We start from the raw sequence: 223,337 nt of genomic DNA, 5'->3' as shown, positions 1-223,337 counted from the left end.
TGACCGAGGAAGCGATCGCGCGAATAGAACGCGACGACAAAGCGATCAATGCGATCTGCGTGCCCGACTTCGATCGGGCGCGCGACGCCGCGCGCGAGGCGGATCAAGCGCGCGCCCGTGGCGAGGACCGGCCGCTGCTGGGTGTCCCGATCACGGTCAAGGAGTCCTACAACGTCGCCGGCCTGCCCACCACGTGGGGCATGCCGGCGTTCGCGGACTACCTGCCGGCCGAGGACGCGCTGCAGATCGCGCGCGTCAAGGAAGCCGGCGCCGTGGTGCTCGGCAAGACCAATGTGCCGTTGATGCTGGCGGATCTGCAGAGCTTCAACGACATCTACGGCACCACCAACAATCCGTGGGATCACGGTCGTTCGCCGGGCGGCTCCTCCGGCGGCTCGGCGGCGGCCCTGGCCGCCGGCTTCGGTGCGCTGTCCCTCGGCTCCGATATCGGCGGTTCACTGCGCAATCCCGCGCACTTCTGCGGCGTGTACTCGCACAAGCCGACGCACGGGCTGGTGGCGCCGCGCGGTCATGTCCCGCCGCCCGCGCCCGCCTTGCCCTCCGATCGCGACTTGGCCGTCGTCGGCCCGATGGCGCGTACCGCCCGCGATCTCGCACTGCTGCTGGACGTGATGGCGGGACCCGACCCGCTGTCGCTCGGCGTCGCCTTCGACCTGAATCCGAAACCCGCGCGGCACGATCGGCTCTCGGACTTCACAGTGCTCGTGCTGGAAGACCATCCGCTGTTGCCGACCGGATCTGCGGTGCGGGCCGGCGTGAACCGGGTGGCCGACGCGCTCGCCGCCGCCGGTGCCCGCGTCGAGCGGGACAGTGCGCTGTTCCCGGATCTCACCGAGGCCGCGACGCTCTACATCCAGTTGCTGCTGGCCAATCTCGCCTCGGGCTACCCCATCGAACGGTACGAGCTGATGCGGACATTCGCCGGTGCGCTGAATCCGGACGATCGCAGTTTCGGCGCGGCGCTGCTGCGCGGCTCGGTCTTCACCCACCGCGAGTGGATCGAGGCGAACGCCCGCCGCGATGTCCACCGCCGCGATCTGCGGCAGTTCTTCACCGAATTCGACGCCGTGATCTGCCCCATCACCCCGACCCCCGCCTTCCCGCACGACCACAATTCCCTCGAAGAGCGGACCATCGAGATCGACGGCGCCGCATATCCGTTCGGCATCCAGCTCGTCTGGCCCGGTATCGCCACCATGCCCGGCCTGCCCGCCACCGTCATCCCCGCGGGCCGTTCCCCCGAGGGCCTGCCGGTCGGTGTGCAGCTCATCGGCCCGATGTTCGAGGACCGCACCCCGCTGCGCCTGGCCGAACTGCTCGAACAGGAGATCGGCGGTTTCGTGGCCCCGAACTAGGGCCGTGCATCAGGCGCCCGGCCCGAAGATCATGTGCGCGGTCCTATTCGGCGGTGCCTCGAGATCTGAACCAGCGCCCACTGTCCCCAATCCTGGATCGCGCGGCACTGATAGATGCCGGATTCGATGGCGAGGCGGCCGAATCGGAGGCCGCCACGCGGATGGTCGTCGCCGTCACCCCGTCGCAGTCCTGGCTGCCTGCGCTCACGGAACGGTGACCGTGATTCCCGGCAGGACCAGCCGGACGTCGACCTCGGGTGCCAGCCGTGCGACCGCGTCGGCATAGTGGCGTGGGTCCTGATCGCCACTGGTGATCGTCCGGTCGCCGAGCTGACCGCTGTGGAAGGCATAGTGATGCGGCACAGCCATGGTCGGTGCGAGCACGGCCGTCAGCCCGGCGGCCTGTTCGGCATCCATGACCACCTGACGCATGTGCAGCGGCCGCACGCACAGGCCGTTGGTCGGCAGGATGGCCAGATCGATGTGGCCGAATCGCTCCGGAATGGTGTCGAGTTCGGGGACGCGCAGGGAGTCGCCGCCGAAAAAGACGGTGCGCCCGCCGTGCTGGATGAGGAAGGTGACCTCGTGCACGCCGTGTTGTCCGGGCGTCGCCGTCACGGTGAGGTCGCCGACGCCGGCGGACTCCCACGCCTCGATGGCGCGGACGTCCCGGAATCCCTTGTCCAGCGCGATCTTCGCGACGGTGCCGGGTCCGATCAGCGGCACCTCGAGGTCGAAGCCGCCGTCGACGAGGGCATCGAGGTCGCAGTGGTCGTAGTGCTCGTGGCTGACCACGACCGCGTCGATGTGGCCGAGGCTCTGCACGGTCGAGGAGATCGGCTCACCGTGGTAGTAGTGCGCGGTCTGGGTGAACCAAGGATCGGTGAGAACGCGGATATCCCCGATCTCGATCAGCTGGCAGGCGTGCCCGATCCGGGTGACGCGCAGTGGTGTGCTCATGGTGGATCTCCTTGCATATCAACGGATATCAGAACGTGCCCAGATCCAGTAGCGCGCCGAGCAGCTCCTCGGGTGTCTCCAGCTGGGGGAGATGGCCGCTGCGGGGGAGCAGGGTGAACGCGGCGCCGGGGATGGCGGCGGCATACGCCTTGCCGTAGTCCGCGTCGACGATGCCGTCGCTCTCGCCCCACACCACGTGGACCGGCAGATCGAGGTCGCCGAGCCGATCGGCCAGCGTCGGATCGAAGGGCACGGGGCCGGTGTATCCGAGCATCGCCTGCACATCCGGACTCGGCCCGGGGGCGCCGGAAGTCGGCGGCGTCGGGGCCTTGCTCGGATCATGGAACGAGAACGCCCGGATCTCGGGCAGCGAAAGCCCGCTGATATTCGTCATCGGATGTCCCGGCACCTCGATCCCGGTCCCATCGACGATCACTACACCGCTCACCCGCGGGCTCCCGGCCAGCGCGATCTCCGCGGCCACCCACCCGCCGAACGAGTTCCCGATCACCGTCACATCGCTGAGATCGAGTTGCTCCAGCAGCCCGACATACATCCGCGCCAGCCCGGCCACGTCGTGCACGCCGGGCGCCTTCGGCGTCCCGCCGAATCCCGGATGAGTCGGCAGCAGCACCCGCGAATGTGTGCGCTCCGCCAGCAGATCCGCGAATCCGGCCATGGTCGGAACGCCACCGCCGCCGTGCAGCAGCAGATACGGCCGGGTGCGATCCCGATCCTGCACGGTCACCTCGACCGGATCGGCGGAATCGATAGGGAGAGTGTGGATTTCGGTACGAGTCGGCCGGAGTGACCCGGCCGGGATCGGAGTGCTCATGTGTTCTTCTCCTTGTGTGCTACCCGGTGGAAGCTATATAAGGAACCTTATATCAGGTTGCTGATATAGACAAGAGTCGTCCGGTAGTGCCCTCCGAATCGAGGGCATGAGACCGCGGTTTCCCCTGACTACCTTGGTAATCGAGATCCACCTAGACCTTCGGATGGCGCCGATGTCGTCTCGAACCACAATCGCCGCGCGGCCCGGCGATCACCTCGGCCGGCTGCGCGCCCGGCGCCGGGCGCTGGTCGCCGCCGAGCTGATCCTGATTTCGCCGGAGCTGGTGCTCTCCGCGCTGCTCATCGTCCATTTCTGCGCACCGCACGGAGCCCTGCTCGGCATCGCGCTGGGAATGTGGGCGCTGCTCGCGGTGCCGGCCGGGTTCCTCGCCTACCAGGCTGGGATGCTCGTCCCGCCCGAGGAGGCACGGTTTCCGGACACCGTGCCCGAGAGCGAGAAGGTGTTGCTCGCCGCGACCTGGCACGACGTCGCCGAGTCGGCCGGACTGCCGGACAGCACCTTCACGCTGGCCATACAGGAGTCGGAGAAAATAAACGGAAGCGCGTACGGCAGGAACACGATCCGGGTCACGCGGGCCGCGCTCCAACAGCTGCCACCGCTCGAACTGCACGCCATGGTCGCCCATGAGCTGGGACATCACCTGGTCGTCGGACTGCGCGGGCCCGCGGACATGCTCCTGCTACTCGGCCTCCCGGTCGCACCGCTCGAACTTCCGCAGCTCGCGACCCACCGGATCGCCGAGCGCCTGCTCCGTCACGAAAAGAATTCGCGCGTAAAGAAGCTGACAAGACTGGGTGCGGTCTGCACGGGGCTGCCTGCGCTGTTCGGGATCCTGGCGTGGCTTTTCGGTCCGGTGCCCGCGGTCGCGCTGATGGCGGTGACGCAGGGCGCGCCGCTGTCTCGCGCAATCCTGCAGCGGCACCGTGAGTTCGCGGCCGATGGATGCGCGGTCGACCTCGGATACGGGACCGGAATGCGAGACCTGCTGCGGATGCACATCGGCGACCTCCGCTCGGAACTGGATCCGTACACCGCACTGTTCCTGCCGCACCCGTCGAATCGCCGCCGCATCCGCCGCATCGAAGCGCGGCTACGCGTCCTCGAAAGCCGTTGGCGCCCATGATATTTATTCAGACTCGAAGTTGCGAACGACGCGCAACGCGCCAGCTATCGAAGGTACCTGCGCCGGCGCAGTCTGCCCTGGACGGCCGCGATACCTCGCCCGAAGCAATGGACGCGATCGACGATCCGCGCGTGCCACGCCGGCCCATGTCGCGGAGCCGTGGTCGACCAGGCAATTGCAGGCCCGCGCGGTGAGGGCGCAGGCCTGGCGGCATCACGGCCCTAAATCAATACCGGGTGGTCGGGGACGACGCGGCCACCCACGCGGGCCCAGCCGTCGGAATCCCATTCGGTGAAGATCTGGGAGCCCTGGCCCTGGGTGATGTGCAGGCCGCGGGTGAGCAGGGCGGTGAGGGCGATGGCGGCGGCGCCGGTGGCCGGGTCTTCGGGGATTCCGAAGGCGGGGGCGAACATTCGGGCGCGGACGGCGCTGTGGGCCTCGTTGCTCCAGGCCCAGCAGTAGTGTTTGCCCTCGGGGAAGTCGGCAGGGTCGAGGGTGGCGAGTTCGTCGAGGCTGTCGAACTGATGGAACTCGAATTTGGGGGCCCATTCGGAGCGGGCGCGGACCCAGGTGAGGCCATCGGTGGTGGCGACGTCGACCGGGCCGGCGGGGACGTCGAGGATATCGACCGGGGTGCCCAGCATGGTCAGCCACCAGGCGGTGCCGACGGTGGGGTGACCGGCGAAGGGGAGTTCGGTGACGGGGGTGTAGATGCGCATGCGGGCGCGGTCGCCGGTGGGATCCTCGACCACGACGGTCTCGCTGTAGCCGAGGCGGGCGGCGAGCGCCTGATGATCGACATCGATCACGTCACCGGCGCGCGCGATGCCGAGCGGATTGCCGTAGCGGCCCGTCGCATCGGTGAACACGCGCACCACTTCGATCTGAGTGCCATCACTTTCGGGTGTACCCATGAATTCGGAGCTTACCTACGGTTATCTTCCGGGAACAGGTGTGCAGGCCGCGAGCATGTCGGACAAAGCGGCCTTCTCGGTGGGCTGGACGGTCAGCGACCAGCGGGTTTTCACGCCGATCCAGCGGCGTGCGTAGTCACACCGGTACGCCTGCCGGGGTTTCCACTGGTCCGGGGTTTTCGAGCCCTTGTCCTGGTTCGCCTGCTTCTGCACCGCCAGCAGATTGCCGACGTCATTGGCGAATTGCCGGCGCTGATCGGCGCTCCATTCGGACGCTCCCGAACGCCACGCGTCGCCGAGCGCCACCACATGATCGATCTCGATATCCGAGGCCTTGAACCGGTTGTAGGGCAGCTGCGCGCCGGTGTACGGATCGTGGAGTATCCCGGACAAGGCCAGGCACGAATTGCTTTCCGCCAGGCGCACTTCCGACAGATCGCGCTTCATCACAACCTCGCGCGCGGTGCAGCCGTCGCTCAGCCGGGGCTCGCCGCCGCGGCCGGACCAGCCGGGCCCGAAAGCATTGCGTTCGTACGACTCCCAGTTGCGGTTCCGGGCGACCGTGAGCCGGTCCAGATCCGCGCGCGCCTGCTGGGCGTCGGGGAGCACGGTGCCGGTCGTGTCCGCCGCGGCGGGAGTCGCTGTGCGCGTGGACTCGTGGCGATCCAGGTACAGCGCGACCCCGGTGGCGGCGACCGCCGCGAGCACGACCGTAGTGGCCAGGAACTTACGCCCGCGGCGCTTGGCGGGCGTCCGGGCGCGCGGGGTCATGCGGGGCAGTGTAGGGGCGGGTCCCGGGCCCGCCGGTCAACATCGCCGTCCGGTCACCCGATTGCAGCGAATCAATGGCAAACGACCGTTCGTGGCGGTACAAGTGTTCCGCCGCAAACGAAACACGCCCGCCGCACCGGAGTGCGACGGGCGTGAAATCGAGCCGGAAGACCTCAGACGGTCGCGACAGCCAGCGTCTCCGTCGACTGCACGGCCTGCCCGACGCCCGCCACGATGGCGGCCGCGCGCAGCGCCTCGAAGATCACCTCACGCGAGACGCCCGCCTCACGCAGGGTGTGCTCGTGCGCCTCCAGGCAGTGCTGGCAGCCGTTGATCGAGGAGACCGCGAACGACCACAACTCGAAATCGGCCTTGTCCACACCCGGATTGCCGATGATCTGCATGCGCAGTCCCGCGCGCAGATCGTCGTAGCGGCCGTCGAGGAACGCCTTGCCCCGGTAGAAGACATTGTTCATGCCCATGATCGAGGCGGCGCCCAGTGCGGCGTCGTACGCCTCCGCCGACAGTGTGTCGGCGGCTTCCTCGGCGATCTCGCGCAGCGTGGTGGCCGAACGGGTGGCGGCCGCCGACGCGAGCAGGGTGCCCCACAGCTGCTGCTCGTTCAGCACGGTGGTGCGCGAAATCGAGGACAGGTTGAGCTTCAGATCCTTGGCGTACTCGGGTAGCGAGTTCTTCAGGTTCTCGATGGTCACGATGAAAGCCCTTCTCAGACCGACGCGGTGAGGAGCTCGCCGGCGTTGATGGTCGGGTCGCCCTTCTTCCAGTTGCAGGCGCACAACTCGTCGGACTGCAGGGCGTCGAGCACGCGCAGCACCTCGTCGACATTGCGGCCCACGGAACCCGCGGTGACCGAGACGAACTGGACCTCGTTGTTCGGGTCGACGATGAAGGTGGCGCGATCGGCGACGCCGTCGGCATTGAGAACGCCGGTGGCGGCGGCCAGTTCGCGCTTGAGGTCCGAAAGCATCGGGAAGGGCAGGGTCTTCAGGTCCTCGTGCTGGGCACGCCACTGGAAGTGCACGAACTCGTTGTCGACGGAGGCGCCGAGCACCTGCGCGTCACGGTCGGCGAATTCCTCGTTCAGCTTGCCGAACGCGGCGATCTCGGTGGGGCAGACGAAGGTGAAGTCCTTCGGCCAGAAGAAGATGATGCGCCACTTGCCCGTGTAGTCATCGCTCGAGATCTGCGTGAAGTAGTCGTCGGGCTGCTGAGCATTGACCTTCGACAGATCACCGCCGATGACAGCCTTCAGGTTGTAGGCCGGGAACTGGTCGCCGATGGTCAGCAGTGCCATGCTTGCTCCTCTTCGTAGTCGTTTCGATCGTGTCGTGACTGCTGCGAATGATCTTTCCCGAACCTCGGTAAGAGGTAAAGGTGATCGGTCGCACTATACTGATAGGCGTGACTGATCAAACTTATCAGCCGACCCTGTCACAGCTGCGTGCGTTCGTAGCCATCGCCGAATATCGCCACTTCGGCACCGCCGCAGCCCGGCTGAGTGTGAGCCAGCCAACGTTATCGCAGGCCCTGGCATCATTGGAAAACGGACTCGGGCTCCAATTGATCGAACGCAGTACCCGCCGAGTGCTGGTGACACCCGCCGGAAAACGGTTGCTGCCGCAAGCTATTGCGACACTCGAAGCAGCCGACCGATTTGTCGCATCCGCCGCGGGTTCCGGACCGGGCGGCACGCTGCGCATGGGGATCATCCCGACAGTAGCCCCGTATGTACTGCCCACGCTGTTACCTGAATTACGCACCCAGCTACCCGGTTTGGTTCCGCACGTGATCGAAGACCAGACCGCCCGGCTGCTCGACGGATTGCGGTCCGGCGTCCTGGACGTGGCGCTGCTCGCCTTGCCGACCGAGGCCTCCGGGGTGGTCGAGATACCTCTCTATACCGAGGCGTTCGTGCTGGTCGTGCCGCGCGGCCACGCCTACGCCGGACGACCCGACCTGAAACCCTCCGACCTGGACTCGGTTCCACTGCTGCTGCTCGACGAGGGGCACTGCCTGCGCGATCAGACCCTCGACCTGTGCCGCACCAACGACGCCCACCCGGGCACGGTCGGGGACACCCGGGCCGCCTCCCTGGCCACGGTCGTGCAATGCGTGGCAGGTGATCTCGGCGTCACCCTGATTCCGGAGATGGCGGTCGCCGCCGAAACCTCGCGCGGCACGCTCGAAATCGCGCGTTTCGCCGCTCCGGCGCCGGGGCGCACCCTCGGCCTCGCCTACCGCGCGTCCACGGCCCGCACCGAGGATTACATCCGGCTCGCGGAAATCATTCGCGCGCATCGGCCGGAATGAGAGTTCCCACTCCGGGGCCGCTCGGGCCGCTTCCCTGAAACCTCTCCACCACGCCCGGGCGATCTGCGAGGTTGCGCCGGTTCGGGGTGTCTGGGAATGTCGGGCCCATGCGGATTCACCATCTGAATTGCGGCACCATGGGAATGGGCATGGTCGACCACTGCCTGCTGATCGAGACCCGCGACTCCCTCGCACTCGTCGATACCGGCTTCGGGGTCGAATGCGTGCGCAATCCCCGCAAGATGGTGGGACTCAGCCGATTCATGCTGCGCCCGAAACTGTCCGAGACCGAGACCGCGCTATGGCAGATCCGGGCCCTCGGGTACGACCCGCGCGATGTCCGGCACATCATCCTCACCCACCTTGATCTCGACCACTCCGGCGGACTCTCCGACTTCCCGGAAGCCACCATCCACGTCCACGGTCCGGAATTCCGGGCCGCCACCGCCACCCCCACCTTCTCCGAACGACTGCGCTACCACGCGGCACAGTGGGCGCACGGACCCAAATGGATGGTCAACGAAATCGAGGGCGGCGAAGACTGGTTCGGCTTCACCGCCGTCCGGGATCTGCCCGGCCTGCCGCCGGAGATCCTGGTGGTCCCGCTGCCCGGGCACACCCGCGGACACGCCGGAGTGGCCATCGACTCGGGGCGCGGCTGGCTGTTGCACGCCGGTGACGCCGCATATCTGGGCAGCTCCATCGCGGCCGAGAATCCGAATACTCCACTGATGTGGCAGATGTATCAGGCCGGGGCCGTCGTGCCCGCGGCATACCGGGAGAACCAGCGGCGGCTGCGCGAATTGAACCGGCTGCACGGACATCAGATCTCCGTCATCACCTCACACGACCCGGAACTGTTCCGGCGCTTCGCCGGAACGCGGGCGCGTGCATGAACCGCAGCTGGGCCAGGCGGCTGCCCGAGCCGGAGCAGCCACTGTTCGTGTACGGGACGCTGCGGTTTCCCGGAGTGGTCGCCGAATTGATCGGGCGGGCACCGGCGTCCGAGCCCGCGCTGCTGCCCGGACGGCGGGTGGCCGCGCTGCCCGGCCGGGTGTATCCGGGACTGGTGACGGCCGCCGGCGCTGTCGCACACGGGTTTCTGCTGACCGGACTGTCCGCTGCCGACTGGCGGATACTCGACGCGTTCGAAGACGACGAATACGACCTGAAACCCGTCTCCGTACACGCGGGGGAGCGGGAGACCTACGCGTGGACCTACACCTGGACCGCCGAAGTGACGCAGGAGAATTGGTCGGCCGAAGCCTTCGCCGCCGAGCAACTCCCGCAGTACCTGCGGAAATGTGCGGCCTGGCGCAAGGATCTGATCCTGCTCAAAGAGACTGTATGACACAGGCCACAGTTCTGCGGTAGAACGTGGTCGCATGGAGATTGTCACGGGCGCGCGCCGCCAAGGCCTCGGGGATCTGTTGCGGCGCAGCGCCGCCCGGCAGCCGGGCAAGACCGCCCTGGTGTGGCGGGAACGGCGCGAGAGTTTCGCCGAACTCGACGCGGCCGTGAATCGGGTGGCGCACAGTCTCGCCGATGGCGGGGTGGCGCGCGGCGATCGGGTGGCGATCTACTCGCACAATTGCCGCGAGTTCGTGCTGCTGTACTTCGCGCTCGCACGGCTGGGGGCGATTTCGGTGCCCATCAACTTCATGTTGAAGGCCGACGAGGTGGCTTACATTCTCGAACACTCCGGAGCTACCGCTCTAGTCGCCGAGGATGTGCTGGCCGGTACGGCCGAGGCCGCCGTGAAACAGCTGGGGGACAATGAGATCCGGCTGTTCGGATGGATCGGCCTGACCGAACTGCCGATTGCTTCCGGCTGGGAATCGGTGTCCGACTGGGAGAACCACTCCGACAGCTCCGAACCCGAGGCCGCGGTGGGGGATGACGACCCCATCCAGCTCATGTACACCTCCGGCACCGAATCCCGCCCCAAGGGCGCGACCCTGTCCAGCCGCGCCCTCATCGCCCAATACGTGAGCGTGGTGATCGAGGGCCGAATGACCGCCGACGACATCGAAGTTCACGCCCTCCCGCTCTACCACTGCGCCCAGCTGCACTGCTTCCTCACACCCGATATCTACCTGGGCGCCACCAGCATCCTGCTGCCCGGCCCGGATCCCGCGACCGTCCTGCGCACCATCGAAACCGAGCGCGCCACCAAACTGTTCTGCCCGCCCACCGTCTGGGTCTCCCTGCTCCGCCACCCCGACTTCGACTCGTACGACCTGTCCTCCCTGCGCAAGGGCTACTACGGCGCGAGCATCATGCCGGTCGAGGTCGTCCACGAACTCGCCGAACGGCTACCCGGCGTCGCACTCACCAACTTCTACGGGCAAACCGAACTCGCCCCGCTCGCAACGGTGCTCGCCCCCGAAGACCAGCTCACCAAGCCGGGTTCCGCCGGCCGCCCGGCCCTGAACGTCGAAACCCGCGTAGTCGACGACGACGATCTCCCCGTCCCGCCCGGCATCGTCGGCGAGATCGTGCACCGCTCCCCGCAAGCCATGCTCGGCTACTGGAACGACCCGGCCAAAACCGCGGAAGCCTTCCGCAACGGCTGGTTCCACAGCGGCGACCTCGGGGTATTCGATACCGACGGCTATCTCAGCGTCGTCGACCGCAAGAAGGACATGATCAAAACCGGCGGCGAGAACGTCGCCGGCCGCGAGGTCGAAGAAGTCCTCTACCAGCACCCCGAGATCTCCGAAGCAGCCGTGGTCGGCATCCCGCACCCCCACTGGATCGAGGCGGTCACCGCGATCATCGTGGCACGCAACGGCTTCCAGCCCACCGCCGCCGACGTCATCACCCACTGCAAATCCCGCTGGCCGGCTACAAGGTCCCCAAATTCATCGCCTTCGCCCCCGAGCTACCCAAGAACCCCAGCGGCAAAATCCTCAAACGCGAACTCCGCACCACATACACCTACCTGGCCGATCACCCACTCACATGATCGATATTCGCCTTGTCGCCAGGGTCCGCACTGGCCACCCCCGCGAACCAGGCATCCAGGATCTCCGTCAACTGCGCCCGAGACGTCAACCGCAAACTCAACGCCAGCACATTCGCGTCATTCCACTTCCGAGCCCCCTCCGCGGTATACGCATCCACACACAACGCAGCCCGCACCCCCGCCACCTTGTTCGCCGCAATCGAGGCCCCCGTCCCCGTCCAGCAACAAACCACCGCCTGCTCGGCCCGCCCTTCCACAACATCCCGAGCCGCAGCCTCACTCGCCCAAGCCCAATCATCCCGCTCATCGGGCTCCAACGCCCCATGCGGAATCACCTCATGCCCCCGCCGCCGCAACTCCTCGACGACGTCCACAGCCACCCCGACATTCTCATCAGCTGCCACCGAAATCCTCATATGGGCAGTATCTCTCTCAGTCGAACCGACCCGCGATCAATCCCGCGGTGAAGTCGTCCCATGCTTCGGGTGTGAACTCGAGGGGAGGGGCAGAGGGGTCCTTGCTGTCGCGGACTCCGACCGCATCGGGCACGAACGCTACTTCCACGCACTCTTGCCCACCAGCGCTGCGGCTCGACTTGAACCACTCGGCGTTGCTCAGATCAATGTTCACTCTCGATCTCCCTTGCTATCTCACGCAAAAGGTCCCGGCTCGGTTGCGGATTCATCGCCGCCTCCCGAACTACGGCGTACGCGTTCTGATACCGGTCTACGTCCGCTGGGCGTTCCAAGTACATACTGCCAGTGAAACTCTCGGCGAACACGACTGTCGGTTCGACAGGTCCTCCCTTGGCATCTGCGCCGAATTCCAGCAGCACGAACGGTGGTAGCGCCAAGCCCACTGGGAAACCTGCGCGATAAGGCAGAACCCTGAGTTCAATGTTCCGCCTCGTACTCACGTTTGCGAGGTGTCGAAGTTGCGCCGACATGATGTGGCGGTCACCGAGGAGTGTTCGGATCGCTGCTTCATGGAGTACGACCGATGCGGCCGCTGGTTTCCGACCGCGGAAGATGATCGCCTGCCGTTGCCTCTTCAGTTCGATCCGGCGTTCCAGCTCGGTGTCGGTGTCGGTGTCGAAGTAGGTTCGGTCGAGAACGCGTGTGTAGTCGGCTGTTTGAAGCAACCCGGGGATGATCATCGGCTGGTAGATCGTCAAGCACCTTGCGGCAGCTTCCAGACCTACGTACAGATTGAAATTCGCTGGGATCAGATCTCCGTAGGAATGCCACCACGATTTCGCTGGAACTTGCTGCGCCAGCCCTTTCAGCGCTGCCGTCTTCTCCTCATCGATGCTGTACAGCTCGCAGAGCTCCTGGACCACTCGCGAGCGCACCCGCTCGGTCTGCCCCTTCTCCAAGCGCTGAAGTGTGCTCTTACCCCACTCCATCAGGGTTGCCGCTTCTTCAAGGGTCAGGTTGGCGGCCTCGCGCGCATCTCGAAGGTATCGACCGAGCTGCCGCCGAGGCAGTGTGCTGCTCTCGCTTTCGGACATCAGGCCCATCCCGGGGTGAGTTCGCCGACCGATCTGGGAAGAGTGTGCGCCCAAAACGGGAATGGTGCAGGCATTTTGAAGCAATCAAATTGGGAACCCGAATCGACAAGCCTGAGATGCCTGGCTCGATGTGAACTGGTCGGGCGCTGGGGATTTCCCGCCAGGCGCACTCGGCTCCGCTATCTGCAACTGAGGGAGGAAATCCTGATGCCATGGGATATGTGGGCGCTGCTGTCGATCATCACGCTGTGCAGCGCCGTAATCGCCTGGTCCTGCTGGGGCTTCTACCGCGAGGCCCATCCCCACAACCCCGACCACCTCAGACTCCCCCTGACAGGCGGTGGCCACCTCGACGTCCCCCTGACCCGAACCCGCCGCCCCGGCCGCCATCGCCTTCACCCTCCCGGAACCAACTGGCCCCCAAGTCAATTCAGCAATCCAGCGAGGGCCGGCACATGACCCCGGCCGAGGTAACCACCCGCGGCCGCCTCGCCCTGACAACCAAGGGCAACCGCTTCGCCTGACGACTGCTCATCCGGGGCCCGCCGAACACGCCATATCGCACCCGAGGTCAGACGGGCGGCAGCAGGTCGCTCGCGAAACCGGACCCGTCCCAGCTATCGATTGGCATTGCTTATCAAAAGACTACTGATTGCCCATTGATAGGCCGGGGCCGAGGCCTCAGGCTTGCGGTGCGTCTCGAAAACGGTTGGCGTGCAGAGTTTCCGCGCCGAATCGCCGAGCGTGAGGTGGTCCGGTCCACCGCGAATACTGTTCATCGAAAGAAGGATCATTCATGACCGAGGCACTGCCGACGACCGCCGTTGTCCGCGTCGGACTCGCCAGTTTCGACCCGAGCAAGTTCGCCGAGTTCGACGCCCTCGCCAGGAAGCAGTCGGAGTACCTGACCCCGGCCATCGGACAACTGCCGGGTATCCGCCACTGGTACAGCGCCGTCTCCCCCGAGGGCTCCTACGCCAACGTCAGCATCTGGGACTCCGAGGAGCACGCAAACCAGATGAACGACCTGAAGGAAATGGCCGTCGTCGCCCGCGGCGAAATGGCGGACCTCGGCGGCATCACCTTCCACCCCATCGTCAACCACCCGATCACCTGGACCATCTGAATCGAACGATGGCTCGGTGCAACGGATTCCCTTAGATTGACCGAGTGAAAGATCCCCTGCACGAATTCGATCAGATGCTGCCGCCACGGGTCGACAGCCAGCCTGATCGAACCAAGCCGGGCATCGGGCGCTGGATCGCCGCCGGAACGGTGGCGGCGCTCGCCACCGGATTCGGCGGCGGCATGCTCGAAGGCTGGCAGGCTTGGCGCGCCGTCCACCGCATCGGAGCCGACATGTTCGCCGGCGCGAAAGCAGCGAACTGGGACTTCACGACAGTGATTCCGGTAGTTACCGGGCTCGCGGCAGCCCTGATCGTAGGTGCTCCGGCACCGACACGGCTCGCTGCCCGGCAGTCCTCCGCACTCCGGATCTGGGCAATCGGCGGAACACTCGTAACCGTTGCGGCAGTGGTGTTGTGGCCAATGGCGGCGGGCTGGACTTCGACGGTGTCGATCAAGACGATCCAATGGCTCGCGGGACTCGACTGGCACTCCGATGACAGCAGTGGCGACACCGTCGCCCATTACTTCTATCAATTCATTCCAGCGCGAGGCGCGCTCTGGGGCCTCCTCGAGTCAATCGTCTTCGCCCTCACACTATTCGGATCGCACGCAGCCATCCGCCGCCGCACCGCCCCACACCACCATCGGCAACGCGCACTCCGCGTCCTATTCGCCACCGTGGCCTTGACCCTTGTCTTCGGCGGCGTCTTCGCAGAAATCGCCCAACAGACCAACGGGGAGCTGGGAGTTCAGGCGCTCTGATCGACGCCGATCTCCCACCTTGTTCCGATGCTTCTCGAGGCAACGTGCTGCGGTCAAGCGTGTAGATATACCCCGGGTTGTGCGAGGTGGCTGATTGTTTCGGTGAGGTCGCCGTCGGCGCGGCCGAACGCCAGGTCGAAGTAGGCGCGCAGGTAGGTGCGTTGTAGATCGATGGATCAGGTGGGGTCGGCCTTGCCGATTATCGACTCGGTGGTGGTTGCGGGGAGTAGTCCGGCGGTGGTGAGTTGGGGGAGGTCCAGCCCGTTACTGACGACCGACCCGAGCAGCGGTCCGTCCAGATGGAATCTCTAGCCGGGTACCAGATCCTGACCATCAGCTCGCGTCGCCGGCCGGTGTGTTCCACGGGCCCGGTCGATCGGTGTCTGCCGTGTCAGGGGGGACGTCAGGTTCGCGTCAGGTCTGTGTCAGGTCGAGCGGCGATTGTAGTCGCATGAACAGCTCAGCGATTGCGGTCGCCGAGGGGTTCAGTGGCCGGGTTTACTGACCCGCCAATCGAATTCACATACCTGAGGAGATAGTCATGACCACCTTCCAGACTCCGGAACCGATCGTCGTCGCCATCGATGTGGCCGGTGGTGCGGTCACAGTTATCGCATCCGACCGCGCGGACACCACCGTCGAGGTTGTGCCCACCAATCCCTCGAAGGGGCGTGATGTGAAGGCGGCCGAGAAGACCTCGGTCGAATTCGCCGATGGTGTGGTGCGGATTCACACTGCCGAGCCCAGGAACCAGTACTTCGGCGCCTCCGGGTCGCTGGCGGTCACCGTTCAGGTGCCTGCGGGCTCCCGGATCGAGGGACATACCGGTGGGTGTGAGCTGCGCGGCGTCGGCCGGCTGGGCGATGTCGTCTTCGACGGCGCGTACCGGCAGATCGGGATCGACGAGGCCGCGAGCATCCGCCTCACCGCGGTCGACGGCGACGTCGAGATCGGCCGGCTGAGCGGTCCCGCGCAGATCACCACCGCCAGGGGCGCCATCCGAATCGGCCAGGCCGTGCGGGGCGCGGTTGTCCTCCACACCCAGCAAGGTGACATCTCCGTCGGCGCCGCCCCCGGCGTCTCCGCCTCGCTGGACGCCGGCACCAACCATGGTCGAGTCAGCAACGCCCTCAAGAACAACGGCGCGACCGAACTGGACATCCGCGCCACCACTGGCCAGGGCGATATCACCGCCCGCAGCCTCTGAAGGCGGGTGGGCGGCGCCGATCACATGACCGCATCGGTCTGGAGTGGGCCGGCGGCGATGCGAATCATTTTGATACGCATGGGCACTCGCTCATCGAGGTAGTAGATGTGCATGAACGGGGCGTGGACGACATCGTCCGGTTCGGACTTCTTCGCCATGGTCGCCTCGCCGCGCAAAAGGTAGACGCCGCCCGGAGCTGTCCAGCATTCGAGGACATCGTGGGTGATGTGCAGAGGTGCGTCGATCTTGACGAAGAACGCCTTGATGGCTTCGACCCCGACCAGATGGGCTGTGCCGAAGTACATCTCGGTATCGTCGGTCATGTGCGCGAACCCCGCACCGAAGGTGAGGGTGTCGATCTCGTGCATGATCCGACGGACCCATTCCGGTGTTGTGGCCGGTGTCGCGGTGGTCGTCATCGCGTCACATCCCTTCAGGCCGAACGGGGTAGATCGGACAGGAAGGCATCGATTTCGGCGTTGACCGCGTCCGGGTTCTCCCGGGCCGCGAGGTGGCCGGTGTGCAGCAGTACTCGGAAAGTACTGCGTTCGATCGCATCGGCCATCTTGCGTACCACGTGCACGGGAAACTGACTGTCCTCCTCGCCGGCGATGATCAGCACCGGAATATCGCCGGGAATGGTTGCCAGCCTGCGATGTTCGTCCTTGCGGCCGATGAGGATACTGCGCAATGCCCACGCCACCGATTTCGGATCATCGTTCAGCACGAAGTCGGTGAACGCCAGGAACTCCGGATTGCTCTCCTCGGCGGTCGGCCCGGCGAAGGCGGCGCGGGCGGCTTTCGCCGCGAGCGCGGGCATCCTCGCGTGCAGCGAAAGATAGGTGGCAAGCGCTGTCGCCCAGACGCTTTCGAATGTGGTCGGTAGCGAGGCCGTGGCATTGATGCCCACGGTGGCCAGCGTGCGCTCCGGGTAGTACGCGGGGAAGACGCCCGCGAGCATGCCACCCCAGCTGTTGCCGACCAGCACGCACTTGCCGACGCCGAGCGCGTCGAGGATCTCCACCAGAAGGTCGGCGCAGTCCTTCAGGTCGATGATCTTGCGGAGGGCTTCGGACCTGCCGTGACCGGGGCTGTCGATGAGCACCATCCGATAGTCCGGGGCGAAGTGCTCGTACTGGTATCGCCACATGGTGCCGTCCATCATCAGGCTCGGCCAGCACACCATGACCGGACCATCGGCTCGGCCGCCTACTCGCACGTTGATCAGGCCCAGCGCGGTCGGGATCAGCTGCTCGGTAATGCCCTCCGGCCAATTCGCTGCCGTCATGACAGCCCCTAACTACTAGTATCGAATCAGTACTAGTAGCAAAGTAGCACTAGCTGGTACGTGGCGCCAGAGGTTCGAGGGTGGCGGCGTCGATGGGCCGATGACAGCTGCTGCAGGCGAGATACGGCTCGGTTTCCTGACCGCAGGCGGTGTGCAGCAGTGGGCGGGTATCGAGCGGCCGGCCCTCCGCGGAACTCTCCGCCCAGCGGGTCACCGCCACCAGGGCGGGCACCACGAGCTCGCGCGCGGCATCGGTGAGCAGGTACTCGAACCACTGCTTGTCGTCCCGGTACACCCGCTTCTCCAGCAGCCCCATATCCGTCAGATCGTTCAGCCGCGTCGTGAGCATGGTCGCCGAAATGCCCAGCGCGCGTTTGAGCTCCCCGAACCGCCGCACGCCGAAGAAGACCTCTCGCAGGATCTGATAGTTCCAGCGCTCCGAGATCGCGGCCAGGAAGGCCTGGCCGTGCTCGAAAGTGACATGTTCGGTCCGGTCGGCCATGCCGGTCTCCTCGGTAGTGATTCAGTACTAGTTTCACACCAGTATTGCTCGGCGACTCGAACCACGCGGAGCTTGATCATGGAAGGCTCCTCGGTCGCACCGCATTCACTTGCCTGGGCAATGGGGATCTGTTTCCTGGGCAAGTAAGATGACCTGCATGGACGAACCATCTCCGTGGCTCGACGCGGAGCAGCAGCAACTGTGGCAGGACCTGCTCACCGTCGTGATCGCACTGCCCGCGGCCCTGGACCGCCAGCTGCAGCGCGACGCCGGCATGTCGAACTTCGAATACAGCGTGCTCGCCCGGCTGTCGATGTCCGACCAGGACACCATGCGGCTCAGCGAGCTGGCCCGCGACTGCGACAGCACCCTCCCGCGACTCTCGAAACTGATGGACCGCTTCGAGGCCCGCGAGTGGATCGTCCGCCGCATCGACTCCACCGACGGCCGCTACACGCTGGCCACACTTACCGACCAGGGTCGGCAAGAGCTCGTCGACAGCGCGCCCGGGCACGTCGCCCAGGTCCGCCGGCTCGTCTTCGACCCACTCACCACCGCCCAACGCCGCCACCTCGGCACCGCACTCTCCCGCATCGCCGACACCGTCCGGCGGGAAACCGGAAGCGGCCCTACCGGATAAGTCTGCTTGACGTCGCGGATCCGCTATGTTGTGGATCGGACAGTGTCGGTGCAGGTAGAGGCGCTCTTCTTATATCCGATTCGATCGGAAGGTCTGCCATGGTCATCGCAGGGCTTGCACTTGCCGGGGTAGCGGCGGTCGTGCACGTGTTCATCTTTTATCTGGAGTCGATCGGCTGGACCGGTGGGCTGGCTCGCAAGACCTTCGGGATGACTCGGGAAGAGGCGGAGGCACAGCGGGAACTGGCCTTCAATCAGGGGTTCTACAACCTGTTTCTGGCTGTTGCGGTGTTCGCCGGGATCATCGTCTACGCAGCGGGGCAGCATGCGGTGGGCGCGACGCTGGTATTCACCGGGGCGGGGTCGATGGTTGCGGCGAGTTCGGTGCTGGTGCTGTCGAATCCGAGTCGGGCCGCCGCGGCGGCGAAGCAGGGTGTGATTCCGGCGTTGGGTGTGGTTGCGCTGGCAGTCGGCTTGATCAGCTGACTGCCAGGCGATCGAGCAGTGCGCCGCTGGGCGCTACCGTCCCGCGGTGCGGGCCAGATCCTCGGGGTAGCGGGCGCCGGCGATGGCGTCGGCCGGGGCTGCCGCCTCGATGCGGGCGAGATCCTCGGGGGTGAGGGCGATCTCGGTGGCGGCCGCGTTCTGTTCGAGGTAGGTGCGGCGTTTGGTGCCGGGGATGGGGACCACATGGTCGCCGCGGGACTGGACCCAGGCGAGGGCGAGTTGGCCTGGGGTGACGCCCTTTTCGTCGGCCAGCGTGCGGAGGGCCTCGACGATGGCGAGATTGCGGTCGAAATTGGCGTCGGAGAAGCGGGGGAGGCGGCGGCGCAAATCGTCGGCGGGGAGATCGGCAGGGGAGGTGAGGGCGCCGGTGAGGAAGCCGCGGCCCAAGGGGGAGAAGGGCACGATGCCGATGCCGAGTTCGGCACAGGCGGGGGCGATTTCATCCTCGATACCGCGCGTCCACAGCGACCATTCACTCTGCAGCGCGGTCACCGGGTGGACGGCGTGCGCCCGGCGGATGGTGGCGGCGGAGGCTTCGGAGATGCCGAGATAGCGAACCTTGCCCGCCTGCACCAACTCCGACAATGCGCCCCAGGTCTCCTCCACGGGGACGGCCGGGTCCACGCGATGCTGGTAGTACAGGTCGATGTGGTCGACGCCCAGGCGCGCAAGGGATTCGTCGCAGCACTGCTTGACGTAGGCGGCATCGCCGCGCGCGCCCGCCGGACCCTGCTCGCCCCAGATGATGCCGAATTTGGTTGCCAGCACGACCTTGTCGCGCCGGTCGGCGATGGCGCGGCCCACCAGGCGCTCATTGGTCTCCGGGCCGTAGACGTTCGCGGTGTCGAGCAGCGTGACGCCGAGGTCCAGCGCCCGGTGGATGGTGGCGATCGATTCGTCCTCGTTCTCGCGCACCCCGTACGCCGAACTCATGCCCATGCAGCCGAGTCCCTGCGCGCCGACGGTCAGTTCGCCCAGCTTCCTGGTCCCGATCAAGTCGCTCATGCCTTCAACGCTACGACCTGGAGCACACTCCAAGTCAATCCCCGCCGATCGGCCGGCTACACGTAAGCAGTGGCGAGGCACAACGAAATCCGTTGCGCCTCGCCACGAAATACGAAGGCAGACTCAGGCCTGATCGTAGGCGTCCTGCAACTGCTTCATATCGATCTTGGACATGGTCCGCAGCGCCGTCGCCGCGGCCGCCGACTTCGCCGGATTCGCCCCGGACAGCAGGTCCGGCAGCTCCGACGGAACCACCTGCCACGACAGACCGTACCGGTCGGTCAGCCAGCCACACGGCCCGGGCGCGCCACCCTCGGTGAGCGCATCCCACAACCGATCGACCTCGGCCTGACCATCCACCACAACCTGGATGGACGCCGCATCGGAGAAGTCGTGCCCCGGCCCGCCATTGAGCAGACTCAACGCATGCCCGGCCAGCTCCAGCGTCACGATGAACGCCGAACCATCCGGATTACGGGTAACGCCGGTGATCTGCGATTCCTTGATCGCCGACGTATAGAAGGCCGCCGCCTGCTCGGCCTGATCTTCGAACCAGAGGAAGGTGGAAACGGAGGTCATGATGGGCTCCCTGTCGAGGTGGTGAACTGTTGTCACCCAGTGGTCGGAGTCGCGCTCTGCCGTTCGACACATCTTCGTCGGATTTCCCGAGAAACTTCTTCCGAGCCTACTTCCCGATCGGGAAAGCCCCCGAAACGGCGAATGCCCGCACGGATCGCCATGATCCGTGCGGGCATTCGCCGCTTGCGGTTTCGGGTTAGACCGAGACGCCTACGCGCAGGGCGTGGGGCTCGATGGCGCCGCGGACCAGGGCCCGCTCGTCGATGGTCGCTGCCTGGTAGGGCAGGGTCGACAGGGTGGCGGTCATCTTGGCGACCGGGTCTTCGATGGCCTTCGGGGTGCCGAAGATGAAGGTCCACTCGTGCTCGTCGCTGACGTACGGAACGACGGTCTCGAAGAGGTTGTGGAAACGGGTCCACGAACGCTTCAGGGTCTCGTTGCGCCACATGGTCTGACAGCCGGCCTGCGCCGCCAGCACGCCGCCCTCGGCGAGCAGCGCCTTACAGCGGTTGAGGAAGTCGTCCTCGTACAGGCGGTTGTGCTGGGCATCCTCGACACGCTCGTCGGGGAGGTCGATGCAGATCATGTCGTAGCGCACGCCCGCGGCCTCCGCCTTGGCCAGGAAGTCCCAGCCGTCGGCGTAATGCATCTTGATCGGGCCCTGCTGCGCGACCGCCGCGGCCAGATCGGCCTGGGTGTAGCCGTAGGGGAGGTGCTCGGCGCACAGCTCCACCTCCAGCTGGTCGATATCCACGTGGTCGACGAGCGCGGCGCCCGCGGCCATCGACATCTGCGACGCGACGCCCTCACCGGAACCGATGATCAGCACCTTCTCCAGCTTCTCGGCCAGCGCATAACCCGGGACCAGCATGGCCTCGTGGTAGGTGAGCTGCGAGAACTCGGTGGACTGGCGATCGTCGTCGGAGAACAGGGAGATGCCCTGCTCGGTCTTGGCGATCACCATGTGCTGGAACGGGGTGTTGGTGTCGACGATGACCTCGGTCATGTTCCAGACGCGGGTCAGGCCCTCACCCACGGGCTCATGGATCCGGCGCGAGGCATGGCCGCGCTGGATGACCTCCATGTTGACCGTCTTCGGCGACAGCTCTTCCTTCAGCAGTTCGACGGCCTTGGTGGCGCCGGAACCGATACTGCCGCAAGTGAATACGTCGACGAAGATGTCACCCGACTCGGGGTAGGTGTGAATCGAGGCGTGGGACTCGGACAGCAGCGCCAGCACGGTGACCCCGTGCGGCTCGAACTGTTTACGCACGACATCGCAGATGGTCACCCCCGAGGCGACCAACGATTTTCGAAGTGCGGTTTCGAGTCGTTCGAGGTCGTCGCAGAGATTGGCGTCGACACCACCGAACTCGGCCAGCACATGCCAGCCGGTGAATTCTGCCGTCATGGCTAAACTCACTCTCGCTCAGCGCCAATGACATGCACAGTCAGAGGCGGAAAACCGTTGAAGGACACCGACGAATAGCTCGCCGTATAGGCGCCGGTATCGAGGATCCGAACAGGATCACCGGCTTGCAACGTGGTCGGAAGAAGGACCCGCGTGCGTTGATAGAGTACATCGTCCCCGTCACACGTAGGACCGGCCACCACGGCCTCGTCCTTCGGATCCGAGTCCCGATCGGTACGGAATCGGTAGGCGATGTACTCGTTCTCGGTTTCGGCCATGCCGTTGTAGCGGCCGATATCGAGGTATATCCAGCGCCGCCCGTCCGGCGCTACACGAACATTCACCACTTCGGCATGGATCTCACCGGTATTGCCCACCAGGGCGCGACCGGGTTCCACGACGAGTGCGGTGTGTTCCGGGAGGAAGCGGGCCGCGGCGTCGGCAATGGCCGCGCCCAGCTCCGCGAGTTGAGGCGCCGGATCGGCGTACGAAATCGGAAGTCCCCCACCGATATTCACCGCCGTAACCGGAATGTCCTTGATTTCCAACGCTTCCGCGATGGCGCCCGCCTGCTCGATCCCGATGCCCCAGGCCTTCGGGTCCAGCTGCTGCGAGCCGACATGGAAGTACGGGCCGACCACCTGCAGCCCCAGATCACGCGCCCGCACCAGCAGCCGTTTCGCCTCACCGGGCGCGCACCCGAACTTGGTGCCGAACGGCGTCTGCGATTGCGGCGCCGACGACAGGAACCGGCACTCCACCTCGGAACCCGGCGCATGCTCGGCGATGCGCAGCAGGTCGTCCTCGGTATCGAAGGCGTAGCGCCGCACGCCCGCCGCATACGCGGTGGCGATCTGAGCGGCCTTCTTGATGGGATTGCCGTAGCACATGACGGCCGGGTCGACACCCTGCGCGAGGCAGAGTTCGATCTCACCGACGCTGGCGACGTCGAACTCCGCGCCCTCGTCGTTCAGCAGCCGGATGATCTCCGGCACGGGACTCGCCTTGACGGCGAAGCGAATTCGCGCCGCGGGGAGTGCGGCATGCAGTGCGCGGTAGTTCGCGCGGACCTTGTCCAGGTCGATGACCAGACAGGGCGACTCGGGCAGGTTTCGATCCGTCAATCTAAGGGAACTCTTTTCGGTCGGCCGCAACCGGCGGGACTCAGGCAACCTGCGCGACAATACACGCGATCGGCCGCGGAAAACGAACCGAAGACCGATCGAATACGTCACTCTTACGGCCGAAATGGATAAGACGGCCGAATCGCCTGCCGCGGGCGGGCTCCGCGCTGAACCTGCAGCGATCGCAATGCTCGGCCCGCAGCGATCGCAAAGCTCAGCCCGCGGTGATCGCGACCTCGTCGAAGACCACTTCACCGGCCGCATCCGACTCGGCCAGATCGACCGTCGCGTGGATGGCCCAGCCATGGTCGCCGTTCGGATCGTCGAGGACCTGCCGCACATCCCAGAAACCGGGGCGCTGCTCCACCTGGAAGAGCTTCGGGCCGCGCGCATTCGGGCCGGTGCCGAGGGTTTCGTACTCGGCGAAGTACGGCTCCAGCTCCGATTCCCAATCCAGCTCGTCGCCCAGTTCTTCGAGGGCCTCCCAGCGCCGCAGCGCGGCCAGATCCACCCGGCGGAACATGGCGTTGCGCACCAGCACCCGGAACGAGCGCTCGTTCGCCGAGATCGGCCGCACGGTCTCCGCGCCGAACGCCACCTGCTGCTCATCGGATTCCGCACCCGGATTGGTGAGCTGCTCCCACTCGTCGAGCAGGCTGGAGTCCACCTGCCGGATGAGCTCGCCCAGCCATTCGGTGATGTCGTCGAGTTCCTCGGTGCGCGCCTGCTCCGGCACGGTCCGCCGCAGCGCCCGGTAGGCGTCGGCGAGATAGCGCAGCACCACACCCTCCGAGCGGGCCAGCTCATAGCCGGACACCAGCTCGGCGAAGGTCATGGACCGTTCCACCATCTCGCGCACCACGGACTTGGGGGAGGGCTCGAACTCCGACACCCAGGGATGACCGGCTTTATAGGTCTCATAGGCCGGTTCGATGAGCTCCGGTCCGAGCGGTTTGGGCCAGGTCACCTCCTCGAGCAGCTCCATGCGCTCCTCGTATTCGATGCCGTCGGCCTTCATCTCCGCGACCGCCACCCCGCGCGCCTTGTGCTGCTGCGCCATGAGCAACTGCCGCGGATCCTCGAGCGTCGATTCGATGAGCGAGATGACATCGAGGGTGTAGGTGAGCGACTCCTTGTCGAGCAATTCCAGCGCCGCCAGCGCGAAGGGGGACAAGGGCTGGTCGAGGGCGAAATCGCGCTGCAGATCGACCATCAGGCGGGCGTGACGGCCATATTTGTCCGGCTCGTCCAGTTGCTGCACCACGCCCGCGTCCCGCAGCGCCCGATACAGCCGGATCGCCTTGAGGATGTGCTTGCGCTGCGCCGCCCGCGGCTCGTGGTTCTCCTCCAGCAGATGCCGCATGGCGTAGAAGCAATTGCCCTTGCGCGCAATGACATTCAGCAGCATCGCATTGGTCACATTGAACCGCGAGACCATCGCCTCCGGCGAGGCCGACACCAGCCGGTCGAAGGTCTCCTCCGACCACGACACGAAACCCTCGGGCGGCTTACGCTTCTGGACCTTCTTCAGCTTCTTGGGATCATCGCCGGCCCGGGCGATCAGGCGCGCGTTCTCCACCTCGTGCTCGGGGGCCTGCACCACCACCGTGCCCAGGGTGTCGTAACCGGCGCGCCCGGCGCGGCCCGAGATCTGATGGAACTCACGCGCATTCAGCCGGCGCGTGCGCACCCCGTCGTACTTGGTGAGACCCGTCAGCAGCACGGTGCGAATCGGCACATTGATGCCGACGCCGAGCGTATCGGTGCCGCACACCACCTTCAGCAGGCCGTCCTGCGCGAGCTTCTCCACCAGTCGCCGGTACTTGGGCAGCATCCCGGCGTGATGCACGCCGATGCCGTGCCGGATGAACCGCGACAGCGTCTTACCGAAGCCGGTGGCGAAACGGAACTCGCCCAGCGCGTCCGCGATGGCTTCCTTCTCCGCCTTCGACGACATGTTCACGCTCATCAGCGCCTGCGCCCGCTCCATGGCCGCGGCCTGGGTGAAGTGCACGACGTAGACCGGCGCGAGACTGGTGGTCACCAGATCCTCGAGCGTTTCGGTAATGGGGGTGCGAACATACGAAAAGCTCAACGGCACAGGACGTTCCGCGCCCTGCACGATGGCTGTCTCGCGACCGGTACGGCGGGTCAGATCCTTCGCGAAGAAATCGACCTCACCGAGAGTGGCCGACATGAGCAGGAATTGCGCCTTCGGCAACTCGATCAGCGGCACCTGCCACGCCCACCCGCGATCCGGATCGGCGTAGTAGTGGAACTCGTCCATCACCACCTGGCCGACATTGGCGTCCGCGCCCTCGCGCAACGCGAGATTCGCCAGGATCTCCGCGGTCGCGCAGATGATGGGGGCTTCCGGATTGACCGCCGCATCGCCGGTCACCATGCCGACCTTGTCCGCGCCGAACACCTCGCACAGGGCGAAGAACTTCTCGCTCACCAGCGCCTTGATGGGTGCGGTGTAGTAGCTGCGCTCGCCCTTGTTCATGGCCGCGAAGTGCGCGCCCAGCGCCACCAGCGACTTACCGGACCCGGTCGGGGTGTTCAGGATGACGTTCGCGCCGGTGACCAGCTCGAGCAACGCCTCTTCCTGCGCGGGATACAGGCTCAGACCCTGCGAGTCGGACCACTCGGCGAATTGTTCGTACAGCCAATCCGGGTCCACATCGGGTACGGCACGGTCGGGAACCAATTCGGACAGCTGCACGCCGCCCAACGTTACCGGTCGGCAAGCCGAATCCCCGCAGCGGAAGGACCCAACTCTCTGGAGCTCTCCGGGGCAAACCCCTGAAACCCCTGCTCGGCCCGCACGACCAGCACCTGAGCACGCAGCCGGAAGGGTCGGAAACAAGGTAGCCACGGCGCAACCGGCCTCGAAGGCGGCCGCCGCGACACCGGAGGTGCCGCCCTGCCGGGACCTGAAGGGTCTCGGGCCGTGGCGAGTGCGTCAGCGCAGGGGCGGGTTGTCCGTGCCGTCGGCGTCGCCGAAACCGGTCTGCTCGGCCAGGAAACGCTCGAACTCCGCACCGAGCTCATCGCCGGTCGGGAGGTCGTTCTCGCTGGCCAGCAGGCTGGACTGGCGTTCCTGGGCGGTGACGAAGCTGTCGTACTGGCGTTCCAGGGCCTGGACGACGGTCTCCACCTCGGAGTTGCCGGCGATGTGCTCGTTGACCTGTTCACGGACCCGCGCGGCGGCGTCGGTGAGGGCGGCCAGGGGGAGTTCCAGGCCCGCGTTGTCGGCGACGTTCTCCAGCAGGGTCTGCGCGGCCTCGGGGTAGGCGGTCTGGGTCAGATAGTGCGGGACATGCACCGAGAAACCGACCGACTCGTGGCCGTGCTGGGCCATGCGGTACTCCAGCAGCGAGGACGCACTGCCCGGCACCTGCAGCTCACCCGGCCAGCGCTGATGATCACCGATGAGGTCGTTGTCGCTGGCATGCGCGGTCACACCCAGCGGGCGGGTGTGCGGAATCGCCATGGGAATGGCCGAGAGCCCGATCGTGCGGCGCACACCCAGCTGTTCGGACAGCAGGCGCACCGCGGTGACGAACTTCTCCCAGCGCAGATCCGGTTCCAGCCCGGACAGCAACAGGAACGGCGTGCCCGCCGTGTCCTTGAGCGCCCACAGATTCAGCTCGGGCTCGGTGTAATCCGAGAAGTGATCGGTCTTGAAGGTCATGAGCGGACGCCGCTCGCGGTAGTTGAGCAGCTCGTCCATATCGAACGAGGCCACGAGTTCGGACTCGAGGCTCTCGCGCAGATGCGTGGTGGCCAGGCGAACCGCATGCCCGGCATCGGTGAAACCTTCCAGACCGTGCACCAGGACCGGACCCGAGCCATCGTCGGACGACAGCTGCGGAGCCGGGAATTCCAGCTCGTACATTCGCGACTCGTAGTCCATCGCGTGCTCCTTCCTGCGTGGCCCACTTCCGCGACCCATCCACATTGTCCCTCATGGCCATGCACGCCGCGCACGGCCCGCACCAGCGGTGCAACACGGCGGCATGGGACACGCATTCCCCGGGTCCCCGCCACGCGGCGTGGCATTCGGTGTGAACAGCAGATATTCGGCATAGTTGGACGTGTGATGGTGCCGGATTCTCGCAGCTTGTGCCGCTTGACCGTACGCGCTGCGGGAGTCGTCGCGGCCGGGTCGCTGCTCGCCGCGTGCGGCACCACCGTCTCGGGTCATCCGGTCGCCTCGCGGAGTCCGATCACCGCGGTGCAGACCGACGGTGGGCTGGCCAGACTGCTGCCCGACCCGTCCCAATTCCCCTCGAGCTACACGGCTATTGCACTGCCGCCCGACAGCGCGGGGGAGGCGGCCGCCGATCTCGAGGGCATGTTGCCCGGGGCGACCGTCGATCCTGCGGCTTGCGCGCCCGCCACTCCGACCGCGGGCCCGGTCGTTTCCGTGGGCACCGACGACAACACGCGATCCACGCTCACCGTCGAGCTGATTCGAACCGATAAGAAGCTGTCCTCGGTGCGAGATCAGTTGCAGCAGTGCGGGACCGTGCGAATCGGGCACGCGGGCACCACCGCCACCGTCACGACCAAGATGGATCCGGCGCCACCGTCCAATGCCGACGACACCCTCGCGTTGAACCGCACCGTCGAATCCGCGCGTGGCGGACCGGGACTCACCCGTTCGATGCAGACGCTGCTCGGTCAGATCGGGGATGTGCGGGTCAGCGTGACCTACATGACTTTCGGTGACGGCAAGCCCGATACCGGTGCGCTGGACGCGCTCTTCACCACCGCGCTGCGCAAGGTGCGCAAGGGGTAGTCACTGCGCGGGGCGATAGCGTTCGGCCAGTTCGGCGCCCAGGCGGGCCAGTTCGGCTCGCACCGATTCCGGCTCGACTACCTCGAGGGCCGTGCCCCATCCGGCCAGCTGCTGGGCGATCATGAGCGGCGTCGGCGCCGTGATGGATACCCGCACCCGGCCGTCGGGAATTGCGGTGTCCACCACGCAGTGCCGGCCCTGCTGGTGGCGCAGGACGGGCAATAGCGAGGCCGGGACCAGGACCGTCGCCGACAGGGTCGAGCGATGCCGCTCGACCTCCTCGACGACCTCCGACCAGGCCTCGGACAGGTCGAAATCCTCTGGGCGGGAGAAGGTTTCGTCGGTGAGCTGCGCGCCGGTGATGCGGTCCACGCGGAAGGTGCGGCGGCCACGGTCGGTGCCCGCCACCAGATACCAGATGCCGTCCTTGTCGACCAGGCCCCACGGATCGACCAGGCGCTCACTGGGTTTGCCCGCGCGCTCGTAGCCGAGCCGGATCTTGCGGCGGCGCACCACCGCGGCCTGTAATTCCGTGACCTGCTGCGGCGGTTGTTCATCGCGTTCGCCCCAGCGGGCGGGATCGACGACCACCGCGCCGGCGGCGGCCTCGGCTTCGGTGCGGAAGGTCTGTGGCAGGGCGCGCAACAGCTTCCGCAGGGCCGATTTGGTGGCGGGTGTGGTGGTGGCGACCGGGCCCAGCAATAGGAACAGGGCCTGCGCTTCGCCGGCGGTGAGACCGCTGAGATCGGTGCGGGCGCCGCCGACCAGCGCCCAGCCGCCGCCCCGGCCCTGCTGCGGATACACCGGAATTCCGGCCGCGGACAAGGCCTCCAGGTCGCGGCGGGCGGTGGCCACCGACACCTCGAGCTCGGCCGCGACCTCGGCGGCGGTGACCCGGCCGCGGGTCTGCATGAATAGCAGGGTGGCTACCAAACGGTCCGCGCGCATACCGGAGATTCTGCCCGGAAAAGTGCTCATTCGGTGAGCACTTTTCCTCCGATGATGGATACATCGAACAGCTCGACCCGACCGAGGAGACACAAATGTTGCGAGGCATGGCGACCGTCAACTACTACGCCGACGACCTGGAGGCCGCCAAGGACTGGTACGCCGAATTGCTCGGCGTGGCACCGTATTTCAGCGTTCCGGGCGGCTACTACGAGTTCCGGATCGGCGACTACCAGGCCGAACTCGGCATTATCAACCGCAAGTTCGCACCCACCAGCCCGGACCGGCCGGGCGGGCAAATGGTGAACTGGCACGTGGACGATGTCGCGGCCACCCTCGAGAAGCTGCTCACCATGGGCGCGCAGGTCTACGAGCCGATCACCGAGCGCGGCAACGGAACCGGCTTCGTCACCGCCTCGGTCGTCGACCCCTTCGGCAATGTGCTCGCCATCATGAGCAACCCGCACTACCTGGAGATTCTCGCCGGCCGGCCCGAATAGCATCGGGCACCGACAGATTCACGTCGCCGCCGCAGCTGCCGCGCCGAGTAATCCACGACACGCGAACCGCGCCAATGCATCCACAGGCACCCGGAAACCGCGGTTCCGTGTCGTAACTCCGTCGGTGCCCCGGCGGACGGTCGGCGCCATGACAACACCGACCGAACCCACCCCATCGAACGAACCCGACGAAACCACCGAGCCGGAACCGCGGCTGCGTAAGCCGGGTGATCTCATCGCGGCGGTGCCCGCGCTGCTGGGGTTCATCCCCGTGCGGTCGCTGGTGGTGACCGTATTGCGGCCCGAGCCCGGGGTACCGCTGCGCGCCGCGGTGGATTTCATGACGCGCATGGACCTCGACGGCAACGGCCGGGCCGCGACCGCGGAGCTCATCGACCGGATCGCGCAGATCTGTGTGGCGCACAATGCGCTCGCGGTCCTCGCGCTCATCATCGACGACCGCGCCACGGCCCCGAAATCCGGGCATCGGGGAGTACGCGGCCGCAAGCATCGCGATCTGCTCGCGGCGATCGAGCACCGGCTCGACGCCGAGGCCATCCCGTTGGCGGGGGCGTGGGCGGTCGCGGAAATCGGGCCCGACCTGCCCTGGTGGAGTCTGACCGGACCGCCGCGCGACGGCAGGCAACCGGATCCGGCGACCTCCGAGGTCGCCTTGCGCCAGGTGCTCGAGGGACGGCTGCTGCGAGCCTCACGGGAGGAGCTCGCCGCGCTCGTCGCGCCTGATCCCAGCCTGCAGAGCGAGATGCGGCCGCTGTTGAAAGCCGTCGGCAGCACGGCGTCCGGCCGATTCGCCGAGGCATTGCGACGTGACGACGCCGACTCCTACACGCGGACGACCCTGCGCCAGGTACTGCGACATGTGGCGAAGCTCGAATCCGGTATCGAGCCGGACCCGCCGGCCCTCGCGGAATTGGCTGTCGCGCTGCGCGATTCATCGGTCCGCGACGTCATGTTCGCACTCACTCCGGGCCCGCACGCCGCGGCCGCCGAGGCGCTCTGGTCCCGGCTGACCCGCGCCCTCCCGGACCCGGACCGCGCGGAGGCCGCCGCCCTCCTCGCCTACTGCGCGTACGTCCGCGGCGACGGACCCTTCACCGGCGTAGCGCTCGAGGCCGCATTATCCGCAGACCCCGAGCACCGCATGGCAATCCTGCTCGACGCCGGCCTGCAGACAGGCATGCGCCCCGAAAGGCTGAGCCGCCTCGCAGATTCCGGCCGAGAGGCAGCCCTGGACCTCGGCATCGACCTCGACCAGGAGCTCTCGTGAACGGGTATTCCGGCGGTCAGCGGGCGCTGTGCGCGCGGTCGCCCAGGGAGCGGAGGAAATCCCAGGCGTCGGAGACGATCTCGTCGAGGTCGGTGTGCTCGGGCTGCCAGCCGAGTTCGGCGACGGCGCGATCGCTGGAGGCGATCAGGACGGCCGGGTCACCGGCGCGGCGCGGGGCGTCCACCGAGGTGATGGGGAGGCCGGTGACGCGGCGGCAGGCCGAGATGACCTCGCGGACCGAGAAACCGGTGCCGCTGCCGAGGTTGAAGATGCGGTGCACGCCGGGCTGCGACTGGCCGAGAGCCAGCAGGTGGGCCTGCGCCAGATCGCGAATGTGGATGTAATCGCGGACCGCGCTGCCGTCCGGAGTCGGGTAGTCGGTGCCGAACACCGCGATCGACTCACGATGGCCCAGCGCCGTCTGCAGGACCAGGGGGATGAGATGGGTTTCCACGACACGGTTCTCGCCGAGACCGGCGTACGCGCCGGCCACATTGAAGTACCGCAGGCTGGTCGCCGCCAGCCCGTGCGCCGCCGCGTACGAGGTGATGGCGTAGTCGATCGACAGCTTCGAGGCGCCGTACGGATTGGTCGGTTGCTTCGGGGCGTGCTCGACGATCGGCACCTGCTCCGGCTCGCCGTACACCGCCGCGGTGGAGGAGAACACCAGCCGCGGAGTACCGGCATGGCGCATGGCTTCCAGCAGCGCCAGGGTCTTCACCACATTGCCGTGCCAGTACTTCTCCGGCTGCTGTACCGATTCACCGACCAGCGATTGCGCCGCGAAATGCAGTACGCCGTCGAAGGATTCGGCGGTGATCAGCTCGACGCCGGCGGTGGCGATATCGCCCTCGACGAACTTCGCACCGGTGGGCACGCCCTCGGCGTTGCCGGTGGAAAGATCATCGACGACGACCACCTCGTGGCCCTCTTCGAGCAGAACCTGCGCGCAGACGCTACCGACGTAGCCCGCGCCTCCGGTAACCAGAAGCTTCACGTATCAGACCAATTTCACCTGGACGGCATGCGCCATCTCGTCGGACAGTTCGAATCCCTCATGACCCGGCACGGAGATGGTCACCGCGCCCGGCTTGGTCTCCACGGTCACGCGCGCGTCCGGCACGACGCCCGCCTCGCGGAGCTGATTGATGACCTCGGGGTCGGTCTGGATGTGCTCGGACAGCCGGCGCACGACGACCGCCTGCGACTGCCCGGACGGCAGATCGCTGAGGCGGATCAGCTTCTCGTCGGCGCTCGAGCCCGGCTTCACGCCCAGCTCGTCCAGACCCGGAATCGGGTTGCCGTAGGGGGAGGTGGTGGGGTGGTTGAGCACCTCCACCAGGCGGCGTTCCACATCCTCGCTCATGACGTGTTCCCAGCGGCACGCCTCGGCGTGCACGTTCTCCCACTCCAGACCGATGATGTCGACCAGCAACCGCTCGGCCAGCCGATGCTTGCGCATGACCGCGACCGCCATGGAGCGGCCCTTGTCGGTCAGCTCGAGGTGGCGATCACCGGCTACGGTCAGCAGACCGTCGCGCTCCATGCGCGCGACCGTCTGGCTCACCGTGGGTCCACTCTGCTCGAGGCGTTCGGCGATCCGCGCGCGCAGCGGCGTCACGCCCTCCTCCTCGAGGTCGTAGATGGTACGGAGGTACATCTCCGTGGTGTCGACCAGATCCTTCACCTGTTAAACCCCTTCGTCGGCACGAATTCTACCCATGCACGGCGGCTGCACCGGGCGACAGCATATTTCGCGAACACAGCGACAACACCCAGGACGGCCTGCGTGTTCCCCGCTCTTTTCACGGGAGATACCTTGCCACCTCGGTATGACAGCGTTGCGGTGTCGACAGCTTACGAACTCCGGCGACGCATTAGCGTGGCAGGTATGCCAGGCGGAACAGGTACCGACGGAACCGTGGTGTGGAGCGATCGGTTCCTCGACTACACCTGGACACCGGAACACCCCATGCGACCGGTGCGCCTCGAGTTCACGATGGCGCTCGCGCGGGGTCTCGGGCTACTCGACGGCGTCGAGACGATCACGCCCGCCGCGGCGGGGGATGCCGAACTACTGCGGGTGCACACCCACGACTATGTCGAGGCGGTCAAGCACGCGCGGCAACCCGCGGGCCCGGTGCCCGCCGCGCCGCCCTACGGTCTCGGCTCCGCCGACAACCCGGTGTTCCCGCACATGCACGAGGCGGCCTCGGTGATCGTGGGCGGCACGCTGGCCGCGGCGCAGGCCATTGCCGCGGGTCACACCCGGCGCGCGGTGAGCATCGGCGGTGGCATGCATCACGCCATGCCGGCCTCGGCGGCCGGGTTCTGTGTGTACAACGATGTGGCGGTGACCATTTCGTGGCTGCTGGACAACGGCTTCGACCGCATCGCGTATGTGGACGTCGACGTGCACCACGGGGACGGCGTGCAGCGCATGTTCTACGGCGACCCGCGGGTCCTCACTGTGTCGATCCATCAGCATCCGGCGACCCTGTGGCCCAACACCGGCTGGCCGGAGGAGACCGGCGCCGGTAAGGCCGAGGGCACCGCCGTCAACCTGCCTATCATGCCCGGGACCCGGGATTCGTTGTGGCTGCGCGGATTTCACGCGGTGGTGCCGGGCGCGCTGGCCGCGTTCCGGCCGCAGATCGTGATCAGCCAGTGCGGCGTCGACACCCATCGCGAAGATCCGCTGGCCGATCTGGAACTCAGCGTGGACGGTCAGCGCGCGGCCTTCCTCGCCATGCGCGACCTCGCCGACCGCTATGCCGAGGGCCGCTGGCTGGCGGTGGGCGGCGGCGGATACGGGCTGATCCGCGTGGTCCCGCGCGCCTGGACCCACCTGCTGGCCGCCGCCCTGGGCCGGGAGATCGATCCCGCCACCGCCATCCCGCAGCGGTGGAAGGACCTGGTGGGCCGATACGCCCCCATGGTCGCCGCGCCCGGCACCATGGGCGACGGTGCGGACATCTCCTTCGCCCGCTGGGACGGACCGGGCGGCGGCCGCGATACCGGGGACGAGCACGTCGACCGGGCCCGCCGCGCCCTCGACATATCCGTATCGGCAACTCGCCGAGCGACTTTCGGCCTGCTCGGGCTGGATCCGGAGGATCCCCGTGACTGAATCCACCGATCCCGTTCCGCCGCTGCCGCCGGATACGCCCGGGACGCCGTTGCATCCGCCACCGCCGCCGGAGCACTGGTTCGCCGACGTGCTGGCCTCCGATGGCGGTGTGGTGCGGTTGCGGCCCATCACGCCCGATGACGCGGAGCTGCTCGAGCGGTTCCATTCCGGGTTGTCCGATCGGACGCGGTATCTGCGCTACTTCGGGCCGTATCCGCGTATGACGCCGAAGGATCTGTACCGCACCACCCATGTCGACTATCACGATCGTGTCGGCCTGGTCATCGAGCTCGGAGACGAGATCATCGCGGTCGGGCGCTACGAGTATCTGGCCGAACGCAGTGGGCCGCGGTCGGCCGAGGTGGCGTTCGTGGTGGCCGATGAGCATCAGGGGCGGGGACTCGGGTCGATCCTGCTCGAGCATCTCGCCGGCGCGGCCGCCGAGCAGGATATCGACACCTTCGTGGCGGAGGTGCTGGCCGAGAACAATGCCATGGTGCAGGTGTTCCGGGATGCCGGATATCAGGTGCAGCGCAGTCGCGACGGTTCGGTGCTGCATCTGGAATTCGCCATCGACCCCTCCGAAGCCCTGCTCTCGGTGCGGGATTCCCGCGAACGCGCCTCCGAGGCGCGCAGTGTGGGCAATCTGCTCGCGCCGAAGTCGGTGGCGGTCATCGGCGCGACGCCCTCGACCAGCCGGGTCGGCGGCGCGGTCATGGCCAACCTGCTGTCCGGGGCGTACCAGGGCCCGGTGTTCCCGGTGAACCGCAATCGCACCGCGGTGCGCGGCGTGCGCGCCTATCCGACCGTGCGCGATATCCCGGACGAGGTCGATCTCGCGGTGATCGCGGTGCCCGCCGCCGAGATCGGCTCGGTGCTCGACGACTGCATGGCCAAGGGTGTGAAGGGCCTGGTCGTACTGACGGCCGGCTTCTCCGAGACCGGCCCGCGCGGGTACGAGAAGGAACGCGAACTCGTCGATTCCGCTCGTGCGCACGGTATGCGCGTGGTCGGGCCCAGCGCGCTCGGCATCGCGAACACCGATCCGGCGGTCGCCCTGAACGCGACCCTCGCCCCGATCCTGCCCGGGCGCGGTCGCATCGGATTCTTCTGCCAGTCCGGTCCGCTCGGCGCCGCCATCCTCGGTGAGGCCGCCGCGCGGCAGCTCGGACTGTCCACCTTCGTCTCCGCCGGTAATCGCGCGGATGTGTCGGGCAATGATCTGCTGCAGTACTGGGACAACGACCCGGACACCGATGTGGTGCTGCTGTATCTGGAGACCTTCGGCAATCCGCGCAAGTTCTCCCGTATCGCGCGCCGGGTGGCGCACTCCAAACCCATTGTCGCGGTGAACAGTGGCCGCAATGTGGCGCGCATCGACGCCGAACAGGATCTGGACCGTTCGCTGGTGCGCAACCTGTTCGCGCAGGCGGGCATCATCCAGGTCGATTCCATCACCGAGCTTTTCGACTGCGCCATGCTGCTGGCGTATCAGCCGCTGCCGACCGGGCCGCGGCTGGCGGTGATCGGCAACAGCGCCGCCCTGAGCTGGCTGGCCGTGGACGCGGCCCGGGGCGAGGGCCTCGAAGTCGATGCACCCGTGGACCTCGGGCCGCAGGCCGGTCCGGCCGACTACCTCACCGCGGTGGCCGCGGCCGTCACCTCGGCGACGGTCGACGCGGTCATCGTGATCTACTCGCCGCCGGTGCCGGCCGCTGTCGCCTCCTTCGCCGAGGCGATCCGGTCCGGCGCGCGATCGAATCCGACCACGCCGGTGCTCACCACCTTCGTCGCCGATCAGGGCATGCCCAATCTGCTCGCCGCCCGCGGCCCCGGCGGCATTCTGGAGCGCGGATCGATTCCGTCCTATGGAGATCCGGAGCGGGCGGCGCGGGCGCTGGCCCGCGTATGGCGTTACGCCGACTGGCGCAACCGGCCGATCTCACCGGTGGCGCGGCCCGGCGGGCTGGACACCGCGCGGGCGCGGGAACTGGTGGCGCAGTGGATGTCCGATGACACCGCGCACTGGCTGACCGACCTGCAAGCGGCGGAACTGCTGGGCTGCTACGGGATTCGGGTGGTCGAGTTCCGCGAGGTGCGCGATGCCGATGCCGCCGTGGACGCGGCGGAGGAGTTGGGTTTCCCGGTTGCCGCCAAGGCGACGGGGGAGATGTGGCGTAACCGCCCGGATCTCACCGGGGTGCGGCTGGACCTATGGCGTCCGGATGCGGTGCGGCGCGCGTTCAACGATCTCGCCGAGATCTCCGGGAATCCGGTGCACATCCAGCGGATGGCCGCCAAGGGCATCGGCTGTATGTTCCGGGTGCAGGACGATCCGTCGTTCGGTTCGGTCATCAGTTTCGGCTTGTCCGGCACCATTATCGATCTGCTCGGCGACCGGGTGTATCGGGCGCTGCCGCTGACCGAGGCCGAATCCGCCGCGCTGATCGACGCGCCGCGGGCGGCGCCGCTGCTGTCCGGCACGGTGGCCGGGCGCGAGTTCGGCAAGCCGGTGGACAAGCCGGCGCTGGCCGAGCTGGCGCAACGGATCTCCGCGCTCTGCGACGATCTACCGGAAGTGCGAGAGTTGCTGTGTGAGCCGGTGCTGTCCTCCCCGGAGGGCGCCGCCGTGCTCTACGGGCGGGTGCGGATCGGGCCGGAACCCAGCCGGTTCGATATCGGGCCACGGCGTATGGGTTGAGTGAGCTGACAGTGCGGTGAGCTGACGGGTAACCGGTGTGCAGATACCGGAATGTGTTGGGACGTACGAGAAATCGTCGGTTAGGAGAGGTGAGCCAGTGCGAGAAGACCGGATAGAGAACGCGACCGCGCCACTGCGGGACGACATTCGCTTCCTGGGCGGGATACTCGGCGACACCATTCGCGATCACGAGGGCCCGGACGTCTTCGACCTCATCGAACGGGTCCGGGTCGAGGCCTTCAAGATCCGCCGCTCCGAGGTGGAACGCAGCGCTGTCGCCGATATGCTGCGCGATGTCGACATCCAGACCGCGATCCCGGTGATCCGCGCCTTCAGTCACTTCCTGCTGCTGGCCAACCTGGCCGAGGACCTGCAGCGCGACCGCCGGCGCGCGGTGCACGTGGCCGCCGGTGAGCCACCGCAGGATTCGAGCCTCGCCGCCACCTACCGCAAGCTCGACGAGGCGGGCCCGGACGGGGATGTGGTGGCCGACCTGCTCACCGACGCCCTTGTCTCGCCGGTCATCACCGCGCATCCGACCGAGACGCGCCGCCGCACCATCTTCGATGTGCAGGGCCACATCACCGAGCTGATGCGGACCCGGCAGCGCTACTCGGTGCACGAGCCGGAGTTCGCCGCGATCGAGACCGATATCCGCCGCCAGGTGCTGCAACTGTGGCGGGCCGCGCTGATCCGCTTGGCGCGCTTGCGGATTCAGGATGAGATCGAGGTCGGTCTGCGCTACTACGACCTCACACTCTTCGATGTCATCCCGCGTATCAATGATCAGGTGCGGGCCGCGCTGCGCGCCCGCTGGCCGCAGCATCGGCTGCTGGAGCGTCCGATCCTGCGGCCCGGTTCCTGGATCGGCGGTGACCGGGACGGCAATCCGAACGTCACCGCCGAGGTGGTGCACCGGGCCACGCACCGCGCCGGCACTGTCGCCTTCGAGCGGTATCTGAAATCGCTACTGGAGCTGGAGAAGACGCTCTCGCAGTCGGCGCGGCTGGTGCCCGTCACGCCCGCGCTCGCGGCGCTGGCGGACGCCGGTTTCGACGATTCGCCGCAGCGCGCGGACGAACCGTATCGGCGTGCCCTGCGCGGCATCCGGGCCCGGCTGAGCGCCTCCGCGCGGCAAGCGCTGGGCGAGATCCCCGCCGACGGTATCGATGCCGGGGCGGAACCGTATGCCGGACCGGATGCGCTGCTGGCCGATCTCGCGGCCGTCGACGCCGCCATGCGGGCCTCCGGTGACGGCCTGCTCGCCGACGATCAGCTGGCGGCGTTGCGGGCCGCGGTGGAGACCTTCGGCTTTCACCTGCAGGGCCTGGATATGCGCCAGAACTCGGAGATGCACGAGCAGGTGGTGGCGGAGCTGTTCGCCTGGGCCGGAGTGCATTCCGACTACGCGTCGCTGGACGAGGCGCAGCGGGTCGAGCTGCTGGCGGCCGAACTGACCACCCGCCGCCCGCTGGTCGGGCCGAATGCCGCCCTGAGCGAACTGGCCGCCAAGGAGCTCGGCGTGGTCCGCGCGGCCAAGGCGGCCCTCGACGATCTGGGCCCGGACACGGTGCCGAACTACATCATCAGCATGTGCACCTCGGTCAGCGACATGTTGGAGGCCGCATTGTTGTTGAAGGAGGCCGGGATTCTCGATCCGGGCGACGCGACCACCCCGCCGTCCAGCGCGGCCGGTGTGGTGCCGCTCTTCGAGACCATCGACGACCTCCGCAGCGGCGCCGAAATCCTTTCCGCCGCACTGGAAGTGCCTGCCTACCGGCGCCTGGTCGAGGCGCGGGGCCGGCAGCAGGAGGTCATGCTCGGCTACTCCGACTCCAACAAGGACGGCGGCTACCTGGCGGCCAACTGGGCGCTGTACCGCGCCGAACTGGATCTGGTGGATGTGGCCCGCAAGACGGGAATTCGCCTGCGGCTGTTCCACGGTCGCGGCGGCACGGTCGGCCGTGGTGGCGGCCGCAGCTATGACGCCATCCTGGCGCAGCCCGCCGGCGCGGTCCGCGGTTCCCTGCGCCTGACCGAACAGGGCGAGGTCATCTCCACCAAGTACGCCGATCCGGGCGCGGCCTTCCGCAATCTGGAGGCCCTGGTCGCCGGCACCCTCGAGTCGACGCTGCTGGATGTCGAGGGCCTGGGCGAGGATGCCGAACCGGCCTACGAGATCCTCGACGAGCTGGCCGAGCTTGCGCGCCGGGCCTATTCGCGCCTGGTCCACGAAACCCCCGGCTTCGTGGAGTATTTCCGCGCCTCGACCCCCATCGCCGAGGTCGCCGACCTGAACCTGGGCAGCCGTCCCGCCTCCCGCAAACCCACCAGCTCGGTCTCCGACCTGCGCGCCATCCCCTGGGTGATGGCGTGGAGTCAGTCCCGCGTCATGCTGCCCGGCTGGTACGGCACCGGCACCGCCTTCGAGCAGTGGATCGGTGACGACCCCGCCCGCCTGGCCACCCTCTCCGACCTCTACCGCCGCTGGCCCTTCTTCCAGACCGTCATGTCCAACCTGGCCCAGGTCATGGCCAAGGCGGATATGGACATCGCCGCCAGCTACGCCGAACTGGTCCCCGACGAGTCCCTCCGCGCCACCGTCTTCGGCATGATCTGCGACGAGTTCACCCGCACCGTCCGCATGCACGCCGCCATCACCGGCACCGACGAACTCCTCGCCGACAACGCGGCCCTGGCCGAATCCATCCACAACCGCTTCCCCTACCTCGAACCCCTCAACCAGCTCCAGGTCGAACTCCTCCGCCGCCGCCGCGCCGGCGACGATTCCGAACTGGTGGAACGAGGCATCCTCCTCACCATGAACGGCCTCGCCACCGCCCTCCGCAACTCCGGCTAGCCCTGGGCCGAAGTGCCGCGAATGTTCCTCGATAGGGCGACATTTCGGCCTCACTTCATCCGCCGCCCGCGGGCAGGCTCGACAGGGAAGGTCTCCTTCGAGAGCACCAGGAGGCGGCGGACACCATGGTTATCAGGCATACCGAGGACACGATCCGGAGCACCGTGACGCCCGAATGGGCGGAACGGGTTTCGGACACCGGCTACCGCCTGAGCTGGTTGCCGGAGCTGGTTCTCACCAGGCGGCAGGCGGTGGCGGGCCTGCGCATGGACGAGATCCTCAGCGACCCCGCGTATGTCGACGACGCGGTGGCGATCGCCCGCGCCCGGATGTACGCGCACGAGGTGGGAATCATTCTCGAGCAGGCGATAATCCGCCTGTTCATGAGCGTGTCGGCCCGGCAGGGGGAGGCCGGCGATGCGGCCGCCGGGCCGGCACTTCACCACTCGAACAACCAGTTCTCCACCTCCCGTGGCGATCTCGCGCCGGCCTGATCGCAGTGCTGCTCGGCGTCGTGGAGGGGACGACGCCAGTCAGCGGATCGGGCGGCCCGCAGCGTGGCTGCCGTGCCCGCGAGGGCGCGGGCCGCCCAGATCTGGTCGCCGAGGTCCAGGAAGATGGCCTGCGCCTGCTCGAATTCCCGGACCGAATCATCGAATCGCTCCTGCTGCCGCCGCAGGACACCGCAGCTGCGATGGATGCGCGCCTGGCCCGGCCGATCACCGATGCCGACGAAAATGGTGAGGGCCGTGTCGAAATTGCCCAGGGCATCCTCGTAGTGGCCGAGCGCGGTCTCCAGATCGCCGAGACTGGCGTGCGCCCGTGCCTGCCAACGCCGATCGTTCAGCGCGTGGAACTGCGTGAGCGCGGTGCGGAGCAGGGGAGAGGCGCGCTCGTGGCCGCCCGCGCAGCGGTGGGTGTCGCCGAGATTGCGCAGCGTGACCGCCACGCCGCGGGCATCGTCGAGCGATTCGTAGATCGACAGCGCGGTGTCGAGATATCCGACGGCGGTGGCGCGCCGCGTGTTTCGGTGCACGATGCCGAGATGCCGCAGCGTCTGTGCTTCCCAGCGCCGGTCGCCGAGGCCGTGCAGGGTCTGCAGGGCCTCCTCGAAAAGCGATTCGGCGTGATCGTAGTGACAGCGGTCGCGCCAGACGATGCCGCGGCGGACCTTGGCGCGCGCGGATTCGCGTCGGTCGGCCGCCTCCGCGTACAGCGCGATCGCCTTGTCCAGACACAGGATGGATTCGTCCCAGCGGCTCAGGCCACGGTAGATGTCGCCCATACCGCTCAGCGTGCCCGCCACCATCGGCCGATCACCCGCCCGTTCGAACATGCCCAGCGCGATGGTGAAGTGCTCGATGCCTTCGGTGAGGCGGCCGGTGAAGCGGAAGGTGTCGGCGAGGGCGCGATGAATGACGGCCTTGTGGTATTCGTCGCCGAGCTGGTCGAAAAGGTCTGCGCCGTACCGTAATTGCCGGATCGAATCCGGGAATCGCCCTTGCTCGCGCCGCATGACCCCGAGGGTGCAGCGCAGCCGCGCCTCCTTGTCGCGGTCGCCGCCGGCGCGTGCGGTGGCCAGGTGGCGGTCCATGGTGCGTTCCCAATCGGCCCAGCCGGCATCCCAGTTCCGCAGATTGCCGAGCTGTTCCGCGAGCACCCACGCCTCCTGCCACAGGTCGGCGTCGTGTGCGATGGTGACCGCGCCGACCAGTCCGGGCCATTCGGCGCGGAACCAGACGCGTGGATCGGCGGCGATGATGTCGTGAATGTGCTTGAGCGCGGGTGGCGGTGCGTCGAGGCGGTTGGGCGCCGCCGGATCGCCGCGGCAGGTGGCTCGCGCGCACATGGCGATGTACTCGGTGAGCAGGCGTTGCGCGGCCGTTCTGCGTTGTGCCGGTGCTTCTTCCGCGTCCAGTTGTTCGCGGGCGTACAGGTGCAGCAGGTCGTGGAAGCGGTAGCGGCCGGTGCGGTAGCGGTCCGGCGCGGTCTCCAGCAGTTCGGCGTCCACCAGCGCTTCGAGCAGTGTCTCGGCGTCGGGCACCGGCACTTCCGCGAGGATGGCCAGCGCCCAGGCGGGGAAGTCGGTGTTCTCGAGAATCCCGAGCAGCCGGAATGCGCGGCGGACCTGTGGGTCGCAGCCCTGATAGCTGACACCGAAGGAGGCGCGGACGGCGCGTTCACCGTCCTGCAGCATGTCCAGGCGGGCGCGTTCGTCGCGGAGTCGTTCGGCGAAGTGCGCCAGCGACGTCGCGGGCCGCGCGTCCAGGCGGGCTGCGGCAATGCGCAGGGCCAGTGGCAATTGCCCGCACAGCAGGACGATTTCGGCCGCGGCCGCTGCTTCGGCATCGATGCGCGGTCCGCCGATGACGGCCGCGAGCAGATTCAGTCCGTGCTCCGGCGTCATGACCCGCAGGGACAGATGCTGTGCGCCGTCCACCCGCAGCAGCCGGCGCCTGCTGGTGACGAGTACGGCGCATTCGGCATTGCCGGGGATCAGGGGCAGCACCTGATCCTCGTCGTAGGCGTTGTCCAGGACGAGCAGGATGCGCCGGTCGGCCAGTGCGGTCCGGAAGGTCCGGGCGCGTTCGGCAAGGGTGTCGGGTACGGGCGCGGTCCAGCCGAGGTCGCCGAGGAAGCCGGCGATGGTGTCGCCGACGTCGGCCTTCTGGGTCTGGGTGCCGCGGAGGTTCATATACAGCTGGCCGTCGGGGAAGGCCGCGCGGACGCGGTGGGCGGCGTGGGTGGCCAGTACGGTTTTGCCGACTCCGGCCGGGCCGTGGATGGCGACGACGCGGACTCCGGCGGTGGGCGGCGCCTCGAGTATCCCGACCAGTCTGTCGATTTCTTCGTCGCGTCCGGTGAAATCCGTGATGTCACGCGGTAATTGGCGCAGCGGCGACAATGCTTCGGCCGGTCGTGCTGCGGCGTCGTGCTGTCGTGATTCGGTCAGCAGGTCCTCGACCTTGCCTTCCACCTCCGGCCCGGCCAGGCGCAGTGCCTCGTCGAGCATGGACTGATTGGCCGGGCGCGGTGAGGTGGTGCCCGATTCCCATTTCGAGACCAGCCGGGGGCTGACGCCGAGGTGATCGGCGAACTGCCGCACGCTCATCCGCAGGGCCTGGCGCAGGGCGCGGATCTCGCGCGAGGTCCACTGCTGTACGGCCACGAAATCCATCATCGCGCAGCGTGTTCCGGCAGGACAGGGTTCCGGGCGAAACGGCCCGCACCCCCGGACGGGTGCGGGCCGAAGTCGCTCGATCATGAAGGCTGTGCCACAGGTTCTTTCGCCGGTTCCTTCGCGGCGGCCGGCGGGCCCTGCCGCAGCGGCACCTCGACAATGAACAGCGAGGCGACCAAGGCGATCGCGCACAGTATCGACGACCAGGTGAAGATGCTGTCGATGCCGGCCGCGATGCCGGCGTGGGCCCGGTGGTTGAACAGCGCACCGAACAAGGCCACACCGAACGAGCCACCGAGGGTCCGGAACAGGGTCGAGACTCCGGAGGCGGCGCCGATATCCTTCATCTCCACGCTGTTCTGTGCGATGAGCACCGTCATCTGCATGAGGAAGCCCAGCCCCGCGCCGAATACGACCATGTAGATGCCCGCCTCGAGCCGGCTGGTGTCATTGCCCATGGTGGCCAGCGCGATACTGCCCGCGGTGAGGCAGAGTCCGCCGAGAATCGGGAACATCTTGTAGCGTCCGGTTTTGCTCATGATCCGGCCGGCGATCTGCGACACCACGATGATCGGCACCATCATGGGCAGCAGGAGCAGTCCGGAGTTGGAGGCCGAGGCGCCCTGCACCTTCTGCTGGAACAGCGGCAGGAAGCTGACCGCGCCGAACATGGCCGCGCCCACCATGACCGACAGCACCGAGGTCAGGACGAAGTTGCGATTGCGGAACAGGCCGAGCGGGATGATCGGTTCCGGCGCCCGGCGCTGCGACCACAGGAAGGCGGGCAGTCCGAGCACCGCGACCGCGATGGTGATGAGCACCTGCGGTGAGCCCCAAGCGTATTGGGTGCCGCCCCAGGTGGTGACGAGCACGATCGCGGAGATGGTGACGGTCAGCAGCGCCGCACCCAGGTAGTCGATCTTGGCATTGGGCCGCCGCGCGTTCAGATGCAGCATGATCTGGCACCACGCCAGTGCGATCAGGCCCAGCGGCAGATTCAGATAGAACGCCCAGCGCCACCCGAAGTGATCGGTCACGAAGCCGCCGACCAGCGGTCCGCCGATGGTGGCCAGCGCCATTACCGAGGCGGTCATGCCCATGTACTTGGCGCGCTCCCGCGGCGGGATGAGCTCGCCGATGATGGCGAACGCGCCCGCGGCCAGCCCGCCCGCACCGATGCCCTGCAGCACGCGGAAGCCGATGAGCTGATCCATGGATTGCGCCGCGCCGGACAGTCCGGAACCGATCAGGAAGATGACGATCGAGGCCAGGAAGTTGGGCTTGCGGCCGAAGAGATCGCCGAGTTTGGCCCAGATCGGGGTGGATGCGGCGGTGGCGAGTGTGTAGGCGGAGACCACCCAGGACAGGTGGTTCAGGCCGCCCAGCTGGCCGACGATCGTCGGCATCGCGGTGCCGACGATCATGTTGTCGAGCATGCCGAGCAGCATCGCGAGCATGACGCCGAGCAGGATCCAGCGCACATTGCGCGGTGCCTGGGCTGTGGGGATTGCGGAAGTCATGGCGGTCCCTCCCTTCTTTCATCGAGGTCTGGTGGGGGCGCTCGGTGGCGCCGTGACTCCAGAAAACCATAACGACTTAAAAAAGTAAACCGCTCAGAAATTTGTATGACTTAGAAAACAGGGTTAGGGTGGGATCATGACCGGACTCCGCGAGCGTAAGAAGGCCCAGACCCGCCAGGCCCTGGCCGATGCGGCCCTGAGGATGTTCCTGGAACGCGGCTATGACGCGGTCAGCGTCAAGGAGATCGCCGAGGCCGCCGATGTCTCGGTGCCCACCCTGTTCGCGCACTTCCCGGACGGGAAGGAATCCCTCGTCTTCGACCTGGACGCCGACCGGGAGCAGCAGCTCATCTCCGCCGTGCGCGACCGCGCGCCCGGCACGGGCCTGCTGGCGGGTTTGCGCGCGGCCTTCGATGCCCAGCCACGCCCCGGCACCGAAGGCCAGCTGCGCGACTTCCGGCAGCTCATCCAGGACACTCCGGTGCTGGCGAGCTATTTCCGCAATATGTGGCAGCGGCACGAGGACGCGCTGGCCGGCGTCATCGCCGAGGACCTCGGCCTCGATCCCGGCGATGTCGCCGTCACGGCATTGGCGCACTTCGTCTTCGGCGGCCTGGACGTCGCCCGCCGCAGCGACGATCCGGCCGCCGCCCTCACCCGCATCTTCGGACTCCTCGAAACCGGTTGGGGCGCAATGCTCGAGCAGTCGCGGCGGGAATGACCGCAGGTCGCGTCAGTCGCGGAAGGCCGCCGCGTGATCACGCGCCCAGTCGGCGTAGGTCCGCGGCGCCCGGCCGAGGACTCGCTCGACATCCCTGGTGACCGTGGTGTTCCCGCCATTGCGGATGAACGTTTGACCGGCCGTCGCACGATCGGCGAACGCCTCGGACCGGCCCGCCGCCAGCAGAGCCTCCCGGACCTGTTCGAGCGGAATATCGTCCACCTCGATTTCGCGGCCGAGCGCGGCGCCCAGCGTCGCCGCCTGCTGAGGGACGGACAGGGGTTCCGGTCCGGTGAGCGTGTAGACGCGGCCCGCATGATCGTCGGAGGTCAGCGCTTCCACTGCCACCGCCGCGATATCGCGCGGATCGATCACGCCCTGCGCGCCCGTGCCGGTCATATTGGGTACCGGCTTTCCCGCCTTGATCGGGGCCACCCAGCTGAGCGTGTTCGAGGCGAAAGAGCTGGGCCGCAGGATCGTCCACACCCGCCCGCTCTCGCTGATGGCCCGCTCACCCGGCATATGCCAGGTCGCGAACGGTCCCAGGACGGTGTCACCCGTCCCGATGGCGGACAGCTTCACCAACCGCGCCACACCCGCATCGCGTGCGGCGGCGATCAGCTTCGCGTCCACGTCGCTGTTGTCCAGCGTCACCTGGCCGACAAGGAAGGCCGCCTCCGCACCGGCGAAGGCGGCCGCGAGGGATGCGGGATCCGCGTAATCCCCGCGCACCACCTCGACGCCCTCCGGTACCCGCGCCCGCTCCGGATCCCGCGTCACCGCACGCACTTTCTCCCCGCGCCCGGCCAGCTGCCGGACCACTTCACTTCCGATGGTGCCCGTGGCACCCGTAATCACGATCATGTCCCCAACATTGCGCCGCATACCCCCGCCGCCTATAGGAAAAACCGGCACAGCCTGCGGCTCCGGAACTGCCTACAGTGGATCGGGTGACCACCGCTCAACTGCCGGCGACCGTCGTGACCGGAGACGACCTCGAATACCGGGTGCCCGCTCCGGAAGCCCTGCGGCCCTGGATCACCGAGATCGGTCACATTCCGACGGTGTCGATCCGGTCCGCGCCGTTCACCCACGTGCCGCAGGCCGTCACCGCGATCGTGCTCCGCGTCGATGCCTCCGGCCATCGCGATGCGATGGTGGTCGGCCCGCGCACCCGCGCCACCTATGCGCGCGCCAAGGTCTCGGCCGGCTGCCTCCGCCTCCGGCTCGCGCCCGGCGCGACCCAGCCCCTGCTCGGCATCCCCGCCGCGGACCTCACCGACCGCGTCTTCCGACTGCAGGATGTTCCCGGCCCCGCCGCCGACCTGGCGGGCGCGCTCGGCGACCTGGACCTCGGCGATGTCGTCGCCTATCTGGAAGATGCGCTCCCGCAACACCTCTCCGAGGACTCCACCCGCCGCGCTCACCGCCGGCTGCTCGGCTCCGCGGTCGCCGCGTTGGGCGCCGCCCCCTCGGTCCGTGATCTGGCCGCCGACCTCGCGGTGAGCGAACGCCAACTCCGCAACCTCTTCACCGCCGGAATCGGCGTGTCTCCCAAGCATTACGCCCGCATCGACCGCGTCCGCCAGGTCATCGCCGCCGCCGGAGACACCCCCTGGTCCGTGATCGCCTCCGCCACCGGCTATTACGACCAATCCCACATGACCGCCGACTTCCGCGCCATCATGGGCGTCCCGCCCACCGCCTTCTTCCGCGGCGATGTCCCCGCCCCGACCCCCTGCCAGGCGCTGGCGAGAATCTGGCCGCTCGCGACGGTGTGAACTGTCAACAGGGCTGGCGGAGTTCGGTTTTCGCTGCCACTCTGTAGGCGGGATCTGCCTGCGTGAGGGGAATTGCAGAAGTGTGGTGGAACTGGGGGAGTCGCGGATCGCTGCGACCGGTGACGGAGGCCGGCGTGCGGGAGCGGGCGGACGCACTCGGTGTGCGGCTCGGGCCGGAAGACATGCCGGGCGTCTCGATCGGTAGTACCGTCCGAGGCAAACGGCTGTTCGGGGCGTATGACGATCTGCACCTGGACATTTGGGGTCCACGGCAGGGCAAGTCGACCTGCCGTGCGATACCGGCGATCGTGCAGGCCATCGGGCCGGTGATCACCACGTCGACCACACGCGACCTCGTCGACGCGACTCGCGATGTGCGCGAAGCGAAAGGAAGCCCGACGTGGATGTTCGACCCGCATGGTGTGTCGGGCGAGTCACCCTGCTGGTACTGGGATCCACTGGCCTGGATCGGCCGTAGCGAAGTGCGGGCCGCGCGGCTGGCCGCCCACTTCGCCGACGCGGATATTCGCAGCGACAGTCGCGACTTCTTCGAGATCCAGGCCGAGGAGCTGCTGGCGGGCCTGTTCCTGGCGGCAGCGGCCGGCGGCTTTCCGATCACGGAGGTCTGGCAGTGGGTAACCAATCCGCTGGATACCGAGCCGATCGAGGTGCTGCGACGCGATGGGCTGGACATGATCGCATCGGGCATCGCCGCGATGTACAACGCGGATATCCGTCAGCAGCGCGGGATCTTCGCCACCGCCCAGAAGATGTGCCGCTGCCTGCGGTACTCCGATATGCATCCGTGGATCACCGCCGGCGGCGGGCGGGTGCCGTTCGACGAACTCGAGTTTCTCGAACGGTCCGGCACGCTGTATGTGCTCTCGGACGAAGGGCACCCCTCGACGACGCCGTTGGTGAGCGCCCTCATCGATGCCGTGCTGGACGTCGCGGTACACAGGGCGGCACGACAGCCCGTCCCGGTCCTCGCGGTCGTCGACGATGCCGCCGCCGTCGTCCGGTGGCGAGCCTTTCCTGGCCAGTGCGTCCGATACGGTTCACACGCGATCGTCGTGATGATCATGCTGCAGTCCTGGGCGCAAGGCGTCCGATGTTGGGGCCAGGACGGTATGGACGAATTATGGTCGGCGGCAACCGTCAAGGTGGTGGGCGGCGGTATCGATGACGTCCAATTCCTCCGCGATCGAGTCGAGGGAATCGGCCACCGGCTGGGCGTCCACGAACTTCGCTCACTGCGGCGTGGCCGAGCGCTGCTCCTCGCTGCCGGCGTCCCGGCCCGGGTGATCGTGACTGTGCCCTGGTGGACAGGCGAATACGCCGATGCGGTGCGGGCTTCGATAGCGGCTCATTCACCGAACGTAGTGCGCCTGACGGAGCCATTGGATCTGATCGACGTCAGCCCGCCTGCGGTCGCGCCGCACGCGGAGGGCCCAGACGGGCCAGATGAGATACGTCCGCTGTGAGTTGCCTTGGGGAGCGCGCGAATTCGGTGTCGATCCACCAGGCCAGCAGACCGGTGGTCGCGGCGGCGTAGTAGTGCGCCACCACCTCGGCGGGCGGGCCGTCGCCGGATCGCTGCCGCGGCAGGTGTCGTAGCAGCTGGTCGACGATGAGGTCGTGCAGGTGGCGATGCACGACGGTGCCACCCTGTCTGCCGCACAAGGCGCGATACACCCGCTGGTTGCGGTGCGCGTGGTCGAAGATGAGCGCCGCGGGCCGGTCGACCTCGATCGGCTTTCCCGCCGAGGCCATTTCGTCGAAATCGTGCTCGAGCTGTTCGCGGACGTCGTCGAAGGAGGCGGTCAGCAGCGCCTCCTTGTCCCGGAAGTGGACGTAGAAGGTGGAGCGGCCGACATCGGCGTGGTCCAGGATGTCCTGCACGGTCGTCTGTTCATAACCCTGTTCGAGCACCAGGGCGATGAAGGCTTCGTGCAGCATCTTGCGGGTTCGCCTGACCCGCCGGTCCTGTCCTGCCACGAGCTGCCTCTCCTCGTTCCGGACAATTCCGGGCCGTTGTTCAGTGCTGAACGGAATCCCGGAATTGGTTGTTGCCCAGCCCCTTACCGTCGCCAGCATAATCGAACACGGTGTTCATAAAAAGACATCGTATTCACGAAGGAGCTTGCTGTGAACCAACTTCCCTGGCCGGTATGGCTGATCGTCGTCCTCGGTGTGATCGGACTCCCCGCCCTGACATTCGCCGGTCTGTGGCGCGGAAGTGCCACCGGACCGGCTCGGACCACCGCGCGATATGTCGCGCTCGCGGCCGCCCTCGCCTGGGCGCTGTGGGGTGTGACGAGCCTGCTGCTCGCCCACGCACACGTGTACCGCCTGCGCGCCGACCTACCCAACCCGCTGATCGGTGTCGCCGCCCTCGCCGCCTTCGGGGTCGCGCTGGCGTGCACGCGGATACCGGCGGTGTCGCGGCTCCTCGCCGCGCCGGACATCCTGTGGCGGCTGACTTTTCCGCAGATCCTCCGAGTAGGCGGCGTCGCCTTCGTGACCGCTTACGCCCTCGGCCACCTGCCGCCCGTCTTCGCCATCCCGGCGGGCTTCGGCGATATCGCCATCGGCATCGAGGCGATCTTCATGACGCGCAACCTCCGCCGCGGCACCCCCGGCCGCGGCGCCGTCTGGTTCAACCTGCTCGGCATCCTCGACCTCATCGTGGCGTTCACGATCGCCTTCACCGCAGCCCCTGGCCGCCCGCAGATACTCCCCGCCACCCCCACCACCGAGATCCTCGGCAACCTCCCGTTGGTCCTCATCCCCACCGTGATGGTCCCCATGGCACTAGCCCTCCACGTGGTGTCCCTGACGAAGATTCGCGCCACCGCCCGAGCCGCCCGGCTCGCCGCGCAGCCTGCGGTCCTGGCGAGCACGCCCGCGATGGGCGTCTGATCGACACACGAAAACGCCGGTCGGCGTGCGCTTCCCGGAGGGGGACGTTCGGGAAGCGGTGCCGACCGGCGCGACCGGGTCGGCGCCTCGAATGACGACCCGATGTATTCGGTGGTTTCGGTGTTCGGTGAGTTGCGTTGGGGGAGTGGGGGATCGGCTCGGCCGGTCCGGTGGCTCACCCGGCTCGATCAGCTCGCGTAGGCGCGCAGCCGGTCGGCGCGCTCGCCCTTGCGGAGCTTGGACATGACCTCGCGCTCGATCTGCCGGACCCGCTCGCGGGAGAGGCCGAAGAGCTTGCCGATCTGGTCGAGGGTGCGGGGCTGGCCGTCGTCGAGGCCGTAGCGCAGGCGGATGACCTGCTGTTCCCGCTCGTCCAGGGTAGCGAGCACGGTGCGGACGTCGCGGTGCAGGAGGCCGGCGATGACGGCGCTCTCGGCCGAGGTGGCCTCGGAGTCCTCGATGAAGTCGCCCAGCGGGGCCTCTTCGTCATTGCCGACCGGCATGTCCAGGGATACCGGGTCGCGGCTGTGGTCGAGCAGATCGGCGATCTTGTCGACCGGGATGCCGGACTCGTTGGCCAGTTCCGCGTCGGTGGCCTCGCGGCCAAGCTGCTGATGCAGTTCCCGCTTGATCCGGGCCAGCTTGTTCACCTGTTCGACCAGGTGGACGGGCAGGCGGATGGTGCGGGACTGATCGGCCATGCCGCGCGTGATGGCCTGGCGGATCCACCAGGTGGCGTAGGTCGAGAACTTGAAGCCCTTGGTGTAGTCGAACTTCTCCATGGCGCGGATCAGGCCCAGATTGCCTTCCTGGATGAGGTCCAGGAGCGGCATGCCGCGGCCGGTATAACGCTTGGCAAGGGACACCACGAGGCGCAGGTTGGCTTCGAGCAGGTGCTGCCGGGCGGCCTGGCCCTCGCGCACGAGCACCGCGAGATCCTTCTTCTTGACCGCGGACAGCCGTTTGTTCGTCTCCAGCAGGTGCTGCGCGTAGAGGCCCGCCTCGATGCGCTTCGCGAGCTCGACCTCGTCGGCTGCGGTGAGCAGTGCCGTCTTACCGATCCCGTTCAGGTACACACGTACCAGGTCGGCGGCGGGGCTCGCGGCGTCGAGGTCCTGTTCGCTGATGCGCACGTCAGTGGTGGCGGGGCTTGTCATGACTTGCCTCCTGTCGGTGGTGTCTCGCTCCGTTCAACGGACCCGACATCAGGAAAGTTCCCCGCCATGCTCCGCATAAACCGCGCCTGAGCTGCGGGTTTTACGGTGCACGGCTGAGAAGTTCCTGAGAAGCAGGCGATCCGGGGAACGCGTGCGACCGGTCGGTGGCTATCGGTGTCCGGGCGGTTGCCACCATCGATCTCGAACTTCGCTATGCGGCAATCGAATAGCTGTCGACGACCCTTGTCCTTCTGTAATTGTTCGGGCAGCTAATGAAACGGCGGGAATGCAGTCCGCATTCCCGCCGTAATAGTCCATGGGACCAAATTGTGACTCAGCTCACCGCGGAATCGGACTCAGCCGACCGGCCGGATCAGCCCGTGCCGGACCAGACCCGTCACCACGCCCAGCGCGGCCGACTCGAACTCCGGTGTCGCCGCATCGCCCGTTTCGCTGAACGCGAGCAACTCCAGCAGTTCGTCCAGCGCCAGCCCGTCCGGCCGCATGCCGGCCAGCAGCGCCGCGGTGGAGTCGTCCACCTCGTGCTGCCAGCGCGGGCCGTCGCTGCGGTGCAGCCGGGCCACCCGCTGCTCCCAGCCCTCCGTGCCCGGCAGATAGACGCGTTCCAGCGCGGTGGCCGCGTCGACCTCGTAGCGCGCCGACAGCATCGGCCCGGGATCCGCGGCGACGGCGCGCAACCACGCCGACCGCTCGAAGTACTTCATGGCCTCCGCGCCCAGCGGATCCTCGAAGCCGTGCGTGAGGTCCTCCGCCAGGAGTTCGGTCGGGCCGTCGATGGCGCGCAGATAGACGAAGCCGAAACCGATGCCCTCGACCTCGGATTCGGCGAACGCGTCCAGCCAGCGTTCGGCGCGGGCCTGGGCCGCGCCCTCGCGCGGGTCCAAACCCGCATCGCGCAGCCAGGTTCCGACGTACAGGGCCGGATCGGCGATGTCGCGCTGCACGATCCACGCGTCCACGCCGTGGTCGGGCAGCCAGGAGGAGACGCGGGCGCGCCAGTCCTCACCCTCTATATGCACCCAGGAGGCCAGTAGCGCCGCGGTGCCACCGGGATTCAGCAGTTCCGGAATACCGGAGATGACGAGTTCGCTCGCGCCGTCCAGCGCCAGGCCGGAGTCGCGGTAGGTGTGTTCGACGCGGGCCGGGCCCACCACGAACGGGGGATTGGCCACCACCCGATCGAAGCGCCGGCCCGCGACCGGTTCGAACCAGGACCCTTCCAGCAGTTCGAGATCCAGCTCGTTGAGCGCGGCGGTCGCGCCGGCCAGCCACAGCGCGCGCCGGTTGACGTCGGTGCCGGTGACGGTGCGCCCGTACGCGGCGGCGTGCACGGCCTGCACTCCGCAGCCGGTGCCGAGATCCAGGACGGTGCCGGTCTTTTCGGTCGGGGTGGCGCGCAGCAGCGACAGCGAGGCCTGGCCGACGCCGAGCACGTGGTCGGTGTCGAGGCTGCGCCGGTGCATGGAATCGTCGAGGTCGGACAGCACCCAGCGGGTGCCCGCGCCGAGATCCAGCGGGCGCAGGTCGAGGGCGGCGCGTATCTGGTCGCCGTCGCGTTCGAGCAGTCCGGCGGCCATCGCGCGGTCGATGCGCAGGGGTGAGAAGGCCGCTGCCGCTTCGTGTTCCGGGACGGGATCGCCGAGCAGTAGTAGACGGACCAGGGTGCCGAGTTCGCCGAGTTCGCGGGTGGCGCGGCGGACGGGCACGGGTTCGCCGCGGCCGAGGGCGGCGTGTGCCTCGTCGCCGAGGGCGTCGAGCAGGGTGCCCGCGTCGTAGCCGGCGCGGAGGAGCGCGGCGCGTAGCTCGGGGGCGAGCTCGGCGAGCGGGGACGAGGCGGTCGTCGAGCGCTGGTCGAGGGAGCGGTTCGTCGGCATGAACAGGAACTCTGCCACCGCAACCTTCCGGCATCGGGCACCGGCCCCGGGTCGGCCGGTGGGGAAGGTTTCGGCCGATTCCCATAAAGGTAAAGGAATTCTAAAGTCCGATTTGTCTGAATTGTTATTATGAACGCATATCAGCTGTCCATCCCGCTAACGTTCGCCCCGAACTGTCTGAGCTGGATGGGGTCGCTGACGGGCAGTCGTGTGCACCGCGCCGAAGTGCACCGTGTCGGATTCCGAAAATGGTCGCTGAAAGGTGGCTGTGGGCTCATAATGGAATCCAAGATCAACAATTTGAAGATCAAAAATACTGGCCCCCAACAGGGTTGGTCTGTGTATGCTACTGATCATGCACAGCCCCACTACAAGGTGGGATGACGGCAAGGCGGTGTCGTAAGTGGACGTCAACAAGCTCCGGATGCGCCGGGCGACGGCTATTGCAATTGCCATCGGCGTATTGGCACTGATGGCCACGGGGGCTCTGGATAGATGGTTGCTTGGGGTTTTCATGAGCGCGGGTTTGGCGCTCGGATGGCTCAATGCACGGCTCACGTGGATGTCGATTGTGCGTATCACTGATGCGGAAACTCCCAGCAAACAAAAGCTGGCGCTTTCCTCGGCTTCGCGCTTGCTCATCCTGACCGCGCTGTCGATAGTCATCGCGTACTTCACCAGACCGTACGGCGTCGGAATCTTCTTCGGGCTGGCGGTATTTCAGCTGATATTGATCCTCCACACCGTGGTGCCCGAGGTGAAAGGGCTTCGACAGCAATCATGAGCATTCCTGTCGCTTCGATCGCGCGGATGTCCGCCCAGGTGCAGTTACAGGCCGACGGGGCATCGAAAATCCAAGTCGGCGACCATGCCACGGCACAGCTGTGGGGTCTGACCTTCAATATCGACACCATCGTGTCGACCAGTGTTGCCGCCCTCATCGTGCTCGGGCTGGCGTTCTACCTGCGAATCAGGCTGACTTCCGGTGTCCCCAACGGGGTTCAGCTGTACTTCGAGACCATTACGGTCCAGATGCGCAATCAGGTCGAGGGCGCCATCGGCATGAAGGTCGCGCCGTTCGTGCTGCCGCTCGCGGTCACGCTGTTCACCTTCATCCTGCTGTCCAACTGGCTTTCGGTGCTGCCGGTCCAGTACGGCTCGGGTGAATTGATCGCGCCGCCGGCCTCGGACTTCAACTTCACGCTCGCGCTGGCCCTGTTCGTGTTCCTGCTCTATCACGCCGCCGGCATCTGGCGCCGCGGCGCGGGCAAATACGCGAAGGGTCTGCTCAAGGGGCATGCCGGCTACGGCATGGTTTTCATCAATGTGATCGAGGAAATCGCCAAACCGTTGTCGCTCTCGTTGCGGTTGTTCGGCAACATGTTCGCGGGCGGCGTCATGGTTTCGGTGATCGCGTTGTTCCCGTTCTGGATCAGCTGGGGTCCGAACGCCATCTGGAAGCTGTTCGACCTCTTCGTCGGCGCGATTCAGGCGTTCATCTTCGCTCTGCTGACCGTCCTCTACTTCAGCCAGTCGATGTCGCTGGAGAGTGAAAACCACTGAGCGGTCCACTCCGTTCAGGGATAATCCGCACAAGGGAAGTGAAAAATGGCAGATCCAGCAACCGCGAGTATCGTCCAGGGCGCTCTTATCGGCGGCGGCATCATTCTGGCGGGCGGTGCCATCGGTGCGGGCATCGGCGATGGCCTCGCCGGCGCCGCATTGATCAACGGCGTCACCCGGCAGCCGGAGGCGGAAGGCCGGTTGCGCAACAACTTCTTCCTGACCGTCGGTCTGGTGGAAGCGGCCTACTTCATCAACCTAGCCTTCATGGCGCTGTTCGTATTCGCGACTCCAGGTAAGTAGACGTAATCATGTCTCCCAGAACGGATGTGGAGGCCGCGGGGAACTTCCTGATCCCCAACGGAACCTTCTTCGTCGAGCTTTTGATCTTCCTGATAGTGCTCGGTGTCATCTGGTTCTTCGTTGTTCCGCCGGTGCGAAAAGTGCTGGCGGAACGGGAGGCACGGGTCAACGAGACGACGGCGACCGCCAAGGAAGCAGCCGAGATATTCGGTGAAGCCGAAGCCCGCTACGAGTCGGCACTCGCCAAGGCCCGTGCCGAAGCGGCAGAAATTCGCAACGAAGCCAGGACCGAGGGCCGCGCCATCCTCGACGAGATGCGCGGCCAGGCCCAGCAGGAAGTCGACGGCATCGTGGCCGAGTCCACGGCACAGCTGCGTGCCGAATCCGACCAGGTTGCCGCCGCACTCCGCGAATCCGTCGAACCACTGGCCCAGGGTCTCGCAGACAAGATTCTCGGTGTGGACGATCGTGCCCGGACCAGTGCGGGCCAGCAGAGAGGACGGGGGTCTGAATGATCCTCACCAATGGCCTTCTCGCCGACGGCGGTTACAACATCGTCTTCGATTGGAAAGTCTTCTTCAGCCAGCTCTTCGGTTTCGCCGTCATCGTCTGGTTCATTGTGAGATACATTGTGCCGCCGTTCAAAAAGATGGTGAACAACGCCCAGAACAACATCCGCAAGCAGCTCGAAGAGAGCGAGCAGGCGGCGCAGCGCCTGACCGACGCCAAGACGGCCTACGACTCCGCGGTCGCCGAAGCGAAGGCCGAACTCGACCGGATGCGCGTGGAGGCCCGCGAGGACGCCGACCGCATCATCGCGCAGATGCGTGAAGCAGCCGCCGAAGAGGTCGAGCGGGTCCGCAAGCAAGGCCGCGATCAGATCCTGCAATTCCGCAGGCAGATGATCCGGGACCTGGAGACCGACCTCGCGGCCGCCATGCTGGCCCTCACCGAGGAGAAGGTGCGCGAGCAGATCAGCACACCGCAGGCCCGGGCCGACAGCATCGAGAAGTTCCTCGAAGATCTGGAAGCCCTGGCCAATTCGGGCGAGGCGTCGGTGAAATCGGGCGAGGCGACCAGGGGCCGCCAGCCCGAGAGAGAACGCAACTGAATCGAATTCAGGCAGGTTCCCGTCCGGTCAGGCAGTACGGCTGACCGGACGGGTCTGTCATGACGATCCAATGCTTACCGTGCTGCACCCGGTGCGCACCCAACTGCTCGTGCCAGGCGGCGGTGGCCTCGATATCCGTGCAGGCCAGATCGACATGCCCGGCGGTGGGCCGATCCTCGCCCAGCCGCTGCAACAACAGATCGATCGGAATCCCGGGTCGCGCCGACAGGCGGGAGAACTCCGGCAGACTGCCGGGCCGCCAGGCCCAGCCGGTCAGCTCGGTCCAGAAGCGGGCCTCGGTCTCGTAGTCGTTCGCGCCGATGTCCAAGCACACCTGATCGAGCCGGCTGCGACTGCCCGCCGGTCCCTCGACCGCCGGGGACAGTCCCTCGACGGCATCGCGAAAAGGTGTGAAGCAGAACGTCATTCCGTGCGGTGAACGCAGCACCGCATAGCCGATGTGCTCGGTGAGAATGTAGTCCGCCACCAGCGTCGCGCCCAACGCCACCGCACGATCGGTGGCCGCCTGCACATCGTCCACGTCGAAATCCAGGTGGATGCGCGGATCCCCGCCGATGGCCTGCATTTTCACCGTCGGGGAGCCGGAATCCGGTAGCAGCGTGACGAATTCGCCGTGCTCACCGCGCGGCGCGGACCGGCTCGTCCCGGTGATCGCGGTCCAGAACTCGGCGCAGTCGTCGAACTGCGCGGCCGGCCGGTCGAGGAACGCCCAGACCCAGCGGATCGTCGTCATGCTGTCTCCTCATGCTCGCGAAAGGTCTTGCTTGCGAAACGTCTTGCGATAGGTCAACGGTGGCACACCCAGTTCCAGGCGCATGTGGTGGCGTAGCGAGGCGCTGGTGCCCATGCCCGCGGCGCGCGCGACCTCGTCGATCGGCAGATCCGTGGACTCCAGCAGATGCCGCGCGTGCCGCAGCCGCTGCTGCAGGATCCACGCGCCCGGCGCCAGACCGGTCTCCGCCTTGAACCGGCGGGTGAAGGTGCGGACGCTCATCCGGGCATGGGAGGCAAGGCAATTCAGGGCCAGATCGCGATCCAGGTGGCGCAGCGCCCACACCCGGGTCGGTGCGGTGCCGTCGATGCCGGGCTCGGGGATGTGCCGTTCGATGAACTGCGATTGCCCGCCGTCCCGGAACGGCGGCACCACGCAGTAGCGGGCCGCCCGGTTCGCGGGGCCGCTGCCGTGATCGGTGCGGATCAGGTGCAGGCACAGGTCGACGCCCGCCGCGAGACCGGCTGCGGTCCAGACGTTTCCGTCCTGCACGAACAGCAGGTTCTCGTCGATGCGGACGTCCGGGTAGAGGGCGCGGAAGTGGTCGGCGTACTGCCAGTGCGTGGTGGCGCGGCGCCCGTCCAGCAGGCCCGCCGCGCCGAGCACGAACGCGCCGGTGCAGATCGACACGATGCGGGCGTCCGGCCGGATGGTGGCCAGCGCCGCGGCCAGTTCGGGGGTGAGCCGGCCCAGGGTGCGGGGTTCCGGGATCTGGGTGCCGGGGACGATCACGGTGTCGGCGCGGGCGAGCAGTTCCGGCCCGAACTCCGGGACGATCGCGTATCCGTTGGTGGCGCGGACCGGGTTCGTGCTCAGCCCGCAGACGTGCACGTCGTACAGGCCGTTGCCTGATTCGTCGACGGCCGAGCCGAGCACGGTCGGCGGAATGGTCATGTCGAACCCGATGATGGGTTCCAGGGCGAGCACGGCGACCAGATGCGGTGTGGGCACGGGCTCCTCCATCCTTCGTGGCTAGATCTTGACGCATTGTGGCATTCCGGCCACTCGATCGGGAAGCGAATATCGGCGACGCTCGACGGGTGAGTGAACTTCGCATCGATCAGGCCCCGGAAAAGCCGCACGGCACAGGTGAATTGCCGCGCCGGACCCGCCTGCATCCCGCCTGGATCGTGGCGGTCGTCGGATTCGTCGCACTGCTGGGCGCAGCCGGATTCCGGTCGGTGCCCGGTGTGCTCATGGACCCGCTGCACGACGAATTCGGCTGGTCACACGCCACCATCGGGGCCGCGGTCTCGCTGAACATGGTGTTGTACGGCGCGATCTCGCCGTTCGCGGCCGCCCTCATGGAACGGTTCGGCATCCGGGTGGTGGTGTCCTGCGCGCTGGTGCTGGTCGCGGCCGGGTCCGGGCTGACCGTGTTCATGACGCAGTCGTGGCAGCTCATGGCCACCTGGGGGCTGATGGTCGGGGTGGGCGTGGGGTCGATGTCCATGCCGTTCGTCGCCACCATCACCGGGCGCTGGTTCGTGAAGCAGCGCGGACTGGTCACCGGCGTGCTCACCGCCGCCGGATCCACCGGGCAGCTGGTGTTCCTGCCCCTGATCGCTTGGCTCGCGCACAATCACGGCTGGCGCACTCCCGCGCTGCTGGTGTCGGCGGCGGCGCTGGCGGTGGTGCCGCTGGTACTGCTCTTCATCCGCGACTATCCCAGCGATATCGGGCACACGGCGTACGGCGCCGGTCCCGGCGATGACAGTGGACTGCGGACCTCGCACCCCGGGGGGATGACCCGTGCGCTGGTAGTGCTCGGACGGATCGTGCGCAAGCCCGTATTTTGGCTGCTGGCAGGCACTTTCGCCATCTGTGGCGCGACGACCAACGGGCTGGTCCAGACCCATTTCGTGAGTGCCGCGCACGATCACGGCATGCCCGCCACCACCGCGGCCGGTCTGCTGTCCGTCGTCGGCATCTTCGATATCGCCGGGACCATCGCCTCCGGCTGGTTCACCGACCGCATGGACTCCCGCTATCTGCTGATCACGTACTACGCGCTGCGCGGCCTCTCGCTGTTCGTGCTGCCGATCCTGCTGAAACCCGAAGTGCAGCCGCCCATGTGGGCGTTCATCATCTTCTACGGCCTGGATTGGATCGCCACCGTGCCCCCGACGGTCGCCCTCTGCCGGGAGCACTTCGGTGCGGACGGACCGGTCGCCTTCGGCTGGGTCTTCGCCTCCCACCAGGTGGGCGCGGCGCTGGCAGCATTCGGTGCGGGCATGATCCGGGATGCGCAGGGCAGCTACAACCTGGCCTGGTTCATAGCGGGCGGTCTGTGTGCCGTCGCCGCGGTGCTGTCGGCCAGCATCCGCCGCCGCCGCGCGGATGTCGCGATCGCCTAGCCGGCAGGGCGCCGGCTTGCTACCCGTCGATGGCCTTGTGCGGCCGTGACTCCAGGGCGGCTTGATCGCGGCGCCCGTCCCAGCGGCTGGGCTCGTCCTTGGTGCGCGGGGGACGGTCGTTGGCGATCAGGACGGCGATCCACGGCAGTGGGATGGAAACGCCGATGATCAGCAGCGACAGCCACCAGCTGTGCCAGAGGCCGTAGGCGATGGCCGCGCCGACCAGACAGGGGATCCGCATCGCCATGATCAGCGTGTACCGCCGCACCCGGTCCCGATGCTGCTGTTCCAGCGAGGTGGACGCCTCGGTGATCAGAGCCGGATTGGCCTTCTGCTCACCGGGGAAGTACCCCTGCTGCGCGCGCGGCGGCTTGGGAATCGAACCAGCGGGATGGAACTCGGCTTCGGGGCGCTCGCCGTCGCCGCTGGAATCGGCCTGGGGATCGCCGTCACGCTGCATACCTCGAGTCTTGCACTACCGCCCGTCGAATGCACACGCCCCCACTTCTCCCATACTTCCGGCAGGCTTCCGACCCTCTGCTGGCATTATTGATGTCGTGAGCGCAGACACCCTGGTACGTCCCGACGAGACCACCGACGAGTCGACGGACAACGACACCCCCAAAGTCTTCCATTACGTGAAGAAGAACAAGATCGCCGAGAGCGCGGTCATGGGCACCCACGTCGTAGCCCTCTGCGGCGAAGTCTTCCCGGTGACCCGTTCCGCCAAGCCCGGCTCCCCGGTCTGCCCGGACTGCAAACGCATCTACGAAATGATGAAGAAGGACTGACCGGTCCGGCTGATCGATCCCGTGGAGGACTGGGCGCGATGACCGCGGCACGTCAGATTCCCGATCCGTGGTCGGACAGCCGCGGCACCACGCACTGGATACCAGCGCGCGGACTGAGCAACGGACTGCAGGCGCGGGCCTTCGGCGTCCTCGCGGACCTGGACGAGTCCCAGGTCTATCGAGTGCTCTTCGCGCTCTCCGATGAGGGAATCGCAGGCTACGTCCTCCCGGTCCGCGTGACCGTGATGGAGGCCGGTGACCCGGAGATCCTGTGGCGCCTCCGGGTCGACATCCCGCGCTACCGCGCCGCGGAGGACCTGCTGATGGAGCTGCTGCGCTACGGCCGCCCCCGCCGCCCCCGCAAGCCACCACCGCAGGGCCGTCGCCGCCGCATGAGTGTGGCACTGGTCCGGAAGTCGCCTTGAGAAGTGAGCCGGGCGTGCTCGTCGCGGCATTGGGACGAGCACGCCCGGGTTCTTCCCTCGGCGGGCACTCGGTCTTCCCCTCCGGTGTGAGACCGAGTGGCGGATTTCGATGACACTGTCGAAAGCCTGTCTCGCACAGTAGGTTCCACGGCCGTTCGGTTTCTACCGTTTTCCTGCCCGTTCGCGGTCGTTTTCTGCCTGCCGTAGGCTGCGGCGGTGGGTGGAAGGGCGGCGGTGTGATCGGTGCGGAGTACCGGCGCGAGACCTTCTCGACCGACGATGAGGACCCGGCGGCGTCGTGGTGTGAATACCTCCGGCAGCGGCAGGGGTCGGTCGGGTTGGGGTTTCGTGCGGACGAGTTCCGGTCGGATGCTTACGCGCAGGATGTCGGGAGATTCCAAGTCGTCAAGTTCACTTCCGGCGCACTCGATTACCAGCGCTCACGACGCGATGTGCGATCCGACGGTGACAACAGCTATCGCCTGCTCGTCCCGCTGCGGGGACGTTTCGAGTTCGAGCAAGGCGATTCGAGGGAGATCTTCCAGCCCGGAAAGCTCTGCTTCTTCCATTGGGGCCGCCCGCTGCTGATGACGCACGCCGACACGATCAGCGCGTTGATCTTGACCGTCCCCGAGAGATCGCTCGAACCCGGGCGCGCCGAGAGGGCCTCGCTCGTGCTGGATGAGAAACGTCCTTTGATGCGCATGCTGGAGACCCAGGTTCGGATGCTCGTGGAGGCCGAGGACTGGACGGCAGCGGATTTCAGCGTCGCATTCGCCAGCGCGCTCACGCTGCTCGATGGGGCATTGAACCCCGCTCCTGCGATCGGGTCCGGCAAGCGGGCTTTGGATGCCGAACGCGCACGACTTCTGATCGAGGAGCATGCGCACGATCATCGGGTGACACCGAAGATGATCGCCGCGATGCTGGGGATCGGCGAGCGGACGCTGTACAAGGTGTTGCAGAGCGCCGGGTACTCGTCGCCGGGCACGTTGCTCCGCACCATCCGTGTCGAGCGCGCGCACCGGCGATTGTCCGTTGCGCTGCCGGTGGATATGGACAGGATCGCCTTCGAGGAGGGGTTCCCAAGCACGCGCAGATTCCGCGAGGCCTACCGGGAGCATTACGGGCAGACCCCGGCCCGGATGCGTGAGCAGCTCTTCGCCGGCGCGCGCGTGGAATCCGGGATCGACTGACGGCGAACGGGATTCGACGGATAATCGGGGGGTTCCGGGTCGGCTGGGACGGTCGGGAGGAGACCATCATGGTGGGCTCGGGTGATCGGAAATCGTTCGCGGTGGGGACGCTGGCGGGGATCAATCCGCCGGTGGGGGCGGCGCGGTTCGTGGTGCGGATGGCTCGGCTGGGGCGGCTGGATTCGGTGCTGGCGACCGATCATTTGATCGGGGTGTTTCCGCGGGCGGCGTGGGATACCGAGTTCACGCCGATGGCGAAGGGGGTGGGGAGTCCGGACGAGCAGTTCGACTTCGCGCCGCTGCTGGCGCATTTGGCCGCGGGAGCCGGGCGCATGCAGTTGGGGGTGGGGACGACGGATCCGCATCGGCGGCATCCGGTATTGCTGGCGCAGACGTTTCTGACGCTGGCCCATCTGACGAAGGCGCCGCCGATTCTGGGGATCGGGGCGGGGGAGCGGGAGAATCTCGAGCCGTACGGGTTCGCGTGGAATCGTCCGGTGGATCGGCTCGAGGAAGCCTTGCAGGTGCTGCGTGCGGCCCTGACCTCGACGGAGCCGATCGATTTCGCGGGCCGCTACTACCGGATGGACCGGGCGCCAATGGATTTGACGGTTCCGGCCGACCGGATGCCGCAGATCTGGCTGGGTGCGCACGGGCCGCGCATGCTGGAGCTGACCGGTCGGTACGCCGACGGCTGGTATCCGTGGGAGTCCATGGCGCCGGCCGAATACGAGCGCCGGCTGGCGGTGGTCCACGCCGCCGCCCGCACGGCCGGGCGCGACCCCGAAGCGATCGTTCCCGCGCAAATGGTGACGATCCTGCCGGCGCGTACCGAGGCGGGTGTGCGCCGCCTGCTGCGGGCGCCGTCGGTCCGCTATGTCGGACTGTTCGCGCCGGCCGCGGTGTGGGCGCGCTGCGGCGCGAAACATCCCTTCGGCGAAGACTTCCGCGGCCTGATCGACCTGATGCCGCACCGCCTCACCAAATCCGAGGTACAGGAAGCGTCGGCCGAAGTCACCGAGGAAGTCCTCCGCGAATGGCTCATGGTCGGCACTCCGCGCGAAATCCTCACCCGCCTGCGCGATCTCGCCGACGCGGGCCTCCGCCACGCCATCATCTTCCCGACCTCCGCGCTGGTATCCAATGCCGACGCAGCCTTCGGCTACGGCACCGTGCTCTGGCTGGCGGACCGACTACGCCGGACCCCGGCGCGCTGACCGGCCGCCGCGGTCAGCGCATTCTCGTGAAGGTGGCGTAGTGGTCGCCGGTGTACCAGGCCGAGCCGTCGTCGCCGGTGACGATGCGCTCGGCGTCGCGGGAGCGGCCCGGGATCTTGCAGTTGACGTCCCACTCCAGGTAATCGACGCCGCTCGGCAGCTGGCCGCTCCGGTTCTGCCAGACCGTGCCGCCTTTGGTGCCCGGGCAGTCGTCCGGCGGCCATTGCCTCTGGTCGATGAGGCCCAAGGTCGTCCAGGCGCGTTGCGGAACGGTGGCCGAGACCAGCTGGATGGTCGCCGGGGCGGGCGCCGGATCGGCGCTCGTCCGTACGGCGTCGGCGCCTGGGAGCAGCAATGTCACTGCCGCGAGCAGGGCCAGTAGGACGGTAATCGCCCGGCGCGAGCGAACTTCCGATCGGAAAGTATTCCTCGTCATGAGGCCACACCGTCACCCCCGCGCATGAACCCCACGTCACGTCATGCTTTCCCGGGCGTGAACAACTGAGGTCGGTAACCGCCGGGGCGGCGCGTTCGCGGCCGTCACGAATCTGGCTGAACCCGAAGGTATTTCAGGATGCATCGGCGCGGGCGGCGTATGTTGGTGGTGATCATGTTCGGCCACGGGTGTGAGGGTGATGATGTTGGATTACGGTCTCGATCTGTCCGATGTGAAGCGCGATATCGCTCTGCCCGATCTGGAGCTCGAAGGCGATGAGCTCGACGCGCTGGTGTCGGCGCAGGACGACTGGTCCGCGCCGACACCGGCGGTGGGGTGGACGATTGCCCACCAGATCGCTCATCTCGCCGTGGCCGATGCGAACGTCGTCATCGCCATCCGGACCCCGGAGGCGTTCGACGCGGTGCTGAAGCACGCGGAGGCCGTGGGCAGCCGGGCCGCCGATCTCGATGCCGACGCGGGCGCCGCGAAACCTCGGGCGGTACTGCTGGACGAATGGCGTGCCGGGCGTGCCGAGGTCGCGGCGGCGTTGCGCGATATTCCACTGGACCACGGGTTTCCGTGGTTCGGCTCGGAATTGACCGCGACGCTGATGGTGCCGCTACGGCTGATGGAGACGTGGGCGCACGGGCAGGACGTGTTCGACGCGCTGGGCGTTCCACACCCGCCGACCGGGCGGCTCCGGCATGTGGCCGCGCTGGGCGTCGCCGGGCTCGAACTGTCGTTCTATGCCGCCCAATTGCCCACTCCGGCAGCGCCTTTCCGCGTCGAGCTGAAGGGACCCGACGGGGAGACCTGGGCGTGGGGCCCGGAGGACGCCGTACAACGAGTTCAGGGCAGCGCCTTCGACTTCTGCCTGCGGGTCACCCAGCGCAGGCCCTTGGCCGAGACCGACCTCACGGCGGTCGGCGCGGACGCCCGGAAGTGGCTGGAGATCGCCCGCGTCTTCCTCTGACGCGATCCGTGCAGGCGAAACGCCGGAGTGTCGCGAATGATCGATTGTGCCCGCGGCATGCCGGACACTGGTTTCTCGATATCTGGTGGAGGCGGTCATGGCGGGCTGGCGGACGATACTCGGGGTCGTGGGGGCGGCGTTTCTCTGCCTGGCTTCCGCGCCGACGGCGCCGCGCGCCGCGGCGGCCGACCCGGACCGCGAACAATTCACGAATCCGGTCCTGGCTGCCGGGGCCGATCCGAGCATCACCTACTACCAGGGCCGATTCCACCTGGTCCAGGGCGACTTCTACAACGACGACAATGTCGTGATCCGCAATTCGGAGACGCTCGGCGGATTGCAGAACGCCGAACCGCACGTGGTGTGGCAGCACCCGGCGTGCCCGGCGCCGGCCTGCACCAAGATCTGGGCGCCCGAACTGCAGCGCATCGGCGATCGCTGGTGGATCTACTTCGCGGGCCAGGAGAACGACAACCCCGAGACGCACCGCATATACGCGCTGCAATCGGTGGGTGACGACCCCGCCGGACCCTATGACTTCCTCGGCGAAGTGAACCTGCCCCGCACCGTGGCCATCGACGGCGTCTACCTGACCTACCGGAATCAGGGCTACTTCCTGTGGTCCTGCCTGAAGCCCGAAGACCCACGCGTACAGCAGATCTGCGCGGTGCACATGTCGGACCCGATGACGGCGATCGGCGACACCGTCGCGATCTCGACGCCGACCGCCGCCTGGGAAACCGTCCCCAACAACGCGGGCCTGCTCATCAACGAAGCGCCGCAGCCGATATACGCCCCCGACGGCACCCTGTACGTAACCTTCTCCGCCAATGCCAGTTTCGACGACAGCTACCGCCTCGGCCTGCTGCGCCTGACCCCCGGCGGCGATCCCATGGACCCGGCGGCCTGGACCAAATCCGGCGGCCCGATCCTGCCGGGCGGCCCCCACTCGATAGCCCCGGGCCACAACGGTTTCTTCACCATCGACGGGCAGCCGTGGATCGCCTACCACGCCCGTCTCGACCCCGGCACCGGCTGGGCCGGCCGCAGTATTCGCGTGCAGCCCATGTCCTTCGGCCCCGACGGCCGCCCCCGCTTCGGCGCGGCCCTCGAGCCCGATGTGGCTGTCATCGTCGGCGACGATCGCCGACCGGCCTCCGCGGACCCCGGTCGAACCGTCAAGTAGGCCAGGGCTGCGACCGCTGCTCCGCGGTGCGGGTGGTGAAGGTGGCGCGATACTCCTTGGGCGTCACGCCGACTATCCGGCGGAAGTGATGCCGGAGCAGCGGGCCGGTGCTCATACCTGTTGCGCGGGCTATCTGTTCGACGTCGAGGGTGGTGTCTTCGAGCAGGTGCTGGGCGTGGCGGATGCGTTGGAGGGTGAGCCAGCGGTGCGGGGTGGTGCCGGTTTCGGAGGTGAAGCGGCGCAGTAGCGTGCGGGTCGACATGTTGGCGCGGCGAGCCAGTTCCGCTGAGGTGTGTTCCACCGTCAGGTCATCGAGGATCTCGGCGAGGACGGGTTGCAGGCCGGCGTCGGCGGTCTCGGGCACCGGGCGATCGACGAACTGGCGTTGACCGCCCTCCCGATGCGGGGCTACGACCATGCGCCGGGCAATCAGATTCGCCGCGGCGGAACCTATTTCGCGGCGGACCAGGTGCAGGCAGGCGTCTATGCCCGCCGCGGTGCCCGCGCTGGTGATGATCGATCCGTCGTCGACGAACAGGACGTCCGGATCGAGGTCCGCGCGCGGGAACCGGCGGCGGAAGTCGTCGGCGTAGCGCCAGTGGGTGGTGCACTTCCGGCCGTCCAGCAGACCCGCGGCGCCCAGCAGGTAGGCGCCGCTGCAGACCGAGAGGAGGGTCGTGCCCCGGTCCGATGCGGCACGCAGTGCGTCGAGTACGGCCGGTGCGTAGTCGCCGCGGACCGCGGCCGCGGGAACGACCACGAGATCGGCGTCGGCGAGTCCGGCCAATCCCACCGCCGGGACGACGGCGAAACCCTGTGCGCAGTAGAGGGGTTCGCCGGGGTGTTCACCGCAGACCCGGAAGTCGAAGGCCGGGCCGCCTTCCGTGGTGCGGTCCACGCCGAACACCTCGCAGACCACGCCCAGTTCGAAGGGCGTGAAGTCCTCGACCACGACTGCGGCGATCGTGTGCAGCATGGCACCACGCTATTCGCGGTGCTTGCCGGCGGGGGTTTTCGCCACGCTATTGCGCCGCGGCGGCGGTTCCCTCGCGGTGGTAGAGCTTGGCCACGATCATCCAGAGCCCGTCGATCAACAGCAGGTTCAGGTAGTCGACCATGATGTTGTCGTTGAGCCGCAGTCTTACCTTGGCGACCGCCATCTCCGGCGAGAGCGCGTCGATCCGGAGCACGGTGTCCTTGCGGGGCGCCCCGTTCTGCTCGGGTGACCGCCTGGCCCGCATGAGCTCCCGGTATTCCTCACGCGGACGCACCACGATGAGCCCGTCCTGCGCGGAGTAGAGCACCGCCGACGGGTGGAACACCCGGTCGAACAGGCTCATGTCCTGGGTGTAGAGCAGGTCGAAGTAGTCCTGCAGCAGTTCGTCGATCCCGGCGGTGGTGGTTTTCGCGCCGATACTGGTCATTGCTGAGCTCCTCGCTGGTTGTCGATGCTCCAGCGATTCTTCAGCAACCATCAGGACCGGCACCAGCAGCGAAAACGCCGTTCACTGACAAGAAAACGCCACCTAGCTGCGCGCCTGGGCGGGGAGTTGCCGCAGGTCGACGGTGATATTGCCGCGAGTGGCGCGCGAGTACGGGCACACCTGATGCGCGGCCTCGATGAGCTGCTCGGCCTGCGCCGGTTCGACGTTCGGCAGTGCGATCTCGAGGGTGACGGCCAGCCCGTAGCCGACGTCCTCGGGGCCGATGCCGACCTCGGCGGTCACCGTCGAACCGGTGACATCGGCCTTCGCGCGGCGGGCGACCACCAGCAGTGAATTGTGGAAGCAGGCCGCGTAACCGGCGGCGAAAAGCTGTTCGGGATTGGTCTTTCCGCCCTGCCCGCCGAGTTCGCGCTGAATCGCGAGATCGAGATCGAGCAGGCCGTCGGAGGTGGCGACGTGGCCGTTGCGGCCCTCGCCGTCGGAGGTGGCCTCGGCGGTGTAAAGGATCTTCTGCGGCATGGGTTTTCGCTCCTGTGCGGGGTGTTCTCGGTCGATATCGACACTAGGAGCCGAGGTCCCGAACCAGAATGGCCGAACCGCTCGTGCGATTGTCCATCCGTCTCCGGTGTTCGACCTCTCGGAGATCGTGGAGGCCCACCGTTATCGCCCGAGCGTCATTCGATCTTCCGTGTGAAGCTAACCCCGATTGCTCGGGCCCTCATGCCCGGCCAACCTATCCTGCTTCGGATTGCGGTGCCGTGCCGCGCGCTTCCGCGCTGCCCACCAGGCCTTGATCTGCGACCAGCGGGTGGCGCGGGCCGGCCAGAACTCCTGCACGCTCGCATTGAACTCGGCGCCGAGGATGATGGCGAAGCCGAGGAAGAAGGTGAAGAGCAGGAAGGCGATCGGCGTGGCCAGCGCGCCGTAGCTGATGCCGGTCTGCGTGACCCAGGCCAGATAGCGGCGCAGGCCCGTGCTGGCGGCCATGAAGAAGACACCCGCCACGAGTGCGCCGCCGAACAGGCGATGCCAGGGCAGGGTGCGATGCAGGGCCAGCTTGTAGAGGAAGGTCAGGCCGACGATGAGGATCAGGCCGGTGGCCGGATAGTAGAACGCGTCGATGAGCCGCAGTCCGGGTTCGCGCCAGCCGTGCGGCAGGACGCGGCCGACAATGGTCGGGCCCAGCGCGATCAGGGGTAGTAGCAGCACCGCCACGATCAGGAAGCCGACATAGAGCAACAGCGCAAAGGTGCGCTGCCACACCGGATGCCGGGCGGCGGCCTGCCCGTGGGCGGCGGTGATGGCGTCCACGAAGGTGGCCATGGCCGACGAACCCGCCCACAGCGACAGCACGAACCCGACCGACACCACGCCGCCGTGGCCGCGTTTGAGCACGTCGTTGACGGTAGGGGCGACCAGATCGTCGACGACGCTGGAGCTGAACGCCCGGCGCGCGAAGTTGATGATCTTGGATTGCACGATATTGATGGTGTTCGGCCCGAACCAGTGGCCGACATAGCCGAGACTGCCGAGCAGTCCCAGCAGCAGCGGGGCCAGCGACAGGGTCTGCCAGAAGGCGGCGGCCGCGGACTTGGTGAAAATCGAATCGTCCCAAGCCTTTGCGGCCACGTGCACCACGAGCTGCCAGATCCGGCGCAGCCGGGTGGCGGCGAGCACGGTGGCGGGCGGGGTATCCGGTACCGGCTCGAATCGAATGGTCGGTTCTTCGTCGGGCGGGGTGTCCGGCACCGGCGCGAACCGGATGGTCGGTCGCTCGTCGGGCCAGTCGATCGGAACGTCGGTGAATGGGGGTTGCGGCGCCCCGGCGGACCGGGCGTTCGGCGCGCCGGCGGGTCGGGCCTTCGGCACTGCGGTCCCGTCCGACACGGAGTCGTCGGCGTGTCGCGAAGGATCGTCGTGCTCGTTCATCGTGGCTACAGCATCGCTCACCTGCGTCGGGAATGTGGACGGACGCGCGATGTGTCGTGCGGCACTCCAAGGGGCTGTGTCGGATTGGAAGAGTGTCGGTCCGGGTCGCTAATCTCTACCGAGTGACTTCGGGTGGTGGCGGTTCTTTACGTGCATGGCAGCGCAGGGCTCTCACCAAGTATCTGACGACCAGGCCACGCGACTTCCTGGCTGTCGCCACCCCGGGTGCGGGTAAGACGACCTTCGCGTTGCGGCTGGCGGTTGAGCTGCTCAACGACCGGACTGTGGATCAGTTGACGGTCGTCGCGCCGACGGAACATCTCAAGCATCAGTGGGCGGCCTCGGCGCAGCGGCTGGGCATCCAGCTGGACTCCAACTTCTCCAACTCCACCGGTTCCACCTCGTCGGACTATCACGGCGTGGTGGTCACCTATGCGCAGGTGGCGTCGCATCCGTTCAAGCATCGGGTGCGCACCGAGAACCGGCGCACGCTGGTGATCATGGACGAGGTCCATCACGCCGGCGATGCCAAGAGCTGGGGTGAGGCGGTCGAGGAGGCCTTCGGCGATGCCACCCGGCGGCTCGCGCTGACCGGTACCCCGTTCCGCAGTGACGATTCCAAGATCCCGTTCATCACCTACGCGGTCGACGAATCCGGGTTCGAGAAGTCCAAGGCCGATCACACGTACGGGTATTCGGAGGCGCTGGCCGACGGCGTCGTGCGGCCGGTGGTCTTCCTCGCCTACTCCGGTGAGGCGCATTGGCGCGACAGCGCGGGCGACGAGTACTCCGCGCGCCTGGGCGAACCGCTGAATGCCGAGCAGACCGCCCGCGCCTGGCGGACCGCGCTGGATCCGGCCGGTGACTGGATGTCGAAGGTGCTCACCGCGGCCGATACCCGGCTGCGGCAGTTGCGGGCCACCGGTATGCCCGACGCGGGCGGCCTGGTCATCGCCACCGACCAGGACAAGGCGCGCGATTACGCCGAACTGCTGGAACACATTTCGGGTAGCAAGCCGACCGTCGTGCTCTCCGACGATCCATCCTCCTCGGATCGGATCGGTGAGTTCGCCGATAACACCAATCCGTGGATGGTCGCGGTGCGCATGGTGTCCGAGGGCGTCGACGTGCCGCGCCTGGCGGTCGGCGTGTACGCCACCAGCGCCTCCACGCCGCTGTACTTCGCGCAGGCCATCGGTCGTTTCGTGCGTGCCCGCAAGACCGGTGAGACCGCCAGTGTCTTTCTCCCCTCGGTGCCGGTGCTGCTGGATCTGGCCGCGCAGCTGGAAGTTCAGCGCGACCACGTCATCGGCAAGCCGCATCGCGAGAAGAACGAACTCGACGACGAACTCCTCACCGACGCCAACAAGCAGAAGGACGAGCCCGGCGAGGAGGAGAAGAAGTTCATCGCCCTGGCCGCCGACGCCGAACTCGATCAGGTCATCTACGACGGCGACTCCTTCGGCACCGCCACCTTCTCCGGCTCCGACGAGGAAGCCGACTACCTCGGCATTCCCGGCCTGCTCGACGCCGACCAGATGCGCGCCCTGCTGCGCGAACGTCAGGCCAAGCAGATCCAGGACCGCAGCGCCGAGGCCGCCCGGCCCGCCGGCCCCAGCGTCGAGGCCGCCGCCGAACGCGCCGCCACCGCCGACAAACTCGGCGAACTCCGCCGCGAACTCAACAGCCTGGTCGCCATGCACAACCACCGCACCGGCAAACCCCACGGCGTCATCCACGGCGAGCTACGCCGCGAATGCGGCGGCCCCCCAACCGCACTCGCCACCGCCGAACAACTCACCGAACGCATAGCGGCCTTGCGCCGCCTCTAGATTCCGCGGCCCCGCGTCGCTCTGCTGACCTGCGTCCCAGCCGTAAATGGGACCCTGCGGCCCAGCAGAGTGCGTGGGGTGGACGTCCGGCAGCGCCGAGAATGTTTGTGGCCGTGCGGCACACGGCTTCGGCCCGGACGGCCCGGCTGACTGTCTCCACCGAACATCTCAGCGGGCGGACGCGGATGACCGCCCGGCCGATTGCCGCTGCCGAACTCTCGGGCGGCCGTCTCGAGGCCGACGGCGCTAGGCGATTTCCAGGGATACCTCGACCGGTTTGCCAGGGGTTAGGTTTTCGGCGATGCGGACCGACTTCTTCACGGGGAGAACATAGGTCGCGCGGCCCTTGTCCGGGAAGATGGAGGTTGCCCAGCGGGTGGCGCCGACGGTGACCTTGACGCGGACAGAGCCGAAGCCGGCGGCGCGGTGGCCGTGGAAGGCGTCGACGTCATCGGCGATGGCTTCGGGGAGACTCACGAAGTACCAGGAGGCTTGGGATTCCCATTCCCAGAGCTCCGCGGTGAAGGCGTATTCGGATTCGGCCATGCACCGACGGTAGCGGGTGGGTGTGACAGGTTCAGCGGGCGAAATAGCGGCCGGGGGAGAGGCCCACCTCACGGTGGAAGGCCGCCACGTAGGCGCTGGGGGTGGCGTAGCCGACGCGGGCGGCAATCCGGGAGATGGGGAGGCCGGACGCCAGTAGGGGCAGGGAGGCGGCCAGGCGCAGCTGGGTTCGCCAGTGGCCGAAGGTGATTCCGGTATCGGCGCGGAAGGCGCGGGCCAGGGTGCGGGGCGCCGTGGCGGCGGCCGCGGCGAACTCTTCCAGGGTGCGCGGGTCGGCGGGGTCGGCCAGCAGCAGCTCGGCCACCAGGCGGGCGCGCGGATCCCCGGGCATACGGGCGCCGATGGGGACGATGTCGACGGGCTCCAGCAGGTCGAAGACCACCGCCTCGGCGCGGTGCCGCTGTGGCGCGGTCGGACTGTGCCGGGTCAGGTGGTCGAAGAGTTCGTGCAGCAGCGGTGACACCCGCAGCATGGTGGGCGCCGGGAAGTCGACCGGGGTGCGGACCGGATCCAGGAAGATGCCGCTGAACACCGCCCCCTCGGTGGTGCCGGTGCGGTGCCGGACGCGGGGCGGAATCCACAGTGCGCGGGTGGGCGGCAGCACCCAGCGGCCGTCACCGATCATGATGGTCATCACACCCTGTGCGGCCCAGGCGATCTGGTGTTGCGGATGCTCGTGCACCTCGTACCAGTGCCCGGCGGGCAGCGGCGACGCGCCGAACACCATGGCGGTGGGGCCGAGCGGTGCGGCCAGCACCAGGCGTTGACCGTCTCGCGACATAGTCTGTCACCGTAGTCCCTAGTGGTCAGCGGCGCCGCGGCCTAGCGTTCCGGCCATGGGGATGAACTTCTTGCACCAGCTGTGCTGCCGCTCCGCCTACTGGGAGCGCCACAGCGCGACGAACATCGTGCCGTGGTCGCTCGACGGACTCGAGCTCGGCGACAACACCCTCGAGGTCGGACCCGGTTACGGCGCGAACGTGACCGCACTGCGGGCCCGCTCGGCCGCGCTGACCGGACTCGAGATCGATCCGGAACTCGCCGCCCGCCTGCGGGAGAAACGCGCCGGCCGGCTGCGCGTCGTCGACGGCGACGGGACGGCGATGCCCATGGGCGACAGTGAGTTCAGCGCGGTCGTGTGCTTCACCATGCTGCATCACGTGCCCACGCCGGAGCAGCAGGACGACCTGTTCGCCGAGGCCTTCCGCGTCCTGCGGCCCGGCGGCGCGTTCGCGGGCAGTGACGGCATCGACCGCCTCCCCTTTCGGCTCATGCACCTGGGCGACACCTACAACCCGATCCCGCCCGCCACTTTGCCGGCCCGTCTGGCCCGCGCCGGCTTCACCGATATCGCGGTCGAGACCGGCACGGGCATCTTCCGTTTCAACGCCCACCGCCCGGTGAGCTAGCGCGCGAGCCCGAAAAAGGTTGCGGGATCCAGGGTGTCGAGCGGCGTCCAGCGAGTCTCGGGACTACCGGCCTCGACCGCGCCGGCCGCCGCCCGATCGATACTTCGATAACCCTGCAGATCCAGTGCGAGCCACGGAGTTTCGTCGACCTTCCGGGCAAGCGCATAGCAAGTCGCGAGCATATGCAGGCATCGCTGATTACGCGCTCGGCACGAGCAATCCGCACTCACCAGCCGCGGCGCGAGCACAACACCGGCATTCACGATTGCCCGGTGTAATTCATCGCCGAGTCCGATGGCATCGCCCGGCACGATCGCGCCGATCGCGTCGATCGCCGCCCGGCTCAACGGCGCGAACTCCAGATACGTCACCGACGCCACGGCCCCGCGGTGGATGGCCGCCCGCACCGCAACGCCCTCGATCTCCAGCTGCACACCATCATTGCGGGCAACTCTGCGTGCGCGCGGCAGCAGCGGTTCGGGTTTGCTCATGCTGAGCGGTTCGGCGAGCCGGACCCAGTCCATGCCCCAGACGGTGTACCCGAATTCATTGTCGGCCATCTCAGTTGCCTCGCTTCCGGCGCAGCAGTTCCAGCAGGTGCTCGTCGTCCAAACGGGCCAGTTCGGCGACGCCGGCGGCATCGCTGAGGTCGGTGAGCGCGGCCTTGCGGTCGTGCATGCCGGCGATGTGCTCCTCGATGGTGGTGCCGGAGGTCAGCGTGGTGACGGTGACGGTGCGGGTCTGCCCGATGCGATGCGCGCGATCGGAGGCCTGTGCCTCGACCGCCGGATTCCACCAGCGGTCGAAGTGGATGACATCGGCCGCGCGGGTGAGGGTGAGCCCGGTGCCCGCCGCCCGCAGGCTCAGCACGAGAATCGGTGGGCCATCGGGTGCTTGGAAGCGGTTCACGATGTCGGCCCGCGCCTCCTGGTTCAGGCCGCCGTGGAAGAACGGGACCGTGACGCCGAATTGCTCGGCGCAGTGCCGCACCAGCAGGTCTCCGGTCTTGCGGTACTGGGTGAACACCAGTGTCGGCGAATCGTTTTCCAGGTTGCCGGCCAGGATGTCGGTGCAGACGTCGAATTTGCCGGAGCGGCCCGCCAGTTCGCCCAGTTCGCCGGTGATCAGGCCGGGATGGTTGCACACCTGCTTGAGCTCGGTGAGTACCGCCAGTACCCGGGTGTGACGTTGTGCGCCGCTGCCGAAGCCCGCTTCTTCGGCGCGGCTCAGCAGCTGGTCGTAGAGTTGTTCCTGCTCGGTGGTGAGATCGCAGATCAGGTCACTGTGGATCTTGGGCGGCAGGCTCGCCGCCACCTGAGACTTGCGGCGCGCCAGCACGATCGGTTCCAGGGCGTCCCGCAGCCGCACCACCGCCTCGGCCGAGCCTTCGCTGATGGGTCGTACGAATCGCCGCCGGAACTGGGCCTTGTGCGTGAAAGCCTGCGGCACGATCAGGTTCAGCAGCGCCCATAATTCGTCGAGATGGTTTTCCACGGGTGTGCCGGTGAGCGCGATCCGGGCCTCTGCATCGAGGCCGCGGGCCGCCCTGGACACCTGGGTACGCGGATTCTTGAGCACCTGCGCCTCGTCGAAAACGACGCTCGCCCAGCGTTGTCCGGTCAGTGCGGGCCCATGCCCGCGCAGGGTCGGATATCCGGTGACGAGGATGGTCCCGGCCGTGGTGTCGCCGGGCAGTTGCCCGCCGCGCCAGGCGACCGGCCGGAGCCCCGGTGCGAAGCGTTCGATCTCGTGCACCCAGTTGCTCACCAGTGAGGTCGGGCACACCACCAGTTGCGGTCCGTCGCTTGCCTTTCCGAGCAGGGCCCCGATGGCCTGCACGGTCTTGCCCAGCCCCATCTCGTCGGCGAGCACGGCACCGCCGTGTGCGGCAGCCGTCTCGCGCAACCAGGTGATGCCCCGTGCCTGGTAGGGCCGCAACTCGGCCTTGAGGCCGGAGCGCAGCTCGGCGGTCAGCGCGACGGTGTCCCGCAGGGTGCGCAGTGCGCGGGCCGCGGAGACGACCGCTGTCCCGCTCGGGTTGGGTGCGGCGTGTGCTGCGGGCGGCAGTAGTGCGGCCTGGAGCTCGTTCTCCAGCGCTGTCCGCCACAGTTGTACCGAGGGGCCGGGATCGGGGATATCGAGGGCGAGCAGCCGTTCCGGTTCCACCAGTGCGCATTCCACGTCGGCGACGGTCATGCCGCCGGGAGCCGGCACGGCCAGGGGGAGGGTTTCGCGTGCGCCGCAGTCGCGCGGCGCGGGTCCGGGTTCGTGTCCGGTCCAGGTCCAGAGTCCGAACATATGGCGATCGGGCAGGTAGGTGGCATGAACGGGGGTCGGCACCCGTCCTTTGTACGCGGGTGTAACGGCTACTCGCACATGGATTGTGGCGTGCGCCACATTTGTTGCGCTCCCCGAGGTCAGTGCGTCTCCGGGGCGCGAACCCGGCCCCGGAGACAACGCAACGGGCGACCGTATGGTCGCCCGTTGTGGGTTTTCTGTTGGGAAGATTTACTTGTTCGAGCGGGCTCCTCGGGGGCTGTGGATCCAGTTCCCCGAGGTGGAGGAGCTGTTACAGCGCCGGCGCCGACTCCGTGTCGATCACGGCTTCGAGTGCACGGAGACGGTCCATGTGCTCGTTGGCGTGATGCTGGCAGAAGAGCAACTCTCCACCGGCGGGAAGGGTCGCGCGCACGCGCGCGGCTGCCCCGCAGCGGTCACAACGGTCGACCGCGGTCAGTGGGGTGCTTGTCAGGGTTCCTGGCATGACTCCTCCAATCCTGGCTCCGGGCGCTCGCGGCGCCGTTCGCCTGGTGTGGGGGTCCGCGGACCATTCCGCGAACCTCGCTACCGCTACTTCCCAGCAGTGGTTGATGACTACTCTGTCAGACGTTCGGGGCGAGGTCTTTGTTCCCGCGGAGTTTCCATTGTGTTTTCGCTAACACGACCTGGGATTTCGCTGAAAGCGAACAGGCCCGGCACAGTGGCCGCGGAGTCGTCGAAGACCCTCCCGTACACGCTGATCGAATTGTCTACCGGGAGACTACCCGGCGGCGCCGACACCCACACTTCGATTGGATAACCGTCCGGCAAAGGGCAGCAAGCTCACAGCCATGCCGGGTCGAGGTCAGCGGTGGTGCGGTCGCGAGAATCCAGCAGCTCGAACTGTGGAGTGGTGCGGGGCAATTCCCATCGGAAGAAGTAGCGGGCGGCCGCGCGCTTACCCAGTCCGAAGGCGTCGCCGCGGCCGGCGAGCGGGGTCGCGGCGAGCGCGAGCTGCAGCCAGATCCACGCCATGACCGTATGCCCGAACGCCTCCAGATAGACCGCTGAATTGGCCAGTGCGGCCTCGGGATCGCCGTCCCGCCACAGACCGGCGGTGGTGGCGGTCAAGCGGTTCAGCGTGGCTTCCAGGGTGTCGGCGAAGTCGATCAGTTCTGTATCACCGGAGGCGCGTGCGGCGGTGAGAGTAATAGCGATCGTCTCTGAGAGAGTCGCAAGTGCCGCACCGTTGTCCAGCGTCACCTGCCGGCCGAGCAGGTCCAGGCTCTGGATGCCGTGCGTGCCCTCGTGGATCGGGTTGAGGCGATTGTCGCGATAGTGCTGCTCGACGTCGTAGTCGCGGGTGTAACCGGCGCCGCCGTGCACCTGGATGGCCAGATCGTTGGCGGCCAGGCACCACTGGCTCGGCCAGCTCTTGGCGATCGGGGTCAGGATGCGCAGCAGGGTCGCCGCGCGGGCGCGGTCGGATTCGGTTGCGGCCGTGCGCTGTTCGTCGACCAGGCGGCCGCAGTAGAGCTGCAGGGCCAGCGCGCCCTCGGCGTAGGACTTCTGGGCCAGCAGCATGCGGCGGACATCGGGATGCTCGACGATATCGACCTGGGCGCCGCCGCGCGTGCCGATCGGACGGCCCTGCGGGCGGTTGCGCGCGTAGTCCAGGGCCTTCAGGTATCCGGTGTAACCGAGTGCGGTGGCGGCCAGGCCGACGCCGATCCGGGCCTCGTTCATCATCGTGAACATCTGTGCCATACCGTGATTCGGCGCACCGACCAGGTAGCCGACCGCACCGGGCGCACCGCCGGGCGTGAAGTTGCCGTCGCCGAAAACCGGTGCGGTATTGACGGTTCCGCGCCAGCCCATCTTGTGGTTGATGCCGGCCAGCACCACATCGTTGCGCTCACCGGGCCTGCCGTCGGCATCCGGCAGGAACTTGGGGACGATGAACAGCGAAATGCCCCGTGTCCCTTCGGGTGCGCCGGGAATGCGGGCCAGCACCAGGTGGACGATGTTCTCCGAAAGATCATGGTCGCCACCGGAGATCCACATCTTGCGGCCGAAGATCCGGTAGCTGCCGTCGTCCTGCGGTACGGCGCGGGTGGTGATGTCGGCGAGGCTGGATCCGGCCTGCGGTTCGGACAGCGCCATGGTGCCGAAGTTGCGGCCGTCCAGCATGGGGCGCACGAAACGGTCGATCTGCTCCGGGCTGCCGTGTGCGGCAAGCAGATTGGCATTGCCGGTGGTGAGCATGACGTAGGCGGCGGTGCCCACGTTGGCGGCGTGGAACCAGGACATGCACGCGGTGTAGACGACGTGCGGGAGCTGCATGCCGCCGATCTCGTAATCCATTGCGGCGCCGACCATTCCGGCGTCGGAGAACGCACGCAGGGCCTTGCCGACCGCGGGGACGAGGTGCACGCGCTCGCCGTCGAAGGTGGGCTCGTGCAGATCGTTCTCGCGATTGTGCGGGGCGAAGTAGGTGGTGGCGAGGTCCTGGCAGAGTTGCAGCACCTGGTCGAAGGTCTCGCGGGAGTGGTCGGTGAAGCGTTCCCGCTCGGTCAGGGACGCCACGTCCAGCCAGTCGTAGAGCAGGAACTCGATATCGCGGGCGGACATGATCACGGACGGGTTCATGGTTCCTCTGGGACGATCGGGTACGGAGACGTACCTGCTGGTCTACCAGATGAATGCGGTCCGGCTCGGGTACCGCCGTCAGTAGCGGACGGCGGCGCGGCCGCGGTGCAGGCGGCCGAAGTGGCCGGGGGATTGACCCTTCCAGGAGCGGAAGGCCGAGGCGAACGCGGACACGCTGGCATAGCCGAGGCGGTCGGCGGCCTGTTCGACGGTGAGGCCGGCGATGAGCAGTTCTTCGGCGAGCATGCCGACCGTCTCCAGGCTGAGCTCGCGGAAGGTGGTGCCCTCCTCGGCGAGCCGGCGGCGCAGGGTGCGGACGCTGACGTCGAGGTCGGCGGCGATGCGGGTTTGGTCGGCGGAGCCGCCGTGGCGGATGAGCAGTTGGCGGACGCGGCCGCTGAGTCCGCTGCGGCTGTGCCGGCTCTCCATGAGGTCGGCGCACTGCTGCTCATAAAACCGGGCGGTCGACAAATTTGCTTGGGGTAGTGGGGTTTGCAGCGTGCTCGCCTGGAAACTGATGCGGGACTGCGGCATCGAGAACGCCACATCCTCCACCCCGAAGACCGCGCCGAACATCTCGTAGATCGGATGCGCGTCGACATACAGCTCCACCCGCACGGCGGGCAGGCGAATGGAGATGAGGTCCTGCTGGATGGTCTGGATGGCCGCGAGGTCGCGCTCCAGCGCGAAACGCCGAATATCCTCCGGTAGTGCGCTGTCGTCGCGCACCACCCACACCTCGGGCCCGCGATCGTCCACCCAGTGCCGGGCCGCGCTGAACGACAGATCCGCGTAGCGCAGCGCAATATCCATGGCGTGGCGCAGAGTTGAGCTGCTCATGAGCGCGAAACCGAGCACGCCCAGGGTCGGCGGATGGCAGAGCATGCCGGCCAGCAGACCCATACCGGGCTCGTCGTCGACGCCCTGCACCACATTGCGCATGAGCGAGAACTCCTGGCCCATGGTGATTTCCGAGGAGGGATCACGCAAAACGGATTCCCGGAGGCCGGTGTCCCGCAGTACGGCGCCGAGCTGCAGGCCGCGGCCCAGTGCGAAATCCACCAGTAGCGCGGTGCTGGTGATGGGACGCAGGTGCGCCAACTCTTCCGTCACTCAGGCAGTCTCGCAAACAATCGGCGTTCGCGAGGCGTTACCAGCCGGTAAGTTGCCTGGCTGAGGCCCATATTCGCCGATTCCTGGCCCAACGCAAGCTGGTCGGCCGAAACCCTCAGCCATACGGTGAGATTCATGCGCAGCGCGCAATACACACAGACCCAGGTGCCGGATGCCGGAAAGGTCCGCCCGCCGATGCTCACCGTGATCGCACCCGCCGACGGCCGCGTGGTCGACACCATTCCCACGGACACCCCCGAACAAGTCCGTGCCACCGTCGAGCGACTGCGCGAGCACAGCGAACTATGGCGTTCGCTGGGTGTTGTCGGGCGGATCCACTGGCTGACGACATTCCGAAACTGGTTGCTGGACAACCGGGATGAGGTCGCCGAACTGCTGGCACTGGAAACCGGGAAGCCGTACTCGGAGGCCGAGCTCGAATTCGATCTGGCCGTCGACGCCATCGACCACTACCGCGCGCAGGGCGCCGACTTCCTCGGCGGCAGGCATCCGCAGGTCTCGCTGCGCCCGTCCGCCGCCATGCAACTCGCCGTCACGCAGCACGCCTGCTCGGTGGTCGGGGTGATCGGGCCGTGGACCTATCCGCTCACCCTCGCCGTCTTCGACGCGATACCCGCCCTGGTCGCCGGGGCGGCCGTGATCGTGAAACCGTCCTCGGAGACGCCGCTGACCATGCGGGCGCTGGCCGCCGGTTGGGCAAAGATCGGCGCCCCAGCGGTTTTCGAGACGGTCGCCGGGCACGACGCCGGTCCCGCCGTCCTCGATACCGTCGACTATGTCCGGTTCACCGGCAGCGTCGAGACCGGCAAGGTGGTGGCGCTGCGCGCGGCCGGGCGGCTGATCCCGTGCTGCCTCGATCTGGGCGGCAAATCCGCGGCCGTGGTGCTCGCCGACGCCGATCTGGATCAGGCGGCCGCCTGCATCGCCCTCGGTGGTCTGGCGAACAGCGGGCAAAGCTGCCGGAGTATCGAGCGCATCTACGTCGAAACCTCCGTCTACGACGCCTTTCTCGAGAAACTCGCCGCCGAGGCCGCCGCCTTCGGCCCCCTCATCGACGACGAGATCGGCACCGGCGTCATGACCTCCGCCGCCCAGGCCGAACACGTCCGCACCCAACTCGGCGACGCCCTCATCGCCGGCGCCACCCTCCGCTGCGGCGGCTCCGGCACCGGCCACACCATCCCCCCGACGGTCCTGGCCGACGTGGAACCCACCATGTCCGTCATGACCCACCAAACCCTCGGCCCCATCCTCCCCGTCGTGCGGGTCGCCGACGCGGGCGAAGCGTTCGACCTCACGCTCCGGCCACCCGCAGGGCCCTGCGTCAGCGTCTGGACGACCGACACCTCCGTCGGCCCCCGCGCCTCGACTCGCCTGGCCCCCGCCCAAGTAACCGTCAACGACATCACCCCCCACATCTCCCACCCCACCGCCTACTGACCGCCGCGCGTCCTAGAGTGTCCGGGTGGGTACTGGAGCTGGGATGACGCCGGATCGGTTGTTGCACATCTGTAGTCGTGACGAGTGGGATGCGGCTCGGGAGGTGGGCGAGTACCGGGCGGCCTCGCTGGATGAGGTGGGATTCATTCACTTGTCGGCGCCCTATCAGGCGCATTTGCCGGCCAATCGGCTGTTCGGGGGGAGGCGGGACCTGGTGCTGCTCTGGCTGGATCCCGAGCGGCTGGGGGCGCCGGTGAAATGGGAGCCCGGGGTGCCGAGCGATCCGGAGTCGATGCGATTCCCGCATCTGTACGGGCCGCTGCCGGTGGCGGCCGTGGTGGAGGTGACCGAGTTCCTGCCCGGGGATAACGGGGAATTCGCGCCGATAGCCGATCTGTGAGGTAGATCGCGGGGAATCGGACACTCTGCCCTAATCTGGACGGCGTGAACGTCGACGTGACAGCGCTGCCAGGAATCGGTGTACGCAAGGACTTCGAGGTGCGTTCGGGGCGCCGGATCGGTGTGGTGACACACCGGGACGGCGGGATCGACCTGATCGTGTCGCAGCTCGACGACCCTGATGCCTGCCAGGCGCAGGTGCCACTGACCACCGACGAGGCCGCCGTGCTCGCCAACCTGCTCGGCGCGCCGCAATTGGTGCAGCAGCTCAAGGAAGAACACTCCGACCTACCCGGGATCACCACCCGCCAACTGGCCGTGAGCGGCGACTCGCCCTACCGCGGCCGCATGCTCGGCGAAACCGGCATGCGCACCCGGACCAAGGCCTCCATCGTCGCGGTCATGCGCGCCGGACAGCTGCACCCTTCGCCCGGACCGGATTTCGTACTCGACTCGGGGGACCTGCTGGTAGTGGTCGGGACCCCGCACGGGCTCGACGCCGCCGCTCGCATCCTCGTCGACGGTTGAGCGCGTGGACTCGAGCAGCCTAGCCCTGGTCGAACTCGGCGCGATCTTGTTCGTGCTGGGCATGCTGGGCCGGGTAGCCGGCCGGTTCGGCATGTCACCCATCCCGCTGTACCTGCTCGGCGGGCTCGCCTTCGGTGAAGGCGGGATATTCGAAATGCGGGCAGCCACCGAATTCGGTCACCTGGCCGGCGAGATCGGCGTCGTACTATTGCTGCTCCTGCTCGGATTGGAGTACACCGCAGCCGAATTGGTGACCGGACTTCGAAGATCCTGGCTGGCCGGCATCGTCGACATCGTCGCCAATGCGACGCCTGGCGCGGTGGTGGCCTTGATGCTGGGGTGGGGAGCGGTCGGCGCCGTCGTCATGGGCGGCGTCACCTATATCTCCTCCTCCGGCATCGTCGCCAAGGTGCTCAACGACCTCGGACGACTCGGTAACCGCGAGACGCCGGTCATCCTCTCGGTGCTGGTGTTCGAAGACCTGGCCATGGCGGTATACCTGCCGATTCTCACGATGATGCTGGCCGGAGTCAGTTTCATGAGCGGCCTGCGGTCACTCGCCATCGCCCTGATCGCCATCACCGTCGTGCTCGTGGTGGCGCTGCGCTACGGTCGCTACGTGTCGAAGATCGTGGACAGTCACGATCCGGAAGTATTCCTGCTCGCACTGCTCGGCGCGGCCCTGCTGGTCGCCGGTCTCGCCTCGGCGCTGAAGGTGTCGGCGGCCGTCGGAGCCTTCCTGCTGGGCATCGCCATCTCCGACTCCACCGCACACGAGGCCACGAAACTCCTGGAACCGCTGCGAGATCTGTTCGCGGCCATATTCTTCGTGGCCTTCGGGCTCAGTATCGATCCCACGGCCATCCCGCCCGTGCTGGGCTGGGCCATCGCGCTGGCATTCATCACCGCCCTCACCAAGATCGGTACCGGCTGGTGGGCGGCGCAACGGCAAGGGATACGCCGGATGGGCCGGGCCCGCGCCGGCGCGGCGCTGGTGGCGCGCGGGGAATTCTCGATAGTCATTGCGGGACTGGCGGTTTCAGTGGGCGGCGTGCCCGCCCGGCTGGCCGCCCTCGCCTCCGCCTACGTGCTATTGATGGCGGTGATCGGCCCGATCGCCGCCCGCCTGGTCGAGCCGGCCGTCCGCCTCCTCCAGCGCGACCTGCGCCGCCGCCGCGACCCCGACCCCGTCGCCAGTTGAGGTTCCGGTGGCCGCCGGTCCGTCGGCGGCCACCGCAACATTGTCGGGCGCCGAAACATCTGCGGGCGCTGATCCATTGCAGGGCGCGGACGAATCTGCGGGCGTCGACACGTTCGCAGACGCCGCCTTGCCGGCTGTGGCCTTGCCCGCCCGCTCGGCCCTGGCCGCCGCCCGCGCCCGCACCGCCACCCGGCGATGCGACAACGCCACCGCGATGGCGCCGACCGTGAATCCGATCAGCACCGCGAAGAAGTGGCCGTAATCGGTGAAAGTGCGGCCCTTCCACACGCCCCGCGCGTACCAGATGAGCAACCCCGCCGCCCACAGCAGCCGCGGCCATCCACGCAGCCGGAAGGTCAGCACCGCCAGCATGGCCGAAATCCCGTAGCTGGGGCCGACATCCGAGGTGAAGGCCACCTTCGTCGGAATCAGATGCCGGTCCAGCTTGTGCGCGATCCCGAGCACGGTGATGAGTGTCGCGCCCACATGCCCGATCGCCACCGCCAGAATCCAGCGCAGCGACCCCAGCCAGTACTCGGCCAGCGCCATCACCGTGATCAGGATGAGAATGTCCCCCCACGGGAACCCGGCGCTGTCCGTCCAGAACGCGGACGCGACCAGCACCTGAATCGGTTCCTTCTGCATATTCCGCAGATTCGTGGACGCGGACAGGATCAGCCGTTTGCCGACGATATTGCTGGCCCCGCGCAACGTCCACCAGGTGACGAAGAGCGTGAACGCGTACGCGATGGACGCCGGCGCCGCCGCCAGCAGATCGCGGTACGCCTGGACCGCACGGCCCACACGGTTCGGTTGCTGCAACCAGCCGCCCAGGCTCCGGAGTTCGCCGACCAGGTCGACGGTGCGGAGCCAGGGTGGCTGGTAGGTACCCGTTGCCATCGGATGGAGTCCGTTCTCCTGTGCGCTGAGGGATGTCCGCCATCGGAACCGGCGGACCCGGGGGAGCGTCTTCGTCATGGTAACCGGAGGTCACGGGCGATCAGGCGCTTGCGCGCACCCGATTCGGCGGCTCGGTCGACGTAACGCGGATTAATGCGCCGGGAAACCATTGGTTACATCGCAGCAATACGCGCCCGGAGGATCGGAACGATCACCGGCCCGCGCCGCAAAGGACTTTCGATGACCGTGTACCACCAGCATCTCGGCGGTGTCACCCACACCTTCGACGGCCTGGTCGACCTGCTCGCCAAGGCCACCCCACGGCGCAGCGGCGATGAACTCGCCGGATGCGCGGCACATTCCGACGCCGAACGAGCCGCCGCGCAATGGGCGCTGGCCGACGTGCCGCTCACCGTCTTCCTGAACGACCCGGTCGTCCCGTATGAGACCGACGAGGTCACCCGGCTCATCATCGACACCCACGATCGCCGTGCGTTCCAGGCGATTTCGCATCTCACCGTGGGCGGACTGCGGGACTGGCTGCTGGCCGTCGCGGCGGGCCCCGGCGCCGCCGCGACCCTGACCGCGGTGGCGCGCGGGCTCACCCCCGAAATGGTCGCCGCGGTCAGCAAACTCATGCGCAACCAGGACCTGATCGCGGTGGCGCGGGCGGCGCAGGTGACGGCCGGATTCCGCACCACCGTCGGGCTGCCGGGCACCCTCGCTACCCGTCTGCAGCCCAACCACCCCACCGACGACCCGCGCGGAATCGCCGCGGCGGTGCTGGACGGGCTGCTGCTGGGCTGCGGTGACGCCGTGATCGGTATCAACCCGGCCACCGACTCGCCCAGGGCCACAGCGGATCTGCTGTACCTGCTCGACGAGGTGCGGCAGCGGTTCGGGATTCCGACGCAGTCGTGCGTACTCTCGCACGTCACCACGACCATCGGATTGATCGAGGCCGGGGCGCCGGTGGATCTGGTATTCCAGTCCATCGCCGGCACCGAGGGCGCGAATTCCGGTTTCGGCGTGAATATTTCGCTGCTGCGCGAGGCGGATGCGGCCGGCCGGTCGTTGCGACGCGGGACCGTCGGGGAGAATGTCATGTACCTGGAAACCGGTCAGGGGTCGGCGCTTTCGGCCGGTGCGCACCTGGGCACGGGCGGCAGACCGGTCGATCAGCAGACCCTGGAGGCCCGCGCCTACGCCGTCGCGCGGGACCTGGATCCGCTGCTGGTCAATACCGTCGTCGGATTCATCGGGCCCGAATACCTCTACGACGGTAAGCAGATCATCCGCGCCGGGCTGGAAGACCACTTCTGCGGCAAGCTGCTGGGCCTGCCCATGGGTGTGGACGTCTGCTACACCAACCACGCCGAAGCCGACCAGGACGATATGGACACCCTGCTCACCTTGCTGGGTGCGGCCGGTTGCGCCTTCGTCATCACCGTCCCCGGCGCCGACGATGTCATGCTCGGCTATCAGAGCCTCGCATATCACGATGCGCTCTACGCGCGGAAGGCGCTGGGGCTGCGGCCCGCTCCCGAATTCGCGGCGTGGCTCGACCGGCTCGGCATGATGGGGCCGGACGGCCGGGTGCTGCCGGTCGAGCCGTTGTCCTCGCCGCTGCGTGCGCTGGCCGCGCGAGGTGCCGCATGAGAGAACATTCCCTCACCCCGGTATCCGGCTCCGCTGAAGGCCTTGCCGCACAGCAGTTCTGGGACGAGCTGCGGCGCACCACGCAGGCGCGGATCGGTCTCGGGCGTACCGGGGACGCGTTACCGACCTCGGAGGTGCTGGCCTTGCGGGCCGCCCACGCATCGGCGCGGGACGCGGTGCACTCACCGCTCGATATCTCCCTGTTCGCCACGCAGCTCGCCACACTCGGGTTGGGCAGTCCGGTCCATGTGCCCAGCCGGGCGGCCGATCGTTCCGAGTATCTGCGGCGGCCGGACCTGGGTCGGTTGCCCGCGGAAGCTGCTGCGCTGTCGGCAGTTCCGCGATCCGGGGCGGATATCGGGTTCGTCCTGTCCGATGGTTTGTCGCCGCGGGCGCTGACCGACCACGGCGTGCCCATGCTGGCCGCGCTGATCGAGGCACTGGAAGATCGATACAGCCTGGCCCCACCGGTTATCGCGACACAGGCGCGGGTGGCCTTGGGTGACCATATCGGTGCGGCGCTGGGGGTTTCGACCGTCCTGGTTCTCATCGGAGAGCGGCCCGGACTGTCGGTCGCGGACAGCCTCGGCATCTACCTGACGCACCTGCCGCGGCCGGGCCGCTCGGATTCCGAACGCAACTGCATCTCCAATATTCATCCGCCGGACGGGCTCGGCTATGCGCGTGCGGCGCAGGTGGCGGCCGGCCTGATCGAAGGCGCGCGCCGACTCGGCCGCTCGGGCGTCGATGTGAAAGACACTTCGGGCAACAACGCGCTGACCTCGGTCGATACGGAAATCCCGCAGGCCGTGTGAAACATTGTGGTCGGCCGCGCCGATCGAGCGGGCATACCCGGCAATCGAAGTGGAGGCCGATCATGTCCCTCGGTATTCGTATGGCGAGTGCGGCGGCGGGCGCGCTCGCGGTGCTGTGCACCGTCGCACCCGCCCACGCACAGCCCACCGACGACGGCGGACCTTCCGCGGTGACTCTCACAGTGGCGAAAGGGAATTCGCTCGACAGCTCCACCGACCAGCGCACCGTACTGCTCGTGTGCGCGCCGGTGCAGGGCGGCACCCATCCGGACCCGGCCGCCGCCTGCGCGGAAATCGCCGCCGCCGGAGGTGATTTCGAGAAGCTGCGCGGTCATCCGGAGCGGTTCTGCGCCATGATCTACCAGCCGGTGACCCTCGCCGCCGACGGCGTCTGGAACGGACATCAGATCAACTACCGCCAGACCTTCCCCAACCAATGCCAAGCCGACAATCGCAGTACCACGGTCTTCCACTTCTGACCGCGGAGCGCGGGTTCCAGCCGCCGCCCGCATCCGACTGCGGCTGAATCCGGCCGTTCGGCCGAGGTCCCCGGCCCTCGCACACACATAGCGTCGGCGCCGACCGAAAGGAAGGTGTCCATGCGAAAGTCCGCTGTCGTCCGCATTCTCGCGACGCTCGCAGCGGTTCCGGCCGGTGCCGGCGTCGTCACCGCGCTCGAGGTGCGCGGCGGCGATCGCCGACGTGAGCGGGTGATCGCCGCCTTGGAGTAAGCGCTCCCACCCGGCGCGACCGTTTCCGGGGTTGACGGGGCGATGGTGCGGATCATCCATTCGGATGAGTCCGGAAGATTGGTTTCTGGCCATCCGGCGGATGTGCGAGCTACCCCGCCGCACCGAGGATGGACGCCATGAGACGACTCCCGAGCCTGGATATCCTGCGCGGATTCGCCCTCTGCGGCATCCTCTTCGCCAATGCCCCGGCCATCCTGCACTTGTCCTGGACGCGTAATGGCTCGGTGGATCCGATGGTGCGCTGGCTCGAGTTCACCGTCCACGGTCGTTTCTTCCCCCTGTTCTCGGTGCTGTTCGGGGTGAGCTTCGCGCTCATGTGGCGGTCGGCGAGCGTGCGCGCCCGGTCGCCGCGCATCGTCATGTTGCGGCGCATTCTGGTGCTCGGTGTGCTGGGAGCGCTGCATCAGCTCTTGCAGCCCGGCGAGGCGCTGCTGCCGTACGCCATCGTGGCGCTCACCCTGCTGCTGCCCGCGACCTTCCTCCCGAACCGGTGGGCAGGTCCCGTCACGGGCCTGATGGGCGTGATCCTCACCGCCTGGGCGGCCACCGGCACCGAGGGATTGCCGGCGGTTCCGGGGCTGTTCCTGCTCGGTTTCGCCGCGGGTGTGACCAGGGTGCCGCAGCGGCTGGAACGCATCGATGCGCAGATGCTGCTGCTCGGCCTGGTCCTGCTGGTTCCGGCCGTGGTGGGCGCGCTCATCCTACAGTCGGTGCACCCGGGGTTCGGCGTGGCAGCGGGCCTGGTCATGGCGCTCACCTACGCTGGCGTGGTGCTCATGCTGCTGGGTAATCGTGCCCACGGCCCGGCCGCGAAGGTCCTCGCCGCCCTCGGCCGCACCGCCCTCACCAACTACCTCCTCGCCACCGTAATCGTGGTCGCCGTGCGGTTTTTCGCCCCGCAACTGGGTCTCGCTCCCGAGGCGCGCACCGCTTGGGGCCTCACCCTGCAGCTCTGCGTACTGATCCTCGCCACCCAGGCCGCCCTCTCCCTCTGGTGGCTCGACCACTTCGCCCAGGGCCCCGTCGAATGGCTCGTCCGCCGCCTCACCTGGGCCGGCGCCGCCCCGGCGGCAGCTGCTCCGGTGATCGCGACTGCTCAGGCGGATACCGCAGCGCCGCAGGTCGTCGCTGCCGCGGCAAGTGCCGATGGCAGTGCCGGCATCGCAGCCTATGGCTACACACCGGCCGGACCCGCGGCACGCCGTGCGAGCACAGATATCTCCACCGTGCCCGACCGATCCACTCCGGCGGTGTCGTGTGGTTCGCTCACGGGACGAACCGGCCGTGGGCCTGTGATCGGTACGGACTCGGGGCCGCGGTGACGGCAGCGAATTCGGTGCTGCTCGCGGCGGGGGCGTTGCTCGCTGTGTTCGGGGCAGTGCGGGTGATGCGGGAGCCGCGGCGGATTTCGACCGGGCTGGTATTGCTGGCCGCCACTGTGCTGCTTGCGGCGTGGGCGGTGTCGGTGCTGCACATCGTGGCTCCGGGGCCGGCGCTGGAACTCGGTGTGGCGCTGATGATTCTGCTGCCCATCCTGTCCCTGCTGGCGGGCGGGGTGGGGCTGGTGGCGAATGGGGTGGTGATCACGCGGCGGGAAGGGCTGCGGATTGCGACCGCCATCGCCCCGGTGGTGGGCGTGGGGTTGATTGCTTTGCCGCTGATCGCTTATCAGGTGATCGATCCGGGGACGAATCGGCCGTGGTGGGTGCCGGTGCTGGCTGCGGCGGTCACATTGATCGGCTTGCAGATTCTGGTGCAGTTGCTGGCCTTCACCGGGTACGCGGTGTTGTATGCGCGGTTGCCGCGGCGGGTGGATTCCGATGCGATCGTGGTGCTGGGCTGCGGATTACGTGATTCGGCGGTCACGCCGTTGCTGGCCTCGCGGCTGGATCGGGCCGCCGAGGTGTATCGGTCCGAGGTGCGGCGGGGTGGTACGCCACTGCTGGTGACCTCGGGCGGGCAGGGCCCGGGGGAGACCGTGGCGGAGGCCGATGCCATGGCCGATTACCTGGAGGCCCAGGGCATTCCGCGATCCGGGATCGTGCGGGAGAACCGGTCGCGCAATACCGAGGAGAACCTCCGCTTCACGCTCCGTGAGCTACGCGGCCACGATCTGGATCCCGCGCGGCTGCGAATCACGGTGGTCACCAGCGATTTCCATGTGCTGCGCACCGCGACGCTGACCCGCCGAGTCGGCCTGAACGCGCAGGTCACCGGGTCACGTACCGCCCGCTACTTCGTCCCGGCGGCCTTTCTGCGGGAATTCGCGGCCATCCTGGTCACTCACAAGCGGGTGAATCTGGCCATTGCCGGTGTATTGCTCACCCTGGTGGGAGCAGTCGCGATCTACTCGATGCTTTCGGTCGGGCCGGTCATCTCGGAATAGCCGCTGCCGGAGATCTTTCCGTGCAGCCGGGTGCGGACGAGCCTCCGGTGCAGTTCACCTTCCGCGCAGGTCCAGGCGGCGCATCACCCGGTCGACCACGTCGGGCGGGATGCCGGGTTCGCGACGCGCGGACAGGGCCTCGGTGCGGCCGGCCTCCAGCACCTCATTGGTGATGGCGCGGATCTTGGTGCTCATGGCCAGGGCCCGGGAGTTCTCGAGACGGGCATTATCGTCGGCGGCGCCCGGATCCGCGTGTGCGAGACGACGTTCGAATCCGTCGCGGAGGCGTTCGTAGACTTCCTCGGGTAGCTCCTCGATGTCCGCGAGCTGCTTGAGGTGAGTGAGTTCCGCCTTCAGGACCCGGGTCCACAATTGACGTTCCATCACACGCTCGGCCTCGGTATCGCGGTGCACTCCGGTCGCGAGCACCACCGTCGGCAGGGTCGGTCCTTGCAGCAGCAGCGTGAACAGCACGACCGCGAAGGCGATGAAAAGGATTTCGGTGCGTCCAGGGAACGGCTGCCCGCTGTCGGTGGTGAGCGGCACGGCCAGCGCGAGCGCGACGGTGGCGACGCCGCGCATGCCCGCCCACCAGGTGACGATCGTCTCCCGCCACGTGAAGGTCTCGTCCACGTCCCGATTCCGCCTCCAGACCCGGAAGATGCTGGTGGTGAACAACAGCCAGACCAGCCGCAGTCCCACCACGACCGCGATCACCGCCGCCGCACCGCCGAGGAACCGCGGCCAATCGGGTCCGGCATCGCGTAGTACGGTACTCAATTCCAGGCCGATGAGGCCGAAAGCGAAACCGGTGACCAGCATTTCGGTGATCTCCCAGAAGGAGTCACCGACCAGCCGGAAGTCGCTGTCCCCGAAATCCGTTGCGGCATCGGCGAGATACAGCGAGCACACCAGTACCGCCAGCACCGCCGACCCGCCTCGCGAGTCCGCGATCCAGTAGGCGGCGAAGGGCAGCAATAGCCCCAGCGCTACCTTCCAGTGCGCTTCGCCGAGCTGCCCCATGATCTTGCTGCCGGCCCAGCCCAGCACCAGTCCCACCACCAGGCCGACCACGGCCGAGATGGCGAAGTCCCGCGCCGCACCCCATGCCGAGAATTTGCCGGTGACCACCGCCTGGATCGCCACCGAATAGATGACGATGGCGGTCACGTCATTGAACAGGCCCTCGCCCTCGAGCACCGCCACCAGGCGGCGGGGCAGGCCCAGCTTGCTCGCGAGCGCCGAGACGGCCACCGGGTCCGGTGGCGCCACCAGCGCGCCGAGTGCGATCGCGGCGCCGATCGGGAAGGCCGGATACCAGAGGTGGAATATCCAGGCCACGGCCACGGTGGTGACGATGACCAGCACGACGGCTCGCAGGCCGATGGCGGTCCAGTTCTCCGCGAACTGCCGCCAGGAGGTGCGTCGCGCGGCCGCGTAGAGCAGTGGCGGCAGCACCAGCGGCAGGATGATCTCCGGCTCGAGCTCGATATTGGGCACCTGTGGCAGCAGCGCCAGCACCACGCCGAAGGCGGTCATGAGCACCGCGGGCGCCTGGCCCAGCCGCTTCCCCAGCGGTTGGGCCAGAATTGTCGCGAACAGGACCAGGAAGATGAGCTCGAACTGATGGTGCGCCACGGCTGACAGTTTGCTGCCCGTATGCCCGAATGTCGAACCAAGTAAGTGCGTATGTCGAGACCTGCTCGGCGGAATGCCGAGCGCATTGCCGTCTTCCCGGCGATCCCGGCCCGGCGATTCTCAGGAAGCGGGCACGAGTCTCAGCAAGCGATCAGTATCCGGAGTGCCGACCGCCCGTGGGCAGAACCGGTCCGCCGTTCGGATTGCGCTGCGGCAGGCTCTGATTGCCGCGCAGCGCATCGAGATTGTGCTGCAGCTGTCCGGGGCGATCGTGCAGGGCCGCCAGACTGCTCGAGCCAGCGCCCGCCGCAAAGCGCACAGCGGTCGAATTCTGCTGTGCCGCAGTCCGATCGGACCGGGTCGACCGTGCCTCCGGTGCTGCCGCCGGGCTGAGTGCGGGTTCGGGCAGCATGGCGCGTTCGTCCACCTCGGTGAGCCCGACGTGAATGAGCAGCACCAGGGTCACCACGCTGACGGTGACCATGAACGGCGCCAGCAATCCCATCGCACTCGCGCCCGACGGCGTGGTCGCATGGTCGGACATATGCGCGCTCATCGAGGCCATGCCGGTGTAATGCATTCCGCAAACGGCCACACCCATGATCAGCGCGGCCGCGACTGTGGCCCAGATCCCAGTGATGACAAGGGTGAACCACAATGCGACGGTCGCCGCGACCACCGCGATGACCATGGACAGCGTCACCAGTCCCGCGTTGTAGTCGATCACCGCGTCCGTCTTCATCGCGTACATGCCCGAGTAGTGCATGGCGCCGACCGCGAGACCGGTGACGGTGCCGCCGGCGAGCAGCCGCCCGAAGCCCTTCCCGCGCGCCACGATCGACAGCCCCGACCACACGGCGACGACCGCAATCGCGGCGCTGAGCAGCGTAATCGGGATGTTGTAGCGAATCGTCGCGCCATGGATCGTGAACCCGAGCATGGCGACGAAATGCATGACCCAGATGCCGGTTCCCCCGATGGCGATCGACGCGGCGATCAGCCAGCCGGCTCGCCCGTCTCCCGTGCGGGCACGCGCCGTGCACCGGAGCCCGAGGAGCGATCCGGTGACGGACATGATGTAGGCCAGTACGGGTGTGACCCACCCGTAGCTGAAGTGGTGTATTTCCAGCACTCGAACTCCATTGCCAGAACAGGGATTTCGTCGATCGCGGCGGTGCGACGTGCGCACACTACAGGTCGGTCGTCCGATTGGGAAATTATAGGAACGAATCCTGCAAATTCAGTCCTGCGCAGTGGTGTTGCGATCCGGGTGCCGCCGGCGCGAACCGGTTACGGCTTCCGATTGCTGGGCGGCTTCCGCAGCGCGGCGATCGACGGAGCGATACGACTCTCCGCGGCCTTGCGATACCACTGGTCGGCCTCGGTCTGCTCACCCCGGCGGCGCAGCAGATCCGCGAGCGCATACATCGCGACCATATCGCCCGCCTCCGCCGCCTTCCGATACCAGAGTTCGGCCTCGGCGAGCTCGCCGCGGTTCTTCAGCATCGCCGCCAGGCGGACCATCGCGTTCCTGTCGCCCGCCTCCGCCGTACGGCGCTGCTGATACGCGGGTGAATCGGGGTCTTCGACGGGCGAATTCGACTGTTCGAGAACAGCTTCCGGGGCCGGAGCGGCAGCCGGCTCGGGAGTCAGCAGCGATAGCGCCTGCGCGATCGACGGCCGCGATTCGGGCTGCTTCTCCATCAACCAGGTGACCAGCCGCGTGAGCCGGCCCGCATGCAACGGCGCCGGCGCGATCCCGAGCATGGCCGCCACCAGCGTGCCCTGCACGGTCTTGCGGCGGAACGGCGAAAAGCCCTCGACCGCGTGATATAGCGTCACACCCAGCGAGAACAGGTCGCCGGCGGGCCGATCGTCACCGTCGATCCGCTCCGGCGCCAGATATTCGAACGAGCCGACGATCACATCCTTGGCGGTGAGCGTGTTCTCCGCATGGTCGCGGGCGATCCCGAAATCGGTGAGCAAGATCTCGCCGGTCCGGGTCAGTAAGACATTGTCCGGCTTGATATCCCGATGCACGATGCCGAGCTCGTGTGCGGCGCGCAATACCTGCAGCAGCGCCACCGCGATCGCCGCGGCCTCGTCGACCGGCACCGTCTCATCGCGGTCGAGCCGCTGTTTGAGCGACTCCCCGTCCACCAATTGCATGACGATCCAAGGCGTCTCGTCCTCGGTCACCACATCGTGCACGGCCACGATATTCGGATGATGCCGCAGCCGCGCGGCATTCCGGGCCTCCCGCTCCGCGCGCTCCACCCGTTCGGCATGCTCGGCATGCGATTCCGCGGGCGGCAGCCACACCTCTTTCACCGCGACATCGACCCGCAACCGCTCGTCGCGCGCCTTCCACACCCGCCCGAAGCCGCCGGTACCGAGCGGCTCGATCAAGCGATAGCGACCGGCCAGCACCCATCCCGGCCGCTTCTCGGCAAACATGCTCCCCCAACAACCTTTTCACTGCCGCGGCACTACCCGCGCAGTGGCGATGGCAGTGACCGTACCCGAAAAGGCCCGTTCAGGCGGCCGGGTCGGCAACGCGAAGATGAACGAACCGGCCTACTCGTCGTCGGGGAAGTAGCGCGGTGATTCCATCAGCAGCAATACGACATCGTGGATGGTGGCATCCGCGGGCACGAACCCGTGCCGCGCCGCCTCCGCCCACTCCGGCGTCGCGAGCAGGTCCCGGAAGTTCGCCTGCCCGGCGGGATCGGCGAACAGGCGGTCCACGGCCGCAAGCAGTTGTGACACTTCGGGTTTGTCCGAATCCTTGATGTCCGCGTCGGGCGGAAGATCGCCCAACTCGCGGATATCGAGCTCGGAACCCAGGACGATGCTCAGGATCTCCTGGGCGGGCGCCGTCGCCACAATGGCCTGGGACAACTGGTCACGTTCGTCATCGCTCAAGGGGCCGGGATTGCCGCTCGCAGTGGAAGACATCGAGACAGTTTAGGCCCCCGGACACCGGCGGGACGGTGAAGTCCCTACCGCCGCACGGTGAACAATGCCGCCGCGGCGACCAGCAACAGGATCGGCAAGGTGAGCAAACCCAGCGGGCCGACATAGAGCGGATCGGGAACATGATCCGACGCCGAAGTCAGCTGAGGCAGGGGGAGCGCGAACTCGTTCAGGCCGAGATGCGCGGCGACAGCGGGCCATACGGAGTTCGTGCGGATTCGGATCACGGCGATCAAGGCGCCCGCTCCCACCGCGACAGCCACGGCCGCCGGGATCGCGACGTAGAGCGGGTGCCCGGGGTAGCTGCCGCCGAGGGCCGTCATGGGCAAGTGCCACAGGCCCCAGCACACGCCGCCGATGCAGATACCGGTCACGGTGCCGAAGCGCAGGGTCAAGCGCGGCATCATGTAGCCCTGCCAGCCGATCTCCTCACCCAGATACAGCGGGAGAGAGACCACCGCGGACAGCGGGAGAGCCAGTAGCGACCACCAGGAATCCGGCCATACCGGGTGATAGACGCCGAACACGGCCGCGGGAATCAGGCCGACCAGGGTGATCGCCGGCAATGCGGCGGTCGCACACAAGCATTGGATGAGCGCACGCCGGCGTGGATGCGGCAGGCCCAGCGACAGCAGCCGCGGGACGCTACGCCAGGAATTACGCCGCAAAGTCATGGCGATCGCCACCGCGGCGGGGACGAGCATCATGGTGAAAAGGCAGGCCGCCGCCAGCGGACTCGCATGCTGAGCGGCCGCCGCACGCCGGAATCCGGTAATCCACAATGGCGTCGCCACCAGCCATGCGCCGAGGTAGACGGCGGGCAGGAAGACCCGCAACTCCTTGACGGCTTGTCTTCGCTGGGTGTTCGACTGATCCGCCAAGAGGGCATTTCGGTTCGTCATGCCCGGCAACGCTAAGCAGATCGCGCGCTTTGCACGGTGTCCCTGTCACCACGGTCGATGGTGGAGCCCGCTACACCGTCGCGATCTCACCGGAATGACAGACTCGGAGGATGCCAGTTGCGTTGTGGTGGGATCGGATCCGGTCCACGGCCGTCTCCAGCGTGGTCACGCTCGGCCGGGGACTGTATGCCGTGGCCGCGGTGCCACTGCTGCTCTACACCGCCGTCACCTGCGTGGTCGGCATCGGATTCGTGCTGGTGCCACCGCAATTGTGGCTGCTCGGGCGGATTTCGGATGCCGAGCGGAAACGGCTGGGGCGGCTTGCGGGCAATGCCGAATCTCCGGTTGGCCGGCCGTACCGGTGGCTCCCGTCGCTGGTCCTGGACCGGACCGTGTGGCGGGAACTCCGCTGGGCCGTGGTCATCCTCTTCGCCGGAACCTTCCTCGGCGCACTGGGTGTCGCGCTCGTTATCCTGCCCGTGCTGTGTTTTGCCTCGATCTGGCTGTGGTGGCTGTTCCCGCCCGACGACCCGATCCGGATCGTCGCGAACATCCCGATTACCGGCTGGTGGTCCGCGCTCACCATCGGGATCCTGCAAACGGTGATCACCACCGCGGTACTGATCGCCTGTGGCCCCCTGATCGCGCGTGCAGGCGTGCTGGTGTCGCAGGCCGCCCTGAGTCCGAGCGTCAAACAAGATCTGGCACAACAGATCGCCGTCCTCCGTCGCACCCGCTCCGGAGCCGTCGACGCCCACACCGCCGACCTGCGCCGCATCGAACGCGACCTGCACGACGGCACCCAAGCCCACCTGGTCTCCCTCGCCCTGCGCCTGGGCCTGGCTCAGCGTGCCCTGCAACGCAATCCGGCAGCGGTGGCTCCGTTACTGGAGCAGGCCCGAGCCGGCGCGGAGGCGGCAATGAGCGACCTGCGCACGGTCCTGCGCACCACCTACCCCCCGATCCTCTCCGACCACGGCCTCGACGGCGCCCTCTCCGCCGTGGCGGCCCGGTGCACCGTCCCCACCACGGTCCGGGTCGACATCGGTCAACCCCCACCCGCAGCTGTAGAGGCCGCTCTGTATTTCGTTGTCACCGAAGCCCTCACCAATACCGCCCGCCACTCCGAAGCCACCGCTGCACATGTCGACCTGCGCATGGTCGACGGCTACGTCACAGTCGAGATCCGAGACGACGGCCGCGGCGGCGTCAACGAATCTCAAGGCACCGGCATCTCCGGTATGAGGCGCCGAATGGAATCCCTCGACGGCCTGCTTACTGTCGACAGCCCACCCGGCGGTCCCACAATCCTGCGAGCGGCCTGCCCATGCGGATAGTGATAGCCGAAGACAATGTCGTTCTGGCCCAGGGCCTGGTCCTCTTGCTGCGCGAGGACGGCCACGAGGTAGTGGCCGTAACCACCGACGCCCCGTCGTTTGTCGAGGCAGTCCTGGAACACCGCCCCGAAATGACGATCATCGACGTCCGCCTCCCACCCACCTTCCGCCACGAGGGCATCCGAGCAGCCCAGCAGATCCGCGCCCTGATCCCCGGCCAGCCGATCCTCGTCTTCTCCCAATACGTAGAACACACCTACGCCCGGGACCTTCTACAAGCCGGCGGCAGCATCGGCTACCTCTTGAAGGATCGCGTAGCCCGCGTAGACGACTTCCTCCACGCCCTCCACCACATAGCCGCCGGCGGCACGGTCATGGACCCGGAAGTCCTGGACCAGTTGATAACCCGCCACGACCCCATCACGACCCTCACCCCCCGAGAACGCGAAGTCCTCGATCTGATGGCCCAGGGCTACGCCAACGCCGAAATAGCCCGCCTACTGACAGTCACCGACCGAGCCATCCACAAACACATCACCAACATCTTCACCAAACTCGACCTCCCCCCGGAAGACTCCGGCCACCGCCGAGTCCTGGCCGTCCTCGCCTACCTCAGCCGCTGACCCGGAATCGCCCCGAAAATAATCCACTCGCTCCGACCGATTTCCGCATCTGCGCAGCACCATGGTCCGCCCCAGAGATCTTCTCCGCTGGCTTCGACGTCCACCCCGACCTGCGCGAAACAGCGCCGATAGACGTGGAATTGGCCGACCTGACCTTCCTCCTCGACGCCGGAGCCAGGGTCGCCATCGTGTCCCACCAAGGAAACCACCACAGCCTTGGGAGTCGAGAATATCTTCCCATAGATCCTCTCGCTCATAACTCAGGTTGCCTCTGTCATGTTGACGGCTGTCTGTCGGACTTCTTATCCAGGTACTCGTCAACTTATTTGATCAGACTGTTCGTACGGCGGGTTCGTCTCAGTGTTCATGGAGATTTCGTGCTACGCCTCGGGATACCTCGGAGAACCATTCGGTAACCGATGGCCAGCGCTTCACGAGCTTGTAATCTCCATGCAACGTCCATACGGGAGGGTTTGGATGTGATAGTTCAGAGCCGTCGATTATTGTGAACATTTCACTCTCAAAAACTGCCACTATGAACATCTGATCTGGGTTCGTGAGCTTCATTGCATCCGGGGGGAGGCTGTTCAGCAGCTCGAGTGCAAGCCGCTTGTATGCCTTGCCTACGGCACTCACGCCGAGCGATCCAGCTACAAGTTCGTACGGTCCTGGGCGAGTGCCAATTAGCCGCAGCACATCGCGGACGGTAGTGGGAACGTGAGGAGCGTCCTGGCTGGCTGCCATTGCGTCGATATCGGAATCGTATGAGCCCGCGACATCGGTCAGATTCAGACCTTTTCGAACCAGGTTGGCGAATGCATCTAGAATTTCTGAGTTCAGTTCGAAATCTGGCTCGACGGGCACGCTGCTACACTCCATTCGATGTTAATTGTAGGGGAGGATCCTACCACGCATATCGCGAACTTCGACATCTATTCCAAACTCCTCGCGAAATTGTCTGATTACGTTCTTGCAGGAATCGCAAATAATCTTCCAGCTGGGCATTGAATCTCCTGCAGGGCGATCGACGACTATTCTGACCTTGCTGGTGGCATCAAGTGTTCCCAGTGATCCTGAACGAAGCTTATTACCCAATTCTTCGAGGATTTTCCGTTCAGAATCGAACTCTCCACTCCAGCCGCCTTCGAGTGCTGCCAGTTGGTAAGTTCCCTCTCCTTCCGAAGGCGCCCGTGTCGAACCGTCAATTCTGATTCTCCTGTTATCCAGGTATGAGTCTTTTCCGCTCATTGCGCGTAGCTGTATTGACGTGATGTTGTCTCCTGAGAGCTCCGCTGAAGCGAGCGTTCGGTTGACCGTTTCAGGGAAGGTGTGAACGTAATTATGCATGTCAATGACGTCTCGACGAAGCTCGTGAAAATCATCATGCACACGTCTCGGTTCGGGCCTGCGGCGCGCCGGAATCTCAGGTGGCGGCGAAGCTGGTTCTCGATTGGGAAGCAGTCCACGCGGCGACAACGGCCCGTTGGGTGGCTCGTGTGGGGAGCCGCCCCCTCCAACACTGTCATTCAGGCCCTCCCTAGGGCCATGTCCTCGCGCCCATCGATAGTTCCCGAGGAATTCACTGTCTGACGGGCCTGAACTGCTCACCCGGTTGACAAACACGGTTGTTTCGTTGGCTACAATCGTGAATTGGTCATCCGGACGGTTGAAATGGACTCCGGCCGTTTCGGAAGGGTTTACTGAACCGATTGATACTTGTTCGTTGAAATCGCCAGACCGGACGATTGGCTTTTCACCGGGTCTGGCGGGAGATCTGCCGCCAGGTTTCAGACCAGGACGAGCTTGGGGAGTTTCGCCTGGCCGGGCGCCGGGCCTCGTTCCTGGTGTGGGTCGTACAGGCGGTCGCGACGATGCATCGGGCGTGGTGGTGATGAGCTTTGGCTCAAGTTGTCGCTGCCCGATCGGAGGTGTGGTGGGGCTGCCGGACGGTGAGGTGTTGACTGCGACCCGACCGTCTTGAATCGTGGGCACGGTTGAACGGGCCGCAGTGCCACGTGTGCCTGCTGCAGCTGCGGTTGCTGTACTGTCCGCCGCTGTGGCGTCTGCAGTGACCTGAACCGCTGCGGTCGTAGCATCACCCACGCCTGCGGTTGCGTTACGGGCGAGAATTTCCGCGATCTTGGGAAGGACCCTGGCGCTGGCGCGGACTGCGAGGTAGCCGAGTCCTTCACCGGCCGCGGTCCAGATGATTGTCTCGGCGACGGCGTTGGTTATGGCTTTGCCGGTTTCTTCGGGAGTAGGTGGGAGGCCGGGATCAGTGGCCCAGTGCAGGCCAGTATCACTTTCGACGAGGAGCCCGCCGCCTTCGACCTTGTACATCCGCTGTGCGGAAACACCTTTGGGGACTTGGATTTCCGAGATCGAGGCTAGGTCCCCGTTCGGTAGTTCGACAACGAACGGACCTGTGGTGTTGGGGGTTACGGGGTATCGCAGAGGGCCGTCTGGCTGAGATGCGGTCGAAGGCGTCGAAGGCGAGGGGCCGTAATCCGGGCTCGACAGTGTCGGGGGTCCGTGAGGTTTGTCGGTGCGTACACCGTTGCTGCCGAATACCCGTGCTTCCTCGGCGGTCGGATTGTTGGGTAGGACTGGTGCTCCGCTGTCGTCGACGCGAATGTATTCGCCGCCGATCTCGACGATTCGGTATCCATCCGGGGTCGTGACCATGCCGTTGGGTCGGCGGTAGAACTCGAAGTACTTCTGGGTCTCCTGGTCGTAGCTGATACCGCCGGCGTTGAGGACCAGTACGTGCTCGCTTCCGTCCGCGGCTAGGACAGTGAGGCTGGTGATTCGGCCGTTCTTGTCCTTGATGACGGTGATCGGTGCGTTCGGGTTCGACATGAGTCGATCGAGTGCTTCGACCAGTTGGCGTGCGTCGCCGGCGTCGTTGATTCCCGAGCCGATGACCGACGTGGGATTGCCTGGGATGCCTGGCTTGCTCGGGTCGAGCATTTGCTGCTGGATCCGGCCGAGTTCGGTGCGGGCCTGGGTGGCTGCGTCGCCGTAGGACAGGGTTGTGGCGGTGCGGCCGTTGGGGAGTTGTTCGACATCGGTGCCGGTGTTGTTGCTGAATGTGGTGGTGAAGCCGTTTGCCAGGGTGACGGTGGTGTTGGTCTGCCAGCCGTCGGTGGTGGCGGTGATGGTCTTTTCGATTGTTCCGCCGCCGCCCAGAGATGTGGTGCCGGACTGGTTGTCGGCGAGGGCGGTGGGGAGGTCGACCATGTCGCGTGCGGTGCGGTCCGTGGCCTGTTGCTGTGGGGTCTTCCGTGTGCCGTCGGGGTTGTAGATGGTGCTGAGACTCGGCATGGCGGCGAGTGCTGCCGGGTCGATTCGATCAGGGATCTGGCTCGATTGATCCGATGCCGGTACTCCAGCCTGTTGCGCGTCTGGTTGCGGCTGTTGAGCGTTCGGTTGTGGTGCTGGATTCTGCTGCGGTACAGGCTGTTGTGGTGCCGGAGCCTGTTGTGGTGCTTGGTTTTGGGGCTGCGGATTAGGCTGTGGTGGGTTTCCTTGTTGATCCTTGGGGGATGGCACGGAGTCGATCTGCTGGCGCATCATGTCCTCGACCGAGGCGGGGACCGGACCAGAGGAGGCGCCTGGTGGCAGGGTCGGCCCGTATATGTCTCCGAAAGCGGGACCGGCGATCGGGGATGCCTGCATCGGCGTATCGCGTACGTTTGCGACGAGGTCTCGAGCGTTCTGGACGCGCTGGAACTTGCGTGCGGCGGACATCGGGGTCAATCCGTTGAAGGTATGGACCTTCTCTTGACCTGCAGGGCGCGTGTCGGGGGTGTGATCGGCAGCGATGGCGGGTGTCAAACTCGCCAGCCATCCGGGTTGACTGACCGGATCGGATAGCGGCGCCGTCATGAGTGACTTTCACATCGTGTCGTGATGCGTTGTGCTGCAGCATGGTTCGTTGCCGGTGTGGGTCTGTGACGCGGGTTGGAGCTGGATGGTTCGGCGGTTTGCTTGCCGGGCATGGGATTTGGCGGTCCTTCCGAATCTGGGCATGAAAAAACCCAAGCCCGGAGGACGGGCTTGGGTTGCAAAGATCAGATCTCGCGTTCCAGCCTGGCGCGCTGCGGCCGATGCCCCGGTGCGTGCGGACGGAGCAGTTCTGAAACCTGAGGCTGGAGAGAGGGTTTCCGGAGATTTCCGGAGGAAGGCGCAACTGTGGCGCTGCCACGAGCTTGACTTAAGCGGCGCGCAGTGTCAATACAAAAGATGACGGATCATGAGAAGGCGCAGGTAGATCGCGATGCGCTTGGCTGTAAAACGACGATTGGGCCCCGGAGCCGTAGCTCTGGGGCCCAATCGTCGGTCGAACTAGTCCAGATAGTCGCGCACTAGGGATGGTTGTGCTCTGTGCCGGTACCTGGACAATCGAGGTGGCGGGTGAGCGTGATGTCCGCCGATATCTTGGACTGAGCAGTTCGACCCGTGATCAGGCGAGCGAAGCGGCTAGCCCGCCACTACCGTGTGGAGTGTGAAGATGGCGACCGACCTGCGTAGCTGGGCTGCCAACATCGCGCGTGTCGAGCTTAAGGGACTACCGCGACGTTGGGAGCACACTCAGGGGGTCGCCCGACAAGCTGAGCGCGCTATCAGTGTGGTCGACGATCCTGATCTGCTTGTGGCGGCGGCCTGGCTGCATGATGTCGGCTATGCGCCGCGGCTAATTCGAACAGGGGTTCATGCCATCGATGGCGCGATGTTCCTGGCGGACCTCGGAGCCACAGACCGACTGTGTGGGCTAGTAGCGAACCACTCGTGTGCGTGTATCGAGGCGCGGAACCAGGGCGCCGCAATTGATTGGCCGGACGAGCGAACCGCTGTCCGAGATGCGCTGTGGTGGGCCGACATGACTACCACGCCAACTGGGGGAGTCACTGATGTGCGTCGCCGCATCCATGAGGTCCTTGACCGGTATGGACCGGATCATGTGGTGGCACGCTCAGTGACGGAGGCATCCGGGGAGTTGATCGCCGCGGCTGAGAGGACCGAGCGACTGCTAACCGACCTTGTTCAGGTGTAGTACGGCTCGGTTCGGCTCGTCAGCCCGCTCTCGATTCGGAGTTTGATCGATGGGTGGATGTCGCGGGTGTCCAGGTCGTCTGGCGCGATCCATTCGACGGCCTTCGATTCTGTACTCGTCCGTAGCTCGCCGCCAATCGGATCGGCAGTGAAACAGATGGAGAACTCCTGACGGACTTCACCATCGTCATATGCGATGACATGGTCAGGGTTCGAGAAAACTCCTACCAGGCCCGTCACTGTGACGTGTATGCCTGTCTCTTCCTCGACTTCGCGAACAACAGCCTGGGCCGGCGTCTCGCCAACCTCCATGCCGCCGCCGGGAATCGAGTACTTGTCGTTGTCAGTGCGGTGGATCATCAGGATTCGGCCCTGGCCGTCCTGCACTAGCGCGCTAACCGCGACCTTGATGCTGTTGGCCTTCGGCGCGTTCGGATCGTGGAAGAAGTCAGTTCGGCTCATGCCCTGATCCTGGAGAAGTCGGCGGCATCGGAGTTCGACCAGACGTGTTCGAAGCTACTCATGTACGTCTCGAAGAGGTCGCCCATGGGCAAGCGACGCAGATGCATTGCAGGTGCGTACGCCCCGGGCTGACCGAAGACATGCATGTTCACGATCATTTCATCGTCGAAGCGAAAGATCGAGTTGTAGAGGGTCGTGCCGTGGAAACGAATCTCGACACTGTCGATACCTGTCAGCGGTTCCACGAGCGCCAAGGCGTTCTTGATACGTGCGGGTACGGTTCCGACCGCGAGTCTCTCCTCACCGCTTCGCTTGACCGCTTCGTCTGCGAGGGGATCACCGAACAGCATCCGCGCTGAAAGTCCCTGCTTCACCTTGGTTTTGATTGTCTTGGCGAATGCGGGCTCTTCAGCGAGGAAGAGTCCAGCCAGGACCAAGATGTCTATCCGCTCCGAGCAATCCCGCAGCAGCCGGGACCATAGCTCGGCTGGGATCAGACTGCGATGCGGAAAAATCTTGACGACCTCAGCCTCAGCCAATTCGGTTCGGCGTTCGGCATCAATCGCATCGGGGAACAGATAGTTCTCGGACTCGTGAACGAGCGCTGCTATGGCGCGTCGATGTTTCGGATACGGTGTCCTGCCTTTGCTGATCCACCGCTCAACTGTTTTCGCGTCGACGCCCAGTGCCTCGGCGGCACTGTCTGGGCTAAAGCCGTTGCGCAGCAAGGATTCAAGTAGGCGGTCGTTCGACACTGCCTCACCCCCATCGAGGATTTCCAAGGACGAGTTTACTCCGTCGGGACGTCCTTGGAAATCCCTTTTGCCCATGATGCCGTCCATGCCTCATCGAGTTCTCTTGTGACACAGGCGAGTACAGGGCTCGCCCGAGGGTTTCAAAAGGAACTGATCGGAGGCATTTCTCGTGACACAGGACAAGGGTGATCGCGCGCTGCAAGCCAGGATTGCGGCGCATGCATCGTGGGCGCGAACCGAGGATCGCGCAGCTCGGACTGCGAAAGCTAGGCGCGCGCTGATGGACAAGTTCGAGCGAACGGTAGACCCTGACGGACTACTCGCGCCGGAAGAGCGGGCATTTCGCGCCGAACACGCGCGCAAGGAGCACTACCTGCGCTTGAGCCGGAAGTCTGCACAAGCGCGCCGACGTCGCATCTGCCGCAACAAGCACAACGCTGGCGGTGCAGCATGATTCGTACTGCCTTCCTGCTGATCGCTGTTGTTCTGGCTGTCGGACTCTTCGTGCCACAGCTCGGGGTGCTCCTTCTGATCGCGGTGCTCCTGCTTGGAATTGCGGGCCTGATCTGGAGTTACTCGAACCCTTTCGGCCCGAGGCGGCGGGGTGGTCGGCGATGAACGACTACTTCATGTCTGGGCGTGAGGACCGAGTGGCTGCGTCGATCCATCCGGGTGTGCTCGCGGTTCTGGTGTTGGCGGGTTTGGTGTTCGCGGCGGGCCTGTACCTGGGGGTTCTGTTGTTCGGGCGGCACGACAGTATTCCGTCGTCGGTGGTGGTGTGCCCGACTGTGGGACCGGTTGCGGTGTTGCCTGCGGAATGCCCTCGGCCGCCGGAGGTGGCTCATGAGTGAGCCAGAGATTCGGTTGCAGGCGTGGGAAACCCACATCGAGGAGTTCGGCACGCAGCAGTACGGCCTGTCGTTCGACACCTTGATCAAGGCGGTGGGTAAAGGACCACGCGCTGCGCACAAGTTGGCGCGGAGGTTGAAGAAGTCCGGCCGTGCGCATGTGGTGCGTATCGATTACGGGTCGCCGGGGCCGTGGCGGAACTCGAAGAATTTCGATGAACCGGGTGCGGCACCGCATGGTCCGCTGTGGATGTTCGCGGATCGCCAGATCGCTTGGGGTTACCTCGAATTCGATCCGGGTGAGTGGCATCCGAAGGCGTCGACGGCGGCGCATCTGACCGCGGTGACGGAGTTGCGCTTGGCGCTGACCGGTCTGGATACCGATCCGCAGGTGTGGACCAGTGAGCGGCTGTTGCGGCGGCGGCTCAAGACCGAGAGCGGGCTTGCCGGCATCCACATTCACGATGCGTGGTTTCAGGATTTCGCTGATCCGGACAAGGTGTGGGCGGTCGAGGTCGAGTTGTCCCGCAAGTTCGGAGACGGCCGCTTGACCCGGTCACTGTCCGCGGCACTGGAGGCCGCCGAGCGCAACGACTTGTGCGGCGTCTTGTACTTCGTGCGCGGAGACGGTTTGCGCCGTGCGGTCGAGGGTGCGGCGACGCGTCTTGCTCATCAGCGGAATCTCGATCGTCTGCCGAATCTCGAAATCCATGACCTGGACGCCACTTTGGCGCGAAAAGGAGTGCGGTGATCATGCACGAATCCGAATCGAACCTTCCCCGCCCGCTGCGGGTGTTCGTCGATGAAGCCGGTGGCGCATCCGAGGCCCGGATACAGCGCTGGCTGCACGAAGTCATCACTCATTTGGGGATGACTTCCTCAGGAGCAGCGCTGTGGTCGACCACACCGGGCCTGGATCTGTGGTCGATGAACCGCGACGAGGCAGCCACCACTCTCGAAGCGCTGATCGACAAGGCCGAGTCACCGGAGGAGGTGGAGGAGTCATGAGTGATTGCGTGCCATTGATCACTCCCGCGGACTGCGGCGCCACTTCTACCGCGGTGCCGACCACGCAGATTCCTGCGCCGTCTCAATCTCTGGTGAGTACTCCGGTGAATACGGTTCCGGCGGAGCAGCATTCGCCGGATAGGTTCCAGAATCCGTCCCTACCCAATGGCTGGCACGCCCCGAACTGGCACCTGCACATCTCCAGCGTGACCGAGGTGTTCGCATGGTTCGGCACCCTGCTACTCGGGGTCGGGTTCATGGTCGTGCTGGCGGTAGCCATGATTCGGGTGGCGCATGCGCGGCGCTGGGATGCCCGCCAGGTCCGCAACTATGCCCTTGGGGCGCTGGTGTTGCCGGTGGGAGCGATGGGGATCGCGAACTCCTGGTTTGCGGCTCCGGCGTTGTGGTGGCAGGGCACTCGGGTGCTCGTGCATTCCGGTCCCGGCTCCGGGGCCCTGGTGGCGATGACCGCCGGATGCTTGCCGCTGGCGTGGGGTGGTGCGGCGTTGTATCGGGCGCGGTTCCTGTCCCGGTTGGGGACGGAGGGTGTGGATTCGCCGTGGAAGACCCGGCGGCTGTTGCGCCGTCAGCAGCACGGCAGGGCTCATGCTGCGCGTCAGGCGGCGAAGTACGGTGCGCCGTTGGTGACGGGCTGGCTGAAAACCCGTGTGGTGCTCGGGCCGCTGTCGGAGCGCACCGATGCGACGCAGCCGACGACGATTACGCAGTTGGTGGAGAAGCGGTCGGCGAAGTTGGAGATCCCGATCGAGGATCTCGGGCACATGATCGTGCTGGGTAAGTCGCAGAAGGCGGGCAAGACCACCATGCAGGTCCGCCTGGGAACCGGCTTGTACGAGGCGTACTGGCATCGGTACGTGCGGACCGGGGAGAAGCGTCCCCTGTTGATCTACCTGGACTGCAAGGGCGGCAAGGGCGGGCTGGCGACGGGTCGTCAGATGGTGAAGATCGCGCATCGGTTGGGGGTGCGACCGGAGCGGATCGCGTTGTGGCCCATTACGAATCGGTTCGATATGTGGGATCTGAACGAGGGTGATCAGTGCGCCACGCTGGAATCGATGATCAACCCGGTGCAGGCCACGGATGCGGGTTCGGAGCATTTCAAGCAGAACCGTATCCGGGTGGTCCAGCTCGCGGTGATGGCCCCGGGCGGCAAGCCCAAGGGCAAAGACGACTTCCAGGAACGGCTTTCACTGGATTGGCTCAAAGATCATTGGGCGGGCCACGACGCAGTTCTTGCGGAGATCGATGATTTGCAGCAGAACAGGCCGCCCGCGATCGGGGATGTGGCGGGCAAGTTCCGCAACATCTTCAACGCGATCGGCGAAGGCTTCGACGGCGGCCGACCCCTCGACAGCTTCGACGTCATCTACGCGACCACCCCGGGCACAGTACGTGGCGAGTATGCCCGCGCCCAGGTCGCCGCGATCACGACTCTGATCTCCCAGTTCGCATGTGGGGATCATGACCGGCAAATCATTTTGATCATCGATGAGATGTCGGCGGTGGCCGACAAATCCGGTGGCATCAACCAATTCGCCATCGCGGAACGGCTGTTGGGTATGGGTGTGGTGGCGATCTTCTCCGCCCAGAACCAATACGGGCTCGGCCAAACCCAGGACGAACGCCGCCGCCTGATGGAGGCATGCCCCTCCGGAGCGCTGCTGATGGCTCTGGAGGGCGCGGGCAAGGTGTCGGAGGTGTTCGGGACACGCCCGGTCACCGAAAACTCCCGGCATTCCAAGAACGGCAAGGTCGGCGACGAAGGGACGCTAGGCAATCGGGAAACCTTCTTCATCGACCCCAACCGGCTCGCCGAGTTCGACCGCGGCGACGTGGTGTGGGTGCACGCGCTGAAAGCCCAATGGGGGCACGTGATCCCGGTCGAGTTGGACGAGATCACCGAACTGCCGGCGGACCCGCACCCGCAACGCTGGACACAGAACACTCAGCCGCGGATTCCGCTGAAGGCGGTGCGCGACCTCGATTCCGGACGTGCCCGCCGCGCGGATCTCGGCCTCGATGCTGAGGGCGGTGAGGTCGCATGACCGACTACCTGCACCCGATCGCCGCCTACGTGGCCACCCAGAACGGCTACCGCGACAACAACAATGACCGCCCCGGACACGCCGCCCCGGACATTGTGGCCACCCCGGACAACCGGGTGGACAGCATCGTGGACACCCCGGACACCGAGGTGGACAGGGGGCGGACACGATGACCACCCACACCGTTGAATCCCGGGGCCGTCAGGTCGCGCGAGTGGGGTTCGTGTTCGGGTCGCTGACCTCGGTGGCCACCAATGTCCTGCACACCTTCCTACCGACTGTCCACATGCCCACCGGGCTGGCCCTAGCCATCGCGGCACGAGTGGGGTCCGCGATCTGGCCCATCGGACTCGTACTGAGCATCGAAGTGCTTTCGCGGGTCACGTGGCGGCGCGGGCCCGGCTGGGCCATCGCCCGCTTCGGTGGCGCGGGCACGGTGGCACTCGGGTCCGCGGTGATCTCCTACAGCCACGTGCGGGATGTGCTACTGGCCTGGGGGTATGGGCATCCAGCCGCGGAGTTCGGGCCGTTGACCCTGGACGGACTGATGGTGGTGTGCGGGTTCGCCCTGCTCTCGCTGACCCCCTCCAGGGCCACCGAATCGAAGCATCGGGACGAGTTGAACTCCGCTGTACCGCAATCGGTCCAGGCAGTCGCATCGAAATCGTTTGTCGTACCGGAGATTCCGTTGGCAGCACAGATCGAAGCACTCGCCGAGCCCATCCTCACGGTCTCCGAGGTAGTGACCGCGGTGTCCGGACAGGCGGACACAGTCCCCGGTGAGGTGGACAACAGCGAGGACATGGAGGCGGACAGCCGTCGGCAGCGGGCCCGGGAGTTGCACGCCCAAGGTTGGACTCACGCCCGCATCGCTGCCGAACTCGCGGTCAGCAAACGCACTGTCCGCCGCTACCTGTCCCCAGGCACGGACACCACCACGGCCGAGAACGGCCACGCGGACAGCAGCGAGGACACCCGAGCGGCCACCCCGGACACGACGGCCATGGTGCCGGACCCGCTGACCGCGCACTGGCTGCACGGGATCGACACGAACCATCACGACAACCACGAAGGAGTTTCGGCATGACCACCAACAGCGGGAAAGGCATCGATTGGGACGGTGAACTGCAAGCGCTCATGGAGTCCTCCGGCATCAAACTCGCCGAACTCGTCCGACCGAAATGGACTGTGCGGGCACGCCGCCGGGTGCTCGGTGCCCGCGCCTTCATGGCGGCGGTCGTGATCACGGGGCCGCTGATGTGGCTGACCGCGGCATCCGGTGCACCCGAGGCGGCCGTGGTCCCGGTGCTGGTGTGGCTGGCGGGCTGGATCGGCTACGGCGCATGGCTCAGCGCGGGCCGCCCGGACTGGAGCATCACCGCTCACACCGCCCGCGATCTCGGCACCGCCGCATTCCATGCGATGTCGCGTTTCTACTTCGCCCATTCCCGCCCAATACGGGCCTGGTGGCGAGCCCGGCGCGTCGCCCGCACCCGTGCCGCGCTGACCGAGGCTACGGCCTGAATCCCTGAAGTCCGAGAAAGGAACGAAATCTCATGTCCGGTAACCAAGTTGACGAACTCGCCCGTAACTGGCCACAACTGGCAGCGTTGCTGTTCCAGATGTTGCAGCGCATCCAGCGAGCCACTGCTGATGGATCGATCCGGCTCTCACGCGCGGACTACAAGCAATTCGCTGCCGAACTTGCCGATGCCCAGAAGGTTATGAACCACGAGATCGGCACGACTCGTGCGTGGTATCAGGCCCGCACCGAGGAATACCAGCGCGAATCCCAGGCCGCCAAGGCCCGCGCCGCGGCCGGCATGCCCGTCGAGGAGCAGGCCAAAGCGAGTGCGTATCTGTTGGGGTTGCGTGCCGGTATCGAGCACACCGTGCACGACAGCGTGCTTACTCCTGAGCAGCGCGGGCAGGTCGTGCAGTCCCTGGACCGGGTCGATACTGATCCGTCGAAACCGGTGGCCCGCAATGTGTTCGAGCACACCATCGGAGTCTCGGCCGTAAAAGCCCGCTACACCGCCGCGGCAAGTGAGCAAAAGGTGGCCGAGCACCGCCAGCAACTCGCCCGGACCACCACCACCACGGTGCAGCCGGAACAGGCAGAGATCACCCAGTGGCGCCAGGACAACGCACGCCGCTTCGACGACCTCGCCGGGCGCTTGGACCGCCTGGAAGACTGCATCAGCACTTTACATCCGCAGGAAACCGCTACCGCCACATCCACTTCCACCAATGGACATGCGGTACCGCATGAGAACCAAAGGGCTCGCCAGCGTACTGGTCAACGACAAGAACAGCATGCCGAGGCACAGCACACCAATGGCGCGACCGCGCATTCCGAGGCCACCGCCGAGGCCGATGCCGACAGCGAGCACCCGGCGCCGCAGAAACAGTCCACTGCTGAACAAGGACAGCAGACGAGCGCGCAGGCGGAATCGACGGCACAGATGCAAGCCGAAGCCTAACGAAGACAATGTGCCCTCTTATTGTCCTGTGCCTGCCAATGTGCCGTGTTCCGACGTGACCATCACGAGTTTTCTTATATAGCAGACAGTTTCATTTGAACCTCCATCTCATCCAAAGATTTTTTAACAACAAATCAGAAAGGAGGTACCGGCTACGACAGCTGAATACCCGTGATGCTCCTGCATCACAGTTTACGAGGATTGGACAACCTCACCGAGACCTAGGTTTCGGTAATCCGAATTATTTCAACAACTTTCAGGAGTTATGACATGTCCGGAGAGACGACTCTCACCATTATCGGCAACCTCACCGCCGACCCTTCGATTCGTTTCATGAACGATACGGGTGATGCGGTGGTCAATTTCACGGTCGCATCCACTCCGCGGGTCTTCGATTCGAAGACCAAGGCGTGGAAGGACGGGACGGCGTTGTTCATGCGCTGCACCCAGTGGCGCGAAGCAGGCCAGCACGTCGCTGATTCCCTGGCCAAGGGAGATCGGGTGGTCGTGGTCGGCAAGTTGCAGCAGCGCGAATACACCGACCGCGAGGGCGTCAAACGCCAGATCGTGGAGTTGGTGGCCGAAGAGGTGGGGACGTCACTGAAATACGCGGTGGCCAAACCGGTCCGGTCCAAGAACCGCAACAGTGGCGGGCGACCGAATCCGAAGGCAGGCAACGACTCCGGGGCCAGTGATGACCCGTGGGGCGCGCCCAGCACGGACGAGGTGGCCTGACCATGGCATGCATGGAAAGCCGCGCCGGAACAAGTGACGGCCGTGGCGATATCACCTTCCACTGGCACGAGACCGTGACCGAGGTGTTCCTGACCATGAGTGCGGCCGGTCCGTGCATCGAGGTCGCCTGGAAGCCCACGGCCGAGTCCGGAGTACGGGTCTACCTCGCTCTGGAGGAAGCCACGGACCTTGCCGACGCCTTGACCGCGGCACTGATCGCGCACAACCGGTTCAGTGCCGAGAACGACGGCGAGGATTCCGGCCCGGACTGGGGACCCAGCCCGTCGCCGGAGGATCTGCCGCCGGTCTTCGGGCCCGCGGTGTGGCCGCAGGAACGGGAGTTCTGATGAACAACCGCTTGCACCACAACACCATTCACACCACCAATCAAGAAGGAATCTGATCATGGCATTCTTGAGCAGCTCAGCACACACCTCCGACAACTACCAGGGAGGCCGTGGGCATATGGGCTTGTCGTGGCATCGCATGCCGTTGCCGAAAGTTCAGGTGCTGAAGGAAGGCGATCAGCTCGGCGATATCGAGATCCGTTGGCTGGTCGATATTTCCGATGGTGTGAAGGCGTATCTGAATATCGAGGAGGCACGAGCACTCTATGAGCTCCTGGGCGAAGCCATCGTTCAGGCCATGGTCCGAGGCGGGGTAATCCTGGCGCCCCACAACGGCATCGACAACGAGGTCGATGACACGGAGACCGTCAACGGTGACGGTTCCGGGTCAGTGCCGGCATGGGTTGACCAGGCTCGCGAGCACGGTTATCGGTCCCCGCGCGAATCCCTGGGCCTGTCCGATTCGAAGGAGGTGCGGTGATGGGTCGTCATACCCTCGCAGCACGTGCCGATCGGTTCGGGCGGCTACTGGTCACGATGGAGCCGGGTGCGAAGTTCCGGTTCACGTTCCTCTACAACCTGGGCGGGCAATACCGATCGGTCACGGCCGAACTACCCCGTCCGGGGACCGCAGATCTGTTGCAGGCCATCACCGACGCCCTTCAAGACGGGACTGCGGTCGAGGACAGCGAACCCGCTGCCGCCGACGCGAAGGCTCATGGGGTGTGGGTGGCCGAGCTGATCAAGGAGCGCGATGAACTGCGAGACGAGTGCAAGGAACTGCTCGATCAGGTGCAGTGCCTGCAATGGGATCTCGGCGCACTCCAAGCCCAGCACAACCTGTGCACCGAACAGCCCTCGATCACCGGGAGGCGGTAATGGACCCGAACACGGCCCTGACCCGAATCCGGGAGTTGATCAAGCAGTACGACGGGATCGGGATCTGGGATGCCCACGATCACAAGCATCTGATTCCGCTGCTGATCGAACTCACCGATCACGTTGTCGGGCTGGATCAATGGCTCTCACACGGCGGGTTTCTGCCCGGCGAGTGGGAATGGGCACGCCAGCCGAGGAAGGCGTGATGGCCATGGTGGCCGAGGTTCACCTCATCGACCGATCGGCGCTGTATGCGGTGATCGGGGCCGAGCTGGAATATCTGACCGAGGTCGGGGTGATCGTCGGTGACATCCACGTCGCGGACGAAATGATCGTCTCGGCGATCGAAGCCCGGTGGACAGTGTTCACCGAGAGCCCGGAGGTGACAGCATGACCGTCGACCTCGAATGCTGCGGTACACCAATGAGTCTCATACCGGCCCGCCCAGTGGACGCGCCGTTCGAGTACCTCATGTACTGCTACGAATGCGGTCACCATGAGCCGTGGGACGTCGATGAAGACCCCGCAGTGCGTGGTGATGGCCAGCCAGGGGAGGACCGGCCGTGAGTGGCTCGGGATACCAGTGGTGTGGCTGCCGGGACTGCTTCGACACCGTCGTCGCAACAGTCGACACGCTGATCCTGTGTGGACTCTGCGAAGAAGCAGGGTGCGAGATCCAGGACGGCGAGTGCCAGCGAGAAGACGCCTACGACCGAAGTTGAGGTGTCCGATCATGGCCAAAGCCAGAAAACCGATGAGCCGCCGGACAGAGCTACGGCTCGGGCGGGAGATCCAGGAACAGTACGACCACGGTTCCAGTTGGACCACGATCGCCGTGGACTTCGATATACCGAAGTACAAGGTGCAGCGGCTGGCCAGAACCTACCGGGAAGACTGTGATCGGAGAGCCCACCAGAACCAGATGACCTTGTTCGACTGAACGCTCCGAACACAACCGAATATTGAACAAGCGGAGTCCGTGCCTGTCACTACCAGGCACGGGCTCCGCCCTTTTTCTATCAGGTGACCCGCCGGCATCGACACCGGGACTACCCAAGTGCCCGAACCGTCTACACCGACCGATGTTGCAGCCTCGATCAGTGGCCGTTCCAAACAGCGCGCCATGCGGCATGAGCGGATATGCGCTACGACCGGTGCTCGACCTCGTCGGGCAGGACGAAGCGGTGGATAGCCGCAGCGAACTGTCGCAGCTGCTCACCGGCTTCCAGGTAGGTCACGACTGTCGCGGCCCAGGACAGGGATTCGCTCGGCTGACGATTCAGGCTCCAATCGAGCCGAACATGCCCCAAGTTCAAGTGCCGCGCCTCGATCTGCAGTTCGTGGTCCATGCTCTCCCACGTCCGGATCCCTTGCCAGCCAGCGAAATCCCGCTCTAAGGCGCTGACGAACGCCGGCAGCGAGCGACCGGCATAGACATCGAGGATCAGTCCCCGCATCGACGCCACCATCCCGGCGCCAGACAATTCCACACACACCGCGACGAAGTCGTCACTATAGGGAACGGTGCGGTGCCACAGCCGCACCCGGGTATCGACGGAACGGTCCATGACCTCGATCGCCTCGTTTCGATCGACCATCTCAATATCGAACTCGCAGGTCATCGGTCGAGGCTAACCACTCGGCTACGGTCCGCATCGAAAGAGCCGGACGACACTCACATCATCTCGTTGCACGTCGACCTGCCCGCTCGTCACCTGCGCCAACGGGCACCGCGAGCATCTCGAATTGAGCGATCAGCGGCAGTTCAGTGCGTTCGCCTGCCGAACCCGCGGCCGGTTCGGAACGCCCGGGTCGCGGCTACTTGAATGCGTTGCGTGGCCGATCACCCCCATTGGCCTGGGCGAGGGTGACGCAGAGTTGCGACGATATCGCCGAGGACGGCGAGCACTGCGGGAATCCCGACTTCGGTCTTCTCGTCCAGGTCGGCATACATCAAAGCCGAGCCCTGCACGATGAGGAGTTCGCTGCTGTCGGGATAAAAGCCGAATCCGATCCCGTTCTGTTGTTCACTTCGCTGGTCGCGCACTGCGAAAGCAGTGGCGAGGACGCCCGGCTCAGGAAGGGTGATCGCTCCTTGCTCGCCAGCGGAGCGAGCCAGCTGACCCAGCACTCTTCCGTAGGTTAGGTCGAACCGAATTTCGATGCCCAACGCTGCTGCCCACTGGGGGAAGAACTCGGCATGGATCGGCAAGGTCTCCAACTCACTTGTCACCCACTGCGTGGACCAGTCCGGGGCGCGATCACTCACACTGAACGGCCACGGTCTCGCTTCGAACTCGGTGACAGCACGCCGCCATGACTCGCGGCTGCTAGGGGATCGACGCCAGAGCGGTCGAGGGGCCATCCGGTCAGACTAGCGGTGCTCAGCCAAGCCATTGCTCAAGCCGAATCGCGCTGAACATCAGATGTTTGGTGACCGTTTCAACCGAGCGATCAGCGGCATGATAGGACGTTGGTTCAATCGGTGAGTACGGCTGTCGACTGCGCCGCGCTAGGGGGCACCCGAGCGGAGTAGCCATGGGACTCCCAGGCGAAGCCGGGCGTGGGGGGGATCCACCAACCGCGTCGGGTGCACGATTTAGGAGCGGCCCGGGGACCTCGCCCGGCTGGGGCCCTCTCACACCATGCTGGTGTGTTGTTTCTGCCACTACAGCAGGGTCAGTGAGTACTGACGGCCAAGCTCAGGTGCCCGACTGCTCCCACACCCTCAGCGATGCCCCATCTTTGATGGTCATGAAACCGGCCTGGACCAACGCCTTCTCCGCCTCAACGGCCATCGCCCCCTCAAAAGCTTTGACCTGGCACGTCTGGCTATCGAGCCGCGTGACGAGAGCGAGGTCCCCGAGGGGCCTATCCGCTCCGTCGTAGGGCACCACGACTTGCAGCAGACGTTGACGTAAGCTCGTCGGATCAGTCATGTGGCTCCCTCGGTAGATGATGGTCTAAGTGTCCGAGCCTTGGATTCTCCCTCATTGTCGTCAGTGCGAACGCAAAAATGCGCTGATCCCAACATCTTTGAATGCGGCGACTTGTGACAGATTCCGCCTGCAATCCGCCCAGCAAGCGGCGGAGAGCTGCTCGGATTCTCACACCGGTCAATGACCACCCATACACAAAGTGCCATCATGGTGACGCAGACCCAGCTCCGCGTCGCCGTAGTCCCGGGCAGTCACAGAGCTTCCGCACACGCCGCAGAAACCGCGCTGGAATCGGGAAGGTGTTGTACCAGAACGGTTCTCCGCCTGGCCCGGTCCACCGTCGACCGCAGTAGAACGCCCTCAATTCGGCATGAGCGCGCACCAGGAGGCGCTGTCGGCCAACCAGTTTGGACGGCCGACCAACGCCCGGGTCGCGGCACGAGCGGACGTTTCAGCCAACCCGCGCGTTCACCAACCACACTGACTGCCGTAGACGCCGTCGAACCTGCCGACGCGAAAACTGCGGCGACCGAGAATTGGCTCAGTACCCAACATCTCGGGAACCCGGGCGGATGATCCCTACTCCAGGGGCGTCCGGGGCGCTCTTGGAGGGCACGGCCTGAAACTCGGCCCTCGGCGCAGGATTCTCATCGACAGAGACATCGCGCGGGGAAACGCAGGTGCCCAGTTCAGGACTGTAGACCTGCTTATTCAGAGCATCGTCCATGGGACAGCTCTGCAATACCGGGGCACCCGCGCTATCACATACGTAGAACGAGTGGGCATCGTCCGGGTTCGGGAGAGAGTCGCCGTTCGAGTTGCATACGACAGGTCGCCAGCTGTCCAAGGTTGCCTGCTGCTGAGGGGTCAACTTAGCCATCATCTACTCCTACAAGTTGAAATGCTCGAAATGTGTTGTCCTACAGACGATATACGTGCAGCATCCCCTGACCACCCCGTCATCTCCGCAGTTCTCGCACGGGTGCATCAGCTCGACCGACCTCGGGATGGCCACAGCCAGTTGATCTTCCGTCGCGTCGCACTGGCCGGTCCGATCAGCGCGACATGCGGCATTTCCGGATGTATGAGCGAAAATATCTGGCGTGGGTTTCAGCCGCACTGAGACAGGAACGCCTCCGTGCGACCCTCTCAGCACGGGGGCATTCGTTAGCAAGCGCTAACGGTCGACGCAGCTATTCGCTGTCGTCATCCCCTTCGCCCTCGGCTTGGAGGGCCACTTTGAGGTCGACCAGTACGTCAACGACATCGTTCTTCTTGTCGTCCTTGTCGTTCTCGGCCACAGCTACTCCGATCTCGGGATGATCGCCGCCTCGGCGGAGACGGCGAGCTTCATTGTCCTCCAAAACCACTCGCAGTACTTCGGATACCTAACGGGCTGCGCGGGGCCTGGAACGCACCAGTTTGCCGATCCGCAGATGGAGGCGCGCACATCGGCATTACAGGATGTTTGCTGAGGGGTGGGGTGGGGGCGTGTGGATGAGACGGGCAGGCCCCGCCTGCCCGGCACCACTGCCCGACTCGGTGCCGCGGTTCCGCTGTGTCAAGCCCGGCTTTCCGGTCTCCGAGCCGTCACCGTGAGCACCGGGCCGCCGGGCGGGAAGCCGGGCTTGACATAGCGGCGGCACCGTTAAAATCACGCGCCCCCACCCCATCCCGGACGCGACGGGCACCCGAAACCGGACCGTCTGCCGGGGGTTGCCATCAAAGCATAGGTACCGGAATCCGTTGTTGATCAAGATAATCCGGGGTGTGAAACCCGTGCCGAAGACGGGCTGAAGTAGGCCGATCAGGTGCAAAACCCGTGTCTCGCTTGCCGCATCGCAGAAAAACGTGTGCAAAACGTGGACAGATCGGTCACCTAGTTTGACCCGTGTTTCGCACCCCCCGACACGCAGACCGACCTGCGGCGATGCTGCTCCCCTCCACAGGATCACCAAATACCCACATCAATGTGTATTTGGTGATCCTGTAGAGGGGAGCAGGTAAGTGAAGAGAGATGTGTGTTGATGGTAATAGTTAAGTGAGTAAAAAGTTTCATTGAGTAATAAGTGGTTGGTTACGTTGGGTAATAAGCGTTGCAGTTGGGTAGGTGGTGACGTTCGGTGACGTGGGGTGCGTACGTGACGGTGAGTGTGTGGTGATGTCCGGAGCGCTGGCGCGGTAGTGACGTCCGGTACGGAAAGTTACGTCGAGGTGGCTGAGTCCGGTGCGAATGGTTGCGGTTGCTGGTCCGGTGCCCGGCTTGGCCCGGAGGTGCTGTGCGGGTAGGGGATTCCCTGGGAGCGCGCCGCATTGTGCGGGCCCGCCCCTCCAGATTCCAGGGTCCGCGCCCGGCACGCCCGAATTCCCGGACCTCCTGCCGGTAGCCAGTCTGGCGGTGTGCGACGGAAATTCGGTCGTGCACGCTATGGCGCGTCTCCTGGAATCTGGAGCCTCTGCGGCCCCTGGGCAGGCGTTGAGGGCAGGCCGCGGGCCTGCCCCGGCCAGAGCGCGGCGCGCGCCCAGGGAATCCACGCTCTCCCCGGGTCTCCCATTCCCGTTGACACGTACGTGTCAAAGCCGTTGGGCCGCCGGTTGACACGTACGTGTCAAGACTCTTCGGAAGGACCCGTAGATCATGACCGACTCCGACACCATCACCGGCCTACTTGTCAGCGCCCTGGAAAACGCTTGGGCCACAATCCGATCCCACCATCCCGATGTTCCCGAGGTTGTACTCACTGTTGGGGCCGGATCATCGGGCGGCAGTGATCTGACTCTCGGGCACTTCGCGCCGAACCGATGGGTACGTGGAGAATACGAACTCCATGAGTTGTTTGTCGGTGGGGAAGGGCTACAACGGGGTGTGGTTGACGTGCTTGGCACCCTGCTCCATGAGGCCGCACACGGTATTGCGGCGGTACGCGGGATCAAGGACACCAGTCGACAGGGACGCTGGCACAACGAGCAGTATCGTGCTCTCGGCGAGGAACTTGGGCTGACTCTGGAACATCACACCAAGATCGGTTGGTCGATCACCAGCGTGCCGGACCGAACCCGTGCGATTTACCATGACGAATTGGATGAACTGGCCTTCGCGTTGGTGGCTTATCGTCGGCGTGAACCAAACCGGCGCGATGGACGCAAGTCCAACAACAACGGATTGACAGCCGAATGTGAGTGTGGACGTAAGATCCGCGTGTCTCGAAGTGTCTACTGCGCCGGACCGATTGAGTGCGGCATATGCGGAAGCGCTTTTACGAAGTGTGGATGATAGACGTGGACATAGATGGTTCGCGAGAACTATTGCTGAAATTGCTTGGGGCGCTGGTTATTTGGTACTTCTGGATGTTGCGTGAACCATTCCCGCATTTGTTGTACCGCGCGAACTTCGAAAGGGCTGATATAGCGCCGAAGTGAGTACACGAAATTGGCGGTGATCCACCCGACAACAAAGATTTGGCCGATGAGAATGAGACCTCCGGCAATGCCCGAGCCGCCGTATGCGGCAGCACCGGTTACGAGTCCCGCTGATCCGGCGGCGGTGTTCGAAGCCGGGGTGGTATTGCGTGTACGAACTTGTTTGAAGCCGACGTAGTGACTCCACGAGATGCCCCCAATCACGAGGAGCAGCAACACAATCCGAGGCCATGAGCTTGCCTTTTCGATGATCGTTGCCACAACGGCCCAGATGAAGACAATTGACAGTAGCAGCAGGATTCCGAGGGCGATCGAAATCAGAGCGCGCTTTGTCCAGTATCCGAAACCTCGTTCATACCATGACTGTCCGAACAATGGGATCGCGGGGATCGGCGGTTGAAAATCGGTAGCGTGATTGGTCATCCGAAGACTCCATGCCAGAGTTTGGACGTTACTTTGGTCGTGGCATCCCAGGCGCTGGTACCCAGGTCCTTGATGTCATGTCCGGTGTTGGAGAACATGCTTCCTGTGCCGTGCACGACACCGCTGATAACTCCGCGGTCGTGGATGTCTTCGGCCCAGTGCTCATGGAACCCTTCGTAGAAGACATCCCCGACACCGACAACTACTCCGCCTGCTACGACTGCCGTGGCCCACACGGGTGCAGTCACGACGCCAGCAGTAGACAACGCGGCAGCGCCGGCCACGACACCGGCACCGGCCGCGAGACCTGCTGCGGCAGCGCCATAGTCGTATGCGCGCGCTGAGGTGGGGTTCTGGCCCTTCTGGATGTCGTCTTGGGCTTGAAGTTCGGCGACCACGCCGGATGCCGCGACATCGACAACCGGGATCTCCTTAAGGAAATTGAGTCCCTTCGGAGTGACCTTCTCGAGTGCAGGAATCAGTTTGTCCGCGTCCTTGATTTTGATGTTGAGGAGGTTGGATAACGGGGCTTCGCTCTTTCCGGCTTCAGCCGCCGACAGCTTCGATTCCAGCTGAGATAAGTCCTTGGTGGCGTCGAATGTGGCGGTAAGACGGGGATCGTCGAATGGGATCTGCTCGCCCTTGCTTAAGTACTCATCGTGCGCCTTGGTGTAGTCCGTGAAAGCCTGGTCGAGGTCGGCGTTGGCGGCCTTGATTTTGTCTGGAAGCTTATCCGCCCATTCGGTATTTTTCTCGTTGGGTATGACGTATAGTCCGCGGATATAGTCCGCAAGGGTGACGCGCTTGTCCCAGCTGAAATCGCTTTCATTGCCGGTAGGTTTGATCAAGTTGATCGCACCGGTGAATTCCTTGGCCGCTTGTAGTCGAAATCCCCGGGCAAGCTTGATCGCGGCGTTGTATGTATTCGTGTAGTCGGTTTGGGCTTGGCGAGCGTCTTTGGCGGCTTGGGAGTCAGGGTCTCCGGTGATGACGAGGGTCCCAGGTTTGCCGTCGTCGCCGATCTGTGCCCCCTTCTGCTGTGCTTCATGCGCGGCATTGACGAGGTCGGCCTCGATCTTCTGCAAGTTGTCGCCCAGGTCCCCGAGGATCTTCCCACAGTTGCTGTTGACCGTGGCTAATGCGCCGACCTGTATCGAGGTTTCCGTCCATGCCTTGCGGAACGAATCGGCCGCGCCACCGGTCCAGCCGACATCGCCGACGATCGTGTCGACCTTGGAACTCAAAGCCTTGACAACGGGGTCGGTCGAACCCGGCGCGGATTCCATTGCCGTGCCCATGGCCTGAAGACCGCCGAGATCGCCACCGATCCAGCTCATCCGGCACTCCTTCCCGCTGGTTAGTCCAGATCCTTGGTGAGATCGTCGAAGAGTTTGCGATTGTCGATGTCGTGACGCTCGTAGGAGTCCCGAGCATACGTGAGCTTTTCCGCGTGGATCTGAATAGCTCGGACCATTTGATGATGAAGGATCTCCAGCAATTCGAGGCCACCTTTCATCGCCTCGTTCAGTACCGCATCGCCGGAATCCACTGCGGCGGGAAGGAAGCCGGGCACCAGTCCTTCGTAGGTGGTGGCCTCGTCGCCGAAGGTCTTGGCCATCGACTTCAAATCATCGAGAATGACCTCGAATCCAGCACTCATGCTCGGATGTCCCCTCTCATGAGCTCGGGTTCCTCAATGTCGTTCTGATAGAACTCCATGTGCTTGAGCCGATCGCTGGTCCACCAGCTCCGGCAGGTCTTCGGCAGAGGATCAAGCACGACCGAGATGGCTGCCGTGCCGAGCAATTCCGGCAGCGCTACTGAGGGAATCATCACCCAGGGCTGATGCCGCCCCAACCGTTCGATCAGCCGCTCGACAGTCGAGAAGGTGATCGCGACAGGATCTCCAGAGACTTCCGCGCTGAGCTCGATCGAAATGCCGCCGTCGTCCAGCCGTGGATGTACCGGGACCACGATTACCGCAGGAAGTCCGACTCCGATTTTTGTCGGCGGTTCCACCTCGGTGGGCTTGACCGGACGTGGGGCAGGTACCGGCTCGTCGTCCCAGTCGTCACCGAAGTTGCCAAAGTTGGAGTATTGAATCACCATCGTGCTGCGAAACCCCCTGGGACCCCGAGATCAACTTTCAGTAACGTATCAGGTGACCAGGTGGCGAACAATCAGGGACAGGCTGAGCTGCGGATCAAACGCACTGATCGGATGGACGATCACATGGTCCCTGACCTGACGGGCGCATGCTCCGGGAGAGGTTCTGGAGCATCCATGGTGCGGTTCTATTCTACTGCGATCTTCCGATGGTTCCCTGTCGCTGGGGGGTCATGTAGCAGCAGTGAGCCCGGGTGTAGCAAAACATGTTGCAGACAGGTGTCCAGACATAGGGTCTCTAGTCCATCTGTGTCCGATTCCTGACACCGTGATGCTCCTTGACCTGCACGGGAAAACGATCGATGACCGGCAGGCCAGAGCCGTGGACAGACTGGATTAGTAAAACTGGTTTTACACACCAGCGGTAACGCGGCAGTTGCGAGATCAACTACAGGTCACCGAGATTCAATCCGCGGGCTTCTTCAGTGGCGCGCGCGGCCGCTGTCGATCTGGTGTAGCGGTCGATCATGTCACGGGTGCTCCACCCGGCGATGGCCATGAGACCGCCTTCGGTTCCGCCGGCGCCAAGCCAACGGGATGCGCCGGTATGTCTGAGGACGTGAGGGTGGAAGCCTGCGATGCCTGCTAGCTCGGCTCGGTACGTGAGGGTGTCGTAGAGCGCCCAGTAGGTGAAACCCTTGCTGCGTTCGCCGAGCCAGAGTTTCGGGGAGTCCGCGAGGCGATGGGAGCGCCGGGCGCGGATGTAGCGGTCGAGGGCGCGGCCGGTTTGGAGGCCGAAGGGGACGATGCGGCCTTTGCCGCCCTTGCCGCGTTGGATGGTGACCAGGCCGCGGCGGACATCCATGTCGGCTAGATCGATGTCGGCGCATTCTCCTGCGCGCATGGCTGTTTCGAGCATGAGCCGGATGAGGGCTTCGTCTCGGCGGTCTCGGAAGTCCTTGCCCTGGCAGGCTTTAAGCAGTCCCTTGATCTGGTCGTCGGTGAGAGCGGGGATGACCTTCTCATCGAGCTTGGGGGGCTTGAGGCCGAGTAAGGGGTCGGAGTCCAGCTCGTCTTCTTCGACGAGCCATACCGAAAAGCGCCGGAGCGCAAGCTGTCTTGCTCTTGCGGTGGTTGGTTCGAGTCCGGATGCAAGTAGGTCTGCGACGAACGCGTTGACCTGGTGGCGGTCGAGCTCGGGCGGATGGCCTTTGGCTGCACACCAGTCGAGATAGAGGCGGACGCCGTACATATACGAGTTCACCGTGTGGTCGGATTTGCGTTCGGCCCGCAGTGCTAGCTCCCACGAGGGCAACAGCGTGGCGAGGTCGATCGTATGTTCGATCGCCATCCCACTATCTTGACTGAGAGCTCTGTGCTCTGCCACAAAATAGAAATTGGGCCCCAAAGCCGCAGCTCAGGGGCCCAATCTCGGTTGACGCTTAGTCCAGATAGTCGCGCAAGACCTGGCTGCGGCTGGGGTGGCGCAGTTTGCTCATGGTCTTGGACTCGATCTGGCGGATGCGTTCGCGGGTGACGCCGTAGACCTGGCCGATTTCGTCCAGGGTGCGGGGCTGGCCATCCGTGAGGCCGAAGCGGAGGCGGACTACGCCTGCTTCGCGCTCGGAGAGCGTCTCCAGGACCGACTGCAGTTGGTCCTGGAGGAGGGTGAAGGACACTGCGTCGACGGCGACGACAGCTTCGGAGTCTTCGATGAAGTCGCCGAGTTGGGAGTCGCCTTCGTCGCCGATGGTCTGGTCCAGGGAGATGGGCTCACGGGCGTACTGCTGGATTTCCAGCACCTTTTCGGGCGTGATGTCCATTTCCTTGGCGAGCTCTTCGGGGGTGGGCTCGCGGCCCAGGTCCTGGAGGAGTTCGCGCTGGATGCGGCCGAGCTTGTTGATGACTTCGACCATGTGCACCGGGATGCGGATGGTGCGGGCCTGGTCGGCCATGGCGCGGGTGATGGCCTGGCGGATCCACCACGTCGCGTAGGTCGAGAACTTATAGCCCTTGGTGTAGTCGAACTTCTCGACGGCACGGATCAGACCGAGGTTGCCTTCCTGGATGAGATCCAGGAACGCCATGCCGCGGCCGGTGTAGCGCTTGGCCAGCGAGACGACCAGTCGCAGGTTGGCCTCGAGCAGGTGGTTCTTCGCGCGATTGCCGTCGCGCATGATCCACTGGAAGTCGCGGCGCGACTGCACCGGCAGCTTCTCACCCTTTTCGGCGAACTCGCGCAGCTTCTCCGTGGCGTAGAGGCCGGCCTCGATGCGCTTGGCGAGCTCGACCTCCTCCTCGGCATTGAGCAGCGCGACCTTACCGATCTGCTTCAGGTACGCGCGGACCGAGTCGGCGGAGGCGGTGAGCTCGGCATCCTTACGGGCCTGCCGCAGCGCCTCGGATTCCTCCTCGTCCCAGACGAAATCGCCGGAAGCCTTGTCCTTCGCGGACGGCTCCTCGGCCTCTTCGGTCTCCTCGGCGGCCTCGGCGGTCTCGCCCTCTTCTTCGTCGTCCTCGACTTCGACCTCGAGTTCGTCGTCGCCCAGTTCGGCGTCGTCGATATCGATGTCTTCGAGGTCCAGTGACTCTTCCTCGAGGCCCTCTTCGGCTTCGCCCTCGGCACCCGGCTCGCCGGCTGTCTTGGGTGAGGCCTTCTTGGCAGCGACCTTCTTGGCGGTGGCCTTGGTGGCCTTCTTGGCCGCGACCTTTTTGGCTGCGACCTTCTTCGCCGCGACCTTTTTGGCCGGGGCCTTTTTGGCGGCAGCCTTGACCGGCCGTGCTGCGGTGGTGTCTGCTGAGTCGGCGGCTTCGGCCGAGTCGGCGGTCTCTCGGGTATTCGTGGCTACCACGTACGCCCTTTCGTGACGGTCTCGTGCGGCGTCACGCCAGAGTGATCATCCGGCGGAGCGGTTCTGTCGGGGGGTATACCGGCTCTCGTGCCGGTGTCGGTTCCGGCTCACCGCCGGGCTTGTTCCATTGTAACGATCGAACCAGGGTGCTTATGGCGCGATACCGGCAGACACGGCCATGGCGGCTCCGACGATGCCCGCCGTGTTCCGCAATGTCGCCGGTACCACGGGGGTTCTGTTGGTGAGCAACGGAATCCATTCCTGGTAGTCGCGGCTGATGCCGCCGCCCGCCACGAAGACGTTCGGCCAGAACAGATTTTCCAGCGCGACCAGGACCTTGCTTACCTCCTTCGCCCACTTGTGGTAGCTCAACCCGTCCCGCTCCTTCACCGACGAGGCGGCCCGATGCTCCGCCTCCTTGCCGTGCACGTCCATATGCCCGAGTTCGGTGTTGGGTACGAGCATGCCGTTGTACATCACCGCCGAGCCGATACCGGTACCGAAGGTGAGCAACATGACCATTCCGGTGTGTTCCATTGCGGCGCCGTACCGGTCCTCGGCCAGCCCGGCCGCGTCGGCGTCGTTGAGAACGGTCACCTCGCGACCGCCGAGCGCGTGCGAGAACAGGGCGCGGGCGTCGGTGTCGACCCAGCCCTTGTCGATATTGGCGGCGGTGCGGACGACGCCACCGATCACCACGCTCGGAATGGTGATGCCGACCGGTCCATCCCAGCCGGCCTGCGCGACGATCTTGGCGACCGTCTCCGCCACGGCCTTCGGGGTGGACGGCTGCGGAGTCGCGATCTTGATGCGGTCGTGCACGAGTTCGCCGGTGGCCAGATCGACTTCGCCGCCCTTGACACCACTACCACCGATGTCGATACCGAACGCGTGCCCCGCAACGGACATGACGACTCCTCGTTCTCCCTGATCAGCTGTGTTGTTCCCGACAAGCCTAATGCGCGACCCGCCGGATCTGTGCTGCGATGGGCCTCGTGCCGGAATCTGATCTCAACTCCACCCCGCTGAAGCACTCCGACAACACCGACACTTCAGACGTGGCCGAACTGCGCCGCGTCGCCGTGCATCTGGCCGAAACCGCCGCTGACCACGTGCGCGAACGCCGTCCCGAGGTCTTCGGATCCGGAACGCCGGTCGACGCCGTGCAATCCAAGAGCACCCCGACCGATCCGGTCACCATCGTCGACACCGAAACCGAACAGCTCATCCGCAAGCTGCTCGCCGATCTGCGACCGGGTGATCTGGTGGTCGGTGAAGAGGACGGCGGCAGCCTCTCCGACGATCCCGACGACGTGCACTGGGTCGTCGACCCCATCGACGGCACCGTCAACTTCGTCTACGGCATCCCCGCCTACTCGGTATCGGTGGCGGCGGTGCGAGGCGGCCGATCCGTCGCCGGCGCGGTCGCCGACGTCGCGCACGGCGTCACCTACAGCGCCGGACTCGGCCAGGGCGCGCACCGCGCCGCACCGGGCGGTGAGCCGATCGCCTTGCGCTGCAACGAGATCGACTCGGTGGCCATGGCTCTGGTGGCCACCGGATTCGCCTATGCCACCCCGCGCCGCACCCGGCAGGGCGAATTGGTCGCTCGGTTGCTGCCGCACATCCGCGACATCCGGCGCATCGGCTCGGCCGCCCTGGATCTGTGCATGGTGGCCGAGGGCCGCGCGGACGCGCATTACGAGCACGGCCTGAACCTGTGGGATTGGGCCGCGGGCGCGCTGATCGCCGCCGAGGCGGGTGCGCACCTCATCCTGCCGGCGCCCGAATCGCCGGGATCCGCAGGCGAATTGGTGGTGGCCGTCGCACCCGGCATCGGGCCCGAATTGACCGGGTTGCTCGAGCAACTCGGTGTCACCACCCCTATCCCGGCACAGTGATAGCGGGCTAGACAACTCGCGCAACAGAATCGCCGCGCCCACTGGGCGCGGCGATCATCGTTGAACGGGCTATGGGATTGTCACCGAACGGATTTCGTCCGAGGCAAGATCAACACTGGGCGTGTCGCGCGGCGTCGAGCAGTTTGGGATCGATGGCCGGTCCGTTGCCGGGCGCCGGGTTCTTCAGCGACTTCAGCACCTCTTGAGCATCCGTATCGGGGTTCAGATCACGGAAGAGTGAACCCAGCACCAGATCGACCGTGTCGTCCTGCCGCTGATCCTCGATGAGCTCGGCGCACGGCATGACCAGCTGCACGGATGCCGCCGCGGGCCGCCCGTTCACGCCGAACCGGATCTGGCCCATGCACTCCAGGTCGCCGTTCACGTAGACGGGGTCGTTTGCCGCCTGTACGTCCGGTGCGCTGGCGAAACCCAGGTCACCCAACTCCGAGGCCACATGCGCCGCCTGGCCGCGCTGGCCGTTCGCGTTGTACACGCGCACCTTGGAGGCCGCGAGCGCCGCCGGCTGCACGTCACGCAGCCGCGACTGTCCCACCCGCTGTCCGAGTGGCGCGGGGGCGGGCGCCGAAGTGTTGGAGGCCGGGCTGGGCGAGTTGCAGGCCATGGCGCCGGTATCACTGGTCGTCGTCGTGAGTGCTTTGAACCACACTCCGACGCAGATGAGCACGATGACGCCCACCATGGCCGCCCATGGCTCCCACCGCCGTCGGGTGAACGGGCGGCCTTTCGGATCGGTCGGTTGCCCTTGGGTGATGAGTGAAACCACGGACACACTCTACGAAAGTGCGGCGGTCACCGCGTGCAAGGTGTCGGCAAGTCCGCCACGCCGGGCGCGGCGCGCCTCGCCGGTATCCGCCTGCGCCGCATCAAGATCGCAGTTCACGCCCGTCCAGGCCGCAAAACGCGAGGCGAAGGTCACGGTAAGCAGCGTGAAGATCTCGGTATGCGCCGCGCAGATCTCAGCGAGTTGCCCATGCGGTGACGATTGACCCTCAGTTTCGACTCGTGAGTGTTTTGATTGCGACTTTTGACCCGGGGTCCGCTATTGTCTGGCGGCCCAGATCGTACAGCCCGGGTGAAACCGGGTGTCGATTTCGGGAACAACAAGGGCATGTCCTGCGTTGACCGAGCGCGATCCGGTGCGGATGAGGAGTATCCGGCCCGGATCTGTGACCGGTGTACGCGTGACGTACACCACGGGCGGGGCGGAACACGCCGTGCCGATTCCCCGTTGAGGGGGTCGACACAGGGTGGGCCGGTCCGGGATATACGGAGTAAGGACGAGGGGAAGACGACATGGCAACCGACTATGACGCACCGAGGCGTAGCGAATCCGATGATGTTTCGGAGGACTCGCTCGAGGAGCTGAAGGCTCGTCGCAACGAGGCCGCGTCCGCCGTCGTGGATATCGACGAATCCGATACCGCGGAGTCGTTCGAGCTTCCCGGCGCGGACCTGTCCGAGGAAGTTCTCTCGGTCCGGGTCATCCCGAAGCAGGCCGACGAGTTCACGTGTTCGAGCTGCTTCCTGGTGCACCACCGGAGCCGACTGGCCAGTGAGTCCGGCGGTCAGCTGATCTGCATGGACTGCGCCGCGTAAAGCGCAGTCCGATCAACCGAATTCCGTCAGCCCGCGCTCGGTACGCCGAGCGCGGTCAGGACTTCCTCGGGTCGCCTCGTACTGACCAGCCAGTACGGGGTGGGGTCATCCGGGTCATCGAGAACAAGCAGAACCATCGGGCCGATCCAGGCCCGATGTTGGACGAAGGCGGCCGGGTCGAGCTGACGACCCAGCGCCGCGCTCTTCGCACTGACCGGCACTCCCGCACCGCGCTTCACGAAATTGACGGGCAGATGCGCCCGGTCCGCGCGAAGTTCCGGGGTGCCGGTCGAGTCGCGAACGACCTCCACGCGATGGCGGGAGAACCAGATCAGCACCCATACGGGGATCGGGAACAACAACACGTAGGGCAGCCACGCCCGGATTCCCGGTGCGCCCATGTGAATTTCGGCTGCGAGCAGGCCGGTCACGAACAGGCCTACGGGCCACCACCACAGTGGCACCCATAGGCGCTCCGAGTAGAGGGGTGCAGTCTGCTGCTTCGGTTCCTGGGTCACCTGAGGGGGCTGGTCGGACACGACTTCAGACTAGGTCAATGGTCGCGGGGGTGAACGCGTAGGCTCGGCCTACGTGACCGGTATTCCACCTATTCCCCTGCTGCGGCTCGATCCCGGCATCCCCGTACCGACGCGTGCTCACGAGGGCGACGCGGGCGTGGACCTGTGCACCACCGAGGATGTGATCATCGAACCGGGGGAGCGGAGGCTGGTCGGCACCGGTATCGCGGTCGCCCTTCCGATCGGGACGGTCGGTTTGATTCATCCGCGGTCCGGCCTGGCCGCCAAGCACGGCCTCTCGGTCGTCAACACCCCCGGCACGGTCGACGCCGGCTACCGGGGCGAGATCAAGGTATGCCTCATCAATCACGATCCGCGCACAGCCGTCGAGCTCCGGCGCGGTGACCGCATCGCGCAGCTGCTGGTGCAGCGCGTGGAGCTGGTGGATTTCATCGAGGTCACCGCCCTCGACGAAACCGCGCGCGGCGCAGGAGGATACGGATCGAGTGGTGGGCACGCCAGCCTGATCGCCCAGCCTGATGGGGCGGGTCAGGCGACCGGCAAGGAGGCATGACGATGGTGTTCGGACGCAAGAGGAACAAGGGCCGCGACGGCGACGAAGAGCCGCAGTACGAGGACGAATACACCGAGTACGACGAATACGACGAAGCCGGATACGACGAAACCGCCTACGCGGACGACGAATTCGAGGACTCGGACTACGCCGACTCTCCCGTTGCCGCCGGTGACCGCACCGGCCCCTACGACTACGAGGACGTCGCCGACAATCTGGAGACCGTCGCCGAACAGCGTCTGGACCTCGGCTCGGTCATCGTCCCCGTACCGCCCGGCGGGCAGCTGCAGGTCGAGATGACCCCCGACGGCACCCCGCAGGCCGTGCACCTGGCCACCCAGCACGGCCGCATCACCGTCGCCGCCTACGCCGCCCCCAAATCGCCGGGGCAATGGCGTTCGGTGGCAGCCGATCTCGCGGAGACCCTGCGCAAGGACGGCGCACAGGTCGCGGTCACCCAGGGCCCGTGGGGCCGCGAGCTGCACGCCGTCACCGAGGGCGCGGATCTGCGCTTCATCGGCGTGGACGGCTACCGCTGGATGGTCCGCCTGGTCGCCGCCGGCCCGTCCGGCGCCGCCGACGAGAACACCCCGCTGGTCGCCGCCGCCCGAGCCATCCTCGGCGAGACCGTCGTCCGCCGCGGCGACGAACCCCTGCCCGTCCGTGAACCCCTCCCGGTGGTCCTACCCCAGGAGCTCGCGGACCAACTGGCAGCAGCCCACCAGCAGCAGCTGGCGGCCCAGCAGCAGGCCGTAGAGGCCCAGCTGACGGCCATGCAGGGCGGCCAGCCCTACCAGCCCGCCCCACAGAACACCGAACCCCGCCGCGGCGCGGAAGGTTCGGCCATGCAGCAGCTCGGCCTCAACTAGCCGAACGAGAAACGGCCTCGCCCCACCGGGAAATCGGCGGGGCGAGGCCGTTTGCTGTACAGCCGAATTCGCTCGTGCGGGTTCAGGAGGTGGCGGCGTGGCGGGGGAGGAGGGGGTTGATGCCGCGGGCGCCCAGGATGGCCGGGTCGGCGCCGAGTTCGTCGAGGGTGATGCGGTGCAGGTCGGCGTGCGGGATCAGGGCGGTCCAGCGTTCGGCCACGGCGATGGGGTGCACCGGGTCGTCGATCGCGCCGACGATGGAGACCGGGGCTTGTATACGGGCCAGGACTTCCGGTTCGGGCCAGCGGTAGGCGGCGGCTTCGTCCAATGCGGCTGGGAGGTCGGGCCATTGGGAGCGCCAGGAGCGGGTGAGGGCGGCGGCGAGCCAGGGCGGGCTGGAGGCCTGCATGCGGTCGATGACGGCGTCGAGGCCGTCGGCGCGGAGCTGGGCGGCGGTGGCGGCGGCGCTGAGGGCCGCGGGGCAGCCGGTGGTGTCGGCGCCGGTCCAGGCGGGGAGGGCGGCGACCACGGCGGAGACCGAATTCGGGTGTTGCGCTGCCCACTCGATGGCGACGGCCGCGCCGAGCGAGATGCCGGCGATGAGCAGCGGGCCGGAGCGGGCGGCGGTGTCCAGGGCGGCCCGATAACCGGCGATCACCCGGGTCGGGTCCGGGTCCACCGCGAGGAACGGCAGATCCATTGCGGCGCAAGCGGATCCGAAGGCGCGGCGGGCGAAATGGGCGTCGGAACCGGTTCCGGGCAGGGCGACGGCGACTGCCGGGCGCGCCGGGAGCGCGACGGCCGGGCGGGCCGGGGCGACCGCGGGACGGGAGAGATCGGGCACCCGGTCGAGCCTACTGAGCGCGAGTCACGCGTGGCGGGGGCAGGTCGGCCCGTTTACAGTGGCGGGGGTACGGCCACAGCGATCGTGTGGGAAACCCACCCGGCGTGTGGGAAGAACCAACGACGTGAGACCCACGCCGTCTTGCTCTACAGGAGAGCGTGCGACATGCCATCCGCGGCTGGGAAGGATTTCCCGTCAGGCTATTTCCGGCGTTTGACCCGCCGGTTGACAGCGGATCTGGACCACTTGGACGCCGAGGAGCTGGCCGAGACCTCCGAAGCGTCGGGTGCGTGCAGAGCGTCGGAATGCCGGCGCGGCGAAGAGGTCACCATGCTCGGCAGATTGCGCAGCGTCGAGGCCTGCCCGAAATCCGCGGGCGCCGAGATCGAGGCGGAGTTCTTCGACGGCACCGACAGCGTGACCCTGGTGTGGATCGGCAGGCGTCGCATTCCGGGAATCGAGCCGGGGCGTCGTATCCTGGTCCGCGGCCGGGTCGGTGAACGCGACGGCGGCAAGGTCATCTACAACCCCTACTACGAACTCCGTGAGAATTCCTGACGCATGCCATTTCCTGCCAGCAGCAACGACGAGGGCCGCGGGCCCGACGAGGTTCCCGGTCGGCCGGGGCGCCGTGTGCATGTCGATCCGGACGCGCCCACCGAGGTGCATGCCACCCTGCGTGACGATCTCGCGGCGCTCGAACGTCAGGCGCTCGGTCTCGACCCCATCCCGCCCGAGGACGACGAGGAAGCCGAGGAAGAGGTCGAGCAGACCCTGCTCGAGCAGATGGGCGGTTTCAGCGGCCTGATCTACTCGTCGCTGCCGGTGCTGGTATTCGTGCCGTTCAACACCTGGCTGGGCCTGACCGCCGCCATCTGGGCCGCTCTGGGAGTCGCGACCGCGATCCTCATCTGGCGGCTGGTGCGGCGCGGTCCGATCCAGCCCGCGATCTCGGGTTTCCTGGGTGTGGGCGTGTGCGCGTTGATCGCCTACCGGGTGGGTGAGGCCAAGGGCTTCTTCCTGTTCGGCATCTACGCGAGCCTGGTGTACGGCGGTGCGTTCCTGCTCTCGATCGTGGTGCGCTGGCCGCTGGCGGGTGTCATCTGGGGTGTGCTGAACGGGCATGGCACCGAATGGCGTTCGGATCGCCGGGCCATGCGGCTCTACGATCTGGCGACCCTGGTGTGGGCGGTGGTGTTCGGCGCCCGCTACCTGGTGCAGCATCACCTGTACAACGCCGACAGCACCGGTCTGCTGGCCGCGGCCCGGATCGGCATGGGCTGGCCGTTGACGGGTGTGGCGTTGCTGGTGACCGTCTGGGCGGTCCGCCGGGCGGGACATCTGCCGTCGAAATCGGAAGAGTCGGCCGAGTCCGCCGCCTGATCGCCGCAAAACCCTTCGACCAGCGCCTTATCGCGCTGTGCGCGCGGAACGCAACACCTGTGAGCGAAACGGGTGGCCGCAGGGGGTGTGATACCCACCCCTGGGGTGCCTATTGAGTGGCCCCGGTTCCGAGCACGATCTTTCTCAGAAGCTACGGAGAAAGGATCGCGGAGTTGGTTACCGACGGTAAGGCAGTGGCATCGCAGGATCGTGGCGAGGGTCGCGGTGCGGCGGTGCAGGCAACGGCCTCACGGCGGCACCCGGCGGGGCGGGGGCCCAAGAGCACAAGCGTGGCGACCTCCGAATCGCGGCGCGCCGCAGAGCAGTTGGAGAAGCTGATCGGCCCGGCCGCCGCCGGTGACCGGAATGCGGTCTCGGAGATCCTCAAGATCGTCTACCCGCTGGTGCGCCGCTACTGCGCGGCCCGCATGAGCGGCGCGACCCACCTGCACGTGGCCGCGGACGATGTGGCACAGGAGATCTGCCTGGCCACGGTGCAGGCGATCCCGCGCTACCGGGATCAGGGCAAGTCGTTCCTGGCGTTCGTGTACGGCATTTCGGCGAACAAGGTGGCCGACGCGTTCCGGCGGGCGCAGTTGCACCCGTCGTATCCGGTGGCGGAGTTCCCGGATCAGCCGGGCTTGGAGGCGGGTCCCGAGGAGCGGGCCATGGCCTCCGAAACCCGCCGGGCCGCGAGCGAACTCATGAAGGTGCTGGCGCCGACCCATCGCGAGGTGCTGGTCATGCGCATCGTGCTGGGCTGGACGGCGGCGCAGACCGCCGAGGCCATCGGCACCAGCCCCGGCGTGGTGCGGGTCATGCAGCATCGGGCGCTGAACAAGTTGCGCGCGGAATTGCGGGCGGCCTCCTGAATGGGCGGGCGCACAAATGAATACGAAAGATGCGGGCCGGACGCGAAAAGCGTCCGGCCCGCATCATTGTGATCCAGGTCAGGCGGGGCGGCCGAAGCCGTTGACGCCGAGGGCCTTTCGCAGGTCGTCCTCGGCTTCGACGGTGGTGACGAACAGCAATTCGTCCTCGCCTTCCAGCGGGTCGTCGGGCTGGGGCACGATGACCCGGCCACCGCGCAGGATGGTCACCAGGGAGACATCGCGCGGCAGCTTGAGCGTGCGAACGGCCTTGCCCGCCAAGGGTGTATCGGTGGGCAGGGTGAGTTCCACCAGGTTCGCCTGTCCCTGCCGCAGGGTCATGAGCCGCACCAGATCGCCGATCGACACGGCTTCCTCGACCAGTGAGGCGAGCAGTCGCGGTGTCGATACCGCGACGTCCACGCCCCAGGAGGAGTCGAACAGCCACTCGTTGCGCGGATCGTTGACGCGCGCCACGACGCGCCGGACGCCGAATTCGGTCTTGGCGAGCAGGCTGAAGACCAGGTTGGCCTTGTCGTCGCCGGTGGCGGCGATGACCACCTCGTAGGTTTCCAGGTCCGCCTCTTCGAGGGTTTCCAGTTCGCAGGCGTCGGCGTGGACCCAGACGGCGGCGGGGGCGATGGTGGGGTCGATGTGGTCGAGGCGGCGTTCCAGCAGCATGACCGCGTGCCCGCCGCGGAGCAGTTCCTGGGCGATGGATCGGCCGACGGCGCCGGCGCCCGCAATGGCTACCTTCATGATCAGTCCTCGCTCGCGGGGGGATTTCCGGCCAGGGCGACGGCCTCGCCGACGCTGCCGGAGGTGGCGGCGATGTAGACGGTGTCATCGGCTTGCAGCAGGGTTTTCCCGTTGGGGAGCATGCCTTGCCCGAAGCGGATGAGGAAGGCAACGCGGGCGCCGGTGGCGCTTTCGAGGGTGTGGACGGTGCGGCCGTACCAGTCCTCGTGCAGGACGAGTTCGGTGACGGCGACGGTGCCGGTGGGGTCGCGCCAGGTGGTGGTGGATTGGTCGGCGACCAGACTGCGAAGGAACCGGTCGGTCGTCCACGGCACGGTGGCAATGGTCGGAATGCCGAGTCGCTCGTACACGGCCGCCCGCTTGGCGTCGTAGATACGCGCCACGACCCGTTCCACACCGAAGGTCTCGCGCGCCACCCGCGCCGAGATGATGTTGGAGTTGTCGCCGGAGGAGACCGCGGCGAAGGCGCCCGCCCGTTCGATTCCCGCGCGGGTCAGCACATCCCGGTCGAATCCCACGCCCGTGACACAGACTCCGGGAAAGTCACGGCCCAGCCGGAGGAACGCACTGGAGTTCTGATCGATGACCGCGACCTCGTGGCCGACTCGGACCAGGGCGCGCGCCAGCGAGGAGCCCACTCGCCCGCACCCCATGATCACTACGTACACCGTCGAACCCCATTCCCGAAAAGCGTGGTGTGCGGTCTGGTTGCCTCTCCGGGTCGCAACCGTACCGTCCGAGTGTTTCCCGAGGCATTTTCCCCCTCAGGTGGTGCATCAAACCGATTCTGCCCTCCCTTATGCTGGCTGAAGTGTCGAAGTTGACGACGGCCGCCAAGCGCATGGTGGTGGGCCGCCCTTTCCGTAGTGATTCCCTCGGGCACACGCTGCTGCCCAAGCGGATCGCTCTCCCGGTCTTCGCCTCCGATGCCTTGTCATCGGTGGCATACGCGCCCGAAGAAATCTTCCTGGTGCTGTCGGTGGCCGGGCTGTCCGCCTATGCGTACGCGCCGTGGGTGGGTGTCGCGGTCGCCCTGGTGATGGCCGTGGTGGTCGCCAGCTACCGGCAGAACGTGCACGCCTATCCGTCCGGTGGCGGTGATTACGAGGTGGCGACCAAGAACATCGGGCCGACCGCCGGACTGGTCGTCGGCAGTGCGCTACTCGTGGATTACGTGCTCACGGTGGCGGTGTCGATCTCCTCGGCGGCGTCCAATATCGGGTCGGCAGTGCCGTTCGTCGCAACGCACAAGGTGTTGTTCGCCGTGACCGCGATTGTGATCCTGACCGCCATGAACCTGCGTGGCGTGCGCGAATCCGGGACCATGTTCGCGATTCCCACCTACGCCTTCATGATCGGCATGTTCATCATGCTGGTGTGGGGTTTCACCCGGATCGCGCTGGGCCATCAGGTGCATGCGGAGTCCTACGGTTTCGGATTGAAGGCCGAGGACGAGCATCTGTTCGGGCTGGCGCTGGTGTTCCTCATCGCGCGCGCGTTCTCCTCCGGCTGTGCCGCGCTGACCGGTGTGGAGGCGATCAGCAACGGGGTGCCGGCGTTCCGGAAACCCAAGTCGCGCAATGCCGCCACCACGCTGCTGCTGCTCGGCTGCGTCGCCATCTCGCTGTTCCTGGGGATGATCGTGCTCACGCAGCAGGTGGGCATCGTGTACGCGCAGCATCCTGCCGATCTGATCGGCGCGCCCGCCGGGTACGAGCAGAAGACCCTCGTCGCACAGCTGGCGGGGGCGGTGTTCGCGGGGTTCCCGGCCGGGTTCTACTTCATCACCATCGTGACCGCGCTGATCCTGGTGCTGGCGGCGAATACCGCGTTCAACGGGTTCCCGGTGCTGGGATCGATTCTGGCGCAGGATCGCTGGCTGCCGCGGCAGCTGCACACGCGCGGGGACCGGCTGGCGTTCAGCAATGGCATCATCTTCCTGGCGGGTGCGGCGATCGCGTTCGTGGTGATGTTCGGGGCCGAGGTGACGAAGCTCATCCAGCTGTACATCGTCGGCGTGTTCGTATCGTTCGTGCTGAGCCAGACCGGCATGCTGCGGCATTGGACGCGCTTGCTGCGCACCGAGACCGAGCCGGCGCAGCGGCGGCACATGAAGCGGTCGCGGGTGATCAATGCCATCGGCCTGACGCTGACGGCGACGGTGCTGGTGATCGTGCTGGTCACCAAGTTCGTGGCGGGCGCGTGGATCGCCATCGTGACCATGACCGCCATCTTCATGCTCATGAAATCCATCCGCCGCCACTACGACACGGTGGCGCGGGAACTCGACGAAACCGATTGGGACGGTGTGCTGCCCAGCCGCACGCATTCGATCGTGCTGGTGTCCCGGCTGCACATGCCAACCCGCCGCGCGCTCGCCTACGCGCGCGCCACCCGGCCCGACACCCTGGAGGCCATCACCGTGAACGTCGACGAACCGGAGACCCGCAAACTGGTGCGGGCATGGGAGGGCAGCGATATCACGGTGCCGCTCAAGGTGATCGAATCCCCTTACCGCGAGATCACCAAGCCGGTGGTCGATTACGTGAAGCGCGTCCGCAAGAACTCCCCGCGCGACGTAGTGACCGTGTTCATCCCCGAATACGTGGTCGGCCACTGGTGGGAGCACCTGCTGCACAACCAGAGCGCGCTGCGCCTCAAGGGCCGCCTGCTCTTCGAGCCGGGCGTCATGGTGACCAGCGTCCCCTGGCAACTGAATTCCTCGGCCGGTCGCGTCCGCCCCGGCCGCATAGTCAATGCGCCGGGCTCGGTCCGCCGCGGTTTCGGAGACGAGTCATGAGCCCCGGAAGCAACTGGCACGGCCAGACATTCGAGGTCCGCCTCGGCCCGCCCGGCCACGGCGGCTTCTGCGTGGCCCGCCACGAGGGCCGCGTCCTCTTCGTCCGCCACGGTCTGCCGGGCGAATTGGTCCGCGCCCTCGTCACCGAGGACCGCGGCGGGTCCTTCTGCCGGGCCGAAGCCATTCACATTCTCGAGCCCTCACCCGACCGCATCCCCGCGACCTGCACGGTCTCCGGCCCGGGCGGCGCCGGCTGCTGCGACTTCTCCTTCGCCACACCGGAGGCCCAGCGCGCCCTCAAGGCGACGGTGGTCGCCGAACAACTACGCCGCCTCGCCGACTGGGAACCGGATTTCACCGTCGAATCGATTCCGTCCGGTCTGTTGGTCCCGAGCATCGTTGCGGCCAGGCACAACTCCCGCCGCGCATCTGCCGCTCCCAGCCGACTCGGCGGCGTGGCAACCAAGCTCCCCGCATCCTTGACAGGGATGCCGAGCGCCGCGCGGGACGAGAGCGTGGAGCACGGCCTCCGCGCCGCGCAGCAACCAGCAGGTCGCGCGTCGGGCAGCCCACTGGGCCAGGGCGTTTCGCGTGCTGGTGACGATGTACCGGCCCCCGATGAGCGGGTGGACGATGCCGGATCGGCCGCCGATGAGCGGGTTGCCGAAGCCCGATCGGCCGGACCCGCGGCGCAGCGCGATAGCGCCTCCCAGCCGGCCGGTGCGGCTGAGGGGCAGCCACAGCTCGAAGGGCAGGGCGCCGGCGGGTCAGGGGCGGCAGGGTATTCGGGCGGTTGGCGTAGCCGGATGCGGCTGGTGGTGGATGCCGACGGGCGGGCCGGGGTGCACGGGTACCGCAGCACCGAGGTGATCAATGATCTGCGCTGCCCGCAGCCGATGGCGGGAGCCATGACCGGCATTGCCGAGAGCCACTGGACTCCCGGGGCGGATCTCGTGGTGGCCGTGGACGGGGACGGGGTGCGGCATATCGTCGAGATCGCGCCCGTCGAAGCGGAGCCCGGGGATGATCGGCGCGCCGCGGATCGCCGTGGGCGGGGCGGCCGGAGCGGCGGTGGCCGGGGTAGTGCGGGGGATCGGCGCAGTACGTCGGCGCGGCGGGCGGCGGCGCACAGTGCGCGGAGCGAGCGTGTGGTGGAGGGGACCGGGCGGGCCGTGCAGTACGTGTCCGGCCGTCGCTGGGAGTTGTCGGCTACCGGTTTCTGGCAGCCGCATTTCGGTGCGGCGCAATGCTATTCGGATGTGGTAGCGGAGTGGTCGGATGCTCGTCCCGGCAGCTTGACCTGGGATCTCTACTGCGGTGTGGGTGTTTTCGCCGCGCGCCTGGCCGATCAGGTCGGGCCGGCGGGGCAGGTGCACGGCGTCGAGTTCTCGCGGTCCGCGATCAGTGACGGCCGCGCCTCGTTCGGGGATATGCGCTGGGTGGATCTGCAGGCCGAGCGGGTGGAGCGCTGGATCACCGAACAGCCCTCCACCGCACCGGATGTCGTGGTCCTCGATCCGCCGCGGGCGGGGGCAGGTAAAGAGGTGATCGCCGCCCTGACCGAACGCGATCCGCGGCGCATCATCCATATCGGTTGTGATCCGGCATCTTTCGCCCGCGATCTCGGCCTCTACCGGAACGCGGGCTATCAGCCGCGCGAGCTACGTGTCTTCGACGCGTTCCCCGCGACGCATCACGTGGAGTGCGTGGTGCTGCTGGAGCGCTGATAGCGCACGCCTGTGTAGCGTCGTTCGTCTGGTTGTCGCTCAATGTTTGCCATCGGGAAACGGGCTGTGCGATGGGCGGTTTGGCCGTAGGCCAAGATGTTCACCCATGACTACGTTGTCCGACCCGACGCTCGCGTCGGTGGTGGAACTGATCTATGGCGATCAGTCCAAGTTTCACTCGCTCGAGGGGTTGCTGCTGGGCGCTGATCTCAAGCGGCCGGAGTACGAGGTACCGCTATGGGTGAATGCGGACAGCTATTGGGGGCGGCTGGTGACGCCGGTGTACGGGGCGCGGCTGGCGGCATTGAACGGGGATGCCGAGGCGGATCGGGCATTGCTGAGTCTGGTGGAGTTGACGGTGGAGCGGTTTCTGCAGGGAGAACTGCTGGAGCGCAAGCATCTTCCGATCTGGGTCGGTGAGCTGCGTAGTGAGCTGCTGGCCGACGGGTATCGGTTGAAGATCGGGCGGGTCGGCAACGGTTTGCAGGAGGCGGCGGTGCGATGTCGCCTCAAACCGACGGCCGAGCTGCCGGTCCGCTTGACGGAACGGCTGGCCGTGCTCGGGACCGAGCTCGAATTGCGCGGCCAGCAAACGCCTCTCGATCATCTGCGGGCGGCCGCCAGACATTACGAGAAGGGGCGCATCCCCGCGTGTGAGAAGCGGTTGCGTGCGGCGCTGGAGCATCTCACCGCGTATGCGGCCGGCACCAAGGACATGGACAGCACCCGGAATGTCCGCCACCTGGTCGATACCGGCCGCTTGGATATTCCCGCCGCCGCCCGTTTCCTCTACGACCTGCGTTCCATGACCGACAAGGACCCGCATCCACATCGCACGCGGGCCGATGCCGCCCGGTTCCGGCTGCAACTGACGGTCATTCGGGCGACGACCTTGTTGACCCGCCTGGATCTGTGACCGCCGGATCAGTTCAGTTGCCAGGTGACCTTGATGTCGGCGGAGAGTTCGCTCTCCCCGAATTCCAGCGGGATCGCGGCGCCTTCGGCCTGCATGGCCTTGGCGGCGAAGGCGATTCGTGGCCGGGGTACGTGCACGTCGGAGGTGTTCTCGGTGATCTCCAGCGTGGGCCCGAGGGTGCGTCCGGCACGGTGTGCGTACTGTTCGGCCTTGGCGAGCGCGTGATCCCACGCCGCGTCGCGGGCCGCGACGAGCAGGCTCTCCTCATCGGCGACGCCGAGCGTGAGGCCGCCCAGCCGCACATCGTCGCCACCGGCTTCCACGGCGTGCGCGATGATCGCGGCGGGTTCGGCGCTCGCGCTCTTCCCGGATCCGGAGGGTGCGGCGATGTTCCGCAAAGTCACCGTCAGCGCCGTGCTCGCCACGTATCCGACGAGCCTCTCCCGGTTCCCTTCGGTCCACACCGTTTCCGACCGCACGGACAGCCCGGTGGTGGTGATGTCCCGCCCCGGCACCGCATCCCCGCGCACCGCCGCGATCACCGCGTCGGCACGCTCCCCGGCCTGCGAGTAGGCGAGAGCGACTGTGTCCGCGCGGGTTTCGATGGAGATGGTGACCCGCATGAGATCGGGTGCGGCGCTCGCCCGCCCGGAACCGAACATCGTTATCGTGCCGACGGTTGCGTCGCTGACGGGCACGGCATCCTCCTCGATCGGATCGGGCATAACGCCCCGATGCTACCGACGCCACGAATCACGCCAACCCCGCCGCGCCGACCAGCGGCGATGGGTCGCGACCTGCGGCCACCGGGCCGGAACGGCCCGGAGCGACAGACCATGCATGAGATGTGACCATCGGGCCGTTGGCCGGGTACGCCGGGTCGCCGGGCGCGCCTGCCGTGATGCCGAGCCGGCGGTGCCGGCTGTCAGGTGCGGCCGGCGGGCCGTGCGGGCCAGGGGCGGACTCGTTCCAGTGCGGCGCCGATGTGGAATACCGTGGCGTCGTCGTAGGTGCGGCCGACGATTTGCAGACCGGTGGGTACGCCGTGGCGTCCGATGCCCGAGGGCACATTCAGCACCGGGCAGCGGCTCGCGATATTGAAGGCCGGGGTGAGTGCGGAATCCAGGTAGTGGTCGAGTTCGATGCCGTCGATCGAGAGCCTGGTTTCGACGAAGTCCTCACCTGCCGGGAGGGCGGTGATGCCGGAGGTCGGGAACAGCAGCGCGTCGTAGCGTTCGAGCAGTGCGCCCAGCACCGCGTAGATCTTGCCTTCGAGTTCGAGCCCGGCGTAGTAGTCGCCGGGTTCGATGGCGGTATCGCGGGCGAAGGCGAGGGCGTACGGGGTCAGCAGATCCCGATGCGCGGCGGCGACTCCCGCGACGTACGTGCCGAAGATCGCCCCGAAGTGCAGGAACATCGCGCGCCGCACCTCGGCTACGCGCAAGCCGACTTCGACCTCCTCGACGATCGCACCGGCCGCGCGCAAAGCCTCCGCCGCCGCACGAGTATTGGCCGCGATTTCCGGTTCGACCACCCAGTCACCCGGATTCGCCGCGAAGCCGATCCGCAGCCCGGACACCTCGCCGAGCTGTTCGGGGATGAGCACTTTCGGCCGCACCGAGGCCACATCGACGGGATGCGGCCCGGCCATGACGTTCTCCAGCAGTGCGCAGTCGGCGACCGTGCGGGCCATCGGCCCGTCGTGGCAGTAATGATCGAGATTGAACGGCGGTAGCGCGGGCACCCGGCCGTAGGGCGGTTTGAAGCCGACGGTGCCGGTCGCCGCGGCGGGCAGCCGGATCGATCCGGCGATATCGGATCCGGTGGCCAGCATGGCGGTACCCGAGGCGAGCGCGGCCGCCGATCCGCCGGACGATCCGCCGGGGGAGTAGTCCGGATTCCACGGATTGCGGGTGACGCCCCACCGGCGTGACTGCGTGAATATGGCACAACTGAATTCGGGTGTGGTGGTGCGCGCGTGGATGATGCCGCCCGCACCCAGGATCCGTTCGATGGCCGGATGGGTGACGTCGGCGACCTGGCCGGCGAGCGCGAGTGACCCTTCGGAGCTGATGCGCCCGGCGATCGGCTGCTCCTCCTTGGCCGCCACCGGCAGCCCTTCCAGGGCCCGCGGTGAACCGCCTGCACCGTAAGCGATTTCGGCCTGTTTCGCCTGCGTCAGCGCGTCCTCGAAGGTCTGTTCCGCGAACGCGTTGATCTCGGGTTCGACGGCCTCGGCGCGCGCGATAACCGCCTGCATCAGTTCAACCGGCGATAATTCCCGGCTGCGGAACAACCGCAGCGCCTCGGTCGCGGGCAGGTAAGGCAGGTCGTGGTCGGTCATGGGGTAGCCGTTCTCGGTCGTTCGAAGGTCGGATTCCGTGCGCGTCAGATGCCGCCGTGGGCGGCGAGCGCGCGGACGGCGGCGTCGGCTTGGGCGTAGGCGGCGGCCGCGAGTCGTTCCAGCAGGGCGAGTTTCACTTCGGGCGCTTGGCTGGTGAGCATGTCGAACTTCTCCGGCGGCAGCACGGCCAGTCGCACGGTCGTTTCGGCGTAGACGTCGTTGGCGAATCTGACGCCGGCGAGCAGCGAGATCTCACCGAAGGACATGCCCGCCGACAGGGTGGTGATCCGATGTCGCCGTCCCGCACGGTCTTCGAAGGTGATGCGGACGCGTCCGTCGAGGATGAGGAACAGTCCGGCGCGGGCGCTGCCGCGCGCGATGATCCGTTCGCCCCTGGCCACCGTTCGGGATTCGAATTCCTTTGCCAGTTGCTCGCGTTCGTCGTCGGAGATATCGGCGAGGGCGGGATGTTCGACCACGGTGCAGGCGGCGGGCGGCAGGACGTCGGGTGGCCGGTGCAGGTCCACCACGATCTGTTCGGACCATTCGGTGGCGGCGTCGCGGTCGATGAACACTCGCCCGCGGGGGTCGTTGGGGTCGAGGCTGGAGACCAGGTGCCCGAGTTTGCCGTCCGGGTCGACGAGGGCGACGCGGCAGCCGGCGGCGGCGAGTTCGTTCTGCAGATCGTCGAGCATGCGGATGGCGATGGGACTCACCTCGCCGACCTCGCGCAGGTCCAGGACGAGCGCCTCGAGGTCGTCGGTGGTTTCCTCGACGGCGCGCACGGTGGATTCGGCGCCGGCGAAGAACAGGTCGCCGTGTAGTTCGAAGATGCGCGCGTGGTGTCCGTGCTGACGCAGTAGCGCCAATTCGTCGGCGTCGCGGCGCAATCGGGACGGCGCTTCGGCCACGGAGTAGGCGGCCCGGATGGCGGTGTGCGCGGCGCGGGTCACGTGCAGGAAGTGCAGGCCCAGGCGGCTCGACAGTTCGCGGCAGGCCCGGACGCCGCGCACGCTGCTGCCGTGGGCGTCCAGTCGAGGGGAGTAGACGGCGAGGCCGATCTGGCCCGGCAGGACGGCGAGAATGCCGCCTCCCACACCGCTTTTCGCGGGCAGGCCGACGGTGGTCACCCAGTCGCCGGCGGCGTCGTACATGCCGCAGGTGGTCATGACCGACAGCACCTGTTCGACCAGGGGACCGGAGAGCGCGCGTTCGCGAGTCAGGGGGTGCACGCCGTTGTTGGCGAGGGTGGCCGCCATGAGGGCGAGGTCACGGCAGGTGACGTCGATGGAGCATTGCCGGAAGTAGCGGTCCACCGCCTCGTCCGGGTCGATGTCGATGATGCCCGCGCCGCGCAGCAGGTATCCGATGGCCCGGTTCCGGTATCCGGTGCGGGCCTCGGAGGCGTAGACGGCTTCGTTCATGCGCAGGTCGCGGCCCGCGAATCGGCTGTAGCTGCGGCGGATTCGGGCGAATCGGTCGGCGGCGTCCCGGCCGGTCACCAGCGACGCCGCGGCAATCGCGCCGGCATTGATCATCGGGTTGCGCGGCCGCTGTGTCTTGGGGTCGAGACTGATTTCGTTGAACGGCTCCCCGGACGGCTCCACATCGATGCGCGACGCCACTTCCCCGATCCCGCGATCGGCCAATGCCAATGCGTAGGTGAAGGGTTTGGAGATCGATTGGATGGTGAACGAGGTGTCGAGATCCCCGCTGCCGTATATCTGCCCGTCGGCGGTGGCGACGCACAAACCGAACGAATCGGGTTGTACCGCCGCAAGTTCGGGAATGTAGTCGGCCAGCGCGCCGGAGGTGTCGGCTCGGCACAGCTCGTACACCTCGTCGATGATGCGGGCCACGACACCGCCGGAGGGGACCACAGGGCAACTGTATCCGGGTACTGTGTGTGGGCAGCCTCACATCTGTCGCGGATGTCGCAGGTGGCGTTCTATTCCTGGCGTCGGGGGCCCCGGAGGTCTCCGTAGACTGTTGCAAACACAGGAGACATCCGGAGGGAGCAATAGCCGTGGGAGTGCTTTCCCGGGTCGACACGCCCGAGGACCTGCGCCGGCTGTCGGTATCGGAACTCTGCGAGTTGGCCGAGGAGATTCGCGAGTTCCTGGTGCGGAAGGTCGCCGTGACCGGCGGGCACCTGGGGCCGAATCTCGGCGTCGTGGAGCTCACCATCGCGCTGCACCGCATCTTCGACTCGCCTGCCGACCCGATCATCTTCGACACCGGCCATCAGGCCTATGTCCACAAGATCCTGACGGGTCGCAAGGACGGCTTCGGCACCCTGCGCAAGCAGGGGGGATTGTCGGGTTATCCGTCGCGGGCGGAGAGTGCGCACGATTGGGTGGAGTCCTCGCACGCGTCGGCCTCACTGTCCTACGCGGACGGGCTCGCCAAGGCGTTCGCGCTGACCCGGCAGAAGCGGCATGTGGTCGCGGTGGTCGGGGACGGCGCGCTGACCGGCGGCATGTGCTGGGAGGCGTTGAACAATATCGCCGCCGGTACGGACCGGTCGGTCATCGTGGTGGTCAATGACAATGGCCGCTCGTACGCGCCGACCATCGGCGGCCTCGCCGAGCGGCTCGCGGGCCTGCGCATGCAGCCCGCCTACGAGCACGCGCTGGACGCCACCAAGCGGATCGTGCAGAGCATTCCGGGCGTGGGGGAGTCGGCGTATTCGATGCTGCACGCCATCAAGACCGGCATCAAGGATGCCGTTGCGCCGCAAGAGCTTTTCAGTGATCTGGGCGTGAAGTACGTGGGCCCGGTGGACGGTCACGACATCGTGGCGCTGGAGGCCGCACTACGGCGCGCCAAGGATTTCGGCGGCCCGGTCATCGTGCACGCGGTCACGCAGAAGGGCCGCGGCTTCCGCCCGGCCGAGGATCATGAGGCCGATCAGATGCATTCGGTCGGGCGTATCGATCCGGAGACCGGTGAGCCGCTGGGTGGTTCGTCGGGCGTCAGCTGGACGTCGGTGTTCTCCGCCGAGCTCATCGAGCAGGCCGAGCAGCGCGACGATATTGTCGCCATCACCGCCGCCATGCCGGGTCCGACGGGTTTGTCCGCTTTCGGAAAGCGCTTCCCGGAGCGCATGTTCGACGTCGGCATCGCCGAACAGCACGCACTGACCTCGGCGGCGGGCATGGCGCTGGGCGGATTGCACCCGGTGGTGGCCATCTACTCCACCTTCCTCAACCGCGCCTTCGACCAGCTGCTCATGGATGTCTCGCTGCTGAAACTGCCGGTGACCCTGGTGCTGGACCGCGCGGGCATCACCGGCGAAGACGGCGCCTCGCACAACGGCATGTGGGATCTGTCGATCCTCGGCATCGTTCCGGGCATGCGAGTGGCGGCCCCGCGCGATGCGGCAACGCTGCGTGAGGAACTGGCGGAGGCCGTGCGCATCGGCGACGGACCCACCGCCATCCGCTTCCCGAAGGGCTCTGTCGCCGAGGATATTTCGGCCGTCGAGCGTTTCGAGGGCGTGGATGTGCTGCGCCTGCCCGATATCGAGGACGCGGCGGCGCAATCCGTGCGCGGCGATGTCCTGCTGGTGGCGGTCGGCACCTTCGCGGAGACGGCGTTGAAGGTGGCGGATCTGCTGGCGGCCGAGGGTGTTTCGGCCACGGTCATCGATCCGCGCTGGGTGCTGCCGGTGTCGGACGCGATCGTGAAGCTGGCCGAGAACTACCGCATGGTGGTGACGCTGGAGGACAGTGGCCTGCACGGTGGCATCGGGTCGACCGTTTCGGCTGCCCTGCGGCAGTCCGGTGTGGATGTGCCGGCCCGCGATATCGGTGTGCCGCAGCGCTTCCTGGACCACGCCTCGCGTGCGCACATCCATCAGGAGCTCGGCCTCACGGCCGGCGAGGTGACGCAGCGGATTCACGGCTGGCTCGGCAACAATGAGCAGTCGGCCGCGGACGCGCTGTCCGCCGAGCCTGTGCAGGCGGCCGCGGAGTAGGTCGTATCGGTTCGGCAGAGACCCGCACCACCAGGTGCGGGTCTCTGTTTCGTTGTGGGAGTTTTCCGGTGCCGGGCTGCGGTTCTCGCGTAGATTCTAGAACGAGTTCCAGTTTCTGGTCAGGAGTCTGCATGTCGTTCGTGCTCGTCGAGAAGCCGCGCCCGGGGATCGCGCTGGTCACGCTCAATCGCCCGGAGCGCATGAACGCCATGGCGTTCGACGTGATGGTGCCGCTACGCGAGACCCTCGAGGCGGTGGCCGCGGACAACGAGGTGCGGGTGGTGGTCCTCACCGGCGCCGGGCACGGCTTCTGCAGCGGCGCGGATCTGACCCATGCCGGGCGGGTGCCCGGCGTCGAGGGCCTGACCAAGACCAGCGTGGCGCGCCGTTCGATGGAACTGCTCAACAACGTCATGCTGACCATCCGCCGCATGCATCAGCCGGTCATCTCGGCGATCAACGGCGCCGCCATCGGCGGTGGTTTCTGCCTCGCGGTCGGCACCGATATCCGGATCGCCGCGGAGGATGCGTACTTCCGCGCCGCGGGCATCAATAACGGCCTCACCTCGGCCGAACTGGGCATCAGCTATCTGCTCCCGCGGGCCATCGGCACCACTCGCGCCTTCGAGATCATGCTGACCGGTCGTGACGTCGATGCCGCCGAGGCCGAGCGCATCGGCATCGTCTCCCGCGTCGTGCCCGGCGATAAACTCCTCGAAACCTGCTACGACACAGCCGAACAGATCATCCGCTGGAGCCGCGTCGGCGCGGAACTCACCAAGCGCATGCTGTGGAGCGGCCTGGAGGCGGGCAGTTTCGAATCACATATGCAGCACGAGGGCACGGCCCAGCTCTATGTCCGCCTGACCACCGAGAACTTCGACGAGGCCATCCGGGCCCGCCGCGATCGCCGCCCGCCCGCCTTCGAGGACTGAGTCTCCGGACATCGAAAGGGGCTCGACCGATCCGGTCGAGCCCCTTTCGCAGCAGTCTTACTTGACGGCCTTCTTGGCGCCGCCGAGGAACGCATTGATCAGACCCTTGAGTCCGATTTCCAGCAGTGCGCCCGGCACGGGCAGGCTGGGCTCGGATTCCATGGTGTAGACGACCTTGGTGCCGCCCGGCGCGTCGGCGAAGGTGATGGTGCCGACGTGGCGCTTGACCGGGGCGCCGGCGATGACGCGGTAGACCATCTTCTCACCGGGGACCAGCTCGGTGGTCTCCTCGGTGGGGCCGATGCCGGCGAGGCCGATGTGGTACTGGGCGCCGACGCCCGAGGGGCTGCCCGCGCCGGGCTTCTTCAACGAGATCTGTATGGGCAGAACCGAGTTGAGGCTGTCACGCTCGCTGAACAGCTTGTAGACGACGTCGCGCGGGGCGGGGATGACGGTTTCGACCGTGGTTGCGGGCATGACGGCGGTGTCTCCTTTCGTGCCGGTGTCCGGAGCATATCCTTACCCACCGGTAATAAGATAGGTGCGATAGGCGGAACCCCGGTCAAGCGACTGGCATCACTGTGACGAATGGCCGGTAGGACCGGCGCGCCTCCACCAATGGTTGAGACTTTGCGGTAATCATCGATCGTTATGAGGATGCTGGCCCTGCTTTCGCGTACCACCGAAACGCTGCCTGGTCTGACCGGAATCGCCCGGGTGGACCGCAACACCCGGCGGCTGCTGCAGCGGGTGGGACCCGGCGATGTGGTGGTCCTCGACGAGATGGACCTGGACCGGCTCACCGCCGACCGGCTCGTCGAAGCGGGGGTCGCCGTCGTGATCAACGCCTCGCCCTCCATCTCCGGACGATACCCCAACCTCGGGCCGGAAGTCTTGGTGGCCAATGGAATCCAGCTGCTGGACGCGGTCAGCTCCGATGTCTTCACCAAGATCAAGGACGGCATCAAGGTCCGGGTCGTCGAAGGCGTCGTCTACACCGACAGACTATCGAAGAAGGAACCCGAAGCCCTGGTCGAGGGCCTCGAACTCACCGAGGCCGGCATCGCCGAACGCATGATCGAGGCCCGCAACGGGCTCGCCGATCACCTGGAAGCGTTCGCGGGCAACACCATCGAGTTCATCCGCACCGAATCCTCGCTGCTCATCGACGGAATCGGCGTGCCGGACGTGGTGGTCGACATGAAGAAGCGGCAGGTGGTCGTGGTGGCCGACGGCCCCCAGCACGCCGACGATCTCAAGCGCATCAAACCCTTCATCAAGGAGTACGCGCCCATCCTCATCGGCGTCGGCCGCGGCGCGGATACCCTGACCCGCAACGGATACCGCCCCGACCTGATCGTGGGCGACCCGGAGGAAATCACCGCCACCACCCTCAAATGCGGCGCGGAAGTGATCCTGCCCGCCGACACCGACGGCCACGCAAAGGGTTTGGAGCGCATCCAGGATCTGGGCATCGGCGCGACCACCTTCCCGTCCTCGGGTGCGCCCGCGGATCTGGCGCTGCTCATCGCCGATCACCACGGCGCCTCGCTGATCGTGACGGTCGGCGCGGCCGCCTCCCTCGACGACTTCTTCGACCGCGGCCGCCGCGACTCGAATCCGGCAACCTTCCTGACACGCCTCAAAATGGGCACCAAGCTGATGGATGCGAAAGCCGTTGCGTCGCTGTACCGTCACCGGGGTTCCGGGTGGGCGGTCGCGCTGGTCGTGCTCGCCGCCCTGGTTGCGCTGATTGTCGTGGTGCTCGCCACCCATATGGGCGAGGGCGCCATCACCTGGGTGCAGCATGCCTGGGAGCGACTATCGAGCTGGGTCCACACTCATTTGAACCGGTACAGGTAGGGGAGCATGATTTCCTTTCGCCACCACGCGGTGTCGATCGCCGCAGTGTTCCTGGCCCTCGCGGTCGGCGTGGTGCTCGGCACCCGCGTGCACGGCGACGGCTTGTTCCCCGGCTCCGGAAACAGCAGTCAGATAGACGATCTGAAGGCCGAGAACGGCCGCCTCAACGATCAGGTGAAGGCCGCCGACGCGTTCCTCGCCGGTTCGGCCGGCAAGCTGCTCGCCGGCACTCTCGCCAATCGCACCGTGCTGGTGTTCACCACCCCCGACACCGATCCCGGTGACGCCGACGCCGTCACCACCGCGCTCACCACCGCGGGCGCCAATGTCACCGGCCGCGTGGGCCTGACCGGCGCGTTCGTCGACTCCTCGGAGGGCGACCGATTGCGCAGCGCCCTCACCAATGTGGTGCCCGCCGGCGCGCAGCTGAAGATCGATGCGGTCGATCAGGGCAGCATGGCCGGTGACCTGCTGGGCCAGGTACTGCTCACCGATCCGGCCAACGGCCAGCCGCGCGGCACCGAACAGGAACGCAGCCTCGCCGTGGAAACCTTGCGCGGCGGCGGTTTCCTGACCGCCGACACGGTCGCCCCCGCCCAGCTCGCGGTCGTCGTCACCGGTGACGGCTCGAAGGCGGACCAGAACAATCGCGGCACCATAATCGCCCGCTTCGCGGGCGCCCTCCGCGCCCACGGCGCGGGCGTCGTCCTGGCCGGCCGCTACGGCGCGGCCGAAGGCCCCGGACCGATCGCGGTGGCGCGCTCGGAAGCGCCGCTCGCCACGGTCACCACGGTCGACAATGTGGATCGCGAAATCGGCCGCATCACCACCGTTCTCGGCCTCAGCGAGCAGCTGAACGGCGGCACCGGCCGTTACGGCACCGCGGACAAGGCAACCTCGCTCACGGTCGCGGCCATGCCGCACTGACGCTCTACTGTGCGATGGTCGCCTGGATGCCGGTGACCAGGCGGGCCAGCGCGCGTTCGAAATGCGCGTCCGGATCATGCTCGTGCGGTCCACGGGCGTCCGCGATGATGCGGCGCAGGTAAGGATAGTTACCGCTGTCGATCAACGTCGAGATGTACGGACCCCATTGCGCCATTTCGGTATTCGCCTCGGCCTGTCCGCGCCGGGCTTCGTTCTGCGCGTAGCCGAGCGCGAAAGTCCGGACGGTGGCGGGAATTTCCATCATCTCGTCGATGTCCAGTGACAGCCCCCCGAGCCGGGCGGTCGCGCCCTCGATGACGTCGATCCATTTCGGGCCGACCAGTGTCGAGACCGAAACGATCTGCGCCCACCACGGATGCGCGAGCACCTGCCGGCGGGTGGCGCGGGCCAGCCGGCTCAATGTCGTTGCCAGGTCCGAGTTCTCGGGTCCGATCCACTCTTCGAGCGGTCCGACCACCTCGTTGGCCATGAGCAGATGCAGCTCTTCCTTGGTGCGCACGTAGCGGTAGAGCGACATGGGTCCCGCGCCGATGTCCTTGGCGACCCGCCGCATGGTGACCGCCTCGAGCCCCTCCGCATCGGCGATGGCGATGGCGGCATTCGCGATCTGGGAGCGGGTGTATCCGGGTGCGCGGCCGCGTCCGGTCGCCTCCGGTCGCATCCAGATGACGGCATCGTCCGCGGTGGTCATGGGTCCATCCTAACGAGCCATTGCGTACGAGGTACCCATCGGCGTAGCTTCTTATGCGTACCTTGTACTCATAGGAGAATTCATGCGTGACGTGCTGCTGGAGGCCGAGGGCCTGGAGAAGAGATTCGGAAATACCCGGGCGGTCGCGGGTGTGGACCTGTCCGTCCGGCGCGGTTCGGTGGTGGGTCTGCTCGGACCCAACGGCGCGGGCAAGACGACGATGCTGCGCATCCTTTCGACGCTGACCCTGCCGGACGCCGGGCGCGCGACCATCGGCGGCTTCGACGTGGTGCGCGACGCGGCCCGGGTCCGCACGATCATCGGGCTGGCGGGGCAGTCCGCCGCCCTGGACGAGAAGATCACCGGCTACGAGAACCTGCTCATGTTCGGCAGGCTGTCGCACCTGCCCGAGCGCACCGCCCGTGCCCGGGCACGGGAACTACTCACCCGATACGACCTGGAGGACGCCGGAAATCGCCTGGTATCCACCTATTCCGGCGGTATGCGCCGGCGACTGGATCTGATCAGTTCACTGGTCGTCGCACCGCAACTGCTGTTCCTCGACGAGCCGACCACCGGCCTCGATCCACGCAGCCGCAATGAAATCTGGTCCACACTGCGGCAATTGGTCGCGGCGGGCACGACGGTTCTGCTCACCACGCAGTACCTCGACGAGGCCGACCAGCTCGCCGACCGGATCGTCATCATCGACCACGGCACGGTGATCGCCGAAGGCACGCCTCCGGATCTCAAGTCCGCCATCGGAACCCGGGTGCGTGTCGACCTCGCGGACCCGGCCGACGGCGCCGCTGCCTCGAACGTGCTGTCCCGGCTCACCGGCGGTCGTGCGGAACGGGATCCGCAGGGGCGCAGCGTCTCCGGCGTCTGCGTCGAGGCGGTGACCGTTCCCGCGGTGGTGCGTGCGTTCGACGCCGCCGGCATCCGGATCGCCGACGCGGCCCTGCGCGCACCGAGTCTCGACGAAGTGTTCCTGTCCCTCACCGGGAATCCGGTCGACGAGCTGGAAGAGAGCGTGGCCTGATGTACGCCCTGCGTGACGGCTGGACCATCGTGCGCCGCAACCTGTCTCAGATGCGGCACGCGCCGAGTGAGATCGTCGGCGCCCTGATCTTCCCGATCTTCACGGTGCTCATCTTCGGATATATCTTCGGCAGCGCCATCGCGGTGCCGGGCGGCGGCAATTATCGGGAATTCCTGATGCCCGGCCTTTTCTCGATGACCGCGACCTTCTCGGTCATCGTCACCATGAACAAGGTGGCCGCCGACAATGGCAAGGGTGTGATGGATCGGTTTCGTTCCATGCCGATGGCGCGGTCGGCGGTGCCGTTCGGCCAGACCGGCGCGGATCTGATCCTGTCGCTCGCCGGGTACATGGCTATGGGCCTGTGCGGGCTGGCGGTCGGCTGGCGCATTCACCACGGCCTCGGTGCGGCGCTCGCCGCCGCGGGTGTGCTGCTGCTGTTCGGTTATGCGCTGCACTGGGTCGGTGTGGTGTTGGGCCTACTGCTCGACAATGAGGCAACCGCGGATCGGCTGACGCCGCTGGCGTTTCCGGTGGCGATGCTGTCCAACAACTTCGTGCCGACCACGGGCATGCCGGCGTGGCTGCGAACCATCGCGGACTGGAATCCGGTGTCGTCGGTGGCGGCCGCGCTACGTGAGCTTTTCGGCAATCCGGGTGTCGCCGTGAGCGGGGCGTGGCCGTTGCGGCACCCGGTGCCCGCGTCACTGCTGTGGTCGGCGGGGATCCTGGTTGTCTTCGTGCCGCTGGCCGTGCGCTCCTACCGGGTCGCTGGACGGTAGCCGGAGGAGGGTGTGCCTGTAGTGCCGGATGGGGTCGATGGGACGAAATGTCAGCCAGTGATCGCGTGGCTATCGCGCGTGGCATTCGTTAGGCAACCACACACCGTGTTACTGTGAAGACCCGTGGGTAATTCACGGATTCCGGCGCGCGCAGCCACGAAACACATCTTCGTCAGCGGCGGTGTCGCCTCTTCACTCGGTAAGGGACTGACCGCCTCCAGCCTCGGTCAGCTGCTTACGTCGCGCGGTTTGCGCGTCACGATGCAGAAGCTGGATCCGTACCTGAACGTCGATCCCGGCACCATGAACCCCTTCCAGCACGGTGAGGTGTTCGTGACCGAGGACGGCGCGGAGACGGACCTCGATGTCGGACACTACGAACGCTTCCTCGATCGCGATCTGTCGGGGTATGCCAATGTGACCACCGGCCAGGTGTATTCGAAGGTGATCGCCAAGGAGCGCCGCGGCGAGTACCTCGGCGACACCGTGCAGGTGATCCCGCACATCACCGACGAGATCAAGAGCCGCATCACCGCCATGACCGGACCCGATCTGCACGGTCAGGTCCCGGACGTGGTGATCACCGAAATCGGTGGCACGGTCGGCGATATCGAATCGCAGCCGTTCCTCGAGGCGGCGCGGCAGATCCGCCACGAGGTGGGCCGGGACAACTGCTTCTTCCTGCACGTCACGCTGGTGCCCTACCTGGGTCCCTCGGGCGAGCTGAAGACCAAGCCGACCCAGCACTCGGTGGCGGCGCTGCGCAATATCGGTATCCAGCCCGACGCGCTCATCCTGCGCTGCGATCGGGAGGTGCCGCAGCCGCTGAAGAACAAGATCGCGCTCATGTGCGACGTGGATGTGGACGCCTGCATCTCCACACCGGACGCGCCGTCGATCTACGACATTCCGAAGGTGCTGCACCGCGAGGGCCTGGACGCGTACGTGGTGCGCAAGCTGGGCCTGCCTTTCCGCGACGTGGACTGGACGGTGTGGGGCGACCTGTTGGATCGGGTGCACAACCCGCGCGAAGAGGTCACCGTCGCACTGGTCGGCAAGTACGTGGATCTGCCCGACGCCTACCTGTCGGTGACCGAGGCGCTGCGCGCCGGCGGGTTCGCCTCGAAGGCCAAGGTCAATATCCGCTGGGTGCAGTCCGATGAATGCGAGACCCCGGCGGGTGCGCGGGCGCATCTGGCCGATGTCGACGGCATTCTGATTCCGGGCGGCTTCGGTATTCGCGGCATCGAGGGCAAGGTGGGTGCGATCCGCTACGCCCGCGACCACAAGATTCCGCTGCTGGGTCTGTGCCTGGGTCTGCAGTGCGTGGTCATCGAGGCGGCGCGTTCGGTGGGCATGACCGACGCCAACTCCGCGGAGTTCGAGCCGGACACCAAGTACCCGGTCATCTCCACCATGGCCGATCAGGAGAAGATTGTCGCCGGCGAGGAAGACCTGGGCGGCACCATGCGCCTCGGCGCGTACCCGGCTGTGCTGCAGAAGGATTCGGTGGTGGCGGCCGCGTACGGTGCGACCGAGGTGTCCGAGCGGCACCGGCACCGCTACGAGGTCAACAACGCCTTCCGCGACAAGATCGCCAAGAGCGGCCTGAAGTTCAGCGGCACCTCCCCGAACGGCCACCTGGTCGAGTTCGTGGAATACCCGCAGGACAAGCACCCGTTCCTGGTCGCCACCCAGGCGCACCCGGAGCTCAAGTCGCGTCCGACCCGCCCGCACCCGCTGTTCGCGGCGCTCATCTCGGCCGCCCTGAAATACAAGGCCGCCGAACGCCTTCCCGTGGAGATCCCGGAAGAGGTTCCCGCCCCCGAGGGTGAGAAAGTGTCCAAGTGACATCCTCCTCCGACCGTGACCGGGCCGCCGAGACCACCGAATCGGCGCCCGGCACACACGAGTTCGACACCGTGTCCAGCCGCATCGTGTACTCGGGCGCCATCCTCGCCCTGCGGCTGGACGAGGTGGTCATGCCCGGCGGCCGCACCGCCGAGCGTGAGGTCATCGAACATCATGCGGCGGTGGCGGTCGCGGCTCTGGATGAGGACGAGAACCTGGTCCTGATCAATCAGTACCGCCACCCGGTCGGCCGGCGCCTGCTGGAACTCCCCGCCGGCTTGCTCGACAAGCTCGGCGAGGATCCGCTGGAGGCGGCCAAGCGCGAACTGGCCGAGGAAACCGGCCTGGCGGCACGCAATTGGTCGGTCTTGGTGGATATCGCATTGTCGCCCGGCTTCACCGATGAGGCGTTGCGTATCTATCTGGCCACCGACCTCTACGAAACCGACCGCCCCGAACCGGAGTTGGAGGAAGCCGACATCCAGCTCCGCCGCGTCCCTCTCACCGAGGCGGTGCAGGCGGCCCTGGCCGGTGAGATCACCAACGCCACGGCGGTAGCGGGTGTCACCGCCCTCATGACAGCACGCTCCACAGGCGCCGCCCTCCGCCCGGCCGACGCCCCCTGGCCGGGCATGCCCACCGCCTTCCTGGAACGCAAAGCCGCCCAGCACTAACCGAACGTGACCTCGTCCACAGTGACCGACTCCGCCGTACGCCCGGGCGCGGAAGTGAACTGCCACACCAGATTGAGGTGCCGAATAACGGCCTCCGGCGCCGGCGCACCCCACTGAGTGAGGTCCTCGGTGGTGTGCGCATCCGTCACCAGGGTGGTGTCGTACCCCCGCACGAACGCGCCGTGCAGTGTGGACCGTATACAGGCATCCGTCTGCGCCCCGGCAACAATCACCCGCCCCACCCCGAGCCGAGTGAGTACCGCCTCCAGATCGGTGTCCTCGAACGAATCCCCGTAAAGCTTCTCGATGCGCGGTTCGTCCCCGCCCGGAACCAGCTCCGGCACAATCTGCCACGCCTCGCTCCCGGACACGCGATCCTCCCCGATGTCCTGTACCCATAGCACCGGCACCCCGGACCCGCGCGCCTTGTCCACCAGCCGTCCGATGGACGCGACCACCGCATCCCGCTGATGAGCGTTGCCGACAACGCCGTTCTGCACATCGATGACAATCACAGCCGAGTTCGGGCGATCCGCGAGAGACGTCATGGCTCCCGATCGTAGAACCCGCTACCGACAATCCGGCTTCGCCGACCGCATCGGAACCCTTGACCTGAAGGATGATTGAGGTTCCACCATGGTGTGATGACCGATAGCCGCCCGCTTCCGAGTCGTCGCCGAGCTCTGACCGCCCGAAAGCTGTTCAGGGAAAATGAATACCGCTTCCCCGGGGCTCCTTGCTAGCGTCGAACGCGGCGCAGTTGCTCTGATGGTCATGGGCGGCCTGGCTTTCATCCAGGACCTTCGTCGGTTCGATTCCGATCTGCGTCGCTGCCTCTTGCGGCGATGGTGTCGGCCCCACCTGCAATGATGTCTTTCGTGCTGACCCGGCAGATCGATGCGTACCTCGACCACCTGACGGTCGAGCGCGGTTCTGCGCGCAATACGTTGAGTGCCTATCGGCGGGATCTGGGGCGGTATCGGGAGTTTCTGGACGGGCGTGGGGTGGAAACGCTTGCGCGCGTGGCGGAGACCGATATCGGGGATTTCATGGTGGCGTTGCGGGCGGGGGATGCGGAGCATCCGGCGCTGGCTGCCAGTTCGGCGGCGCGGGCGCTGGTGGCGGTGCGGGGGTTGCACAAGTTCGCGGCGGCGGAGGGGATCGCGGAGGTGGATGTCGCGCATCCGGTGAAACCGCCCACGCCGGCCCGGCGACTGCCGAAAGCATTGCCGTACGACCAGGTTTCGCGGTTGCTGGAGGCGGCCGGGGGAGCGGCGGCGGATGGGCCGCGGGGATTGCGGGATCGGGCGCTGCTGGAGTTGTTGTATTCCACCGGGGCTCGGATCTCCGAACTGGTCGGGCTGGACGTGGACGACATCGACACGCCCGAGCGGGCGGTCGTGTTGCGGGGTAAGGGCGGGAAGCAACGGATGGTTCCGATCGGGCGCCCCGCACTCGCCGCACTCGACGCGTATCTGGTCCGGGGACGCCCCGCGCTCGCGCTCAACGGCCGGGGAAACAGCGCCTTGTTCCTGAATCATCGTGGCGGTCGCCTATCGCGTCAAAGCGCTTGGCAGGTTTTGCAATCCGCCGCCGAGCGCGCCGGAATCGCTGCTCAGGTGTCTCCGCATACATTGCGGCACTCGTTCGCAACACACCTGCTGGACGGTGGCGCAGATGTGCGAGTGGTACAGGAGTTACTCGGTCATGCCTCGGTGACGACCACCCAGATTTACACTCTGGTGACCGTGGGCACGCTCCACGAAGTGTGGGCGACCGCCCATCCGCGTGCCCGCTAACAGGTCTGAAGTGCAGGTTTACAGTGCGTGTCCGAGCGTCGGTCTTGCGCGAACAGACGGTAGCGTCTATTAGGGACCGGACCGCACACGCGGCCGGGCGCGTCGTCCACGGCACCGTGGTGGGCGAAGCTAGGCCAGGAACGTCGAAGGAGCAGCGGACGTGACGACTACCGGTGGTGCGGGCCAGCGGATCGAAACCGCCGCGCAAACACTGTGGGAGGCCCCGGATGTGGTCTCCGACAGCGCGGTAACCGGTCCTACCGGTCGCCCGTTGCGTGAGATCCCGGAGCCGCCCCCGGCGGACCACACCGGCCCCGCGCTGATCGTGGCCATGTGCAATCAGAAGGGCGGCGTCGGAAAGACCACCTCCACCATCAATCTCGGTGCGGCGCTGGCCGAATACGGGCGCAAGGTGCTGCTGGTGGATCTGGATCCGCAGGGCGCGCTGTCGGCGGGTCTCGGTGTGGCGCACCACGATCTCGATCAGACCGTGCACAACCTGCTCGTCGGTCCCGGCAAGGTGACCGTCGACGATGTGCTGATCAACACCAAGGTCGAGAACATGGACCTGCTGCCCAGCAATATCGACCTGTCGGCGGCGGAGATCCAGCTCGTCAACGAAGTCGGCCGGGAGCAGACGCTCGGGCGCGCGCTGGCCCCGCTGCGCAGCCGCTACGACTACATCCTCATCGACTGTCAGCCGTCGCTGGGCCTGCTGACCGTGAACGCGCTCGCGTGCGCGGACGGTGTGATCATTCCCATGGAATGCGAATACTTTTCGCTGCGCGGACTGGCGCTGCTCAATGACACCGTGGAGAAGGTGCGGGACCGGTTGAATCCGGAGCTGTCCCTGTACGGCATCGTTGTCACCATGTTCGATGCCCGTCTACTGCATTCGCGCCAGGTGATGACGCGCGTGGTCGAGGTGTTCGGCGACCTCGTGTACGACACCGTCATCTCGCGCACGGTCCGTTTCCCCGACGCCTCTGTCGCGGGTGAGCCCATCACCACCTGGGCGCCGAAATCCGGTGGCGCGGAAGCGTATCGGGCGATGGCGCGGGAAGTCATAAACCGGTCGGGCCGTTGAGCGATTCGTTCCAGCCAGCGTCCGAGCACGACCCGGCGGACGCCGATTCCACCCTGCCCGGGGATGATTCACCGTCCCCGGGCACTGCTGTGCCCGAATCGGGCCCGGCCGCAGACTCGGTGCTCGGGGATATCGCCGCTTCCGGGTCGGCCCCGGCGGCGCCGAATGCGCCTGCCGCACCGGATGATTCCGACAAATCGGGCAAATTCCATTTGCATCTCTCGAATTTCGAGGGCCCGTTCGACCTACTGCTGCAGCTGATCAGCAGCAGGCGCCTGGATGTCACCGAGATCGCCCTGCACAAGGTGACCGACGAGTTCATCATCTACACCAAGGCTTTGACCGCGAGCCTGTCCGAGGAGCAGGGCCTGCGCGCGGACAAGATCCTCGACCAGACCACCGAATTCCTGGTCATCGCCGCCACCCTGCTGGATCTCAAGGCGGCGCGGCTGTTGCCGTCCGGTGAGGTCACCGACGAGGACGACCTGGAACTCCTCGAGGCCCGTGACCTGTTGTTCGCCCGCCTGTTGCAGTACCGCGCCTTCAAACAGGTCGCCGTATTGCTCAGCGAGCTGGAGTCGGCCGCGCTGCAGCGCTATCCGCGTGCGGTCTCGCTCGAGGACCGGTATCTGGCGCTGTTGCCGGAGGTTACGCTGGGTGTTGACGCCGCGGGGTTCGCGGATGTCGCCGCCACGGTGTTCCGGCCGCGCCCGAAACCGAGGGTGGGCCTGGATCACATCCACGCGCACTCCATTTCGATCGCGGAACAGGCCGCGCTGGTGCTGGAGATGCTGAAGAACCGCGGCGCCGGCGGCTGGACGACTTTCCACGAGGTGTGCATCGACTGCGACGCACCGATCCAGATCGTCGCCCGCTTCCTGGCTCTGCTGGAGCTGTACCGCGGCAAGACTATCGAATTCGACCAGCCCGACCCCTTGGGCCCGCTCCGGATCAGCTGGATGGGTGAGCTGGCGGACCTCCCGGCGGAGCCCGTGACCATTGACGAGGACTACGGATGAGCGAGGCAGTGCAGGAATTGGGCGACATGCAGAATCCGGCCGACGCCACCGACCCGACCCGGGCCATCGAGCAGGATGAGGCCGTGGGCCCGGCCGCGGATTCCGCTGTGACGCAACCGGACCCGGATGCCGATGCCGCGTCTGCTGCCGAGCCGGATCCGGAGGAAGCCGACTCGGCGCCGTTCTCGGACGAGGAGGCCGACGAGGACGAGGAGCAGCTCGACGAGGGCGAGTTCCGGTCGGCGCTGGAGGCGATGCTGCTGGTGGTGGACGCGCCCGCGCCGGTGGATTTGCTGGCGTCGGCGTTGCGGGATCATCCGATCCGGGTGGAGACCGCGTTGCGGGAGATGTCGGATGAGCTGACGGCGCGGCGTAGTGGCATGGATCTCAGATTTGTCGGTGACGGGTGGCGTTACTACACGCGGACCGAGTTCGCGCCGTATGTGGAACGTATGCTTTTGGATGGCGCACGGTCGAAGCTCACACGCGCCGCTTTGGAAACCTTGGCGGTCATCGCGTACCGTCAACCGGTTACCCGAGCCCGTGTGAGTGCGGTGCGCGGTGTGAATGTGGATGGCGTGATCAGGACCCTGCTGGCGCGGGGGCTGATCGCGGAGGCCGGAACGGACCCGGATACCAACGGCACTCAGTACCTCACCACCGAGCTGTTCCTGGAACGGATCGGACTTGCGTCCCTGGCGGATCTACCGCCGTTGGCGCCGCTGTTGCCGGGCGTCGACCTGATCGACGAGATCAACGAGAGCTTGGATACCGATCCCCGGTACACCCGGCTCAAGAAACCTGCCGAGGGACAGATAGACCTCGGCACCGAGGATTGACTAGGACAACGTGAATACACCCGCTCGCCGAGATGGCACACCGGACCGTAGTAAACGTGGAAGTGAACCGCCCAGCGGTTCCCGCGCCACCGCCCGAGGCCGGACCGAACGGTCCGCACAGGCCCGCGGTGGCTCATACGACGCCCGCGGTGGCTCGCGCGGCGACTCCCAGTGGGGCAACAACAACTCTCGCGGCGCCGGTCAGGGCCGCGGCAACGCCGATTCGCGCGGTGATTCCGGTTACGGTTCGCGCGGCGGCAACTCCGACACCCGCGGCGGCTACGGCGATTCGCGCGGTGGTTCCGATAGCCGCGGCGGCCAGAGCCGCGGCGGCTCGTACGGCGGCGGTTCGCGTGATTCGCGCGGCGCGGGCCAGGGTCGCGGCGGTTCTTCGTACGGCAGCGGCGGCAACAGCCGTGGTGGCTCGTACAGCGGCGGCCAGGGCCGTGGCGGTTCCGATTCGCGTGGTGGCTCGTACGCGGGTGGTGGCAGCCGTGGTGGTTCCGATTCGCGTGGCGGTTCGTACGCCGGTGGTGGCAGCCGTGGTGGTTCCGACTCACGCGGTGGCTCGTACGCCGGTGGCGGTAGCCGTGGCGGATCCGATTCGCGCGGTGGCTCGTACGGTGGCGGTTCGCGTGATTCCCGTGGCGCAGGCCAGGGTCGCGGCAACTCCTCCTACGCCGGTGGTTCGCGTGGCGATTCCGGCTACGGCGGTTCGCGCGGTGCGGGCCAGGGGCGTGGTGGCAACTCCTCCTCGTACGGCAATTCCGCGGGCCGCGGTGCTGCCGCCGGTCGCGGTTCGTCCGCCGGTGGATCGGGTCGTGACGGTCAGTGGAGTTCGGATTCGCGCGGTGGCGCACGCGGTGCGTCGGGTCGCTCGGATTCGCGGAATACGCAGGGCCGCACCGGTTTCGGACCGGATCGCGCGGGCTTCGGCCAGGATCGCAACGCGTCGCGTGGCCGGATCGGCGGCGGTAGCCCGCTGGCCCCGCACACTTCGCCGAACACTCCGGCCAAGAAGACACCGAAGCCGCAGCGTCAGATTTCGGGCCCGGTGCTGATCAGCAATGCGAAGCCGGCCCGCCGCCAGCATGTCGAGACCGATTCCAGCGGCCCGGACAAGCTCCCGTGGGGCGAGGGCGAGCGCCTGCAGAAGGTCCTCGCGAAGGCGGGCGTCGCGTCCCGTCGCGCCGCCGAGGAGATGATCGACGCGGGCCGGGTCGAGGTCGACGGCAAGATCGTGCGTGAGCAGGGCCTGCGCATCAACCCCGAGACGGCCGTGGTGCGCGTCGACGGCGTCCGCGTGGTCGTCCGCGAGGAGCAGGTGTACCTGGCCCTGAACAAGCCGAAGGGCTGGCAGTCCACCATGTCCGACGAGATGGGCCGCCCGTGTGTCGGCGATATCGTCGCGGAGCGAATCGCGGCCGGGCAGCGGCTCTTCCACGTCGGCCGGCTGGACGCCGATACCGAGGGCCTGCTGTTGCTCACCAATGACGGTGATCTGGCGCACCGCCTGATGCACCCGTCCTTCGAGGTCTCCAAGACCTACCTGGCGACGGTCAACGGCGAGGTCAACCGCGATATCGGCAAGATCCTGCGGGATGGCGTGGAGCTGGACGACGGCCCCGCGAAGGTGGACAAGTTCCAGGTGCTCGAGGTCGGCCCCGGCAAGTCGCTGGTGAAGGTCGTGCTGCACGAAGGCCGTAAGCACATCGTGCGCCGGCTGCTGGCCGAGGTGGGCCACCCGGTGACCGCGCTGGTGCGCACGCATATCGGACCGGTCGCGCTCGGCGATCAACGGCCGGGCACGTTGCGTGTGCTGGGTCGCGACGAAATCGGGAAGCTCTACGAGGCGGTGTCGTTGTGAACGGTGTGGGAAGTCTGATCGACACGACCGGTGCGCTGACGGGTTCGGCGCCGCTGGTCGTCGCCATGGACGGTCCGTCGGGCACCGGCAAGTCGAGCGTGTCGCGCCGGCTGGCCACCCGGCTGGAGGCCCGCTACCTCGACACCGGCGCCATGTACCGGGTGGCGACGCTGCGCGTGCTGCGCAGCGGCGTGGACCTGACCGATCCCGCGGCCATCGCGGTGACGGTCAAGGAGCTGCCGCTGACCATCGGCACCGATCCGAGCCGCGAGGTGATCCTGCTCGACGGTGAGGATGTGTCGAACGAGATCCGCGGCAATGCGGTGACCAAGGCCGTCTCCGCGGTGTCGGCGGTGCCGGAGGTGCGTGAGCAGCTGGTCGCGTTGCAGCGCGAGATCGCGGTGTCGGCGGGCCGGATAGTGGTGGAGGGCCGCGATATCGGCACCGTCGTGCTGACCGATGCCGATGTGAAGATCTATCTGACCGCGTCCGCCGAGGCGCGGGCCGCGCGCCGCAATGCGCAGAACATCGCGGAGGGTCGCGGCGACGATTTCGAGGCGGTGCTGGCCGATGTGCAGCGCCGCGACAATCTCGATTCCACCCGCGCGGTGTCCCCGCTGCGTCCGGCCGAGGATGCGGTGCTGGTCGACACCAGCGAACTGAACATGGATGAGGTCATCGACGAGCTGTATCGCGTCGTGGCCGAACAGATTTCGGCAGGAGGCGCGCAGTGACGCAGGACACCTTCGCCGGTGATGGCATCTGGTCGGATGAATCCGAGTGGGACATCGCCGAATTCGAGGGCGAGCAGGACGCCGAGCACATTCCCATGCCCACGGTGGCCATCGTGGGCCGCCCGAATGTCGGCAAATCGACTCTGGTGAACCGTATTCTGGGCCGCCGCGAAGCGGTGGTCGAGGATATCCCGGGCGTGACCCGCGACCGCATCTCGTACGAGGCCATGTGGTCCGGCCGCAAGTTCCTGGTGCAGGACACCGGCGGCTGGGAGCCGGACGCCAAGGGCCTGCAGCAGTCGGTGGCCCGGCAGGCCGAGGTCGCCATGCAGACCGCGGACGCCATCGTGGTGGTCGTGGATGCCACCACCGGCGCGACCGCCCCCGATGAGGCGGTGGCAAAGGTGTTGCGCCGCTCCAAGACTCCGGTGATCCTGGTCGCCAACAAGGTCGACTCGGAGAAGCTCGAGGCCGATGCGGCCGCGCTGTGGTCGCTGGGTCTGGGCGAGCCGTTCCTGGTGTCGGCCACGCACGGCCGCGGCACCGGCGATCTGCTGGACGCGATCCTGGAGGCGCTGCCGGAGACGCCGCGTGAGGGTGGTTTCGCCGGTGGCGGTCCGCGTCGTGTGGCGCTGGTGGGTAAGCCGAATGTCGGCAAGTCCTCGCTGCTGAACAAGCTGTCGGGCGAGGAGCGTTCGGTCGTCCACAATGTCGCCGGCACCACCGTCGACCCGGTCGATTCGATCGTCGAATTGGGCGGTAAGCCTTGGCGTTTCGTGGATACCGCGGGTCTGCGCCGCAAGGTCGGCAATGCTTCGGGTCACGAGTACTACGCGTCGCTGCGTACGCATTCGGCCATCGAGGCCGCCGAGGTGGCGGTCATGCTGATCGATGCCTCGCAGCCGGTGACCGAGCAGGATCTGCGCGTGATCAGCATGGTCGAGGAGACCGGCCGCGCCCTCGTGATCGCCTACAACAAGTGGGATCTGGTCGACGAGGACCGCCGCGAAATGCTGGAGCGCGAGATCGATCGCGAAATGGTCCAGGTCCGCTGGGCCCAGCGCGTGAACATCTCGGCCCAAACCGGCCGCGCTGTCCAAAAGCTCGTTCCCGCAATGGAAACCGCCCTGGGGTCCTGGGACAAGCGCATCCCCACCGGCCGCCTGAACAACTGGCTCAAAGAGGTCATCGCCGCCACCCCGCCCCCCATGCGCGGCGGCCGCCTCCCCCGAGTCCTGTTCGCCACCCAGGCCTCCACCCGCCCCCCGACGTTCGTCCTCTTCACCACGGGCTTCCTCGAGGCCGGCTACCGCCGCTTCATCGAACGCCGCCTCCGCGAGGAGTTCAACTTCGACGGCTCCCCGGTCCGCGTCAACGTCCGCGTCCGCGAGAAGCGCGAACGGAAGAAGTGAGCAATCGGCCCGGGTGATGTCAGGTCACCCGGGCCGTTTGAAATCCACCTCAAGCGATGGCCTCGACCTCGCCGTCATCGAATTGGATACTCTGCCGCAGTCGTCCGCCGAGCGCGGCGGCGTATCGTGCGAGGAGTTCGTAGCCGGCGATCTGGCCTTGCTCGATCTGCGAGATACGTCCCTTCGTGACGCCCATCCGCTCGGCGAGCTGTTGCTGTGTCATCCCCCGTGACCTGCGGATCTCGGCAAGGCGATGCCCGATTATCTCGGCGAGCAGCTCTTCCTTGCCGGCGGCGACGGCATCCTCACCGCCCGCGCGGTCGACGAGCTCCGGGCGAATGTCGCGCCACCGCGAGTATCCGCTCATTGCGGACCCTCCATTTCCTCTCGGCGTTCCTTCAGGTAAGTCTCGTACCGAGTGCCTGCACAACTCTGCGGAAGTCGGAATCCTCCAGCTGCATGATCCATTCGCGGACCTCATCGACCACGTAGATGTCCCAGTCCTGGTCTGCCACGCGAGGCAGTATAGGTATTACTATACTTCTTTGCGGGCGGTTTCGCGCACTGGGCGCGGTCGCGAGACTGGGCGGCTGAAGCGGCGGCAGGGTCCGCCTGGGCGAGTTTCCTACTCGCTCAGTGCTTTTCGTGTCGGAGATCAGGGTGCGATGCCGTCGACTGCGATGGCGTCGCCGCAGGCCGGGTTGGGGGTGTCCTCGGTGATGTCGGCGCAGGCTACCGGGGTGGCTGTGCTGGGCCAGGCGGGGAGGCCGCCGGTGATGCCGGAGGGGAGGCCGCCGGCGGTGGCGGGGGTGGCGCCGAGGACGAAGGCGGCGGCCAGGGCTATCAGGGTGATGGTCAGGGCTATCGCGGTGTATGCGGCGTGTACGCCGGGGGGCGTCGCGTCGATCGTGTTTCGGAAAGCCACAACGGCCACCTCCTCGCTGCGGCAAAGGGCCCACGCAACCAGCAGCGTGGGCCGACGAGGGCAATAGTGAGGGGGTGGCGGGCGCCCGGTCAAGCCGAAACGGGCTGGTCAACACAATGTTTACGTATGTTTGACGATGAACTGTTCGTAGCCGTCGAGTAGGCGATCGAGGGCGAAGTCGAAATCGGCTATGTCCCAGTCCATGTCGTCGGCTTCGAAGGCGCGGCTGGTCATGGCGTGGCTGACGAGCGGGTAACGTGCCGGGTCCAGTACTTCGGCGAGCATGGCGGCGTAGTCGAACTCGTCGGCGGCCTGCAGGGTGCTGTCGCGGATGAACTTCGCGCGGCCGATGACGTAGAGCGAGAGGTTCGTCACCAGCTGAAGTTTGAGTGGTTCCGGGATCGGGACCTCGGCGAGCGTTTGCAGGCCGACCTCCAGCCATGCCATGTTGTTCGGCCCGAACGGGGGAGCGGACAGGGGAAGGTCGAGCCACCACGGGTGGAGGCGAATGTAGTCGAATTCGGCGCGGGCCCAGGCGCTCAGCCCGACCCGCCAGCCCTCGCCGGTCGGAAGTTCGGGCGGCGGGCCGACCACCCGGTCGAACAGCACGATCGCGAGGGTGTCCTTGCTGTCGACATAGCGGTACAGCGACATGGTGGTGAAGCCGAGTTCCTTGGCGAGCCGGCTCATGGACAGTGCGCTATAGCCGTCGGCGTCGCAGATCGCGATCGCGGCTTCGAGGATCCGATCGAGGCTGAGCCCGCGTTTGGGTCCGCGGCTGCCCGCATCGTCCAGGTCCCAGAGCAACCTCGCTGCCTTGGGCAGGGTGGGCTCGGCGGGCGTGTCCATCTGACCTCCTGTCGTGGTTTCTGCTGCCATCTTGCGCCATCCCCAAAACTGTGTAGCCTATAAACAGAAAGTGTAACTCATACACAGTTTCTGATCGGGGTTCCCCATGGCAACATCCAGACTTCAGCCGGCCATCGAAGTGTCCGGCCTGACGAAGAGCTTCGGCGAGCACGCCGTCCTACGCGGGATAGACGTGAATGTTCCTGCGGGAATAGTGTTTTCACTACTCGGCCCGAACGGCGCGGGTAAGACGACCGTCGTGCGCATCCTCACCACACTGAGTTCTCCCGATGGGGGAGAGGTGCGTGTCGGCGGCCGCGATCCGGTGCGCGAGGCGGATGCGGTACGCGCGTTGATCGGCGTGACCGGCCAGTTCGCCGCCGTCGACGAGGTCCTCACCGGCGCGGAGAACCTGCACCTGGTGGCGCGGCTGCTGCACCTCGACAGGAAGGAAACGCGCAGGCGCACAACGCATCTGCTGGAACAGTTCGGCCTCGCCGAGGCGGCGCGCAAGCGGGCCGGCTCCTATTCCGGCGGTATGCGCCGCCGCCTGGACATCGCCATGAGCCTGATGGGCGAGCCGCGCATCGTCTTTCTCGACGAGCCGACCACCGGCCTGGACCCGCGCAGCCGCCGCGACCTCTGGGCGGCCATCCGCGGCCTGGTGGCCGACGGCGTGACCATCTTCCTCACCACCCAATACCTGGAGGAGGCCGATCAACTCGCCGATCGCATCGCGGTGCTGGACGGCGGCCGCATCGTCGCCGAAGGCACCGCCGGTGAGCTCAAGCGCCTGGTGCCGGGCGGGCACATCAGCCTCGGTTTCACCGACGAACACGGCCTGGCCGCGGCCGCCCGCGCGGTGCCGATGGCCGAGGCCGATCCGGATCAGCTGGTGCTGCAGGTGCCGTCGGACGGCAGCGTCGGCGATCTGCGCAAACTGCTCGAACATTTCGACGACCACGCCATCACCATCGACCAATTGGCCATCCACACACCGGATCTCGACGATGTCTTCTTCGCCCTGACCGGAAGTTCCGCGAAAGGCGCGCAGCTGTGACCACTCTCGTTCGCTCGGCCCAGGATTCGGCCACCATGGTCGGCCGCAATCTGCGCCACACCTTCCGCAGCCCGGACGGCATGATCATGACCATCGCGGTCCCGGTGACGATTCTGCTGATGTTCGTGTACGTCTTCGGTGGCGCCATGAATGTGGGCGGCGGTTCCTATATCGACTATGTGGTACCGGGAATCCTGTTGATGTGCGCGGGCTTCGGTTCCGGCGGCACCGCCGTCGCGGTGGCCCTCGATATGCACAGCGGCATTATCGATCGCTTCCGGACGCTGGCGGTCTCGCGTTCGGCGGTGCTCACCGGGCACATCCTCGAGAGCCTGCTGCGGAACTTCGTCACGACGGGCCTGGTGGTGCTGCTGGCGGTGGCGCTGGGCTTCCGGCCCACCGCCGATCCGCTGCGCTGGCTCGGGTTCGTGGGCATGCTGGCGCTTTTCGTCCTCGCGCTCTCGTGGGTGGCCGCCGCGCTCGGTCTGCTCGCGGCGAACCCCGAGGCGGCCAACGGTTTCATGTTCATCTTCATGTTCCTGCCCTATGTGAGCAGTGCTTTCGTGCCGGTGCACACCATGCCGGGCTGGCTGCGCGGATTCGCGGAACATCAGCCGATCACCTCGATCAACGAGACGATGCGCGGACTGCTCATGGGCACCCCGGTGGGGGATCAGGCGCCGACCGCGATCGCCTGGTGTGCGGGCATCGGCCTGGCCGGGTATCTGGCGGCCGGTGTGCTGTTCCGTCGCAAGGGTCGCGACTGACCGAAGCCGACGCGACCGGTTCGTACTATTCCTCTACTGATATATGCGCATCAGAGCATTCATCTCGCGCATGTGGGGCCGCTCGATTCGAATCGGATCGGGCGGCCCTAACGAGATCGCAGGATGAAGAACAGCACGACCGCCAGCACGAGCAGCAGGATTGCCGACCCGATCCATACCTCGGTCGAGGTGTAGGCGGGTACCTGGTTGTCGACGGATCCTGCGCGGACCGATATCTCGATCGCTATCACAGGGCCAGGGTAGGCCGTGCTGCCGGCGTGGACGGCGCGGCTTGGTCATTCTTACGGTTTTCGAGCGCCTGCAACGGATTTCGTCGCAGCTCGCGTGTCGACCTGCGTGGTTGGAGACATGCCTGCTCCGGAATGCCTTGTGGGTGTTGGATTCCGCACAATCTCCACCAAGCAACTGCTTGTGTTGATAACGTCGGCAGGGCAGGAGGACGGTGACGGGCATCTGTCGCAACGCAGCGACGTCCGCACGCTGTACCGGACCGCGTACGCGCGGCCGTCGGAGCTATCAATGGGGATGTAACCGGGGGCAATTCAATTCGTCTCGACGTCGGCTTCGCGATGTCGAGGGCCGACGCGTGCCGCCCGTCCACCGGCGACGCGATCGACAGGAAACGACTCATGAGCGAAGAAAAAGCGGTAATGGCGAACCCCGAACACCCCCTCATGCCACTGGCCCGGGCATATACGAACTACTTCACCCCGACCGTCACCGGTCTGCAGAATCTGCCCGCTTCCGGGCCCGCGCTGGTCATCGGCAATCATTCGTCCATCTATTGGGCGCCCGAGGTGTGGATCACCTTCATGGCCATGATGGAGCGCCGCCCGGACGAGCCCAGCTACGGCGTCGCGCACGAAATCCTTTTGCGCGCACCGGTTCTCGGTGACAGTCTGCGGAAATTCGGGGTGATCGCGGCGTCGCAGGAGGCCGCCGCGAAGGGCCTCAAGGACGGTGGCGCGGTCATGGTTTACCCGGGTGGGGACTGGGAAGCCTGCCGGCCGTGGACCGAACGCGGGCAGATCGAATTCGCCGGCCGCAAGGGCTTCATCCGGCTGGCGCTGAAACTCGGGGTGCCGGTCATCCCGGCGGTCGCCAACGGCGGGCACGACTCCATTTTCGTGCTCAGCCGCGGCGAGGGCGTGGCCAAGCTGCTGCAGCTGGACAAGCTGGTGCGCGCCAAGGTCTTTCCGGTCACCCTGGGCCTGCCCTTCGGGGTCGCGCCGATCCTGCCGCAGGTGCCGCTGCCGGCCTCCGTGCAGGTGAGCTTCCTGCCCGCGCTGGACTGGTCGACCCAGCCGGGCGATCCGGAGGACACGGAACTGGTCGAGGGCTATTACGACGAGACCGTCGCGACCATGCAGGCCGAACTCGACCGGCTGCGGGCCGAGACGCCGAATCCCGTGGCGGCCGGGCTGAAGAAGCATGCGGAGGGCCTGCCGGGGCCGCTCTCCGCGCTGGCGAAACTCCTCTAGGGAGGAGCGGGGAAGCGCCTGTCAAGGGCGTTGGCCAAGCTCCGATAAAGAGGCGGTCACCGGTGTGCTGCTTTCCTGCTCCGGGCTGCAAATTATGGTTAACTCTTGGCAAAAGCGCGGTGTTCGGACGCTTGGTGATGCGAACCGGGCGTCCGGCATATGCCGGCCGTGCTCTGGCGTTGCTAGAGGAATTCCGAGAGGCTGGAAAGCACCATGCGCCTTGTGTATTCGGTGCTGCCTGCGCTGGCCGCGGCCGGCGCATTGGCAGCCGTACTGGTCGTACCGCCATTGCTGGACGCGGCCGTACCGACCCGCGAGACCGCGGTCGCCGCAGGCACACACGTCACCCTCACCGCCACCGGTGTGGGCGCCATCCACGCGGGCCCCAACCCGGACAACGGCGTCCGCTTCGCGGTCCCGGCCGCGATGCAACAGGTCGCCACCGGCGACCAGTCCACGACGGTGCTGCGTTCGACCTCCGACAATCAGCGCCTGGCCATCCAGGTGGTGGACGGCATCACCGACTTCGACACCGCCGCTCCCCGCCTGCTCCTCCCGCTCCGCGCGGGTGGTGAACAGGTCGACTTCGACGGCGGCGTAGTCGATGCCGGCAACTTCCAAGGCCTCACCTGCGTCCTCCCCGACCTGACCGGCGGCGTCTGCGCAGTGGCCTACAGTGGCGACGTCGCGGTCACCGTCACCGTGGCAGGCACGACACCGGAGGCCGGACGCAACTTGATCAACGCGGTACTGCAATCCGCCCAGGCGGTGCAGGCATGAACGAGCCCGGTACGGGCCCGACCCCGGACGGCACCCAGCCCACCGGCGTGGACGTGAATCCCCCTGACGCAACCCCGAATCCGGGTGCCGCGGAGGCGCACCGAGATGGCACGGGAGTGACTCCGGCCGATACGAGCGCCAAGCCTGAAGGCGTGAGTGTGTGGCCGGGCACCGAGCGCCCGAAGTCCGAGGCCGCGAGCCCGCAATCCGGAGGGTGGAGCGCGAATCCGCCTGGCGGGGGAGTCGATCCGGGTGCCGCGGGAATGCACTCGCCGGGCACGGGCGTGACTCCGCCCGGCGCGGGCATGCAACCGGGCGGCGCCGGGGTGTATCCGCCGGGGACAGGGGTGAATCCGAGCGGGGCAGGAATGTACCCGCCCGGCGCGGGTGGTTATCCGCCCCCTGCGGGCGTGTATCCGGGTGGTGCAGGAGCGTATCCGCCTGCTGCGGGCACGTACTCGGGTGTTCCTGGAATGTATCCGCCAGGTGCCCACGTGTATCCGGGTGGTGTGGGCGGATATCCGCACTCTGGAGCCGCGTATCCGGGTGGTCCGGGTGTGTATCCGGGCGGCGGCGGCTATCCGCCCAACGCGGGTGCGTATCCGGGCACCGCGGGGGTGTATCCGCCCGGCGGTCACATGTACCCGGGCGGTGTTGCGTATCCCCCTGCTGGGGGCGCGTATCCGCCTACCGGGGCCGCGTATCCGGGTGGTGTGGGGACGAATCCGCCTGGCGTCCCGATGAATCCGCCTGGTGGGGGAGCGGTTCCGCGGCGGGTGCGGGTGAATTGGTTTCAGCCTCGGTCGCTTTTGTTCTGGGTGTATTGCCTGGCGGTGCTGGGTGGGCCGATTCTGTTCGTGCTGCAGGCGTTCGGGCAGGTTTGGTATGCGATGCCTGCGGCGTTGGCGGCTGTTCCGATCACGGCGCTGACGTTGTTGATGATCTGGCGGATTTTGTTGTGGCTGGATGGGTTCCATGCTCGGGGGTTCATACTCGCGCCGCTGGTCATGGGGTTCATCTGGGGTGCGACGGTGTGGCCCGGGTTGTCCATGTGGGCGAATGATCATGTGACGCGGGTGGTTACGAATCTCGGTGGGGATGCGTTCGCCGTGAATTGGCAGGCGGCGATTTCGGCTCCGATCGATGAGGAGTTGATCAAGGCCATCGGTATTGCGGTGGTGGCGGTGCTTTTCCGGCCATTGCTGACCCGGCCGATGCACGGGCTGCTGCTCGGTGGGTTCGTGGGGCTGGGTGCGCAGATCGCGGAGGACTGCCTGTACAGCACGCAGACGGCGCTGCTGTCGCCGCAGCATCCGGCGTCGGACACCATCATTGTGGCGTTGCTGCGCTTGATCACCGCGTTCACTTCGCACTGGGCCATGTCGGCGCTGGCGGGTGTCGGCATCGTGGTGCTCATGTCTCGCACCGATCGGCCCTGGTCCTGGCGGCTGGGCATGTTCGCCATGTTCTATCTGCTGGCGGTGGCCATGCACGTCATCTTCGATGCCCCGCATCCGCCGGGCCCGGGCCTGCTGGTGATCTTCCTGCCGGTCCTGGTCGACGCGGCGATCTTCACCATCGCCTACCGCTGGGTCCTGGGCACCGAACGCCAATGGTTCCGCGGCGTGATCGCTCTGCCGGCGGCACGTGCGCTCGGCCCGGAGGCCAATCTGTCGGCCCTGCTCACCGCGGGCGGCCGCCGCAATGCGCGTGCCGCCCTGCGCTATTCACTGCGCATGAGCCGAGGTCAGGCCAAGCGTTACGAACGCGACCTGCTGGCTCGCCTGGAGGCCCTGCCCCTCGCGGAACAGCCGCAGGGCTAGGCGCCGAGGAAGCGCTCGATGCGGGTTTTCGCTTCGAGCGCTTGGCGTCCGTAGTCCTCGTACAGATCCGGTGTGATGCGCAGGCTCGGCCCGGAGATGCTGAAGCTCGCCGCCGTGCGGCCACTGCGGCCCAGGCGAAGTGCGACGGCGATGGCGGTGATGCCGTCGTGCAGTTCCTGTTCGGTGATCGCGTAGCCGCGCGCACGGATTTCGGCGATCTCCTCGCGTAGTGCGTCAGGATCGGTGATCGTGCGCGGGGTGCGCCGGTCGAGGTCGCGGCGCAGGACTTCCTCGATCTCGTTGTCGGGCAACGAGGCCAGGTATGCCTTGCCGTTCGAGGCCGCATGCAGCGGCAGCCGGGTGCCCAGTGGCAGGAATGCGCGCAATTGGTGTGGGCTGTCGAGTCGTTCGATCAGGACCAGTTCATCGCCGTCGGGCAGGGCCAGGTGAATCGTCTCGCCGGTCTGAGCCTGTAGCTCGCTGAGGATCGGCATGGCGACGGCCCGCAGATCCGCCCCCGCGGCGACGGCACTGCCGATGCTGAACGCCTTACCGGTGATCACCCACCGGCCCGAGTCGTCGGGTGCGGCTCGTACCCAGCCCGCGGCCTCGAGCGTTTTCAGGCAGCGCTGCACAGTGCTTTTCGGGGTATCGAGCCTGCGTGCGAGGTCGCTGAGGCCCGCAGGTTGTGCCGCGGCGACCTCTTCGAAGACGCGCAGGGCGGTGGTGACGCTGTTCACGCTCATTCCTCTTCTTGACGCGGTGTGAGCCGCCTCATATGGTTCGTGGACCGCATCGTAGCACGTCGGTCCACAATATGGACCAAGGGAGATGGTGACCGTGACCGCATTCAATGAACCCGTCGCACCCGGCGGACACCACGACCCCGCACCCCCGGATCCCGAACCCCCGATGACCCCGGCGCAGCGCAATGCCTTCCTGGGTTCCTTCGGCGGCTGGGCGGTCGACGGCTTCACCCTGGCCACCTTCGGCCTGGTCCTCGCACCGACCCTGACCGATCTGCTGCCCCGCACCGGCGTCGAGCCGACGACCGCGAACGTGGGCTTCTACGGCCAGCTCGGCGGCGCGGTCTTCCTGCTCGGCTGGGGCTGTTCCTTCCTCTGGGGCCCGATCGCCGACCGCTTCGGCCGCAAGCCCGCCATGATCGGCAGCATCCTGCTGTTCTCGCTCTTCACCGCCCTGGCCGGCTTGTCGACGAACGTCTGGCAGTGGATGGCCTTCCGATTCCTGTGCGCGGTCGGCATCGGCGGCGAATGGGCCATGGCCGGCACCGTGGTCGCCGAGGCGGTTCCCGAGCGGCTGCGCGTGAAACTCGGCGGAATCCTGCACTCCGCCAACTACATCGGCCAGCTCGCCACCGCCGTGATCTATCTGGCGTTCGGTCAGCTGCTGGGCTGGCGCGGCCTGTTCCTGCTCGGGCTGGTGCCGGCGCTGATGGTGCTGTTCATCCGGCGCAATACCGAGGAACCCGCCCGGTGGCAGGCGAAATCCGCGCAGCGCCAACGGCAGTCACTGTTCGCGCCGATGCGCGCGATCCTGTCCGGTGAATACCGGCGCCGCACCATCGGGAATCTGCTGCTGCTGGTGGTTTGTGTGATCGGGCTGTGGGCGACGGCGACCTATGTGCCGACCGCGGTCACCGATATGGCCAAACGCGCGGGCTGGGAACCCTCGTCGGTCACCATGCTGGCCGGCGCCTCGGCCGCGCTGTCGGCGATCTTCACCATTATCGGCTGCCTGTGCACGCCGCGACTGGTCGACCGGCTCGGCCGGAAGGGCGCGCTGGCACTGCTTTTCGTGCTGATGATGGTCGGGATCATCGGCCTGTACGCCATCGCCTATCCGCTGGGCAGTATCACGCTGGTCTTCGCCGTACTGCCGATACTCGGGTTCGGCGGCGCGAATTTCGCGGTCTTCACCATCTGGCTGCCCGAGCAATATCCAACGAGTATCCGCGCCACCGCTTTCGCCTTCACCACCACGATTTCCCGCTGGTTCGCGGCCGCGGGCACCTTCGTGCTCGGCTTCGCCATTCATGCCGCGGGGTCACTGTCACTTCCGCTGGCGGCTACCGCCCTGGCCTTCGTGCTGGGCCTGCTGCTGCTTCCCCTGGTACCCGAAACCCGCGATTCCGTCCTGCCGGACTGAAGGAGTTCCATTATGACCGCCCATATCCCGTTGCTGACCGCCTTGTCGGCGCCGGACCGCATCGATCATCCGGCCGTGGTGACGATCGGCGAGGACAGCATCTCCCGCGCCGATCTCTACAGCGCCGCAATGGCTTTCGCCGAGCGCGTCACCGGCGCCGGCCGCGTCGCGATCATCACCACCGCCACCGTCGACACCGTCATCGCGATGACCGGCTGCCTGTTCGCCGGTGTCACGGTGGTGCCGGTGCCCCCGGATGCGGGTCACGCGGAACGTGAGCACATCCTCACCGACTCGGCCGCCCGATACTGGGTCGGCACCGGGCCGGACGAGCATCCGCTGCCCGTCATCCCGGTCGATCGCCGCGCCCGCGCCAGTTCCTCCGCACCGGCCGAGCCGCCGGAGACCGCGACCGCGCTGATCATGTACACCTCGGGCACCACCGGCGCCCCGAAGGGTGTGCTGCTGTCCCGCAAGGCGATTGCCGCCTGCATCGACGCCTTGGCCGAGGCATGGGAGTGGAATGCCGAGGACACGCTCGTGCACGGCCTGCCGCTCTTTCACGTGCACGGCCTGGTCCTGGGCGTGCTCGGGGCCTTGCGGCTGGGTTCCCCGCTGATCCACACCGTGCGGCCGAAGCCGGAATCCTATGCCGCGGCGGGCGGTTCACTGTATTTCGGTGTCCCCACCGTCTGGTCGCGCGTCTGCGAGCAGCCCGACGCGGCGCGCGCCTTGCGTTCGGCGCGGCTGCTCGTCTCCGGTAGCGCGCCCCTACCGGTCCCGGTCTTCGATCGCCTCACCGCCCTGACCGGTATCCGGCCGATCGAGCGATACGGCATGAGCGAAACCCTCATCACCGTCAGCACCCGTTTCCGCGGCGAGCGGCGTCCCGGCTGGGTGGGGCTGCCGTTGTCGGGAGTCCGCACCAGAGTCCGCGACGAGAACGGCAATGACGTCCCCCGCGACGGTGTCAGCCTGGGGCAGTTGCAGATCAGCGGTCCCACCCTTTTCGACGGCTACCTCGGGCAACCGGAGAAGACCGCGGAATCCATGACCGCCGACGGCTGGTTCCGCACCGGGGATATCGTCGCCGTCGAGTCCACCGGATTCCATCGGATCGCCGGGCGGGAATCGGTCGACATGATCAAATCGGGTGGTTATCGCATCGGTGCGGGCGAGATCGAACATGCCCTGCTGGCGCATCCCGGAGTCGCGGAGGCCGCTGTCGTCGGAATCGCCGATCCCGATCTGGGGCAGCGTATCGTCGCCTATGTGGTCGGCGATATCGATGATCCCGAACAACTCTCGGCCTTCGTGACCGATCATCTCGCCTTTCACAAGCGCCCTCGCCAGATCCACTTCGTAGATGCGTTGCCGCGCAACGCGATGGGCAAGGTGCAGAAGAAGCTGCTGACCGGATAGCGCCGACCGTTCGGAAGGGGAATTCGCCATGCACGACGACGAGATACGGGCCGCGCTGCAACGCCACTGGGCGGCCTCGGACGCCGGTGAATTCGAGACCGAACACGAAATCTACCGAGCCGACGCGGTTCTCGAATACCCGCAGTCCGGCGAACGCATCCGCGGCCGCAAGCACATTCAGGCGTCGCGGACCGCGCAGCCCAACGCGAAACGCTTCACCGTGCGCCGCATCCTCGGCGCCGGCGGCCTGTGGGTCAGCGAACTCGTCCTCACCTACGACGAGCAACCGTATTACGTCGTCAGTGTCATGGAATTCGAAGGCGTGGAAGTGGTCCGGGAGACGCAGTACTTCGGCGACCCCTTCCCACCGGGTCCGTCTCGCGCCCAATGGGTCGAACCGATGGGCGATGACGAGGAGCAGGAGGCGGAATCATGACCACCCGGGTCGCCTTGGTGACCGGATCCAGCAGCGGAATCGGCGCGGCGAACCACCTCCGTCCCTGAACGGCACACTGCCGAACCGGTGTTCGCCGAACACCATGGCCCGCTCTCGGTATCGATGAACTCCGCCGGCATATGACCACCGAGGCCCGTACTCGAGTGCTGTGCTCGCTCACCGAAGACGTCACCGAAGGTGTCACCGCCACCCTGCAACGCCGCCCACCCACCTTCACCAACCATTGACGCTCGGGCCCGGATCGACCGCCCGGTCGGTGTGGCAAATGCCCGGCTGCGGCGTGTGAGAAGTTCGTGCGCGGCGATGAGCAACGCCGCCAATCTCAAACGCTAGTGTTTACGGACATGGGTGAGGTTGGGACGCCCGGGTCTGCGCCGGGGCCGGAGCGCGCACACGAGCTGCTGGAGCGGCGGCAGCAAGCCTTGTGCAAATACTTGGACGCCAGCGCCGACATCGCGTCCACGCGAATTCGCGCCAACCTCACCGGCTGGAAGCGCTGGCTCCACCACCTGCCCGGCGCACCGGTCGCCACCGCCTTGAATCGGCGCGATGCGCTGCAACGGGATCTGGCCGTGCACGGGGTCGGCGCCGACGATCATCGATGGGGTGTGCTGTCGGGGGCCTACGTGCGCAGCCTCGGGACCGCGGTATGCCTGGAAGTGACCCTGGCCGAGCTGATCGAGCGCTACGAGCCCGCCGCCCCGCACTGGGTGCGGCAGTTGCGAGTGGTCGATGCCGCCGTCGAGCGCGTGCGGCCCCTGGCCGCCACCGGTGATCGCGCCGTGGTGGTCGAGCTCACCGAACAGGTGCTCGCGGTCACTCGTGCCGCACCCGATGACGCTGCCCGCCAACAACTTTCGGATCACCTCCCAGGGGTGCTGCGACCCATCCCCGCCGATATCGAAGCCCTGCGCAGGAGTACGCCACTGGTCGAGGTGGACTTCGAAATCTACGCCGACACCGTCAAGCTCGACGGCATCACCGTCAATCCCGAGCTGCGCGGTGCGGGCCTGGGCACCGCCACCTTGCAACACCTGTGCCGTGCGGCCGACGCCCAGCACCTGCACATCGTCGGCCAGCTCGTGCCGACCTTCCGCGACGACGATTCCGCGGTGCCCATGCTCGCCGAGTGGTGCCGCAAGCACGGTTTCACCGTCAATGAGCGGCTCGGCGGCCGGATTGCCCGCACGCCGTCCAGCGTGCAGAAATAGGTCATGGGCCCACCCGAAACGTGGCCGGGGGGACGGGATTCATCGACGGGTACCGTTGGGCGGTGAATCCAGCTGATGTGCGACGCCTCAAAGACGGTGATCTCGAGACCCGCAAGGAAGATCTGCGCCTCCTGCTCGAGCGGGCTGCCGACGGCGACACATCCGCCAAGGACGCGTTGTGCGCACTCGTGCGCGACTATCCCGGCTATCACCGGTCGCTCTACTGCCTGGCGTTGAACCACGCTGCGGTCTTCGGCGACGACACGCTGCGGGCACCGCTGCTCGCCGCACTGGCCGACACTCGGTACAACTGCCAGGCGTGGGCGGCGATGGGCTGCGCTGAGCTGGGTTTCCACGACGCGGTACCCGGTTTGGTCGCGATGCTGGACCACCCACAGGAGATGGCCCGAGAACAAGCGGTGATCGCTCTGGGCGCCCTCGGCGACGAATCGGTCGTCCCGGCACTCACGCCCGTGCTGCGGGACCCGATCGCGGGAATGCGCGAACGGGCCGCCGAGTCCCTCGGCATGATCGGCGGCGAGCAAGCCCTGGCCGCACTATGGGACGAATTCGAGAATCGCCGGTACTACCGCATCGGCTATATCGCCAGCGCGCTGTCCACCTTCACACCGGACATCATCCCGAGGTTGTGTGAGGCGGCCGGCAGCGATGACCCGGACCAGCGCTACTGGGCGGCCGTCGCGCTCGGTTCGACCGGCGACGATCGGGCCGTACCGACCCTGGAACGGCTGCAGGCCCACGACCGGGGCTCGACAGTCTTCGACGGCATGGTGGGCGTCGCCGCGAAGAAGGGCCTCCGCACGCTACGGCGAATCCAAGCCGCCATCGCAGCCCGCGAATCCTGAAGGTGCGAGCACGATTAGCCGGAAGCCGGTCGGCCGGTCTCCGTGTGACCGGTCAGATGTCGATGCCGTGCTGTAGTGCGGCGACCGCGCCGTCGAGGATGTCGTAGAGGCCGGTCAGTGAGTGATCGTCACTCTCCGCCCAGTGGTCGAGTCCGACGCCGAAAGCCGAGAAACAGGTTGCCGCAGCGAGTTTCGGTGTCAGGTCGTTGTCGGGCAGTCCGGCGCGGCGGGCGAAATTGCGCGCCAGGGCCTCGCGCCGGCCGACCGCGCCGATGAAATTCTCGCTGCGCAGTTCGGGATTGGTGATGAGGACGAGCCGGGCGCGGCGGACCGCATCGGCCTGCTGGTAGCGCTCCTTCAACCCCTCGGTACCGAGTAGGAAGTCGCGGAGTGCCGCGCGCAGTGCGGTGAAGACGGGTTCACCGGCGGGGCGCTGGTCGAGGGCGGTGAGCAGGAGGCTCATGACGTCCTCCTCGTGCGCGAAGACCACCGCGGTCTTGGATGGGAAGTGCCGGTGGAAGGTGCGGCGGGAGACCTGCGCGGTGTCGGCGATCTGCTGCACGGTGGTGTGCTCGAAGCCTTGACGGTCGAACAGGCGTAGTGCGGCGTCGATCAATTCCCGGCGTACTCGCGACTTTTCGCGTTCGCGCAATCCGGCGGTCTCGGTCATGCCTCCCCTTCGTAGCTCAGGTCACATGATTTGCTGTCTCAAAGTGACACTTTCCAGGATAGTCTGTCCAAAGTGTCTCAATGTGACACCAATGTGCACATGCTGTACGAGAGGACCCCCGATGACTCGACGCACGGTGATGACCCTGGTCTCGGCCGCACTCCTGGCGACCGGACCGCTGGCCGGAACCGCGCTCGCCGACCCGCCCGCCACGACCGCCGGCGCCCCCGGCACGGTGGTGCGCGATGAGGCGCTGCCGCAGCAGCTCTGGATCGACGGCACGGGCTCGGCCCGCCGGCTCACCTACTGGACCCTCGACTCCTCGGGGCAGCCCGCCCTGTCCACCGGCGCGATCTTCATTCCGGCCGGCACCCCGCCGCCCGGCGGCTGGCCGGTCCTCTCCTGGGAGCACGGCACCGTCGGCGTCGGCGACGACTGCGCACCCTCGACCGCGGGCCGCGCCGACCGCGATATGGGCTTCCTCGCCACCTGGATGAAGCAGGGCTACGCCATCGTGGCCACCGACTACATCGGGCTCGGCACCCCGGGCATGCACGCCTACCTGGACGGCCGCGCCGAGGCGCACGCCGCCATCGACATGGTGCGTGCGGCGCGGTCGGTGGAGGATTCGCTTGCGGCCAAGTGGGTGGCCATCGGCCAGTCGCAGGGCGGCGGCGCAACGGTTTTCACCGCTTCGCTCGCCACCGGCTATGCGCCCGAACTGGATTACCGCGGCGCGGTCGCCACCGGCCCGGCCTCCAATATCGTCGATGCCGCGCAGTTCGTGGGCCCGCAGCTGCCGCCGATCCCGTCCTCGCACATCACCGCGTACGCCACCTACGTGATGAACGGCCTGAAGGCCGCCCGCCCCGACTTCGACCTGGACAGCTACCTGACCCCGCTGGGCAAGCAGCTCGTCACCGAGGCGCAGACCCTGTGCTTCACCCCGCTGGCCGCGGCCGCCAACGGAATCACCTTGAACCAGTTGTTCTCCCGCCCACTATCCGAGGGCGACTTCGTGGCCACCGCCCGGCCGGTCATGGACGTGCCGCTGACCGGCTACGACCGCCCGCTGTTCATCGGCCAGGGCACCAACGACACCGACGTGCCCGCCCCGCTCACCGCGAAGCTGGTCGCCGACCTGGTGGCCAATGGCAATCACCCCGAGGTGCACGTCTACCCGGGCAAGGACCACAGCGGCGCCATGCTGGCCTCGCTGGCCGACAGCGTCCCGTTCGTGGCGCGCCTGTTCGCCTAGTCGCGGTCAGTGTCCGCCGGCCGGGCTGCCGGGTAGCGCCGTCCGGGCGATTTCCGCGAAGGCTCGTACCTTCGCGGACCGGCAGTCCTTGTGCCACAACAGCATCGCGTCCGCGGGCGGCATACCGCGCAGCGGGATGTAGATCACCCGCGGGTGCGCGAAGTGTGCCGCCATCGCGGTAGAGGTCAGGTAGGCCGTCCCGCCCTGTGCCACGGTGCTGAGCATCTCGGACTCGGTGCGGACGTCGGTGGCGAACCGGAGCACGGGGACATCGGCGAGATCCGCCGGGGTCAGCTCCGCCCGCGCCGCCAGCGGATGGTCGCGGGCAATGGCGGCTACCCGCCGGTACCGGCCCACGATCGGGCCGGCGACGAGATCGTCGGGCAACTCCGGATCGTCCGGCAGCATCGGCCGCTGCGACACCTGCATATCCAATTCGCCCCGCCGCAGCGCCCCGAACAGGTCGGTCCACGGCAGTTGCACCATGGTGACCGCGAATTCGGTTCGCCTGCTGCGGGATTCGCCGATCGCCGCATCCAGGGAGCTGGCGAACGGCCCGAGGAATCCGATCCGCAAACCCTGTGCGCTGGCCCGCGCGCTGACCACCGCCCGGTCGATGCGCTGCACCGCGGGCGTGATGTCGCGCAACAGCTCGTCCCCGAGCGGGGTGAGCCGTACGCGACGGCTGGTGCGCCGGAACAGTTCTCCGCCGATATGCCGTTCCATCTCCCGGATCAGCTGACTGACCCGCGGCTGGGACAGCGATAGTCGCTCGGCGGTCCGGCCGAAGTGCAATTCCTCCGACAGCGTCAGGAAGACGCGCAAGGCGCCGAAATCGATCGGCGCGTCCTGCCGGATTCCTGCCTTGTCCTCACTCGAACGGATCTGGTGCACAACGATTTTCAGTGGTATGCCGGGGTCGGTGGGATGGGCAGGCCCGCGCGCACGGCGGCGACCACGGCCTCTGCCGCGGCGCGGCGGTACTCCTCGCCGTACACCGCACCCGGGCGGCGCGGCGATTCCATGACCGCACAGTCGGCGAGGCCACCCAGATCGATGGGCTCGTAGCCGAGGCTGCTCACGAAGGCCGCCACCACCGCCTTGGCCGCGGCGTCGTCACCGCTGATCCACTGCACCACACGCTGTTCCGGCGGCCGCGTCGCGACCTGCGCCTGGAAGCCGGCGGTCAGGGTGTTGAACGATTTGGTGTAGCGGGCCCCCGGCATGCGCGCGGCATTGAACGCCGCCGCGGTCTGCCCGGCGACCGGTCCCGGCCCGCTGCCGTACCGGTTGGTGGTGTCGACGAGAAGATGGCCGTCGAGCGGCCCCGCCTCCGCCAGGGCGGTGCCGATGGTGCTCCACGGCACCGCCAGCACGGTCAGCTCCGCCAGTGTCACCGCATCCCGCGGCGTCCCGGCCGCGGCCTGCTCGCCGAGCTCGGAAGCGAAGGTGCGCAGCGTTTCCGGCTTCCGGGAGAAGCTCACGATCACCTCGTGCCCGGCGCGCACGGCCTGGCGCGCGACATTGCCGCCGATGTGCCCGGCGCCGATGATGCCGATTTTCATGATGGTCCTCCTTGTTCGCGTCTCACCGGTAGCCGTAGTGCACGCCGAGCGGAGGGAATCCGCTGTCGGCGTAATCGGTGAGATCGGTGGACATTGGCGTGGGCGCGCCGATCTTGTCCGGCGCCGCGACGGCCGCGCGCAGCCCGTTGATGTGGTTCTTTCCTCCTGTCACCGTTACAGACTCGCGGATGGAGGCCCGGGCGGGGAGGCCTGTTCGCGTCACGCAGGGGACAGAACATGTCATTCTGCGTCTCTACGATGGAGAAGTGACCCAGCTCGATCCCGCCTACAGCGCCGTACTGGCGCGCTGCGTGATCCACACCGCGGGGGAGGGGGTGGACGTCCGGCAGCTACTGCGCGATGCCGCGGCGCCGGAAGCCCTGCTCAGCAGCGCGCACGGCATGGTGACCACGCCCACCTACCTGCGGTTGTGGGAGCGAGCCGAATTCGCGCAGGAGGCGCCGGAGGTGGGGTTGCGCATCGCCGAGACCTACCGCATCGGCAGGTTCGGGATCTTCGACTATCTGTTCACCACTGCGGCCACGGTCGCGGATGGTCTGGCGGCGGTGCGCAACAGCGGTTCTCCCATGGCCACCAACCACCGCTATCGCCCCGGCACCGACGCGCGCGAGGATGAACGCACCACCGTGCTGGAAATGGCCGAGGCCGAGGGGCGCGGGGCGGATCTCACCGTGCAGGCGGCCTACGCCAGCACCCTGGCGCGCATCCGCCACGCTACCGGGCAGCCGGTCACACCCACCCGAATCACGCTGCGGCAGCCGCCGCCCCGGCGGAGCGGCGCCTTCTACGACGCGTTCGGCACCGACCGGGTCGAGTTCCGCGCCCCCGCCGACAGTTTCACCCTGCGGGTGGCCGATCTGGCGCTCCCGCTGCGCACCGCGGATCCGGTGCTCGCGGATATCGTTCGCGCCCATGCGGATTCGCTGCCCACGCCATTCCTGGACCGGCCACGCTGGGTGGAGCAGGTGCACACCGCACTCCTGGAAGCGCTCACCACCGGTGAAGCGTCGCTGGCCACGGTGGCCCGCCGCCTGACCGTCAGTCCCCGCACCCTGCAGCGTCGCCTGGCCGAATCCGGCACCACCTGGCGGCAGGAACTCGACCTGGCCCGCCGCACCCTGGCCGACCGGACCCCCACCGCCACGAAATCCGCACTGGCGCACCGTCTCGGCTACTCCGATGCCCGTGCCCTGCGCCGCGCCGCCCGCCGCTGGAACTCCACCGACACCGACTCACTGGCCTCCTGATCCGCGGCATCGGCGGCTGGGGACCCGGTCGAGACTCGACGGCCGAACGGCGAATGAGGCCGCGTGTGGGTGTAGTGGTGCGCCCGCATTATTGGGGGCTCGGAGGTTTGCCGGAGACGGGAATACCGGCAGATCGAGGAGGTTGGTACCTGCTGCCGAGAGTGAGGAGCAGGTGTGGTGAACGGGTTTTCGGTGGAGCGGCTGAAGCGGTGGAGCGGGCGGCTCGAACAGGTCGTCGAGCGTGACGAGGTGGCCGGGGCGGTGGCCGCGATCTATCGGCACGGTGAGCTCGTGCAGCTGGATACCGTGGGGTGGCGGGACCGCGAGGCGCGGCTGCCGATGGCGCAGGACAGCATCTTCCGGATCGCGTCCATGACCAAGCCCATCACCGCGGTGGCAGCGCTCACGCTGGTCGAGGAGGGCGCGCTGCGGCTCTTCGATCCGGTGGACGAATGGCTGCCGGAATTGGCCGACCGCAAGGTGCTGCGGGATCCGCTCGGCTCACCCGACGACGTGGTCCCGGCCGCGCGGGCCATCACCCTCGAGGATCTGCTCACCTACCGGCTGGGTCTGGGCTGGGGCCGTTCCAGCCTGGCGCCGCAGCTGTTCTCGCTGACCGCCGATCCGATCGCGTCCGCGCTGCAGGTGCCGAATGCGGAGCGGCTCGGGCCCGACGACTGGATGCGGCGCATCGGTGAACTACCGCTGATCGCGCAGCCCGGCACACTGTGGCGCTACCACACGGCCTCCGACATTCTCGGGGTGCTGATCAGCCGGGTCACCGGGCAATCGCTGGGCGCCGCACTGCGCGAACGGGTACTGGAGCCGCTCGGCATGCGGGACACGGGATTCGTTGTGCCCGAGGCAGATCGGGATCGGCTGACCGTGTTGTACGGCCGCGCACCCGAATACGCGGTAATCGATCATCCGAGCAGCACCCCGCTGGGCCGGGGAGCCGCTGTTCGCCTCCGGCGGAGCGGGATTGGTGTCCACCGTCGCGGACTATTCGCGCTTCGCCCGCATGCTCGGGAACCAGGGAACGCTGGACGGGGTGCGCATTCTGTCGCGTCCCACCGTGCAGGCCCTGTCGACCGACTACCTGACGCCCGAACAGCACGTCACCCCGTTCAATCCGCCACTCGGCCAGACGATCTGGGATGACGCCGGTTTCGGCTACGGCGTGCAGGTCCGCACCCGCCGTACCGGGATCGGCCCGGGCGCCGGTACGCTGTCGTGGCCCGGCGGTCTGGGTACCTCCTGGTTCGCTGATCCGCGGGAGGATCTGGTGGGTCTGCTGTTCGTGCAATCGCAGAACATCATCATCGCCGCCGAATGGCAGCATCCGCTCGGCGACGACTTCTTCACCCTCACCTACCAGGCCATCGACGACTAGTACACCGTGCCCATGGCCACTCGCACCTCGTCGAGGGTGGCCTCGGCGATCTCATTGGCCCGTCGATTGCCCTCGCGCAGTACCGATTTCACGATATCGGGATTCGCGGCCAGCTCGGTCCGGCGGGCGCGGTGCCGGGCGAAGAATTCGTTGACCGCATCGGTCGCGAGCTTCTTCAGCCCCGCGCCGCCGCCGTCGCCGATCTGCTCGGCCAGGGTGGTCTCGTCCGAGCCCAGGCACAGGGCCGCGGTGGTGAGCAGGGCCGAGACACCCGGCCGCGCATCGGGATCGAAGGTGATGCGCCGTTCGGAGTCGGTGGCCGTGCGCTTGATGATCGCGGCGGTCTCGTCGGCGGTCATGCGCAGTTGGATGGCATTGCCGTAGCTCTTGGACATCTTGCGTCCGTCCAGCCCGGGCACGTGCGGCGTCGCCGTCAGCAGGGCCTGCGGTTCCGGGAAGACCGGAGCGTAGAGCTCGTTGAATCGCCGTGCGATGACCCGGGTCTGCTCGAGGTGCGGCAGCTGATCCTTGCCGACCGGCACCAGATTGCCCTTGCAGAACAGGATGTCGGCGGCCTGATGCACCGGATAGGTGAGCAGCAGCCCGCTCAGTGCCCGTCCGGAGGCGGCTTCCTCGGTCTTGACGGTCGGATTGCGGTGCAGTTCGGCCTCGGTCACCAGGCTCAGGAACGGCAGCATGAGCTGGTTCAGCGCGGGCACCGCGGAATGGGTGAAGATGGTCGCGCGGCTCGGATCTATGCCCGCGGCAAGGTAATCCAGGACGGCGTTGTACACATTCTCGCGCACCGGCCCGATGCCGTCACGGTCGGTGATGACCTGGTAGTCGGCGAGGATGACGAACAGGCCCACACCGAGGCGCTGCAACCGCACCCGCTCGCTGATGGTGCCGAAGTAGTGGCCCAGATGCAGTGCGCCGGTGGGCCGTTCACCGGTGAGGACACGGAATTTCTCGGGATGCGCGGTGATGGCGGCATGCAGTTCGTCACTGCGCTCGCGGGTGGCTGAGAAGGAATCCATCGGAACAGCTCCTGATCTTGGACGAGGAGGGCTGTACGAAAACCGTTACCGCTCGGGGTGATTTCACGGGCCGCGTACAGCCCGTGAACATGGGTCAAACGGGCCGCTGCTGCAGCCGCCACCATGTCCGGGGAAGGGAAGTCACCCGCCCACGGTAGCAGTGGCCGCGGGCCGGGTGTCAACCCGATTCGTGCTGTCTTACGGGTGCGCGGAGACGACGCGTGGCATGGGTGCGACAGTCCCCGGGCAGGGCGCGGGGCAGAGTGCCCCCGCCAGTGCGGTGTGCGGCGTGCGATGGCGCAGCGAGCCGAGCATGGCGACGGTCTCGAGCACGATCACGATCGCCCCGTAGACGTAAGTGGTGGCGGCCAGCCCGAACCTGCTCACGCTGAGTCCGGCGAGCACCGCCGGAATGCTCAAGGCCAGATACGACACCACATAGATGGCCGTCACCACTTCGGCGCGGGCCGCGGCGGGGGAGAGGCCGGTGAGCATGCGCAGCGCGCCCGAGAAGGACGGCCCGAAGCCGATACCCGCCACAATGCTGGCGGCGAAGAACAGCCACACCGAATGCGTCGCGGCGCCCACCAGGGCCAGCGCCACACCGGCGATGAGCAGGACCGGCCCGCGTTGCAGGGCTTGATCGATGGTCCAGTCGCGGGCCAGCACGGCCGTGATCGCCGAGGTGCCTTGCAGCGCAACCACCACCAGGCCGCCCGCGAGCGCACTGGTCTGATGGAACTGCACATGCATGAGCGCCCCGCCCAGCGCCAGATACAACCCGCCCAGCGCCCAGGTCGCGCAGATGGACGGCAACAGGGTCAGGAAGGCGGCCCGGACCGGTTGCGGCACCGACACTTTCGGTTTCAATGATTCGAGTGCGTGCCCGTCCGGCGCCACGGTCTCCGGGATCACCAGCACGCCGATGACGATGATGATGAAGGCCGCGGCCAGCAGCCAGTACACCAGCCGGGTCGGCGCGGGCGCGTAGGACACCAGCAGTCCGGAACTGATGGCTCCCACCGCCAGGCCCCCGCCCGCCGCGACATTCGTCATGAGCGCGCCCAGCCGGGATTCGGCGGGTTGCAGATCGATGAGGGTCGCGCTGATCGCACCCGTCGCCAATCCGGTGGCAATGCCCTGCACGATGCGCGCGGTGAAAAGCCAAGCCACCGACTGCGCTTCGGCGAAGGCCAGGGTGCCCAGCAGTTCGACCAGCACCGCGGCCAGCAGCACCGGCCGGCGTCCGATGTGATCGGACAGCGAGCCCGCGAACAGCAGGGTCACCAGCAACGCGATCGCATTGGCGGCATAGACGCCGGTGGACACCAGCGACGAGTAGTGCCACATCTGCTGATACACCGGGTACATCGGCGACGGCGCCGCGGACGCGAACAGCAACAGGCCCAGCGCGATGGACAGCAGCCAGAAGGCCGAGCTGTTCGACATGCGATAGCGCGCGGGGGTTTCGACGCTCAGGGCGTCGGAAGGTAGGTCCTGCATCATTCCTCGAACAGATCTTCGGTAAGGGCCTGTACGAGTGTGACCCAATCGGGCTGTGGCCGCTGGGGATCGGCGCCGGGGTGGTCCCGCGCCTGGGTGAAGGGCGCGGGACCACGGTGGCTGTCGGTACACGATCCGACGGGTATTACGCTACACCAAATCTTTTTGTTCGGGTTACCTAACTCGTCTCGGCGCGCCGGGCGCGACACGGCCCCGGATTGTGGGATTTACGTCACATGCACCGCAGGTCCCGGCCCGGTTTCGTGCGGTCCGGACGAGCCTGACCGGCACTCGGTACGGCGGCGTCGGAGGTGCTGAAGTCGGTGTGGCCGCAGTGCTTTCGCGATCGCGGATCGGTGCGCTTGACATCGCCCGGGCCGGGGCAGAACCTGATAGTTAGCGTAGCTAAATTGCAGTGGGCGTCTCGTGACGTGCGAGCGCTTCCGGCGGACGATGGTGTCGAACAAGGGAGGCTGATCATGGTGGATGACGTCCGGGGGCAGGTACGCGAGGAACGCATCGCGGCGTTGAGCGCGGATCCGCAGATCCGGGCGGCCATGCCGCTGGAAGAGATCGCGACAGCGGCCCGGCAGCCCGGACTGGGGCTGGCCCAAATCATCGAGACGGTCATGCTGGGCTACGCCGACCGGCCCGCCATCGGACAACGCGCCACCGAACTGGTCACCGACGAGACCGGCCGCCACCACCGCCGGCTGCTACCCGAATACGAAACCGTCAGCTACGGCGAACTGTGGCAGCGCGCGGGCGCGCTCGCGGCGGCCTGGCATCGCGACGCGCACAACCCCGTCCAGGCCGGCGACTTCGTCTGCACGCTCGGATTCACCAGCTGCGATTTCACCGTCGCCGATCTGGCGGGGGTGCGACTCGGCGCGGTGAATGTGCCCCTGCAATCGAGTGCTTCAGTGGCGCAATGGAGTTCGATCCTCGGTGAGACCGGCGCGACGGTGCTTGCGGTCAGCCTCGAACTGCTGGCCGCCGCGGTCGACGCGGTACTCGCCTCGGCCACGCTGCGAACCGTCGTGGTGATCGACTACGAGCCCGCAGACGACGATCAGCGCGAGGCCTTCGAGGCGGCGAAACACGAACTGGCGCAGTCCGGTAGCACCGTCACGGTGGATGCCCTGCAGGACGTGCTCGCGCGCGGCGCCGAACTGCCGCCCGTCCCGCCGCGCGGGTCCGGCAGCACCGAAGAGCTGGCCCTGCTCATCTACACCTCCGGCAGCACCGGCACCCCCAAAGGCGCCATGTACCCCGAACGGCTGGTGGCGGCGAAGTGGCTGGGGCCCACCGTCATTCCCGCGCCGGTGATCAACTTCAGTTACATGCCCATGAGCCACGTCGCGGGCCGCATGGTGCTCGCCGGCACCTTCGCTCGCGGCGGCACCGCGTACTTCGCGGCCGCGAGCGATATGTCGACCCTCTTCGAGGACGTCGCGCTGATCCGGCCCACGGAGCTGTTCTTCGTGCCGCGCGTGTGCGACATGGTGTTCCAGCGCTACCAGAGCGAACTCGAACAGCGGCTCGCCGCGGGCGTGCCCCGCGACGTGGCCGATGCCGAGGTGAAAACCGCACTGCGCCAGGAATTCCTCGGTGGTCGCCTGGTGCGTGCCATGGTCGGTAGCGCCCCCATCTCCGCGGAGATGAAGGTCTTCATGGAATCGGTCCTGGACGAACCGCTGCACGACGGCTACGGCTCCACCGAGGCCGGCGGTGGCCTCCTGATGGACAATCAGATCCGGCGCCCACCCGTCCTCGATTACAAGCTCGTCGACGTCCCCGAACTCGGCTACTACGGCACCGATCAGCCGCATCCGCGCGGGGAACTGCTCGTCAAGTCGACGCTCATGATCCCGGGCTACTACCGGCGGCCCGAAATCACCGCCGAGATCTTCGACCCGGACGGCTTCTACCGCACCGGCGATATCGTCGCCGAACTCGAACCGGACCACCTCGTCTACGTGGACCGCCGCAATAACGTGCTGAAGCTGTCGCAGGGCGAGTTCGTGGCCATCGCCAAACTCGAGGCCATGTACGCCACCAGTCCGCTGGTCGGGCAGATCTTCGTACACGGCTCCAGCGAACGCGCCTACCTGCTGGCGGTCATCGTGCCCACCGCTGAGGCCCGCGCCCTGGATCCGGCGGAACTGACTGCGGCGCTGACCGATTCGCTGCAGCGGATCGCCAAGGACAACCAGCTCGAATCGTACGAGCTGCCGCGTGCTTTCCTGATCGAATCCGAGCCGTTCACCATCGATAACGGACTGCTGTCCGGCATCGCGAAACTGTTGCGGCCCAAGCTGCGTGAACACTACGGCGAACGGCTCGAACGGCTGTACGCCGAGCTCGCCGAGCAGCAGGACAGCGAGCTGCGGGCGCTGCGCCGCGAATCGGCCGAGCTGCCGGTGTCCGAGGTGGTCATCCGGGCGGCACAGGCGATACTGGGTTGCGCCGCAACGGATCTGCGGCTGGACGCGCACTTCACCGACCTGGGCGGCGACTCGCTCTCGGCCCTGTCGTATTCGACGCTGCTGCGTGAGCTCGTCGGTGTGGAGGTGCCGGTCGGCGTGATCGTCAGCGCCGCCAATACGCTGGGCGGTCTCGCGAAATACATCGAGGCGGAACGGGATTCGGACGGTAAGCGCCCCACCGTCACCGCTGTCCACGGCAGCGGCGCCGAGATCCGCGCGGCCGACCTCACACTGGACAAGTTCATCGACGCCGCCACCCTGACCGCGGCCCCCGGACTGCCGCTCGCCCCGCAGCCGCCGCGCACGGTCCTGCTCACCGGCGCCAACGGTTACCTCGGCCGCTTCCTGTGCCTGGAATGGCTGGAACGACTGGAGGAGTCCGACGGCACCCTGATCTGCATCATCCGCGGCTCGGATGCCGACGCCGCCCGCACGCGCCTCGACGAGGTCTTCGACAGCGGCGATCCGGAAATGCTGCGCCATTACCGGGAGCTCGCCGACCGGCGGCTGCAGGTGCTGCCCGGTGATATCGGCGAACCGAATCTCGGCCTGTCACCACGGGATTGGCAGCGGCTCGCCGATACCGTGGACCTGATCGTGCATCCGGCCGCCCTGGTCAACCACGTGCTGCCCTACGACCAGCTGTTCGGGCCGAACGTGGTCGGCACCGCCGAGGTGATCCGCCTGGCCCTCACCACCCGGCGCAAGCCCGTCACCTACCTGTCCACGGTCGCGGTGGCCTCGCAGATCGATCCCGCGGTCTTCGACGAGGACGGCGATATTCGCGAGATCAGCGCGGTCCGCAGCCTCGACGACGGGTACGCCAACGGCTACGGCAACAGCAAATGGGCGGGCGAGGTACTGCTGCGGGAGGCCCACGACCTGTGCGGACTCCCGGTCGCGGTCTTCCGCTCCGATATGATCCTGGCGCACAGCCGCTATGCCGGGCAGTTCAACCTGCCGGATATGTTCACGCGCCTGCTGCTCAGCGTGCTGGCCACCGGTGTCGCACCGAAGTCCTTCTACCGCACCGACTCCGCGGGCAACCGCCGCCGCGCCCACTATGACGGCCTGCCCGCCGACTTCACCGCCACCGCGATCACGGTGCTGGGCTCCCGGGTCACCGACGGATTCGAAACCTTCGACGTGCTCAATCCGCACGACGACGGCATCTCCCTGGATGAGTTCGTCGACTGGCTCATCGAGGCGGGACACCCCATCGAGCGCCTGGACGACTATGCGGAATGGCTGAGTCGCTTCGAAACCGCGCTGCGGGCCCTGCCCGAACAGCAACGGCAGCACTCGGTCCTGCCCCTGCTGCACGCATACCGCCACCCCTCGCACCCCGTGGCCGGTGCGGCCCTGCCCGCCAAGAAGTTCCACAACGCGGTCCAGGAGGCGGAACTCGGCCCGGACGCCGACATCCCGCACCTGACAAGAGAACTCATCACCAAGTACGTCACCGACCTGAAGTTGCGCGGCCTGCTGTAGTCGAAGCGCACTGTAAGGCGTTTGAAACCGGTTCCGCTCACCATGAACCCCGTGCTCACACGAGTAGGGGGAACTACATGAAAACCGGAACCACAGCGCGGGTGATCGTCGCGGGCGCTGCCGTGCTCGCGGCGGTCGGCGTCGGCGGCACCGCCCAGGCCGACGCACCGGGGCAACTGCTCCAATTCCGCTCGCCATCGGGCAATATCGCGTGCGCATTCACCACCGCGATCGGCGGCAAGCCCGGCATTCTCTGCAATATCGCCAACTTCACTTACACCCCGCCGCAGCGCCCGGATTGGTGCAAAGACGGCGGCTGGGGGAGTTCGCTCTTCCTGGTCGAGGGCGGCACTCCGGCCTTCGGCTGCCAGGGACAAGGGATAAGCTCCGATGGTCTGCCCATCCTGTACTTCAGCCACTCGACCACCTCGGGCAACATCACCTGCCTGAGCGCCGCCGAGGGCATCACCTGCACGGATACCTCGACCGGCCACTATTTCCGGATCGCTCGCGAATCCTACGAACTACATTGATCACCGGTTCAGACGCGAAGGGAACGATCATGTCCGATATGCAACTGTCGGTCGAGGAAATCGCCGCACACTGCGTGCGGATGATCGCCGAGGGCGACTACGCGGATTTCGAGAAGTACATCCATCCGGAGGCGACCAACCGCGAATCCGTGGCCGAACCACCGGCCTCCCGCGGCACCGGTCCCGCCGCCTTCCTCTCCACCGCGGAATGGCTGCGCTCGGCCTACTCCGGAATGCACTGGGAGATCCACGATCTGGTGTCCGACGGTGACCTCGTGGTGCTGCACGCCACCCTGTCCGGTCGGCAGACCGGTCCGTTCGTGGTCTACGACGCCGACGGCAAGGTCGAACAGGTCTTCCCGGCCACCGGCAAGGACTTCGCGGTCACCCAGACGCACTGGTGCCGCTTCGCCGACGGCCGCCTGATCGAGCACTGGGCCAACCGCGACGACCTCGGCCAGGCCCGCCAGCTCGGCTGGGCGCCACCGAGCCCGATCTACCTGTTCCGCATGCAACTCGCGACCCGCGGGGCCCGGCGCGCGAATCGCTGAAAACCGTTGCCGCCCCGAGGGGTCAGCCGCCGAGCGCGCCGAGATAGGCGCGCTCGGCGGCGGTCAGCGAACGGGGTGCGTTGTCCGCCATGGCCACCAGGGTCGAGGTGGCCGACAGATAGACGTGCTCGGCATTGCGCACCTCGTGCGCCAGCGTGAACGACGTATCGCCGATGCGCTCGACCACGCTGGTCACCGTCACCGGATCCGGCCCGAAGGTGAGCGGCAGTCGATAGGTCAGCCGATGCCCCGCGACCACCAGATGCCACGGCTCGTGTCCCGCCAGCAGATCTTCCCGCGCCTCGTCGAGGTATTGCGCGAACACCACATTGTTGAGATGGCCGAGCGCATCCATATCGGCGCGCCGCAATTGGATGTCGTAGCTGTGCATCAGTACCGCATCTCCTCGAGCATCACCCGTTCGCGCTCGTTCAACTTCCGCGACCGCTGCGCCTCCGGATCGAAAGCCACCATGGTGCACTCGGCCCGCGTGTACACGGCCTCCTCGTCGAGCACCTCGTGCGCCAAGCTGTACGACGAGGTCCCGACCTTCGTCACCCAGGTCTCCACCCGCACCGGCCGCGCCCGATACCGCAGCGGCGCCAGATAGTCGATATCCATCTGTGCCACGACACTCGATCCGGAGAACTCCCTGGTCCGGAACAGATCGATGCGCGTCTCCTCCAGATACCTCAGATGAACCGCATTGTGCACATGCCCATCGGCATCCATATCGGACCACCGCAACGGGCACAGATAGACATGACGAGACACACCGCATTCCTATCAAGCCGTGCGCAGGCAACCTTGCGGCGACCCCTGTGGAGCGCCTAGTTCGTCGCGGGAGCCGACGTCACCGGAGCGGCCGAAGTGACCACGGGCGCCGCCGAAGTGGTCACCGGCGCCGCGGAGGTCGCCACCGAAGTCGTGACCGGAGCATCCGTCGTGGTCGCCGTCGGACTCACCGAAACCGTGGTGACGGGCGCGGCCGAGGTCGTGCCCGCCGGAATCGGATCCGGGCACTTGCCATCCCGCTCACCGATCGAATTGATCTCCGCATTGGACCGCGGATCACCGGCATAGTTGAGCTGATCGGTGCATTTCACCGCGTTGTCCGGCCCCGGCGGATTCCCCGGCTGCCCACCCGGATCCGCAATCGGCCCCGGATTCGCCGGATTCACCGCCGGCGCACCAGGATTCGCCCCGGGACCACCCGCCTGCCCACCGGGATTCCCGGGCGAACCGGTCGTCGTACCGGCAACCGTGGACGCCACCACCGAACTGCTCGGCGACCCTTTGATGGTGGTCGTAGCCGGCGACCCGGACCCCGACGAGCACCCCGTCACCAGCCCGATCACCGGGCTCATCACCAGCACCGCCACCCCGGCAGCCGCCCGGCGCCGCACACGAATCTCCCACATAATGGGCACTCCTCCTGAAATTTCCCCAACCCCGAAGCATCAACCACCGCCGACCGTAACCCGCCCCCACCACCCCGCAGATGCCACAACTTCTGAGGTCTGGACGCGCCGTAGGCATCCCGTAAGTATTTCCCGCCATTGAGCGTGGAATCCGCCGTGCTCGATGGCGGCCGGGACTACTATCCCCGCATGACGGTCGGCACGGACCTACCAAAACCCGAAACGCTGTTCGACCTCGACGTCTGGCTGCACAGGTGGCCGGCGAGCGTCTACGCCACCGAACTCCACTACGGAGTCCTCGTCTTCACCGGCCGCGACCAGTTCGACGACCGAGACGTAGCCATCGCCGAGCGCACCTACCCCGGACGCCGCATCCTCCTCAACGACACCGGCAAACTGGAAGTCCACCCCGCCGGCAACACCCCACCCCTCTCCATCTTCAACCCCACCCACCCCCTCCGCCCCCACTGACCCACCCACCCCACAAGCCCCCCTACCAGCCGATTTGGAGAGTAAGGGGGGTACTGGGGTAATCTCGTCGAGCACGAGCGAGAGCAAATGCAACGGGCTGTGGCGCAGCTTGGTAGCGCACTTGACTGGGGGTCAAGTGGTCGCAGGTTCAAATCCTGTCAGCCCGACCAGGTCAGAGGCGGTTTCCGCCTCTGACCGGTTACGTTTTGTGGACCAATTGTGGACCACAACGCCATCCGCAGGACCTACGGGACTGTCGGGCACAGGTGTATTCAACAGGTTCATCGCACTCATCGGCAACGAGATCTCCGACGTGGGATCTACCGCCCTTCACGCCGAATCTCCACACCCCATATGGGGTTTGCTGGATAGTCGCCAGCTTCGTGTGGCGAGGCTTACCCTTCTGATACCTCCCGTCCGCGGGGGCTTCCCGGCAACCGCCGCAGCGGAATCGGACGATGTGCCGTTCGGCATGGACAGCGCTCGGCCCAGAGGTTTCGACGGCACCGGGAGCTGCGATCGGAAAGGGGTCAGCCATGGACAGTGCAGCCCACAAACATTCGCTGCTGAGTCAGCGGATGTACACCACCGGGGAAGTCTCTCGAATACTCGGTGTGGATGCGTCGACGCTACGGCGCTGGCGCCGCGGCAAGCCGGCCGAAGGACCGGGGTTCATCCTCATCTCCGAGCGTGTCGCCAAGTACCCCGAGAGCGATCTCGAGGCGTATCTGGTTGCACGACACATCATCCCTGCGGCATAGCCGCCCGCCTCGTGCTGGAGGTGGGAAGCAATGAGTGACTCGCTCGTCATGCCTATCGGCATCAAACTCACCAGCGATATCGAGGTACTGGAGCGTGCCGGGTCCGGCAATCCCTTTCGTGCGCGCGTCCGCTGGACCGACCCGGAGACGAAGGCCCGGCCGTCGAAGTCCGCGACTTTCGAAACCGAAGGGCAGGCACAAGTCTGGATCGATCGGCTTGTTCGATTGGCAGCGCGAGATATCGATCCGATCCGTGCGAGTATCAGCTTGCTCCAATACGGCACCGATCACATGGATCTCGCCCTGGTCGGACTCGAGGAGAAAACCAAAGATCCCTACATGGCCGGCTGGCGTACGCGGGTCGTGCCCACGATGGGGCATCTTTGGGTCCCTACGATCACGAATGGCATCTGCGATCGTGCAGTGGTCCAGTGGATCGAGGAAGGGGGCTGCGGAAAATCGACGATCAAGAACACTCTGGCGGTACTCAAACGCGTCATGGAACAAGCCCGCCGCGACGGGCTGATCGATCTCAATCCAGCGAATGTCCGTGGCTGGCAAGCACTTTACAAACAGGTCGAAGATGAACTGAAGGACCCACGCGCGCTGGCCATCCCCACGTGGCCTGCGCTGGTCGATTTCTGTGATGCCCTGGTGAATGCTTCCGCAGGTCACTATGACGGCTGGGGTGAAATCGTCATGTTCGCCGCGTGTACCGCGGCGCGCATCGGGGAGGTCTCGGGCTGCCTGGTCGGCGATATCGATACCGAGTCGTGGATCTGGACTGTAAGGCGACAGACAACGCCCGGGCCCGGCGGACTCATCGACAAAGGCACGAAGGGCAATCGCGCCAGGTTCGTGCCGATCATCGAACAGATTCGTCCCTTGGTGGACAGACGCATAGCGGCACTGGGAAACAGGAAGGACGCTCGACTGTTCACAGGGCCCAAGGGAGGGCGAATCACTACCGGGGGTCTGCGCGACGCTACGCATTGGGATCAGGTCGCAGTCCGATTGGGGCACGAGCGTCTGGTGCGGCACTCTTTGCGCCATACCGGGTTGACCTGGATGGCTGATGCCGGCATACCGATGCACCGGCTGCAACAGATTGCAGGACACGCAGATTCGCGTGTAACTGAGCTGTACATCCGACCGGATCACACACGCCTGGCGAAGGCCGCTAAGAAGATGTCCAAACACCTGAAACTGGCTGCCTGAAACGGAAGAACGGTGCCCCAGATCCTCGTGCGCAGGGTCTGGGGCACCGGGTAATCGTCCAACCAGTCGCTTGCTGATTGACGTCCCGACTGTAGCTGACTGGCACGTATCGGCACTCTGCCAGGGGTTGCGTGTCGGGTCGGCGTCCAATCTGGTTTGGACGCGGCCAGTTCCGGCGTACCGTCCAGAAATGTCAGGTACAGCCGCCGACGACTTGAAGCGCGAGATCATGCAGAGTCCCGAGATCGATCGACAGTGGATACGGCTGTTCGACGCGGCGGACATCGTCGGCATTGCCGAGGCTCGATCTGCCGGTCGCAAAGCTGGCCGCTCATTGAAGATGAAAGTTGCCACATTCCATACCGACCCGCGCCGCCGGGCAGACGGGTTGGTGGCCGTCATCGTCACGATGAACCAGGAAGAGAACGATCCTGAGGAGGAGCAACGGATGTGGAAACGGACCCTGAACCGTCCCGGGTTTGGGGCCGCCCAGATCGCCTGCTGTCGTAGCGTAAGCCCGCCCAGTTCATGGGCCAAGCTAGTGAGTGTCCAGTCGTGCGCGATGATAGATCGGTGACTGACAGCGTCTGGGGGCGAACCCCTACGACACAGGGCGGAAAGGATGTCGTTCAACTCGTCCGCGAGTACATGAAGCGCATCGAAGAGAAGGCCAAGCAGCGTGACTGCCCGTCACGTCGCCACCACTATGTCCCGCAGTCATACCTTCGAGCGTGGAGTGATGATGGAGATCGCCGCGTCCGTGTCCTGCTGACGAGACGGGGCATCGACAGACTGTGCGGTGTGAAGGATGTCTGTGTCAGTGAGAATCTCTATCGTGCAATAGCCCCAGATGGTGAAGCGCACAATCAATACGAGGCGATGCTGGGCATCATTGACGATGAGTCAGCCCGAATCCTTAGAATCCTTCAACGGCATCGGCCCGGTGATGATCTAGATTTCGATGACTTTATGTCGCTGGCTGTCGTGATGGCATTTCAGCATAGTCGTACGCCGCAGACAATACGACTGATAGCCGATGTCACGAAGTGGATGTCCCACCGAATGGGAGAGGACCCGAAGGAGGTTGGGGGGAGTCTCCTACTAGATACGGTCTTTGCCCACCTTTACACGCTTGCGGATGAGTTCTCTATCCGTCAACTTGAGCTATGGGATGATCCGCGCGGCCGATTTATCACTTCTGACCAGCCAATTCAGCCATCAATGGACCGACCTGGCGAATTTCCGCCGATTCATGAGGGCCACTATGTCTGGTGGCCGATCAGCCCCAACCGCCTAGCGGTGCTGAGCACCGATAATGGTAATGCAAAGGTCATAGTCCGTAATGCGACGTCCAACGAGGTCAGAGCAGTTCGGGGCGCATATGTGAGAGGGGCCGAGGAAGCGATCATCGCCGTTCCTACTGACCGGGATCTTCCTCATGGCCGGTTACTCCGTCGGCCGCAGATCGTCGTAAACTGCAAGCCGAAGCGTTCGGAGGATGGCTGCGAATTTTCCTTCACGTATGGGTATGCTTCTCGGCCTCTGGATCAAGCATGTTTGCCGCTATGTCCACTCGCGCAAGCGGCAATGGAAGGAGGCTCAAACAAACAACGGTGACACACGCGGACTCAGCCGCACCGTCAGTGAATGGCAAAGGCCAGCAGTCGGACCGTCTCTGCCTGCGGTCGGATTTCTGCCATGGCGTAGGCGCCGAAGCAGCGTTACTCCTAGCCTGTGCTGCTTGATCTGAAAGTCGCCAGCCGAAACCTGGTGCCAACGACAGTCGACGGCGATCAGATCTGAACATCTGCAAAGACTTGCGTCGCCGCCTGCGCCGGTACCGAGACCGGGCGTGCATTGCCCACAAGCGCCGCCATCACCCACGATTCGACCGCCGTTGACACCTTGTCCAGAACGTGGCCGAGTCAGCTTACTATCGTGGCCCACCTGATACTGTCCAATCCGATTTCCGTCGGGCCCGCCGCATCCTGTGGTTCTGAAGCGCGACTCAGAGAGGAGACCGCGGCGTAGGGCGTTGAACGATGTGAACGTGTCCTTGCGGGCGCGGGAGGCCAAGTATCGTTGAGCGCCCGAACTTGTCGGTGGGGGATGCGATGATCTGGCAACCCTAGATCCGATGTGCGGCCACGGCTGATGGCTGACCACCTTCGAAATGGACTGCGATCGTGCGTATCACCAATATCGAGCCCGGAGTCGGGGCAGCCCCACGTCCGCACACCGTCAGAGACGAGGATGTCTGCACGTACCGCGTGATCGAATCTGCAGATGGGACGCCTCTACTCCATTTGCAGGTGAGTACTGCCGGCGGTAAGGCCAGCTTTTCGGTGCAGTTCGACCGAGACTCGGCTGGCCGGCTGTTCGAGATCTTCAGCGATGCCGATGTACTCAGCCGACTGACGCTGGATTGGCAACGCATCGACGCTGACGGGTTCGAGCGACTGATCGCCCGGTTGCTCGAGCTGTCGGGCGCATACACGAAGATCAATAGGCTGATGAACGTCAACGCGCCCGATTGCGGACGGGATATCGAGGCATTCTTGCAGGTCAGCGATGGTCTCGGCGTGGAGACACTGGAACGCCTGATTGTCCAAGCGAAGCACTGGCCCGGGAGAGGGGTCAGCGCCTCCGAGATCGCCGACTTGGTTCACACCAAGATGCCGCAGTGGGAGGGCGAGCCGGTGCGGCGTTTGACGATCGCTACATCCGGATCGTTCACTCGCGACGCTGTTCACTGGACAGAGGCTCACAACCGTGCGGCCCACCGCCCGACGATCACGCTGTGGTCGTCCAGCGAACTCGAACGGATGCTCAGGCGATGGCCAACGTTGGCTGCCGAATTCGGCCTGATCACGTCGAGGCCCGATCGGTCGCCTCTCACGTCGTCCTAGGCGGTGTCAACCTGCCGACAACGTCCCTGTCGATAATTTCAGGCAGCGCCAGTCCGGCGATCTCCCGCGTGAGCGGCGGTCTCACGCCCGGCTGTCACCTCCAAGCGCCCTTCAGGTATGCGCAGATCCGAATTGTCAGAGATGCGGCGTACGATCGTTGGACACTGGGATCTACCTGCATCTGGAGTACTTACTGCTGCGCATAGTGCGCGAAGGCCAGCAAACCCAGACGGAACCGCTACTCCGGTCGCGCTTGTGGAGGAGAACTGAAATGGTTCAGCAAAGTGATTACTCAGTGTTCAAAGTCTCGTGTTCCAACTGTGGCGTCGAAATACCCCTTGCAGAGTCATTGATTCTGGAGATGCTTGCCCCAGAGCGTGAACGCATTGAGCGCGACGCCGCAGCCGAGGCCAAGGCATCCGCAGACGCCAAATCCGCCGGGCTAGAAAAACTTGTTAGCGAGTTGCGCGGCGCTGTTCAGGTAATGACTGAACGTGCGAAAAAGAGCGAAACCAACGAGCTAAAGATTCGCCAGGAGAATGAGCGCATCAGTGTGAAGCTTGGGGCATTTGAACTGGAAGTAACTCGCGAGGCCGCCGCTCGCAGTGAGAAGATCCGTGCTGCCGAAAAGAGGCGCGCGGACAGATGTATTGCGGACACCCTCCGTGACGCGCGAGGTGAGACTCTCGAACTTAATGGCCGAATCAAGCAGCTGGAGAAACAGCTGGCCAATGCGCACCGTAGCGCTGTATCTCACTCTCGCCCAACAGATCTAGGGTTAGCTCGGCAACAAGCGCTCGTCGAAGAGCTCCAGGCGCGATTCTCCAGTGATTCCTTGCGCTCCGCCAAGCGCGGCGCCCGAGGGGTCGATGTGATCCAAACTGTATGTGATCACGGTAGTTCCTGCGGCAATCTCGCCATCGAGAACAAGGATACAAAAACGTTCCAACGGCAATGGCTTGCCACATTGGCTAAGGATATGAAGGCTGAGAACGCTATGTTCGGCGTTCTTGTGACATCAACGCTGCCCGCCGGTGTTCACAGCGGTGACCAGATAAATGGCATCTTCATCTGCGAGCCTTCCATGGCACTGCCTGTTATCGCGATCGTCCGGCAAACGCTGATCGCGGTTTCTCACTGCATCGCAGCGGCGCTAGCGCCGGAGGACACGGCAAAACAGCTGTACGACTACGTCACTGTTGGCCGGTTCGGCCCATTACTCGGCAAGGCGCTCGACGTCTGCCAGGCTGCGCTTAGGCAACTAGAGAAAGAGGATGCCTACCATCGCCAGCGACAGGCAGCATTGCGGCAAACCTTGCTCGGCATCATCGACGCCGTTGTCACTGTCGGGGGTGACATCTCGGGTCTTGGTGCGGAGGTCCCACCTGCTCTGCGCGTCGAGCTGCCCTCGATCCCCAGAGAATTGACCAACAGTGTGACATCCTGAACAGGATCGTGACACTCGTCATCGCCGTGATCGTGGCCGTGGCGATCATCGAGGAACACTCGGCGGCCCCTCGCGTGTCGGGCCCGGGAACGGAGGCGACACCAGCGGCATGCCGACATTCACCGTGACCGCCGGTCCACTGCCGATCGGGCCCAACGGACCACCTCAGGCGAACACCACCCAATCGGTTTCTTCACCTGCCTGAGCCGGACCGGCACCCGGCACGCTGATCAGGACTTGCCCACACCTCAGTCAGTCCTGGATACGGCATAGCCCTCGGGCGCACCTGCCTCGACTCGATCACCACCGGGTGGGACGTGGCCGTCAGCGGAGTGCCCAACCCCTACGGAGAGCGGATGACTTTCAGCCTGATGACCCTCAGGCCGGTCACCCTGGGGTCGCTACCCGACAGCGCCGATCCCAACTACGAACCCTGTGGGAACGCGTCGGCGGGTGGCGGGTCCTGCGAGATGGCACGACCCTGTGCCTGCACGCCCACGGCCTGCTCGCCGCAATCACGGTCACCCGCAACCTCGAGCACCGCGCTTCTGGACTACACGGTCTGGGTCGATTGATCCGATCAGCCACCAGCCGATCCCACGCCACAGCGGCGAAAGCGCTTGCTCCGCAACATGATCCAGGCAGACGGACAACGCCGGGACTCGCCGAAGTCGGGTCACAGCCCTACACGTCACGTAGCCCGCGCGCTCATCTGTTCCAGCTACTTAATCGTCCTGCTGGAATGTCTGGAGTAGAACATGAGCAGCTCAAGGCTGCCGATGTTCATCCGCCAGAGCGGTACCCGCCCTCGAATCCCTTTGCAGATGCTGGGTGTTCAGGCGGTTGCCCAGTTGATGGATGCCGTGTCAGCCGGACGGGAAGCGCTTCAAGACGTCGGAAGAAGAGGCTTCGTCGCCAGCGCAGTTCGCTGGGCGCTGTAGCGAGCTGCATGTGGGGGAATCGCTGCAGCAGGAGTGAGATGGCTGCGGCTGCTTCGGTGCGAGCAAGGCGCGCACCGAGGCAGTAGTGGATTCCGGTCCCGAAGGAGAGGTGGCGAACGGGGCGATCAGGGTCGAATGTATCTGGGTTGGTGATGGATTCGGGGTCTTGGTTGGCCGCGAGTAGCGAGACCATCAGCAATTCCCCTCGACGGATCTGCTGGCCGGCGATATCGAGATCGGTATGAGCCTGACGGAGAGTCGAAACAGGGAGCGGCGGATCAGAACGCAGCGTTTCGTCGAGGATGGCCTCCAGCCGGTCGGGCTCGGTAAGCACGCGCTGGATCTCCACGGGGTGGGATAGCAGCGAAAGCACTGTGCCGAGAATGAGATTCGAAGTGGTCTCATGCCCGGCGATCAGCAACAACGCTACGGTTGACAGCGCTTCCTTCAGATTGATTTCACCCTTCGAGATCTGTTGTGTGAGCGCGGTGATCAGGTCGTTGCGGGGACGAACTCGTCGCGCGGCGAAGTGTGGCAGTATCAGGCGAGCGAAATCTATACTGGCGCTTCGCAATTGATGCGGCTCGGCGACGGTGACGTCGGAGAGAATCGCCGAAGAGCGTTCGATTCGTTGCTGATTTCGGCTGTCTATTCCGGTGATCTCGCAGATCACTGCTACCGGAAGTGGGCACGCGAGTGCGGAGACCAGATCGACAGGTTCGGTCGAATCCATCGAATCGATCAAGCCTGCTGCCAGGGTATGGATTCGGGGCTCCATGGCGGTGACAGCACGAGGAGTGAAGAAGTCGGCAACCGATCGGCGCAGCCGCGTGTGGTCCGGAGGATCGGACCCGAGCATGTGGGTCACCATCCACTCGGTGCCATAGCGCAGAAACCTTTGACGCAATCCGGCGTCGGCGCCATCGCTGGATACTCCGAGCATGGTGTCGCGACCTTTGCCGATGCGACGGTCGGTGAGTACTTTTCGGGCAATGTGGTCGCCGGTGATGAGCCATCCGTGAACTCCGGACGGTGTTTCGAACCGGTGGATAGGCCCGTCGTGGAGTAACTGCCGGTAGAAGTCATGAGGGTCTCGGAAATATGTTTCGTCGAAGGTGACGCTGGTGAGCGACATGGTTCCCCGGTTTCCGTGAACTTGGAACACGAAAAGCGCACTATTGCAGCATGACCGACAAGATCGTACGTCAGGAGGAGCACGCACGGTCGCCGCAATGGCTGCTCATCGAGACATTCGGTGAACTGGACGGTAACTACACCATCGTCGACTGGGGCGGACATCCGAAGGAGTTCTTGTCTCTGGACAAGGCCGTGAAGGGCGCGGCGGCCAAGATAAGGCAAGCGGTGGAAGCGGTAGGGCGGTCGCATGAGCCGCTGACGGCGATCGGAGCCGGCCGGCACGTGGAGGTCTACCCGCACTTCGTAGCCGACCGGCTACATGGTGTCCAGGTGTGGTCGGGATTGGAAGAGCAAACGCCGCCGCTACGCCCACGAGCGGGCGCTTGGGACATCAACCTCACCACTCTGACAGCGCTCGGAAGCGCGGAGTGGGCCGAGCTCGCCGACATCCCCGAGGACCAGCGGGGTGCGGAGCGGTCGTTGGCGAACATGTTCGCCCAAGTGCAGACCGACGAGAAGGAGCTGCTGGCGATGAAACGCATCATCGCCGCGCTGCCGGGCACCACCCATCAGGGGGTCTGGACTGTGTTCCGCCGGGACGGCGGCAGCTTCCGGTCGCACTTCTCCTGCCGCATCTACGAACAAGCCACTCCCGACGGACATCACCATCGCATCGCTCGAGGTATCAGCCAGGAGATTGCCGCCGGGGGTGCCACCAGCGAGCCGGAGCCGCTGGTTCTGCTGGAACATCGGCTGCTCGAAGCCGACACTCCTCCCGGTGAATACCGTGCGTTGGTCAATCTGCGGAACCTTCGCCTGATTCGATGGGTCCATGGATCGCCAGTGCCCGACGAGATCGCGTGGCGCAGGAACCGCGGCGAACCCGACCCCGAAGTCCATCCAGACGATCGCCAGGAAATGATTGACATGGCGCGAGGGCTCGCGAAAGCCAGCACCAGCGGCCGGTTGCGGGTGCGTGGCGTGGACGGCACTTGGATCCCTGTCAGCGCTCGCGCCAGTCTGGTCGCAATCGACCAGGAAACCACGGCTGCCCTCGTCAAATTCACGATCGATCGCTAAAGGTTTGCGGGGTATAATTCAGAGTTACGCTCCCGCGGTTGCGGGAATCCGGCTGTGGTCGGTCCGATGTGGACCACGCCAGGCAGCGGTCACCGGGTAACCCCGGCTGATGATGATCTGCGCTGTCTGGAAGGAGTCGACCGATGACCGAGCCGAAGGATGAACTCTCGCCGTCGCCGGCGAACATGCCCGCACGCATTTCCCGGTGTCAGCACGCGACAAGTACCCATGTACCCCGACATTGGGCAGTCATAGAGACCCTCGACGAGGGGAGCGAGGGCACGGTGATCGCCGATGGCCCCCACCCTCGACGATTCAGCAAGCTGAACCGAGTATCACTTGCCCCTACTATCGGCGTCGTTCGCCGGATTCACCCGGTCATCGCTCAATGCGTAGCGGATCGCCGATTCGTCATGGAGACGATGACCCTGGCCTGCGGGGCATCGATCAAGATCGTAGGGGTGCCGATCCTCGGTCCGTACGGGCATGTTCGTGCCGTTTGCGTCTGGATCGGTGAAGCCGACGCTGCCCTGCCTCCAGTGCCCGATGTCGGCGTGCTGGAGTGGGACGCGGCCGTTGTGGTGGCGGCATCGGTCGCCGCCCGCACGCTCCTGCTCGGCGACGAATCCGTTGAAACATCGTTGCTCCCGGACATGCTCTCGAATCTCGATCGATTCGAGAGTCGCTCCGACTTCCTCGCCTTGCTCAGTCTCGACGACCCGATCGACGAGTGGATCGGAAGCGCGACAAGGACTTTCAGCGACGGCACGCCCCACCGGCTGCAGATCGCCGCCCGTGCAGATGGCGCTGGGCCTGGTCGCCGGGTACGAGCTGTTGTGTGCGAGGTAGTCGATGGTACGCAGACTCGATTGACACCTGAAATGTATTTGAGGGCAATGCGTCACGTGCCAATCCTGCCCGGGCACGCACTGGCGATGGTCGACCTCAACGCGAAGGTCATCCACGACTGGATCGCCACCGACGGCGATCCGATGGCCGGTTGGTGCCATCACAGGCCGCTACTTCACCCAGACGACCAAGTGCGGATTCTCGCGACATGTGAAGCACTGCTGGTCGGCTCCGTAATGACCGCGTCAGTCCGGGGAAGGATTCGCTTCGATCCAGGCGATGAATGGATCGAACTAGAATCCAGATGGACGCGAATAATGGAGGGCGACCAGCCCCAAGCGCTCGTTCATATTGCGGTCATCCCACCGTTGCCGACGTCAATCGTTGACGACTGTCCTCGCTGTAGACGGGCGGCTGATAGTGCTGCCTAGCGTCTCCGGATTCGGAATTTTTCATAAGTTGCCTCTACATGCCATAACATCCGGCCAGCAATGAATGGCCTTGGCGTCGGAAATCTTGCAAAATAATGTGACATAGGATACGTTCAACATAACGTCCTTTTGTGAGGACTTTCCCGGCACCCGCTGTGCGGAACCGGATGAATGCCAGGCAATCGCATGCGGCCAATCGACATTGCGCGACGCTTACGCTGCCTGCCTGGTGAGCCCGATGGCACCTGACCTGGCGCAAGAAGTACGCGCTTCAGCTGGGACCGGGGTCGGATGGGAGAGGGTGAGATGAAGATTCTCGAGCATGGTTGCCGGCGTTCTCGCCGACCTGATTGCAGCCGGCCAATCCTCGTGTGGGACTCGGCGCTGAACGAGCGCTTCGAACGACTCTATGACGAGATGATCGACGGAGAACTGCGATCCCGTCGACGCATACGGCACCGTTGGGCACTCGACGACGAGTAGAGCGCATTCGAAATATCGAGTCCAACCTGCCCCGGCAGCATATATCGCCTCGATCGAGGCAAACGCGTTCGTATTCGATGCCGGTGGCCATTCATGAATTCGGTGCCTGGAGACTGCCGATGTGAGTAATCGGGCTTTTTCCCAATCGGCTTGGCTCCGGCTAGTCAACTATGCCGAATGCTGAAGCGCGACCTTTCGGATGCTCGTTAATTGCGGTGCTGCGAGATGCGCTGATCGGCAGTGAGAACAGGGAGGTGCGCAGTGGCAGAGAAACTGTGCGAGCACTGCGGGCGCATACCGCGGGACCGCGTGTTGAATATTCATCAGATAAGTGAACGCACGGGCCATTCCCCGGACCGGATCAGGCACCTGCGGCAGCAGGGGCACCCGCTGTATTCGCGGGCATGGAAGAACAGTGACTCGGTAAATTCGCCGCTCCTTCTCGAAGCATCGGTAGTCGACGAATGGGTCCAGTCCCGCAAGCAGCGCCTCGGCGGACACTCGTGAGTGGCGCAAGAGAGAGCAGGCGAGTCTCTAATCGCTTCGGCAGCGGTATGCCGCGACCCGGTGTGAGCGTGGTCTTGCTGGCGGTTGGTGTGACGGCATTGGCGGCGGTAGTTCCCGGGTCGGCGGTAGCGGAGCCTTCGCCGCGATCGTCGGCCGCGTCGGACTGTCCCACAGTAGCCGGTGTGTTCCTGCCCGGCACATGGGAAACCCACGCGGGCGCAGACGAGACACAAGCCGTGGGACTACTCGGACCGATCGCGACAGCCTTGGCTCAGCAGTTCGGGCCGGAATTCGAGTTCCGATTCCCGGCGTACGCGGCAGAAGCGTTCGACGGCATGGCCTATAGCGACAGCAAGGCCACCGGGGTTGCCGCAGTGCGACGCGTCGTGAGTGACTTCGCAGGGCGTTGTCCAGCAACAAAGTTCGTCCTGTCCGGATACAGCCAAGGCGCCGACGCGATGGGCGATATCGCGGCCTCGATCGGATGCAACGGGGATCCTGTGACCGCGGATCGGGTGCTGGCGGTGGGATTGGTCGCCGATCCGAAGCAGGGGACCGCGGGCGGCAAACTGGTGGGGCCCTCGGTAGACGGGCAGGGGATCGCCGGAACCCGAGCCGGCGGATTCTGCGCCTTATCGGCGGTGACCGCGGAAATCTGTGCCACCAAGGACAAATACTGCGCTACGAACGCCAGCGATGATCCGATCACCGCCGGCATCGGACGCGCCCTGACCCAGCCTGACAACTCGACGGGCAGCGGGTCCGGTGCTGGCGACGATCCGAGTAAGCAAGACGATCTGGGTCACGCATTGTCGACAGATCTGTCGGCGGACAAGATTGCGGATCTGCCCGCGACCGTGGCTCGGCTGAGTACGCAGGCCGCCACGGGCGCTGATCCCGCCGTACTCTCCCAGACTGCCTCCGATCTGACGAAAACCCTTCAGCCGCTCACTGATCTGAACACGTGGGTGTCCAACACTGCCGATGCACAGAAGAGGCTCACCGATGCCGCCGATGGTTCTGCGGACAAGCTCGCCGGCACCGTCCTGGACGGGCTACGACGCTCGGATGTCAGTAGCGCGTTGAATGCGCTGTCCGACATCGGTTCGCAGAACGGGAAGAGCAGCGACGGCAACAGCCAAGCCCAGGATGCGACGAATGCCGCGAACGCGATTGCGCCGCTGACGGATTCGTTGTCGTCCTCGACTGCCGACGCGGCGGCACAAGCCGCGCAGGTACTCGCGGTGCTCAAGCCCACGGTGGTGGTCGATCAGCTGGTGAACGTGGTGGGTAATGGTCTGTCGTTCGCGCAGAACCTACCTACGCTCACCGACACGCTGGGACGGATGATCGGGCTGCTCGGGAATCCGGGAATCGACACCGCGGGCAAGGTGAACGGTCTGCATGATCTGTTCGGCCAGTTGAACAACCTGTTCCAGCCGTTGGTGAAAATGGCCGCCGGGGTCGATCTGCATACCGCGTCGCGGCTGATCGCGATGATCCCGGACACGACCGGCACCGCCCAGATCGTCTCGGCAGTGGTAGCCGTGCTGGCGAACCTGGATGTGGCGAAACTGGCGCAGCAGGTGGGACAGCTACAGGACAAGGTGTGGGCGCTGGCCCAAACCATCAGCAGCGGAGGTGATCTGGTCGCCGTCGGCGCGCGGCTACTCGACTTCATCCCGACCGCACTCGGATTCGCCACCCTGGCACTGGACACCCTGACCGGGCAAGCCAAATCCTCCGACGGCGCGGACAGCAGTGCCGATCTGAATGGACTCGCGAAGTCGCTGTCCACCAAGAGTGATGGCACCAAGGGCGGCGACGGCATCGATGCTCTGTCGAAGTTGTTGTCCGAGGGTGCCGACGCGGCGTCTTTCCTGCTCTCGGGTGTACACGAGGGCTATGACCACTACGTCGTGGATTCCGATGGTCGTACCGCCGTGCAGTGGCTGACCGACTGGTTCAGCAACCGCATCCGCCACGTGGTCGGAGTGGTGTGATGGCGGCGCTGTCTGCGGCACTCCTGCCCTTGGGTGCCCTCGCGATTCTCGGTGCCGCGTTGCTGCTGGGATCGGGAGACCGCACACCGGTCCAGCACGGCTGCCTGCCCGATATGCCACGCACACAACCGCATCCGGCCGCGCAGGTCGTGGTGCCGTTGCCGGCGGGAACCTATACGGTGTCCTCGCCGTTCGGTCCCCGCGATGGTGGAATGCATCTGGGCGTGGACCTGGCTGCCGCGGCGGGCACCGCGATCCTGGCGGCCACCGACGGCACTGTCGCCGCGGCCGGTCCGGCCTCGGGATTCGGGCACTGGATCGTCCTCGACACCCAGATCGACGGCAATCTCGTCTCGACGGTGTACGGGCACATGTTCGCCGACGGCGTGAATGTCACTGTCGGTCAACAGGTGCGGGCGGGCCAGCGAATCGGTGCGATGGGCAGCGACGGTGAGGCCACGGGGCCGCACCTGCATTTCGAAGTCGTGCCGGGCGGACGGTTACAAGGCGGTCATCAGATCGACCCCGTCCCGTGGCTGGCCCAACACGGCGCCCCGGTGAACGGCAGCGGCAACGATGCTGCGCGACAGGCTGTGGACACGACGACAGCGCAGGTGCCGGACAGTGCGAAGACGTCGCGATCGAGATTGGCTGTCGCACAGGCGGCCAACTACCTCACGGGGTGCGCGCCAGTGGGTGCGGGTGGGGGCGGCCCGGATCTGCGGGCGGGGTCGGTTCCGGCGGCGTTCGAGCCGTGGATTCGCCGGGCCGCCCAGACCTGTCCGGAAGTGACCGGGCCACTGCTGGCGGGTCAGGAGGAGCAGGAATCGGGGTTCAATCCGAATGCGGTCTCACCCGATGGTGCGCAAGGCGCAGCGCAGTTCATGCCCGGAACGTGGGCGGCCTACGGGATGGACGTCGAGGGGACCGGGCATGCGGATGTCACCTCGATCCCGGATGCGGTGATGACCCAGGCCCGCTACGACTGCGATCTGGCGCAAAGCGCGAAAAACGGTTTAGCGCAAGGCACGTTGCACGGGGATCTGACCGAGTTGTGGCTGAGTATGTACAACTGCGGGCCCGCGGGCACTTTTGCCGCCGGGGGTGTGTGCCAGAACTCCCAAACCTTGAACTACGTCAAGGCCATCCCCGCGCTGGCTACCAAATACGCGGCGACGCTGGGTGGTTCGTCATGAACGCCCGAACTGAGGTCCATGACACCTGCTGGACCACGCTACGTACGCCGATGGCCTGCCAGCGGCTCGCTCTCAAACTGCTGCGCAATCCGCTCGCCGAGGACGAAAACGGCACGCCAGCACAGGAACTGGGAAAGGAGGGCCGTGATGGACAACAACCTCGAGACAGATACCGACAGCGCGGAGCGTGACGACTACACCGCCGAGCAACCGGTGGACCTACGCCGCCAGCGCCTGCGTATCGGTAGCGACGATCCCGAAATCAGTGACGACACAGATACTGCGCGGGATGCGAGCCTAGGCGATGACGACGGGCTGGACGAGCGTGACCCGTACGGTGTCGGTGCACAGAATCTGAGTGGGCCGATCGAACCGTCCGCGGACGAGGTCGCGGCCGTGCGCGAAGCCCGGTTGGCGATGCTGCTCAAACCCGCCGCGGGAGTACACATCGACCCGGCACAGTGGGGCTGGCGCGGGCGTGTCAACGCGTTCGGATTCCGGGTGCGGCCCCACCGCCGCAGTGCAGAGGTGGCGTATCGGCAGGCGGTGGAACGCATCCGTCAGCCGTTGCCCGGCACACCGGTGGTGGTGGTCGCTAATCCGAAGGGCGGCAGCGGCAAGACCCCGGCGGCAGTGTTGTTGTCGGCGCTGCTCGGCCGTCATCGTGGCGGGCGCGTGGTGGCCTGGGACGCTCACGAAGCCTGCGGGAGCCTCGCCGCGCGGGCGGCGTGCTGTCCGAGCGAGCACACCGTGTGGGATGTGCTCGGACACGCCCACGAGTTGTGCACGGCCAACGCCGACGCTTCCGGGCTGGCGCGGTTCCTGCAACGCCAGCCTACCCTGGATGAAATCCTGGCCTCGGACCAAACCCCCGGCGGCAGTGTCTGTATCGGCCGTGAGGAATGCGCGGCGATCCTGGCGGTGTTGCGGCGCCACCGCGAAGTGGTGATCGTCGATACCGGCAACAACGACCGCGCGCCGGGATTGCGGTGGGCGATCACCAACGCCACCCAGTTGGTGGTACCGATCATCGGGCGCCGCGATGTGATCGTGTCGGCGTTGCGGCTGCTCGACGGCATCGCCGAGGACGGATACGAAGACCTGGCAGCGCGTGCGGTGATCACGGTGTGCGGGGCCGGCCCGCAGCAGAGCGGAATCGTGGAAACCCTGGCCGCGGCGGGGATCAGCCGTGTGGTGGCGGTGCCGTTCGACCCCGGCCTGGCCAGTGGCGAGCGCATCGTGGTGAGCCGGATGGGGCGGGCGTCGGTGCGCGCATGGACAGAGGTCGCGGCCACGGTGGCCGACAGTGTCGCTGAAACCCTTGCCGCACGCCACCTTCCGATGCAAACCCGCTTCGTCCCCGACACCCGTTGGGCGGTAGACGCCGATGAGACGACCCATCACCGGCTGCTGTCCTACGCGCTGCACGAAGGGCAGTTCTCGCGCACTCAGAAGATCCGAACCTCTGGCTCCCACGCTGTGGTCGATGACTTCGACCCGGGCTGGTGAGTACCCGCTCCGACCACGAAGAGGTGAACCGTGATGAATGTGAAACCAATTGTTGTACAGGGGATCCGGTCGGGCCGGTACGCCTGTGCGGTCGCGACGGCCACAGTGCTGGTGGTGTGTGCCGCCCCGTACGCGTCGGCGGATATCACGAACCCGTTGGATGGGATCAAACCGGATTTCGGGTTGTTCAACGGGGCGCTGGATTCCTCGTGGAAGCGGATCGTGGCGTTCCTGTGGGCGCTGGTGGTGATCGGTGCGTCGGTGCGCGTGATCGTGGGGGCGTTCAAGGTCAAACGCGCGAAGGCACGCGGTTACACCAACGATCTCGCCGAGGGCAGTGAGGAACTCCAAGACGCGCTGATCTCCCTCGGCCTGGTCGCGCTCGCGTCCCCGCTCGTGGCCACAGTCCTGTTCGTCGTCGGCGGATGAACCCGTCCCCAGTGAGGAGACCCCGGTGATACACACCCACGGCAAACACTTCGCCGACCTCGCGCCCGAATCGGCCCTCGGCGACCCAGTACATTCCAACAGAACGGCCACTACCCGGCGAGCGCCCCGCAAGTCGTTGCGCCGGTGGCTGATCGTGGCCCTGGTCCTGGCCGCAATCGCCGCCGCAGGGCTCGTCGTCTTCGGCTCCTGCGGGGCGAGATCCTCTCGCGGCGGTCATGATCGGATGAACACGGTGCGGGTCGCGCACGGGCCCACCGCCACCCTCGACGGTGTCCCGATCGGGTACGCCCACGATCGGGCCGGCGCGGAAACCGCGGCGGTGAACACCGTGCAAGCTTTGACGCAAGCCGGCCAAGGACGCATCCCGATGGGCGCGGTCGAGCACGCCATCATCGCGCGCGATCCTGGTCCCGGACTACGCCGTTCACTCGGAATCGGTGCGGATCGTGCACCCGAGCGGGACGTGGTCAACCTGGTTCCCGCGGCGGTCTCGGTGGTGGACTTCTCGGCTCTGGCGGCGCAGGTGAGTGTGTGGACGGTCGCGGTGTCGCGATCGGCGATCAGCGACGGCGACCCGGCATCGGTGATCACCGCGTGGGCCACCCACACGGTGTCGCTGGTGTGGGAGAGCGGGGACTGGAAGGCCAAGGAAATCACCTCCCAGACCGGACCGACACCGGAGCAGACCGTGGCACCGGGCGCGCAGTCTCCGCTGAGCGCGACACCCGAGTCGGGCTACTACAGCTTCTACATCAACTAAAGGGGGTGAACCGGTCATGCTCAAACGACGGATCATCGCCGCATTCTTCACTGCCGCAGCGATACTGACCGTACTCACCCATTCCATGGCGATCGCCGCCGCCGACCCCGACACCACCACACCGGTCACCGCGGGCTCGCTGCCGGACGGGTTCCCCACGGATCTGCGCCAGTTCGTCGCCAACACCGACGAATTCAAGGCAGCGTGGTTTTCCGGCGCGTGCGCCAACCGTGGCGGTGATGTCGGCGCGTACGTGAACGCGGTGATGCCGGTCGAAGATCGGCTGTTGTATTGGACCGCCGACGACAAACAGAAAGCCCAATTACTCGGCGGCGATCCAGGAGCCGCCGGCGGGCAGTCCGAGGCGCAAACGCTCATCAGTCAACACGCAGAGCCACCGAAAGATCTGCTGCCGAGAGTGTTTCCGGCGGGAGACCCGACCTATCGGATGCCGGCACCGACGTGTGCGGATGACCTGAAGCGCTGGACAACGTCGGCGTTCACCGTGTGGGGCTTCTCGTGGGCCACTCATCCCGACGATCAGTCCATGACCGCGATCCGCACCCAGCTCGGCGGTCAGAAAGTCCCTGAACAGGTGTGGACCGATCCCTGCGGTGTCGGGTTCTCCTATTGTTCGCACGCCTTCTTCGTCGACTGCGCCCGCTCCGACCCCGCCACCGGCGATCAGATCCGCTGCCTGGAATGGAATCGCGCGGTAGGCAAGCTGTTCGGCGGCACCGCGAACTGGATCGAGAAGAACACCAGCCTGTCGGACCGGATCGAGAAGGTCGTCGACACAGCGGTCGGATCCCAATACGCGGGCGGGGCCGCGGTCGCGTCGGGCTTCGGCTGGCTGTGGAAGGCAGGCGCGGCGACTGTCCGATTCGTCGACAACCCCGAAAGTGTCATCGACGACTGGGCCAACTCGTCGAAAGACAGTGCGGTCGCGCTGAGTTCGAAGGTCCTCGACGGATTGGCCGGCGTCGGCAAATTCGACCCGAACGCGGACTGGTTCCTGCACTGGTATGCGATGAGCACCGGCATCGGGGTGATCGTCATGGGCGCCATGACCCTGCTCGCGCTATGGCGGGCCGCATCCAAAGGCGAAACCCTCAAGACCATCAGCGCCGACCTGTTCGGCTATATGCCCGCAGGGGTGTTGCTGATGCTGTTCGCGCCGATGTTCGCGACCCTGCTGGTGAGCCTGGCCAACGATGCCTCCGACGCGATCACCAAAGCCACAGGCCCGGACATGGGCCACATGATCACCAACCTGCAGACCTTCACCGGGAAACTCACCGCCCACGATCTGGCCGGGGGACCACTGGTCGGGCTGTTGCTGTTTCTGCTGTTGATCGCCGGAGCGCTGGCGGTGTTCTTCGGCCTGCTGATGCACCAGGTCGCCTTGCCGATGCTGGCGGTGGCTTCCGGCATCGGATTCGGCATGTGGGTACACCCGAGCTGGCGCCGCAAGGCACTGCGCCCGGTCCTGTTGTTCATCGCGATCGTGTTCTCCAAACCGCTGCTGTTCCTGCTGCTGGCCACCATGACCGGACTACTGAATTCCGCACTCACCCAAGATGATCCAGGCCAACAGCAACTGGGCACTCTCGGTCAACTGTGCCTGGTCGTGGTGGCGTTCCTCGTGGTGGGTCTTGCGCCGTGGTCGCTGCTGCGGTACGCGCCGCTGCTGCCCTCCCGTTCGGACGCCGCCGGATTCGGGCAATCCGGGTCGCTGATGGCCGGAGCAGTCGGCGGCGCCGGGACCGCGATGTGGTGGACCGGCCGACGCAACCCCGCCCACGGCACAACCGGCGGCCAACACGCAGGCGGCAGCAGCGGTGGCGGTGGCCGGGCGGGCGTGACCGGTGGAAGCGGTTCCGCCGCTGCGCCTTCCGGCGGAGGAGGAAATTCCGGTGGGTCGTCGACCGCGGCGCAGTTTTCCGGAACCCTCAGTGCCAACGCTGGATCGACGTCGCACCGCGGCCGGGCGGCCGCGCGTAAATCGGTGGGCGGGTTGGGTTCCGCGGCTCGGGGTCTGGGCAAGGTGGCGATGGTCGCGTCCCCGATCGCGGCACAAGCAGCCTCGGGTGCGTTGAACAAGGCTCGCAGCACTGCCGAAGCCGCACCGGGTGAAGCCGAGTCCGGGAGCAGCGAATGAGTACCGGCATGCGCACCAGCATCCTGGGCGGGGAGATCGCCCGCCGCAGCTGGCTGGGCTTGTCTCGGCCGGTCCTGACCGCCTGGGCGTTCAGTATCGTTGCCGCACTGTCCATCTACCTGCTCGGCGGTGGGCAGGCATGGGCGATCGCGACCGCGCTCGCCTGGTTGATCGTCGTGTTCGCGGCCACGATGGAATGGCGCGACAAACCCTCCTGGGCGGCCCGGCGCGCCCACGGGCTGCGGACCTGGAGTCGGCGCCGCCGCGGTGAACACCTCTACCGCAACGCCGCCGACCCCGCCCACGGTGACCCCGCATTGGACCCGGGCTGGGAACTGCCACCGCCACTGGGCAATACCGCGCCCCTACCGGTGGCCGGCACCGGCTTGGATGAGATGTTCATCCTGCGGACCGCCAACCCCGGTGAGCGCCCGTACTATTCGGTGATCATCGCCGTCGACGGCATCGCCGACGGGTTGCGCGGCGATGGCGCCTACGCGGCGATGTCGACGGCGTTCGGGACATTCCTGGCGCAGATGGCGCGCACCAGCTCCCACGTGCGCGGCCTGCAACTGCTGCACCGCAGCATCCCGCACGACATGACACGGCACACCCGCTGGGCCCACGCCCGCGTCGCCCGGCTGCGTGACGAGCGGCTGCTGCCGGCAGTGCAGTCCTACGGCACCCTCATCGACACCCTCACCCCGCTCGCCGAAGAACACCGCACCCTGGTGGTGCTGCGGTTCCCGCAAACCGAGGTGTTCATGACCGAAACCGCCCGCCTCGCCCGCACCAAAAACGCACCGATCGGCGGCGGCATCGCTCAAGTCGTGCGCGACGAAACCGAGAGAGCAACACGGCTATTAGCAGCAGCGGGCATGGGGCGGGTCGATGTGCTCGGCGAACGCCGGGCGTGTGCGGTCATCCGTGCCCTGCTCGACCCGAGCTACAAGATCGACCGCCACCGCGACGCCACCTGGGAGACGTGTTGGCCCAGCTACGTCGGCGGGAACGACTGTGTCGCGATCGGCCCGCACGGGCAGTGGCGCACCCGGGTCGGGCATATCCGCCCTCGTGCGATCGAACCGGTCGCGTTGGGGCCGTTGTGGCTGGCGCCGCTGCTCACCGGTGTCGAGGCCGACCCCGGCGATGACGACATCGCCCCGATGCCGACCATCCGAACCCTGAGCGTGCGTTTGGATTTCGTTCCCGCCCACCGCGCCCGCGCCGCCACCAAGGGTGATGTCACCGCCGACCAGGCACGTAAAGCCAAGGAACAGGAGAAAGGCAAGCTCGACGACGGTTCCACCGAAGTCCTCTCCGACGCCTCCGAACGCCGCCGCCAAGACCTGATGCCCGGCTCCGGGCACCACGGCGCCATCTACACCGCCTCCATCGCGGTCACCGGCCGCGACACCGACGACCTCGACCGCGCCTGCCTGCGCGTCACCGAAGCCGCCAACGAGTCCGCGATCACCGAAATCGACTGGTGCGTCGGCGATCACGACGTCGCCGTCTTCACCACCCTGCCCCTGGCCCGAGGACTCGCGGCCACCCAACACACCCGCTAGGAGGTGCTCATGCAGCGACACCACCGACCCACCACCCGCCGGTCAACCGACGAGAAGACGGAAACCCAGGCGCCTGCGGTGCGGCATCCGGCGCAGAAGACCGAACCAGAAACGTCGATGCCTCGACACCACAGCCCGCGGCGGGCGCGGTGGCTGGACCGCTACGGCTGGTACGAGCCTCGCAGCGAGGGCGCGTGGACCACCACGCGGCAAGCCGAGGCATGGAACCTGGCCACCAGCCGCCGGCGCGTGCGCCAAGACGGGGTACTGGCCGGACTCAACACCATCTCCCAAGAACTCGAGATCGTCGACGCCTTCGCCGCCTACGGTGATGAAACCTCCGGCATCAACGTCTGCGTCATCGGCGACATCGGGCGCGGCAAATCCTCCTGGATCAAAACCGTATGCGTGCTACGCCAACTCGTCGCCGGCCGCCAAGTCGTCGTCCTGGACAAGAAACCCCAAGCCGGACACGGCGAATACACCCCACTCGCGCAAGCCCTCGGCGCGGAAAGTATCCGATTCAAAGTCGGCGGCTCCGGCGCCCGGCTCAACCTGCTCGACCCGGCCATCAGCACCGGCGGCCAACACCACGGTGGGCTCGATGGTGTGGTGCCCGCCGGACAGGAAGCACTCGTGCTGGCGGTACTCACCGACGCGATGGGTCGCGAGCTCGACGAGAAGGAGAAAGCCGCCGTCGGCGCCGGACTCAGCCTGGTCAACGCCGACGCCCGCGCCCAAGGCCGCGACCCGATCATCCGCGAACTCGCCGTGCGACTACTCGACCCCCGCCCCGACGACGGGCACGAATTCGGTGACCGCTGGAGCGAACTCGCCCTGGAATGGGGCCTGGAACCCGGCCTGGCCCTGCTGCGGTTGGCCGACCGCGATCTACGCGGCCTGGTCGACGCACCCACCAGCCCTGCGGTGCGTGACGCCCTCGATACGCACCCGCTGGTCCATATGGACCTCTCGGCGTTGCCCACCGACGGCCCTGCCCTGCGGGTGGTGATGACGACAGCGAATACCTGGTTGGCCAACAAACTCGCCGCCCGGTCGGCCGCCCACGAGCAGACGATCCTCGTGGTCGAGGAAGGCTGGCATGTCGCGGTCGGCTCCACCGGTGAAGTCTTCCGATCGAACCTGAAACTCTCTCGCGGACTGGCACTTTCGACGGTTTCGGCGTTCCATCACCCGGCCGATACACCCACGGACTCGCCCGCGCGGTCGCTGATGGCCGAAGCCTCGATCGTGGTGTTGTTCGGGCAAGCGCGCGCCGACGACGCCGCCGAAACCGCACGCCTGTACCGGTTGCCGCCCGGCACCGAAGACACACTGATGCGGCTCGGACGCGGCCAGGCACTGGTCAAGATCGGGTCCCGCGATCCGATCCTGGTCACCCACATCCGATCCCCGTTCGAAGCAGCACTCACCGACACCGACGCCGCAATCACCGGTGTCTCCGGCGGCGACATGCTGTCGCTGCGCCATCTCGCCCAGGCGAACACCGGTGACGAGCAAGCAGAAAGCGAGGCGTCGTGAAGGCGGGGCGGCCGATTCCGCACCCGGCGCGACGTGAGCCGCTGCTTCCCGCGGGATTGACACTGACCGGTTACGTCCTCGCCACCGTCATCGCGGGCGTGTTCGGCGGGGGAGCGGCCTCGGCCATGATCTCAGGGCACGGACTCGGAATCGTTGCGCCGGCACAGATGTCAGCCACTCTGGTCCGGCTGGTGGCGAATCCTGGAGATCCGGCGGCCGCCTGGCCCGGCGCCCCACGGCCGGGCCCGGCATGGCTGACCTGGCTGTGCATCGGCCTCGTCGCCGGACTGTGGTGCATCATGACAGCCCTCGCCGATAGCGAAATTGGCGCCCGCCTGCGCCACCGCCACCGCGATGGCCTCGCCGGGGCAGCCGAGCTAGGCCACCTCGGACTCGACGAACCTTCCGCCACACGCAAAGCCGCACAGGAATACCCCCGGCTGGCCCATCAGCGGCCAGACCATCGAAGGAAACCGCCGCGCAGGTGGCGGCGATGAAAACACGGCCCTGGCACAGGGAAACGCCTCCGGCGCGGCTGGCGGTGGATGTGGGTGCCTTGATCGAGGCGCCGCGTCGGCACGTGTGGCTGCAACATCGCGACGGCGTGATCGTGCACGGCCCCACCGGTGCGGGCAAAACCTGGCGGGTGGCCTGGCAGCGGGTCATCGACGCACCCGGCTTCGTCCTGGCCACCACCACCAAAGCCGATTTGGTCGCTGCAACCCTCACCGACCGTGTCGCGTGCGGGCGGGTGGCGGTGTTCGATCCCGAGCACCTCACCGGCTGGCCCGACAGCATCGCCTGGTCGGTCCTGACCGGCTGCACCGACCCCGACACCGCCATCCGCCGCGCCGACGCCCTCGCCCGTGCCATGCCCTTGGAAGGCACCCGCAACGGCGCCTACTTCGAGCAGAAAGCCGCCACCATGCTGCGCTGCTGTCTGCACGCCGCGGCCCTGCGCGGGCTCTCGATTCGTGAAGTGCGGGTGTGGGTTTGCGCGCGCACCAACCACACCCCCGTCGACATCCTCGCCGACACCCTGCCCGATTGGGCGAGCGAACTCGACCAAATCCTGTCCTCGGCAAGCGAATCCAGCGACGACGTCCTCGCCGCCGCCTCACGGCTACTGGAACCCCTGGCCTCCCCGACCTTGCTGGCCGCGGTCGACGTACCCATCCAGGAGTCTTTCGACGTCGGGGAATTCGTGCTCTCGGGAACGAACACGCTGTATCTGGTCTCGAAAGGGACGTCGCGGTCGATGGCGCCGTTCGTCGCGGCGCTGGCCGCCGAGGTCCATCACGTCGCCGACCGAGCATCGCAGCTCACGCCAGGTAAACGGCTCGATCCGCCGGTGCGGCTGGTGCTCGACGAAATGAACAACGTGGCACCGATTCCGGATCTGCCGCAGATCATGACCGACTCCGGCGGCAAAGGCATCACCGTGTGGGCCTTCGCCCACAACCAAGACCAGAACGAACTGCGCTGGGGCACCGAAGGCGGCAGAGTCCTCGCCCAATCCGCACCCGCCATGCTCATCCTGCCCGGGCTGCGCGGCGTCGAGGAACTCTCCGCCCTGTCCCGGCTGATCGGGGAACGCCGGCGCTGGGAAGCCAGCCTGCACGAAGGCTCACGCAGCTACACCCTGCACGACGACACCGTGCTGCGCACCGACGAAATCCGCGAACTCGGCACCGACCACGCCCTGCTCATCTACCGCAACGCCCCCGCCATGCTGCTACGCCTGCCCAGCGTCTGGGAACACCGCCCCTGGCGCGAAACCGTCACCGCCTCCACCGCCATGTTCGACGACATCGTCGCCGGACGACGACCACCACCCCCGACACATGACGAAACAAGCAGCCCGACGTCCAACGCAGGAGGAGGTGTATGCGATGGATAGCTCACTGACACAGCAGGACCCGCAGCCCGACGGTCCAGCCGGTCCGGGGCTGCAGCCGTGCCGCTATTGCTGGCGTGAGATCGACCAGCACGAGGCCGCCCGGCTGTGGGAGGAGCTGCTCGACTGGGTGGACTGGTTGCGCCACCGATATCAGCTGGGTTCTCGTGTCCCGGCGTGCTGGTACCGCCACGAAGCCATTGTCGAGGAACTCACCGCTCTGATGGCCGCCCACACCGCCGCCTACTGGTGCGATCCCGACAGCGTCGAGTTGCCGCGCGAGGACCTGACCGCCTGGCACACCCAGTGGCTGTGGCCCGCGATTGAACGCCTGACTCGTATCAGCGACTTCTCTGCATGTCGTCCACACCACTGCCGCTACCAGAACCATCCACAGCCTGTGCACGCCGGAGTCGCGGACTACCTCGCCACCGAAACAGCCACCCACGCACCAGTATCCAGTACGGGCCACGGTGTGGAGAGGTAGGGGCGATGTACGCGATCGACGATCAAATCATCGACCGGGCCCGCGTCGGTGACGACTATCTGCAGCCCCTGCTGGCCGCCGTGCATCGCAGTCCGCAACGACGGCCTCGATGCTTGTGCAGCGCAGCCGAAACCGGGGGCGTCGACATGTACGTCGCGCGTATCGGTGGACGTTACGTGCTCAAACGCATGCCCGGCACCGGACCCCACCATTCCCCAGCATGCTCGTCCTACATCCCGCCCGCCGAGCTCACCGGATTGGCGCCGCTGCTGGGCACCGCGATCCGTGAACAACCCGCCACCGGAACGACGCGGCTCGCCTTCGGCTTTCCCCTCACCCGCAACCTCGCACCACAACCCCGGGAAGCCAGTGCTGCCCGCCCGGACGCCGGGACCGAGGTGGCCGACGACACCAGGATGACATTGCGTGCCTTGCTGCACTTTCTGTGGGAAGAAGCCGAATTCGTGCGTTGGTTACCGGCCATGTCAGGGCGACGCAACTGGCCCGCGATCCGCCGCCACATCTTGCTGGCCGCACAGTCGAAGACAACGAAGTCGCGTGAGCTCTCCGAACTACTCTGGATGCCAGAGCCTTTCACCGCCGCCGCGAAGGCCGACATCGCGGCCCGCCGCACCGCCGCGTTCGCCTCACTAGTGGGTGCCGGCAAGAAACGCCGACTCATGCTCGCCCTCGGCGAGGTCAAAGACATCGCACCAGCCCGCTTCGGACGTCACAAACTACTCATCAAACACGCCCCCGACTGCCCGTTCATCCTCGAACCCGAGACCCGTGATCGCATGCATCACGCGTACTCCACCGAACTCGCACTGCGCCAAGCCATCCCGAACTCCAAGCTGATCGCTCTGCTCACCTTCGGCGTCACACCCGCCGGAGTCACGATCGCGGACCGTATCGCCCTGATGAACGTGAGCGCCGAGTGGATCCCCTTCGAATCGGTCTTCGAACACACACTGATCACCGAACTGGTCGGCCACGGCCGCCGATTCCGCAAATCCTTGCGCTACAACCAGCCCGCGACCAGCCCACTGGCCTCGCTGGTCCTCACCGACACCGATCCGCCCACTGTCTGCTACCTCACCATGGCTACCACCGCCGGGCCACCTCCACCGATAGATCCGAATCTGCCTTTGAAGCAATGGATCTGGAACACCTCCGTGGGGCCCAGACCCGGCATTCCGCCGAGCATGATCCGATATGCCAGCACCACTCGACCCGACCGCACGACAGGCCCGCACTGTAACGCCGAGGAGGCACCTGAACCAGCAGCCACCAAGGAGGCATCATGACCGAGCAGAACACCACGTCCTCAGAGCAATTCGACGAACCCACACTCCGCGGTGACTTCCGCCGCTATCACCGGATGATCGGGCTTCAGAGCTGGGCGATCGTGTCCGAAACCGAACTGCAGCAACTCACCAGCGAGGCCAACGCCATCACCACCCACTGGACGGGCGCACCCGCCCCGTGGAAAGACCACTGGGACCACCTGGTGACCGCCGCATACCAGTGGGAACAGGATCCCGAGCGCATGCAACTGCTGCTCGATCGCATCGCCTGCGACTATGAACGCACCGGCACCACCGATCCGGTCGGCCCGATCCAGGTCCGAAACCTGCTGCTGGCAGGCGAACTGGTCGAAGAACAACGCAGCTACCTCGGCTTCGGAGCCGGCCCCGCCGCCCCGGACCATATCGACCTCGTCTACGGATACCTGACCAGCTACCGCGCCGCCGGCACCACCACACAATGGGAATCGCTGCCGAGCTGGTCGACCGCACGCCGCTGGCTGTGCGACCACGCCGCCGCCACCGCCCCCGACACCCGCGTCGACATCACCATCACCGGACCCGACCCCCTCAGCGGCGCCGCAGCACGACCACTCATGACCGGCACCGACCTCACCGCCGGCGAACTGATCGACCATTTACATCGTCTCGACGGATTACTCGGCGCCGCAGCGATCCCCGCCGACCCCGCCGCGCACTCCTGGCTCGACGACCTGCGCTACGACGTACTCTGCGACGCCTATCGCGACACCCTGATCGACCACGCTAACCCCTGGGCGGTAGGCCGCCGATACGAGCATTACCTGCGCGCGGACGACCTCCACACCGACATCGTCGACTACGCCGACCGAGCCGGGCTGAACCACACCCACCGCGGCACGGAGTCCGGTGAGGAGCAACCCGACATTGTCGATGCGCGCCTGGCGGAGATTCGCCGCGAGGTCCGCCGATGCGATATCGATTGGTTCACGTCGCCGCGCGCAAGTACCTGGCTCGACGAAGCGGTCGAGGAAGCCCAGCAACTGCTTGACTCCGTCACCCGCAGTGGCCTCGCGGTCAGTTACAGCGATCCCACCGACACCGGCCAGCTGACCGTTGCCGGATTCGACGGCGAACAGTGGTACATCCAACGCACGCGTACCGGCGAAGACGGCCGAACAACCATTCACGACACCCCGCCGGCCCGGCATCGCTCCTGCGACGAATTGCTGCACACAACGACCGTATTCGCGGTCGCCGACGGCACGCGACCCGCACCGGATGCCGTGACCATCCCCGCCACGGTCGTCGCCCAGCTGCACGACTTTGAACGCGACCTTGCCGCGCTCGCAGACAATGTCACTACTGTGCGCGAGCTGCGCGAAGCGATCCGTACCGGCCGCCCCTACACCTTGAGTCGTCGCCAGCCGGCCGAGACCAGTCAGCGACGAGCCCGTACTGCGATCAGCCGCGATGCCAACCGGACCACCCTGACCGACACTCCTGACAGCGAAAAACCCACACCCCCAGTGCAACCGGCCAAGGAACCTCGCGCGAAGCGCAGGCAGCCTCCGAAATCAGCAGGACGAACGCACCGGCGACGACTGTGACCGCGGAAGGAGGCCACCATGACCACCCCAGCACCCCGCGATACCACCGAGGCCACCGCAGTTCGCGCTATCCGTGCCCTCGTCGAAGCCAAGGACCTCCGCGCGGCCAAACAACAACTGCGCCAACTGGAGAACCGGACCGATGATGCGACGTGGGCCATGATCGTCGAGATCGCCAACACCTTGCGTTTCAAGACCGAGACCGTCGCGGTGACGAAACTACGTAATCTCTGGCGCAACAACGAACAGTTCCGGCCTCTCATCGAAGCCTGCGTCCCGAAACCCGGAGAGCACCAGTACATTCCACAACCGAAACCAGCCCGAAGCAACAACGGACCGATCGTTCCACGCGCCGACAAGGTGCGGCAAGACATCGACCCGAACAAGCGCATCGCACCGGATAAACGCCGACGTGGCCCCGACACGAAGATCATCGACGACTACGAAAAAGCCCTCACCAGAGGCGAACGCGACGACCCGGGCGCGGCGCGCGCCGAACTGATCATCGACCGCCACGACTACGACCTCGACGCCATCACCGGCGTGCCCACCACCCTGTGCGTGTCCTGCAGGCTGGAACGCGCCGCCATAGACCGGCACACCGAACGCGTCCACGCCGGACACGGTGACGACGGCCTCTGCGGTGAATGCCGCAGCCTCGGCCGGCCCGGACTCCCCGAACTTGCGCCCGGCCACACCCTCACCGACCGAATCCATGCCCGGCTCGACTTCCTCGCCGAACACTTCCCGACCAGCAACCGAGGCATCTATCGACAGGAATGGCGCCATGCCACCGCGCACGAACGCCCTATCATCAGCGCCTGGGTGAAAGACCACACACACCCAGAGCCGGAACAGCCGAGAACTGCGCCGGTCACGGAAAAAGCCGATCTGAACGGATGGTGCGAGAACTGCCAGGAATACCGTCAACTCACTCCCGAACGCCCTGGAGCAGGCAAACTTTCAGGCAAGCTGTGCCTCGACTGCGACCCGCATTACCAGCGGCCAGGGTTCCAAGCAGGCGACATCGAAGCCATCCACAACCGGTACGCCGAGGAGATCGACGGCGCAGTGTATACGCCCGGACAGCAGCGCTCATCAGACGAGGGGCCGCGTCGGCTCGTGACCGAAGAATCGCGCACTCGACAACAGCCCGCACCAACTGAACACGGCGGCGTGTCGGCCAAGTCCGAAACCACCGTTCCGTTAAACGAGCACCGGCGGAGGCTGGTCGAGAGCGCCCGTGAAAAGGCCAGGTCCGTCTCGCAACAGCGTCGACGGACGATGGCACGCCAACCTGCGACAACGGCACGGACACGCATCGTCCGACGTCAGACCTAAACAGCCGCCGGGATGTGTAGCAGTGTCGAGCGCTTGGCGATCCGCTGGTGGTGTTAGCTCCGGCCCTCGACCTTGGTAATCGGCGTTGCGGGACGAGCGGTGGGAATCGCAGGACTGTCGCCCTCGGATCTACAGGGCGGTGCGTTGAAAGGAACGCAGGCGACGCCGATGCCCGGAGCCCGCAGGCGACGCCATGACACTGCGGAATTGGGATCGTACGTCGAACAGCTTCGATCCTGATCCGCACCGCGATCGCGATAGCGCTGGAACAGTCTCCAACTACAATGCCGGGTTCACGTTAGTTGGCTGGAGGAAGTTGCGGAGAAATCTTGTTTGCGAAATCGATGAGGACCTGACACGGGTCGCCTTTGTGGGTTAGGGTATCAAACTTAATGCCACCACCCTTAACGGACACAAAAAGCTGACACATCCCCTTTGTGTCCGACAACAACGTGGCGGAAGGTCGGTTGCCGATCTCGAGTTGCTTACCGATCGAATGGCCCGGATCGTTCGCGTACGTGCCGCGAAAATAATCGTAGGTCATATTTGTTGCTAGCACTTCAATACCAATACCGACATCTCCGTCCTTAATGCCCTGGGCGGTCGGATAGTAGAAGCATCCCTCTTCTTTTACCTTGTCATTGTTTTTCGTTCTCGTGGACGGTTCGGTATTGAGATTCTCCCCGTCCAGAACTTTCGCTGGAATTCCATGACACGGGTCGAAACCGCCAGGGATGGCGGTCGAAAGCGCCGCTTCAGAGGGAGTGGCACTCTTGCTGCCACCACATGCCGACGCAAGGAACAGTAGCGCAATAAAGAATAGTGAAACACTGTGCTTGCGGGACCGAAGTGGACGCAGGTTCTTGCGTCGAGTTTCACTCATGACGACCCGTTCCTCATTTTCCGGACTTGCTATCAGGCACCTGGGCTCCACCATTGAAAAACCGATTCAGTGAATCATTATCGTGTATCAATCCGTCGGAACTTATGCGCGCGTACTGATCATCATGATCTCTTTCGAATTTGGCTTGATCCTCCGGCGATACACCCAAGCCCTGCATCCTATCTCGGAACTCGTCTTGACCCGAGTTTTGACTATCTTCAAGATTAGGGTATTGAAGACTGCCTGGTGTTGGTTGAGGGTTTGCTGCGTCCATTATTGCCTTGTAAGCAGGATCTTCGAGGACGCTCTTGACCGTGCCGGCGATTTTACCGCCAGGTAGCGGGATTTGGTCTGCGAGCTTCTTTGCGTTATCAGCCCATGTTTGCTTCTGATCGTGCGAATCCTGCGCCTGCTGATTTTGGTGTGAAATCGTGTTGTACTTGTCGGACACCTGGGCATTGTGAATGGCATCATCGACATGTGCATCAAGGGCCCCGAGTTGACTGAGCCTATCGTGCACGTCCGTCGCGGACAAGGTGGGGTCGTGGTTGATCTGGTACATGACGGCGTTATCGTAGGATTGCCGGGCCTGATCGAGAGTCTCTCGACCCTGCTGGGTCTCACTGGCAAGGAATGCCAACCGCTCTGAATCCTGCGTCTGTAGCGGCGCGTCGGGTTTCGGCGCGTCAGGAGCACCGCCCACGTTGCCGAAAGCATTGATGTCGGAGGCCGACACATGAGCCAATGCGTTGGCCAATTCCGGATTATTGTGGAACGACTCGGCCGTCTGCTGAAAAAGAGTCTTACCTCCCGATGTAACCAGCGTGCCTGCATCGCTCGGGGACAATACATGGGGGAGGTCCTGCACAACAGCTCGGGCGCGATATCCGTCGTTTCCGGGTTGATTCGCTCCGGGGTCGTGGATGTGGTCGCCGGTCCACTTGTACAGATCGCCCGCGGCTTTACCCCCGTCGCCCCAGGTGTGGCTGCGGTACACCGTGTTCGCGAACTTGTCGGGGTCGTAGTTGCCGTGCGGGGCGTACTGATCGCCGCCCGCACCGAACGACATGTCGGCGGGGAGTTTGGCTCCGGTGTTGACGTCGAGTCCGGTCAGCAGCTGATAGTCGGCTTCATGGTTGCGGCTCGCCTGGGCGAGGAACTTGTTCGCCGCATCGTCGATCGATTTGCGGTCGGTGTCAGTGAATCCGGGAGGTAGTTGCTTGCCGCTGTCGTCGAGGTACTGGGCCATGCTTTGTGCCTGGCGGCCCAGCTCGGTGTTGAGGGTGCGGCCACCGGTCATGTTCGGGTCGGCCTTGGAGATCATGTCCGCGAGCTGCTCGCGGTCCTTCATGCGTTGCGGGGCACCGGCGGGGTTGTTGCCGATGTAGTCCTGTTCCCGCCCGGAGATGAGCTGGCGGATATCGGGTGGCAGGTTGGTGTAGGAGCCGGGTGATTGCAGGGTGCCGTCGGGATTGGTTCCGGTACCTAGGTGTTCGTTGGTGATGGCCAGGAAACCGGTGGCCAGGTCGGTCTGCTCGGCGGCGGCCAGCGTGCGAGTGCCGGGGTTGGGGCTGTTGGTTTGGGAGTCGAGACGATCATTGAGGGCCGATAGCCCGTCCGCGCCAACGTGATTGAAGAACTGCTTGTAGTAGTCCTGGATGTCGGCTGGCATGCCCGGCACGTCCTTGCCTTGCTGCAGGTCCTGCATCTGGGCGTCGGTGAGGTTGAGAGCAGGTAGTCGCGAGGCGATTTCGTCGATCTTGGCCGTGTCATGATTTCTGGTCGCGTCGGCGAGTGCTTGGGCGTCCTCGGTGCCTAGTCGGCCGGCCTGGGCTGGTGCGTCGTTGACGTCGAGGTCGGAACCGAAGAGATCACCGGCCGAGCGGACCAGTTCGGCGGCCGCGCTGATCTTCGTACGAGCGTCGGCGACCGCGTTCTCGAACGGCGTCAACGCCGCGTCGATCGCATCCTGATAGGTGCGCAGGGTGTCATCGGACACCCCTTCCCGAGAGCACACCACCCAGTTGTCGGCGACGCGCAAGTGATCCCACTCCGCATCGTCGACCTTGTTCAACAGCACTGTGCGGCAGGAGTCGATGTCGGTGGCAGCATTTTTGATCGCGGTGGCGAGGTCTTCGACGTCGTAGCCGAGTTTGCGGGCCTGGGTGTGGTCGGTGTCGATGCGGTCATAGCAGCTGTTGTAAGCCGCGCCCTGCCAGGACGTGCCCATGTCGCTGAAGTACTTCTTCGGCCCGTCGATGGCCTCGGTGAAGGCGGTATCGTTCGCGGTCGATAATGCGTTCGCGAAGTCGGTCAGGGCCGATAGCTTCCAGTTCCGCACATCGGGTAGTAGCACGGCTATCAGTTCCCGGGGCGGCGGATATCGAACTTGCGCATCTCGTTGGCGAGTGCGGTGTCGGTCTCCTGGTAGGTATTCGCGGCTACCTCTACCGCATCCGCGACCTGATGGAACTTTCCCGCTACGCGCTGATAGGCCCCGTCCACGAACTGCCCGGCCTGCGTGCACACCGTATCCAAGCCACTGCCCGGCAATGCGGCATCGATCCCTTGGGCGGCGTCTGCGACCTTGATCCGCTTGACATGCAGCTCAGCAGTGCCCAACGTGCCCGCCAGCTTGTGCAGCTGATCGAGATCGACCTTCAACAGCGTCGCCATGGCCGGCTCCCCCTGGATCCAACGGTCTGTAGTAGACAGACAACATAGCAGTTATGTCCGACCAGTCATGATCAACGACAGCCACGGACGCCAGCCGCTGCGTCCCTGCCCTCCCTCGAATCCCGATATCGTTGAAGTCTGCACCGGGACGGAACGGCAGTTGGCCGAGAACGAACGCCGGACCAAACGCGTTG

222 protein-coding genes, 2 tRNA genes and 3 pseudogenes (1 of these 227 only partly in view) are annotated in these 223,337 nt (G+C 66.2%); 134 read left to right on the top strand and 93 right to left on the bottom strand.

What is annotated here, in order from left to right:
• Together ACIP5Y_RS01365 and ACIP5Y_RS01360 are read left to right on the top strand one after the other, a co-directional pair.
• A protein-coding gene (locus ACIP5Y_RS01365; RefSeq protein WP_400346529.1) for an amidase crosses the window boundary here: on the top strand, window positions 1-1,376 show its 3' portion. It extends 73 nt beyond the left edge of the window; the window shows 1,376 of its 1,449 coding nt (coding positions 74-1,449); the start codon falls outside the window, past its left edge; its stop codon occupies window positions 1,374-1,376.
• 53 nt (window positions 1,377-1,429) lie between these two features.
• Window positions 1,430-1,594: a hypothetical protein gene (locus ACIP5Y_RS01360; RefSeq protein WP_400346528.1), complete on the top strand. Its 165-nt coding sequence runs from the start codon at window positions 1,430-1,432 to the stop codon at window positions 1,592-1,594.
• Here ACIP5Y_RS01360 and ACIP5Y_RS01355 read toward each other — a convergent pair.
• Window positions 1,581-2,336 carry an MBL fold metallo-hydrolase gene (locus ACIP5Y_RS01355; protein ID WP_400346526.1) on the bottom strand — a complete coding sequence of 252 codons (756 nt, stop codon included), beginning with the start codon at window positions 2,334-2,336 and terminating at the stop codon, window positions 1,581-1,583. The genes ACIP5Y_RS01360 and ACIP5Y_RS01355 overlap by 14 nt on opposite strands.
• Window positions 2,337-2,364: 28 nt before the next feature.
• Window positions 2,365-3,171: an alpha/beta fold hydrolase gene (locus ACIP5Y_RS01350; RefSeq protein WP_400346524.1), complete on the bottom strand. Its 807-nt coding sequence runs from the start codon at window positions 3,169-3,171 to the stop codon at window positions 2,365-2,367.
• A gap of 172 nt (window positions 3,172-3,343) precedes the next feature.
• Here ACIP5Y_RS01350 and ACIP5Y_RS01345 point away from each other — a divergent pair, with 172 nt between their 5' ends.
• The gene (locus tag ACIP5Y_RS01345) at window positions 3,344-4,315 is read left to right on the top strand and encodes a M48 family metalloprotease (RefSeq protein ID WP_400346522.1); all 972 of its coding nucleotides are present in this window, start codon (window positions 3,344-3,346) and stop codon (window positions 4,313-4,315) included.
• A gap of 221 nt (window positions 4,316-4,536) precedes the next feature.
• Here the strand turns inward: ACIP5Y_RS01345 and ACIP5Y_RS01340 are convergent, their stop codons facing one another.
• From ACIP5Y_RS01340 to ACIP5Y_RS01325, 4 genes are all read right to left on the bottom strand, one after another.
• Window positions 4,537-5,229 (bottom strand): PhzF family phenazine biosynthesis protein, encoded by a 693-nt coding sequence (locus ACIP5Y_RS01340; RefSeq protein ID WP_400346520.1) that lies wholly within the window; start codon window positions 5,227-5,229, stop codon window positions 4,537-4,539.
• 21 nt (window positions 5,230-5,250) lie between these two features.
• Window positions 5,251-6,000 (bottom strand): HNH endonuclease family protein, encoded by a 750-nt coding sequence (locus ACIP5Y_RS01335; RefSeq protein WP_400346518.1) that lies wholly within the window; start codon window positions 5,998-6,000, stop codon window positions 5,251-5,253.
• Window positions 6,001-6,173: 173 nt separating this feature from the next.
• Window positions 6,174-6,713, bottom strand: a complete 540-nt coding sequence (locus tag ACIP5Y_RS01330) for a carboxymuconolactone decarboxylase family protein (protein ID WP_400346517.1) — start codon at window positions 6,711-6,713, stop codon at window positions 6,174-6,176.
• 14 nt (window positions 6,714-6,727) lie between these two features.
• Complete coding sequence (locus ACIP5Y_RS01325; RefSeq protein ID WP_400346516.1) at window positions 6,728-7,315, bottom strand: peroxiredoxin; 588 nt, start codon at window positions 7,313-7,315, stop codon at window positions 6,728-6,730.
• Window positions 7,316-7,422: 107 nt separating this feature from the next.
• Between ACIP5Y_RS01325 and ACIP5Y_RS01320 the strand changes: the two genes are divergently transcribed.
• The 4 genes and pseudogenes from ACIP5Y_RS01320 to ACIP5Y_RS01305 form a co-directional block, all read left to right on the top strand.
• Complete coding sequence (locus ACIP5Y_RS01320; protein WP_400346514.1) at window positions 7,423-8,331, top strand: hydrogen peroxide-inducible genes activator; 909 nt, start codon at window positions 7,423-7,425, stop codon at window positions 8,329-8,331.
• Between the two features lie 107 nt (window positions 8,332-8,438).
• Entirely contained in the window at window positions 8,439-9,227 is a 789-nt protein-coding gene (locus tag ACIP5Y_RS01315; protein WP_400346513.1) for an MBL fold metallo-hydrolase, read from the top strand.
• The gene (locus ACIP5Y_RS01310; protein ID WP_400346512.1) at window positions 9,224-9,682 is read left to right on the top strand and encodes a gamma-glutamylcyclotransferase family protein; all 459 of its coding nucleotides are present in this window, start codon (window positions 9,224-9,226) and stop codon (window positions 9,680-9,682) included. Before ACIP5Y_RS01315 ends, ACIP5Y_RS01310 begins: the two co-directional genes overlap by 4 nt.
• Window positions 9,683-9,716: 34 nt before the next feature.
• Window positions 9,717-11,180: pseudogene (locus ACIP5Y_RS01305) on the top strand (fatty acyl-CoA synthetase); the annotation flags it as partial.
• Between the two features lie 103 nt (window positions 11,181-11,283).
• On the opposite strand, the gene ACIP5Y_RS01300 reads toward ACIP5Y_RS01305, so the two are convergent.
• The 3 genes from ACIP5Y_RS01300 to ACIP5Y_RS01290 all read right to left on the bottom strand — a co-directional run bounded on the left by ACIP5Y_RS01300 (window position 11,284) and on the right by ACIP5Y_RS01290 (window position 12,809).
• Complete coding sequence (locus ACIP5Y_RS01300; protein ID WP_400346511.1) at window positions 11,284-11,715, bottom strand: RpiB/LacA/LacB family sugar-phosphate isomerase; 432 nt, start codon at window positions 11,713-11,715, stop codon at window positions 11,284-11,286.
• A gap of 16 nt (window positions 11,716-11,731) precedes the next feature.
• On the bottom strand, window positions 11,732-11,848 hold the full coding sequence (locus tag ACIP5Y_RS01295; protein ID WP_400349051.1) for a DUF397 domain-containing protein: 117 nt from the start codon (window positions 11,846-11,848) through the stop codon (window positions 11,732-11,734).
• Between the two features lie 70 nt (window positions 11,849-11,918).
• Window positions 11,919-12,809 (bottom strand): helix-turn-helix domain-containing protein, encoded by an 891-nt coding sequence (locus tag ACIP5Y_RS01290; RefSeq protein WP_400346509.1) that lies wholly within the window; start codon window positions 12,807-12,809, stop codon window positions 11,919-11,921.
• Window positions 12,810-13,605: 796 nt separating this feature from the next.
• On the opposite strand from ACIP5Y_RS01290, the gene ACIP5Y_RS01285 reads away from it, so the two are divergent.
• From ACIP5Y_RS01285 to ACIP5Y_RS01275, 3 genes are all read left to right on the top strand, one after another.
• A complete protein-coding gene (locus tag ACIP5Y_RS01285) occupies window positions 13,606-13,935 on the top strand; it encodes a hypothetical protein (protein WP_400346508.1) in 330 nt (109 codons plus the stop codon).
• 44 nt (window positions 13,936-13,979) lie between these two features.
• Window positions 13,980-14,699 carry a hypothetical protein gene (locus tag ACIP5Y_RS01280; protein ID WP_400346506.1) on the top strand — a complete coding sequence of 240 codons (720 nt, stop codon included), beginning with the start codon at window positions 13,980-13,982 and terminating at the stop codon, window positions 14,697-14,699.
• Between the two features lie 541 nt (window positions 14,700-15,240).
• On the top strand, window positions 15,241-15,906 hold the full coding sequence (locus tag ACIP5Y_RS01275; RefSeq protein ID WP_400346505.1) for a DUF4097 family beta strand repeat-containing protein: 666 nt from the start codon (window positions 15,241-15,243) through the stop codon (window positions 15,904-15,906).
• 20 nt (window positions 15,907-15,926) lie between these two features.
• On the opposite strand, the gene ACIP5Y_RS01270 is transcribed toward ACIP5Y_RS01275, so the two are convergent.
• Genes ACIP5Y_RS01270 through ACIP5Y_RS01260 form a run of 3 tightly spaced genes read right to left on the bottom strand, consistent with a single transcriptional unit; the run spans window position 15,927 to window position 17,696 of the window.
• On the bottom strand, window positions 15,927-16,325 hold the full coding sequence (locus tag ACIP5Y_RS01270) for a hypothetical protein (protein WP_400346504.1): 399 nt from the start codon (window positions 16,323-16,325) through the stop codon (window positions 15,927-15,929).
• Between the two features lie 14 nt (window positions 16,326-16,339).
• A complete protein-coding gene (locus tag ACIP5Y_RS01265) occupies window positions 16,340-17,194 on the bottom strand; it encodes an alpha/beta fold hydrolase (protein WP_400346502.1) in 855 nt (284 codons plus the stop codon).
• Between the two features lie 49 nt (window positions 17,195-17,243).
• Entirely contained in the window at window positions 17,244-17,696 is a 453-nt protein-coding gene (locus ACIP5Y_RS01260) for a winged helix-turn-helix transcriptional regulator (protein WP_400346501.1), read from the bottom strand.
• Between the two features lie 157 nt (window positions 17,697-17,853).
• Between ACIP5Y_RS01260 and ACIP5Y_RS01255 the strand changes: the two genes are divergently transcribed.
• Both ACIP5Y_RS01255 and ACIP5Y_RS01250 read left to right on the top strand, forming a co-directional pair.
• A complete protein-coding gene (locus tag ACIP5Y_RS01255; protein WP_400346500.1) occupies window positions 17,854-18,336 on the top strand; it encodes a MarR family winged helix-turn-helix transcriptional regulator in 483 nt (160 codons plus the stop codon).
• A 98-nt stretch (window positions 18,337-18,434) separates the two neighbouring features.
• A complete protein-coding gene (locus ACIP5Y_RS01250; protein WP_400346499.1) occupies window positions 18,435-18,821 on the top strand; it encodes a DUF1304 domain-containing protein in 387 nt (128 codons plus the stop codon).
• A gap of 33 nt (window positions 18,822-18,854) precedes the next feature.
• Here the strand turns inward: ACIP5Y_RS01250 and ACIP5Y_RS01245 are convergent, their stop codons facing one another.
• The 6 genes from ACIP5Y_RS01245 to ACIP5Y_RS01220 all read right to left on the bottom strand — a co-directional run bounded on the left by ACIP5Y_RS01245 (window position 18,855) and on the right by ACIP5Y_RS01220 (window position 26,880).
• Window positions 18,855-19,847 carry an aldo/keto reductase gene (locus tag ACIP5Y_RS01245; RefSeq protein ID WP_400346497.1) on the bottom strand — a complete coding sequence of 331 codons (993 nt, stop codon included), beginning with the start codon at window positions 19,845-19,847 and terminating at the stop codon, window positions 18,855-18,857.
• 123 nt (window positions 19,848-19,970) lie between these two features.
• The gene (locus ACIP5Y_RS01240; RefSeq protein WP_400346495.1) at window positions 19,971-20,426 is read right to left on the bottom strand and encodes a VOC family protein; all 456 of its coding nucleotides are present in this window, start codon (window positions 20,424-20,426) and stop codon (window positions 19,971-19,973) included.
• A gap of 196 nt (window positions 20,427-20,622) precedes the next feature.
• The gene (gene speD, locus ACIP5Y_RS01235; RefSeq protein ID WP_400346494.1) at window positions 20,623-21,837 is read right to left on the bottom strand and encodes an adenosylmethionine decarboxylase; all 1,215 of its coding nucleotides are present in this window, start codon (window positions 21,835-21,837) and stop codon (window positions 20,623-20,625) included.
• An 8-nt stretch (window positions 21,838-21,845) separates the two neighbouring features.
• Window positions 21,846-22,946 carry a type III PLP-dependent enzyme gene (locus ACIP5Y_RS01230; protein ID WP_400349050.1) on the bottom strand — a complete coding sequence of 367 codons (1,101 nt, stop codon included), beginning with the start codon at window positions 22,944-22,946 and terminating at the stop codon, window positions 21,846-21,848.
• Between the two features lie 229 nt (window positions 22,947-23,175).
• The gene (locus ACIP5Y_RS01225; RefSeq protein WP_400346492.1) at window positions 23,176-25,686 is read right to left on the bottom strand and encodes a DEAD/DEAH box helicase; all 2,511 of its coding nucleotides are present in this window, start codon (window positions 25,684-25,686) and stop codon (window positions 23,176-23,178) included.
• 240 nt (window positions 25,687-25,926) lie between these two features.
• Window positions 25,927-26,880, bottom strand: a complete 954-nt coding sequence (locus ACIP5Y_RS01220; RefSeq protein ID WP_400346490.1) for a proteasome assembly chaperone family protein — start codon at window positions 26,878-26,880, stop codon at window positions 25,927-25,929.
• Between the two features lie 216 nt (window positions 26,881-27,096).
• Here ACIP5Y_RS01220 and ACIP5Y_RS01215 point away from each other — a divergent pair, with 216 nt between their 5' ends.
• On the top strand, window positions 27,097-27,768 hold the full coding sequence (locus ACIP5Y_RS01215) for a sensor domain-containing protein (RefSeq protein WP_400346488.1): 672 nt from the start codon (window positions 27,097-27,099) through the stop codon (window positions 27,766-27,768).
• On the opposite strand, the gene ACIP5Y_RS01210 is transcribed toward ACIP5Y_RS01215, so the two are convergent.
• Complete coding sequence (locus ACIP5Y_RS01210; RefSeq protein ID WP_400349048.1) at window positions 27,769-28,716, bottom strand: helix-turn-helix transcriptional regulator; 948 nt, start codon at window positions 28,714-28,716, stop codon at window positions 27,769-27,771.
• A gap of 95 nt (window positions 28,717-28,811) precedes the next feature.
• On the opposite strand from ACIP5Y_RS01210, the gene ACIP5Y_RS01205 reads away from it, so the two are divergent.
• Window positions 28,812-29,216 (top strand): VOC family protein, encoded by a 405-nt coding sequence (locus ACIP5Y_RS01205; RefSeq protein ID WP_400346487.1) that lies wholly within the window; start codon window positions 28,812-28,814, stop codon window positions 29,214-29,216.
• 148 nt (window positions 29,217-29,364) lie between these two features.
• Complete coding sequence (locus ACIP5Y_RS01200; RefSeq protein ID WP_400346485.1) at window positions 29,365-30,504, top strand: DUF4192 domain-containing protein; 1,140 nt, start codon at window positions 29,365-29,367, stop codon at window positions 30,502-30,504.
• 16 nt (window positions 30,505-30,520) lie between these two features.
• Here the strand turns inward: ACIP5Y_RS01200 and galE are convergent, their stop codons facing one another.
• Window positions 30,521-31,501, bottom strand: a complete 981-nt coding sequence (galE, locus tag ACIP5Y_RS01195; RefSeq protein WP_400346483.1) for a UDP-glucose 4-epimerase GalE — start codon at window positions 31,499-31,501, stop codon at window positions 30,521-30,523.
• Between the two features lie 3 nt (window positions 31,502-31,504).
• Window positions 31,505-32,191, bottom strand: a complete 687-nt coding sequence (locus ACIP5Y_RS01190) for an iron dependent repressor, metal binding and dimerization domain protein (protein ID WP_400346481.1) — start codon at window positions 32,189-32,191, stop codon at window positions 31,505-31,507.
• A 204-nt stretch (window positions 32,192-32,395) separates the two neighbouring features.
• On the opposite strand from ACIP5Y_RS01190, the gene ACIP5Y_RS01185 reads away from it, so the two are divergent.
• The 4 genes from ACIP5Y_RS01185 to ACIP5Y_RS01170 all read left to right on the top strand — a co-directional run bounded on the left by ACIP5Y_RS01185 (window position 32,396) and on the right by ACIP5Y_RS01170 (window position 39,689).
• Window positions 32,396-33,634 (top strand): acetoin utilization protein AcuC, encoded by a 1,239-nt coding sequence (locus ACIP5Y_RS01185; protein WP_400346480.1) that lies wholly within the window; start codon window positions 32,396-32,398, stop codon window positions 33,632-33,634.
• 22 nt (window positions 33,635-33,656) lie between these two features.
• The gene (locus ACIP5Y_RS01180) at window positions 33,657-36,335 is read left to right on the top strand and encodes a GNAT family N-acetyltransferase (protein WP_400349047.1); all 2,679 of its coding nucleotides are present in this window, start codon (window positions 33,657-33,659) and stop codon (window positions 36,333-36,335) included.
• A 97-nt stretch (window positions 36,336-36,432) separates the two neighbouring features.
• A complete protein-coding gene (gene ppc, locus ACIP5Y_RS01175) occupies window positions 36,433-39,195 on the top strand; it encodes a phosphoenolpyruvate carboxylase (RefSeq protein WP_400346479.1) in 2,763 nt (920 codons plus the stop codon).
• Window positions 39,196-39,320: 125 nt separating this feature from the next.
• Window positions 39,321-39,689: a hypothetical protein gene (locus ACIP5Y_RS01170; RefSeq protein ID WP_400346478.1), complete on the top strand. Its 369-nt coding sequence runs from the start codon at window positions 39,321-39,323 to the stop codon at window positions 39,687-39,689.
• On the opposite strand, the gene ACIP5Y_RS01165 is transcribed toward ACIP5Y_RS01170, so the two are convergent.
• A complete protein-coding gene (locus ACIP5Y_RS01165) occupies window positions 39,635-42,364 on the bottom strand; it encodes a tetratricopeptide repeat protein (protein ID WP_400346476.1) in 2,730 nt (909 codons plus the stop codon). The genes ACIP5Y_RS01170 and ACIP5Y_RS01165 overlap by 55 nt on opposite strands.
• A 92-nt stretch (window positions 42,365-42,456) precedes the next feature.
• Window positions 42,457-43,896, bottom strand: coding sequence for an MDR family MFS transporter (locus ACIP5Y_RS01160; protein WP_400346474.1), 1,440 nt, complete (start codon window positions 43,894-43,896; stop codon window positions 42,457-42,459).
• Window positions 43,897-44,032: 136 nt separating this feature from the next.
• On the opposite strand from ACIP5Y_RS01160, the gene ACIP5Y_RS01155 reads away from it, so the two are divergent.
• Window positions 44,033-44,617: a TetR/AcrR family transcriptional regulator gene (locus tag ACIP5Y_RS01155; RefSeq protein WP_400346473.1), complete on the top strand. Its 585-nt coding sequence runs from the start codon at window positions 44,033-44,035 to the stop codon at window positions 44,615-44,617.
• 12 nt (window positions 44,618-44,629) lie between these two features.
• Here ACIP5Y_RS01155 and ACIP5Y_RS01150 read toward each other — a convergent pair whose 3' ends face one another.
• Window positions 44,630-45,481: an NAD(P)H-binding protein gene (locus ACIP5Y_RS01150; RefSeq protein WP_400346472.1), complete on the bottom strand. Its 852-nt coding sequence runs from the start codon at window positions 45,479-45,481 to the stop codon at window positions 44,630-44,632.
• Between the two features lie 86 nt (window positions 45,482-45,567).
• Between ACIP5Y_RS01150 and ACIP5Y_RS01145 the strand changes: the two genes are divergently transcribed.
• Together ACIP5Y_RS01145 and ACIP5Y_RS01140 are read left to right on the top strand one after the other, a co-directional pair.
• A complete protein-coding gene (locus ACIP5Y_RS01145) occupies window positions 45,568-46,398 on the top strand; it encodes a helix-turn-helix domain-containing protein (protein WP_400346470.1) in 831 nt (276 codons plus the stop codon).
• Window positions 46,399-46,517: 119 nt separating this feature from the next.
• Entirely contained in the window at window positions 46,518-47,882 is a 1,365-nt protein-coding gene (locus ACIP5Y_RS01140) for a type IV secretory system conjugative DNA transfer family protein (RefSeq protein WP_400346469.1), read from the top strand.
• Here ACIP5Y_RS01140 and ACIP5Y_RS01135 read toward each other — a convergent pair.
• Entirely contained in the window at window positions 47,815-48,396 is a 582-nt protein-coding gene (locus ACIP5Y_RS01135) for a TetR/AcrR family transcriptional regulator (protein WP_400346467.1), read from the bottom strand. The two genes, ACIP5Y_RS01140 and ACIP5Y_RS01135, sit on opposite strands and share 68 nt — an antisense overlap.
• A 150-nt stretch (window positions 48,397-48,546) precedes the next feature.
• Here ACIP5Y_RS01135 and ACIP5Y_RS01130 point away from each other — a divergent pair, with 150 nt between their 5' ends.
• A complete protein-coding gene (locus tag ACIP5Y_RS01130) occupies window positions 48,547-49,320 on the top strand; it encodes a hypothetical protein (RefSeq protein ID WP_400346466.1) in 774 nt (257 codons plus the stop codon).
• Between the two features lie 188 nt (window positions 49,321-49,508).
• Here ACIP5Y_RS01130 and ACIP5Y_RS01125 read toward each other — a convergent pair whose 3' ends face one another.
• Entirely contained in the window at window positions 49,509-50,477 is a 969-nt protein-coding gene (locus ACIP5Y_RS01125) for a sigma-70 family RNA polymerase sigma factor (RefSeq protein WP_397010117.1), read from the bottom strand.
• Between the two features lie 356 nt (window positions 50,478-50,833).
• Window positions 50,834-52,372 carry a methyltransferase gene (locus ACIP5Y_RS01120; protein WP_400346464.1) on the bottom strand — a complete coding sequence of 513 codons (1,539 nt, stop codon included), beginning with the start codon at window positions 52,370-52,372 and terminating at the stop codon, window positions 50,834-50,836.
• Window positions 52,373-52,775: 403 nt separating this feature from the next.
• Between ACIP5Y_RS01120 and ACIP5Y_RS01115 the strand changes: the two genes are divergently transcribed.
• From ACIP5Y_RS01115 to ACIP5Y_RS01095, 5 genes are read left to right on the top strand one after another with little or no spacing between them, the layout of a single operon-like run.
• Window positions 52,776-53,156 carry an ATP synthase subunit I gene (locus ACIP5Y_RS01115; protein WP_400346463.1) on the top strand — a complete coding sequence of 127 codons (381 nt, stop codon included), beginning with the start codon at window positions 52,776-52,778 and terminating at the stop codon, window positions 53,154-53,156.
• 26 nt (window positions 53,157-53,182) lie between these two features.
• On the top strand, window positions 53,183-53,935 hold the full coding sequence (atpB, locus tag ACIP5Y_RS01110; protein ID WP_400349046.1) for a F0F1 ATP synthase subunit A: 753 nt from the start codon (window positions 53,183-53,185) through the stop codon (window positions 53,933-53,935).
• Window positions 53,936-53,980: 45 nt separating this feature from the next.
• A complete protein-coding gene (locus ACIP5Y_RS01105; RefSeq protein WP_397010111.1) occupies window positions 53,981-54,238 on the top strand; it encodes a F0F1 ATP synthase subunit C in 258 nt (85 codons plus the stop codon).
• A gap of 8 nt (window positions 54,239-54,246) precedes the next feature.
• Window positions 54,247-54,753 carry a F0F1 ATP synthase subunit B gene (locus ACIP5Y_RS01100; protein ID WP_400346461.1) on the top strand — a complete coding sequence of 169 codons (507 nt, stop codon included), beginning with the start codon at window positions 54,247-54,249 and terminating at the stop codon, window positions 54,751-54,753.
• On the top strand, window positions 54,750-55,349 hold the full coding sequence (locus ACIP5Y_RS01095) for a hypothetical protein (protein ID WP_400346459.1): 600 nt from the start codon (window positions 54,750-54,752) through the stop codon (window positions 55,347-55,349). Before ACIP5Y_RS01100 ends, ACIP5Y_RS01095 begins: the two co-directional genes overlap by 4 nt.
• Before the next feature lie 7 nt (window positions 55,350-55,356).
• Here the strand turns inward: ACIP5Y_RS01095 and ACIP5Y_RS01090 are convergent, their stop codons facing one another.
• Both ACIP5Y_RS01090 and ACIP5Y_RS01085 read right to left on the bottom strand, forming a co-directional pair.
• The gene (locus tag ACIP5Y_RS01090; protein WP_400346458.1) at window positions 55,357-56,103 is read right to left on the bottom strand and encodes a VOC family protein; all 747 of its coding nucleotides are present in this window, start codon (window positions 56,101-56,103) and stop codon (window positions 55,357-55,359) included.
• Between the two features lie 9 nt (window positions 56,104-56,112).
• Window positions 56,113-57,036 (bottom strand): GlxA family transcriptional regulator, encoded by a 924-nt coding sequence (locus ACIP5Y_RS01085; protein WP_400349044.1) that lies wholly within the window; start codon window positions 57,034-57,036, stop codon window positions 56,113-56,115.
• A gap of 146 nt (window positions 57,037-57,182) precedes the next feature.
• Here ACIP5Y_RS01085 and ACIP5Y_RS01080 point away from each other — a divergent pair, with 146 nt between their 5' ends.
• Window positions 57,183-58,499 carry an MFS transporter gene (locus ACIP5Y_RS01080; protein ID WP_400346457.1) on the top strand — a complete coding sequence of 439 codons (1,317 nt, stop codon included), beginning with the start codon at window positions 57,183-57,185 and terminating at the stop codon, window positions 58,497-58,499.
• 19 nt (window positions 58,500-58,518) lie between these two features.
• Here ACIP5Y_RS01080 and ACIP5Y_RS01075 read toward each other — a convergent pair whose 3' ends face one another.
• The gene (locus ACIP5Y_RS01075) at window positions 58,519-58,959 is read right to left on the bottom strand and encodes a DUF3099 domain-containing protein (RefSeq protein WP_400346456.1); all 441 of its coding nucleotides are present in this window, start codon (window positions 58,957-58,959) and stop codon (window positions 58,519-58,521) included.
• Between the two features lie 88 nt (window positions 58,960-59,047).
• Here ACIP5Y_RS01075 and ACIP5Y_RS01070 point away from each other — a divergent pair, with 88 nt between their 5' ends.
• From ACIP5Y_RS01070 to ACIP5Y_RS01055, 4 genes are all read left to right on the top strand, one after another.
• Window positions 59,048-59,290 (top strand): DUF3039 domain-containing protein, encoded by a 243-nt coding sequence (locus ACIP5Y_RS01070; RefSeq protein WP_400349043.1) that lies wholly within the window; start codon window positions 59,048-59,050, stop codon window positions 59,288-59,290.
• Window positions 59,291-59,328: 38 nt separating this feature from the next.
• Window positions 59,329-59,715: a hypothetical protein gene (locus ACIP5Y_RS01065; RefSeq protein ID WP_400346454.1), complete on the top strand. Its 387-nt coding sequence runs from the start codon at window positions 59,329-59,331 to the stop codon at window positions 59,713-59,715.
• 236 nt (window positions 59,716-59,951) lie between these two features.
• Complete coding sequence (locus ACIP5Y_RS01060) at window positions 59,952-60,911, top strand: AraC family transcriptional regulator (RefSeq protein WP_400346453.1); 960 nt, start codon at window positions 59,952-59,954, stop codon at window positions 60,909-60,911.
• A 68-nt stretch (window positions 60,912-60,979) separates the two neighbouring features.
• Window positions 60,980-62,128, top strand: a complete 1,149-nt coding sequence (locus tag ACIP5Y_RS01055; RefSeq protein WP_400346452.1) for an LLM class flavin-dependent oxidoreductase — start codon at window positions 60,980-60,982, stop codon at window positions 62,126-62,128.
• A 13-nt stretch (window positions 62,129-62,141) separates the two neighbouring features.
• Here ACIP5Y_RS01055 and ACIP5Y_RS01050 read toward each other — a convergent pair whose 3' ends face one another.
• Window positions 62,142-62,564: a ribonuclease domain-containing protein gene (locus tag ACIP5Y_RS01050; protein WP_400346451.1), complete on the bottom strand. Its 423-nt coding sequence runs from the start codon at window positions 62,562-62,564 to the stop codon at window positions 62,142-62,144.
• Between the two features lie 202 nt (window positions 62,565-62,766).
• On the opposite strand from ACIP5Y_RS01050, the gene ACIP5Y_RS01045 reads away from it, so the two are divergent.
• On the top strand, window positions 62,767-63,540 hold the full coding sequence (locus tag ACIP5Y_RS01045; protein WP_400349041.1) for a TIGR03084 family metal-binding protein: 774 nt from the start codon (window positions 62,767-62,769) through the stop codon (window positions 63,538-63,540).
• Between the two features lie 97 nt (window positions 63,541-63,637).
• Window positions 63,638-64,726: a family 43 glycosylhydrolase gene (locus tag ACIP5Y_RS01040; protein WP_400346450.1), complete on the top strand. Its 1,089-nt coding sequence runs from the start codon at window positions 63,638-63,640 to the stop codon at window positions 64,724-64,726.
• Here ACIP5Y_RS01040 and ACIP5Y_RS01035 read toward each other — a convergent pair.
• The 4 genes from ACIP5Y_RS01035 to ACIP5Y_RS01020 all read right to left on the bottom strand — a co-directional run bounded on the left by ACIP5Y_RS01035 (window position 64,719) and on the right by ACIP5Y_RS01020 (window position 68,100).
• Window positions 64,719-65,702 (bottom strand): GlxA family transcriptional regulator, encoded by a 984-nt coding sequence (locus ACIP5Y_RS01035; RefSeq protein WP_400346448.1) that lies wholly within the window; start codon window positions 65,700-65,702, stop codon window positions 64,719-64,721. The two genes, ACIP5Y_RS01040 and ACIP5Y_RS01035, sit on opposite strands and share 8 nt — an antisense overlap.
• Before the next feature lie 46 nt (window positions 65,703-65,748).
• Window positions 65,749-66,150 carry a nuclear transport factor 2 family protein gene (locus ACIP5Y_RS01030; RefSeq protein ID WP_400346446.1) on the bottom strand — a complete coding sequence of 134 codons (402 nt, stop codon included), beginning with the start codon at window positions 66,148-66,150 and terminating at the stop codon, window positions 65,749-65,751.
• Between the two features lie 102 nt (window positions 66,151-66,252).
• A complete protein-coding gene (locus tag ACIP5Y_RS01025) occupies window positions 66,253-66,690 on the bottom strand; it encodes an organic hydroperoxide resistance protein (RefSeq protein ID WP_400346445.1) in 438 nt (145 codons plus the stop codon).
• A 177-nt stretch (window positions 66,691-66,867) separates the two neighbouring features.
• A complete protein-coding gene (locus ACIP5Y_RS01020) occupies window positions 66,868-68,100 on the bottom strand; it encodes a YhjD/YihY/BrkB family envelope integrity protein (protein ID WP_400346444.1) in 1,233 nt (410 codons plus the stop codon).
• A gap of 122 nt (window positions 68,101-68,222) precedes the next feature.
• On the opposite strand from ACIP5Y_RS01020, the gene ACIP5Y_RS01015 reads away from it, so the two are divergent.
• Window positions 68,223-69,932, top strand: a complete 1,710-nt coding sequence (locus ACIP5Y_RS01015) for a DEAD/DEAH box helicase (protein ID WP_400346443.1) — start codon at window positions 68,223-68,225, stop codon at window positions 69,930-69,932.
• A 246-nt stretch (window positions 69,933-70,178) separates the two neighbouring features.
• Here the strand turns inward: ACIP5Y_RS01015 and ACIP5Y_RS01010 are convergent, their stop codons facing one another.
• Both ACIP5Y_RS01010 and ACIP5Y_RS01005 read right to left on the bottom strand, forming a co-directional pair.
• Window positions 70,179-70,478: a DUF1905 domain-containing protein gene (locus ACIP5Y_RS01010; RefSeq protein WP_400346441.1), complete on the bottom strand. Its 300-nt coding sequence runs from the start codon at window positions 70,476-70,478 to the stop codon at window positions 70,179-70,181.
• 31 nt (window positions 70,479-70,509) lie between these two features.
• Entirely contained in the window at window positions 70,510-71,277 is a 768-nt protein-coding gene (locus ACIP5Y_RS01005) for an AraC family transcriptional regulator (protein WP_400346440.1), read from the bottom strand.
• 55 nt (window positions 71,278-71,332) lie between these two features.
• On the opposite strand from ACIP5Y_RS01005, the gene ACIP5Y_RS01000 reads away from it, so the two are divergent.
• Window positions 71,333-71,905, top strand: coding sequence for a class I SAM-dependent methyltransferase (locus tag ACIP5Y_RS01000; protein WP_400346438.1), 573 nt, complete (start codon window positions 71,333-71,335; stop codon window positions 71,903-71,905).
• On the opposite strand, the gene ACIP5Y_RS00995 is transcribed toward ACIP5Y_RS01000, so the two are convergent.
• The 5 genes from ACIP5Y_RS00995 to ACIP5Y_RS00975 form a co-directional block, all read right to left on the bottom strand.
• The gene (locus ACIP5Y_RS00995) at window positions 71,902-72,465 is read right to left on the bottom strand and encodes an SWIM zinc finger family protein (RefSeq protein WP_400346437.1); all 564 of its coding nucleotides are present in this window, start codon (window positions 72,463-72,465) and stop codon (window positions 71,902-71,904) included. The genes ACIP5Y_RS01000 and ACIP5Y_RS00995 overlap by 4 nt on opposite strands.
• 1 nt (window position 72,466) lies before the next feature.
• Window positions 72,467-74,203, bottom strand: coding sequence for a DEAD/DEAH box helicase (locus ACIP5Y_RS00990; protein WP_400349039.1), 1,737 nt, complete (start codon window positions 74,201-74,203; stop codon window positions 72,467-72,469).
• 271 nt (window positions 74,204-74,474) lie between these two features.
• Complete coding sequence (locus ACIP5Y_RS00985; protein WP_040809921.1) at window positions 74,475-74,669, bottom strand: hypothetical protein; 195 nt, start codon at window positions 74,667-74,669, stop codon at window positions 74,475-74,477.
• A 338-nt stretch (window positions 74,670-75,007) separates the two neighbouring features.
• Window positions 75,008-76,813, bottom strand: a complete 1,806-nt coding sequence (locus ACIP5Y_RS00980) for an acyl-CoA dehydrogenase (protein WP_400346435.1) — start codon at window positions 76,811-76,813, stop codon at window positions 75,008-75,010.
• A 78-nt stretch (window positions 76,814-76,891) separates the two neighbouring features.
• Window positions 76,892-77,926, bottom strand: coding sequence for an AraC family transcriptional regulator (locus ACIP5Y_RS00975; RefSeq protein WP_400346433.1), 1,035 nt, complete (start codon window positions 77,924-77,926; stop codon window positions 76,892-76,894).
• Between the two features lie 135 nt (window positions 77,927-78,061).
• Here ACIP5Y_RS00975 and ACIP5Y_RS00970 point away from each other — a divergent pair, with 135 nt between their 5' ends.
• From ACIP5Y_RS00970 to ACIP5Y_RS00955, 4 genes are read left to right on the top strand one after another with little or no spacing between them, the layout of a single operon-like run.
• Window positions 78,062-79,387, top strand: a complete 1,326-nt coding sequence (locus tag ACIP5Y_RS00970; protein ID WP_400346432.1) for an aldehyde dehydrogenase family protein — start codon at window positions 78,062-78,064, stop codon at window positions 79,385-79,387.
• 43 nt (window positions 79,388-79,430) lie between these two features.
• Window positions 79,431-79,787, top strand: coding sequence for a DUF952 domain-containing protein (locus ACIP5Y_RS00965; RefSeq protein ID WP_400349038.1), 357 nt, complete (start codon window positions 79,431-79,433; stop codon window positions 79,785-79,787).
• Between the two features lie 44 nt (window positions 79,788-79,831).
• Window positions 79,832-80,314: a cation:proton antiporter regulatory subunit gene (locus ACIP5Y_RS00960; protein WP_400346431.1), complete on the top strand. Its 483-nt coding sequence runs from the start codon at window positions 79,832-79,834 to the stop codon at window positions 80,312-80,314.
• 4 nt (window positions 80,315-80,318) lie between these two features.
• Complete coding sequence (locus ACIP5Y_RS00955; protein ID WP_400346429.1) at window positions 80,319-81,515, top strand: cation:proton antiporter; 1,197 nt, start codon at window positions 80,319-80,321, stop codon at window positions 81,513-81,515.
• Here ACIP5Y_RS00955 and ACIP5Y_RS00950 read toward each other — a convergent pair.
• Window positions 81,405-82,415 carry a rhomboid-like protein gene (locus tag ACIP5Y_RS00950; RefSeq protein WP_400346428.1) on the bottom strand — a complete coding sequence of 337 codons (1,011 nt, stop codon included), beginning with the start codon at window positions 82,413-82,415 and terminating at the stop codon, window positions 81,405-81,407. The genes ACIP5Y_RS00955 and ACIP5Y_RS00950 overlap by 111 nt on opposite strands.
• A 240-nt stretch (window positions 82,416-82,655) precedes the next feature.
• Here ACIP5Y_RS00950 and ACIP5Y_RS00945 point away from each other — a divergent pair, with 240 nt between their 5' ends.
• From ACIP5Y_RS00945 to ACIP5Y_RS00920, 6 genes are all read left to right on the top strand, one after another.
• Complete coding sequence (locus tag ACIP5Y_RS00945; protein WP_400346427.1) at window positions 82,656-84,074, top strand: ethanolamine ammonia-lyase subunit EutB; 1,419 nt, start codon at window positions 82,656-82,658, stop codon at window positions 84,072-84,074.
• Entirely contained in the window at window positions 84,071-84,889 is an 819-nt protein-coding gene (gene eutC, locus ACIP5Y_RS00940; protein WP_400346426.1) for an ethanolamine ammonia-lyase subunit EutC, read from the top strand. The genes ACIP5Y_RS00945 and eutC overlap by 4 nt, the downstream gene beginning before the upstream one ends.
• 62 nt (window positions 84,890-84,951) lie before the next feature.
• Window positions 84,952-85,368: a subtilase-type protease inhibitor gene (locus ACIP5Y_RS00935; protein WP_400346425.1), complete on the top strand. Its 417-nt coding sequence runs from the start codon at window positions 84,952-84,954 to the stop codon at window positions 85,366-85,368.
• A gap of 120 nt (window positions 85,369-85,488) precedes the next feature.
• Window positions 85,489-85,620, top strand: coding sequence for a hypothetical protein (locus ACIP5Y_RS00930; RefSeq protein ID WP_400346424.1), 132 nt, complete (start codon window positions 85,489-85,491; stop codon window positions 85,618-85,620).
• Between the two features lie 137 nt (window positions 85,621-85,757).
• Window positions 85,758-86,963: a DUF418 domain-containing protein gene (locus tag ACIP5Y_RS00925; RefSeq protein WP_400346423.1), complete on the top strand. Its 1,206-nt coding sequence runs from the start codon at window positions 85,758-85,760 to the stop codon at window positions 86,961-86,963.
• Window positions 86,960-88,027, top strand: coding sequence for a YdcF family protein (locus ACIP5Y_RS00920; protein ID WP_400346422.1), 1,068 nt, complete (start codon window positions 86,960-86,962; stop codon window positions 88,025-88,027). Before ACIP5Y_RS00925 ends, ACIP5Y_RS00920 begins: the two co-directional genes overlap by 4 nt.
• 54 nt (window positions 88,028-88,081) lie before the next feature.
• On the opposite strand, the gene ACIP5Y_RS00915 is transcribed toward ACIP5Y_RS00920, so the two are convergent.
• The 5 genes from ACIP5Y_RS00915 to ACIP5Y_RS00895 all read right to left on the bottom strand — a co-directional run bounded on the left by ACIP5Y_RS00915 (window position 88,082) and on the right by ACIP5Y_RS00895 (window position 93,543).
• Window positions 88,082-89,665: a Na+/H+ antiporter gene (locus ACIP5Y_RS00915; protein ID WP_400346421.1), complete on the bottom strand. Its 1,584-nt coding sequence runs from the start codon at window positions 89,663-89,665 to the stop codon at window positions 88,082-88,084.
• A 151-nt stretch (window positions 89,666-89,816) separates the two neighbouring features.
• Window positions 89,817-90,797, bottom strand: a complete 981-nt coding sequence (locus tag ACIP5Y_RS00910) for an MHYT domain-containing protein (RefSeq protein ID WP_400346420.1) — start codon at window positions 90,795-90,797, stop codon at window positions 89,817-89,819.
• A 158-nt stretch (window positions 90,798-90,955) separates the two neighbouring features.
• Entirely contained in the window at window positions 90,956-92,122 is a 1,167-nt protein-coding gene (locus ACIP5Y_RS00905; protein WP_400346419.1) for a serine/threonine-protein kinase, read from the bottom strand.
• Between the two features lie 120 nt (window positions 92,123-92,242).
• A complete protein-coding gene (locus tag ACIP5Y_RS00900) occupies window positions 92,243-92,623 on the bottom strand; it encodes a hypothetical protein (RefSeq protein ID WP_400346418.1) in 381 nt (126 codons plus the stop codon).
• Between the two features lie 44 nt (window positions 92,624-92,667).
• Window positions 92,668-93,543, bottom strand: a complete 876-nt coding sequence (locus tag ACIP5Y_RS00895; RefSeq protein WP_400346417.1) for a CPBP family intramembrane glutamic endopeptidase — start codon at window positions 93,541-93,543, stop codon at window positions 92,668-92,670.
• Between the two features lie 110 nt (window positions 93,544-93,653).
• Between ACIP5Y_RS00895 and ACIP5Y_RS00890 the strand changes: the two genes are divergently transcribed.
• Window positions 93,654-94,880, top strand: coding sequence for a histidine kinase (locus tag ACIP5Y_RS00890; RefSeq protein WP_400346416.1), 1,227 nt, complete (start codon window positions 93,654-93,656; stop codon window positions 94,878-94,880).
• A complete protein-coding gene (locus tag ACIP5Y_RS00885) occupies window positions 94,871-95,503 on the top strand; it encodes a response regulator (RefSeq protein WP_400346415.1) in 633 nt (210 codons plus the stop codon). The genes ACIP5Y_RS00890 and ACIP5Y_RS00885 overlap by 10 nt, the downstream gene beginning before the upstream one ends.
• 357 nt (window positions 95,504-95,860) lie before the next feature.
• Here ACIP5Y_RS00885 and ACIP5Y_RS00880 read toward each other — a convergent pair whose 3' ends face one another.
• Window positions 95,861-96,367, bottom strand: coding sequence for a hypothetical protein (locus tag ACIP5Y_RS00880; protein ID WP_400346414.1), 507 nt, complete (start codon window positions 96,365-96,367; stop codon window positions 95,861-95,863).
• Window positions 96,368-96,388: 21 nt separating this feature from the next.
• Window positions 96,389-99,391 (bottom strand): hypothetical protein, encoded by a 3,003-nt coding sequence (locus ACIP5Y_RS00875; RefSeq protein ID WP_400346413.1) that lies wholly within the window; start codon window positions 99,389-99,391, stop codon window positions 96,389-96,391.
• Window positions 99,392-100,016: 625 nt separating this feature from the next.
• On the opposite strand from ACIP5Y_RS00875, the gene ACIP5Y_RS00870 reads away from it, so the two are divergent.
• Window positions 100,017-100,559 (top strand): HD domain-containing protein, encoded by a 543-nt coding sequence (locus ACIP5Y_RS00870; protein ID WP_400349037.1) that lies wholly within the window; start codon window positions 100,017-100,019, stop codon window positions 100,557-100,559.
• Here ACIP5Y_RS00870 and ACIP5Y_RS00865 read toward each other — a convergent pair.
• Both ACIP5Y_RS00865 and ACIP5Y_RS00860 read right to left on the bottom strand, forming a co-directional pair.
• Window positions 100,550-101,020 (bottom strand): NUDIX hydrolase, encoded by a 471-nt coding sequence (locus ACIP5Y_RS00865; protein ID WP_400346411.1) that lies wholly within the window; start codon window positions 101,018-101,020, stop codon window positions 100,550-100,552. The genes ACIP5Y_RS00870 and ACIP5Y_RS00865 overlap by 10 nt on opposite strands.
• Window positions 101,017-101,862 carry an XRE family transcriptional regulator gene (locus ACIP5Y_RS00860; RefSeq protein WP_400346410.1) on the bottom strand — a complete coding sequence of 282 codons (846 nt, stop codon included), beginning with the start codon at window positions 101,860-101,862 and terminating at the stop codon, window positions 101,017-101,019. The genes ACIP5Y_RS00865 and ACIP5Y_RS00860 overlap by 4 nt, the downstream gene beginning before the upstream one ends.
• Window positions 101,863-102,055: 193 nt before the next feature.
• Between ACIP5Y_RS00860 and ACIP5Y_RS00855 the strand changes: the two genes are divergently transcribed.
• The 15 genes from ACIP5Y_RS00855 to ACIP5Y_RS00785 all read left to right on the top strand — a co-directional run bounded on the left by ACIP5Y_RS00855 (window position 102,056) and on the right by ACIP5Y_RS00785 (window position 111,081).
• A complete protein-coding gene (locus ACIP5Y_RS00855; RefSeq protein WP_400346408.1) occupies window positions 102,056-102,229 on the top strand; it encodes a hypothetical protein in 174 nt (57 codons plus the stop codon).
• 389 nt (window positions 102,230-102,618) lie between these two features.
• Window positions 102,619-103,374 (top strand): hypothetical protein, encoded by a 756-nt coding sequence (locus ACIP5Y_RS00850; RefSeq protein WP_400346406.1) that lies wholly within the window; start codon window positions 102,619-102,621, stop codon window positions 103,372-103,374.
• A gap of 2 nt (window positions 103,375-103,376) precedes the next feature.
• Window positions 103,377-103,631: a hypothetical protein gene (locus ACIP5Y_RS00845; protein ID WP_400346404.1), complete on the top strand. Its 255-nt coding sequence runs from the start codon at window positions 103,377-103,379 to the stop codon at window positions 103,629-103,631.
• A gap of 92 nt (window positions 103,632-103,723) precedes the next feature.
• A complete protein-coding gene (locus ACIP5Y_RS00840) occupies window positions 103,724-105,697 on the top strand; it encodes a hypothetical protein (RefSeq protein ID WP_400346402.1) in 1,974 nt (657 codons plus the stop codon).
• Complete coding sequence (locus ACIP5Y_RS00835) at window positions 105,694-105,870, top strand: hypothetical protein (protein WP_400346400.1); 177 nt, start codon at window positions 105,694-105,696, stop codon at window positions 105,868-105,870. The genes ACIP5Y_RS00840 and ACIP5Y_RS00835 overlap by 4 nt, the downstream gene beginning before the upstream one ends.
• Window positions 105,867-106,784, top strand: a complete 918-nt coding sequence (locus ACIP5Y_RS00830) for a DUF2637 domain-containing protein (protein WP_400346399.1) — start codon at window positions 105,867-105,869, stop codon at window positions 106,782-106,784. Before ACIP5Y_RS00835 ends, ACIP5Y_RS00830 begins: the two co-directional genes overlap by 4 nt.
• Window positions 106,781-107,221, top strand: a complete 441-nt coding sequence (locus tag ACIP5Y_RS00825; protein ID WP_400346397.1) for a hypothetical protein — start codon at window positions 106,781-106,783, stop codon at window positions 107,219-107,221. The genes ACIP5Y_RS00830 and ACIP5Y_RS00825 overlap by 4 nt, the downstream gene beginning before the upstream one ends.
• A 32-nt stretch (window positions 107,222-107,253) precedes the next feature.
• Window positions 107,254-108,180 carry a hypothetical protein gene (locus ACIP5Y_RS00820; RefSeq protein WP_400346395.1) on the top strand — a complete coding sequence of 309 codons (927 nt, stop codon included), beginning with the start codon at window positions 107,254-107,256 and terminating at the stop codon, window positions 108,178-108,180.
• A 270-nt stretch (window positions 108,181-108,450) separates the two neighbouring features.
• Window positions 108,451-108,915 carry a single-stranded DNA-binding protein gene (gene ssb / locus ACIP5Y_RS00815; RefSeq protein WP_400346394.1) on the top strand — a complete coding sequence of 155 codons (465 nt, stop codon included), beginning with the start codon at window positions 108,451-108,453 and terminating at the stop codon, window positions 108,913-108,915.
• 2 nt (window positions 108,916-108,917) lie between these two features.
• Window positions 108,918-109,262 carry a hypothetical protein gene (locus tag ACIP5Y_RS00810; RefSeq protein WP_400346392.1) on the top strand — a complete coding sequence of 115 codons (345 nt, stop codon included), beginning with the start codon at window positions 108,918-108,920 and terminating at the stop codon, window positions 109,260-109,262.
• A gap of 58 nt (window positions 109,263-109,320) precedes the next feature.
• Window positions 109,321-109,743: a hypothetical protein gene (locus ACIP5Y_RS00805; RefSeq protein WP_400346390.1), complete on the top strand. Its 423-nt coding sequence runs from the start codon at window positions 109,321-109,323 to the stop codon at window positions 109,741-109,743.
• On the top strand, window positions 109,743-110,141 hold the full coding sequence (locus tag ACIP5Y_RS00800) for a hypothetical protein (RefSeq protein ID WP_400346388.1): 399 nt from the start codon (window positions 109,743-109,745) through the stop codon (window positions 110,139-110,141). Before ACIP5Y_RS00805 ends, ACIP5Y_RS00800 begins: the two co-directional genes overlap by 1 nt.
• Window positions 110,141-110,347: a hypothetical protein gene (locus tag ACIP5Y_RS00795; protein WP_400346387.1), complete on the top strand. Its 207-nt coding sequence runs from the start codon at window positions 110,141-110,143 to the stop codon at window positions 110,345-110,347. The genes ACIP5Y_RS00800 and ACIP5Y_RS00795 overlap by 1 nt, the downstream gene beginning before the upstream one ends.
• The gene (locus ACIP5Y_RS00790; RefSeq protein ID WP_400346385.1) at window positions 110,347-110,535 is read left to right on the top strand and encodes a hypothetical protein; all 189 of its coding nucleotides are present in this window, start codon (window positions 110,347-110,349) and stop codon (window positions 110,533-110,535) included. The genes ACIP5Y_RS00795 and ACIP5Y_RS00790 overlap by 1 nt, the downstream gene beginning before the upstream one ends.
• Window positions 110,536-110,874: 339 nt before the next feature.
• Window positions 110,875-111,081, top strand: a complete 207-nt coding sequence (locus ACIP5Y_RS00785; protein WP_400346383.1) for a hypothetical protein — start codon at window positions 110,875-110,877, stop codon at window positions 111,079-111,081.
• Between the two features lie 205 nt (window positions 111,082-111,286).
• On the opposite strand, the gene ACIP5Y_RS00780 is transcribed toward ACIP5Y_RS00785, so the two are convergent.
• The 4 genes from ACIP5Y_RS00780 to ACIP5Y_RS00765 form a co-directional block, all read right to left on the bottom strand.
• Window positions 111,287-111,763: a DUF6228 family protein gene (locus tag ACIP5Y_RS00780; protein WP_400346382.1), complete on the bottom strand. Its 477-nt coding sequence runs from the start codon at window positions 111,761-111,763 to the stop codon at window positions 111,287-111,289.
• A gap of 221 nt (window positions 111,764-111,984) precedes the next feature.
• The gene (locus tag ACIP5Y_RS00775) at window positions 111,985-112,362 is read right to left on the bottom strand and encodes a hypothetical protein (protein ID WP_400346380.1); all 378 of its coding nucleotides are present in this window, start codon (window positions 112,360-112,362) and stop codon (window positions 111,985-111,987) included.
• A gap of 481 nt (window positions 112,363-112,843) precedes the next feature.
• The gene (locus ACIP5Y_RS00770; RefSeq protein WP_400346378.1) at window positions 112,844-113,080 is read right to left on the bottom strand and encodes a hypothetical protein; all 237 of its coding nucleotides are present in this window, start codon (window positions 113,078-113,080) and stop codon (window positions 112,844-112,846) included.
• Window positions 113,081-113,621: 541 nt separating this feature from the next.
• The gene (locus ACIP5Y_RS00765; RefSeq protein WP_400349036.1) at window positions 113,622-113,960 is read right to left on the bottom strand and encodes a chitin-binding domain-containing protein; all 339 of its coding nucleotides are present in this window, start codon (window positions 113,958-113,960) and stop codon (window positions 113,622-113,624) included.
• A 1,758-nt stretch (window positions 113,961-115,718) separates the two neighbouring features.
• On the opposite strand from ACIP5Y_RS00765, the gene ACIP5Y_RS00760 reads away from it, so the two are divergent.
• Entirely contained in the window at window positions 115,719-116,354 is a 636-nt protein-coding gene (locus ACIP5Y_RS00760; protein WP_400346377.1) for a hypothetical protein, read from the top strand.
• Window positions 116,355-116,383: 29 nt separating this feature from the next.
• Here ACIP5Y_RS00760 and ACIP5Y_RS00755 read toward each other — a convergent pair whose 3' ends face one another.
• From ACIP5Y_RS00755 to ppgK, 7 genes are all read right to left on the bottom strand, one after another.
• Complete coding sequence (locus ACIP5Y_RS00755) at window positions 116,384-116,923, bottom strand: hypothetical protein (protein WP_400346375.1); 540 nt, start codon at window positions 116,921-116,923, stop codon at window positions 116,384-116,386.
• Window positions 116,920-118,260 (bottom strand): WXG100 family type VII secretion target, encoded by a 1,341-nt coding sequence (locus tag ACIP5Y_RS00750; RefSeq protein ID WP_400346373.1) that lies wholly within the window; start codon window positions 118,258-118,260, stop codon window positions 116,920-116,922. The genes ACIP5Y_RS00755 and ACIP5Y_RS00750 overlap by 4 nt, the downstream gene beginning before the upstream one ends.
• A 20-nt stretch (window positions 118,261-118,280) precedes the next feature.
• Window positions 118,281-118,583, bottom strand: coding sequence for a DUF6317 family protein (locus ACIP5Y_RS00745; RefSeq protein WP_400346371.1), 303 nt, complete (start codon window positions 118,581-118,583; stop codon window positions 118,281-118,283).
• Window positions 118,580-119,032: an SAV_915 family protein gene (locus ACIP5Y_RS00740; RefSeq protein ID WP_400346369.1), complete on the bottom strand. Its 453-nt coding sequence runs from the start codon at window positions 119,030-119,032 to the stop codon at window positions 118,580-118,582. The genes ACIP5Y_RS00745 and ACIP5Y_RS00740 overlap by 4 nt, the downstream gene beginning before the upstream one ends.
• Before the next feature lie 445 nt (window positions 119,033-119,477).
• On the bottom strand, window positions 119,478-120,380 hold the full coding sequence (locus tag ACIP5Y_RS00735; RefSeq protein ID WP_400346368.1) for a tyrosine-type recombinase/integrase: 903 nt from the start codon (window positions 120,378-120,380) through the stop codon (window positions 119,478-119,480).
• A 91-nt stretch (window positions 120,381-120,471) separates the two neighbouring features.
• On the bottom strand, window positions 120,472-121,881 hold the full coding sequence (locus ACIP5Y_RS00730) for an RNA polymerase sigma factor (protein ID WP_400346367.1): 1,410 nt from the start codon (window positions 121,879-121,881) through the stop codon (window positions 120,472-120,474).
• Between the two features lie 150 nt (window positions 121,882-122,031).
• Window positions 122,032-122,790, bottom strand: coding sequence for a polyphosphate--glucose phosphotransferase (gene ppgK / locus ACIP5Y_RS00725; protein WP_400346366.1), 759 nt, complete (start codon window positions 122,788-122,790; stop codon window positions 122,032-122,034).
• 77 nt (window positions 122,791-122,867) lie between these two features.
• Here ppgK and ACIP5Y_RS00720 point away from each other — a divergent pair, with 77 nt between their 5' ends.
• On the top strand, window positions 122,868-123,782 hold the full coding sequence (locus ACIP5Y_RS00720) for an inositol monophosphatase family protein (protein ID WP_400346364.1): 915 nt from the start codon (window positions 122,868-122,870) through the stop codon (window positions 123,780-123,782).
• Window positions 123,783-123,891: 109 nt separating this feature from the next.
• On the opposite strand, the gene cei is transcribed toward ACIP5Y_RS00720, so the two are convergent.
• Both cei and ACIP5Y_RS00710 read right to left on the bottom strand, forming a co-directional pair.
• Window positions 123,892-124,569, bottom strand: a complete 678-nt coding sequence (gene cei, locus ACIP5Y_RS00715; RefSeq protein ID WP_400346363.1) for an envelope integrity protein Cei — start codon at window positions 124,567-124,569, stop codon at window positions 123,892-123,894.
• Window positions 124,570-124,578: 9 nt separating this feature from the next.
• Window positions 124,579-124,722, bottom strand: a complete 144-nt coding sequence (locus tag ACIP5Y_RS00710; RefSeq protein ID WP_400346361.1) for a hypothetical protein — start codon at window positions 124,720-124,722, stop codon at window positions 124,579-124,581.
• A 377-nt stretch (window positions 124,723-125,099) separates the two neighbouring features.
• Between ACIP5Y_RS00710 and ACIP5Y_RS00705 the strand changes: the two genes are divergently transcribed.
• Entirely contained in the window at window positions 125,100-125,402 is a 303-nt protein-coding gene (locus tag ACIP5Y_RS00705) for a DUF4193 domain-containing protein (protein WP_397016028.1), read from the top strand.
• 26 nt (window positions 125,403-125,428) lie between these two features.
• On the opposite strand, the gene ACIP5Y_RS00700 is transcribed toward ACIP5Y_RS00705, so the two are convergent.
• Window positions 125,429-125,941, bottom strand: coding sequence for a DUF3093 domain-containing protein (locus ACIP5Y_RS00700; protein ID WP_397016030.1), 513 nt, complete (start codon window positions 125,939-125,941; stop codon window positions 125,429-125,431).
• A 52-nt stretch (window positions 125,942-125,993) separates the two neighbouring features.
• Between ACIP5Y_RS00700 and dut the strand changes: the two genes are divergently transcribed.
• Window positions 125,994-126,494 (top strand): dUTP diphosphatase, encoded by a 501-nt coding sequence (gene dut, locus ACIP5Y_RS00695; protein WP_400346359.1) that lies wholly within the window; start codon window positions 125,994-125,996, stop codon window positions 126,492-126,494.
• Between the two features lie 5 nt (window positions 126,495-126,499).
• Window positions 126,500-127,363, top strand: coding sequence for a DUF3710 domain-containing protein (locus tag ACIP5Y_RS00690; RefSeq protein WP_400349034.1), 864 nt, complete (start codon window positions 126,500-126,502; stop codon window positions 127,361-127,363).
• An 82-nt stretch (window positions 127,364-127,445) separates the two neighbouring features.
• On the opposite strand, the gene ACIP5Y_RS00685 is transcribed toward ACIP5Y_RS00690, so the two are convergent.
• The gene (locus ACIP5Y_RS00685) at window positions 127,446-128,207 is read right to left on the bottom strand and encodes an alpha/beta hydrolase (RefSeq protein ID WP_400346358.1); all 762 of its coding nucleotides are present in this window, start codon (window positions 128,205-128,207) and stop codon (window positions 127,446-127,448) included.
• A gap of 165 nt (window positions 128,208-128,372) precedes the next feature.
• Here ACIP5Y_RS00685 and ACIP5Y_RS00680 point away from each other — a divergent pair, with 165 nt between their 5' ends.
• The 3 genes from ACIP5Y_RS00680 to ACIP5Y_RS00670 all read left to right on the top strand — a co-directional run bounded on the left by ACIP5Y_RS00680 (window position 128,373) and on the right by ACIP5Y_RS00670 (window position 130,462).
• Window positions 128,373-128,765, top strand: coding sequence for an OB-fold nucleic acid binding domain-containing protein (locus ACIP5Y_RS00680; RefSeq protein WP_397016036.1), 393 nt, complete (start codon window positions 128,373-128,375; stop codon window positions 128,763-128,765).
• A gap of 228 nt (window positions 128,766-128,993) precedes the next feature.
• Window positions 128,994-129,590 carry a DUF3159 domain-containing protein gene (locus ACIP5Y_RS00675; RefSeq protein WP_400349033.1) on the top strand — a complete coding sequence of 199 codons (597 nt, stop codon included), beginning with the start codon at window positions 128,994-128,996 and terminating at the stop codon, window positions 129,588-129,590.
• 290 nt (window positions 129,591-129,880) lie between these two features.
• Complete coding sequence (locus ACIP5Y_RS00670) at window positions 129,881-130,462, top strand: sigma-70 family RNA polymerase sigma factor (protein WP_397016038.1); 582 nt, start codon at window positions 129,881-129,883, stop codon at window positions 130,460-130,462.
• Window positions 130,463-130,540: 78 nt separating this feature from the next.
• Here ACIP5Y_RS00670 and ACIP5Y_RS00665 read toward each other — a convergent pair whose 3' ends face one another.
• Together ACIP5Y_RS00665 and ACIP5Y_RS00660 are read right to left on the bottom strand one after the other, a co-directional pair.
• Window positions 130,541-131,218 carry a potassium channel family protein gene (locus tag ACIP5Y_RS00665; protein WP_400346356.1) on the bottom strand — a complete coding sequence of 226 codons (678 nt, stop codon included), beginning with the start codon at window positions 131,216-131,218 and terminating at the stop codon, window positions 130,541-130,543.
• A 2-nt stretch (window positions 131,219-131,220) separates the two neighbouring features.
• Window positions 131,221-131,886 (bottom strand): potassium channel family protein, encoded by a 666-nt coding sequence (locus ACIP5Y_RS00660; protein ID WP_400346354.1) that lies wholly within the window; start codon window positions 131,884-131,886, stop codon window positions 131,221-131,223.
• 143 nt (window positions 131,887-132,029) lie between these two features.
• Between ACIP5Y_RS00660 and ACIP5Y_RS00655 the strand changes: the two genes are divergently transcribed.
• The 4 genes and pseudogenes from ACIP5Y_RS00655 to ACIP5Y_RS00640 all read left to right on the top strand — a co-directional run bounded on the left by ACIP5Y_RS00655 (window position 132,030) and on the right by ACIP5Y_RS00640 (window position 136,661).
• Window positions 132,030-134,018, top strand: a complete 1,989-nt coding sequence (locus tag ACIP5Y_RS00655; RefSeq protein WP_400346353.1) for an APC family permease — start codon at window positions 132,030-132,032, stop codon at window positions 134,016-134,018.
• A pseudogene (locus ACIP5Y_RS00650) lies at window positions 134,015-134,392 on the top strand (TRAM domain-containing protein); the annotation flags it as partial. The gene ACIP5Y_RS00655 and the pseudogene ACIP5Y_RS00650, both read left to right, overlap by 4 nt.
• A gap of 114 nt (window positions 134,393-134,506) precedes the next feature.
• Complete coding sequence (locus tag ACIP5Y_RS00645) at window positions 134,507-135,745, top strand: class I SAM-dependent RNA methyltransferase (protein ID WP_400349031.1); 1,239 nt, start codon at window positions 134,507-134,509, stop codon at window positions 135,743-135,745.
• Window positions 135,746-135,851: 106 nt separating this feature from the next.
• Window positions 135,852-136,661, top strand: a complete 810-nt coding sequence (locus tag ACIP5Y_RS00640; RefSeq protein WP_400346351.1) for a hypothetical protein — start codon at window positions 135,852-135,854, stop codon at window positions 136,659-136,661.
• A gap of 8 nt (window positions 136,662-136,669) precedes the next feature.
• Here the strand turns inward: ACIP5Y_RS00640 and ACIP5Y_RS00635 are convergent, their stop codons facing one another.
• The 3 genes from ACIP5Y_RS00635 to glsA all read right to left on the bottom strand — a co-directional run bounded on the left by ACIP5Y_RS00635 (window position 136,670) and on the right by glsA (window position 140,885).
• On the bottom strand, window positions 136,670-137,386 hold the full coding sequence (locus ACIP5Y_RS00635; RefSeq protein ID WP_400346349.1) for an SIMPL domain-containing protein: 717 nt from the start codon (window positions 137,384-137,386) through the stop codon (window positions 136,670-136,672).
• Between the two features lie 200 nt (window positions 137,387-137,586).
• Complete coding sequence (locus ACIP5Y_RS00630) at window positions 137,587-139,005, bottom strand: amidase (RefSeq protein ID WP_400346347.1); 1,419 nt, start codon at window positions 139,003-139,005, stop codon at window positions 137,587-137,589.
• Window positions 139,006-139,049: 44 nt separating this feature from the next.
• Window positions 139,050-140,885 carry a glutaminase A gene (gene glsA, locus ACIP5Y_RS00625; protein WP_400346345.1) on the bottom strand — a complete coding sequence of 612 codons (1,836 nt, stop codon included), beginning with the start codon at window positions 140,883-140,885 and terminating at the stop codon, window positions 139,050-139,052.
• Window positions 140,886-141,031: 146 nt separating this feature from the next.
• Between glsA and dxs the strand changes: the two genes are divergently transcribed.
• Both dxs and ACIP5Y_RS00615 read left to right on the top strand, forming a co-directional pair.
• A complete protein-coding gene (gene dxs / locus ACIP5Y_RS00620) occupies window positions 141,032-142,984 on the top strand; it encodes a 1-deoxy-D-xylulose-5-phosphate synthase (RefSeq protein ID WP_400346343.1) in 1,953 nt (650 codons plus the stop codon).
• A 131-nt stretch (window positions 142,985-143,115) separates the two neighbouring features.
• A complete protein-coding gene (locus ACIP5Y_RS00615) occupies window positions 143,116-143,919 on the top strand; it encodes an enoyl-CoA hydratase (protein ID WP_400346341.1) in 804 nt (267 codons plus the stop codon).
• Between the two features lie 57 nt (window positions 143,920-143,976).
• On the opposite strand, the gene ACIP5Y_RS00610 is transcribed toward ACIP5Y_RS00615, so the two are convergent.
• Window positions 143,977-144,396: an SRPBCC family protein gene (locus tag ACIP5Y_RS00610; protein ID WP_400346340.1), complete on the bottom strand. Its 420-nt coding sequence runs from the start codon at window positions 144,394-144,396 to the stop codon at window positions 143,977-143,979.
• Between the two features lie 174 nt (window positions 144,397-144,570).
• Between ACIP5Y_RS00610 and steA the strand changes: the two genes are divergently transcribed.
• Together steA and ACIP5Y_RS00600 are read left to right on the top strand one after the other, a co-directional pair.
• Window positions 144,571-145,782 (top strand): putative cytokinetic ring protein SteA, encoded by a 1,212-nt coding sequence (gene steA / locus ACIP5Y_RS00605; protein WP_400346339.1) that lies wholly within the window; start codon window positions 144,571-144,573, stop codon window positions 145,780-145,782.
• A 6-nt stretch (window positions 145,783-145,788) separates the two neighbouring features.
• Window positions 145,789-146,709: a copper transporter gene (locus ACIP5Y_RS00600; RefSeq protein WP_400346337.1), complete on the top strand. Its 921-nt coding sequence runs from the start codon at window positions 145,789-145,791 to the stop codon at window positions 146,707-146,709.
• Window positions 146,710-146,713: 4 nt separating this feature from the next.
• Here ACIP5Y_RS00600 and ACIP5Y_RS00595 read toward each other — a convergent pair whose 3' ends face one another.
• Window positions 146,714-147,421: a TetR/AcrR family transcriptional regulator C-terminal domain-containing protein gene (locus ACIP5Y_RS00595; RefSeq protein WP_400346335.1), complete on the bottom strand. Its 708-nt coding sequence runs from the start codon at window positions 147,419-147,421 to the stop codon at window positions 146,714-146,716.
• An 82-nt stretch (window positions 147,422-147,503) separates the two neighbouring features.
• Here ACIP5Y_RS00595 and ACIP5Y_RS00590 point away from each other — a divergent pair, with 82 nt between their 5' ends.
• From ACIP5Y_RS00590 to ACIP5Y_RS00575, 4 genes are all read left to right on the top strand, one after another.
• A complete protein-coding gene (locus tag ACIP5Y_RS00590; protein WP_400346333.1) occupies window positions 147,504-148,463 on the top strand; it encodes an ATP-binding cassette domain-containing protein in 960 nt (319 codons plus the stop codon).
• Window positions 148,463-149,245, top strand: coding sequence for an ABC transporter permease (locus ACIP5Y_RS00585; RefSeq protein ID WP_400346331.1), 783 nt, complete (start codon window positions 148,463-148,465; stop codon window positions 149,243-149,245). Before ACIP5Y_RS00590 ends, ACIP5Y_RS00585 begins: the two co-directional genes overlap by 1 nt.
• A 123-nt stretch (window positions 149,246-149,368) precedes the next feature.
• Window positions 149,369-151,096, top strand: coding sequence for a CTP synthase (locus ACIP5Y_RS00580; RefSeq protein WP_400346329.1), 1,728 nt, complete (start codon window positions 149,369-149,371; stop codon window positions 151,094-151,096).
• Entirely contained in the window at window positions 151,093-151,770 is a 678-nt protein-coding gene (locus tag ACIP5Y_RS00575; protein WP_400346327.1) for an NUDIX domain-containing protein, read from the top strand. The genes ACIP5Y_RS00580 and ACIP5Y_RS00575 overlap by 4 nt, the downstream gene beginning before the upstream one ends.
• On the opposite strand, the gene ACIP5Y_RS00570 is transcribed toward ACIP5Y_RS00575, so the two are convergent.
• Window positions 151,767-152,318, bottom strand: a complete 552-nt coding sequence (locus ACIP5Y_RS00570) for an isochorismatase family protein (protein ID WP_400346325.1) — start codon at window positions 152,316-152,318, stop codon at window positions 151,767-151,769. The genes ACIP5Y_RS00575 and ACIP5Y_RS00570 overlap by 4 nt on opposite strands.
• A gap of 205 nt (window positions 152,319-152,523) precedes the next feature.
• On the opposite strand from ACIP5Y_RS00570, the gene ACIP5Y_RS00565 reads away from it, so the two are divergent.
• The 8 genes from ACIP5Y_RS00565 (at window position 152,524) to der (ending at window position 160,527) form a co-directional block, all read left to right on the top strand.
• A tRNA-Glu gene (locus tag ACIP5Y_RS00565) sits at window positions 152,524-152,600 on the top strand.
• A 39-nt stretch (window positions 152,601-152,639) separates the two neighbouring features.
• Window positions 152,640-153,569: a site-specific tyrosine recombinase XerD gene (xerD, locus tag ACIP5Y_RS00560; protein WP_400349029.1), complete on the top strand. Its 930-nt coding sequence runs from the start codon at window positions 152,640-152,642 to the stop codon at window positions 153,567-153,569.
• A gap of 211 nt (window positions 153,570-153,780) precedes the next feature.
• Window positions 153,781-154,656, top strand: a complete 876-nt coding sequence (locus ACIP5Y_RS00555; RefSeq protein ID WP_400349027.1) for a ParA family protein — start codon at window positions 153,781-153,783, stop codon at window positions 154,654-154,656.
• Between the two features lie 131 nt (window positions 154,657-154,787).
• Complete coding sequence (locus ACIP5Y_RS00550; RefSeq protein WP_400349025.1) at window positions 154,788-155,675, top strand: segregation and condensation protein A; 888 nt, start codon at window positions 154,788-154,790, stop codon at window positions 155,673-155,675.
• Between the two features lie 26 nt (window positions 155,676-155,701).
• Window positions 155,702-156,514, top strand: coding sequence for an SMC-Scp complex subunit ScpB (scpB, locus tag ACIP5Y_RS00545; RefSeq protein WP_400349023.1), 813 nt, complete (start codon window positions 155,702-155,704; stop codon window positions 156,512-156,514).
• Between the two features lie 10 nt (window positions 156,515-156,524).
• Window positions 156,525-158,381 carry a pseudouridine synthase gene (locus ACIP5Y_RS00540; protein WP_400346324.1) on the top strand — a complete coding sequence of 619 codons (1,857 nt, stop codon included), beginning with the start codon at window positions 156,525-156,527 and terminating at the stop codon, window positions 158,379-158,381.
• Between the two features lie 65 nt (window positions 158,382-158,446).
• Window positions 158,447-159,115 (top strand): (d)CMP kinase, encoded by a 669-nt coding sequence (cmk, locus tag ACIP5Y_RS00535; RefSeq protein ID WP_400349022.1) that lies wholly within the window; start codon window positions 158,447-158,449, stop codon window positions 159,113-159,115.
• The gene (gene der, locus ACIP5Y_RS00530) at window positions 159,112-160,527 is read left to right on the top strand and encodes a ribosome biogenesis GTPase Der (RefSeq protein WP_400346322.1); all 1,416 of its coding nucleotides are present in this window, start codon (window positions 159,112-159,114) and stop codon (window positions 160,525-160,527) included. Before cmk ends, der begins: the two co-directional genes overlap by 4 nt.
• A 49-nt stretch (window positions 160,528-160,576) precedes the next feature.
• On the opposite strand, the gene ACIP5Y_RS00525 is transcribed toward der, so the two are convergent.
• The 3 genes from ACIP5Y_RS00525 to ACIP5Y_RS00515 form a co-directional block, all read right to left on the bottom strand.
• Window positions 160,577-160,894: a helix-turn-helix domain-containing protein gene (locus ACIP5Y_RS00525; protein WP_400346320.1), complete on the bottom strand. Its 318-nt coding sequence runs from the start codon at window positions 160,892-160,894 to the stop codon at window positions 160,577-160,579.
• A 288-nt stretch (window positions 160,895-161,182) separates the two neighbouring features.
• Complete coding sequence (locus ACIP5Y_RS00520; protein WP_400346319.1) at window positions 161,183-161,452, bottom strand: hypothetical protein; 270 nt, start codon at window positions 161,450-161,452, stop codon at window positions 161,183-161,185.
• A 120-nt stretch (window positions 161,453-161,572) separates the two neighbouring features.
• Complete coding sequence (locus ACIP5Y_RS00515) at window positions 161,573-162,301, bottom strand: TetR/AcrR family transcriptional regulator (RefSeq protein ID WP_400346318.1); 729 nt, start codon at window positions 162,299-162,301, stop codon at window positions 161,573-161,575.
• 106 nt (window positions 162,302-162,407) lie between these two features.
• Between ACIP5Y_RS00515 and ACIP5Y_RS00510 the strand changes: the two genes are divergently transcribed.
• Complete coding sequence (locus ACIP5Y_RS00510; protein WP_400346316.1) at window positions 162,408-163,361, top strand: ATP-binding cassette domain-containing protein; 954 nt, start codon at window positions 162,408-162,410, stop codon at window positions 163,359-163,361.
• 35 nt (window positions 163,362-163,396) lie between these two features.
• On the top strand, window positions 163,397-164,128 hold the full coding sequence (locus ACIP5Y_RS00505; RefSeq protein WP_400349021.1) for an ABC transporter permease: 732 nt from the start codon (window positions 163,397-163,399) through the stop codon (window positions 164,126-164,128).
• A 107-nt stretch (window positions 164,129-164,235) separates the two neighbouring features.
• On the opposite strand, the gene ACIP5Y_RS00500 is transcribed toward ACIP5Y_RS00505, so the two are convergent.
• The gene (locus ACIP5Y_RS00500; RefSeq protein ID WP_400346314.1) at window positions 164,236-164,379 is read right to left on the bottom strand and encodes a hypothetical protein; all 144 of its coding nucleotides are present in this window, start codon (window positions 164,377-164,379) and stop codon (window positions 164,236-164,238) included.
• 399 nt (window positions 164,380-164,778) lie between these two features.
• Here ACIP5Y_RS00500 and ACIP5Y_RS00495 point away from each other — a divergent pair, with 399 nt between their 5' ends.
• The 3 genes from ACIP5Y_RS00495 (at window position 164,779) to ACIP5Y_RS00485 (ending at window position 168,233) form a co-directional block, all read left to right on the top strand.
• The gene (locus ACIP5Y_RS00495; protein WP_400346312.1) at window positions 164,779-165,630 is read left to right on the top strand and encodes a lysophospholipid acyltransferase family protein; all 852 of its coding nucleotides are present in this window, start codon (window positions 164,779-164,781) and stop codon (window positions 165,628-165,630) included.
• Between the two features lie 213 nt (window positions 165,631-165,843).
• Window positions 165,844-166,410, top strand: a complete 567-nt coding sequence (locus ACIP5Y_RS00490; protein ID WP_400346310.1) for a hypothetical protein — start codon at window positions 165,844-165,846, stop codon at window positions 166,408-166,410.
• 818 nt (window positions 166,411-167,228) lie between these two features.
• A complete protein-coding gene (locus ACIP5Y_RS00485) occupies window positions 167,229-168,233 on the top strand; it encodes a PrsW family glutamic-type intramembrane protease (RefSeq protein WP_400349019.1) in 1,005 nt (334 codons plus the stop codon).
• Here ACIP5Y_RS00485 and ACIP5Y_RS00480 read toward each other — a convergent pair.
• The gene (locus tag ACIP5Y_RS00480) at window positions 168,230-168,979 is read right to left on the bottom strand and encodes an IclR family transcriptional regulator (RefSeq protein WP_400346308.1); all 750 of its coding nucleotides are present in this window, start codon (window positions 168,977-168,979) and stop codon (window positions 168,230-168,232) included. The genes ACIP5Y_RS00485 and ACIP5Y_RS00480 overlap by 4 nt on opposite strands.
• A gap of 94 nt (window positions 168,980-169,073) precedes the next feature.
• Here ACIP5Y_RS00480 and ACIP5Y_RS00475 point away from each other — a divergent pair, with 94 nt between their 5' ends.
• From ACIP5Y_RS00475 to ACIP5Y_RS00455, 5 genes are all read left to right on the top strand, one after another.
• Complete coding sequence (locus ACIP5Y_RS00475) at window positions 169,074-170,402, top strand: MFS transporter (RefSeq protein ID WP_400346306.1); 1,329 nt, start codon at window positions 169,074-169,076, stop codon at window positions 170,400-170,402.
• A 12-nt stretch (window positions 170,403-170,414) separates the two neighbouring features.
• Window positions 170,415-171,824, top strand: coding sequence for an acyl-CoA synthetase (locus ACIP5Y_RS00470; protein ID WP_400346304.1), 1,410 nt, complete (start codon window positions 170,415-170,417; stop codon window positions 171,822-171,824).
• Window positions 171,825-171,852: 28 nt separating this feature from the next.
• On the top strand, window positions 171,853-172,260 hold the full coding sequence (locus ACIP5Y_RS00465; RefSeq protein ID WP_400346302.1) for a hypothetical protein: 408 nt from the start codon (window positions 171,853-171,855) through the stop codon (window positions 172,258-172,260).
• Window positions 172,261-172,625: 365 nt separating this feature from the next.
• Complete coding sequence (locus ACIP5Y_RS00460; protein ID WP_400346300.1) at window positions 172,626-173,492, top strand: GNAT family N-acetyltransferase; 867 nt, start codon at window positions 172,626-172,628, stop codon at window positions 173,490-173,492.
• 62 nt (window positions 173,493-173,554) lie between these two features.
• On the top strand, window positions 173,555-174,358 hold the full coding sequence (locus ACIP5Y_RS00455) for a HEAT repeat domain-containing protein (RefSeq protein WP_400346299.1): 804 nt from the start codon (window positions 173,555-173,557) through the stop codon (window positions 174,356-174,358).
• A 52-nt stretch (window positions 174,359-174,410) separates the two neighbouring features.
• On the opposite strand, the gene ACIP5Y_RS00450 is transcribed toward ACIP5Y_RS00455, so the two are convergent.
• The gene (locus ACIP5Y_RS00450; protein ID WP_400346297.1) at window positions 174,411-175,028 is read right to left on the bottom strand and encodes a TetR/AcrR family transcriptional regulator; all 618 of its coding nucleotides are present in this window, start codon (window positions 175,026-175,028) and stop codon (window positions 174,411-174,413) included.
• 121 nt (window positions 175,029-175,149) lie between these two features.
• Between ACIP5Y_RS00450 and ACIP5Y_RS00445 the strand changes: the two genes are divergently transcribed.
• Window positions 175,150-176,286 carry a lipase family protein gene (locus ACIP5Y_RS00445; RefSeq protein WP_400346295.1) on the top strand — a complete coding sequence of 379 codons (1,137 nt, stop codon included), beginning with the start codon at window positions 175,150-175,152 and terminating at the stop codon, window positions 176,284-176,286.
• A gap of 6 nt (window positions 176,287-176,292) precedes the next feature.
• On the opposite strand, the gene ACIP5Y_RS00440 is transcribed toward ACIP5Y_RS00445, so the two are convergent.
• Genes ACIP5Y_RS00440 through ACIP5Y_RS00430 form a run of 3 tightly spaced genes read right to left on the bottom strand, consistent with a single transcriptional unit; the run spans window position 176,293 to window position 178,023 of the window.
• Window positions 176,293-177,180, bottom strand: coding sequence for a LysR family transcriptional regulator (locus ACIP5Y_RS00440; protein WP_400346293.1), 888 nt, complete (start codon window positions 177,178-177,180; stop codon window positions 176,293-176,295).
• Window positions 177,181-177,188: 8 nt separating this feature from the next.
• Entirely contained in the window at window positions 177,189-177,926 is a 738-nt protein-coding gene (locus ACIP5Y_RS00435) for an NADPH-dependent F420 reductase (protein ID WP_400349017.1), read from the bottom strand.
• Window positions 177,874-178,023, bottom strand: a complete 150-nt coding sequence (locus tag ACIP5Y_RS00430; protein ID WP_400346290.1) for a hypothetical protein — start codon at window positions 178,021-178,023, stop codon at window positions 177,874-177,876. The genes ACIP5Y_RS00435 and ACIP5Y_RS00430 overlap by 53 nt, the downstream gene beginning before the upstream one ends.
• A gap of 94 nt (window positions 178,024-178,117) precedes the next feature.
• Between ACIP5Y_RS00430 and ACIP5Y_RS00425 the strand changes: the two genes are divergently transcribed.
• The 3 genes and pseudogenes from ACIP5Y_RS00425 (at window position 178,118) to ACIP5Y_RS00415 (ending at window position 180,512) form a co-directional block, all read left to right on the top strand.
• On the top strand, window positions 178,118-179,119 hold the full coding sequence (locus tag ACIP5Y_RS00425) for an AraC family transcriptional regulator ligand-binding domain-containing protein (RefSeq protein ID WP_400346287.1): 1,002 nt from the start codon (window positions 178,118-178,120) through the stop codon (window positions 179,117-179,119).
• Window positions 179,120-179,293: 174 nt separating this feature from the next.
• A pseudogene (locus ACIP5Y_RS00420) lies at window positions 179,294-180,025 on the top strand (serine hydrolase domain-containing protein); the annotation flags it as partial.
• Between the two features lie 79 nt (window positions 180,026-180,104).
• The gene (locus ACIP5Y_RS00415; RefSeq protein WP_400346284.1) at window positions 180,105-180,512 is read left to right on the top strand and encodes a serine hydrolase; all 408 of its coding nucleotides are present in this window, start codon (window positions 180,105-180,107) and stop codon (window positions 180,510-180,512) included.
• Here ACIP5Y_RS00415 and trpS read toward each other — a convergent pair.
• On the bottom strand, window positions 180,509-181,549 hold the full coding sequence (trpS, locus tag ACIP5Y_RS00410; RefSeq protein ID WP_400346282.1) for a tryptophan--tRNA ligase: 1,041 nt from the start codon (window positions 181,547-181,549) through the stop codon (window positions 180,509-180,511). The two genes, ACIP5Y_RS00415 and trpS, sit on opposite strands and share 4 nt — an antisense overlap.
• Before the next feature lie 198 nt (window positions 181,550-181,747).
• A complete protein-coding gene (locus tag ACIP5Y_RS00405) occupies window positions 181,748-183,055 on the bottom strand; it encodes an MFS transporter (RefSeq protein ID WP_400346280.1) in 1,308 nt (435 codons plus the stop codon).
• A gap of 476 nt (window positions 183,056-183,531) precedes the next feature.
• Here ACIP5Y_RS00405 and car point away from each other — a divergent pair, with 476 nt between their 5' ends.
• The 3 genes from car (at window position 183,532) to ACIP5Y_RS00390 (ending at window position 188,116) form a co-directional block, all read left to right on the top strand.
• Window positions 183,532-187,032, top strand: coding sequence for a carboxylic acid reductase (gene car, locus ACIP5Y_RS00400; RefSeq protein ID WP_400346279.1), 3,501 nt, complete (start codon window positions 183,532-183,534; stop codon window positions 187,030-187,032).
• Between the two features lie 77 nt (window positions 187,033-187,109).
• Window positions 187,110-187,565, top strand: a complete 456-nt coding sequence (locus ACIP5Y_RS00395; RefSeq protein WP_400346277.1) for a DUF6636 domain-containing protein — start codon at window positions 187,110-187,112, stop codon at window positions 187,563-187,565.
• Window positions 187,566-187,594: 29 nt separating this feature from the next.
• Complete coding sequence (locus tag ACIP5Y_RS00390; RefSeq protein ID WP_400346275.1) at window positions 187,595-188,116, top strand: ester cyclase; 522 nt, start codon at window positions 187,595-187,597, stop codon at window positions 188,114-188,116.
• 22 nt (window positions 188,117-188,138) lie between these two features.
• Here the strand turns inward: ACIP5Y_RS00390 and ACIP5Y_RS00385 are convergent, their stop codons facing one another.
• From ACIP5Y_RS00385 to ACIP5Y_RS00375, 3 genes are read right to left on the bottom strand one after another with little or no spacing between them, the layout of a single operon-like run.
• Entirely contained in the window at window positions 188,139-188,507 is a 369-nt protein-coding gene (locus tag ACIP5Y_RS00385; protein ID WP_400346274.1) for an acyl-CoA thioesterase, read from the bottom strand.
• Entirely contained in the window at window positions 188,507-188,890 is a 384-nt protein-coding gene (locus tag ACIP5Y_RS00380; protein ID WP_400346272.1) for an acyl-CoA thioesterase, read from the bottom strand. The genes ACIP5Y_RS00385 and ACIP5Y_RS00380 overlap by 1 nt, the downstream gene beginning before the upstream one ends.
• Window positions 188,891-188,946: 56 nt before the next feature.
• A complete protein-coding gene (locus ACIP5Y_RS00375) occupies window positions 188,947-189,537 on the bottom strand; it encodes a hypothetical protein (protein ID WP_400346270.1) in 591 nt (196 codons plus the stop codon).
• Window positions 189,538-189,726: 189 nt separating this feature from the next.
• Between ACIP5Y_RS00375 and ACIP5Y_RS00370 the strand changes: the two genes are divergently transcribed.
• The 8 genes from ACIP5Y_RS00370 to ACIP5Y_RS00335 all read left to right on the top strand — a co-directional run bounded on the left by ACIP5Y_RS00370 (window position 189,727) and on the right by ACIP5Y_RS00335 (window position 196,343).
• The gene (locus tag ACIP5Y_RS00370) at window positions 189,727-190,008 is read left to right on the top strand and encodes a hypothetical protein (RefSeq protein ID WP_400346268.1); all 282 of its coding nucleotides are present in this window, start codon (window positions 189,727-189,729) and stop codon (window positions 190,006-190,008) included.
• A 93-nt stretch (window positions 190,009-190,101) separates the two neighbouring features.
• A tRNA-Pro gene (locus ACIP5Y_RS00365) sits at window positions 190,102-190,178 on the top strand.
• A 366-nt stretch (window positions 190,179-190,544) separates the two neighbouring features.
• Window positions 190,545-190,769: a helix-turn-helix domain-containing protein gene (locus ACIP5Y_RS00360; protein WP_400346267.1), complete on the top strand. Its 225-nt coding sequence runs from the start codon at window positions 190,545-190,547 to the stop codon at window positions 190,767-190,769.
• 30 nt (window positions 190,770-190,799) lie between these two features.
• A complete protein-coding gene (locus tag ACIP5Y_RS00355; protein ID WP_400346266.1) occupies window positions 190,800-191,987 on the top strand; it encodes a tyrosine-type recombinase/integrase in 1,188 nt (395 codons plus the stop codon).
• Window positions 191,988-192,177: 190 nt separating this feature from the next.
• Window positions 192,178-192,564, top strand: a complete 387-nt coding sequence (locus ACIP5Y_RS00350) for a hypothetical protein (RefSeq protein ID WP_400346264.1) — start codon at window positions 192,178-192,180, stop codon at window positions 192,562-192,564.
• Window positions 192,561-193,604: a DUF4238 domain-containing protein gene (locus ACIP5Y_RS00345; protein ID WP_400346262.1), complete on the top strand. Its 1,044-nt coding sequence runs from the start codon at window positions 192,561-192,563 to the stop codon at window positions 193,602-193,604. The genes ACIP5Y_RS00350 and ACIP5Y_RS00345 overlap by 4 nt, the downstream gene beginning before the upstream one ends.
• Before the next feature lie 569 nt (window positions 193,605-194,173).
• Window positions 194,174-194,896 carry a restriction endonuclease gene (locus tag ACIP5Y_RS00340; protein WP_400346261.1) on the top strand — a complete coding sequence of 241 codons (723 nt, stop codon included), beginning with the start codon at window positions 194,174-194,176 and terminating at the stop codon, window positions 194,894-194,896.
• Between the two features lie 271 nt (window positions 194,897-195,167).
• Window positions 195,168-196,343, top strand: coding sequence for a DUF2130 domain-containing protein (locus ACIP5Y_RS00335; protein ID WP_400346259.1), 1,176 nt, complete (start codon window positions 195,168-195,170; stop codon window positions 196,341-196,343).
• A 783-nt stretch (window positions 196,344-197,126) separates the two neighbouring features.
• On the opposite strand, the gene ACIP5Y_RS00330 is transcribed toward ACIP5Y_RS00335, so the two are convergent.
• Window positions 197,127-198,419, bottom strand: coding sequence for a cytochrome P450 (locus ACIP5Y_RS00330; RefSeq protein ID WP_400346258.1), 1,293 nt, complete (start codon window positions 198,417-198,419; stop codon window positions 197,127-197,129).
• A gap of 50 nt (window positions 198,420-198,469) precedes the next feature.
• On the opposite strand from ACIP5Y_RS00330, the gene ACIP5Y_RS00325 reads away from it, so the two are divergent.
• From ACIP5Y_RS00325 to ACIP5Y_RS00250, 16 genes are all read left to right on the top strand, one after another.
• On the top strand, window positions 198,470-199,501 hold the full coding sequence (locus ACIP5Y_RS00325) for a GAF domain-containing protein (protein ID WP_400346256.1): 1,032 nt from the start codon (window positions 198,470-198,472) through the stop codon (window positions 199,499-199,501).
• A 143-nt stretch (window positions 199,502-199,644) separates the two neighbouring features.
• Window positions 199,645-200,781 (top strand): GAF domain-containing protein, encoded by a 1,137-nt coding sequence (locus ACIP5Y_RS00320; RefSeq protein WP_400346254.1) that lies wholly within the window; start codon window positions 199,645-199,647, stop codon window positions 200,779-200,781.
• 1,172 nt (window positions 200,782-201,953) lie between these two features.
• Window positions 201,954-203,774 (top strand): cutinase family protein, encoded by a 1,821-nt coding sequence (locus ACIP5Y_RS00315; protein WP_400346253.1) that lies wholly within the window; start codon window positions 201,954-201,956, stop codon window positions 203,772-203,774.
• Window positions 203,774-204,970: a peptidoglycan DD-metalloendopeptidase family protein gene (locus tag ACIP5Y_RS00310; RefSeq protein WP_400346252.1), complete on the top strand. Its 1,197-nt coding sequence runs from the start codon at window positions 203,774-203,776 to the stop codon at window positions 204,968-204,970. Before ACIP5Y_RS00315 ends, ACIP5Y_RS00310 begins: the two co-directional genes overlap by 1 nt.
• 147 nt (window positions 204,971-205,117) lie before the next feature.
• Complete coding sequence (locus ACIP5Y_RS00305) at window positions 205,118-206,479, top strand: MinD/ParA family protein (RefSeq protein ID WP_400346250.1); 1,362 nt, start codon at window positions 205,118-205,120, stop codon at window positions 206,477-206,479.
• A 33-nt stretch (window positions 206,480-206,512) separates the two neighbouring features.
• Window positions 206,513-206,908: a hypothetical protein gene (locus ACIP5Y_RS00300; protein ID WP_400346248.1), complete on the top strand. Its 396-nt coding sequence runs from the start codon at window positions 206,513-206,515 to the stop codon at window positions 206,906-206,908.
• Window positions 206,909-206,933: 25 nt separating this feature from the next.
• Window positions 206,934-207,689 carry a hypothetical protein gene (locus ACIP5Y_RS00295; protein WP_400346247.1) on the top strand — a complete coding sequence of 252 codons (756 nt, stop codon included), beginning with the start codon at window positions 206,934-206,936 and terminating at the stop codon, window positions 207,687-207,689.
• Window positions 207,690-207,705: 16 nt separating this feature from the next.
• Window positions 207,706-209,850, top strand: coding sequence for a hypothetical protein (locus ACIP5Y_RS00290; RefSeq protein WP_400346246.1), 2,145 nt, complete (start codon window positions 207,706-207,708; stop codon window positions 209,848-209,850).
• Window positions 209,847-211,421 carry an SCO6880 family protein gene (locus ACIP5Y_RS00285; protein ID WP_400346245.1) on the top strand — a complete coding sequence of 525 codons (1,575 nt, stop codon included), beginning with the start codon at window positions 209,847-209,849 and terminating at the stop codon, window positions 211,419-211,421. The genes ACIP5Y_RS00290 and ACIP5Y_RS00285 overlap by 4 nt, the downstream gene beginning before the upstream one ends.
• A gap of 9 nt (window positions 211,422-211,430) precedes the next feature.
• Complete coding sequence (locus ACIP5Y_RS00280; RefSeq protein WP_400346244.1) at window positions 211,431-212,963, top strand: ATP/GTP-binding protein; 1,533 nt, start codon at window positions 211,431-211,433, stop codon at window positions 212,961-212,963.
• On the top strand, window positions 212,960-213,460 hold the full coding sequence (locus tag ACIP5Y_RS00275; RefSeq protein ID WP_400346242.1) for a hypothetical protein: 501 nt from the start codon (window positions 212,960-212,962) through the stop codon (window positions 213,458-213,460). The genes ACIP5Y_RS00280 and ACIP5Y_RS00275 overlap by 4 nt, the downstream gene beginning before the upstream one ends.
• Window positions 213,457-214,863 carry a type IV secretory system conjugative DNA transfer family protein gene (locus tag ACIP5Y_RS00270; protein ID WP_400346240.1) on the top strand — a complete coding sequence of 469 codons (1,407 nt, stop codon included), beginning with the start codon at window positions 213,457-213,459 and terminating at the stop codon, window positions 214,861-214,863. Before ACIP5Y_RS00275 ends, ACIP5Y_RS00270 begins: the two co-directional genes overlap by 4 nt.
• Complete coding sequence (locus ACIP5Y_RS00265) at window positions 214,856-215,347, top strand: hypothetical protein (RefSeq protein ID WP_400346238.1); 492 nt, start codon at window positions 214,856-214,858, stop codon at window positions 215,345-215,347. The genes ACIP5Y_RS00270 and ACIP5Y_RS00265 overlap by 8 nt, the downstream gene beginning before the upstream one ends.
• Window positions 215,348-215,352: 5 nt before the next feature.
• Window positions 215,353-216,654: a DUF1173 family protein gene (locus ACIP5Y_RS00260; RefSeq protein ID WP_400346237.1), complete on the top strand. Its 1,302-nt coding sequence runs from the start codon at window positions 215,353-215,355 to the stop codon at window positions 216,652-216,654.
• Window positions 216,651-218,243, top strand: coding sequence for a hypothetical protein (locus ACIP5Y_RS00255; RefSeq protein WP_400346235.1), 1,593 nt, complete (start codon window positions 216,651-216,653; stop codon window positions 218,241-218,243). Before ACIP5Y_RS00260 ends, ACIP5Y_RS00255 begins: the two co-directional genes overlap by 4 nt.
• 18 nt (window positions 218,244-218,261) lie before the next feature.
• Window positions 218,262-219,584 (top strand): hypothetical protein, encoded by a 1,323-nt coding sequence (locus tag ACIP5Y_RS00250; RefSeq protein WP_400346233.1) that lies wholly within the window; start codon window positions 218,262-218,264, stop codon window positions 219,582-219,584.
• A 298-nt stretch (window positions 219,585-219,882) separates the two neighbouring features.
• On the opposite strand, the gene ACIP5Y_RS00245 is transcribed toward ACIP5Y_RS00250, so the two are convergent.
• The 3 genes from ACIP5Y_RS00245 to ACIP5Y_RS00235 are packed head-to-tail and all read right to left on the bottom strand — an operon-like array spanning window position 219,883 to window position 223,143.
• On the bottom strand, window positions 219,883-220,467 hold the full coding sequence (locus tag ACIP5Y_RS00245; protein WP_400346230.1) for a hypothetical protein: 585 nt from the start codon (window positions 220,465-220,467) through the stop codon (window positions 219,883-219,885).
• A gap of 13 nt (window positions 220,468-220,480) precedes the next feature.
• Window positions 220,481-222,808, bottom strand: a complete 2,328-nt coding sequence (locus ACIP5Y_RS00240) for a hypothetical protein (protein WP_400346228.1) — start codon at window positions 222,806-222,808, stop codon at window positions 220,481-220,483.
• A 20-nt stretch (window positions 222,809-222,828) separates the two neighbouring features.
• Window positions 222,829-223,143, bottom strand: coding sequence for a hypothetical protein (locus ACIP5Y_RS00235; RefSeq protein ID WP_400346226.1), 315 nt, complete (start codon window positions 223,141-223,143; stop codon window positions 222,829-222,831).
• Between the last annotated feature and the right edge of the window lie 194 nt (window positions 223,144-223,337).

The organism is Nocardia sp. NPDC088792, from assembly GCF_044750615.1.
Taxonomy (GTDB): Bacteria; Actinomycetota; Actinomycetes; order Mycobacteriales; family Mycobacteriaceae; genus Nocardia.
Note: the sequence above shows the minus strand (reverse complement) of the source record. Positions and strands in the feature narration are given on the sequence as shown.

What these genes read in the sequence shown, in the direction of transcription:
- ACIP5Y_RS01355 (WP_400346526.1), bottom strand. Translation starts at nt 2,336, where the DNA reads ATGAGCACACCACTGCGCGTCACCCGGATCGGGCACGCCTGCCAGCTG.
- ACIP5Y_RS01350 (WP_400346524.1), bottom strand. Translation starts at nt 3,171, where the DNA reads ATGAGCACTCCGATCCCGGCCGGGTCACTCCGGCCGACTCGTACCGAA.
- ACIP5Y_RS01345 (WP_400346522.1), top strand. Translation starts at nt 3,344, where the DNA reads ATGTCGTCTCGAACCACAATCGCCGCGCGGCCCGGCGATCACCTCGGC.
- ACIP5Y_RS01340 (WP_400346520.1), bottom strand. Translation starts at nt 5,229, where the DNA reads ATGGGTACACCCGAAAGTGATGGCACTCAGATCGAAGTGGTGCGCGTG.
- ACIP5Y_RS01335 (WP_400346518.1), bottom strand. Translation starts at nt 6,000, where the DNA reads ATGACCCCGCGCGCCCGGACGCCCGCCAAGCGCCGCGGGCGTAAGTTC.
- ACIP5Y_RS01325 (WP_400346516.1), bottom strand. Translation starts at nt 7,315, where the DNA reads ATGGCACTGCTGACCATCGGCGACCAGTTCCCGGCCTACAACCTGAAG.
- ACIP5Y_RS01315 (WP_400346513.1), top strand. Translation starts at nt 8,439, where the DNA reads ATGCGGATTCACCATCTGAATTGCGGCACCATGGGAATGGGCATGGTC.
- ACIP5Y_RS01310 (WP_400346512.1), top strand. Translation starts at nt 9,224, where the DNA reads ATGAACCGCAGCTGGGCCAGGCGGCTGCCCGAGCCGGAGCAGCCACTG.
- ACIP5Y_RS01300 (WP_400346511.1), bottom strand. Translation starts at nt 11,715, where the DNA reads ATGAGGATTTCGGTGGCAGCTGATGAGAATGTCGGGGTGGCTGTGGAC.
- ACIP5Y_RS01290 (WP_400346509.1), bottom strand. Translation starts at nt 12,809, where the DNA reads ATGTCCGAAAGCGAGAGCAGCACACTGCCTCGGCGGCAGCTCGGTCGA.
- ACIP5Y_RS01285 (WP_400346508.1), top strand. Translation starts at nt 13,606, where the DNA reads ATGACCGAGGCACTGCCGACGACCGCCGTTGTCCGCGTCGGACTCGCC.
- ACIP5Y_RS01275 (WP_400346505.1), top strand. Translation starts at nt 15,241, where the DNA reads ATGACCACCTTCCAGACTCCGGAACCGATCGTCGTCGCCATCGATGTG.
- ACIP5Y_RS01270 (WP_400346504.1), bottom strand. Translation starts at nt 16,325, where the DNA reads ATGACGACCACCGCGACACCGGCCACAACACCGGAATGGGTCCGTCGG.
- ACIP5Y_RS01265 (WP_400346502.1), bottom strand. Translation starts at nt 17,194, where the DNA reads ATGACGGCAGCGAATTGGCCGGAGGGCATTACCGAGCAGCTGATCCCG.
- ACIP5Y_RS01260 (WP_400346501.1), bottom strand. Translation starts at nt 17,696, where the DNA reads ATGGCCGACCGGACCGAACATGTCACTTTCGAGCACGGCCAGGCCTTC.
- ACIP5Y_RS01255 (WP_400346500.1), top strand. Translation starts at nt 17,854, where the DNA reads ATGGACGAACCATCTCCGTGGCTCGACGCGGAGCAGCAGCAACTGTGG.
- ACIP5Y_RS01250 (WP_400346499.1), top strand. Translation starts at nt 18,435, where the DNA reads ATGGTCATCGCAGGGCTTGCACTTGCCGGGGTAGCGGCGGTCGTGCAC.
- ACIP5Y_RS01245 (WP_400346497.1), bottom strand. Translation starts at nt 19,847, where the DNA reads ATGAGCGACTTGATCGGGACCAGGAAGCTGGGCGAACTGACCGTCGGC.
- ACIP5Y_RS01240 (WP_400346495.1), bottom strand. Translation starts at nt 20,426, where the DNA reads ATGACCTCCGTTTCCACCTTCCTCTGGTTCGAAGATCAGGCCGAGCAG.
- speD (WP_400346494.1), bottom strand. Translation starts at nt 21,837, where the DNA reads ATGACGGCAGAATTCACCGGCTGGCATGTGCTGGCCGAGTTCGGTGGT.
- ACIP5Y_RS01220 (WP_400346490.1), bottom strand. Translation starts at nt 26,880, where the DNA reads ATGGACTACGAGTCGCGAATGTACGAGCTGGAATTCCCGGCTCCGCAG.
- ACIP5Y_RS01210 (WP_400349048.1), bottom strand. Translation starts at nt 28,716, where the DNA reads ATGCGCGCGGACCGTTTGGTAGCCACCCTGCTATTCATGCAGACCCGC.
- ACIP5Y_RS01205 (WP_400346487.1), top strand. Translation starts at nt 28,812, where the DNA reads ATGTTGCGAGGCATGGCGACCGTCAACTACTACGCCGACGACCTGGAG.
- ACIP5Y_RS01200 (WP_400346485.1), top strand. Translation starts at nt 29,365, where the DNA reads ATGACAACACCGACCGAACCCACCCCATCGAACGAACCCGACGAAACC.
- ACIP5Y_RS01185 (WP_400346480.1), top strand. Translation starts at nt 32,396, where the DNA reads ATGCCAGGCGGAACAGGTACCGACGGAACCGTGGTGTGGAGCGATCGG.
- ACIP5Y_RS01170 (WP_400346478.1), top strand. Translation starts at nt 39,321, where the DNA reads ATGGTTATCAGGCATACCGAGGACACGATCCGGAGCACCGTGACGCCC.
- ACIP5Y_RS01160 (WP_400346474.1), bottom strand. Translation starts at nt 43,896, where the DNA reads ATGACTTCCGCAATCCCCACAGCCCAGGCACCGCGCAATGTGCGCTGG.
- ACIP5Y_RS01155 (WP_400346473.1), top strand. Translation starts at nt 44,033, where the DNA reads ATGACCGGACTCCGCGAGCGTAAGAAGGCCCAGACCCGCCAGGCCCTG.
- ACIP5Y_RS01150 (WP_400346472.1), bottom strand. Translation starts at nt 45,481, where the DNA reads ATGATCGTGATTACGGGTGCCACGGGCACCATCGGAAGTGAAGTGGTC.
- ACIP5Y_RS01125 (WP_397010117.1), bottom strand. Translation starts at nt 50,477, where the DNA reads ATGACAAGCCCCGCCACCACTGACGTGCGCATCAGCGAACAGGACCTC.
- ACIP5Y_RS01120 (WP_400346464.1), bottom strand. Translation starts at nt 52,372, where the DNA reads ATGCCGACGAACCGCTCCCTCGACCAGCGCTCGACGACCGCCTCGTCC.
- atpB (WP_400349046.1), top strand. Translation starts at nt 53,183, where the DNA reads ATGTCCGCCCAGGTGCAGTTACAGGCCGACGGGGCATCGAAAATCCAA.
- ACIP5Y_RS01105 (WP_397010111.1), top strand. Translation starts at nt 53,981, where the DNA reads ATGGCAGATCCAGCAACCGCGAGTATCGTCCAGGGCGCTCTTATCGGC.
- ACIP5Y_RS01100 (WP_400346461.1), top strand. Translation starts at nt 54,247, where the DNA reads ATGTCTCCCAGAACGGATGTGGAGGCCGCGGGGAACTTCCTGATCCCC.
- ACIP5Y_RS01095 (WP_400346459.1), top strand. Translation starts at nt 54,750, where the DNA reads ATGATCCTCACCAATGGCCTTCTCGCCGACGGCGGTTACAACATCGTC.
- ACIP5Y_RS01090 (WP_400346458.1), bottom strand. Translation starts at nt 56,103, where the DNA reads ATGACGACGATCCGCTGGGTCTGGGCGTTCCTCGACCGGCCGGCCGCG.
- ACIP5Y_RS01085 (WP_400349044.1), bottom strand. Translation starts at nt 57,036, where the DNA reads ATGACCATTCCGCCGACCGTGCTCGGCTCGGCCGTCGACGAATCAGGC.
- ACIP5Y_RS01075 (WP_400346456.1), bottom strand. Translation starts at nt 58,959, where the DNA reads ATGCAGCGTGACGGCGATCCCCAGGCCGATTCCAGCGGCGACGGCGAG.
- ACIP5Y_RS01065 (WP_400346454.1), top strand. Translation starts at nt 59,329, where the DNA reads ATGACCGCGGCACGTCAGATTCCCGATCCGTGGTCGGACAGCCGCGGC.
- ACIP5Y_RS01055 (WP_400346452.1), top strand. Translation starts at nt 60,980, where the DNA reads ATGGTGGGCTCGGGTGATCGGAAATCGTTCGCGGTGGGGACGCTGGCG.
- ACIP5Y_RS01050 (WP_400346451.1), bottom strand. Translation starts at nt 62,564, where the DNA reads ATGACGAGGAATACTTTCCGATCGGAAGTTCGCTCGCGCCGGGCGATT.
- ACIP5Y_RS01045 (WP_400349041.1), top strand. Translation starts at nt 62,767, where the DNA reads ATGTTGGATTACGGTCTCGATCTGTCCGATGTGAAGCGCGATATCGCT.
- ACIP5Y_RS01040 (WP_400346450.1), top strand. Translation starts at nt 63,638, where the DNA reads ATGGCGGGCTGGCGGACGATACTCGGGGTCGTGGGGGCGGCGTTTCTC.
- ACIP5Y_RS01035 (WP_400346448.1), bottom strand. Translation starts at nt 65,702, where the DNA reads ATGCTGCACACGATCGCCGCAGTCGTGGTCGAGGACTTCACGCCCTTC.
- ACIP5Y_RS01030 (WP_400346446.1), bottom strand. Translation starts at nt 66,150, where the DNA reads ATGACCAGTATCGGCGCGAAAACCACCACCGCCGGGATCGACGAACTG.
- ACIP5Y_RS01025 (WP_400346445.1), bottom strand. Translation starts at nt 66,690, where the DNA reads ATGCCGCAGAAGATCCTTTACACCGCCGAGGCCACCTCCGACGGCGAG.
- ACIP5Y_RS01020 (WP_400346444.1), bottom strand. Translation starts at nt 68,100, where the DNA reads ATGAACGAGCACGACGATCCTTCGCGACACGCCGACGACTCCGTGTCG.
- ACIP5Y_RS01010 (WP_400346441.1), bottom strand. Translation starts at nt 70,478, where the DNA reads ATGGCCGAATCCGAATACGCCTTCACCGCGGAGCTCTGGGAATGGGAA.
- ACIP5Y_RS01005 (WP_400346440.1), bottom strand. Translation starts at nt 71,277, where the DNA reads ATGTCGCGAGACGGTCAACGCCTGGTGCTGGCCGCACCGCTCGGCCCC.
- ACIP5Y_RS01000 (WP_400346438.1), top strand. Translation starts at nt 71,333, where the DNA reads ATGGGGATGAACTTCTTGCACCAGCTGTGCTGCCGCTCCGCCTACTGG.
- ACIP5Y_RS00995 (WP_400346437.1), bottom strand. Translation starts at nt 72,465, where the DNA reads ATGGCCGACAATGAATTCGGGTACACCGTCTGGGGCATGGACTGGGTC.
- ACIP5Y_RS00990 (WP_400349039.1), bottom strand. Translation starts at nt 74,203, where the DNA reads ATGTTCGGACTCTGGACCTGGACCGGACACGAACCCGGACCCGCGCCG.
- ACIP5Y_RS00985 (WP_040809921.1), bottom strand. Translation starts at nt 74,669, where the DNA reads ATGCCAGGAACCCTGACAAGCACCCCACTGACCGCGGTCGACCGTTGT.
- ACIP5Y_RS00980 (WP_400346435.1), bottom strand. Translation starts at nt 76,813, where the DNA reads ATGAACCCGTCCGTGATCATGTCCGCCCGCGATATCGAGTTCCTGCTC.
- ACIP5Y_RS00970 (WP_400346432.1), top strand. Translation starts at nt 78,062, where the DNA reads ATGCGCAGCGCGCAATACACACAGACCCAGGTGCCGGATGCCGGAAAG.
- ACIP5Y_RS00965 (WP_400349038.1), top strand. Translation starts at nt 79,431, where the DNA reads ATGACGCCGGATCGGTTGTTGCACATCTGTAGTCGTGACGAGTGGGAT.
- ACIP5Y_RS00950 (WP_400346428.1), bottom strand. Translation starts at nt 82,415, where the DNA reads ATGGCAACGGGTACCTACCAGCCACCCTGGCTCCGCACCGTCGACCTG.
- ACIP5Y_RS00945 (WP_400346427.1), top strand. Translation starts at nt 82,656, where the DNA reads ATGACCGTGTACCACCAGCATCTCGGCGGTGTCACCCACACCTTCGAC.
- eutC (WP_400346426.1), top strand. Translation starts at nt 84,071, where the DNA reads ATGAGAGAACATTCCCTCACCCCGGTATCCGGCTCCGCTGAAGGCCTT.
- ACIP5Y_RS00935 (WP_400346425.1), top strand. Translation starts at nt 84,952, where the DNA reads ATGTCCCTCGGTATTCGTATGGCGAGTGCGGCGGCGGGCGCGCTCGCG.
- ACIP5Y_RS00930 (WP_400346424.1), top strand. Translation starts at nt 85,489, where the DNA reads ATGCGAAAGTCCGCTGTCGTCCGCATTCTCGCGACGCTCGCAGCGGTT.
- ACIP5Y_RS00925 (WP_400346423.1), top strand. Translation starts at nt 85,758, where the DNA reads ATGAGACGACTCCCGAGCCTGGATATCCTGCGCGGATTCGCCCTCTGC.
- ACIP5Y_RS00905 (WP_400346419.1), bottom strand. Translation starts at nt 92,122, where the DNA reads ATGTTTGCCGAGAAGCGGCCGGGATGGGTGCTGGCCGGTCGCTATCGC.
- ACIP5Y_RS00900 (WP_400346418.1), bottom strand. Translation starts at nt 92,623, where the DNA reads ATGTCTTCCACTGCGAGCGGCAATCCCGGCCCCTTGAGCGATGACGAA.
- ACIP5Y_RS00895 (WP_400346417.1), bottom strand. Translation starts at nt 93,543, where the DNA reads ATGACGAACCGAAATGCCCTCTTGGCGGATCAGTCGAACACCCAGCGA.
- ACIP5Y_RS00890 (WP_400346416.1), top strand. Translation starts at nt 93,654, where the DNA reads ATGCCAGTTGCGTTGTGGTGGGATCGGATCCGGTCCACGGCCGTCTCC.
- ACIP5Y_RS00885 (WP_400346415.1), top strand. Translation starts at nt 94,871, where the DNA reads ATGCGGATAGTGATAGCCGAAGACAATGTCGTTCTGGCCCAGGGCCTG.
- ACIP5Y_RS00875 (WP_400346413.1), bottom strand. Translation starts at nt 99,391, where the DNA reads ATGACGGCGCCGCTATCCGATCCGGTCAGTCAACCCGGATGGCTGGCG.
- ACIP5Y_RS00870 (WP_400349037.1), top strand. Translation starts at nt 100,017, where the DNA reads ATGGCGACCGACCTGCGTAGCTGGGCTGCCAACATCGCGCGTGTCGAG.
- ACIP5Y_RS00865 (WP_400346411.1), bottom strand. Translation starts at nt 101,020, where the DNA reads ATGAGCCGAACTGACTTCTTCCACGATCCGAACGCGCCGAAGGCCAAC.
- ACIP5Y_RS00860 (WP_400346410.1), bottom strand. Translation starts at nt 101,862, where the DNA reads ATGGACGGCATCATGGGCAAAAGGGATTTCCAAGGACGTCCCGACGGA.
- ACIP5Y_RS00855 (WP_400346408.1), top strand. Translation starts at nt 102,056, where the DNA reads ATGGACAAGTTCGAGCGAACGGTAGACCCTGACGGACTACTCGCGCCG.
- ACIP5Y_RS00850 (WP_400346406.1), top strand. Translation starts at nt 102,619, where the DNA reads ATGAGTGAGCCAGAGATTCGGTTGCAGGCGTGGGAAACCCACATCGAG.
- ACIP5Y_RS00845 (WP_400346404.1), top strand. Translation starts at nt 103,377, where the DNA reads ATGCACGAATCCGAATCGAACCTTCCCCGCCCGCTGCGGGTGTTCGTC.
- ACIP5Y_RS00835 (WP_400346400.1), top strand. Translation starts at nt 105,694, where the DNA reads ATGACCGACTACCTGCACCCGATCGCCGCCTACGTGGCCACCCAGAAC.
- ACIP5Y_RS00830 (WP_400346399.1), top strand. Translation starts at nt 105,867, where the DNA reads ATGACCACCCACACCGTTGAATCCCGGGGCCGTCAGGTCGCGCGAGTG.
- ACIP5Y_RS00825 (WP_400346397.1), top strand. Translation starts at nt 106,781, where the DNA reads ATGACCACCAACAGCGGGAAAGGCATCGATTGGGACGGTGAACTGCAA.
- ACIP5Y_RS00820 (WP_400346395.1), top strand. Translation starts at nt 107,254, where the DNA reads ATGTCCGGTAACCAAGTTGACGAACTCGCCCGTAACTGGCCACAACTG.
- ssb (WP_400346394.1), top strand. Translation starts at nt 108,451, where the DNA reads ATGTCCGGAGAGACGACTCTCACCATTATCGGCAACCTCACCGCCGAC.
- ACIP5Y_RS00810 (WP_400346392.1), top strand. Translation starts at nt 108,918, where the DNA reads ATGGCATGCATGGAAAGCCGCGCCGGAACAAGTGACGGCCGTGGCGAT.
- ACIP5Y_RS00805 (WP_400346390.1), top strand. Translation starts at nt 109,321, where the DNA reads ATGGCATTCTTGAGCAGCTCAGCACACACCTCCGACAACTACCAGGGA.
- ACIP5Y_RS00800 (WP_400346388.1), top strand. Translation starts at nt 109,743, where the DNA reads ATGGGTCGTCATACCCTCGCAGCACGTGCCGATCGGTTCGGGCGGCTA.
- ACIP5Y_RS00795 (WP_400346387.1), top strand. Translation starts at nt 110,141, where the DNA reads ATGGACCCGAACACGGCCCTGACCCGAATCCGGGAGTTGATCAAGCAG.
- ACIP5Y_RS00790 (WP_400346385.1), top strand. Translation starts at nt 110,347, where the DNA reads ATGGCCATGGTGGCCGAGGTTCACCTCATCGACCGATCGGCGCTGTAT.
- ACIP5Y_RS00785 (WP_400346383.1), top strand. Translation starts at nt 110,875, where the DNA reads ATGGCCAAAGCCAGAAAACCGATGAGCCGCCGGACAGAGCTACGGCTC.
- ACIP5Y_RS00780 (WP_400346382.1), bottom strand. Translation starts at nt 111,763, where the DNA reads ATGACCTGCGAGTTCGATATTGAGATGGTCGATCGAAACGAGGCGATC.
- ACIP5Y_RS00770 (WP_400346378.1), bottom strand. Translation starts at nt 113,080, where the DNA reads ATGACTGATCCGACGAGCTTACGTCAACGTCTGCTGCAAGTCGTGGTG.
- ACIP5Y_RS00765 (WP_400349036.1), bottom strand. Translation starts at nt 113,960, where the DNA reads ATGGCTAAGTTGACCCCTCAGCAGCAGGCAACCTTGGACAGCTGGCGA.
- ACIP5Y_RS00760 (WP_400346377.1), top strand. Translation starts at nt 115,719, where the DNA reads ATGACCGACTCCGACACCATCACCGGCCTACTTGTCAGCGCCCTGGAA.
- ACIP5Y_RS00755 (WP_400346375.1), bottom strand. Translation starts at nt 116,923, where the DNA reads ATGACCAATCACGCTACCGATTTTCAACCGCCGATCCCCGCGATCCCA.
- ACIP5Y_RS00750 (WP_400346373.1), bottom strand. Translation starts at nt 118,260, where the DNA reads ATGAGCTGGATCGGTGGCGATCTCGGCGGTCTTCAGGCCATGGGCACG.
- ACIP5Y_RS00745 (WP_400346371.1), bottom strand. Translation starts at nt 118,583, where the DNA reads ATGAGTGCTGGATTCGAGGTCATTCTCGATGATTTGAAGTCGATGGCC.
- ACIP5Y_RS00740 (WP_400346369.1), bottom strand. Translation starts at nt 119,032, where the DNA reads ATGGTGATTCAATACTCCAACTTTGGCAACTTCGGTGACGACTGGGAC.
- ACIP5Y_RS00735 (WP_400346368.1), bottom strand. Translation starts at nt 120,380, where the DNA reads ATGGCGATCGAACATACGATCGACCTCGCCACGCTGTTGCCCTCGTGG.
- ppgK (WP_400346366.1), bottom strand. Translation starts at nt 122,790, where the DNA reads ATGTCCGTTGCGGGGCACGCGTTCGGTATCGACATCGGTGGTAGTGGT.
- ACIP5Y_RS00720 (WP_400346364.1), top strand. Translation starts at nt 122,868, where the DNA reads ATGGGCCTCGTGCCGGAATCTGATCTCAACTCCACCCCGCTGAAGCAC.
- ACIP5Y_RS00705 (WP_397016028.1), top strand. Translation starts at nt 125,100, where the DNA reads ATGGCAACCGACTATGACGCACCGAGGCGTAGCGAATCCGATGATGTT.
- ACIP5Y_RS00680 (WP_397016036.1), top strand. Translation starts at nt 128,373, where the DNA reads ATGCCATCCGCGGCTGGGAAGGATTTCCCGTCAGGCTATTTCCGGCGT.
- ACIP5Y_RS00675 (WP_400349033.1), top strand. Translation starts at nt 128,994, where the DNA reads ATGGGCGGTTTCAGCGGCCTGATCTACTCGTCGCTGCCGGTGCTGGTA.
- ACIP5Y_RS00665 (WP_400346356.1), bottom strand. Translation starts at nt 131,218, where the DNA reads ATGAAGGTAGCCATTGCGGGCGCCGGCGCCGTCGGCCGATCCATCGCC.
- ACIP5Y_RS00645 (WP_400349031.1), top strand. Translation starts at nt 134,507, where the DNA reads ATGCCGAGCGCCGCGCGGGACGAGAGCGTGGAGCACGGCCTCCGCGCC.
- ACIP5Y_RS00640 (WP_400346351.1), top strand. Translation starts at nt 135,852, where the DNA reads ATGACTACGTTGTCCGACCCGACGCTCGCGTCGGTGGTGGAACTGATC.
- ACIP5Y_RS00635 (WP_400346349.1), bottom strand. Translation starts at nt 137,386, where the DNA reads ATGCCCGATCCGATCGAGGAGGATGCCGTGCCCGTCAGCGACGCAACC.
- ACIP5Y_RS00630 (WP_400346347.1), bottom strand. Translation starts at nt 139,005, where the DNA reads ATGACCGACCACGACCTGCCTTACCTGCCCGCGACCGAGGCGCTGCGG.
- ACIP5Y_RS00615 (WP_400346341.1), top strand. Translation starts at nt 143,116, where the DNA reads ATGTCGTTCGTGCTCGTCGAGAAGCCGCGCCCGGGGATCGCGCTGGTC.
- ACIP5Y_RS00610 (WP_400346340.1), bottom strand. Translation starts at nt 144,396, where the DNA reads ATGCCCGCAACCACGGTCGAAACCGTCATCCCCGCCCCGCGCGACGTC.
- steA (WP_400346339.1), top strand. Translation starts at nt 144,571, where the DNA reads ATGAGGATGCTGGCCCTGCTTTCGCGTACCACCGAAACGCTGCCTGGT.
- ACIP5Y_RS00600 (WP_400346337.1), top strand. Translation starts at nt 145,789, where the DNA reads ATGATTTCCTTTCGCCACCACGCGGTGTCGATCGCCGCAGTGTTCCTG.
- ACIP5Y_RS00595 (WP_400346335.1), bottom strand. Translation starts at nt 147,421, where the DNA reads ATGACCACCGCGGACGATGCCGTCATCTGGATGCGACCGGAGGCGACC.
- ACIP5Y_RS00590 (WP_400346333.1), top strand. Translation starts at nt 147,504, where the DNA reads ATGCGTGACGTGCTGCTGGAGGCCGAGGGCCTGGAGAAGAGATTCGGA.
- ACIP5Y_RS00585 (WP_400346331.1), top strand. Translation starts at nt 148,463, where the DNA reads ATGTACGCCCTGCGTGACGGCTGGACCATCGTGCGCCGCAACCTGTCT.
- ACIP5Y_RS00570 (WP_400346325.1), bottom strand. Translation starts at nt 152,318, where the DNA reads ATGACGTCTCTCGCGGATCGCCCGAACTCGGCTGTGATTGTCATCGAT.
- xerD (WP_400349029.1), top strand. Translation starts at nt 152,640, where the DNA reads ATGTCTTTCGTGCTGACCCGGCAGATCGATGCGTACCTCGACCACCTG.
- scpB (WP_400349023.1), top strand. Translation starts at nt 155,702, where the DNA reads ATGCAGAATCCGGCCGACGCCACCGACCCGACCCGGGCCATCGAGCAG.
- cmk (WP_400349022.1), top strand. Translation starts at nt 158,447, where the DNA reads ATGGACGGTCCGTCGGGCACCGGCAAGTCGAGCGTGTCGCGCCGGCTG.
- ACIP5Y_RS00525 (WP_400346320.1), bottom strand. Translation starts at nt 160,894, where the DNA reads ATGAGCGGATACTCGCGGTGGCGCGACATTCGCCCGGAGCTCGTCGAC.
- ACIP5Y_RS00515 (WP_400346318.1), bottom strand. Translation starts at nt 162,301, where the DNA reads ATGGACACGCCCGCCGAGCCCACCCTGCCCAAGGCAGCGAGGTTGCTC.
- ACIP5Y_RS00510 (WP_400346316.1), top strand. Translation starts at nt 162,408, where the DNA reads ATGGCAACATCCAGACTTCAGCCGGCCATCGAAGTGTCCGGCCTGACG.
- ACIP5Y_RS00505 (WP_400349021.1), top strand. Translation starts at nt 163,397, where the DNA reads ATGGTCGGCCGCAATCTGCGCCACACCTTCCGCAGCCCGGACGGCATG.
- ACIP5Y_RS00495 (WP_400346312.1), top strand. Translation starts at nt 164,779, where the DNA reads ATGAGCGAAGAAAAAGCGGTAATGGCGAACCCCGAACACCCCCTCATG.
- ACIP5Y_RS00490 (WP_400346310.1), top strand. Translation starts at nt 165,844, where the DNA reads ATGCGCCTTGTGTATTCGGTGCTGCCTGCGCTGGCCGCGGCCGGCGCA.
- ACIP5Y_RS00480 (WP_400346308.1), bottom strand. Translation starts at nt 168,979, where the DNA reads ATGAGCGTGAACAGCGTCACCACCGCCCTGCGCGTCTTCGAAGAGGTC.
- ACIP5Y_RS00470 (WP_400346304.1), top strand. Translation starts at nt 170,415, where the DNA reads ATGACCGCCCATATCCCGTTGCTGACCGCCTTGTCGGCGCCGGACCGC.
- ACIP5Y_RS00465 (WP_400346302.1), top strand. Translation starts at nt 171,853, where the DNA reads ATGCACGACGACGAGATACGGGCCGCGCTGCAACGCCACTGGGCGGCC.
- ACIP5Y_RS00460 (WP_400346300.1), top strand. Translation starts at nt 172,626, where the DNA reads ATGGGTGAGGTTGGGACGCCCGGGTCTGCGCCGGGGCCGGAGCGCGCA.
- ACIP5Y_RS00450 (WP_400346297.1), bottom strand. Translation starts at nt 175,028, where the DNA reads ATGACCGAGACCGCCGGATTGCGCGAACGCGAAAAGTCGCGAGTACGC.
- ACIP5Y_RS00445 (WP_400346295.1), top strand. Translation starts at nt 175,150, where the DNA reads ATGACTCGACGCACGGTGATGACCCTGGTCTCGGCCGCACTCCTGGCG.
- trpS (WP_400346282.1), bottom strand. Translation starts at nt 181,549, where the DNA reads ATGGATTCCTTCTCAGCCACCCGCGAGCGCAGTGACGAACTGCATGCC.
- ACIP5Y_RS00405 (WP_400346280.1), bottom strand. Translation starts at nt 183,055, where the DNA reads ATGATGCAGGACCTACCTTCCGACGCCCTGAGCGTCGAAACCCCCGCG.
- car (WP_400346279.1), top strand. Translation starts at nt 183,532, where the DNA reads ATGGTGGATGACGTCCGGGGGCAGGTACGCGAGGAACGCATCGCGGCG.
- ACIP5Y_RS00395 (WP_400346277.1), top strand. Translation starts at nt 187,110, where the DNA reads ATGAAAACCGGAACCACAGCGCGGGTGATCGTCGCGGGCGCTGCCGTG.
- ACIP5Y_RS00390 (WP_400346275.1), top strand. Translation starts at nt 187,595, where the DNA reads ATGTCCGATATGCAACTGTCGGTCGAGGAAATCGCCGCACACTGCGTG.
- ACIP5Y_RS00385 (WP_400346274.1), bottom strand. Translation starts at nt 188,507, where the DNA reads ATGCACAGCTACGACATCCAATTGCGGCGCGCCGATATGGATGCGCTC.
- ACIP5Y_RS00375 (WP_400346270.1), bottom strand. Translation starts at nt 189,537, where the DNA reads ATGTGGGAGATTCGTGTGCGGCGCCGGGCGGCTGCCGGGGTGGCGGTG.
- ACIP5Y_RS00370 (WP_400346268.1), top strand. Translation starts at nt 189,727, where the DNA reads ATGACGGTCGGCACGGACCTACCAAAACCCGAAACGCTGTTCGACCTC.
- ACIP5Y_RS00360 (WP_400346267.1), top strand. Translation starts at nt 190,545, where the DNA reads ATGGACAGTGCAGCCCACAAACATTCGCTGCTGAGTCAGCGGATGTAC.
- ACIP5Y_RS00355 (WP_400346266.1), top strand. Translation starts at nt 190,800, where the DNA reads ATGAGTGACTCGCTCGTCATGCCTATCGGCATCAAACTCACCAGCGAT.
- ACIP5Y_RS00350 (WP_400346264.1), top strand. Translation starts at nt 192,178, where the DNA reads ATGTCAGGTACAGCCGCCGACGACTTGAAGCGCGAGATCATGCAGAGT.
- ACIP5Y_RS00335 (WP_400346259.1), top strand. Translation starts at nt 195,168, where the DNA reads ATGGTTCAGCAAAGTGATTACTCAGTGTTCAAAGTCTCGTGTTCCAAC.
- ACIP5Y_RS00330 (WP_400346258.1), bottom strand. Translation starts at nt 198,419, where the DNA reads ATGTCGCTCACCAGCGTCACCTTCGACGAAACATATTTCCGAGACCCT.
- ACIP5Y_RS00325 (WP_400346256.1), top strand. Translation starts at nt 198,470, where the DNA reads ATGACCGACAAGATCGTACGTCAGGAGGAGCACGCACGGTCGCCGCAA.
- ACIP5Y_RS00320 (WP_400346254.1), top strand. Translation starts at nt 199,645, where the DNA reads ATGACCGAGCCGAAGGATGAACTCTCGCCGTCGCCGGCGAACATGCCC.
- ACIP5Y_RS00310 (WP_400346252.1), top strand. Translation starts at nt 203,774, where the DNA reads ATGGCGGCGCTGTCTGCGGCACTCCTGCCCTTGGGTGCCCTCGCGATT.
- ACIP5Y_RS00305 (WP_400346250.1), top strand. Translation starts at nt 205,118, where the DNA reads ATGGACAACAACCTCGAGACAGATACCGACAGCGCGGAGCGTGACGAC.
- ACIP5Y_RS00300 (WP_400346248.1), top strand. Translation starts at nt 206,513, where the DNA reads ATGAATGTGAAACCAATTGTTGTACAGGGGATCCGGTCGGGCCGGTAC.
- ACIP5Y_RS00290 (WP_400346246.1), top strand. Translation starts at nt 207,706, where the DNA reads ATGCTCAAACGACGGATCATCGCCGCATTCTTCACTGCCGCAGCGATA.
- ACIP5Y_RS00285 (WP_400346245.1), top strand. Translation starts at nt 209,847, where the DNA reads ATGAGTACCGGCATGCGCACCAGCATCCTGGGCGGGGAGATCGCCCGC.
- ACIP5Y_RS00280 (WP_400346244.1), top strand. Translation starts at nt 211,431, where the DNA reads ATGCAGCGACACCACCGACCCACCACCCGCCGGTCAACCGACGAGAAG.
- ACIP5Y_RS00270 (WP_400346240.1), top strand. Translation starts at nt 213,457, where the DNA reads ATGAAAACACGGCCCTGGCACAGGGAAACGCCTCCGGCGCGGCTGGCG.
- ACIP5Y_RS00265 (WP_400346238.1), top strand. Translation starts at nt 214,856, where the DNA reads ATGGATAGCTCACTGACACAGCAGGACCCGCAGCCCGACGGTCCAGCC.
- ACIP5Y_RS00260 (WP_400346237.1), top strand. Translation starts at nt 215,353, where the DNA reads ATGTACGCGATCGACGATCAAATCATCGACCGGGCCCGCGTCGGTGAC.
- ACIP5Y_RS00255 (WP_400346235.1), top strand. Translation starts at nt 216,651, where the DNA reads ATGACCGAGCAGAACACCACGTCCTCAGAGCAATTCGACGAACCCACA.
- ACIP5Y_RS00250 (WP_400346233.1), top strand. Translation starts at nt 218,262, where the DNA reads ATGACCACCCCAGCACCCCGCGATACCACCGAGGCCACCGCAGTTCGC.
- ACIP5Y_RS00245 (WP_400346230.1), bottom strand. Translation starts at nt 220,467, where the DNA reads ATGAGTGAAACTCGACGCAAGAACCTGCGTCCACTTCGGTCCCGCAAG.
- ACIP5Y_RS00235 (WP_400346226.1), bottom strand. Translation starts at nt 223,143, where the DNA reads ATGGCGACGCTGTTGAAGGTCGATCTCGATCAGCTGCACAAGCTGGCG.